Consider the following 184079-nt stretch of genomic DNA (forward strand, 5'->3'; position numbering starts at 1 on the left):
CGCACGACCTGTCCGAGCAGATGGCTCGCTGCAATCGGCGAGAGCCCGTAATCGCTCGTCAGCCACGCAAGCATCTCGCTCGTGGCGTGCTGGAGCGCCTGATCGAGCGGCCGGGCATTGCCGACGGTGAAGATATCCTCGGCAGTCTCGCCACGCGGCCAGCCGAGATGGCGGCCCTTCTCGACGGTCAGGCGAACCTCGACCTCGAAACTGGTCTCGACACCGGTGCCGACGATCTCTCCATCGCCCTGCACGGCATGGCAATCGCCAAGAAAGAAGAGCGCGCCCGGCGCTGCCACCGGAAACCAGACCGTGCAGCCGGGCCCGAACCCGCGATAATCCATATTGCCGCCATTGGCGGCGCTGGTCGCGGTGGAGAAGGCCTGCCCGAGTTCGGGCGCAACCCCGAAGCAGCCGATCATCGGGGCAAGCGGCAAGACGAGATTTTCAAGCCCGGGCAGGTTTTCCTTCAGCTTCACCGTGCCCGCATCCGGGTCGATTGCCCAGATCGCCTTGTCGGGCCTCGGCAGCTGGCGGACCGTCTCTGGATCGACGACGTTGGCGGCAAGCGACTGCCGCGTCCACCCGGTGTCCCGGTTCGGCCGCATGGCGAGGATCTCGACGCGGAGCGCATCGCCACGCTCGGCGCCCTCCACATGGATCGGGCCGTTCGTCGGGTTGGGGCTCGAAGCGCGCTGGACGCTTTCGCGATCGAATCCCGCAGCGTCGAGGGTCTCGGTGACCACGGTGTCCCCGCTCCGGATCCGCAGCGCGGGCGGCAGGGTGCCGAGGACGTTGTGATAGGCAGTGGGGGTGAAGCGATGCTCTGTCATGACGCCACTATTGCCGCGATTTGCCCGACGATCCAGCCCCAGTCCGCAATCGCCCGGGGTTAACCTGCGACAGGATGTGGCTCCCGGCCCGACCGCAAACCCTCGGCCGGCCGGGCATTTCCCGCCAGGCAGACGTGCAGATTGTCTCGTGATGAAACTGCCTCGGACCTCGCGGGTTGGGAAACGAGGCCCAAGGATCGGGTCCTTCCGAAAAAACAAGAACCACAATGGAGGACAACCATGAAACTGCACATTCTCATCGCGAGCGCGCTGATGCTTGGCACCGGCGTCGCCGCAGCCCAGGATGCGGGTCCGAACCAGCAGAACCAGGGCGCAGGCGGCGTAGAAGCCGGACATGCAGGGGTCATCGGCGCAGGCACGGCCTGCTCGGATTTCATGACGCTCGACCAGTCCGCCGCGACCGCCTATATCGAGGGCTACCAGGCCGGGTATGAAGAAGCCCTGACCCGGGCGCATGGGATTACGCCCGCCGAAAGCGCTGCAGCCGGCGGTGCTGCAGAAGCAGCCCAGGACTCGCCGAACGAAGCCGGCATGCCCGATGACGGGCCCATGGCGGAAGACGATGCCGCCCAGGCGCCCGTCGCGGCCGATGGCGCACCTGCGGCAGGTGCCGACGCTGCCGTGTCCCAGCCGAGCGACGGCCCGATGAGCCCCGACAATGCCGCACAGGCGCCCCTTGACGGATCGACGCCGGGCGCCGGCCAGAATGCGGGCGCGGAGGCCGGAGCAGACGCGGGCATGAATGCGGGCGGCGCGGGCGCAATGACCGGCGCGACGTTCTCGGGCGGGGCGCTGTCGCTCGAGTCCATCCTCGAGACCTGCCGGCAGTATCCCGACAATCTGCTGGTCGACGTCATCGCCCAGTCGCGCTCAGCCAGTGTCGACCAGGATGGGGCAGCAGCGCCTACGACACCCTGACCTCAGCGATAATCAGAAGCCGTCCCTCACGCAGGGACGGCTTTTTGCTGCAGCGCTTCGACTTCTGCACAATCGACAATGCGGTGGGTGTGGGTGAAGACCTCGAAGCCGTCCGCGCGCGCAACCCCGACAAGGGTGATGCCGGCCTCCTCAGCCGCACGGATGGCGAGCGCTGTTGGCGCCGAAACGGCAACCACGATCTCGGCCCCGATCCGCGCGGATTTCTGGATCATCTCGACCGAGCGCCTGCTCGTGAGCAACAATGCACCAGATGAGGGGACGCCTTCCCGAGCCAAAGCTCCGGCAAGTTTGTCGAGGGCGTTATGACGCCCCACATCTTCGCGGATAGTCGTAATCCCCCTGCCCCGTTGCCAGAACGCGGCCGCATGCACTGCGCGAGTCGCCGCATTGAGTGCCTGCAGGGGCCGCAGGCCTGCCATGGCCTCCACGATCTCATTGGGAGTGATCCACCCCCGCTCGGCAACCCTTGCGACGGGTCGCATGGCTTCAACGAGGCTCTCGATGCCGCAAAGCCCGCATCCGACCGGGCCCGCCATCCGGCGTCGCCGGCGTTGCAGGGCGTCGGCTCGCGCCTCGATCACCCAGAGCCGCGCTTCGATGCCAAGATCGAGCGGAACGATCTCGATACGTTCGATTTCTGCTGGATTTTCGATAAGCCCTTCAGTCAGAGCGAATCCGATTGCGAAATCCTCGAGATCGGCAGGCGTTGCCATCATTACCGCCTGGCTCGTGCCGTTGCAGGTGATCGCGACCGCGGTTTCTTCCGGCACGGTCCGCACGTCCTCCATCCAGGCCCCGCGCCATTTTCGCGACGGTCTCTGGGTTACCGGGTCATGCATGGGCCAAATCCCTGAGGAGGCGGACCGGTACGGATTTGGCCGCAGGAACCTTGCTCTTTTCGGCGTACTGCCAAAGGGGGACCAGCGCATTGCATTCGGGATAGTAGGCGCCGCAGCTGCCCTTCGGGATATCGTAGCGGGTCGCCCGAAAGCCGGACATGCGACGGATTACGCCGTCACCCACTGCCGTTTCCATCCCGAGCATCTCGCCATCGCGGATACCGAACCGCTCCATGTCCTCGCCATTGAGCAGAACCACCATGCGTGTCCCTTCGATGCCGCGGAAGCGGTCGCGATATCCATAGACCGTGGTGTTGAACTGGTCGTTGCTGCGCAGGGTGATGAGGCGAAGCACCGTGTCATCGTTCCCATTGTCGAAGCTCGCGCCCAGCGCCTTGGGGAGCTTGAAGTTGGCGCGGCCGGTATCGGTCTTCCACACCCGCTCGTCGGCGGGCACAGGCTTGCGGAAGCCACCCTTTTCAAACATGCGCGTATTGAAGTCGTGGAAGATGTCGGGATAGGTCCCGGCAATGGCCTCCCGGATCCGCGCATAATCCCCCACCCAATCCCGCCAGGGAACATTTGGGTTGTCTGGCAAGGTCGCCATGGCGATGCCCGCGACAATGGCGGGCTCAGAGCGCAGCATCTCGCTTGCAGGGGGATGGACGGGCTTTGACACGCGGATGCAGGAGGTACTGTCTTCGATCGTCACCACCTGCGGCCCGGTCGCCTGCTCGTCATGCTCGGTGCGCCCGAGACAAGGCAGGAGATAGGCGCGCTTGCCGTTGAAGAGATGGCTGCGGTTGAGCTTGGTCGCGATCTGGACGTTGAGGCGCATCCGCGGCCAGTTGGCTTCCATCAGTTCGCGCTCGGGTACGGCACGCAGGAAATTGCCCCCGAGCCCGAGAAAGGCCGAGACGCGCCCTTCGATGATGCCCCTGCACGCATCGACGGTACTCATCCCCTCCTCGCGAGGCGGCTCGAAGCCATATTGTTCGGCCAGCCGGTCGAGGGGCACGAGTTCGGGCTTCTCCGAAATGCCTACCGTGCGCTGGCCCTGCACGTTCGAATGTCCGCGAACCGGGCAGATGCCGGCGCCATCCTTGCCGACATTGCCCCGGAGGAGGAGGAGATTGACGAGCATCTGCACGGTATCGACGCCCAGTCTGTGCTGGGTGAGGCCCATGCCGTAGACGCCGATGACGCCGTTGGCCGAAGCGTAGATGCGTGCGGCCGCCTCGATCTCGTCGCGTGACAGGCCCGCCTCGCGCTCGAGGTCATTCCAGTCCAGCGCCTCGATGAAGTCGCGGAATGCAGAGAGGCCATGGGTGTGCTCGGCAAGGAAGTCATGGTCGAGCACGGGATCTTCGCCATCGGCGGTGGCGCGCAGATCGGCTTCGAAAAGCCATTTGCTCATGCCGGCGAGCACGGCGATGTCGCCGCCCGGGCGCACCTGGTGATAGGCGTCGCTGATCCGCGTCTCGCCACGGGTCGCCATCTGGACCGGATCCTGGGGATTGGTGAAGCGCTCGAGACCGCGCTCGCGCAGCGGGTTGAAGCTGACGATCGCGGCGCCGCGCTTCTTGGCTTCTTCGAGCTGGTGGAGCATGCGCGGACTGTTCGAGCCGACATTCTGCCCGAAGAAGAAGAGCGCGTCCGCCTTCTCGAAATGCTCGAGCGTCACCGTGCCGACCGCGACCCCGATGCTTTCAGGTAGGGCCACGGAGGTGGACTCATGGCACATGTTCGAGCTGTCGGGCAGGTTGTTGTTGCCGTAGAGGCGGGCGAACAGCTGATACATGTATGAGGTTTCGAGCGACGCGCGACCCGAGGTGTAAAAGACGACGCCTTTGGGATCCTGCTGACGGATCGCGGCGAGCTCGGCGCCGATTTCGGCAAAGGCTTCGTCCCAGCCCACGGCCTCGTAGCGGTCGGTTTCGTGGTTGAACCGCATGGGGTGGGTCAGACGACCGGCCTTCTCGAGCTCGTAATCGCTCCAGCCGCGCATCTCGCTCACCGTATGGCGCAGGAATGCCTCGGGCGGATTGCGCTCCGAGGTGAGCTCCCAGAATGTCGCCTTGGCGCCGTTCTCGCAGAATTCGGCAGGATGGGCGGGATCGGGCTTGGCCCAGGCGCAGCTGACACAGGCGAAGCCATCGGGTTTGTTCTGCTTGGCGAGAACCGGAGCCCCACGCACGAGCATGCCCTCATCCTTCATGTGGCGGGCGACGGAATGCATCGACCCCCATCCACCGGCTGGACCCTTGTAGGGTTCGATCTTGATCTTGCGGGACATGGGCGCTCCTCGAGACTGCTCGCGAGGGGCCAACGCCTCATGGGCCGGTGTGGATGCACCGGCCCATGAGCCTAATCGAGATCAGCTTGCGCGCGGGACCCGCCTGCCCGCGAGGCGCAGCACGAACGGCACGATCCAGATGGCAAAGAAGACGAAGGCGAGCGTCGCCGCGATCGGCCGATCGATAAAGGCGATAACGTTGCCGCCTGCCTTGATCATGGAATTGGTAAAGCTCTCCTCGACGATCTTGCCAAGGACGAGCCCCAGCACCATCGGCGCGATCGGAAAGCCGTTCTCTTCCATGATCCATCCGAGCAGGCCGAGCCCGAGGACGATCCAGAGATCGAAGACGGAATTGTTGACCGCATATGCCCCGACGATCGAAAACATCAGGATGATCGGCAGCAGCATGCGCTGGTTGATGCGCAGCACGTGCCGCGCCGCCTTGATCGCCAGCAGCCCCAGCGGGATGAGCAGGAGATTGGCGAGGATGAAGACGACGAAGATGGCCGAGACGATGTCGCCGCTCTGGGTGAAGACGGTCGGACCCGGATTCATGCCCTTGATCAGCAGCACGCCGATGACGATCGCCGTGATCGAATCGCCCGGGATGCCGAAGACGAGCGCGGGGACGTAGGCGCCGCCCAGAGACGCATTGTTGGAGGCGCTGGCGTCGACGACGCCTTCGATGTGGCCGGTGCCGAACTTCTCGGGGGTCTTGGAGAAGCGCTTGGAAACCGCATAGGAAATCCAGCCGGCGATATCGGCGCCCGCTCCGGGCAGGATGCCCAGAAAGGTGCCGATGGTGCTCCCGCGCAGCGCGTTCCAGCGGTACTGAGCGATCGCCGACAGCCCTTGGGGCAGGATGGCGCCCGTGACCTGCGCGGGAGGCGGAAGGTCTTCATGGATGGTGGCGGCCTTGCGGAAGAGTTCGGCAACCGCAAAGAGCCCGATCAGCGCGGCAATGAGGGACACGCCACCCATGAGGTCGACCGTGCCGAACGTGTAGCGCGGGAGGCCCGTGACCACGTCGAGCCCGACAACCGCGAGGAAGAGACCAAGAAAGAGCGCGGTCAGTCCCTTGATGGGATTGGACGAGCTGATCAGCGTCGCGGCCGAGAGGCCGATCAGCGCGAGCCAGAAATATTCGTAGCTGGAAAAGCGGAGTGCGACCTGCGCCAGCTGGGGGGCGAGCATGATGAGCACGAGCGTGCCGAAGATGCCGCCGATCGCCGAGGCGATCAGGTTGACGCTAAGGACGCGGGACAGCTGTCCCTTGCGCCCCAGCTGGTAGGCTTCCGACACATAGGCTGCAGAAGCCGGCGTGCCCGGGATGCGCAGGAGCGCGCCCGGTATGTCGCCGGCAAAGATCGCCATGGCCGAGCAGGTGACGATGGCGCCGATCGCCGGCACCGGATCCATGTAGAAGGTCAGCGGAACAAGGAGCGCGGCGGCCATGGTCGCCGTCAGCCCGGGCATCGAGCCCACGAAGAGCCCGAAGATCGCCGATGCGACGATGACCGTCAGGGTGAAGGGCTCGAAGACGGTCTGGATGGCCGTGATGAAGTTCATGGCAGCAGCGCCTCGATGAAGCCATAGGGCAGCGGCACGCGCATCAGGACGACGAAGACCAGATGCAGCAGGCCCGACAGGACGAAGGCGGTTCCAAGGCTCCAGAGCCAGTTGACGCGGAAGGCGACGAGGAGGCCGAGCGTGACGAGAAAGGCCGTGGCGAGGAACCCGAGCACCGGGCTCAAGAGGCCATAGGCGATGATGGCCGCGGGGACCGCGAGCACCGCAAGGATGTTGCCCGGGCGGCGCAGCCATTCCGGCAGTACGCCCAGCGGCATGGCCTCCTTCTTCAAGAGGCTCCCCAGCGCCAGCGCCAGCCCGCACCCGAGCAGCACCGTCCCGATCAGGCCCGGATAAAAGGCCGGGCTGACCGGAGACGCGCCGACGGACGGGAAGCCCTGCGCCTGTACGATGATGGCGAGCCCGAGGCCGGCAATTGCCAGCCCCGAACCCAGATCGCTGACCTTGAGCATGCGATCAGTCCCGCTGACGCAGGCCCAGCAGTCCCATGACCTCGCCATTCTGCTCGTGCTGCTCGGCCAGATAGGCACCGAAATCGTCGCCCGAGAGGTATGTGAGGCCAAAACCGCGTTCGCTCATGAAGCTCTGGAAATCTTCGGAGTTCCAGACGGTCTCCACCGCTGCGATCAGACGGTCGCGCGCCTCGTCCGGAATGCCGGCCGGGGCCACGATGCCGCGCCAGGTGCCCCCGGCGAAGGGGCGGCCGATGGCTTCTTCGACAGTCGGCACGTCGGGGAATGCCTCGAGGCGTTCCGAAGCGAGCACGGCAAGGGTCTTGACCTGACCGGCATCGATCATGGCCGTCGCTTCGGGCAGGGAGGACGGGACGATTTCGACGCCGCCTGCAGCCAGCTCCTGGAAGCCGGGTGCCGCGCCCTGGCTCGGCACGACCGTGATGGTGTTGGGGTCGATCCCCTCGGCGTTCAGCAGGCTCGAAAAGGCCAGGTGATAAGCCGCGCCGGGCGCCATGCCGGAGAGCTTATAGGTGCCTGCAGGCGCTTCGGCGATGGCATCGAGGGCGGAACGGAGGTCCTGCCATTCGCTGTTCGCTGCAACGTTGAACGCCGATGCGTCGAGGTTGACGAGCGCGATCGGGGTCACGTCATTTGCCGTGAACTGGGCCGTGCCGGACCAGTAATAGGTCGAGAGCTCGGCACTGGCGAGCCCGATCGTGTAGCCATCGGGACGAGCATTGACGATTTCGGTATGGCCGATGACGCCGGCGCCGCCGGTGCGATTGACGACGTTCACCGGCGTGCCGAGCTCGGCTTCGAGCTGTGCGGCAAGCGCGCGCGCCACCGCATCGGTGCCGCCGCCGGCGGCCCATGCGACGATCATGGTGATGGGACGCTCGGGGTATTGCGCGAGCGCCGGGCCCGAGACGCCGGCAAGGATTGCTGCGGTCAGAAGGGCAAGCTTGGTGAGTTTCATGAAATCTCCTCCGGTATCGATGATCAGAGCTTCAGGCGCTCTGTGAGGTCCGCCTCGGTGTAGCCGAGGACGTCGAGCATGGCGGCATGGGCCGCCTCAGGATCTTCCGCGTCGATCTCCCGGGCCACGCGTTCGTGCGCCGGAAGGTTGCCGGGAAAGATTTCCGGGTTCTGGATGCTGATCTGGAAGAAGGCGGACAGGATCGCCGTCAGCGCCGGTGAAAAGGCGTGCAGGATCGCATTGTGCGATGCTTCCAGGATCGAGGTGTGGAACTGGATGTCGGCGCGCACCGATGCGTCCGGATCGCCGACGGATTCGGCCATGGCCCGGAAAGCTGCGCGGATGTTGGCCTTGTCGGACATGGTGGCATTGATCGCGGCGAGCCGTGCCGCCTGGGGCTCGATGATCGCGCGGGCGACGAGAATGTCGCGCAGCAATCCCGGCTCGACGAGGCCGGGCCGGAGCATCCAGTGCAGCACGTCGTGATCAAAGAGGTTCCACTGGCTGCGCGGCAGGATCATGGTGCCGAGCCGGGGCCTGGCAGAAACCATGCCCTTGCTCGCCAGCACCTTGATTGCCTCGCGCAGGACGCTGCGGCCGACATCGAGGGTCTGGGCGAGATCGGCCTCGACCGGCAGCGGCCGGCCGGGCGCGAAATCTCCCGCAACGATGCGCTCGCCCAATATGGCGACCGCCGTCGCGATCTTGCCCTTGCCCAGATTGCGGGCGGCCGCAGGATTGTCCTGCGAAGGCGCCATCAGAACTTGCCGTATTGCAGATAGGCCTGCTGCGGATCCTCTCCGCGCAGGATTGCGGCACGCACCAGGTTTTCGGTGCTGATCGCCGCTTCGGCGCGGGAAATGATCTCTTCGGCACGGTCCTTGGGGATGACGACCGTGCCATCCTGATCGCCCAGGATGTAGTCGCCGGGGTTGATGACGACGTTGCCGATGGTGACCGGTTCGTCGAACGCCTCGGGGATCCAGCTCGCGACGATGTCGATGGGGGTCGTGTAGCGGCAGAAGACCGGGAAGCCGATCGCCTTGATGAAGCTCACGTCGCGCGTGCCGCCATCGACGAGATAGCCGAGCACGCCGCGGTGCTTCAGGGTTTCCGCCGAGAGCTCGCCCATCAGCGCGCGCACCGAATCCTGAGGCTGGCAGACGACCACGTGGCCCGAGGGGGCCTTGGAGAGGAAGCCGGTCCAGGCCAGCAGCGAGGCATGCGCATCCACGGTCTTGTCCGGGCGGCCGCGCATGGTGAAGACGGGTCCGGCGATCTTCACCTCGGGGTCGAGGGGACGGATGTCGGAGGGCAGCACGGCGGCAGCAAGCCCCATGTCGCGCATCACGTCATAGATGACCCCGGAGTAACAGTCCGCGAGACGCTCGGTAAGTGTAGCCATGATTCTCCCTCGGATCGGCTTGGCGCTGCCTTTTGGTGTTGCGGGGACCTTCTCACAGGGCTAGAGCTTTGACAAGGATTCATCTGATGAATCATTTTTGGGAGGACTGGGCTTGAGCAAAACCGGTGCAGCTGCAGAAATCGGCGGGGTCTATCCCATGCTCTATGCGTTCTGGGATGGGGACGGCCGGCTCGACCACAGGGCGATGGACCTGCAGGTCGGCCATGTGCTCGAGGCGGGCGCCGATGGCGTCGCCGTACTGGGTCTCGTCACCGAATCCCATCGCATGGATGCGCGCGAGCGGCTGGCGCTGACGCGCAGCGTGGGCCAGCGTCTTGGGGGAGAGTGCCCCTATTCGGTAACGATCACCGGGGAAACCGTCGACGAGCAACGCGCCTTTGCCGACGCGGCGCTCGAGGCCGGGGCGGACTGGCTGATCCTGCAACCGCCATTGAAGACCGTCCTGGGCGAGGCCGAACTCATCGCGTTCTTTGCTGCAATCGCAGAGGGTCTCGCCTGCCCGCTCGGGGTACAGAACAACCCGGAGCATCTGAAGAATGCCTTTTCCGCCGCCGGGCTCATCCGCCTCCACGAGGCGGTGCCGGCCATCACCATTGCCAAGGCGGAGGGGCCCGTCGTAACCGCCGAGCCGCTGATCGATGCCACCCGGGCGAGCCTGCGCAGTTTCGGCGGTCATGGCGGGATCGAGCATACGCGGCTCCTGCGCGCGGGCGCGCACGGGCTGATCCCCGCACCCGACTGCCTGCCGCTGCAGATCCGGATCGACCGGCTCTGGGCGGAAGGCACCGAAGAGGCGCGGGCGGAGGCCGAGGCGATCGAGACCGAATTGCTGCCGCTCATCGTTTTCATGAACCGCTCGATCGACGTGCTGCTCTGCTATGGCCGGCAATTCATGGCGAGACGCCTTGGTCTCGAGGACAGCTTCGACCGTTTCGGCACACTTCGTCCCACACCATTCGGTCTTGCCGAAATGGACCGGCTCTACGAGCGCCTGAGCGAGACCGAAGCGCGCTATCTGGGCTGAGGGGCCCAGGCGGAGAGGACTTCCGCCATGTCCAGAACCGCGAGTTGCTGGCCGAACCGGCTGCGATAGATGGCGAGCATCGCGTCATGCGTCTCGTCGGCGGAGCTGCAGACGCCGTCGGAGACGATGACGACGCGATAGCCCAGGTCGATCGCGCCCATGACGGTGGCCAGCACGCAGATCTCGGTTTCCCCGCCGGTCACGACCAGCGTGTGGACATGGTCTGCCTGCAATCGGCTGTGGAGCGCACCCGATAGCCAGGGAGAATAGACCTGCTTGTCGACAATTCGCGCGGGCGGGCTGAAAATGCTGAGCGCTGGAATGATATCGAGGAGGTCCGGCGGCAGCACCGCCTGCGTCATCATGGGCCAGCGGCTGTAATAGGCCTGCCAGGCGCCCGGAGCGCTTTCTGGCCGGTCGGCCGGGATGAAGCGCGAGAAGATCGTGCGGGCCGCCTGCTGTTCGACGAGCGCCGCGATGGCTGGGATGACACGCACCATCCAAGGCGCGTGCCAAGGCGTGGGTTCGGCAAACATGCGCTGCATATCCACGCAGATATGGGCGCAGCGATCGGGGTCTGAAAAAAGGCGGTCGGGATCCAAGGCGCACTCCTTGCTCACCGAATGCGCGCTGCCCTTCCGGGTTGCAGCGCCCTATCAAGGGTCAGCCGTCTCAGGCCGGCACGAGGCTGTAGGCGCCGACGAGCACCGTCATCGAGACAAAGAACAGGGCGGAGAGGGCGGCAGTCCGGATCATGGCGCGTGATCTCTTCATTGGTTGCGAGGGTCGGAGGCAGAACCCGTTGCAACCCGATCCGTTCCGCAGCAAATGCGTCCATCGCCGCGCGAAGCCAGCGGACGAAAGTCAAAGTGGGTGGGGAGAGAAGAAATGGTGCCCAGGGCCGGAATCGAACCAGCGACACGCGGATTTTCAATCCGCTGCTCTACCAACTGAGCTACCTGGGCGCTCGGGCGCGAAGCGAAGCCGCGCCGTAAGGCTCGCGGTTTATAGGGTGAAGGTTTTGAGGGCGCAAGGGGGCAAAGCGCAATTGCCGTGCGCAATTCACACTGCTCGCCAATAGGGGCCCCGAGAGCCATTGCACCGGCCCGCGCTATCGCCCAAGCTGGGGGTGAACAGCAAAGAACACTGGAGAACCGACGTGCTGGACGATCTCAAGGGCAAGCGCGCACTCATTACCGGATCCTCGACGGGCATAGGCGCCGCACTGGCGCGGGAATTCGCGCGGCTCGGCGTTGCGGTTGCCGTGCATGGCCACTCCAATGCGGATGCCGCGCAGCAGGTGGTCGACGACATCATCGCGGCGCGCGGCACGGCGATCAGGGTGCTCGGGGATGTGAGCAAGCCCGAAGACTGCGCACGGATCGTCGAGGAAGCGGCGCACGGGCTCGGCGGGCTCGACATTCTGATCAACAATGCCGGCGCGATGGTCGAGCGCGTGACCAATGCAGCCTTCTCGAACGATCTTTTCGACCAGGTCTACAACCTCAACGTGCGTTCGGTGCTGGCGGTGACCAAGGCCGCCCTCCCCTACCTCAAGGCGCAGGGCAAAGGCGCGATCGTCAATACCGGCTCGGTCGCGGGTCGCATGGGTGGCTATGGCGGCTCCACGGTCTACGCCTCGGCCAAGGCGGCGGTCCACTCGATCACGCGCAATGCGGCACGCGAATTCGCGCCGTTCAACGTTCGCGTCAACACCGTCGCGCCCGGGTTCATCGTCACGCCGTTCCATGATTCGACGCCCGAGGAAACGCGCAAGCAGATCGCCCAGCAGATCCCGATGGGGCGGCTCGGCACGCCTGAGGAATGCGTGGGTGCCTATGTATTTCTCTGCTCGGAAAGCATGAGCGGCTACATCACCGGCCAGATCATCGACGTCAATGGCGGTCAGCTGATGAGCTGATAAACGCGCGCGGAGGCCCGTCACGGGTCTCCGCACATCGGGAGGAGCGCGACATGCCCCGACCGGCGGGGTTGAGACTGCTGATCGTGGCCCTGCTGCTGGCCGCACCGACGGCGCCCACGCTGGCCGAACCCGAAGAGGACCGGCGGCGCTGCCACGCGCTCGAGGGCGACGAGATCTGCATCGGTGAGGCGGACTACACCCGGGACGTGTGCCGCGCGATCGAACGGCTCGCCATCCGCAACGGATTGCCCGAGGGGTTTTTTGCGCGCCTCATCTGGCAGGAGAGCCGATTCGACCCGACGGCCATCAGCCCGGTCGGGGCACAGGGCATCGCCCAGTTTATGCCGGGCACGGCCCGCCTCCGGGCTCTGGGCGATCCGTTCGACCCGGCAGAGGCCCTTGCGCGTTCAGCCGAGTACCTCGCCTTCCTCAACGACAAGTTCGGCAATCTGGGGCTGGCCGCCGCCGCCTATAATGGCGGCGAGGGGCGAATGTCGCGCTATGTCGCGCAAGGGGGCGGCCTGCCGCTCGAAACACGCGACTATGTCAGGATCATCACCGGGCGAAGCGTCGAGCACTGGCGTGCGGAGACCCCGGAGCCGGCCGACTATACGCTCGACCCCGAACGCCCGTTCGAGCCCGCCTGCATCGAGATGGCGCGGGCGGTGCCGATGCCCGAATTCGGGCCGACACCGGGGGAGTGGCAGCCCTGGGGGGTGCTCTTGGCCCAGCATTTCTCGCGCGAGCAGGCGAGCGGCGCCTTCGAGCGCGTTCGGGACAGACACCAGAGCGTCCTCGGGCAGGAAAAGCTCATGCTGATCACCGTGCGCAATCCGAGCTTCGGGACGCGGCAGCGCTTCTCGGCCATGGTGGGCCGCCAGACACGCGAGGAGGCGCAGGCGCTCTGCACCGCACTCACGCGCAGCGGTGGCACCTGTATCGTCCAGCGCAACGGGGAATAGCCGCGCTCAGTCGTCCATGTGCGGCCAGGTGGGGAAGCCACCGCCCAGCCAACGGTTCTGCGGCGCATCGGGATCGAGCGGGGCATCGCAGTATGGAAGACCGAGTTCGCGCGAGTTGTGGCGCGGCACCCAGCCCAGCGTCTCCCCGGGCGGGTTCGAGAACCAGGCGCCGTCATTGGCCGAAATGCCGAAGAGCGTTTTGCATCCAAGCTCGGGGACATCGAGCGCCCGCTCGATGAGGTCCGAGAGGTCGTCCTTGTTGCACCAGACCCGACACTCCCGCGTCGTCTTGGGCGAACCGGCCGCACAGATCCGGATCGAGAGCGACTGCACGCCGAATTTGTGGAAGTAGAGGCTCGCGAGGTTCTCCCCGAAGAGCTTCGAGACGCCGTAAAGCGAGTCCGGGCGCGGGTCGGCATCGAGGCCGAGCGGCTCGGCGCCCGCCGGGTACATGCCGATCACATGATAGGACGAGGCAAAGACCACGCGCCCGACGCCGGCTTTCCGGGCTGCGTCGAAGACGTTGTAGGTGCCCCTGATATTGGCGTTTAGGATCGTCTCCCAGCCCGCCTCCTTGGCCTCCCCGCCGAAATGGACGACTGCCGCGATATCGCGCGCCATCAGCGCATCGACGGCAGCGCGGTCCGAGAGATCGGCGAGCGTCATGTCCTCGCCGTCTGCGGGCCGACGGATGTCGGTGGCGACATAGTCGCGTCCGGCGCCGGCAAAACGGGCGCGCAGATGCGTGCCGAGCGTGCCGGCCGCGCCGGTGATAAGGATTGCCGCCATAGTCTCACCCGGCCATCTGCAGTCGGAGACGCGGATCGGGTCGCGGAACGGCGCTGATCAGGGTCCTGGTATATTCGTGAACCGGGTTCTCGCAGACCTGCACCACATCTCCCATCTCCACGATCTGCCCCCTCTTCATCACGGCGACGCGGTCGCAGAAATAGCGGATGACTGCAATGTCGTGGGAGATGAAAAGATAAGAGAGGCCATATTCGGCCTGAAGGTCCCGCATCAGGTCGAGGACCTGGTGGCGCAGGGACACATCGAGCGCGGAGGTCGGCTCATCTGCAATGATAAGGCGTGGCCGGACCGCGATCGCCCTTGCGATAGAAATGCGCTGGCGCTGCCCGCCCGAAAAGGCATGCGGATAGCGGTCCGAGATATCCGCCGGCAATCCGACGCGGGTGAGGAGATCGCGCACCCGGCCCTGCATCTGGCGTTCGGTCATGTCGGTATTGGTGCGCAGCGGCTCGGAGATGATCTGGTAGATGGTCATGCGCGGATTGAGCGAGGCGTGCGGATCCTGGAAGATCATCCGCACCTCCCCGTAGAGCGCCTTCATCTCGCGGCGGGAGAGGCTCGCGAGATCGACCACGCCCCCCTCACCCCGCCAGTAATCGACCTTGCCGCTCGTCGGCGTGTAGACGCGCAGCAGCGTGCGCCCCAGCGTCGTCTTGCCCGAGCCGGACTCGCCGACGACCCCCACGCTCTCGCCCTCGTTGATGGTGAGGCTGACGCCATTGATCGCCTTGAGATACGCGGTCGGGCGGCCCATGAAACCGGGATTGAGCGGGAAATGGAGTTCGAGATCGCTGATCCGCGCGATGGGCTTTTCGGCCTCGGGCCGGGGCGGGCGCGGTGCGGGACGCTCGAGTTTCAGGATCGAGCCCAGGAGCGCACGGGTATAGGCCTGCTGGGGCTTTTCAAAGAGCGAGAAGACGTCAGCCTCCTCGACCTTCTCGCCCTTGAACATCACCATCACCCGATCGGCGATCTGGGCGACCACACCCATGTCATGGGTGATGAACAGCACCGCCATGCCGCGGTCGCGCTGCAGTTCGCGGATGAGCGCCAGGATTTCGGCCTGCGTCGTCACGTCGAGCGCTGTCGTCGGCTCGTCCGCGATCAGGATTTCGGGATTGCACGAGAGCGCCATGGCGATCATCGCACGCTGCCGCATGCCGCCGGAAAACTCGAAGGAATACCGGTCGAGCGCTTCTTCGGGGTTGGGAATCCGTACCCGGTCGAGCAGGGCAGCGGCGCGGCGCCGGGCCTCCGCCTTGTCCACCTTTTCGTGCAGCAGGATGGTCTCGGTGATCTGGCGCCCGATGGTGTGGACCGGCGACAGCGAGCTCATCGGCTCCTGGAAGATCATTGCGATGCGCCGGCCGCGGATCTCGCGGATCGCCCGCCCGCGATTGCCCAGGGCGACGATGTCGGTCTCCCCGGCGCCGTCCTTGTCCTTGAGGAGGATGCGGCCATTGGTGATGCGTCCCGGCTCGGCGATCAGTTGCAGGATGGCCCGTGCGGTGACGGACTTGCCCGAACCCGACTCTCCGACGACGCAGAGCGTCTCGCCCCGGCCAATGGAAAAGCTCACATCCTTGACGGCGTGGACCAGCCCCTTGTGGACGGGGAATTCGACCGAGAGGTTCTCGACCCGGAGGACCGGCGCGCCGGGCTCACTTTGCATAGGGGTCTGCGGCATCGCGCACTCCATCGCCAAGGAAGTTGAGGGCCAGGACGGCGACCACGACGCAGATGCCCGGAATGAAGAGCCAGGGCGCTTGGGTGATGGCGCGCAGGTTCTGCGTATCCTGCAGCAGCACCCCCCAGCTGACGATGGGCGGCTGCAGCCCCAGCCCGAGGAAGCTGAGGGCGGTTTCGGCAAGGATCATGTTGGGGATGGCAAGCGTGATCGCCGCAATGATGTGGGAATAGAGCGAAGGCATCATGTGCTTCATGATGAGGCGATATTCGCTGACACCGTCGAGCCGGGCGGCAATGACGAAATCATCGCCCCGGAGGCTCAGGAAGCGCCCGCGGACCACCCGGGCGATCTCGGTCCAGCCGATCAGAGAGAGAATAACGAGGATGGCGAAATAGACCTGGAGCGGCGGCCACTCGCGCGGCATGGCAGCTGCAAGCCCGAGCCAGAGCGGGATGGTGGGGATCGAGCGGATGAACTCGATCACCCGCTGGATGGCCCGATCGGCGAAGCCGCCATAATAGCCCGATATGCCGCCCAGGATCATGCCGATGACGAGGGAGAGGCCGACGCCCACGAGGCCGATGGACATGGAAATGCGCGTGCCGTGTATGGTCCGGCTCAGCATGTCCCGACCCAGCCGGTCGGCGCCCATGAGGAAAAAGGGCTGGCTCGGATCGAGCGGGCCGATGAAGTGCAGGTCGGTCTCGAAGAGCCCCCACATCCGATAGCTCTGTCCGCGCACGAAAAGGCCGATCGGGATGGTGACGTCCGGATCGACGACGAACACCCGCCGGAAGCTCGCCTGGTCGAGCTCGATCGAATAGCCCTTCACATGGGGCTGGAAGCTGCCATCGACGAAGAGCCCGATGCTCTGGGGCGGCGCATAGGTGTAGCGCGGATCGAACCGGCCGGGATCGGTCGGGGCGAGGAACTCGGCGAACAGCGCCACGAAATAGATGAAGCCGACGACGACGAGCGAGAAGACGGCCAGCTTGTGGCGGCGGAATTTGTGCCAGATCAGCCCCCACTGGCTCGCGCCCTGGAGGCGGGAGGCGTCGACCTGCTGGTCGAGGAGCGCCGCGTCGGCTGCGGCCTGTACCGTGGGCTCGCTCATGACAGCCTGATCCTGGGGTCGGAGATGGCAAGGAGGATGTCCGAGATCAGCGTGCCGATGAGGACCAGGGCACCGCTGAGCAGGATGAAGGCGCCGGCAAGGAACATGTCCTGGCTCTTGAGCGCCTGCAGCAGCAAGGGACCGGCCGTGGGCAGGTTGAGCACGGTCGAGACGATCAGTTCACCCGAAATCAGCGCCGGCAGCACCCAGCCCACCGTCGAGATGAAGGGGTTGAGCGCGACGCGCGTCGGGTAGGTGAGGATGAGGCGCGTCTCGGGCATGCCCTTGGCGCGCGCCGCCTCGACATAGGGCTTATGGAGCTCGTCGAGGAGATTGGCGCGCATGACGCGGATCAGCGATGCGGTGCCGGCCGTCCCGAGGATCAGGATCGGGATCCAGGCATGGGTGATGAAGTCCCAGATCTTGGCCCAGGAGAGCGGCGCATTGACGAACTGGGGAGAGAAGAGCCCGCCGACCGATGCCCCGAACCACATGGTGGAGATGTACATGAGGACGATGGCGAGGAGGAAGTTCGGCGTCGCCATGCCGAGGAACCCGAAGATCGTCGCCACGTAATCGGTGACCGAGTACTGGCGGACGGCGGAGTAGATGCCGATGGGAAGGGACACGGCCCACATCGCGATGAGCGTCAGGAGCGATATCAGCGCCGTCATGCCCATGCGGTCCCAGACAAGTTCGGTGACGGGCTGGTTCCACTCGAAGCTGTCGCCGAAATCGCCGCGGGTGACGATGCCGCCGATCCATTTGAAGTATTGGGTGACCACGTCCTGGCCGAGCCCGTACCGGTCGCGCAGGGACTCAAGGCGTGCGGAATCGACGATGGTCCCGCTTTCGGCCAGCTGCGCGGCATAGGTGGAGACGAAGTCGCCAGGCGGCAGCTGGATGATGGTGTAGGCGAGGATCGAGATCGCGAACATGGCCGGGATCATTCCGGCGATCCGGCGCAGCACGAACAGGAACATCGGGGCCTCCCGCAACGAGGGGCCTTCCGGGCCGGAGCCCGGAAGGCGGATGGCTCAGCCTATTGCTTGATGTACCACTGCTCGGGGTTTTCCGGCCCGGGGTCGGGATAGATCCAGCCCACCGGCGTGTCGCGGCTCACATTGCCCAGATCGTTGGAGACCACCGCATAGCTCGGGGTGGCCGTGGAAATCCCGATATTGTAGAACTGCTCGGCAGTGATATCGAGGATCTGCTGGAAGAGCTCGGCCTGCTGTTCGGGATCGGCGGTCGCCTTGATGTCGTCATAGAGGGCCCACTGGTCCTTCACGTACTGAGGCGGCTCCTCTCCGCCGGCATTGATGTAGTACTTGCCCCAGTTGATGGCGAAGTTGGATTCTGTCGAAAAGGGGAAGTAGTCGCGCGGATCGATGTAGACGTCGATACCGCCGGAGGTTGCGCCCCAGATCACCGCATCATGGGTGTTGTTGGTCTTTTCCTCATAGAACCGCGTGCGGTCCATGGAGCTCAGGCGCGCGTCGATGCCGACGGCCTGCCAGTACTGGGTGACGAGTTCCGCCGTGTCGCCATGCCCGCCAAGCGCGTTGACCGCAGCGAGCGTGAGAACGAGGGGGCTGCCATCGGGCATGGTGCGGAAGCCGTCGCCGCCGCGCCCGTCCAGCCCGATCTCGTCGAGCATCGCATTGGCCTGCTCGACATCATATTGGGTGAATTGCGTGGCGAGTTGCTCGTGATAGAAGGGCGTCCCTTCCCGGGGCGCGACCTGCTGGGGCACGCCATTGCCGAAAAACAGCAGGTCGATCATCGTCGGCCGGTCGAGCGCCAGCGAGAGCGCGGCCCGGAAGTCCTTGTTCCCGAAGATCTCCCGCTTGGCAGCATCGGGATGGGTCAGGTTGATCGAGACGTTGTACTGGTTGCCCACCAGCTTTTCGCGCGGCGAGATGTAGAAATTGCCCTGCTCCTGCCCTTCGACATAGAGCGGCAGGTTTGCCGGGCTGTTGGTGTGGCGGCTTTCGAAGTGGATGTCGCCCGCAAGGGTCGCAAGCACGAGGGTCTGCGGATCCGCGTTCACCGAAAAGCTCGCCCGATCGATATAAGGCAGCTGGTTTCCTTCGGGATCGACCTTCCAGTAATAGGGGTTGCGCTCGAAGGCGACGCGCGTGGCGCCCGCGACATAGGGTTCGGTCAGGCGGAAGGCCTCGATGACGGGGCGTTCGGGATTGCGCCAGCGCTGGATGTTCTCGATCTCGACGCCGCACATGTTGAGCATGTGCTCGGCCCAGTCCGCGACGCCCGCCGCTGCGGCATTGGCTTCGGCCTCGTCATTGTATTTTGGCATGAACTGGCTGCAATAGGCCTTGTTCAGCATGGTGAGCTGGGTGCCGAAGACACCGGCGACGTTGAGAATGAAAAGCCCGTTCGGCTGCGACCAGGAGATGGTGAACTCGGTCGGCGAGATGACCTCGATCGAAGGCAGTTCGCCGTCCACGACCAGCCAGCCGGGCTTGGTCGGGAAGAGCTTGGCCTCGGGCAGCACGTCCTCGATGAAGAAGGCGATGTCGTCGGCGGTGAAGGGCGAACCGTCGGACCACTTCATGCCTTCGCGCAGCGTGAAGGTGAAAGCGGTGGAATCCTCGCTTGCAGAATAGCCCGTCGCCACGTTCGGTATGACTTCGCCGGTCCAGTCCCGGTCCCAGGCCAGCAGGGGCTCGTAGCCGGTGAATTTCAGCAGCAGGTTACGGTCGTTTCCGCCCACCATGCCGCCCTGGAAGGTCCCGCCATACTGGCCGATCTCGTCGATCGGCTCCATCACGCGAGGCTCGGCGCCGAGGCGCTCGGCGATTTCGGGCAGGCCGCCCGATGCCACCATCTCTTCGAGCATCGGGGCCTGTTGGTAGTCCTGCGCGAAGGCCGCGCCCGTCAATGCGATAAACGAGATGCCGGCCATCGCGGCCATACGCAAATGTCTCATCTTTCCTCCCAATCGGGCCCTCCAACCCTGCATCCGGAGGGTACATTCCCTCACTTGGACGCCGGCCCTGTCGAAGTCTTGTATGACGCCCTGAGCCTTGTCAACGATAAATCATACTGCTTTTGCGCTGCTTGCTGCCAGACTGCCGCATTTCTGCATTGACAGGGGCCAATCGCAGGCTTTAGCTGCATGCAATCATACTAATTTGCGGCGACGAGGAGGCCGGAACAGTGCAGCTGGACGAGATCAAATCCAGGATAGGTTCGGGGCTACTCTCCTTCCCCATCACCGACTTCGGCGCCGACGGGGAGTTCGATCGCGACTCGTATGCGCGCCGCCTGCAATGGCTGTCATCCTACGAGGCGGCCGGGCTGTTTGCGGCCGGGGGCACGGGGGAGTTCTTCTCCATCGGCTATGACGAGTATGACAGCATTATCGAGACCGCCGTCGCCAACAGCAGTGCCGAAGTGCCGGTCCTGGCCGGGGTCGGCTATGGTACGCGCATGGCGGTGGATCTGGCGAAGCGGGCCGAGAAGGCCGGCGCGGCGGGCATATTGGTGCTGCCGCACTATCTGATGTTCGCCGAACAGGAGGGCATCGTCGCGCATATGAAAGCCATCTGCGATGCGGTCGGGATCGGCGTCATCTACTATGCGCGCGACAATTCGCGGCTGACCCCGGATTCTCTGGCCCGCCTCGCCGAGCTCTGCCCCAATCTCGTGGGCTACAAGGACGGGATCGGCGATCTGCAACTGATGCAGCGTGTCTCCCATGCACTCGGCGATCGCCTGGTGCATATTGGCGGGCTGCCCACCGCCGAAGTGTTCGCCCAGCCCTATCTCGAAATGGGCGTAACCACCTATTCCTCGGCGGTCTTCAATTTCGTCCCGGAACTGGCCCTGCGCTTCTACCGGGCGGTCCGCCAGCGCGACGGGGAGACGATCAGAAGCCTGATGGACAGCTTCTACCTGCCACTGATCGCGCTGCGCGACCGCAGGCGCGGCTATGCAGTCTCGATGATCAAGGCGGGCGCGGACCTGGTCGGCCGTCCAGCGGGAAAGGTGCGCTCCCCGCTCACAGATCTCGACGGCGAAGAGCGCGAAGTGCTCCGCCAGCTGATCGCCGCTCACGCCTGAAGCTACCCATCACCAAATGGAAACGGGCCCGGAGGGGCCCGTTTTTTTCGTGCCGGTTTCCCTGCTCAGGGGCCGTACGGGTCCCATCCATTGGCCTGGAATAGGGCGATGATGTAGCCGAAGCTGAAGGCGAAAGCCGTCTCGTAGGGCGCGCCGCCATCGATATGGGGCACGTGGTCCGGCATGATCATGCAATCGACGCCGACTTCCTTGTAGATGCGGAAGCTTTCGGGCATGGACATGTCGCCGTCATCGGCAAACACCTCGGTGAACGAATACCGCCCGCCCTTGATGTTGCGGAAGTGCACGTTGAAGATCTTCCCGCGCGACCCGAACCAGCGAATGATGTCGCCGATCTCCTCGCGCGGATTCTCGAGGCTTTCCGCAATGGTGCCCTGGCAGAAATTGAGGCCGTGATAAGGGCTCTCGGCGATCTGCACGAACCGCTTCAGCCCTTCGGCATCGCCCAGCACCCGGTCGACGCCGCGGTAGCCCGGCCGCGTCAGCGGGTCATGCGGATGGCAGGCGAGCCTGAGCCTGGATGCCTCGGCGACCGGCACAATGCGCTCGAGGAAATAGGTGATCCGCTCCCAGAACGTGTCGGCATCGACCCGGCCCGCAAAGGTCATCTGGTCGTCATCGGTCGTCTGGTCGTGCCGGAAGGTGGAGAGAACCGCCCCACCCCGCCCCTTTTCCGAAGGCGTGCGCGGAATGCCGACGATGTTGAGGTTGTATTTGGCAGCCGGCACCCCCACCGCGGCGAGCATCTCGACAAGGCCACACAGCCGTTCGATGTCACGGTCGCGCTCGGGTGCTCCGGTCAGTATGGCGTGCGAGGGATTTGTGTCGATGCCCGAGGACGGCAGGGGCAGCTGGACCATGTCGAGGACGAGCCCCGCACGCCCCAGCCGCTCGATATGACGTTCGAGATCGTCCCGCGTCCAGTCATAGGCGTTCCCCGGCGGATCGATGCAGACATGCTTGACGCCGAGCTGGGCAAGCTGGCGAAAATAGGCATCGCCGAGTTCGGCGGCTTTCGCGCCGCCAAGCTGTGTTCCGACATACATTGGCTCAAATCCTCATACTTCTCATAAACGAGTATGACAGATTTTATGTCCGGACAAGGTGACGCGCGCGAAATTTGCCCGCCGCCCCTTGCTGGGGCCGCGCCGAACGCTCATTAATATGATTGATTCCGCGAACGCGGAAATGCGGGAGGGCTATCGCCCATGGCGGACATCATGCGGCTCACCGACAGGGTGAAGGTCGATCTGGCGCAGCTGATCGAGATGGACAATCTGCGCCCCGGCGACAAGCTGCCGCCTGCCGAGCAATTGTGCGAGCGCTTTTCGGTCAGCCGCACCGTGGTGCGAGAGGCGATCGCCAGCCTCAAGGCCGAAGGGCGGCTCCGCTCGCGGCGCGGCAGCGGCGTCTTCGTCAGCGAGCCCAAGCGCGTCGGTGGCTCGATGTTCATGGAGGCGCCGCAGGACATCGGCGAAGTGCTCGAACTCATGGAGTTCCGCATGAGCGTCGAGATCGAGGCGGCAGGGCTTGCCGCCGAGCGCCGCACCGAGACCAATCTGCTCCGGATCGAGCAGGCGCTGGCGCAGTTTGCCCGCCGCACGGCCGGAACCTCCCTCGCGACCGAAGCCGATCGCGCCTTTCACCGGGCCATTGCGGACGCGACCTACAATCGCCGCTTCCGCCTCTTCGTCGACGACATGGGCGACCGGCTGATCCCGCGCCGCGCCCTGCGCGCCGGCTTCACCGACGAGAAGGATCGCGCCGATTTTCTCGAGGCGATTCAGGCCGAGCACCGCGATATCTTCGAGGCGGTCAGCCGACGCGAGCCCGATCGCGCGCGGGCGGCCATGCGTGCTCATCTCGAAGGGGGCCGACGCCGCTATCGGGAGTGGAGCCTCGCCAATGATCTACCACTCGCAGGCGCCAATGGCTGAGGAGATCGCCGCCGACATCACCCCCCTGCTTTCCGACAGATTCGAGATCGGGGAGAGCCCGGTCTGGGACGAGGCACATGGCAGTCTCCTCTGGTGCGACATCCCGCGGGGTGAAATCCACGCGCTGCGTCTGGAGGACGGAAAACGCGAGGCGTGGCGGTTCGGTGAACCGGTCGGCGCGTTCGGGCTCTGTCGTTCGCGCAGGTTGGTCGTCGGGCTTCGCGACAGCGTCATCCTCTTTGACAGAGCGAGCGGGAACCGAGAAATGCTCGCGGCGCTCCCTCATCGAAAGCCCCGCATGCGGCTCAATGACGGCAAGGTCGGACCGGACGGCGCCTTCTATATCGGCAGCATGGATGCGAGCGGCGACGGCGCTCCCGCTGCAGCGTTCTATCGGGTCGGGCCTGATGGCGCGGTGCGCGTCCTCGCCGATGGCTATACGACGACCAACGGGCTTGCCTGGAGCCCGGATGGCCGGCTCATGTACCATTCGGACTCACGCGGCCCGATGGCGCTCGACAGGTGGGATTTCGATCCTGCGACCGGCGAGGCCAACGGCCGCGTCAGGCTCGGCATCATCGACGAGACCCTCGGGCGCGCCGATGGCGGGGCGTGCGATCTCAATGGAGATTACTGGTCGGCAGCGCCCTCCCAAAGCCGGCTCAACCAGTTCGACGCGGAGGGGCAGCTCGTTGGTTTCATCCCGATGCCGACGCTGCGTCCCACCATGCCCTGCTTTGGCGGGTCGGACATGCGGACGCTTTTCGTCACCAGCCTCTCATCGGGCATCGACGCGGAAACCCTCGCGCAGCACCCGCTCTGCGGCGCGATCGTCACGCTGCGCATGCCGGTCGCCGGCGTGCCCGTGTCCCGCTTTGCCGACTAAGAGCATCCCGGCTTCAATAGCCGATCCTGATGCTCTATAGGCTCGGGCCGAAACGGGAGCCGATGATGAGCAGAACCGACTATGTGATCGACGAGCTGATTTCCGCCAAGGCAATCGCCGCGCGCGTCGAGAGCCTCGCACGCGAGATTTCCACCTATTTCGCCGATACCGACAAGCTCGTCGTCGTCGGCCTGCTGCGCGGCTCGTTCATCTTCATCGCCGATCTCGTGCGCGAGCTCGACCTGCCGGTCGAAGTCGATTTCCTCGAGGTCTCGTCCTATGGCAATGCCACCGAATCGAGCCGGGAGGTCAGGATCCTTAAGGATCTGCGCGGCGAGATCGAAGGGCGCGACATCCTCGTCGTCGAGGATATCGTCGACACCGGCCACACTTTGCGCCACGTGCTCGACATCCTCGCTACGCGCCATCCGCGGCGGGTGGAGGTCTGCGCCCTGCTCGACAAGCCTTCCCGCCGGGAAGTGGACGTCAGGGCACGCTGGATCGGGTTCGAGATTCCGGACAAGTTCGTCGTCGGCTACGGCATCGACTACGCCCAGCGCAACCGCAATCTGCCCCATATCGGCGCCGTGCGCTTCATCGAGAAGCCGACGGCCTGATTCATTGAAGACTGAAGCCCGGGGAAGTGGTGCTGCTGGACAGGATTGAACTGTCGGCCTCTCCCTTACCAAGGGAGTGCTCTACCACTGAGCTACAGCAGCAGCGTGGCCCGGGGGCCGCTTGGACGGGCGGTTAGTGCCACAGCGGCTTTCTCGACGCAAGGCCAAAAATCGGCTAGCGGGAGGGCCTCCAGCAGCAGCGGACGGTGTGGGGCGCAGATGGCGAAATCCGACGAGGCGAAGGCCCGCGAGCAAAGATTGGCCGCAAAGCTGCGGGAAAACCTCAGGCGTCGCAAGAGCCAGGCTCGGGCCCGGGCGGCAGGGCCGGAAGACGCGCTGCATCCGGACAATCCAGACGCCGCGAAAACCGGCCCCCGGGCTGAAGGCGACAATGGCGACGATTCGGGCGCGCCTTGAACCGGTCCGGTGACTCGGCTAAGCCGGACATACACCCCTCCCGGCGCCCTCCCCGGCGCCCGCTCCACAGGAACTCGACATGGATCGCATTCGTCTGGTCGGCGGCAATGAGCTGAGGGGCGAAATCCCCATCTCGGGCGCCAAGAACGCCGCCCTGCCGCTGATGATCGCCTCGCTGCTCACACGCGAACCGCTGATCCTCGAAAACGTGCCGCGCCTCGCCGACGTCAAGCAGCTCGAGCGCATTCTGGAAAACCACGGCGTCGACATCGCCGTGCACGGGCGCCGGCGCGGCGCCGACCAGATGGACGGACAGCGCATCACCTTTACCGCCGGCGAGATCGTCGATACCTGCGCGCCCTACGAGCTGGTCTCCACCATGCGGGCGAGCTTTTGGGTCATCGGCCCGCTTCTGGCGCGCGAGCATGAGGCGCGGGTTTCCCTGCCGGGCGGTTGCGCCATCGGCACGCGCCCGGTCGACCTCTTCCTTTACGGGCTGAAGCAGCTCGGCGCCGAAATCGAGATCGATGGTGGCTACGTCGTTGCCAAGGCGCCCAAGGGCGGGCTTGTCGGGGGTCGGGTCAGCTTCCCCAAGGTGACCGTCGGGGCGACCCACACGGTGATGATGGCAGCAACGCTTGCCAAGGGCACGACCATCATCGAGAACGCCGCGCGCGAGCCCGAGATCGGCAATGTCGCCCGGTGCCTCGTTGCGATGGGCGCAAAGATTTCCGGGATCGATACCTCCACGCTCGTCATCGAAGGGGTCGACAGCCTCCATGGCGCGACCCATGAGGTGCTGCCGGATCGGATCGAAACCGGCACCTACGCCATGGCCGCCGCAATGGCAGGCGGGGACGTGCTGTTGCGCAATGCGCGGGCCGAACATCTGCAGTCGGCGCTCGACGTCCTGGTGCAGGCCGGTGCGCATGTTTCCGAGGAGGCCGAGGGCCTCAGGATCCTGCGCAATGGCAACGGCATCCAGCCCGTCGACATCGACACCGAGCCATTCCCGGGTTTTCCGACGGATTTGCAGGCGCAGTTCATGGCGCTGATGACGATGTCGGGCGGCGTTTCCCGTATCCGGGAGACGATCTTCGAGAACCGCTACATGCATGTGGCCGAACTCGCCCGCTTCGGCGCGGACATTCGCGTCGAGGGCCAGTTGGCGACCGTCACCGGCGTGCCGGCGCTGAAGGGCGCGCAGGTCATGGCAACCGACCTTCGGGCTTCGGTCTCTCTCGTCATCGCCGGGCTCGCCGCCCAGGGCGAAACGATCGTCAACCGCATCTATCATCTCGATCGCGGCTTCGAGCGGCTCGAGGACAAGCTCTCGCGCTGCGGCGCCGAGATCGAGCGCGTCTCGGGCTGACAGAGGCATTGAGGCGCAGGGGTGACGGGATTGTCCGTCACCCCCCGACCTTGTAGACGGGACGGGCAATGCCGAGATAAGCGGCTTCTTCCGATTGCCAGGACGATCCATATGACCGACCTAAAGCTGCTCGCCCTCGACCAGGACGATCTCGACGTCGTCTCCGCAACGACGCAGGATGCCGTCATCCGCGTTCCGGACATGGGCTTTGCGCGATCCGACCGCCGTTTTGCCCTCCTCATGAACCGCTATGCCTGGGAGGCAGACACCGAAGCCGGACGCGGGCAGCGCAAGCGGACTGCGTTGCATTTCGAGCATGTGACGGACGTCAGGGCGGCCGGCATCGACCTCAACGCGCAGGAAGGCGTTCTCGAGCTTCTCACCATCCGCTTTGAGGAAAAGGACGCGCCGGCCGGCACGGTCATGATGCGGTTCGCCGGGGGCGGCACGGTCGCGCTCGAGGTCGAATGCCTCGAAGCCCGGCTCAAGGATCTCGGTGCCGCATGGGCCGCCAAGGCCCGCCCCACACACGTTCTCGATGGAGAGACCGCCTGATGCCACAGCGCCTCGACAGCGCCGCGCCCGGCTTCGACGCCGCTTTCGAAATGCTGCTCGGCTCCAAGCGCGAAGCCTCCCAGGAAGTGGGGGATGCGGTCACGACAATTCTCGAGGATGTGAGGAGGCGTGGCGACGAAGCCCTGATCACGCTCACCGAGCGGTTCGACAGGCAGAGCCTGACCCCCACCACCCTCCGCTTTTCGGCCGACGAGATCGATGCGGCCCATCGCGACCTCAGGCCTGAAGTGCGCGAGGCGCTTGAAACCGCGCATGGGCGCATCCTCTCCCATCACGAAAAGCAGAAACCGCAGGACCATATCTACGAGGATCATCTGGGCGTGACGCTCGGCACGATCTGGACGGCTATCGAGGCCGTCGGGCTCTATGTGCCCGGTGGCACGGCTTCCTATCCATCCTCGGTCCTGATGAATGCCGTGCCCGCCAAGGTCGCGGGGGTAGAACGGTTGGCGATGGTCGTCCCGACCCCCGACGGGATCGTCAACCCGGTCGTGCTCGCCGCAGCGCGCATCGCGGGTGTGGACGAAATCTATCGCGTCGGTGGCGCGCAGGCGGTTGCGGCGCTCGCCTATGGCACCGAGACGATCCAGCCGGTGAGCAAGATCGTGGGTCCGGGCAATGCCTATGTCGCAGCGGCGAAACGGCAGGTCTTCGGCACTGTCGGCATCGACATGATCGCAGGTCCCTCCGAGGTTCTGGTCATTGCCGATGGATCGGCCAATCCTGCGTGGGTGGCCGCGGATCTGCTGGCCCAGGCCGAGCACGGTGGCGGCGCCCAGTCGATCCTCGTGACGACGGACGATGCGCTCGCCGATGCGGTCGAGGCCGAAGTGCTGCGGCAGCTCGCAATGCTCCCCCGCGCGGAAATCGCCGGGGCGGGCTGGGACGAGTACGGCGCCGTGATTACCGTCGGGTCGCTGGAGGAAGCCGCACGGCTCGCCAACCGCATCGCCTCCGAGCATGTCGAACTCGCCGTCGATGATCCCCGCGCGCTGATGGCCCGCATCCGCAATGCCGGCGCGATCTTCCTCGGGCACCACACGCCCGAGGCCATCGGCGACTATGTCGGGGGCTCCAACCATGTGCTGCCCACGGCACGTTCGGCGCGCTTCGCGTCGGGGCTTGGCGTCCTCGACTTCATGAAGCGCACTTCGGTTCTGGGCTGCGATCCCGGCTCGCTCGCCGAACTTGCGGGCGCCGCAATTACGCTTGCCGATACCGAGGGGCTCGCCGCCCACGGCCGCTCCGTTTCCATCCGGCTCAACCGGTAGGGCAATGGTCTCGGGTCCGCGCGAATTCGAGCCGACGGACCGGGTCGTTGCGGTGACGCTCGATCCCAACACGATCGCCTCGACCGATCCGGACGAGGTGCATGAATGGCGGATCGCGATCTACGATCTGGTCGAGGACAATCGTTTCGCGCCTGCCCGGGTCCGCGCGCGGGGACCATTCGCGCTTCACGTCTCGATCGTGGGCAACTGGATCGTGCTCGACGTACGTGACCCGGAGACCTATCAGCCGGTCTCGGCCCATTATCTCTCGCTCACGCCTTTTCGGCGGCTGATCCGCGATTACTTCCGGATCCGCGACAGCTATTACGACGCGATCAAGACCGCCTCGACCTTTCAGATCGAAGCGGTCGACATGGGTCGGCGCGGCATTCACAACGAGGCGGCCGAGCTCCTGCGCACCCGGCTCGAGGGCAAGCTCGACATGGACCTCAATACGGCCCGGCGTCTCTTCACGCTCATCTGCGCGGTGCAGCCCTATGCGAGCCGGATCGACGAGCGGGTCAGCGAACTCCCCAGCGTGCTCTTCGTCTGCTCGATGAATTCGGTGCGCTCCCCGATCGCCGCCGCACTCGCCCGCCGGCTCTATCCCGGGCGCCTGATCGCCCGTTCGGCCGGCGTCCGCTCCGGCAAGGCGGACGGGTTCGTCCATGAGGTGATGGAGGAGATCGGCGTCGACATGTCGGTGCACACCCCGCACACCATGGACGAACTCATCGCCAATCATTTCGATCTCGTCGTGACGCTTTCGGGGGATGCGCCCGAGGCCGTCGCCCGTCGCGGGCTCGAAATGGGCACGATCGAGCATTGGCCGATGGATGATCCCGCAGCGGTGGAAGGCAATCGCGAGGCGGTGCTCGCGGCCTATCGCACCTTGCGCGACACGCTGCAGCTGCGGCTGCGCGAGCGGTTGGAACCCTTGATTTCTGGTGGTTCACAAAGCATTTGACTTCCTATAGGTTGCGCCGAAATCCGGCCCCGCCGCCCTTTGCGCCCATTGAAGCACAAGCGCCGCGGGTCCTTCTCAGGAGACAGTATGGCTAAAGAAGAAGTGCTCGAATTTCCGGGCGTCGTTACGGAATTGCTTCCGAACGCGACGTTCCGGGTGAAGCTGGAAAACGATCACGAGATCATCGCCCACACCGCAGGTCGCATGCGCAAGAACCGCATTCGCGTGCTGGCGGGCGACAAGGTGCTGTGCGAGATGACCCCGTACGACCTCACCAAGGGCCGCATCACCTACCGCTTCAAGTAAGCGACGCCTCAGCCTGAAGGACGTGCCATGGCCAGCCGCCCGGAACTCATCCTTGCTTCCGCGTCTCCGCGGCGCCTCGCGCTCCTCAACCAGATCGGCATAGAGCCAGAGCATCTGGTGCCGGCCGATGTGGATGAGACGCCCGAAAAGGGCGAGCTGCCCCGCAAGCTTGCCGCACGCCTCGCTGACGAGAAGGCACTGAGCGCCCAGCACAAGGCCCGCACCGCCGGCTTTGCACAAAACGCGCTCGTGCTCTCGGGCGATACGGTCGTTGCCGTCGGGCGGCGCATCCTGCCCAAGGCAGAGACGATGGAAGAAGCGAGCGAATGCCTGCAGCTCCTCTCGGGGCGCTCGCATCGCGTGTTCACCTCGGTCACCGTGCTGACACCAGGCAACCAGATGCGGCGCCGGCTCGTCGAAACGCGCATCCGCTTCAAGCGCCTCTCCACGCGCGAAATCGAGGCTTACCTCGCGAGCGCCGAATGGCGGGGCAAGGCCGGGGGTTACGCGATCCAGGGGATCGCCGGGGCGTTCGTGCTGAAGCTCGTCGGCTCGTACTCCGCCGTCGTCGGCCTGCCGCTGCACGAAACGGTCTCGCTGCTCGCCGGCGAAGGGTATCCCGTGCACTTCAACTGGCTCAACCTCGCCAATCTCTCGAGCGTCTAGCCGCAATGGCCGACAACGTCATTCCGCTTCGCCCGGTCCGCCCCTGCCCCATATGCGGGCAGAACTCGAGCCAGGCCTTTCATCCCTTCTGCTCGGGGCGCTGCGCCGATATCGATCTCAACCGCTGGCTTACCGGCAGCTATGTGATCCCGGCGGGCACCGGCGAAGACGATGGCGGGGATGATGCCCCGGGCCTGCCCGCTCCGGAAGACGACGACATCTGAGCGCAGGAGACCAAGGGTCGCATCGCCATTCATCGGCGATGCTCTAGGCTTCCCCTCATGCTCAGGACCTTTCGCATCGTCGCCCTCTTCGAGGGCCTGACCACGCTGGCGCTTTTCCTCGTCGCCATGCCCGCCAAGCATGTCTTCGGCTTTCCGGCGCTCGTGCCGCCGGTGGGCCTCGTCCATGGGATCGCGTTTCTCGCCTATATCGCCATGATGGTCGCGGCCTTCAGCGGGCAGGGCTATGCCCCCGCGACCTGGGCGCGCACGACGATCGCGTCCTTCTTTCCTTTCGGCACCTTCCTCAACGATCCCCATCTGAAGCGGCTCGAAGCAAAAGCCGCCTGACCGGCGCCCGATATGGACGCCGGCCGAGACACTCAGCGTTCAAGGGCAAGCCGGATGGCTCGCTCCACCGCATTATAGGCGCCATCGGACCTTTCGAACGCGAACTCTCCGCGCGGCAGCAATGGCGGCTGGGCCATGAAGCGAGGCTCCGTGCCGTGGTGCGGCTGGGCTGCATGAACGATAAACGGATGGCAGAGATAGACCGTCCCCGGCGCGCCGACCGCGAGCACTTCGGGACGATGGGCGCTTTCGGCAAACCCCGTTGCCGCCAGCTCGCGCAGGGTAAGCCCATCCGGTCCGGCGGGCGCAAGGCGCCGGGCGATATCGAGATGGGAGCCGGCGCGAATGCGCGTCGGTGCATCCTTCTCCCCCACGTCCGAAAAGAGGAACAGCATGAGAAGCGCCCGGCCGCGCGAGGTGATGTTCGCACGCCAGGAGAGAAAGTCGGGATCCTCCGTGCCGAAGCTCACATCGATGTGCCAGCCCGCATCCCCCGGGTCCTCGGGGGAAGGAAAGCGGATCGGGAAGGTACCGAGACTGTTCCGCGGCAGCCACCGCCCCTCCCCGACCAGTGCATCGAACGCGCCGTGGAGGACGCGCGAGCCGACCGCCTCGGCAAAAGGCGGCAGCCCGAGCTCGCCGATGCGAACGACAGGCCGCGTCCAGGTCCTGGGATCTTCCGGATCGCAACCACTGGCCCGCCAGAGGATGGCCCGTGCCCGATCGGCCGTCTCAGCCGAAAAGGCGCCGTCGATCCGCAGGAAGCCTTCGGTGATGAAATGATCGATGTCTGCGCCGCCAAGGGCGCCAGATGAATTGTGCATGGTGATGATCTCGCAAGGAGGCCGCCCGCCCGCTATCGAGCGGTTGCGGCCGTAAATACCGACGCCATGGCGCCATTCCAGTTCTGCCTCTGCGGCAGCTGCCTCAGGCGGCTAGGAAATGGGCGCTTGCGAAATTGCGAGTGATGAACTGCATGATGAAAGAATGCTAGCGGACCGGGTGATCCGTGACAAGCCGGGCTGGCTTGCCGACAGATGACGGGCGGTGCAGGCTTCCGCGACGAATCGGGAACGCTATGACACTGACCACGACCCTACTCGCCATAGCGGCCGGCGGCGCGATCGGGGGCGCGCTGAGGATGCTTCTCGCCGAAGCCGTGCAGCGGCGCACCAAAAGCCCGTTCCCTTTTGGGACGCTGATGGTCAACGCCAGCGGCGCCCTCGCGATCGGGCTTCTAGCCGGCGTCGCGGGCCCCGCTCCCTGGGCGCCGCACTGGCTCTTTCTGATCACCGGCATTTTGGGAAGCTACACCACGGTTTCGGCCTTCAGCCTGCAAACACTGGTGCTCGCCCGGACGGGCAGGATGGATCTCGCGCTGCTCAATATCGGCCTGTCGCTCGGCCTCTGCCTCGGGTTGGTCGGGCTCGGGTTCTGGCTTGCAGGCCGCCTATGGGGGCTATGACGCGCATGCTCCCCGTCCTTGCGACTGCCGCCGGCAGTGCTTTCGGTGCACTTGCCCGATACGGCATCGGTCTCTTTACGGAGGCAGGATCTTTTCCCCTCGGCACGCTTCTCGCCAACGGCATCGGCGCCTTTCTTATCGGGCTCGGCGCTTCGCTTCTGGGGCCACAGGGGCCTGGGCGAAACATCCCGCTGCTCGGCTTTTTGCTCCTCACCGGCTTTTGCGGCGGCTTCACGACCTTTTCGATGTTCAGCCTCGAAACGCTGCTGCTCTTTGCAGCCGGGGATGTCGCGACGGCCGGGCTCAATGTCGGGCTTTCGCTCATCGTCTGGCTTCTGGCGGTCGGCATTGGTCACGTCCTCGGCCAACGCCTCATTGTCGGGCCATTCTAAAGACCATTGCGGGCGAGGAAGGCGTCGAGTGCTCCCGCCCAGACCGCTTCGGGCGCGAGCGCCAGGGCGTGCCCATCGCCTTTAATCGGTGGCAGCAGGACGAATTCCGCGTCTGCACCGGCGCCGCGATAGGCCGCCGCCAGCTCGCGCGCCAGTGCGGGGGCGAAATAGCTGTCGTTCTCGGCATAGAGAAGAAGTGTCGGCACACCTGCGCCCGTCCCGAGCGCACCGGCCGCGGCGACCAGCCGATCGGGCGCGCAATTGTTCTCCGCCCGCCCCAGATTGCGCCCGCCCCGCCCCGCGGCAATGCCGATAATCGCGCCGATGCGGGCCCGATCGCCAGCCAGGGCCAGCGCGCCCCAGCCGCCCGCCGAATTGCCGATGACGAGGGCCGGCGCATTGCTGATGCCCTCGAGGTCCAGCCCGAACGCGAGCGCAGCTGCGATGGCGCCCGCCGTCGCACGGGCGGAGCCGAGATAGTCGGGGCTGAGGCACGGCCCCTGATCTTCGCGATAGGGCCCGCCGGCTCGGCCGTGGCCGGGGCGCTCGGCAATCAGCACCGCATAGCCGCGCCGGTTGAGCCAGGCCGCGAGCGCCGGAAACTGCGGGAAATCGGCTTGAGCGCGCGCGGCGGGGCTCTGCGCCGAACCGTGGGCAATGAGGGCGAGCCGGAATGGCCCCGCACCCGCCGGCCGGAAAAGCTGCGCCCGCATGGCGACGCCCGCCTCGACATAGGGGATCGTGAAGAGATCGCGGGCGCCGACATCGGTTTCCAAGAGCGCCTCGGCCGGCGCTACGGTTCGGCCCGGCATGGCTGTGGGGGAGCAGCCGAGAAGAGCCGAGGAAAGAAGGAAAGCGAGACCGCCGACAAACCATCTGCCAGACAGAATATGGCGATGGCGGGGGGAAGCCGGCATGTCTCGCCTCCGGTTCAGGCGCCCGTGGGCCCGAGCTTGCGCAGGCTGCGATAGAGCGTTGCCCGCGACACGCCCAGCTGCCGCGCGACTTCGGCCGCGGTGCGCCCGCCTGCCTCGAACAGTTCGCGTGCCCGCCCGATCTCCTCTGGCGAGAGGCGCGGCGGCCGGCCCGGACCGTGCTCCGCCCTGCCGACCACTGGACGCCGCGCGCCATTATGATGGGCGGCAATCCGCGCCAGCGCCTTCAGCGCGCCGGCGGTGCCCGGCGTTTCGGTATCGAAATCGCCGTCGAGCGTGCGGATGCGGATGCCGCGCGCGACGAGTTCCTCGAGCCGCAGCACCAGCGGCCCGACCGCCGTTGCCAGATGCTCGAGGGTCGTGACGACCAGAATGTCGCCCGACCGCATGTCCCCGAGCAGGGCCGAAAAGGAGGTGCCGGATCCCGCCTGCCGCCGGGCCCGCGAATCAATGACGACGCGCCCGCACCCGAAGGCCTCGAGCGCGGCGACTGCCGAGACGATATCGCCGTCCGGCCCTCCGCCATGAAGATAACCAACCTGCATGTCTTCCCCCAATAGTTTACGCGCCGCACGGTGGCGGCAGTTTCATGTGGCGCATGCGCCACACGCACAGACGATTTCCTGGTCGGGGTCAGTCGCAGATTTCCGTCGGCGCGGATGGGGCGAACGTCTTTATCGTTATGCTTAAGACACTCTTGCCGTCCGCGCCTTCGTCGCCCCCACGACCAAGAAATGCGCAGCTCCCCTTATATAAAATTACGATGCGGATTGCAAATTTGCTTGCGAGATCGTTAACGCCTTGTCTCAAAACCGCACTTTTGCAACATCATCAATATCAATATGCACCGTTTGTTGCTCTGAGATTCAATTTTGACAGTACTTGTTCAAGTAAAAAGAGCGTGCCTAGATCGCCGATGAGGGTGGAGCAGAGTCTGTGCATGGGCACGCTCCACCGGACATTTTGGGGGCGCCACTCGGGTGCCGGAACGATCTGGGGACAGAGCATGAAGAAGACCAACCGAAACCTGAGGGCACGGGCCGCCGCACGGCGCGCGGCGCTGCCGAACCTGCAAGGCGTGGTGCCTGCGCGCCTCGGCCGCATCGGCCTCCTCTCCGGCACGGCCATCGCCACCGGCGCCTTTGCGGGGCTCGCCGGCATGGTTGCCCTGCCGACGCCGGCGATGGCGCAGTGGGCGACGACGAACGGTGGATTGAATTACGTTGCTGCCGGCGCCGTCGGCCCAGGCAGCTTTACCGCGCCCGGGAATGGATGGCTGACCAGCGTTGGCTATTTTAGTGGCGGCGAAGAATCCGCGACGGTGACCAACAATTCAGCCGCGCAAGCACTTTTGATCAACGCCCAAAGGTATGACGGCATCGTCTATGTTTCGCCGAACTCGACCATCACCTCGACAGGTGGGTCAGCGAGGCATGGTATTCTCGTCACCCCCGGAACACTCGGAGCTCCCAACACTGCTCGTCCATTGCAGAGCTTGACCTTCAACATTGAGGGGGACGTCGACACTTCAGGTGCACCCGGTGGGGACGCACTGCGGATCAATGGCTCAGGAAATGCTAATGCAAGCAGCCTCAACAACGCCTTCAACATTGATATTACAGTCGCTGAGACAGGCTCTCTCGTCGGCGGCGATGACGGCGTTCAAATCGTAGGTCTGAGAGGAACGCTGAACCTCACCAACCATGGCCTCATTCAGGGCACCGGCAATTCGGGTGTGCCAAGCGAGGGCTTCCAGGTTCTCCAGAACGGTGTGCTCAATACGCCCGTCGCCGGCAATATCAACCTTATCAACACCGGCGAAATCTACGGTTCCCGCACGACAGCTGCTGGCGACGCAGTTCTTCTCAGCACCACGGGCAATGTGTCCATCACCAATACCGGCACGATCGAAGGCGGCATCAGCGGTATCGATGTCAGCAATGCCGGCCTCGTCGAGATTTTCAACCATAGCTATGGCTCGGTGATCGGCGACGTACACGGCATTATCATTCCGAATGCCGATCAGGTCCGGATCAACAATTCCGGCGGTCTGGTCGGCGGCCTCACGCAGGATGGCATCTTTCTCAATGGCGTCTCGGGTGACGGTACTCTGTTGAACGGCAACTCGGTCGTCATCAACAATAGCGGTCTCGACAAGTTCTCGAATCCGCGAGATGGCGGCGTAATTGCCGGCAATATCGACGGCATCGACATCGACAACGTCGCGTCGGGCAACATTCTGATCAACAATTCAAGCAGCACATTTGGCGAAATCACCTACACCGGCGGGCTCATCGTTGGCGTGACCAATGACGGCATCGATATTGCCGGAGCCGGCGGAAACGTCGTCATCTCGAACACCGGCACGCGTGGCGGCCAAATCGATCAGACGGATTTGGACCCAGAATTCAATCCCGACGTGTTCGTGGGCCTTCTTGATGGTGACCAGGAGACACCCTCGCCGGTCGTCGCTGGCCCGAATCTCCTCTACACCGGCATCTGGGGTCTCGGGAGACACGGCATCGTCATGGTGGATGTCGAGGGCTTCGTCGGCTTCGACAATACCGACGGCCTTCTCGTCGGCCACGAAGACGGCCTGCGTGTCATCGATGTCGAAGGTGTGACCGGGAGCGATGCTGCTCTTGCTACCGATATTGACGACTTCGCTGGAGAAGGGTTCGTCGCGCTCGCGATCAACAACACCAATGGCATGATGTGGGGCGGGGATGACGGGCTGCGCGGGGACAACCTCGATGGCAGCGTCTTCCTGCTCAACGATGGCGGCACGGTGTTCGGCGGCGAGAACGCCATCGACCTGTCCGACATCTGGCAGGGCAACGTCTACATCCAGAACAATGGCGGCACCATCCAGGGCCTTTATGACGACGCCATTCGCATTCGCGAAGTCGATCGCTCGGACGGCAATGGCGGTGGCGTCTTCATCCTCAACGGCGCGATCGAGGATGGAACGGGCGCGTTGATCGGCGGCGGAAAAATCCTCTCCGGCGACAGCGCAATCTCGATTTCCGACGCGCGCACCGCAGCGATCGCAAACGGCGCGTCCGGTTGGATCATCGGCGATGGCGGCTCGGGCCAGGCAGTGATCTCGCTCAGCGGTCTTAGCCGTTCCGGATCCCTTGGAGAAGAAGGCGCGACCGTCGCCGGTGCAAGCGTCGTCAACGATGGCATCATTGCCAGCCGCGCCCTCCCCGGGTTCGTCTACTCTCCCGATCCGCTGGATGAAACGCCGAGCGACGACTGGACGTTGCCCGACAAGAGCGTCGTGCGGGAATCCACTCTGGATCTCGTCACTCTCAACGCACAGCTGCTGGCATTCGAGAACTACGTGCTGTTCGGCGGCGACATGGCGCAGCTTGATAGCCTCTCCAACTATGAAGACGTCGCCAACGACCGCGCCATCCAGAGCGAGGACAGCGGCGCCACGCATGTCGTGAACCGAGGACAGATGTTCGGCCGGGTGAACCTCGACGGACGCAACGGCGCTTGGAATACAGGCGTCGGCAACACCATCGACAACGCCGGCACCTGGTTCGTCACGGGCTGGAACGGCCTCAGCGGTGGCATCAACGACGTCATCAACAATTCCGGCTGGATCCAGTCGGCATTCGACAATGACGACGATGAATGGACCGGCTTCCGGACCAACCGGTTCAACAACTCGGGCGTCCTGAGCCTCGTTGACGGCGCCGTCGATGACCGGATGATGATCCGCGGGAACTTTGCCGGCAGCGGCTCTAGCCTCCTGGCCCTCGACGTCGATCTTGCCGATGCAGATGCAGACCGTCTGCGGCTTCGCGACGGCACTGTGACCGGCCAGACCGGCATCATCGTGCGGCTCGTCAATGGCGACAATGGCGAGATCAACGAGCGCATCGAACTCGTGAGCTATGACGACTGGGAAACGCTGGATACGGCCTTCGTGCTCTCGGCCTACTCGGACAACTACATCGAGATCGGTGGCCGCGCCTATATCGAGGACGGGCTGCTTGCCTGGTTCCTCGAGCAAGACTACTACGACCGGGACTTCGATCTTGTCTCCGGATGGGGTCCGGGCGCGGTCAATGCGCCGCGGATCATCACCGGTGCGCAGACGGTGTTCTACGAGACCCTCGGGGTCGTCGAGGACCACATCTATGGCGGCCAGTTCGCGGCCGGCGGCGGTGGTGGTGCGGATCTGCTCTACCTGCCCGAAGCCGAAAGCAGCGCTCCGGCGGGTCGCCAGGGCGGCGTCTGGGCCAAGGCCACCGGCAGCTGGACCGATCGGGACACCACGGTTACGCTCGACGGCAATCCGGATCCGTTCGACACGAGCTCCGAGCAGGACGTCTACTCGGTGATCGGCGGCGTCGACTTCAAGCCGGGCGGCATCGGCAGCCCGTTCCGCATCGGCGTCTTCGGCGGCTACGTCGCCTCCGACCTCTCCTTCGCGCTCGGCGAAGACGGGGTGGTCTATGAAGGTGGCCTCGTTGGCGCCTACGCCGCCTACAATGACGGCGCGCTCTTTGCCGACGTGACCGTGAAGGCGGACCTGCTCAACGCCACCTACAGCTTCTTTGACGAGGAGATCGAAACCGGCATCACCAATTACGGTGCCGCTGCCAATCTGGGATACCGGTTCGACCTGGGCAACGCCGCCTTCTTCGAGCCCGTCGCCTCGATCGCCTATGTGACGAGCGAGATCGACGACATCACCGGTGGCGGTGGCGTGATCGCCTTCGAGAACGGCTCGAGCCTTCGTGCCGGCATCGGGGCCAAGATCGGCACCACCATCGCAACGGGCGACATGAGCACCGAGCTCTCGCTGCTCGGCAAGCTCTGGAACGAGTTCGAGGACGCCAACACCGTCACGGTCAGCGGGCCGGGCAATGCGACCTTCACCGACGGCATCTCGGGCACGTTCGGCGAAGTTGCGGCGACCGCCACCGTCACCAGCGCAGATGGCGGGCTCTCGGGCTTCGTCTCGGCCAATGGCAAGTTCGGCGAGGACTTCTCCTCCTACGGCGCAAGCGCAGGCCTGCGCGTCGGGTTCTAAAGCCTCATCGACAGAATCGGGCGGGCCGGTCATTCTCGACCGGCCCGCTTTTTATTGAGGGCCAGGTTCGGCCGGGGAGTTCAGGGGTGGACAGAATGCGTATCGTGATGGGTCTTGGCGCCGTGCTCGCCGTCGTCGGCATCGGGGTGGGCGCAGCCGTCTACACCGGCGTCCTGCCGCTGCCCGAACAGGCTGGCGGCGTCCAGCCGGCCCAAGCCCAGTCGGCCGGCACACCGCCCGTGCCCGCGGCACGGCCGGAAACGTCCCCTGCCCCCGCGGCGCAGGCCGGAACGCCCGCGGGCGCCATGGCCACGGCGGCTCCCAATCCGAACCAGCCGCGCGTTCTCAGCGAGGAGACCTTCGGGGATTGGGTCAAGGTGTGCCTCGGCGTCTCGGAGACAGAGCAGCGCTGCTCGATTTCCCAGCAGCTCGCCGATTCCCAGTCGCGTGCGGCCGTCTTCGTCTGGCGCATATCGCAGGATGGTGCGGGCGGCCTTGTCGGCATCTGGCAGACACCCGAGGGGGTGCTCCTGAGCCGCGGCATCACGCTCGATGCCGGCACGCCACAGCCCATCGCCATTCCCTATGAAACTTGCGGCAATGGCGCCTGCCAGGCGGTCGCCAATCTTGCCCCCGATTTCGTCGAAACGCTCCGCACCACAGCAAAGGCGGAGGCAACGATCGTTCTGGGCGACAGGCGCGCCATCACCCTGCCGCTTTCCACCACGGGATTGTCGGACGGGCTGGCATCGCTCGGCGTCATCCCGGCCAGTGCGCCAGCGCCCTGATCGGACCCTCTCGGCCTAACCACACCACGAACGGCGGCTACCCTCCCAGGGGTGTGCCAGGCCCTCGGCGACGAGCTGCATGCCGAGCGATTGCCCGTCGCGCACCAGAACGCGCAGCTGCCGGCCGTAAATATCGGTGTCCCGGCTGCCAGTGGGCCTGATCTCGAACGGCCCTTCGGCCAGCAGGTCGAGAAGCCGCAGGCTCGCCTGACGGGCAAGCACCGCCTCGGCCGCGCATTGGTAGCCGCGCGCTTCGGGCGTGTTGATGTCGGCGATCCGGATGCTGTTGCCGCCATGACGGATGGTGTCCCCGTCGATGACGCAATTGTCGTGTCTCGGGCCCGCGCAGAGCGTGAAGCGGGCCTCCGCCGCCTGCTCCAGCCGCGGCTGGACCTGCTGCAAAGCCATCGAAGGCAGGCCGAGCTCCACCGCGCTGTAAAGCAGCGAGGCGAGGGTGAAGATGATGACCGGCCCCTCCCAAGGCGCCGCGGCGAGCCGCGCCCAGGCCGATGCCGGATGATTGGCGCGCCTGACGTTTCTGCCTGCACCGAAGCGGGCTCGTCCATCGGCTCTGGCCATCCTTCGCCTCCCTCTTGTCCTGAGGGTGGCTGGCCGATGCTAACGAAGCGTGTGTATGGAGGCGCGTATTTATCGCGATATCGAGGACGGCGGATGGTGCGGTTCAGGCGCCCTGAACGGCGCTTGGCCGCGCCTTCTGCACGCCCTCGTCGCGCGGATGCCAGCCATAGACCCGGTCTCGCCCCGCGCTCTTGGCCACATAGAGGGCCTCGTCCGCGCGGGCGATGATTTCGGCCGCCTCGCGCCGCCGCTCGGCCGAGCCATAGGTCGCGACGCCAAGGCTCGCGGTCACGATGGCGCGCGGGCTCTCCGCATGCGGCAGGGCGCGGCGGGCCAGCGCGCCGCGAAAGACGTTGGCAAGGTGATAGGCACCGTCTTCATCGGTCGAGGGAAGAATCGCGCAGAATTCCTCGCCGCCATAGCGGGCGACGATATCGCCCGGGCGGCGGAAGGTCTGGGCAAAGCAGCGCGCGACCACTCGCAGGGCCTCGTCGCCTGCCAGATGCCCATAATGGTCGTTATAGGGCTTGAACCAGTCGATATCGAGCAGGATCACGCTCAGCGGCAGCCCCTCCCGGCCGGTGCGCTGCAGCTCGGCTTCGAGCGCCTGGTCCATCGCCCAGCGATTGGTGAGACCGGTGAGGCCATCGGTCGCCGCCTGCTGCTTGAGCTGTTCGGCCAACCCCAGCAGGTCGAACTCGGCCTGCTTGAGCTTGGTGATTTCGGAAACGACCACCATTGACCCGCCATCGTCGGTGGGGCGCGTGCTCACGCGCAGCCAGCGTCCGTCGAACAGGTGAACCTCTTCTTCATTCTCGCGAAAGAGCGCGCTTTCCACCTCGTCGATCCACGCAGGAATATCGTCGATCCCCAGTTGCTCTTGGCGTTCCATAGCGCCGCGAAGGATGTCCCGGATATGCGCGCCGGGCACGCGCAGGGGGCCCGAGCGCGGGAAGGCGCGGCGATATTGCTCATTGCAGTAAACGAGCCGGGCGTCGGCGCCGAAAATGGCCACCCCGTCGGTCATCTGCGCAAGCGCGAATTCGAGATGCGTCTGGCTGCGCTCGAGCTCGAGAGCGAGGATCTTGCGGTCGGTCACGTCGCGGTTGTGGGTGATGATCCCGACGATCTCGCCATTCTGGTCGCGCAGCGGGACCTTGAGGGTCGAGAGCCAGAGATGCTTGCCGCCCTCCTCATGCACCACCTGCTCGATCGCGAGGATCTCGCCGCCTTCGATCATGCGGGCCTCGTCCGCGGCAAAGGCTGCGGCCACCTCGGGGGGATAGAAGTCTGCATCGCTGCGTCCGATGAGTTTGGCAGGCGATGTCGCGCCCATCAGCCGGGCAGTGGCGGGATTTGCGGTCACGAACCGGCCCTCTGGGTCCTTGACGTTGAGGCTGTCCGGCAGGGCCTCGATGATGGTGCGATAGGCTGAGTTTTCCTGCATCAGCACGCGCCGGCGATCGTCCTGGCGCAGGGCGAGTGCCGAGAGCATGAGCGCGCAGGCGATCAGCATGGCCTGGGGCGCGGACACTTGGGTCAGCACCGCCATGCGCACCTCTGCGGGCAGCATCAGAGGCGTGCTGGCGCTGGCGATGCCCGTCACGATGGCCAGGGAGAAGAGCTGCCATCCGCGCGACTCGCGGCGCTTGAGGAGGAGCCAGTAGCCCGATCCGATCATAGCGGGGATCAGGAGGGCGACGACCCCGACCGGCGCCCCCGCGCCCCCGAGGGCCAGACGGTAAGGCGCAGCGAGCCCGACTGCGACGAGGGCCGCGATCGGTCCGCCGAAGGCACCGGCAAGCGCCATCAGCGTGGCGCGCAGGTCAAAGAAGATGCCAGGCGAGAGCTCCACCGGAAACGCCATGACAGCGATTGCTCCGAGCCCCATCGTCGCGCCGAAAGCTACGGGCTCCCCGCGATGCCGGTGCTGGGCCAGCCAATCCTTGGCGTGCGTCCAGCTCGTAACGAAAATGGCTATGATGGCCAGATTGGCCATCAGGCCATACCAAAGCATTTTCATTGGCCGTCGGTGTGCTCCCGGACCCGGCTGACCCTGTTTGGGCCCCCTATCAGCTTAGGGGCGGGCTGATAAGAAAAGCCTAAGGGGATCGGCGCAATCAGGTGTAGCGCCCGATGACGCGCGAGCCGGACGCAAGAAGGGCCGGACGTGTCGCGCCCGGCCCCCGCATTCACGTACTCGGCTCAGCCTACAGCGCTGCGCTGCGAGCCTCCTCGAGCCAGCCATCGACGGTGTCGCGGTTCTGGGCGATCCACTCGGCGGCCTGGCGCTCGATGTCGGCAGTGCTCCCAGCGCCATCATTCATCGCGGCGTTCTGCGAGAAGATCGCAGCCAGCGGGATGGAAGCGACTTCCAGAAGCCGTGCGGCTGCCGGATTGTCGGCGAGGAATTCCGAATTGGCGACCGGCACGATATCGTTGGCCGGGAAGCCAAGCGTGCAGGGGTCAGCAACACAGCCCTCGACGCCGGGCAGGATTGCGGCATCGGCAAGATCGGCCATGTCGGCGGGCAGGTTGACCTCAGGCACCTCGATCCACACTACGTCCTCGCCCGGGACGAGTTCGTTCACTGTCCAATTGGGGGTCCAGGTGTAAAAGAGGATCGACTCGCCAGCCTGATAGGCTGCGACGGCGTCGGCCATCGAAGCCGAGTAGGACGCCTTGATGGCGTTCACATGGTCGCGAAGGTCGTAGGCGTCCATGTGGTGCTCGATGTTGACCTCGCAGCCCCAGCCCGGCGGGCAGGCGACGAGATCGGCGAGACCATCGCCATTGCGGTCGAAGGCAGCCTTCACTTCATCGCGCTTGAAGTCTTCGAGCGAGGTGATGCCGAATTCCTCGGCGGACGCGCGATCGATGAGATAGCCCTCGAGTGCGCCACCCTCAGCCACTGCGCCGATGATTTCGGCCTGGCCCTCAAAGGTCGGCTGATAGGTGTTGTGCAGCGGGAACCAGCCATTGACCCAGAAATCCACGTCGCGCTGGGCGACGGCCTGGTAGAAGGGCGGATTGTCGAGCGTCGTGGGTCCGGCGACGGTGTAGCCGAGCTCTTCGAGCAGCTGCTTGTAGATCTGCGCATGGAACCAGCCGGTGTCCCAGGTCGCCTGCGCCATGTTCACCGTGACGCCTTCGCCGGGGGTCTCCTGGGCGAGGGCAGCGGAGATGGGGCTAGCGCTCAGAAGCGCTGCGGCGGCGAGGGTCGGCAGAGTTTTCTTGAGACTGAACATCGTTCGGGTCTCCTTTCTTTTCATTGGATTTCGCGGGTCGGCGACCCGCGCATCGTCTGGGGTGCGAGGCACCCCGGGCAGCGCCGGATCAGCCGGCACTGCGGGTTTCGCCAGCGGGCGCGGCCCGCAGACGGAAGAGGGACGCAAAGGTCTGGCGCAGCGATACGGTCTTGACCTGCTGCTGCTCGCCAAGCGCCTGCGTGATACGGTCGAGAATGATGGCGAGGAGGACGATGCCCACGCCACCGGCAGTTGCACCGCCGACATCGAGCCGGCCAAGGCCGGTATAGACGGTGAGCCCGAGCCCGCCCGCGCCGATCAGTGCAGCGATGACGACCATCGAAAGCGCCAGCATCAGCGTCTGGTTGAGACCGGCCATGATCGTACGGAGCGCCAGCGGAAACTGGACTTCCCACAGCATCTGCCAGGGGGTGGACCCGAAGGCCTCGGCCGCCTCGATGAGGTCACCGCGCACATTGCGTATGCCCAGATTGGTGAGCCGGATGATCGGCGGCAGCGCGAAGATGATGGTGGCGATGATCCCCGGCGCCATGCCGACACCGAACAGCATCACGATGGGCACGAGGTAAACGAAGGAGGGGATCGTCTGCATGATGTCGAGCACCGGCCGGGTGATCTTCCAAAGCCGGTCGCTGCGCGCTGCGAGAATGCCCACCGGCACGCCGATCACGACGCAGAAGAACACCGAGGTCAGGATCATCGAGAGGGTCGTCATTGTTTCGGGCCAGAGACCGATCATGTCGATGAAGCAAAGCGCGACGAGGGTGAAGATCGCCACCCCGCGCCCGGCGGTCTTGTAGGCAATCAGCGCCAGAACGGCAGTGAACGCGACCATGGGCACGAAGTTGAAAAAGGCGTCGAGCCAGTTCAACACGCTCGAGACCGGCACCTGAAGGGCGCGGAAGAACGGACGGAAATTGGGCACGATCCACTCGCGCACCAGTATGTTGACCCAGTCGCTGAACGGGATCATGAGAAAATCAGAGGGGCTCAAGGCAGTCTCCTAGGCGGTTTCCGGCGCGACGGTCCTGGCGGGGGCTACGGGGGCCGTGTCCGCTGGGGTCTCACCCTGGCTCGTCTCGTCTCCCGAGAGCTGGGCGAAGACGGCCTCGGGTTCGACGACGCCGACGAGCCGGTTGGTCTCGTCGGTCACCGCGATCGGCAGGCCGGCGCTGGCGGGGCCGTAGAGCGTGTTGAGGTGGGCATCGCCCTCGACGCTCGGAAAATCGGTGATGAGTGCGCTGGCGAGATCGCCATTGTTCTCGCGCACAGCGGTGGAAAGGTCCTGATAGGTGACCACGCCCGCAATCTCTTCGCCGTCGAGCACGTAGAGCGCGTTGCGGTTCAGATCTTCCATGCTCTGCATCGCGGTTTCCGCGGTGTCGGTGGCAAGCTGCACGGATTCCGGCGCATTCGCCACGGTCTCGGCGGTAAAGACGCGCCCGCGATCGATATCGGCGACAAAGGCGGCCACATAGTCGTCGGCGGGATTGGCGACGATCTCCTGAGCCGTGCCGACCTGCACGAAGCGACCATCCTTCATGATGGCGATGCGATCACCGAGCAGCAGGGCCTCGTTGAGGTCGTGGGTGATGAAGATGATCGTCTTGCGCAGGCTCTTCTGCAGGGCGAGCAGCTCATCCTGCATTTCCCTGCGGATCAGCGGATCGAGCGCGCCGAAGGGTTCGTCCATGAGCAGGATCTGCGGCTCGGTCGCAAGGCCGCGGGCCAGTCCGACACGCTGCTGCATGCCGCCAGAGAGGGCGCTCGGCAGGCTTTCGGCATAACCGTCGAGCCCGACACGTTCCAATGCCTCGAGCCCGCGTTTGCGCCGTTCGGCCGCCGACACGCCCTTGACCTTGAGGCCATAGGCGGCATTCTCGAGCACGCTCTTGTGGGGAAAGAGCGCGAAGTGCTGGAACACCATGGCAATCTTGTTGCGTCGGATGTTGCGCAGCGTCTCGGCCGAACAGGAGGCCACGTCATCCCCATCGATCAGGATGCTGCCGCTGCTCGGCTTGATGAGACCGTTGAGCATGCGCACCAGCGTCGACTTGCCGGACCCCGAAAGGCCCATGACGACGAAAATGCTGGCTTCCGGAACCTCGAAACTCACGTCCTGGACGCCGACGGTCTGGCCCGTCTGTTCGAGAATGGTCTTCTTGTCCTCTCCACGCTTCAGCCGCTCGACCGCATCCTGCGGGGCGTCGCCGAAGATCTTGAAGACGTTTTCGACTTTCAGCTTGGCTTTCATCAGCCCTCTTCTTGGCGAACAAGTCAAAATGCCCGACGGCACTTCGCTGTTCAATTTCTCAAATTCAAAATACAACAAAGCGCCGCGCCAGAGTCCATGTTAAGATCCGGCTGCAAAAGCGCTGTTCGAACGTTTGATGTGCTCAACATAGAGTGGCGCATGCCCCATTTCAACCATAAATCTGGTCTCGTCGATTGCGCCGGCCGTTTCGAATGCTGCGGAGATGGAATTTATGTCTGGTCTGCCAAGGGCTAACGACGGAGCATCGGGCCGTCCCCAGGGCGATGAAGGGACGCTCACCAGCCTGCTCGAAACCGTCTCGGAGGCCGGCGCCGATCCCGAGAAGATCAAGGTCAGCGAAATCGCCGAGGCCATAGGCGCGCTAGGGTTTGCGCCGCTTCTCATCGTGCCCTCGGCAATCGTCGTGACGCCGGCAAGTGCCATTCCCGGTCTGAGCACCGTCGCCGGTCTCACCATGGCTTTGATCGCGGGCCAGGCACTCTTCGGACGCACCGCCCCATGGCTCCCCGGCTGGATCCGTCGACGATCCATCGACCGTCAGAAGCTGCAAAGCGCCATCCGCGCGGTCGGCGCGCCGACCCGCTGGATCGACCGGATCACGCGACGGCGCTTGCCCATGCTCACAGGGGCGATCGCATCGCGCGTGCTCTTGAGCATCTGCACGCTGCTCGGGCTCATCATGCCGCTCTTCGAGTTCATTCCGACGAGCTCGTCGATCCTCTCGGGCGTGATCCTCCTGATCAGCCTGTCGATCCTGACGCGCGACGGCCTCATAGCGTTGGCCGGCCTCGCCCTTCTGGGCGGAGCCGGCATGCTCGGATTTATGCTGCTAAAGCTGTTCTGACGCTTAGCGGTCGAGCGCGGCCATCTCGGTGTCGGCGGGCGCCAGATAGGTGTCGAAGACCCAACCTTCCACCCCTGCCCCGTCGCTCACCCGTACCCAGCGTCCGTTGACTTCATGCACGGCAAGCCGGGTGTCGCGACGGACCGAGCCAAGGACGGCGCTGCCCGAAACCGGCGCTGCGCGCACATTGAGGCTACTTGCCGTCACACGGCGCATCTCGCGCGGCGCCAAATCTTCGGCGCTGGGTGCCAGAGCCTCGGGAGCGCCCGGCAGTCCGACGACACCTTCGATGGTCGAGGGCGCCTCGCCCGCCGGCCGACCCGATGCCGCAACCGACACGGCGAGTGCAGCAGCCGCGCGCGGATCGCTCGGTGACAAGGGTTCGATCTCCCGGAAGGCGGCGACCGTTTCGGTGGGCGTGGACGAGGCAGAAGCGACTGCCGAACCGGGCGCACCACCGATCGCGGTGACCAGCATCTGTCCGCCCATGGTGAACGCTGCACCGGTGAAGATGACCGTGGCGGCGATGGTGCCGGCATAGCGGGCGATGGATCGGGTTGCGGCGTTGGCCTGCATGTCTGCCTCCGTGTTGACACAGAAAGTCAGGCCGGCGCGATTGGTTCCGATGCATATCGGCGACTGGTCCTTTGAGCGGCCACAGGCTAAAACCGGCCGAACGGGAGGACGCCGGATGGCGTGGTGGAGCGCGATATCGAAACGGCGGGGGCTGCTGCTCGGAGCAGGGCTGATGCTCGCACTGGGCCTCGCGATCGCGACCCTGGGCGGCGCCTACGCCACCAATGTCTACCTTAACGAGGCGGCGAACCGGGCGCAGACCACGCTCCGCCTCGCCGTCGCCGCGCTGCGCGGCCATATGAGCCGCTATGAATCCCTGCCACCGCTGATCGCGGAAAACGAGGGGGTCAAGGCGCTGGTGCGCGATCCCGACAATGCGGCACTGCGCGAGGACATCAACCGCTACCTCAAATCGGTCAACACGCTGCTCGAATCCTCGGACATCTACGTGATGCTGCCCGACGGCATGACCATTGCCGCCAGCAATTTCGACATCTCGCCGACCTTCGTCGGGGAGAATTTCAGCTACCGTCCCTATTTCTACGAGGCGATGGCGGGCGAAAGAGCGCGCTTTTTCGCGCTCGGGACCACCTCGCTCAAGCGGGGCTATTATTTCTCGTCCCCGATCCGGATTGGGGACGCGATCGCCGGCGTTCTCGTCTTCAAGGTCGATCTCGATGCCATCGAGAACTCATGGGCGGGGGGCGACCACGAGATCATCGTCTCGGACCCCGAGGGCATCATCTTCATGACGGGCCGGCGCGACTGGCTGTTCACGGGCCTCCTGCCCCTTACGCCCGAACGGCGCGCACGCACCGGGGAAACGCGGCGCTATGCCAATGCCGTGCTGCGGGACCTGCCGGTGCTCCGCGAAGCGCGCGACAGCGGGCAGGAGCTGATGACGATCGGGCAGACCGGGGAAGCGCGCGAATATCTCGTGCTTGCCGATGACATGCCCGAGGCCGGCTGGACGGTGAAAGTGCTGCTCGAAACCGGCTCCGCCCGCGCCCAGGCCGGCACGACGGTCCTTGCAGCGCTGCTCCTGCTCGGGCTTGCCGGCATGGCCATCGTCAGCCTCGTGCAGCGCCGGGCCCGGCTTGCCGAACGCATGCAGCTGCAGCAGGAGGCCCGCGAAACGCTGGAGCGCCGCGTTGCCGAGCGCACCGCCGCGCTCGCCAGCGTCAACCATCAGCTCGAGCGCGAAGTGGCCGAGCGCACCGCAACCGAAATCGAGCTGCGCAAGACGCAGTCCGACCTCGTCCAGGCGGGCAAGCTCGCCGCGCTCGGCCAGATGTCGGCGGCCCTCAGCCATGAGTTCAACCAGCCCCTCTCTGCGGTCAAGACCTATGCCGACAATGCGCTTGTGCTGCTGGACCGCGGTCGCGCGGCGGATGCGGGCGAAAACGTCTCACGCATCTCGGCGCTTGCTGACCGGATGGCTTCGATCAGCCGGCACCTGCGCAATTTCGCGCGCAAGCCGAACGAGAAGCTCGGGCCGGTGGCCCTCGAGGGCGTCATCGAAGCGACGCTCGAGATCGTGGCGGGCCGCATCGGCAGTGCGGGCGCGCAGATCGAGCAGTCCGTCGAGCCGGGCCTTTTCGTGCGCGCGGGCTCTGTGCGGCTGCAACAGGTTCTCGTCAACATCATCGGCAACGCCGCCGATGCCGTGGAGGACGGGCCCGACCGGCGCATCGAACTCAGTGCCAGACGTGCCGGAGACACCGTCGAGATCGCCGTGCGCGATCACGGCCCGGGCATCGACAAGGCCGTGATCGGGCGCATCTTCGATCCCTTCTTCACCACCAAGGGCGTCGGCAAGGGGCTGGGCCTCGGGCTCTCGATTTCCTACAACATCATCAAGGATTTCGACGGCGCCCTTGCCGCCCGCAACCACCCCGACGGCGGGGCCGAGTTTATCGTCACCCTCGCCAGCGCGAGCAGCAGCCTCGTCGAGGCGGCCGAATGAATCCGGGGCTTGCGCTGCTCGTCGATGACGAGGAGGATCTGCGCCGTGCCTCGGCGCAGGCCCTCGACCTTGCCGGGCTCAAGGTTCGCGACCTCGGCAGCGCCGAACGGGCGCTGGAGCTCGTTGGCTATGGTTTCAATGGCATCGTGATCACCGACATCCGCATGCCGGGTATGGACGGCATGACGCTGATGGGCCGGATCCACGAGCTTGACGCCGACATTCCGGTGATCCTCGTGACCGGCCATGGCGATGTGCAGCTGGCCGTGCGCGCCATGCGCGAAGGCGCGTATGACTTCATCGAAAAGCCCTTTGCGCCCAACCATCTCGCCGAAACCGCCGCCCGTGCGCTCGACTGGCGGCGCCTGCTGCTCGAAAACCGGATCCTGCGCGCTGCGGCCGGCCAGCGCGACGACATCGAACAGCGGCTGATCGGGCGCACCAATGCCATGGTCGACCTGCGTTACCGGGTCCGCGCTGCAGGGCCCACGGATGCCGACGTGCTGATCGTTGGGGAGACCGGGGTCGGCAAGGAGGTCACGGCCCGTGCGCTGCACGATCTGGGGCCGAGGGCCAGCAAGCCGTTCGTCGCCATCAACTGCGCAGCGCTGCCGGCCACGCTGATGGAGAGCGAGCTTTTCGGCCATGAGGTCGGCGCTTTTCCCGGCGCGGTCAGGGCGCGGTTCGGCCGCTTCGAGCACGCGCGCGGCGGCACCATCCTGCTCGACGAGATCTCGGCCATGCCGCTCGACCTTCAGGCCAAGCTCCTGCGCGTCATCCAGGATCGTGCCGTGACACGGCTGGGCGCAGACGAGGCGCAGCCGCTCGACGTACGCTTCATTGCAACCAGCAAGGCCGACCTCGAAGCCGAAGTTCGCGCGGGCCGCTTCCGTGCCGACCTGCTCTACCGGCTCAACGTCATCACACTGCACGTGCCGCCGCTCTCGGCGCGGCGCGAGGACGTTCCGCTTCTCTTCCTGCATCTCGTCAACGAAGCCGCCGCGCGCTATCGGCGCGACCTCATCGAGGTCCCTCCCGCAATCATCGCCGCCATCGCCGAGCGGGACTGGCCGGGCAATGTCCGGGAGTTGCGCAACGCGGCCGATCGCTTCGCGCTGGGGCTCGGCCTGCAGTTCGAGGATGGCCGCCCGACGCCCGCCGAAGCCCCCACCCGGCTCGTCGACCGGGTTGCCGAGTTCGAACGGCAGGTGATTGCCAGCGCGCTGATGGCGCATGGTGGAAGCCTGAAGCCCGTCTACGAATCCCTCGGCATCTCGCGCAAGACTCTCTACGAGAAGATGCAGCGCTACGCGCTCGACAAGCGCATTCCCGGTCCGATGCTCGATCAGGATTGAGCCGATGGGTGGATTTCCACCCATCTGAGGCGGCTCATGTCACGCAATTCACCCATCGGTTCGCCCCGAACCGGATTGAGGGGTTGGGGGAGGCGCTCTGCGCTTGCGCCTCGGATATCGCCGATCCTTGATGGTTCTACCTTAGGCCCGCGGGAGGAACCCGGGCCGGGCGAACCATAAACAAAAGGACGGGAGGAGAGCGCGATGCGCATCTCGACTTTGGCCGCCAGCGCGGCGGCAGCCCTCATCATCGCAAGCCCCGCTGTGGCACAGGACGACCGGGCCGGCTGGCCCAACAGCCTGACCATCGGCACGGCCAGCCAGGGCGGCACCTATTTCATCTACGGCACGGGCCTTGCGGGCCTCATCTCCGAAGAACTCGGCGTCAACGCCTCGGGTGAAGTGACCGGCGGCCCCGTCCAGAACGCGACGCTCGTCGAGACGGGCGACCATGAGATCGGCCTCGTCACCATGGGCCCCGCTTATGATGCGTGGATGGGCAATTCCGAACTCGCACCGGGGCTCGAGCACAAGAGCATGCGCGCCCTCTTCCCCATGTACCAGACGCCCTTCCAGGTGGTTGCGCTCGCATCCTCGGGCATCAGCGACGTCGCAGATCTCGACGGCAAGCGCGTCTCGGTCGGCCCGGCCGGCGGCACCGCGGCGACCTATTGGCCGATCTATTTCGACGTGGTCGGGGTTTCTCCCGACGTCAGCTTCTCGGGCGCCAATGACGCGGTGGGCCAGGTCAAAGACGGGCTGATCGACGCCTTCGCCTTCGCAGCCGGCGTGCCGATCGCGGCCTTCGCGCAGATCGCGGCGGAAAACGACGTCAACATCTTCGCGTTCACTCCCGAACAGGTCTCGGCCATCCTCGCCGAACGCCCCGAACTCGCGGGCTTCGACATCCCGGGCGGGCTCTATGAAGGATATCCCGACGCGCAGCCGACCGTCGCGCTCTGGAACTTCGCGGTGGCTCATCAGGACATGCCCGAAAGCCTCGCCTACGAGATCACCAAGCTCGTCATGGAAAACAACGAGCGCATGATGCAGATCCACTCGACCGCAGCCGAGACCGTGGCCGAGAACACCGACAAGAACACCTTCCTACCCTACCATCCGGGCGCGGTGCGCTATTTCGAGGAAATCGGCGTCTCGATCCCCGACGAACTGAAGGGCTGATCTTTCCAGCCTTCAAGATGAACGCAGGCGACGGCCCCAGGGCCGCCGCCTGCACTGTCAGATCACCGCACCCGCGTGCGGCTCCATGGGAGGAGAGACCATGACCACCGCCAATCCGGCGCCCGCAGAGCATGCGTCGCCGATCATCGCGCAGAATGTCGACGAGGAACCGCTGGCAACCAACCAGCGCACGCTGGGCGGGCGGCTCAACTGGGCCGTCGTGGCGCTCTGCATCCTCTATACCGCCTTCCATGTGGGGGTGATGAACCTCTACCCGCTCGAGACCTGGACCTACCGCATGCTGCATGTGGCGGGCGGGCTGCTGCTGGGCTTCCTCATCTACTCGGCTGCAAACGTCACTCTAGACGACACCGGGGCGACCGAGCGTGCGCGGCAGCATCCGGTCAATCTTCTGCTCATGGCGGTCGCCGCGGCCGGCATCGGCTATGGGTTCGCCATGGTCGCCTTTGCCTGGGCCGGACTCTGGTTTGCAGGCGTGCGCGCCCCGGACGCATTCGTCTTCCAGAGCTTCGGCATTCCCCTATTAGTCGGCACAATCGCTGCGATGGCCTCGGGCTGGTTCTTCCCGGTCAAATCCGCGAGCCGCATCCACTGGACCGACTATTTGCTCGGCCTCTCCGCCATCGCCATGATGGGCTATATCCTCTTCAATGTCGGCCCGATCCGCCTGCGCGCGGGCACTGCGCTGGCCCAGCCAGCCGACTTTTACGCCGCGCTCGTCGGGGTCCTGCTGATCCTCGAGGTGACGCGCCGCGTCGCCGGCCTCGCCTTGGTGGTCATCGCCGGCATCTTCATTCTCTATTCCTTCGCCGGCCCTTATCTGCCGGGCTTTCTTGCTCATCGCGGCTATACCCCGGAGCGGTTCTTCACCTACATCTTCACCGATCAGGGCGTCCTCGGGGATCCGGTCGCGGTGTCCTCGACCTACATCATCCTCTTCATCACCTTTGCAGCTTTCCTGCAGGCCTCGAAGGTCGGCGACTATTTCGTCAATTTCGCCTTTGCCGCCGCCGGGCGTGCGCGGGGCGGTCCGGCCAAGGTTGCGGTCTTCGCCTCGGGCCTCATGGGCATGATCAACGGCACGTCGGCGGGCAATGTGGTGGCGACCGGCTCGCTCACCATCCCGCTCATGAAGCGCGTCGGCTACCCGGCCAAGAGCGCCGGGGCGATCGAGGCGGCGGCCTCATCCGGCGGGCAGATCATGCCGCCCATCATGGGGGCGGGCGCCTTCATCATGGCCGAAGTCACCGGCATCCCCTATACCGACATCGTCGTCGCCGCGATCATCCCGGCGGTCCTCTACTTCGCTTCGGTCTACTTCATGGTCGACCTGCAGGCGACCAAGCTGGGCATGAAGGGCCTGCCCAAGAACGAGCTGCCGATCTTCAAGGAGCTCCTCAAGCAGGTCTACCTCTTCATCCCTATCATCATCCTGATCTACACGCTCTTTGCCGGCTATTCGGTCATCCGGGCGGGCACGCTCGCCATGGCCGCGGCGGCAGTGGTCAGCTGGCTGACCCCGCACCGCATGGGTCCGCGTGCCATCCTCAAGGCGCTCGAGCTTGCCGCCAAGATGTCGATCCAGCTCGTGGCGGTCTGCGCCTGCGCGGGCATCATCGTGGGGGTGATCGCCCTTACCGGGGTCGGGGCGCGTTTTTCCACCCTGCTGCTCGCCATCGCCGACCAGAACCAGCTCATCGCCCTTTTCTTTGCGATGTGCATTTCCATCGTCCTGGGCATGGGCATGCCGACCACGGCCGCCTATGCGGTCTCGGCGGCGGTCGTGGCGCCGGGGCTGATCTCGCTCGGCATCCCGCCGCTCACCGCCCATTTCTTCGTCTTCTACTATGCGGTGATGTCGGCCATTACGCCCCCAGTCGCGCTTGCGGCCTATGCCGGAGCGGCCCTTTCGGGGGCGGATCCGATGAAGACTTCGGTCGAGAGCTTCAAGTTCGGCCTCGCCGCCTTCGTCGTGCCGTTCATGTTCTTTTATTCCGACGCCATGCTGATGCAGGGCGAATGGCACGAGATCCTGCACGTCTTCATCACGGCATCGATCGGGATCTACTTCCTCGCCGCTGCGGTGCAGGGCTGGTATTTCGGCCTCCTCAACCCCGCGCTCAGGATCGTGCTCGCGATCGGCGCGCTCGGCATGATCCAGGGTGGGCTGTTGACCGACGCGATCGGCCTCGCCATCGGCGTGGGGCTCTTCATCTGGCAAAAGCGCTTCGTCGACCCCCAGGCGATTGCCCGGGGCGCCGACTGACCAGACCGGAAGGGCCGCCCCAGGGCGGCCCTTTTCATATGAGGCTGAAGGGCCGGAAGTGCTTGGAGAGCTTCAGGGTCTGCGCCTGATAGTTCGAGCCCAGCCCCGCGCCGTAGAGCCGGTCGGGCGCTTCGGCGAGACGTTCGTAGACCAGCCGTCCGATGATCTGGCCATGCCCGAGCAGGAACGGCACTTCGCGGCTCCGCACCTCGAGCACCGCATGGCTCCCCGTGCCGCCCGCGGCCGAATGCCCGAAGCCCGGATCGAAGAAGCCCGCGTAGTGGACGCGGAATTCGCCCACCAGCGGATCGAAAGGCACCATTTCAGCGGCATGGCTCGGGGGCACGTGCACGGCCTCCCGGCTGACGAGGATATAGAACTCGTCAGGATCGAGGATCAGCTCGTCCTTCCCGCGATTGATGAGCGGGTCCCAGAAGTCGAGGACGTCGAGCGCGTCCTTCTTGTCGACATCGATCACCGCGGAATGGCGCTTGGAGCGGAAGCCGACGAGCCCGCCGCGATCTGCGCCCTTGAGGTCGATCGAGAGCGAGACACCCTCCCCCACCTGCTGGTCGGCGTCATAGACCAGCGTCTCCGCCTTGTGCAGCGCCAGATGCTCGGCGAGCGTCAGGCGGCTGTCGCCCATCCGGAAGCGCATCTGCGAGAGGCGCGAGCCTTCGCGCACGAGGACCGGGAAGGTGCGGGGGCTGACCTCGAGGTAGAGAGGGCCCTGATAGCCTGCAGGCATGGTATCGAAACCCTGCGCCCGATCCCCGATCACCCGGGTGAAGACGTCGAGGCGGCCCGTCGAACTCTTGGGGTTGGCACCCGCAGCGACGCCGGGGGGCAATGACAGGCTTTCCTGCAGCGGCACGAGATAGACGCAGCCCCGCTCGAGCACGGCGCCTGCGGTCAGGTCGATCTCGTGGAGCTTGAGGCTGTCGATGCGCTCGGCAACGGTGCGGTCGGGCCCGGGCAGGAAACTGGAGCGGACACGGAACGCCCGATCCCCAAGGCGCAGGTCGAGGCTCGCCGGCTGCACCTGATCGGCGTCAAATGGACGCCGGGCACCGATATGGCCCTCGGCGTGCAGCCGCTCGATCAGCCGGGCCGGATAGACCCCGCGCGGCCAAGTGCTCTGGCTTGTCATAATCATCCCCCGGGGCCCAATCGCGCCTTCGATAGCAACAGAGGCCGCTCTCAGCAATCCCGGCGAGGATCAGCGCTGATTGACGCAGCACCCGCATCCCCGTAAAACCGGCCCCGGTGGTGATTTGGCCGGTCTTGCAGCCACCTAAAACAACTCGCTAACAGACCGTTCTACCGGCCGCAGGAATGCGTGCCGGTTTTTTCGTTTCGAGGGTTCGATGTCCAGAAAGAACAATCCGCTGAGCGACCCGACGCGCCGCTCGCCCGAAACCCAGCTTGTGCACGGGGGCACCGAGCGCTCGCCTTTCGGCGAAACCTCCGAAGCGATGTTCATGAACTCGGGCTACATCTACCCGAGCTCGGCCGCCGCCGAGGCGCGCTTCAAGGGCGACGACCCCGGCTATATCTATTCGCGCTTCTCCAACCCGACCGTCGAGATGTTCCAGACGCGCATGGCGCTGCTCGAAGGCGCCGAGGCCGCGCGCGGCCTTGCAACCGGCATGGCGGCGGTCACCACCGCGCTGATGAGCCAGCTGCGGGCCGGCGACCATGTCGTCTCGGCGCGCGCCCTCTTTGGGTCCTGCCGCTACGTTGTCGAAGATTATCTGCCCCGCTGGGGGATCGAGTCGACGCTCGTCGACGGACGCGATCCGGCCAATTTTGCTGCCGCGATGCGCCCCAACACCCGCGCGGTATTCCTCGAAAGCCCGACAAACCCCACGCTCGAACTGGTCGACATCGCCGCCGTTGCCGAGATCGCGCACGCCCATGGGGCCGTGCTGATCGTCGATAACGTCTTTGCGACGCCGATCTGGCAGTCCCCGCTCGCGCTCGGGGCCGACCTCGTCGTCTATTCGGCGACAAAGCACATAGACGGTCAGGGCCGCGCCATGGGCGGGGTGATCCTCGGTTCGGCTGAACTGATCGGTGGGGACATCCACACCTTCATCCGCCAGACGGGCCCCTCGATGAGCCCGTTCAACGCCTGGGTGATGCTGAAGGGTCTCGAAACGCTCAATCTGCGCGTGCGGCAGATGACCGAGAGCGCCGCGCGGGTCGCCGATTTCCTCGGCCAGCACGAAAAGATCGCGCGCGTCCTCTACCCGCACCATCCCGACCATCCGCAATACGAGCTTGGCAAGCGCCAGATGCGGGCGGGCTCGAGCCTCGTTGCCTTCGAAGTCAAGGGCGGGCAGACCGAGGCTTTCCGCCTTGCCGATGCGCTCGCGGTGATCCTCATTTCCAACAATCTGGGCGATGCCAAGTCGATCATCACGCACCCCACGACAACGACGCATCAGCGGCTTGCCGAAGAGGTGCGCCTTGAATCCGGCATCACTCCGGGCCTGTTGCGGCTTTCGGTGGGGCTCGAAAGCGCCGACGACCTGATTGCCGACCTCGACTACGGGCTCTCCCAGATCTAGGGACGGGATCCGAAGATCTTCCAGGCGAGCATGACGCGGCTGGCTGTCGTTACGAGACAGCCGGCCGCGAACACCAGCGCCAGGAGCCAGAACCAGTCCGGCCAGATCACGAAGGCGATGAAAAAAGCGATGGTCTCGGTGCCCTCGAGAAGGCCGCCGGTGAAATAGAGCGTCTTCAGCCCCCGCGCGTCGGTGCTCATGCGGCGCCGCTCGGCGAGCACCGCGTAGCCGAGAAAACTCGTCCCATTGACGTAGAAGGCCGCGAGCAGAAGCGCTGCGGCAAGCCCGTTCTGGGCCGGATCGTGGATCGCGAAGGCGAGCGGCACCGCGCCATAGAAGGCGAAGTCGCAGGCAATGTCGAGAAACCCGCCGAAATCGGTCACGCCGTTCCGGCGTGCGACGGCCCCGTCGAGCCCATCGAGAAGCCGCGACACGATAACGAGAACAAGGGCGAGCACGAACCAGCCCAGGCCGATTGCGATCGCCGCGCCGAGACCGATGACGAGCCCGGCCAGGGTCACCTGGTTGGCTCCGATGCCGGCATCGGCCAGAGCCCGACCCGCCCGGTCGAGGGGCGGGTCGATCAACCTGCGCATATGTGTGTCGAGCACGTCTTCCCCCGGATCACGCGGCCCGAAGGTGCCACCCGCTTGCCCGTTCCGCCAGTGCATTGCCGCAGAAGTGAGGCGCCGCTCAGTGCTCGGTTTCGAACTCGTGCGGCTTGAAGTGGTAGTCGGCCGAGCAGAACTCGCAGACCACTTCGATCTCGCCATCGACGACCATGTCGGCGCGTTCCTCGGAGGTGAAGCTGTCGCGCAGCATCGCCTCGATCCGCTCGGCCGAGCAGGTGCACCGCTCCTCGAGGGCGATGGGATCGAACACCCGCACGCCCGTCTCGTGGTAGAGGCGGAAGAGCAGCCGCTCGGGCGACACTTCCGGATCGGCAAGTTCGACGTCATCCAACGTACCCAGCAACGCCTTGGTCTGGGCCCATTTGTCGCTCTCGACGAAATCGGGATCGCTGGTCTCGGGATTGTCGAAATCCCCGTCTCCAGGCAGGTCCGGCATGGTCTGTCCGCCATGGGGCGGCATGTGCTGCACGAGTACGCCGCCGGCTCGCCATGAAGGCTGGCCACCGCGCTCGGTCAGCTCGGCGACTGCAAGCCGCACGAGGGTAGGGATCTGCTCGGATTGCTGGAAATAGACATGCGCCACGTCCTCGAGCGTACCGCCATCGAGCGCGACGATGCCCTGATAGCGTTCCATGTGGACGCCCTGGTCGACCGTCATCGCCAGGTGCCCCTTGCCGAGCAGCTGGTGGGGGCGGGTTTCGCCGCGCGCGATGGCCTGCTGCACCAGATCGGCATCGAAGCGGGCATAGCCGCGCAGCCCGTCGGGTGCGTCGAGGTCGACCACAATGAGATTGACCGGACCATCGGTCTGGGTCTGGAGGATGAAGCGGCCCTCGAACTTGAGCGCCGAGCCGATCAGCGCGGCAAGCACGACCGCTTCCCCCAGGAGCCGAGCGACGGGCTCGGGGTAGGCATGCCGGCTCAGAATGGAATCGAGTGCCTCGCCGAGCCGCACGACGCGCCCGCGCCCATCGAGCGCCTCGAGCGCAAAGGGCACCACCACGTCATCGCCGCTCTCGGGGCGGTCGAGCCCGAAGCCCGACAATTGGGATTGTGTCATCAGACCGTTTCGATCCCGAACGCCCAGCACAGGATCGCCTTTTGTGCGTGAAGTCTGTTCTCGGCTTCATCGAATACGACCGATTGGGGCCCATCGAGGACCTCGTCGGTGACTTCGTCGCCGCGGTGAGCGGGCAGGCAATGCATGAAGAGCGCATCGGCTTTCGCCCGGGCCATTAGATTGGTGTCGACCCGGTAGGGTTTCAAGACCCGCCTGCGCTCGGCCGCGTCGGTGTCGCCCATCGAGACCCAGGTGTCGGTAAGCACCAGATCCGCACCGGTCACCGCTTCGTCTGGATCCTCGATGAGCCGCACGGCGCTGCCGGCCTTTCGGATGTCGTCCATCAGGTCCTTTTCGGGCCAGTATTCCTCAGGCACCGCGATGGTGAGCGTGCAACCGAAGAGCTCGGCCGCGTTCACCCAGGAATGGAGCACGTTGTTGCTGTCCCCGACCCACGCCACGTTCGCGCCCCGGATCGAGCCGCGATGCTCCTCGAAGGTCATGAGATCGGCCATGACCTGGCAGGGATGCCCGCGCCGGGTCAGCCCGTTGATCACCGGCACGCTCGAGGCGCCCGCGAGCTCCAGCAGATCGGCGTGGCTCAGGATGCGGATCATGATCGCATCGACATAGCGCGACATCACGCGCGCCGTGTCTTCGAGCGTCTCCTCGCGGGAAAGCTGCATTTCCTGCCCGGTGAGGATGATCGTCTCCCCGCCGAGCTGGCGCATCCCGACGTCGAACGAGACGCGGGTGCGGGTGGACTGGCGCTCGAAGATCATGGCGAGCGACTTGTCCTTGAGCAGCAGCGGGCGATCGCCCTTGTGCAGGCGGGCCTTCAGCTCCACTGCGACATCGAGCATGCCGCGCAGTTCGTCATAGGTGAAGTCGTCGATATTCAGGAAATGTCTTGGGGTGCCGGTCATGGTGTGGTCCGGTTCCTTTAACGGATGAATGAAAGGCTTATTGCGCGGCGGCGGACTCGGCCTCGATGGCGGCAAAGGCATCGGCGAGCTTGCCGGCAGCTTCGGCGATATCGGCCTCGGTGGCAATCAGCGGGGGAATGAGGCGCAGCACGTTGTCGCCGGCCCCGATCGCCAGCATGTGGTGATCGTCACGAAGCCGCGCGACGAACTCGCGCACCGGCGGGGTGATCTTGATGCCGGCGAGCAGGCCCTTGCCCCTCAGTTCGAGCACGTATTGCGGGTAGCGCTGGGCGAGCTGCTGCAGATGCCAGGCGAGCTTCTGGCCCATGGCGTGCACGTTCTCGATGAAACCGGGCTCGAGAATGCGATCGAGCACCGCATTGCCCACGGCGCTGGCGAGCGGATTGCCGCCATAGGTCGAGCCATGCGTGCCCGGCACCATGGATTTGGCGACTTCGGCCGTCGCAAGGCAGGCGCCGAGCGGGAACCCGCCGCCAATGCCCTTGGCAACCGCCATGATGTCGGGCGTGATCCCCGACCACTCATAGGCAAAGAGCTTTCCGGTCCGCCCGTAGCCGCACTGCACCTCGTCGAGCACCAGCAGCATGCCGTGCTGGTCGCAGAGCGCGCGCAGGCCGCGCATGAACTCTGTCGTCATGGCCGTAACCCCGCCCTCGCCCTGCACGGGCTCGATGAGGATGGCGCAGGTCTTGGGCGTGATCGCCGCCTCGACGGCCGCCAGGTCGCCTGGGGCGACATGGACGAAGCCGGGCGCCGCCGGCCCAAAACCCTCGATATAGCTTGGATTGCCACCCGCCGCGATCGTGCCGAGCGTCCGGCCGTGAAAGGCGCCGGTAAAGGCGATGATCTCGTAGCGGTCCTTCTCGCCCTTGTCGAAGAAATAGCGCCGGGCGGTCTTGATCGCGCATTCGAGCGCTTCGGCGCCCGAATTGCCGAAGAACACCGCATCGGCGAAGGTGGCATCGACGAGCCGCTGGCCGAGCCGCTCCTGCTCGGTGATGGTGAAGACGTTGGAGGTGTGCCAGACCTTGTCCGCGGCAGCCTTCAGCGCCGCCACCAGGTGCGGGTCGCCATGCCCGAGGGCGTTGACCGCGATGCCTGAGTGGAAATCGAGATAGGGCGTACCGTCCTGGCTATACAGGCGCATACCCTCGCCCCGCTCGAAGGCGAGTTCGGACCGGGCATAGGTGCCATAGAGCGCGGACATGGTGTGCTTTCCTTCTCGAAGCCTGTTGCAAAAGACCCACAAAAACCAAAAACGCGCGACCCATTTGCGGCGCGCGGTGGGCAAAACTCATGCGCAAAATGCCCCGAAATGTCAATCTTGCTGCCCAAGTCGCTGATTTGACTCAGCCTTCCCCGGCAGCCGGAGCGCGCTGCCCTTTTCGGGGGAAAGTGCCCCCCGACTCTTGCAACGGATTCCGGCCGCCGTGTAATATCCCGGTCATTGGGACACGATATCTCGTGTGGCGGACCCCATCGACCTACGATGCGTAGTGTACGGCTGCCGGACCGGCTGGCGGCACGTTGAGGGAGTCCGACGAACCGAAATTAGGAGCATGAGCGTGGGCTGGACTGAAGAACGCGTGGAGCTGTTGAAGAAACTCTGGATGGAAGGTCTGAGCGCGAGCCAGATCGCCGGGGTTCTGGGCGAAGGGGTGACCCGCAACGCGGTGATCGGCAAGGTTCATCGCCTCAAGCTTTCTGGACGCTCCAAGCCCGCCAGCGCCGCGCCGCGCGTGCGCACCACGCCGCGCACGCCTGCGCGACGCATCAGCACGGGCGCTTCTGCTGCACCCAGCGCACCGCGGCCCATGGGCACAGGCGGCAGCAGCGCCGGCATGGTCAAGCAGCGCACCATGGTGAGCGCGCCGATGCAGGGCGCCACTGCCCTCAAGATTGCCGAAGAGATGGAACAGGAAATCGAGATCGCCCCGCAGGCCGAGCCCTTCGTGCCCGAAGCCAACCGCATCAGCCTGTTGGGGCTCAACGAGCACACCTGCAAATGGCCGATCGGCGACCCGCTGTCGGCAGGCTTCTATTTCTGCGGCCAGCATTCCGAAGACGGCAAGCCCTATTGCGAATTCCACGCCCGCCGGGCCTATCATCAGGTTGACCGCAAGAAGCGCTGAGGCGCTTCACCAACGGGAGACGACAGCAAAAACCCCGGCCGCGGCCGGGGTTTCGCATTCTGGCGCTCGAACCAGACGGCCGGACTAGGTCGCCGCGAACTGCTCGTCGAAGGCGTAGCCTGCCCCGCGCACGGTACGGATCGGATCGGCCTGCCGGCCCCGATTGATCGCCTTGCGCAGCCGGCCGACATGCACATCGACCGTCCGCTCGTCCACATAGACGTCATTGCCCCAGACCCCGTCGAGCAATTGCTCGCGGCTGTAGACGCGTCCGGGATGGCGCATCAGATATTCGAGCAGGCGATATTCGGTCGGCCCCAGATGGATCTCGCGGCCAGCCCGGCGCACCCGATGGCTCGTCCGGTCGATCTCGAGATCGCCGGCCTTGAGGACCGCAGCGACGAGCTGGGGGCTCGACCGGCGCAGCAGCGCATTGATGCGCGCGATGAGCTCGGGGATGGAGAAGGGCTTGACCACATAGTCGTCGGCGCCCGTCGCGAGCCCGCGCACGCGTTCTTCTTCCTCGCCGCGCGCGGTCAGCATGATGATGGGCACGCGGGCGGTCTCCTCGCGCGCGCGCCAGCGCCGGCAGAGCTCGATCCCCGAGAGCCCCGGCAGCATCCAGTCGAGCAGGATGAGGTCCGGCACGCGCTCGCGCATCATGTCGGCAGCCTCGTCCCCGCTTTCGGCCGCGCTCACCACGAAGCCCTCGGCCTCGAGATTGTAGCGCATCATCTCGGCAAGGTCGGCCTCGTCCTCGACGATCAGGATTGTCCCCGACATTGGCGTGTCAGACCTTGACCTGGGTGCGATGCAGATCCTCGACGGCCGAGGAGAGATGCTTGCCGGTATCGAGGTAATAGGCCGCCTCGGCGATGTTGGTGGCGTGGTCGCCGACCCGCTCGAGGCTCTTGGCGCAGAACAGCAGATGGGTGCACTGCGTGATGTTGCGCGGATCTTCCATCATGTAGGTCAGCAGCTCGCGAAAGAGCGAGGTATGCAGCGCGTCGATCTCGTCGTCGCTGTTGCATACCGCCACGGCAGCCGCCGAATTGCGCTCCGCATAGGCGTCGAGCGCTGCCTGCAGCTGGTGCAGGATCAGCGTCGTCATATGCTTGACGCCATTATAGAATTTCGGCGCGAGGCTCAGCCCCTCGATCTGCAGCGAGCGCCGCGAGACCTGCTTGGCCATGTCCCCGACGCGCTCGAGATCGTTGGCGACATGGATCGAGGTGATGATCATCCTGAGGTCGGCGGCCATGGGCTGGCGCCGGGCGATCATCGAAACCGCCTTCTCGTCGATCCGGCGCTGCATCTCGTCGATCATCTTGTCGCGTGCGATGGTCGCCTGCGCCAGCGGATGATCGAGCTTCAGCAGCGCCTGGGTGGCGTCCGTCACGGCCGCCTCGACCATCCCGCCCATTTCCGAAATCATCTGGGCCAGCAGGGTCAGTTCTTCCTCGTAGGAGGAGACGATGTGCTCGTTCTTTGCAGTGGTCATGTCATGTCTCCAGGGCGTCCGATCAGCCGATCCGGCCCATGATGTAGTCCTGGGTCTGCTTCTTGGCGGGGTTGGTGAAGATGTTGGCGGTATCGCCCTCCTCGATCAGCTTGCCGAGGTGGAAAAAGGCGGTCTTCTGGGAGACACGCGCGGCCTGCTGCATGGAGTGCGTCACGATCACGATGGTGAAGTTCTCACGCAGCTCGTCGATCAGTTCCTCGATGATGGCGGTGGCGATCGGGTCGAGGGCCGAGCAGGGCTCGTCCATCAGCAGCACTTCGGGGCGCGTGGCAATCGCGCGGGCGATGCAGAGGCGCTGCTGCTGGCCACCCGAAAGGCCCGTCCCCGGCTCGTGCAGCCGGTCCTTGACCTCCTCGAAGAGGCCGGCGCGCTTCAGCGAGGAGACGACGACCTCCTCCGCCTCGGCCTTGTTGCGCACCATGCCGTGGATCTTGGGGCCGTAGGCCACGTTCTCGAAGATGGATTTGGGGAAGGGATTGGGCTTCTGGAACACCATGCCGACCCGCGCGCGCAACTCGACCACGTCGAGGCTGCGGTCATAGACATCCTCGCCATCGAGCGCGATGCGCCCCGTGACGCGCGCGCCCTCGATGGTGTCGTTCATCCGGTTGATGCAGCGCAGGAAGGTCGACTTGCCGCAGCCCGAGGGTCCGATGAAGGCGGTGACGGCGCGATCGGGAATGTCGATCGAGACATCATAGAGCGCCTGCTTGGCTCCATAATGGACGCACACGTCCCGCGCTTCGAGGCGGATCGGATGATCGCTCAGTGACATCCCCTCCTCGAGAGGCGTGACGTTCGCAGCGAATTTTCCAGCCATCATATCCATAGGGATCACTCCGTTTCCGATCCTGCCTCAGCCCCGGCGCTCGAGCCGGCGGCGCAGCAGGACCGCGATTGCGTTGAGCGCGAGCATCAGCGCGAGCAGCACCATGATCGCAGCCGAGGTGCGGGCCTCGAAGAAATTGCGGTTCTCGTTACCCTGCCAGAGATAGATCTGGGCGGGCAACGCGCTTGCCTGATCGAAAGGCGTCGCCGGGATCGAGGCGACGAAGGCGTTCATGCCGATGATGAGGAGCGGGGCCGTTTCCCCCAGCGCCTGCGCCACCCCGATGATGGTGGCGGTCAGGATGCCCGGCAGGGTGACCGGCAGCACGTGGTGAAATACCATCTGCGTCTTGGAGGCACCAAGCCCCAGCGCCGCCTGGCGCAGGGAGGGCGGCACCGCGCGGAGCGAGGAGCGGGTCGCGATGATGATCGTGGGCAGCGTCATCAGGGTCAGCACCAGACCGCCGACGATCGGCGCGGAGCGCGGCAGGCCGAAATACTGGATGAAGGCCGCGGCGCCCAGAAGCCCGAAGACGATCGAGGGCACGGCCGCCAGATTGTTGATGTTGACCTCGATCAGATCGGTCCAGCGGTTCTTGGGCGCGAATTCTTCCAGGTAGATCGCGCTTGCGACCCCAATCGGCACGGCAAGGAGGATGACGATCAGCATCATGTAGAGCGAACCGACAAACGCGCCTGCCAGCCCGGCGGAGGCCGGTGCGGAGCGGGAATCCACATTGGTGAAGATGTGCCAGGCGAATTTGAAGCTGATCGTGCCGTTTTCGAGCAGCTGGTCGGCAAGCGCGCGCGTCTGGGCAGAAAGCTGCTGGCGGGAATCCTCGAGATCGCGATTGATCGTGCCCTTGAGCCAGTTGTCGGTGTTGGCCGAGGCGAGCATTTCGACCGGCACCCTCTGCCCCAGCAATGCCGGATTGGCGACGAAGAGGTCGCGCAGGCGGTGGCGTTCCCCGGTCTCGACGAGCGCCAGGGCGCTTCTGGCATCGATCTCGAAGCCTGCGGGGGCCGCATCGCGGACCGCCTGCTCGACGATGGCGTTCCAGTTGGCGAGCGTCACCTGCCGCTGCCAGGCGAGGTTCTGGGCGCGAAAATCGGCGTCGGACTGCCCGGCGGCGCGCACCGGGGCGGCGTCCACATCGATGATCTCGGGGTCGAAATAGACCTCGAGCGCGACATTGGCCTGGGTAAAGGCGGGATAGCCCTTCGAGATCACCATCCAGAAGAGGGTTCCGACCAGCGCCAGGGCGGTGACGACCGCGGCGACGCCGAGGCCCTTGAAGATCCGTTCGGTCAGGTGGCGCCGCGCCAGCGATGCGCGGATGCGGGCGCGCTTGGCTTCGTCAGCCGCGCTCGTCGATGGTCCCGAGGATGAGATGGTCATTCGTACTGCTCCCGGAACCGGCGCACGATGTAGAGGGCGAAGACATTGAGCCCGAGCGTCATCACGAAGAGCGTGAGCCCGAGCGCGAAGGCGACAAGCGATTGCGGGCCTGCGAAATCGCTGTCACCGGTCAGCTGGTTGACGATGGTGACCGTGACCGTCGAGATCGGCTCGGCGGGGTTGGCGCGCAGCACCGGGCTATTGCCGGCGGCAAGCACCACGATCATGGTTTCGCCGATGGCGCGCGACACGGCGAGCAGGAACGCCCCCACGATGCCGGGCAGCGCCGCCGGTAGCAGCACCCGGCGGATGGTTTCGGAGGGGGTGGCTCCGAGCCCGAGCGAACCGTCGCGCAGCGAGATCGGCACCTGGCGCAGGATGTCGTCGGTCAGCGAGGAGATGAAGGGGATGATCATGATCCCCATGACGAGACCTGCCGTCAGCGCGCTCGTCGAGCGGATATCGATCCCGATGGCCTGCCCAAAGCCCGACAGCGCCGGCCCGACCGTGACGAGAGCGAAAAAGCCGTAGACGATGGTCGGAATGCCCGCGAGGATTTCGATGATGGGCTTGACCACGTCGCGGACACGCCGCGAGGCATATTGGGAGAGATAGATCGCTGTCATCAGCCCGATGGGTAGCGCGACCAGCATGGCGATCGCCGCCACCATCACCGTACCCCAGAGCAGCGGCAGGATGCCGTACTGGCCGACCGCGCCGGTGCCCGTCGTCGCAAAGCCGGGGTTCCAGACGGTGCCGAAGAAGAAGTCGAGCGGATTGACGAAGGTGAAGAAGCGGATCGCTTCATTGAAGAGCGAGGCGACGATGCCGAAGGTCGTCAGCACCGCGATCGCCGAGCAGGCGAGCAGCGCGAGCCGCACCACCATTTCGATCTCGTTGCGGGCGCGCAGCCGCGGCACGATCCGGCGCCGGACCAGAAGCAGAGCGAGAACACCCGTGCCTGCCGCGGCGCCGATGACCACGAGGTAGCTCAGGAGCCGGAACTGATCGAGCGCCTGGGCGGCGGCAGCCTCATAGGGCTCTACCGTGCCGGCGACGCCGGAGCCCGAGCTCAGCGCCATGATGCGCGCAACGGCGCTGTTGAGGGCATTGCCCTCGAGCGCGGCGATGTCAGGGGGAAGCTGGGAGAGGATGAAGTTGCGCGTCATGTCCGGCCCGATGGCCGTCCAGAGCCCGAGGACGAGCACGGCGGGCACCAGGACCCAGACCGCGGCGAGCGCGCCGTGATAGACCGGGCGCGAATGCAGCCGCGTGCCCGTGGCCGTGGCCACGGCCTGGCTGCGCGACCAGCCCTGCTGGTAGGCAAGCCCGAGAAGGAACAGCAGCAGCGCTGCGATGATCAGATTGGTCACGACGGCATGCCCCCGGGGAGTGACGGCGGCCGGTCAGGAGCCGGCCGCCGCCTTGCAGGTCTTTAGAGCTGGTCGGCCGTGATGGCTTCGCCGCCTTCGAAGGCTGCGAGGACAGCGGCGGTCTCTTCGGCAGGCGCCGGGATCATGCCGGCAGCTTCAAGCGCGCCGCCCATGCCGGCCATCTGGTCGGACAGGAAGAAGGCGACATAGTCCTCGAGGCCGGGGATGACGCCGATGTGCTCGCCCTTGACATAGAAGTAGAGCGGACGCGACACGGGGTATTCGCCCGAGGCAATGGTCTCGAGCGAGGGCTCGACGCCGGACACGGTCGCGACCTTCAGGGTGTCGCGGTTCTGGTCGTAGAAGGAGAGGCCGAACACGCCGACGGTGGCGGGGTTGGACTGCAGACGAGCGAGGGTCTCGGTGTAGTCGCCGGCGATCTCGACCACCACGTCCTGGCGGAAGGTGCTGCAGGCGGCTTCATCGGTGCCTTCGGGCAGGCCGGCGGCCTCGCAACCAGCATGGGTCACGCGCTCTTCGAAGACTTCGCGCGTGCCGTGGTTGGACGCGGGAATGGCAAGGGCGATCGGCTGGTCGGGGAGCGAGGGATCGATCTCGTTCCAGTTGGTGTAGGGATTGGCGACCATGGCGCCGTCGACCGGCACTTCGGCCGCGATCGCGCGGAAGACGTGCTCGGGCTCGAGGGCGAAGTCACCCTGGTCGATGCCGACGGCGAAGACGATCCCGTCGTAGCCGATCTGGATTTCGCGGATGTCGTTGACGCCGGCTGCATTGCAGGCCTCGACTTCACCGGCGCGGATGCGACGCGAGGAGTTCGCGATGTCAATGGTGCCTTCACCGACGCCTTCGCAGAACTGGCGCAGACCACCGCCCGAGCCACCCGAACCGACGACCGGCGTGTTGTACTCGGGGAACGCCGCACCGAACTCTTCGGCAACGATCGAAGCGAAGGGGAGCACGGTGGACGAGCCGGCGATCTGGATGGTGTCACGGCTCTGGGCCTGCGCGCCGGTGGCGGCGAGCGCAATGGTGAGCGCAATGGCGCTGGCATGAAGTGCGTATTTCATCGGATGTTGTCCCTTTTCGGAAACGAATTGAGCCGAAGCCCGGTCAGCAAACCGGATCTGCCCGGCCCGCCCTTGACGCGGCGCACCCTAGGACCGGCACCCCAAGCTTTTATGTCATCCAGCTGACACTTCTATGACAGCGTAAACCTTTGACAACGCTCACTTATTTTCTGAAGAACTTGGACAGGCGCGCAGATTTCGCGTCTTTTGTCACATCAGCGCACGAGCAGGACCTCGACCTGCGTGCCCTCGCCAGGCGTGCTGCGGATGGCGAGCTGGCCCCGGTGCCGGGTCAGGATGTGCTTTACGATGGCCAGCCCCAGCCCCGTGCCCTTCTTCTTGCGGCTCGACTCCGCATCGACCCGGTAGAAGCGCTCGGTCAGCCTCGGCACGTGTTCGGCCGCGATGCCGGGCCCGTGGTCGGTGATGGTCACGCTGTAATCGAAGCCGTGGCGCCCCTCCGCCGGCCCTACTGCAATCTCGACGCTGCCGCCGCCCTCGCCATATTTGATGGCGTTGTCGAGCAGGTTCTCGAAGACCTCGTAGAGCTCCTCGCGCTCGCCGGTGACGACCACCGGGGTTTCGGGCGTTTTGATCTCGATGCTGAGCGCGGCGGCCTTGGCCTGGGTCTGCAGCCCCTCACGCACCTGCGCGAGCAGAGCCCCGACATCCACCTGCCCGCGCGGCCGCATATGCTGGCGCATCTCGATGCGACTGAGCGACAGCAGATCGTCGATGAGCTTGGACATGCGGGCGGCCTGTGCCTGCATGATGCCCAGAAAGCGGGCGCGCGCGGCCGGGTCGTTCGCCGCCGGTCCCAGCAGCGTGTCGATGAAACCGACGAGCGAGGTCAGGGGCGTGCGCAACTCATGGCTCGCATTGGCGATGAAATCGGAGCGCATGGCATCCACCCGTCGCTCCTCGGTCCGATCCCGAAGCGTGAGGACGACGATGGGCGAGGACCCGTCCTCCGGACCGATCCGCGATATGTCCACCTTGTGGATCGATTCGGTGGGCACCGAGCGGTTGAGTTCGATGCTGAGCGGTGCGCCGGTTTCGACGACCTCGTCGATGGCGCTGAGGAGTGACGGGTGTCGGAGCGCAAACGCGATCGGCACGCCCGATTTGAGGGACGGAAACTGCGTGAGCGCGGGAGGGTTCGCATGGAGGACGAGCGAGCGCGCATCGAGCAGCAGGCAGGGCTCGGCGAGCGCATCCGCCATCCGCCGGTATTCGGCACGTCCATCAGTACGCACCGCCGGCACCGTCACGGTTTCGGTGATTACCGTCGTCGGCTGCGGAAGGGCGAGAATGACGACCGCAAGAGCCAGAAAGCCGATCCCGGCGTGCACGAGCGAGAGATCGGCGATCAATACCAGCGCCAGCATGACGCCGGCGACCGCCGCAAGATGGGTCACATGCCCGATGATCCGCGCCAGGAGCCCGGCCCCGCGGGGCAGGTCCGCATCGGTATCGGTAGGGCTGGTGGGGGCCATTGCCGGCTCCTCCGAGGCATTGAGAGCGGGCCACTTGCGCCGCGTCGGCCTTCATAGCACGTTGATTGCGACAATGGAGATACAGCGTGGCCGCGCCCGAAACGATCATCGACAGTCCCGAACTCGATCCGGAGATTCGCAGCCGCGCCCTTGCCTCGGGCGGCTATCCCTATGGGGCGCCCTACGACAAGAAGGTCTACAAGCGCGAACTCGAAATCCTCCAGATCGAGCTCGTCAAGCTCCAGAGCCATCTGCTCGCGAGCGGCGAACGGGTGGTGATCCTCTTCGAGGGGCGCGATGCGGCCGGCAAGGGCGGCGCGATCAAGACCTACAGGGAACACCTCAACCCCCGCTACACCATGGCAGTGGCACTGCCCAAGCCCAGCGACCGCGAGCAGACCCAATGGTATTTCCAGCGCTATGTGGACTGGCTGCCCGCTGCCGGCGAAACGGTGCTCTTTGACCGCTCGTGGTACAACCGGGCCGGCGTCGAGCCCGTCATGGGCTTCTGCACTCCCGCCCAGACGAGCCGCTTCCTCGCCGAAGTGCCGCGCTTTGAGGAAATGCTGGTCCATGACGGGGTGCACCTCTTCAAGTTCTGGCTTTCGATCGGCCGGGAGATGCAGATCAAGCGCTTCCACGACCGGCGGCACGATCCGCTCAAGACCTGGAAACTGTCCCCGATCGATCTCGAGGCGATCACGCGCTGGGACGCCTATAGCGAAGCGCGGGATACCATGCTCACCGCCAGCGACAGCCCGCACGCGCCCTGGACGGTCGTCCGGGCAAACGACAAGCGCCGGGCGCGGCTCAATCTCATCCGGTCCGTGCTCGGGCGGCTCGACTACGCCGGCAAGAACCCGCCCCTCATCGGGGAGATCGACACCAGCATCGTCATGGACGCAAGATCCTTCCTCGCGCTCGGAGCCGACCGCTAGATGCCGCTGTCACCGACCGCCACGCAGGGCGAGGCCATGCGCCCCGCTCCCGTCATCACCATCAATGCCGAAGGGCGCTCCCCTTTCGTCCTCGTCTGCGACCACGCCTCGAACCGCATCCCCGCCCAGTTCGGAGATCTGGGGCTCGGCGCGATCGAGCGGCTGATGCACATAGCCTGGGATCCTGGAGCCCTATCGGTCGCGCGCCGGCTCGGGGACATGCTTGATGCGCCGCTCGTCCAGTCCACCGTCTGCCGCCTCGTCGTCGACTGCAACCGGGCGCCCGATGCGCCCGACCTGATGCCCGAACGCAGCGAGGCAATCCTCATTCCCGGCAATGCCGGTCTTTCCGAAGCAGACCGCAAGCAGCGGGTCGCCGCCTATCATGCCCCCTTCCACGCCGCGATCGAGGGCCTGCTCGACGCACGCGAGGCGAGCGGACGGGAGACGATCCTCGTCACCCTCCACACCTTCACCCCGGTGTTCCACGGCCAGCCGCGCCCCTGGCAGATCGGCCTCATCCATGGGCGCGAGACCGGCTTTACCGCCCGCCTGCGCGACGCGCTCGCCGAAGATGCGCCCAATCTGATGATCGGCTGGAACGAGCCCTATGCAGGGCTGCGTGGGGTGACCTATACCCTCGAGACCCATGGCGACGGGCGCGGGCTCGCCTCGACGATGATCGAGTTGCGCCATGACGAGGTGCTCGACCGCACCGGAGTGGCGGCATGGGCCGGGCGACTGGCGCGCTGCCTGGAGGCGGCGCGGCTCGCAGGCTGAACGGAGTTCGGGGGAACAGCATGGCTCAGAAGCGGTTGACCGACGTCGCCTATGCGCGGCGCGACCAGAGCTATTTCGACCGGCGCGGCCTCATCCGGCATGCCAATGTGTTCCATCTCTGGGCGCTCGGGGTCGGCGCTGTCATCTCGGGGCATTTTTCGGGCTGGAATTTCGGGCTCGCCGCCGGCGGCTGGGGCGGTATGGTCCTCGCCGCCATCCTCATCATGATCATGTATTGGGGGCTCGTCTTCGCCATTGCCGAGATGAGCCCCGCCCTGCCCCATACCGGCGCCGCCTATTCCTTCGCGCGTACGGCGATGGGGCCATGGGGCGGATTTCTGACCGGGCTCGCCGAGAGCGTCATGTACATCCTCGCGCCCGCCGTCATCGTCTATTTCATCGGCGCCTATATGAGCGCGATCTTCGGAACGCCGGAGGCGGCCCAGCCGGTCTGGTGGGTGCTCGGCTATCTGCTCTTTGTCGGGCTCAACATCTGGGGCGTCGCGCTCTCGTTCCGCATCACGCTCGTCGTGACCCTTCTCGCGCTCGGCTGTCTCGTCGTGTTCTGGGTGTCGGCGCTCGGGCATTTCGATTTTGCGCGCTTCGCGCTCGATATCGGGCCGGACGGGGAGCAGCTGGCCGAGGGCAATGGTCCCTTCCTGCCCTATGGCATCGGCGGCGCATTCGCTGCCCTCCCCTTTGCGGTCTGGCTCTTCCTCGCCATCGAGCAATTGCCGCTCGCAGCCGAAGAATCGGTCGATCCGCGCCGCGACATGCCGCGCGGCATCATCTGGGCGATGATCACGCTCATGGTCTCTGCCTTCATGATCGTCTGGCTCGCCCCTTCGATCCTCGGGGTGGGCGCCCATGCGCTCGGGCAATCGGACGAGCCGCTACTCGACGGGCTGCGCGCGATCTATGGGGAGGGCCTCGCCGAAGGGCTGGCGCTCGTTGCGGTGCTCGGGCTCGTCGCCTCGTTCCACACCATCATCTTTGCCCAGGGGCGGCAGATCTATTCGCTGAGCCGGGCCGGCTACTTCCCGCCCTTCCTCTCGATCACCCATGGCCGGCGCAAGACGCCCTATGTGGCGATGATCGCGGGGGCCGGGCTCGGGCTATCGGTCATGCTGGGGCTTCGCCACTATTTCGGCGAGGGGGCCGGCTCGATCATCGGCGGCACCTTGATCAACATGGCGGTGTTCGGCGCTATGTTGAGCTACATCGCCCAGGCGGCGAGCTTCATCCTGCTCAGGCGCAACCACCCCTATATCGAGCGCCCCTTCGTCAACCCGCTGGGGGTGGGGGGCGCGCTCGTCACGATCGTGATCGCCTGTGTCACGCTCGGCTTCCAGTTCGCCGATCCCGTCTACAGGCAGGGGATCGGCTTCGTGATCGTCTGGTTTGCCGCCTTCATCCTCTATTTCACGCTTTTCGGGCGGCACCGGCTCATCCTCTCGCCCGAGGAAGCCTTTGCGCTCGAGCATGCAAGGCGCTGAGGGTCAGGCGTTGCGCGCGACCGTTTGCGCCGCGCCATCGGCGATGAGGGCCTTCAGATGCTCCGTGACGATCTGCCTGAACGCCGCGTCCTCGCGCAGGTCGGGACCGAACACTTCCCCAATCTGGAGAAAGCCTGCAACGAGGCGTTCGGCATCGCCGTCGGCATCGGCCGCAATCGCCTCGAAGCGCTCGACAAACGGGTCGCGCACGTCGATCGGCTCGCCCTTTTCGTCGGTGCCCGCCGCATAGCGGATCCAGGCGGCGACCCCCAGCGCGAGACGGCGATAGGAGAGGCCCGCTGCCTTGCGGTCCCTGATCGTCCCGAGGAGCCGTTGCGGCAGCTTCTGGCTGCCGTCCATGGCGATCTGCCAGGTGCGGTGATTGAGCGCCGGGTTGGAAAACCGCGCAAGCAGCTCGTCGCGATAGGCGCCGAGATCGACCCCCGGCATATCGAGGGTCGGCATGGCCTCCTCGGTCATCAGCCCGGCGATGAAGGCGCGGAAATCTGCCGAGCCCATGACTTCTGCGACATAGGCGTGCCCGGCCAGATAGCCGAGATAGGCGATTGAGGAGTGCGCGCCATTGAGCATGCGCAGCTTCATGAGCTCATAGGGCTCGACATCGGCGACGAGCTGGGCCCCGACCCGGTCGAAAGCCGGCCTACCGAGGGTGAAATGATCGTGGATCACCCATTGGGTGAAGGGCTCGGTCATGATCGGCCAGGCATCTTCGAGTCCCGTCACCTCGGTGATCATCGCACGGTCGGCATCGGTGGTCGCCGGCACGATCCGGTCCACCATGGTGGAGGGAAAGGCGACCGAAGCCTCGACCCATTGCCCCAATGCGGCGTCCCGCAACGCCGCAAACCGGGTGACGATGCGACCGGTCGTGACGCCATTGGAAGGGAGATTGTCGCAGCTGAGCACGGTGAAGGGCGCAATGCCCGCCGCACGCCGTCGCGCCAGCGCCTCGACGATGATGCCCGGCGCCGAGACCGGCGCGGTGGGCTCCTGCAGATCATGGACGATATCGGGATTGGCCTCGTCGAGCACGCCGGTCGCCGGGTCGTGGCAATAGCCCTTCTCGGTGATGGTGAGCGAGACGATCCGGATTTCCGGCTGCGCCATCAGCGACAGCAGCCGCTCGCGCTCGGTATTGGCGTCGATCACCTCGAGGATCGAGCCGATGATGCGGACGAGCGTCCCCGACCCGTCGCGAACCGCGATTGAATAGAGCCCGTCCTGCGGCGCGAGCGCGTTGCGGGTGTCGGGCCGGCGCAGGCTCGCGCCCACGATCCCCCAGTCCGGGGTCTCTGCCAGCAGGTCATCGACATAGACCGCCATATGCGCCCGGTGGAAGGCACCGATCCCCAGATGCACGATGCCCGGCGTGACGGCGGCGCGGTCATAGGCGGGCTTCGTTACGCCTTCGCCGAGCGCGCCAAGCGTCCTGGCATTGAGCTGCACCATGATCGACCTCCCTGAATTGAAACCGGGCGGACATTACACCAATGCGGGTGGTATGGAAGACCTGTCACGCTTGCGGGCGGGAGGGTATTTCCGGCATAAGCCCGCCATCCGGGACGGCAGCCGAGGAGACCATCATGGCCAGCAAGCGATTCGTCAGCATCGGCGAATGCATGATCGAAATGTCGGGTGGCGACGATCGGCTCTACCGGCTCGGCTTTGCCGGCGACACCCTCAACACCGCCTGGTATGCGAGAGCGCTCTTGCCCGCAGACTGGTCGGTCGATTACGTGACGGCGCTGGGAGACGATCTCTACTCGGCCCAGATGCGCGAGTTCATCGGCAAGGCCGGCATCGGCACGGCTCATATCCAGGAGATCAAGGCCAAGCGCCCCGGCCTCTACATGATCCATCAGGCCGATGGAGACCGCCATTTCACCTATTGGCGCGGCCAGTCGGCGGCAAAGCTGCTCGCCGATGATGCAGAGGCGCTCGATGCGGCGCTCGACGCGGCCGACATCGTCTATTTCTCAGGCATCACCATGGCCATTCTCGCCCCTCGTGCCCGGGGTAGACTGATGAAGGCCATCGTCAAGGCGCGCAATGGAGGCGCGCGGGTGGTTTTCGATACCAACATTCGCCCTGTTCTCTGGACGTCGCCCGAGATCATGCAGGCCGTCCTGACGTCCGCGGCCTCGATCTCCGATATCGTGCTGCCGACCCATTCGGACGAAGCGCCGTTCTTCGGGGATCGCGACATCACGGCCACGGCGGAGCGCTATCTGGGACTGGGCGTCGAGGAGGTAATCGTCAAGGACGGGTCAAACCCGGCACTGGTCGCTACCGCCGAACTGCGCGAGCACGTATCGGCCGGATCCGGATTGGCCGTCGTTGACGCAACCGGAGCGGGTGACAGCTTCAACAGCGGCTATCTCTCGGCCCGGATCGCCGGCGCATCTCCCGTCGAGGCTGCGCAGCGGGCCCACGCCGTTGCCGGTGTCGTCATCGGCCACAAGGGCGCGCTCGTTGCGCCCGAGCTGCTGGACAGGGCATAAGACCGATCAGATCTTGTCTGAATCCGCCTTGTGATACTGCTCGCGCGCACCCTGCTCGTTGAGGGCGCGTTCGCGGGGTGTGCGCTTGGCATTGCGCGCCATCGCAAACGCGATGACGAGCCCAAGAATGACCGCGCCGCCGAGAACCGCAAACAGCCAGGGAAAGGTTGTGGCGTCTTCCATCGCATAAATCTCCATTGCTGCTTGGCAAACGGCCTCCAGGTCGCGAAGTTGCATGGGCCAGGCAGAGGGAGGATGACACGTGAGTGACCGCAGGATCGGAATCGGACTGGTCGGCGTGGGGATGGTGGCCGACGCGCATGCACGGGCCATCAGGGACCTTGAGGGGACGATCGACCTGCGCGGCGTCTTCTCGCGTCGCCCTGAACCGCGAACGGCCTTTGCACAAAAGCATGGCGTGCCCGCGGTCGAGAGCCTCGAAGCGCTCATCGCCGATCCTGCGCTCGACGCGCTGATCGTCGTCACGCCCCCCAATGCCCGACAGGAGATCGTCGAGGCGGCTGCCCGCTCGGGCAAGCATCTGCTGCTCGAAAAGCCGATCGAGCGCGACAGCGCGGCAGCAGAAGCTATAGTCGAGACCTGCGAGGCGGCAGGCATCACGCTCGGCATCGTCCTGCAGCACCGCATGCGCGAGACCTCGCTGAAGCTCAAGGCGCTCATCGAGGATGGGTCGCTGGGCACGCTCGACTCGGTTCAGGTCAGCGTCCCCTGGTGGCGTCCGCAGGCCTATTACGACGAGCCGGGCCGGGGCAGCTATGCCCGCGATGGCGGGGGCGTGCTCATCAGCCAGGCCATCCACACCCTCGACCTGATGCTCTGGCTGACGGGACCGGTCGAGAGCGTGCAGGCCATCGCTGGCACGACAGCTCACCGCATGGAGGCCGAGGATTTCGTCGCCGGCGGCCTCCGCTTCGGCAATGGCGCTCTCGGCAGCGTGCTTGCGACCACAGCGGCCTATCCGGGCGGCGCAGAGTCGATCACGCTCAACTTTTCGGCCTGTTCGGCCCGGCTCGAGGGCGGCGTTCTCGACCTTTATCATCGCAATGGCGAGACCGAGCGGTTCGGCGAAAATTCCGGCACCGGCGGCGGCGCCGATCCGATGGCCTTTCCCCATGACTGGCACCGCGCGATCATCGCGGACTTTGCGGAGGCCATCCGTACCGGCCGGCCCCCGGCAATCCCCGGGCGTGATGCGCTCGCGGTTCACCGGCTGATCGATGCCATCGTCCGATCGAGCCGCGAAGGCGTCGCGATCTCGCCTGCGCCATGACCCCAACCAAATTGCTACCCTGTCCCGACAAGTTGTCGATTTGTCCCAATACAGATTCAAACTGCCGAGACACTTGATAATTCCATTGCGGAGACAGCAATCCGGTCCTTAAATGCGCTTAGCATTGCGCTTGGGGCAGACGCGGGCGATGGCGGGCCCGCATTGGAGGCTGGTCGTGCAAAAGGCATTGGTGGTCGCGGTCGGGCTCGCGTTGGCACTGTCCACGCCTGCATCGGCCCAGATGGGGCGCGCGCTCGGGGTAACACCCGAGGCGCAGTCGGTGCTCGGGGCGCAGGTGCGCACGCTCACCGTCGGCACCGACGTCACGGTGGGCGAGCGGGTCGAAACCGGGCCGAACGGGCTCGTCGAATTGCTCTTTTCGGAGCGCACCAAGCTCGTGGTCGGACCCGGCTCGGCACTCCTCATCGAGGAATACCTGCTCCGCTCGGACCAGACGGCAAGCAGCTTCGCGGTCAACGCGCTCAGCGGCACCTTCCGCTTCATGAGCGGGCAGAGCCCCAAGAGCGCCTACCAGATCCGCACCCCCACCGGCACGATCGGCGTGCGCGGCACCGAGTTCGATTTTGCCGTCACCCCGACCGACACCAACGTCATCCTCTATTCGGGCGAAGCGACGCTCTGCGCGGTTTCGGGCAATTGCGTGGAGCTCACCGAGAGCTGCGCGCTCGGCACGTTCAGCAATCAGACGTCGGCGGTTCTCGACAGCAATCGCGGCACGCGCAGCCAGCTCCGCCCGCTCTTCCCCTTCTCGACGAGCCAGTATCCGCTGAGCTACGCTTTTCGCGTCAACCAGGGCGAAAACTGCCTGAACCCGCCCCCGGTCAATCCCAATGCCGCGCCCTTCTCCGAGCCCGCCGGAACTGGTGACGGCACCGACCCACCGCCGTCGGACCCTTGCCCGACGGGCTCCTTGATCGTGCCGGTCGGAACCGAGCGCGTCCAAGTCGCAGATATGGGCACACGCGCAAGGCTGCTGTTTGCACAGCCATCGCAAGACCCATACCCCAATCCCTGCACGTCCTGATCGACCGCCCTCGTCCCGCCCATGTCCATCCGTCCCCGCAGCCTCCTGACGCTGGCTTTCGGGGTCGCCCTGCTTGCTGGCTTGATCGGCCTGCGCCTCGCCGATCCTTTTCCGGTGCAAATTGCGCGCGAAACGGCCTTCGATACCTTCCAGCAGCTGGCCCCGCGCGAGGCGCTGGACTTGCCCGTTCGCGTCGTCGACATCGATGAGGCGTCGCTTGCCGAACTGGGGCAGTGGCCATGGTCGCGAGATGTCTTCGCGCAGCTGACCGAACGGCTCACGGCGCTCGGCGCGGCCGCCATAGGCTATGACGTGCTCTTTCCCGAACCCGACCGGCTTTCGCCGTCCCGCCTCCTCGCCGCCGCCGCCGATCCGCTCACCGCCCGCGATTTCGATGCCGAGTTCGCCGCAGCGCTCGCCGAGAGCCCCGCAATCCTCGGGTTTTCCGTCTCCGCTGCCAGCCCGGTCCTGCCCGATCGCGCGCGCGCCGGCTTTGCCATCAGCGGCGCCGATCCACTGGCGGCCGTGCCTCTGATGCCGGGCGCCGTCCTGCCGCTGCCCAGCCTCGCCGAGGCTGCGCCGGGCCTTGGCGGGCTCAGCCTCAATGCCGACGATTCCGTCTCCGTCGTCCGCCGCCTGCCGCTCCTCTGGTCGAACGGAAGCGGGCTTTTCCCGACGCTCTCGGTCGAGGCCCTCCGGATCGCCATGGGCGTCTCGACACTCGTTGTCATGGCCGAGACCGAGGGTCCTGGCTTCGTTGAGGCGCTGCGGATCGGGGATCTCCAAGTGCCCACCACCGCGCAGGGCGAATTCTGGCTGCACTATCGCGAGCCTGACCCGGATCTCTATGTCTCGGCCCGCGCCGTCCTCGCCGACGATTTTGCTGGCCTTGCCGACCGTATCGCCGGGCACATCGTGCTCGTCGGATCCTCGGCGAGCGGCCTGCTCGACATTCGCGGCACCCCTCTGGGCGCAAACGTCCCCGGCGTCTCGATCCATGCCCAGGCCATCGAGCAGATGCTGACCGGGCGGTTCCTCTCCCGGGCCGACTGGGTGCTGGGCGCTGAACTCCTCGCGATCGGCGTGGTCGGCGCCACTGTCACCACCGCCGTCCTCGCCGCAGGCCCGCTGGTTGGGCTCCTCATTGCGCTCTGCACCATGGTGATCGCCACCGCGCTCTGCTGGGCCGCCTTCACCCAATGGGGCGTGCTGCTCGATCCCAGCTTTCCGCTCCTCGCTGCGCTGCTCGTCTACACCGCCATGGTGTTCCTGCGCTTCTTCACAACCGATGCGGACAAGCGCCAGATCCGCAACGCCTTCGGCCATTATGTCGCCCCGGCGCTGCTCGTCGAGATCGAGCGCAATGGGGATCGGCTGAAGCTCGGCGGGGAGGTTCGGCCGCTCACCGTCATGTTTGCGGACATCCGCAACTTCACCCCCCTCAGCGAAAGCCTTGCGCCGCCAAGGCTGCTCGGCGTTCTCAATACGCTTTTCGGCGCGCTGGGGCAGGAGATCACCCGGCAGTTCGGCACCATCGACAAGTTCATGGGCGATGCGGTGATGGCCTTCTGGAATGCGCCTGTGGATGTCAGCGACCATCCCACACGCGCCTGCATCGCCGCGCTCGGCATGCGCGCCCGCCTCGCCGCCCTCAATTCCGGCGACGGCTTCGGGCTCAGGGCGGATGATCATCCGACGCCTCGGATTGCCATCGGCATCGGCATCGCCACGGGCGAAGCGCTGGTGGGCAATATGGGGCTCGAAACCCGGTTCGACTATTCCTGCGTGGGGGACACGGTCAACCTTGCCGCCCGCGTCGAGGAGGCCTGCAAGACCGTCGCCTATGACATCGTCGTCGTCGAAGCCACGCGCCGCGCGGCGCCGGAGCTCGCCTTTCTCGAAGCCGGGTCGATCGCGCTCAAAGGCAAGAGCGAGCGCCAGCCCATCCACCTGCTCGTGGGGGACGCATTGATGCGTCGGCGTCCCGATTTCATTGCCCTGTCACGTCAGCATGAAATCCTCCTGTCCCGCCTGCGCTCCGGCGATGATCCGAGCGCTGAGATCACCCGGTGCAGCGGGCTCGCCAGCGCATTCGATGCGCGCCTGCCCGCCTTCTACTCCGCGATTGCCCGGCGTCAGGGCGATTTTCTTGCCACCGAGACGGAGGGCACGAGGGTGCCCCTGCCCGCCTAGGACAAATCGATGACGACCGGACGGACCTTGAGGACGCAATTTTTCGGCGCTGATGCCGAGCACGCCTTTCGGGGCGTCATCGCCGGGCTTCTGAGCGGCGTGCTGACCTCGGCGGTCGGCACCTCGCTGGCGCTTGCCTTCTTCACCGGCCCGCTCGAGCCGCATCTGCCGGCCGCGATCGGGGCGATCCTCGCATCCACGATCGTGCTGGCCCTCGCCGGCGCGCTATTCAGCGCAATCCCGGCCGTCATGGTCGCGCAGGAAATCCCGATCGCAGCGCTCGGCATCGTGCTTTCAAGCCTCATCGCCGCCGGGCTGACGCCGGCCGAGACCCTTCCCACCGCGATCGCGGCAGGCATGCTCGCCGCCCTCCTGACCGGCGCCCTTTTCCTCGTTGCGGGCCAGTTGCGCCTTTCCCGCTATCTGCGCTTCCTGCCGCTGCCGGTCATGGGGGGCTATCTGGCCGGCTTGGGCTGGCTCCTGTTCTCGGCCGGGTTCGGAACCATCATGGGCATCGGGCCCTCCCTCGACGCCCTGCCCCTGCTCGCCGACCCGATCCTCGCAAGCCAGCTCGCCATTGCCGCCGGCTTTGCTGCAGCAATTCACGCCATCCAGCGGATCTCGTCCTCGCGGATCGCCGCCCCCCTTGCGATTATCGCGGGTTTTGCGCTTTTCCATCTCGTCATCGCGCTCGCCGGTATCCCGCGGGAAGACCTCGTCGCGAGCGGTTGGATGCTCGCGGGCATAGACAGCAGCGGCCCGCTCTGGCCGCCGCTCCTGCCGCAGGATTTTGCTCAGGTGCGGTGGGACGTCATCGCCTGGCAGGCGCCTGCGCTCCTTGCCATACCGCTCGTTTCGGCGGTCGCGCTGATCATCAATCTCAACGGCATCGAACTCCTGGCGGGGCGCGATGCCGATCTCGACCGGGAGTTGCGCGTCGCGGGGCTCGGCAGCCTCCTGGCCGCACTCGCCATGGGCGTTCCGGGCTTCCAGTCGACCACCCACACCGCGCTCTCGTTCCGGTTCGATGCTGCCCTGCGCTCGGTGGGCGTCGTGATCGCGCTGGTCTGCACAAGCCTCCTCGTCCTCGGAGGCGATCTCCTCGCTTTGCTGCCCGCGCCGCTCTGCGCGGGCCTCCTGTTCTGGCTCGCCATCAATTTCATCGACACCTGGATCATCCAGGCGTTCCGCAAATATAGCCCGCTCGAATTCGCACTTACCCTCGGCACCGTGCTCGTCATCGCGCTTTCAGGCTTCCTCAACGGCGTGCTGTTCGGGCTCGTCGGCGCGGTCATCCTCTTCGTTGCAAGCTACAGCCGGCTGCGCGTCATCGGGCAGGTCCTGTCCGGGCGCGACTATCATTCGGGGGTCGGCAGCCGCCCGCCCTATCGCCCGATCCTCGTCGCCCATGGCGAGGAAATCCTCGTGCTCCGGCTTTCGGGCTTCCTCTTTTTCGGCTCGGCAACGCAGCTGCGCCAGCAGGTCCAGCACCTGCTCAGGGGCAAGGATGGCAGGATCCGCCATCTGATCCTCGACTTCCGCCAGGTGACCGGGGTCGACGCCTCGGCGATCCAGAGCTTTTCCCGGCTCTTCGCCGCCGTCGACGGGGCGGGCGTCCAGGTGACGCTGACCAAGATCGCGCCCGAGCACCTGGCGCGCTTCGCGCGGAGTGGGCTGCCGCTCGAAGGCGCCCATGTCGCGGTGATCCCCGAATTCGACGACGCGCTGCGCGCCGCCGAGTTCGAGGTGATCGGCCGGCACGCCCCGCACGTCCTCGCGCATGGAGAGGCGGTGCTGCACACCCATCTCGAGGCCCTTCTGGGGTCCGGCCATCTGGCGGAGGCGATCGAGCCGCATTTTCAGCGCGTCGTCCTCAAGGCCAACGAGACCATCATCGACCAGGGCGCGCGCGAGGACGACATCTTCATCATCGTCTCGGGCACGGCGCGGGTCGAGGCGCGCGGCCCCGATGGCAGGCGGATCCGGCTGACGACGCTCGGCCCCGGCGCCATCATCGGGGAGCTTTCCTACTACCTCAAGGCGCCGCGCACCGCTTCGGTCGTGGCCGAAACCGAGGTCGAAGCCTGGCAGCTCAGCGCCGAAAAGCTCGACTGGCTCGATGCCGAGCGTCCGCAGATCGCGATCATCCTCCATCGCGGCATGGCGCGTATGCTCGCCGAACGGGTGAGCGCGACGAGCCGCCTCGTCCAGATCCTCGCCGGCTAGCCGGTGATGCCCCATGCCGGGTGTTGCAGGCTCGGCCCCGGCAGTAGACTATGCGCCGATTCTGCAAGCCAGCACTGGACATGAGATGACCGCAGCGCCCGCCATCGATCCCGAAAAGCTCGACAAGCTCGCCCAGGTGGCCGTCAGGGTTGGCCTGCAACTGGCCCCCGGTCAGGACCTCATCATCACCGCGCCCGTCGTCGCGCTTCCGCTCGTGCGGGCCATCACCGAGCACGCCTACAAGGCCGGCGCCGGGCTCGTCACCGCCTTTTTCAGCGACGAGGAGATGACGCTCGCCCGCTATCGGCACGCGCCGGACCTGAGCTTCGATCGGGCCGCCGGCTGGCTCTACGAGGGCATGGGCAAGGCCTTCGGCAGCAACACGGCCCGCCTTGCCATCGCCGGGGACAACCCCCTGCTGCTCTCAAGCGAAGATCCCGACAAGGTCTCGCGCGCCAACCGCGCGCTCTCGGCCGCCTACAAGCCGGCGCTCGAAAAGATCGTCAATTTCGAGACGAACTGGAACATCGTCTCCTACCCCAACCCTTCCTGGGCTCGGCAGGTCTTCCCGGGCGAGCCCGAGGAGGTCGCCGTGCGCCGGCTTGCCGATGCGATCTTTGCGGCAAGCCGCGTCGATCGCGACGATCCGGTCGCGGCATGGGAGGAGCACAATGCCGCCCTGCGCGCCCGTACGCAGTGGCTCAACGGCATGCGTTTTTCGGCCCTCCGCTATTCGGGCCCCGGCACCGATCTCACCATCGGGCTTGCCGACGGGCATGAATGGCATGGCGGCGCGTCGAAGGCGCAGAACGGCATCACCTGCAATCCCAACATCCCGACCGAGGAAGTGTTCACCACCCCGCACCGGCTGCGGGTCGAGGGCACGGTTTCGAGCACCAAGCCGCTCTCGCACAATGGCACGCTGATCGACGACATCTCGGTGCGCTTCGAGGGCGGGCGGATCGTCGAGGCGAAGGCGTCGCGCGGCGAGGCGGTGCTCAACAAGGTGCTCGACACCGATGAGGGCGCCCGCCGGCTGGGCGAAGTCGCCCTCGTGCCGCATTCCTCGCCGATCTCGAAAAGCGGCCTGCTCTTTTTCAACACGCTCTTTGACGAGAACGCGGCGAGCCACATCGCGCTCGGGCAGTGCTACACCAAGTGCTTCCTCGATGGCGCAAGCCTCACCCCCGAGCAGATCGACGCCCAGGGCGGCAACAAGAGCCTCATCCACATCGACTGGATGATCGGGTCCGACCGCATCGATATCGACGGGATCGCCGCCGATGGCGCCATCGTGCCCGTGATGCGCTCGGGAGAATGGGCGACGCCCGTCGCCTGATTTCGCCTTCATACCGATAGCGGCCGAGAAGGCCGGACGAGAGGAAACGAATATATGACCGGATCGACCCCACAGGCGCTCGGCCGCGCCCTTGCCGATGCGCGTGCCGCCCGCAAGCGCCTTTCCGCCGCGAGCCTCGAGGCCCCCACAGGGACCGCCGACGCCGCGGCCGCACAGGCTGCGCTTTTCGAGGCGCTCGGCGTCGAGGCCCAGGGCTGGAAGGTCGGCATCCGCCCCGACGGGGCCATGGCCGCACCGATGCATCCGATCCATGAGGGTGAAGATGCGGTCTTCCCCTATCGGGAGAACATCATCCTCGAAATCGAGATCGGCGTCCGGCTCGGCAGCGACCTGCCGGCCCGTGGCGAGGGCGCGCCCGCCTACGGCCATGCCGAAATCGAAGCTGCTGTCGAAACGGGGTTCCTCGGCCTCGAAGTGGTCGACAGCACGCTCGAGGAAGGCAACAAGGCGCCCTTCCCGCTGTTCCTTGCCGACCTCATGGGCAATGGCGGCTATGTCGTGGGGCCCACGCTCGAGCGTGATGCGGCACTCGCGCCTGAGGGCGAGATCGTCCTGCTGCTCGATGGCGAGGAGATCTTCCGCGGCCCGGCCGTCCACCCCAATGCCGACCCGATCGCCCCGATCCTCGGCTATGCGAACGGCCAGTTCGATCGTCTCGGCGGGCTCAAGGCAGGGCAGATCGTTACCACCGGCGCGCTCTGCATCGCGCCGCTGCCGGGGCCGGGCCTGCTCGAAGCGCGCATGAACGGCAAGGTGCTGAAGGCGCGCTTCGCCGCATGAGCCGTTAAGGCCAATGTGACGAAACCGACATAAAAGGCGCGCGAAGCTGTCAATCGCGCGCCTCATGGGCTGGCCAAGCCCGCTGCCGGTGGCTAGAGGAGTACCTCCAGCCCGCCGCTTCATGGGACAGCATGGCCAAGACAGCGCTCGACAAGGACCTCGACAAGGTCGTCCGCCTCGAAACCGCCACCCATGACCTCTCCCGGTCGCTCGCCGGGCCGGGCATCGCCCTCGTCTTCCTGTTCGGCGTGCTCATCTGGGCCAGCGTCTCGGTCACCCAGGGCCCGCTCAGCACGCTCGTCATCGTCGCGGCGGTCATCGCCGCCTACATGGCCCTCAATGTCGGGGCCAATGACGTCGCCAACAATATGGGCCCGGCGGTCGGCTCCAAGGCCCTCACCATGGGCGGAGCGCTCGTCATCGCCGCCATCTGCGAGGCGGCCGGGGCACTGCTTGCGGGTGGCGACGTCGTCAACACGATCTCGCGCGACCTCCTGAGGCCCGAAGCGGCGATGATGGACGCGCCGCGCTTCATCATGGTGATGATGTCCGCCTTCCTCGCCTCGGCGCTCTGGGTCAATCTCGCCACTGTTGTCGGCGCACCGGTCTCGACCACCCATTCGGTGGTCGGCGGAGTGATCGGGGCGGGTGTCGCGGCGGCCGGCTTCGGCATCGTCGCCTGGCCGATGCTGACGGCGATCGTTGCGAGCTGGGTGATCTCGCCGGCGCTCGGGGGGTTCTTCGCCGCCGGGTTGCTGGCGCTCATCCGCCACACCATCACCACCCAGGCCGACCGCATCAGCGCGGCCCGCGTCTGGGTGCCGGCGCTCGTTGCGCTGATGATCGGCGTCTTCACCATGTATATGGCGCTCAAGGGCTTCAGCCGCGTCTGGCGGCCGGGCTTCGTAACCGTGCTGGCGCTCGGCATCGCGGGCGGGGCAATCGGCTGGGCCGTCGCCGTCCCCTGGGTCCGCCGGCGCTCGGAAGGCATGGAAAACCGCAACAAGCACATTGCGACGCTCTTCCGGCTTCCGCTGATCTTTGCGACGGCGCTTCTCTCCTTTGCGCATGGGGCCAATGACGTCGCCAATGCCGTCGGCCCGCTCGCAGCGATCGTTGCGGCCGCCGAAAGCGGCTCGAGCCAGACCGGCAGCGTGGTCCTGCCGATCTGGGTGCTCGCCATCGGCGCCCTCGGCATTGCGCTCGGGCTCGCGCTTTTCGGGCCGCGGCTCATTCGCACCGTCGGCGAGAAGATCACCCGGATGAACGAGATCCGCGCCTTCTGCGTCGCGATCTCGGCGGCAACCACCGTGCTCATCGCCTCGGCGCTTGGGCTACCGGTCTCGTCCACCCACATCGCGGTCGGCGCCGTGTTCGGGGTCGGGTTCCTGCGCGAATTCTATTCCAATCAGGGCCTCGTCCGGCCGCAGGTCAGCGCCAACGCCTTCATGGTCGATCCGCGGACGCTGAACGCGACCGCCGAGGATGCTCTGGCCAACGATCAGAAGCGTGAGCGCCGGCGGCTCGTAAGGCGCCAGCATGCGCTCGGCATCGGGGCGGCGTGGGTGATTACCGTGCCCGCCTCGGCGCTTCTGGCCGCGCTGCTCTTTTTCGTTCTGACCAGCCTGATCCGGTTCTAGGCAGAGCGCTTCAAAACGGTACCGCGCCCGGTCAGCCGGCGGTTGAGGGAAACCGCGATCTCGGCGAGCTGCCGGTCCGAGAGCAGCCGCCGCGCTTCGCGTACCGTCGCCCAGTGGCGGTGCCGCTGGTTCTTTTCGGGCCATTCCTCGAGCTGGCGATGGACCAGCATGGGGTACATCTGCACCTCGACGAGCGAGCGGACGGCGTCGCTGCGGCGCGTCCGGTAGGACCCCACGGGCTCGGCCTCGACCTCGCCTTCTATGCCGGCCTCCTCGAACGCCTCACGCGCCCCGGTCTCCCACAATTGCAGCCCTTCCATCGGCGCGCCCTTGGGGAAGATCCAGCGGCCGCTGCGGCGCGCGGTGATGAGGAGAAACGCGACCCGCCCTTCGATCATCCGGTAGGGGACGACCCCGGCCTGCTGGGGAAGGATATCGCCGGAGACGGGCTCTGGGGAAACGACGCGCAGCAGGCTCGAAAACATTGGCGGCAGAAGCCCTTGGGAAAGACGTCAAAGTGATTCGTCATTCGAGGATGACGCTTCCCCGCCGGCCTGCCAAGTCCCTCGCCCCCACAAAGAGGCCGGTTCAGGCGGCAGGCTGCCCCATCCAGGTCATCACCGCGTCGCCCGTCATCGGCCTGCCGATGAAATAGCCTTGCGCGAAGTCGCAGCCGGCGGATTTCAGCTGGTGGAAACTCGCGAGGTCCTCCACCCCTTCGGCGACGGTTTCGAGTTCGAGACTGCGCGCAAGCCCGATAATCGCCGAGATAATGCTGCGCGCCTCGCTCGAATGGGAAGCGGCCGCGATGAAGGTCTTGTCGATCTTCACCTCGCTGAAGGGCAGCCGCACCAGCTGGCTCAGCGAAGAATAGCCGATCCCGAAATCGTCGATCGAAAGCCGCACCCCGCGGAGCCGCAGCCGGGTCATCACATCGAGCGAGCGGACCGGGTCCTGGGTCGCTCCGGTCTCGGCGATCTCGATGATGAGCCGGCCCGGTTCGAACGCACGATCCGCGCAGAGTTGCAGGAGGCAGTCGACAATCGCCGGCCGCGTCAGCGTCGTTGCGGCCATGTTGAAGGCCAGGGTCAGCCGGTTGTCGTTGATCCGCTCGGAGAGCCAGCCGATCCCCTCCTCGAGCAGCAGCACGGTCACCTCGTCGATGAGCCCGAAGCTTTCGGCGTGGGCAATGAAATCGGCCGGCATCAGCGCGCCCAGTTCAGGGTGTTCCCAGCGCGCCAGCGCCTCGAAGCCCGCGAGCTGACCCTCCCGGCAGTTGATCTTGGGCTGATAGACGAGGCTGAACTGGCGCTCGGCCAGCGCCCGCATCATGTGCTCTCGCGTCACGCCTACGCCGGCCGTCTGAGGCTGCGCCAACTTTCCTGCCATCGGGCGCTCGATGGGCTGGGCTATGAGCGCGCCGAGCGCGGCAAAGGAGAAGGGCTTGGGAAGGATCCCCGCGATCGAGAGCCCGTGCTCGAGCCCCAGCCGCTCGGCGGCCTCGCGCACCCGGGCCGGCGCACCGCTCGTGAGGATGATGATCTCGTCGCCGCCGCGCTCGCCGAGCTCGCCCAGGATCTCGATGCCGTCGGCCTCCGGCATGATGAGATCGAGCGCGATATGGGTCGGCCGCCAGCTGTCGAGCAGGGCGAGGAAATCCGTCCGCGCGCTCACCGACCGCGCCTCGAGCCCGATGCGCCGGCCCATGGCGGCGATCGTCGCGCCGACATCGGTGTCGTCGTCGAGAACCAGCAGGCGGCCCCCGGCCGCATCCGAACCCGTCATGGACATCTTGGTGCTCCTGGCATCTTGTGGATTTTCCCCTCTTGTTGGGGGGCTTTCAGGCTTAGGCGTAGGCTAGGCATCATTCGTGCGCCCCGGGGCGCCTCAGACTACCGCCGCCGTCCGGCCACCGCGGCGGTCGCGGGCGGCGGGGGAACGTTGACCCCGAACGATCCGATCTTCGGCGTCGCCATCGCAGCGTGAATGGCCGGACCATCGATATAGGTGAACCCGGCCTCGCTCGCGAGCACGGCGAGGCCCATGGAGTTGGCATTGTGCGCAAGCGTGCTCATCTGGCTGGCGCTTGCCTGCTGTACGAAGGCCCTGAGGCGCGCCGCGAGCCCCGGTTCGGAGACCGTCGCCCCGGCAAGGTTGAGCGAGAACGCCCAGACCCCGTCGAGGCCCGAAAATTCTGCCTGCTGGGCGGGCGTACCGACTTCGATCGCGATCCATTTGACGAAGGGCCGCAGCGTCAGCACCATCAGATTGGCCCGGCGCCGCGTCGCCCCCGTGGGCAGCGCGCAGATTTCGAGCACGACGAGCTTGCGATAGGCTTCGGGGATCATGCCGAGCAGGCGCACATATTCCTTCTGGTAGGACGGGTTCGCGAGCGTCCCATAGCTGACGGGAACGACGAGGATCGTCCCGCCCCCCTTCTGGCGGACGATCCGGTGCAGCGCTTCGAGGGCACGGGTCAGCACCAGGCAATCCATTTCCGCGAGCGTCGAGGACAGCTGGTCGGGGTCGGCAATGGCCTGGAACTGGGCGAGCGTCGTGCAGCCGGCGGTCGTTTCGAGCACCGCACGGTTGAATACGGTCGTCTGCTTGCGCGCATGCACGCCCGGCGCAAAAACGAGATTGAAGTTGCGGATCAGGGAAGCCCGATAGCGCCGCGCCGCCTGCTCGGCCTCGAACCGCATGGTCTGGAGCGAACCGGCCAGCGCCTCGATGAGCGAGCCCCCAGCGTCGCGCAGGGTCGCGCGATCGACCTCCGAGACGAACTGCTCGACCGAGAGCACTTCTTCGATCTCGGGGAAAGCCTCGGCAAGCCGCGCCTTGACGGCCGCCGCGATCTCGCGCGAACGCGCTTCTGCCTCGGTCCGCGTCGCCCGCGCAAAGCAGATCAGGAAGGTGAAATCCCCATGCCGGCGCTGGAAATCATCTGCGCCCAGCCGTGCCCCGATCACCGCCTCGGCAAGATCGGTGGCCCTGACAGCGAGTTCGGCCCAGCGCGGACCCAGCGCTTCCCGCACGTCCTCGAGCCCCACAAGCTCGAGGCTCCCGGCCACGACGCCTCCGGACTGGCCCTCGTTTTCGCGGGTCAGCTGGCGCAGGCGGTTCTCGAAGCCGGTCTTGCCGGCGCGCTCCTGCGTACCCGAACCCTGGCGCCGGGGTGCAGGGGCCTCGTCCTCTGCGTTGAGGATGGCGCTGACGAGCGAGCCGAGGCTGGAGACGGCTTCCTTGAATCTGCCCAAGATGGTCCCCCGCCTCAGCCGGCGAGACGACGGGGCGCCGGCGTGGTCGGTGCCCGCATCATGCCGAGCGGTTCATGTCGAGGCCGTCCTCGACCCGGTTGAACCGCGCCACGAGCGCGGTCCGGAACCCCTCGAAGGGCATCGGCCGTGCAAAGAAATAGCCCTGCGCGGCATCGAATTCGGCGTCCGCGATCACCGCGAGCTCGGCCTCGGTCTCGACGCCCTCGGCGACGGTGCGCACATGGAAGCTGCGGGCCATCGCGGAAGCCGCCCGGCAGACCGCCTGCTTGCGCGGATCCGAGCCGCAGCCCATCACGAAGCTGCGGTCGAGCTTGAGCTCGGCAAAGGGCAGATCGCGAAAGCGCGAAAAGGAGGAGTAGCCGGCTCCGAAATCGTCGATCGAAAGCTCGACATTGTGGAGCTTCAGCTGCGTTGCGACTTCGCGCGCGAGCACCATGTCGCCGGTCACCTCGTCCTCGGTCACCTCAACGATGAGCCCGGGATGACCGAACGGGTCCGGCCAGGCGTCGCGGATCATGTCCACGAAGACCGGCTTCTGCATGAGCGCGATCGAGGCGTTGATCGAGAACTTGATGCGCGAGGCAAAGAGCGGCAGCTTGGCGTGCTGGCGGGCGGCCTGCTCGATGACGAATTGCGTCATCTTCTCGTAGGCATTGGTGCCCGAGGGCGGCACGAAGGACACCGGCGGCATGATCCCCATGGCCGGGTGCCGCAGGCGGATCAGCGCCTCCGCGCCGAGCACCCGCCCGGTGCTCACCTCGCATTTGGGCTGGTACCAGAGCTCGAGCCAGTTGTTGGCGAGCGCGATCTCGACGTCGAGTGGCGCCGGCGGGGCGATGTCGAGCACGCTCACCTGCGGCGCCTCCTCCCCCTCTCCTGCAAGTGCCGTGGCAAGATCGGGCGTGCGCAGGGGCTTGCGCAGCGGCGTCAGCATCCTGAGGCCACGCCTTGCACCGATCATCTGCACGTCGCGCAGCGTATCGTGGTCGATCCCCGAGATCAGGAGGATGCGGCCTGAGTAGTCGCGCTCGGCCAGATGGTTCAGCACCTGCACCGCATCGAGACGCCCGAGCGACAGATCGAGAATGATGAGCCCCGCGCGATACTGCTCGAGCGGCTGGAGCATGTCGCCTGCCGGATCGAAGCCGCGCACCTCGCGGTCGAGCCGTCGCACCATCTGCACGATGGTCTCGCGCACGAGCGGATTGTCCTCAATAACCGCGACGCGACGCGGATCGATCTCAGCCCCTGCTTCCATCCGGCCCTCGGTCATGACGAGTTCGGCAGTATTGGGCACTTGGCTCGTCCTTTCGGGTTTCCTCTTAGGGATAACCCCGGTTACTTATGACTTGGTTAATCCAGCCGCTAAACTCCCGGCCTCCACCAATATTGAGTCAGTCATCGAGTATGGCGCGCAACTTGCGCGCAAGGTCACCGCGGCGGAAGGGCTTGCTCAGGAGGTTCACCCCGCGGTCGAGCCGCCCATGGTGCACGATGGCGTTTTCGGTGTAGCCCGACATGAAGAGCACCTTGAGCCCGGGCTGGCGGGCAAGGGCGATGTCGGCCACCTGGCGACCGTTCATCGGCCCCGCGAGCACCACATCGGCGAGCAGCAGGTCGTACCCGCCTTCCTCAAGGAGCCGCTCGATCGCCTTCTGCCCATCCTCGACGGCCGTCACGCGATAGCCCAGCGTCGTCAGCGTCGAAACCGTATGGCGCCGCACCAGCTCGTCATCCTCGACCACGAGGATCCGCTCGGTGCCGCCCGTCACGCTTTCGGCGTCGTAACCGAGCTCGGCGACCGGCAGATCGTCGGTCGCGCGCGGCAGGTAGAGCCGCACGCTCGTCCCCTGTCCGATCTCGGAATAGATGGCGATGTGCCCGCGCGACTGCTTGATGAAGCCATAGATCATCGAGAGCCCGAGCCCCGTGCCGATCCCCGCGGGCTTGGTGGTAAAGAATGGCTCGAAGGCCCGGTCGATCGTCTGGCGGCTCATGCCCGCCCCGGTATCGGTCACCGAGATCATCACATATTCGCCCGGCTCTACTTCCATGCGCTGGCTTGCGTAATCGGCGTCGAGCACGACGTTCGCGGTTTCGATCGTCAGGTGCCCGCCCCCCGCCATTGCATGCTGGGCGTTGATCGCAAGGTTGAGGATGGCGTTTTCGAGCTGGCCGGGATCGACCGTCGCCCGCCAGAGCCCTGCGCCGAGCACGAACTCCATGGCGATGGCTTCCCCGAGCGTGCGCTGGATCAGGTCCTGCAGATGGGCGACCAGCTGATTGGCGTCGACCGCGCGCGGATCGAGCGCCTGGCGGCGGGAGAAGGCGAGCAGGCGCTGCGTGAGCTCGGCGGCACGCTCGGCGGCCTTCAGGATCAGCTCTGCCGGGCTACTATCCTCCGCCGCGCCGGCAGGATTGGAGATGATCTCGTCGGCATTGCCGATGATCACGGTCAGCAGATTGTTGAAGTCATGCGCTACCCCGCCCGTCAGCTGGCCCACCGCCTCCATGCGCTGGGCCTGGCGCAACATCGCCTCGGTCTCCTTGGCCTCCGTGATGTCCCGAAGATAGGCGGTGATCCCACGCTCGTGCGGAAAGGCGCGCACCGAAAGCCAGAGCCTGACGTCGGGAACGGCGAAATCAAAGAGCGCAGGGGTCTTCAGCACCATCGCTTCGACCAGCCGGTCGTGCAGCTCGGTATCGCGCAGGGTATGGAAGGCCTCCCACGCATTGTGCCCCACGAGGTCCGCCGCGCTGCGTCGCGCGAGCTTTTCGGCATTGTCGTTGACGTAGATGATCTGCCAGTCCGGATCGATGGCGAAGACGGCATCGGTGATGGAGGCGAAGATCGTCTCGATCTCCATGCGGGCCTCATGCTCGCTGGCACTGGCCGCTTCGGCCGCCCGCAGCGCCGCATCCCGCTCGACCGACGTCTGCAGGCGCGAAACCACAGTGCTCGCGACATCGGCAAGCTGCACGAGTGCGAACCGGTCGTCGTCGCTGAAGCGGCCTTCCGCCTTCTCGGAGATTTCGACCCGGCCGACCGGATGGCCCTGCGCATCGACGAGACGCGCGAGCATGCGCCCGTCAGGAAGCCGTCCCGCCGGAACGTCCGCACCCTCGCCCACCACCGTTCGGGCCTGGCGCGCGCCCGTGATCGCACAGGCGCTGCGCTCGAGGCGCGCAAACACGTCCTCTAGCGTCGGGCTCTGCACGATCGAAGCGGAGGCGGTCGCAAGCTCGCGGAAGAGCTCGCTCCGCGCCAGCTGCGCGGCCTCGCGCCGCCGGACACTTCGGTCGACCCCGATGGCGAGGATCACGATGAGCGCGATCACCAGAACGCCGAGCGCCGCCTCGATCACGGCGCGCACGACCCACCCCGCAAGCCGGTCCCGCTCGGCGACGCCGATATAGGCGATCATCGGAAAATTGGGCAGGCGCGCATAGGAGGATATGCGCATCTCGCCATCGAGAAGCGCGCGCGCGGTATAGAGCCCCTCGGGCGCCTCCTGAACGCGCCGCAGCAACTCGCCGCCGGAGATATCCTCCCCCAGATGCTGCGGCGCAAAAGGGCTGCGGAGGATCAGGATGCCATCCTCGCGCACGAGGCCGGCAGTGGCGTTGGGCCCGAGCAGCAGCTTGTCGTAATAGGCGTGCAGGTGCTGGAGCGAGAGCGACACCGCGACCACGCCGGCAAAGCTGCCATCACTGTTCTGGAGCGCCCGCGCGATGTTGATCAGTTCCTGGCCTTCGGCAAATCCGACCCGCCCCAGCCGCGGCGATCCGACAACGACGCCGAGGTCCGGATCCTCACGCAGCGTCGTGAACTCCATGGTGTCGGAAAGGTCCGATAGCTCGGGATCGGCCGTACGGGAGGAGGCGACGAGCCGCCCTTCGGCATCGAGCATGAAATAGGCATAGGTGCCCGAGCTCGCCTCCTGCCGATCGCGCAAGATCTCGTGGCGGGCCAGAGATTGGGTGGTCCCCTCGGGCGGCGCGGCCATGAGTGGCGCCTCGAGCCCCAGAAGGGCGAGGTTGAGCGCGGTGAAGGTCTGGTCGGTGTATTCGACGAGCGCACCGCGCAGGCTTTCGGCCTGTTCGGCGGCCTCAGCCAGGATGCGCTGGCGTTCGGCGAGCAGGTTGAACGTGATACTGGCGGCGACGAAAATGGTCGCGACCAGGGTCAGAACCCAGAGCGCACGCTTCACCGGTCTACCCTTGCCCCAACGGGCCGGCTCGAAGGCCGCCCGCTCCCCCGAAACATCAGACTATTGCTGACACGCAAGAGCGGGTGGCGCAAGCGCTCAGTTGCGAAAGCCCGTCAAAATCAAGACGTTCAGGCCGAAGCAGCATCTCCGTCCAGCACGGCGCGCACCTTTTCGGCCAGCGCCTGTCGGCGGTAGGGCTTTTGGAGCAGATGCGCGCCCCGGGGCAGCCTGCCCTGATGGAGCAGCGCGTTTTCCGCATAGCCCGAGGAGAACAGCACCTTGAGTTCCGGCCTCAGGCGCCTCGCCTCCTCGGCGAGTTCGCGCCCGTTCATGCCGCCGGGCATGACGAGGTCGGTGAACATCAGATCGACCGGAATGGGGCTCCTGAGGAGCGCGAGCGCCACCGCCGCGTTCTGCGCCGGAATGCAGCGATAGCCGAGACTGTCGAGCTGCTTGGTGAGGTGATCGCGCACCATCGCCTCGTCCTCCACGACAAGGACCGTCTCATTGCCCATCGGCGCGCCATCCGTCCGCCGTTCGGTTGCGCCCGCGGCAACGGCCTGCGAGCGGGGCAGGTAGAGCCGGACCACGGTGCCGACCCCGAGTTCGGAATAGAGCATGATGTGGCCGCCCGACTGCTTGATGAACCCGTAGATCATCGATAGCCCGAGCCCGGTGCCTTCGCCGACCGGCTTGGTGGTGAAGAAGGGCTCGAAGGCCCGCGCCATGGTTTCGGGCGACATGCCGCAGCCGGTATCAGACACTGCGATCATCACATACTGGCCCGGCTGGACCTCGGAATGCTGGCGCGAATAGCCCTCGTCCAGATGCATGTTGGCGGTTTCGATGGTGATCCGGCCGCTGCGCCCCATCGCATCGCGGGCATTGATGCACAGATTGACGATCGCGCTTTCGAGCTGTCCCGGATCGACCAGCGCCGGCCAGAGCCCGGCGGCATGGACGAACTCGATCTCGAAGCTTTCGCCTATGGTGCGCCGGAGCAGCCTTTCGAGATCGCCCAGAAGCCGCGTCACGTCGGTCGAGCGCGCATCGAGCGGCTGCCTGCGGGCAAAGGCCAGCATGCGCCCGGTCAGTTCGGCGCCGCGTTCGGCCGCGCTCATCACGAGTTCGGCATGAAGGCGCGCCTCGGTATCGGCGCTCAGCGTATCGACGAGGCTCTCGGCATTGCCGAGGATCACCGTCAGCAGATTGTTGAAATCATGGGCGACCCCGCCAGTCAGCTGGCCTACCGCCTCCATCTTCTGGGCCTGGCGCAGCTGCTCCTCGCTTTCGCGCTGGGCGGACATGTCGCGGCCGTAGAAATAGACGTGCCGGCTGTCGACCCGCACCGAGGTCGTGACCGGCCGGTAACGCCCGGCAGCATCGCGGATCCGATACTCGCCCTGCCGGTCGCGCGATCCGTCCATGGCGAGGGCGAGGCAGGCCCGCGCCGCCTGTCGGTCGTCGGGATGGATGAGGGTGAAGATGTCGGCGCCGAGGAGCCCATCGACGCCATGGCCGAGCCCGTCGGTCCAGGCGGGGTTGGCATCGAGGATATGGCCGCCGAGGTCGAGCACCGCCAGCAGATCCTGTGACAGCGTCCAGATCTGCTGGCGATCGAAGATGTTGAGCTGCGCGCCCCGCGCACCGTCGCCGGTCTGGATACCACCCAGGGACAGATGACCATCGATGTCCACCGCCACCCCGACCGCATGGGACCCGCCCAGATCGGTCACCGGCGCGATCGCCGCGGCATGCCAGTGATAGGCGCCGTCGCGATGGGCGATCCGATAGCGGACCTCCACCCGTCTGACGAATGCATCCTCGCAGGCCTGGTGCAGGATCGCCCGGTCCTCCGGATGCACCTTCTCGAAGAGCGCCGTCACGGCTTCCCCGCGGTCGACCCCGGTGATCTCATAGGCGCGGTCGCTCACAAAGAGCGCACCTGCGCCGCCCTGCATCCAGATGATCGCGGGAAGGGTATCGGCGAGCGTGCAGAGGGCGTTGCGATCGGGGAGGAGTTCGAGCCCCGTGCTCTCGATGATGGCGGCCGCCTCGTCGGCGAGCGCGATCATGGTCTCGCGCAGCGCCTCGCCGAGCCTCATCCCGGAGGTGGCGCGCCCGGACACTGCAACGAGCCCGAGACGCTCCCCGGACCTGCCGATGATCGGGGCAGCCGCGCGCACGGTCGCGCCGAAATCCTGCTGGCTTACCCTGTCGACCGCGCCGAGCGCCATCTCCAGGAACTCTGCCTCATTCTCATTTGCCCCCTCGGCGCGATCCACGCGCAAGAGGCCATCCGGACCATCGAGCAGCACGACGCAGCTCTCGGCGCGGCAAAGACGCTCTGCAAGTCGGGTGAGACTCGCGAAGTATTGCGGAAGCAGTGACGAGGTCGCAAGGCCGCCGATCGCGTTTCGGGTAGCCGATCCTTTGGGGTAGGCGCTCAGGGCCTCATTCACGTCGTGCTCGTTGTTCTGCGACGCAAGAGTACGCCTCTAAAACTAGCATACCACGGCCGAACCGCATTTTTGAGCGAAATAACGTGGGACGCTCCACTTTCCACGCCAACTAATCGTCGGCGCGGATGAGGTCCGCGGCCTTTTCGGCGATGCAATAAGTCGCCGCCATTGTGTTGGCCGAGAGGATCGTGGGCATCACCGATGCATCGACCACTCGGAGCCCGTCCATGCCATGCACCCGCAGGCTCGCCGGATCGACCACCGCAATCTCGTCCACCCCCATCCGGCAGGTTCCCACCGGATGATAGAGCGTGCCGCAGGCCTGGCGCACATAGGCCTCGAGCGCGCCATCGCTCTCGGCGTCGGGCCCCGGGGTCACCTCATGATCGAGATGGGGCGCGAAGGCGGGTTGGGAGACGAGGTCGCGCACGATCTTCATGCCCTCGACGAGCGGCGTCATCCGGCTCTCGCCCCGGAAGAAATTGTAGAGGATCGAGGGCTGCTCGCGCGCATCGGCGCTCTTGAGCTCGACCCGGCCGATGCTGCCGGGGCGCAACTGGCAGACATGGAACAGGAAGCCGTGGCCGAAAAGCGAGCCAGCGTTCTGCGCATTGCCCACCGAAGTGCAGAAAAAGAGCTGGATGTCCGGGCGCTCCTCCCCCGGCACCGTCGAAACAAACGCGCCACCCTCCCCGGTCGTCGAAGCGAAAAGCCCCCTCTTTCGCAGCAGCCAATTGCCGACATGGCCGATATTGGCCGGTAGCGCGCCCCAGGAAATGCCATAGGGCACCCGGCTCCTCGCCTTGAATTCCATGGTGACGTCGATGTGGTCCTGCAGGTTCTGCCCCACGCCGGGCAGATCGTGAACCGGGGTAATGCCGTGGCGCTGCAGATGGCTCGCCTCCCCGATGCCTGAAAGCATGAGCAGTTGCGGGGAGACGAAGCTCCCCGCCGCAAGGATCACCTCGCGCGCCCGGAGCGTCGCCGGCCCGTCGGGTCCCTCGAGCGCGATACCCGTTACCCGCCGGCCTTCGGTCATAAGGCGCGTCACGCGCCTTTGCGGCAGCACGGCGAGATTGGGCCGATTGCGCACCGGATCGAGATAGGCCGCCTCCGCGCTCTGGCGCTCCCCGTCCTTCTGGGTGAAGGTATAATAACCAAAGCCGGCCTGTTCGGGCCCGTTGAAGTCCGCATTGTAGCGATAGCCCGCCTCCGACGCCGCCTTGAGGAACACCTCGCACATCGGGTTGACCGTGCGCAGCTGCGCGATCGAGACCGGCCCGTTCGTGCCGTGATAGGCGGGGTCGATCTGAGCGCGCAGCGGGCGTCCGCCGAGCGTCATCGGCGTGCCCTGCTCGGGCCGGGCGAGCAGATCGAAGGTCTCGAGCTTTCTGAAATAGGGCAGCAGGTCGTCGAACCCCCAGCCGACATTGCCCAGCGCGCGCCAGTGATCGTAATCCTCGCGCTGGCCGCGAATGTAGATCATGCCGTTGACGGTCGTGCTGCCGCCCATCCCCTTGCCGCGCGGCAGTGCGATGCGCCGCCCCTGCAGCCCGGGTTCGGGCTCGCTCTCGAACCAGTTCATGAAGCGCCCGCCGCCCAGGAAGGCCAGCTCCTTCATCATGAACGCGACCATCCCCAGCGGCATGGCGACGATCGGGCGGCGCGCATTGCGGTCCTCGCCCATTTCGACAAGCGCCACGCGCCGTCCGGGATCGGCGCTCAGGCGGTTGGCGAGCACACATCCGGCCGCGCCGCCGCCCACGATGATGGTGTCAAAATCGCTCATGCCCGGACCACGCCTTGTTTTGTTCGCGTAAAGAAAGAAGTTTGCGCCCGCAAAAAAGAGGATTTGACAGCCGCACGCTCCGGTGCGAGCACTCTGCTGTTACAGCACGCGCGCGAACGGCGCCGGCTGCCGGGGAGGACTGAAGCCCTATGGCCGACAAGACCATCCGCACGATGGAAGAATTCGCGGCGGCCGTCGGGCTGTCGCGCCCGACCGTCTCGAAATATTTTCAGGATCCGGCCTCGGTGCGCCCGCGAAGCCGCGAACGCATCGAAGCGGCGCTGAGCGCCACGGGCTTCCGCCCCAATATCTATGCGGTCAATCTCAACCGGCGCCGCGCCAAGATCATCGGGCTCATCTTTCCCACCTCGCTCGACCCCTTCTACATGGGCCTGCGCCGGCGCATCGAGACCGAGGCGACTGCGGCGGGCTACCTCACCTTCGTGTTCAGCTCGGATGGACAGGCCGATCTCGAGGCCGATGCACTCACGACGCTGAGCGGGCTCAATGCGGCGGGCGTCATCATGGCGCCCGTCGGCGGGGACGAGCGGCACAGGCGGCGGCTGAAGACGCTCGCCCGCACCATCCCGATCGTCTTCATCGACGCGCCCTTCGACGAGGAGGAGGCGTTCGTGGGCACCGACAACGCCCAGTCCATGGCGCTGATCACCGACTATCTGACGCGGCTCGGGGACCGGCCCTGCTATTTCGACATGCCTTGGGTCAATTCCAACGCAGAGGCGCGCCGCAGCGCCTATGTCGCCACCATGGAGCGGCGCGGGCTCACACCTGAATTCGTCCCCGTCACGCGCACCGCGACCTGGGATTTCGAGCGCTATGCATTCGATGAGACCAACCGGGTTCTCGATGGCGCGGGCTTTCCCACCTCCATCGTCGTGTGCGGCAACGACCGGGTGGCGTTCGGCGTCATCGCGGCCCTCTCCCAGCGCGGCATCCGCGTCGGCATGGGGCCCGATTGCGACATGCGGGTGGCCGGTCACGACGACCAGCCGCTGAGCGAATACATCTGCCCCCCGCTGACGACGGTGTTGCAGAATACCGCGGAGATGGGCCGGCTCGCGATCCACCTTCTGCTCTCCCGGCTCGACACGTCCCGCACCTTCGATGCCCCGCGCAGCGCGCAGGACCATATCCTCGTCAAGGGCGAGCTCGTCCTGCGCGGCTCGGCCTGAGGCGGGGGGTCAGCCCCCCACCATCAGCTTGACCACTTCGTCATGGGTGGTCTCGGAAATCTTGCGCTCGCCCGCCTGCACGCCGCGCCGCAGCACGACGATCCGGTCCGAGACCGCGAAGATGTCCTGCAGATTGTGCGAGATGAAGATCACCCCGCGCCCCTGGGCCTTGAGCTGCTTGATCAGCGAGATCACCTTGCGCTGCTCGGGCACGCCGAGGGCCGCGGTCGGCTCGTCCATGATCAGGATCTGGGCGTCCCAGTAGACGGCCCGCCCGATGGCGACCGCCTGACGCTGCCCGCCGGAAAAATTGCTCACCGGCGCGTCCATGCGGTTCACGTGAAAGTCGAGCAGCGCCATGGTTTCGCGCGCGGCATCGGCCATCTTCTTGCGGTCGAGCATGGGCAGGATGCCGAGAAAGCGCTTCATCGGCTCGCGCCCCAGGAAAATGTTCGCGCCGATCGAAAGATTGTCGGCGAGCGCGAGGTCCTGGTAGATCGTCTCGATGCCCTTGTCGCGCGCCTCCTGCGGCGTGGCGAAGCTGACCTGCTGGCCGCGGAGGAAGATCTCCCCGCCGCTCGGCTGATAGACCCCCGAGATCGCCTTGATCAGCGTCGTCTTGCCCGCGCCATTGTCGCCGGCGAGCGCCACCACCTCTCCGGGGCGCACGACCATGGACATGTCCCTGAGCGCCTGTACCGCACCGAAATTCTTGGAGAGATTGCGGACCTCGAGCAGTGGGGCTCCGTTCTGGGGCGCGCTATTCATCCTGGCGTCCTCCGGTGAAGCGGCGCTGGGCCTGGTCGATCAGCACCGAGATGATGATGACGACGCCGACGCCGATGAACTGCCAGAACGGCTCCACATTGACGAAGACGAGGCCGTACTGGATGACCGCGATGACGAAAGCGCCCGCGACCGTGCCGAAAATCGTGCCCGATCCGCCAAAGAGGCTCGCCCCGCCGATCACCACCGCCGCCACGCTGTCGAGCAGCAGCGGTTCGCCCGCCTGTGCCGCGCCGGCGCTGAACCGGGCGGCATAGAGCGCGCCCGCGAGCCCCGCGCACATGGCGCTGAGGATATAGAGGCGCAGCAGATGGCTCTTGATGTTGATGCCGGCGCGTCGTGCCGCCTGCGGATTGGCGCCGATGGCATAATTGTGCTGGCCGAACTTGGTCTGGCTCAGGAGGTAATGCATCACGAGCACGAAGAGCGCGGTGATGATCACGATATAGGGCACGTTGAAGAACCGGCCATTGCCGAGCGCCGCAAAGTCCGCGTTGCGCACCGGCACGGTCGTGCCCCCTGCAAGCAGGAACGCGACGCCGCGCGCCACGCCGAACATGCCGAGCGTGCCGATGAAGGGCGGCACCCTCAGCCTCGAGACGAGAAGCCCGTTGATCGTGCCGGGAATGCCGGCAACGAGGATCGCCGCGCAGATGCCCACGACGACCGCCATGCTAGGGGACATGGACTGGCCGGCAATGTTGGTCACATGGGCCGCAACGACTGCGGCGAGCCCCATGATGAAGCCCAGCGACAGATCGATGCCGCCCGAGATGATGACGAAGGTCTGGCCCGTCGCGAGCAGCAGCGGGGCGACCGCGAAGATGGCGATCGACTGCAGATTGAACGGGTTGAGGATGAAGGTCGCGTTGAACCCGATCCGCGCCCAGAGCTCGAAGCCGATGACGAGAGCCCCAAGGAACAGCCAGGCGCGCATGTCCGCGATGAAGGAAATCCAGGTGCGGGCCGCATCGGCATGGTCGGCCGGGGGCGCGACATGGGTGTCCGGCTCGGCGGCGTGCGGGGTCGCACGCTCCTCGCCTGTGGGTGGGGAAGTGGTCATGGCAGGCTCGCTCCAGCGGCGCTGCGCCTAGGGGCGCGCGTCCGGACGGTTACGGGGGCGGCGGCAGACGCCCTTCCCGGCTGGCCGGGAAGGGCGAGGCTTGCGATCAGTCCGAGTAGATGAACCGGGCGATCTCGGGATCACCCACATTGTCCGCGGTGATCACGGTGAAGCCGGTGCCGATCAGGGTCGGGATCGACTGGCCGGTGAGGTGGGCATAGGCCGACACCACGCCGTAATAGCCGATCTCGGCCGGATGCTGGGCAATGGCGACGTCGACGAGGCCGGTCTCGAGATTGTCCACGATGCTCGTGGGCGCATCGAACGCGACGACCTTGATGTTGCCCGTCTGGCCGGCCTGCTGCACCCCGTTCGCGGCGCCGAGGGCCGAGAAGAGGTTGGCCCCGAAGACGCCCGCGAGGTCCGAGTTGCGCGCGAACACGGCCTGCAGCTGGGAGGCTGCGTTGTTGGCGTCGTTTTCGTTGAACTGGGTCTCGAGCACTTCGACGTTCGGGAAGTTCTCTTCCATCTCCAGCTTGAAGCCTTCTTCGCGCTGGTCGGTGGTGGAGATGCCCGGATTGACGTTGGAGACGTAGACCTTGCCTTCCCCGCCGATCGCCTCGGCAAGAGCGCGCGCGGCCATGCGGCCACCGAGCACGTTGTCGGACGCGATGTAGGAGAGCGGGAAGTCTGCATCGCCCGAACCGGTCTGGTACTGGCCGGTGCCGATGAAGGTATCGACGGTGATCACCGGAATGCCGGCCTCGTCGGCGCGACGGAGCGGCTCGATCAGCTGGGTGGTGTCGGTCGGGGCGATCAGGATGGCGTCGGGCTGGCGCGCGATGATCGCGTCGAGGACAGGCACCTGGGTCACCGGGTTGAACTCGGGCGCGCCCTGGAACACCAGCTCCACCCCGAGTGCCTCGGCAGCGGCCTCGGCGCCACGACGCATGGTGATGTAGAAGGCGTCGGTGGTCAGGCCCGGGATCAGTGCAATCGTATACTGCTCGTCCTGCGCGGCGACGGGCGATGCGATCGCCGCAGCACCGAGCGCAAGGGCCGCAAGCGCGGTCTTGAACGTCTTCATTCTGTCCTCCTCCTCAGGGTTTCCGGCCTCCCCGGCCGGACCATCGGCGGTTCCCCGCCAATTTGTTTAGACACCGGTCTAATCGAAAGGCGAAAGCGACGACGCGCGGCGCAAACGCGCCGTACCCACGGATCGGGGATCAGAGCCCCCGAACGTTCCGATCTGTCACTCACTCCTCCCGCGGGCAGAGCCCGGACGCCGACCCCTCCGGTCGGCGGCGGACGCGGTCCTCACCACGCCCATCCATCAATAGGATGCCATCGGCGCACGCCCGTCAAGCACTTCATCTGCGCAAAGTATGAATTTTACGCACCGAAAGTTTCATCCCAGATCGCGCAGCCACGCCATGCGCGCCCCGAGATCGGGCGCACCGAAAGCGAGCGAGCCGAGCACCACCGTTTGCGCGCCTGCCGCGCGCAGAAGCGGCACCGTCGTGTCGCGGATCCCGCCATCGGCGGCGAGCAGGACCGGACGTCCGGACGCCGCGATCAGCCCTCGCGCTGCCTCCAGCCGGGCCTTGGCAGAACGGTCGAGCCCCTGCCCCTTGACCCCGATGGCGGTCCCGAGGAGCGTCAGCATGTCGATCCGGTCGAGATAGGCCGCGACCCCCTCGAGCGCCGTCTCGACCCGCAGCACCATGCCGGCGGCGAGGCCCAGTTCGGCGATCCGCGCGAGCGCGCGATCGGCGACGGCCGCATTTTCGAGATGGATCGAGATGAGGTCCGTACCCGCCTCGGCGAACTGCTCCACCTGCGAGAGCAGCACCGCGTCATCGACCATCAGATGCACATGCAGCGGCTTGCGCGTCGCCCGCCGCAGCCGCGCGACGAGGTCGGGGAAAAAGAGCAGCGCCGGGGCGAAATGGCCATCCGCCACGTCGAGATGGAGGATGTCCGCATAAGGCTCGATCGCCTCGCAGGCGGCCACGAGATTGCCGAGGTCCGCCGACCACATCGAAAATTCGGCGACGAGCCGGCTGCGGTCGAGCCGCTCGAGCCAGTTCTCTGGGGGTCGTGTCATTGGATATGGTCCTTCAGGAAGCCGCTGATGGCGGCATGGAGTTCGGAAAAATGCCGGGCCCGGTCCTGCCCCTTGGGCGTGATCTGCAAGAAGACTGCGCCCGGGATCAGCCCCGCCAGCGCCTCTGCGAGCGCCAGCGGATGGATCGCGTCCATCCCGGTGCCGATGACGAGGACGGGGACCTCGATACGCGCCAGATCATCCTCTGACACGTCCGGACCGTCGGCGGAAATCTGCTGGAGCAGCGCTGCCGTCGTCATCGGATCGGGCCGGTCGAAAAAGCCAAGGAGCGAGGCCAGATTGTCGGGCGCCTCGCCTGCGAGCCGAAGGGCGGTCTTGCTCGCGGCGAATTCGGCCTTGCCCCTTGTCGGGCCGAGCCGGCTCAGCAGCGCGCCCACTTCGGCATTGGGCCGCATGGTCTCGGGCGCCCGCGCCGTGCCCCATGCGGGCCGGACGAGGATCAGCCCGGCCACGCGCTCGGGCCGGGTCACCGCGAGCCGAAGCGCGATGGCCGCGCCCATGGAAATGCCGCCCACAACGACCGGCCCACTCGTTTCGGCGGCGAGCATGGCCGCGCAATCCTCGGTGAAGGTGGTAAGCGACAGCGCCTCACGCGGCCCCGTGAACGAGCCGCCATGCCCGCGGCATTCGAGCGTCAGCCGGCGCAGCCCCTCAATTTTGGGAAAAGCCTCTTCGGTCTGGCGCGCATCGCCCAATAGCCCGTGCTGGAAGAGCACCACCCGCCCCTCCCCGCCCGTATCGTGGAGCGCTAGACCGAGCCCGTCCCGACAGAAGGGCCGCATGTCCGTCATCGGGCCACCCGCTCGAGCGCACTTCCGAGAAAACCGGCAACCGGCCCTGCTTCGGCAGCCATCAGTCCGTGGGTGACGAGAGGTCCCGAAAACCCCGCTTTCTGCAGCGCGCCGAGATAGTGCACGAAATCGATCGCTCCTGCGCCCGGAGCGGCGAAACTGCCATCGGCCCGCCGATCCTTGGCGTGGGCCATGACGATCCGGTCGGCCAGCAGGTCCACCGCCTCCGCAATCGTCTGGCGCCATAGGGCGGGATCGCCCGCCTCGACCAGATTGGCCGCATCGATGACGATGGCGAGCCGGTCGCTGCCGATCTCGGCGATGAGCCGGCGCGCTTTTTTCGCCCCATCGACCACATTGGCGCCTTCCGGCTCGATCCCGAGCAGCAGGTCGTGCCGCTCGGCGATCAGCACCGCCTTTTCCATCTCGGCAAGGAGGTCAGCCCACGCTGCCGGCGTGTCGTTGTCGGGGTGATGGCGCCATTGATCGTCGGTGTCGCGCGTACCGGTGCAGAGCGTGACGAGCCCCGTTCCCATCCCGCGCGCCGCCGCTGCCACGATCTCGAGCCGCGCCAACCCCTCGGCCCGAAGTGCCGGATCGGGATGGACCATGTTGTAGGTGCCCGAGAGCGCAGCAATCGAGACGCCCGTTTCGGCCGCTGCCTGCCCGACCGCCTCGGCGGCGCCCTCTGGCAGAAAATCGGGCATGGAAGGGAGCCCCGAGCAGGCAAGATTATACTGCACGGTCCGATATCCGGCCGCTCGCGCGCCCCCGAGCACCGTCTCGGGATCGGTGCCCGCAAAGGTCTTGGCAAAGATGCCGAGCTCCATCAGACCGCCCCCGCTGCCTCGGCGAGCCGCACCGGCCGGCCCGTGCGTACCGAGCGGGCGACCGCGACCATGCCCCGCACGCTTGCCACCCCGTCATCGATGTCGGCGCCCATCATCGGCGCGCCATCGAGCACGGTGCGCGCGAAGCCCTCGAGCTGGCGGCGATAGAAATGCCCATCGGCACCCAGCACCCGGCGGGTGGTCGCGTCCTTTTCGTGGAAGATGTCGACATCCGAGCTCTTGTAGAACCAGGGATTGTAGGTCTTGCCGATCACCGAGCCCCCTTCGCCATAGATCTGGAAGCCCTCGTGCCAGTCCATGCGCACCGCGACCGTGAGGTCGAGATGCCCGATCGCGCCGCTTTCAAAGGCGACATCGACGAACCAGCAGCGCATGCCGGCGCGCTCGACGAGCCGCGCGGACACCTCCGCGATCGGCCCGCCGAAAAAGCGGGCGGTGTCGAGCAGGTGACTGCCATGGGCGAGCATGTAGTAGCGCTCGAGATCGGCCTTGGGGTCTTCGGCCGGCCGGCGCGCCGCGGCGCTTCTGACGATCAGGGGCTGGACGGCGTCCGTCATGGCGTAGCGATGGGTGGAATCGCAATACCAGGCCTTGAGCGCCGCCATCTCCCCCATTTCGGTATCGATGAAGGCTTTCGCCGCCTCGAGCCCGGGATCGAAGCGCTTCATGTGCCCGATCTGGAAGACCTTGCCGCTCGCCCGGACCGCGTCCGCCAGGCCCTCCGCCTCCTCGATCGAGAGCGCCACCGGCTTTTCGCAGAGGACGTGCTTGCCCGCTTCGAGCGCCCGCAGCGTCGCCGGAACGTGAAAGGCGTCCGAGGTCGCGATGATCACCGCATCGAGCGCCGGGTCGGCGAGCATCGTATCGTAATCGGCAAAGTTCTTTTTGGGCGCATGGGTATGGGCCATGCGCTCGCGGAGATCCTCGGCGACATCGCAGATCGCATAGAGCTCCGCATTGCTCGCCTTGGTGCAGCTTTCGAAATGCCCGGCCTGAGCGATCGGGCCGCAGCCCAGAACGCCCACGCGCAAGAGCCGATCGGCCTTTGCGGCCATTGCGCTTCCTCCCCCCGCCTAATTTGTATACTCTCTTTACAATATCGTCCGCCGCGGTCCTGTCAACGGGGCGCCCGGTCGATCGGGCTCGTCGCGCGCCCCGCCCGATGCTAACGAGGGCGCCTCAACCCGCCCACCGAGAGGGACATGGCCAATCAGACGCTCGTCCGGCACGTCAATGAGCGCCGCCTGCTCGCCGCGCTGAGGCTCGAGGGGCCGCAGCCGCGCGCGGCGCTCGCCCGGCGGCTCTCGCTCACCCGCGCCGCAATCAGCGACATGGTGGAGGATCTCCTCTCGCGTGGCCTCGTCGTCGAGATCGTATCGGCGCGCACGCGCGGGCGGCGCGATGTCGGCCGGCCCGGCATCGATCTCGGCCTGAGGGCTGATGGCGCCTTCTTCCTCGGCGCCGAGATCGGGGTCGGGGTCCTACGGCTCGCCCTCAGCGACCTGGCGGGCACAATCGTCGATACCCGCTCGCTGCCGCTCGGCCCGGCCGACGGGCCCGCGCGCGTCGTGGCGCTCATGGCCGAGAGCCTCGTCCAGTTCGGCGCCCGCGCAGCCTATCGCGGGCGGATCCGCGCCGTCGGGGTCACCGTGCCCGGCCTCGTGCGGCGGGACGGCCATGTGGTCAACCTGCCGATCCTGGGCTGGCGCGACGTGCCCCTGGCGCGCCTTCTCGCCGAGGCACTCGCCGTGCCGGTTCATCTCGCCAACAATGCCAACGCCGCCGCCTTCGGGCACATTCACCTCAAGGCCCGCGCCCCGGGCGAGGTGAGCGTCTATCTCAAGCTCGGCACCGGCTGCGGGGGCGCCGTGATCGACGGCGACCGACTGGTGCGCGGTGCCGACGGGCTCGGCACGGAATTCGGCCACATCCCCATCGCTCCATCTGGCCCCGCCTGCCATTGCGGACAGTCCGGGTGCCTCGAGACCTTTGTCAACATCCGCGCCCTGCAGCGCTATTTCGCCCATGAGGAGGTCGACGAGCAGGAGGCCGACCTGACGCTCCCGGCCCGCGTCGCCGAGCGTGCCGCAGCGGGCGACCCCGCCGCGCGCGGCGCCATCGAGACGATCGCCCAGCACCTGCTGCAGGGCCTCGTCATCATCACCAACATCTTCAACCCGAGCGAGATCATCCTCGGCGGAGCGATGCTGCCTATCCTCCCCGCGCTTGCCGAAACGCTCGAAGACCGGCTCGCCAACCGGATCGTGCCCGGCATGACGCGTCCGCGGATCGTCGTCTCGCGGCTCGGTCCCTTCGAATGCGCTATCGGGGCCGCAGCCATGGCCCATCACGAGGAATTCGACCTCTCCAATGTCGACCTGGCCGGCTGATCAGGCGATGGCGAGCACTGCCTCTGCCGTCGTCGCGTCGGTCACGAGCCCGCTGATAAGGCCCGCCCGGGCCGCGCCCGCGATCGCCATGGCCTTTTCGGTGCCCGAAGCGACGCCGATGGCGAGCCGCGCACCCCGCAACTGCGCGGTCGACATCGCGATCATCCGCCGCTCCCCCGTCCAGTCGAGCACGCCCCCATCGGCCCGGAAATAGTGCCGGATGACGTCCCCGGCCGCGCCGGCCAGCTCGTCCTCGCCCGGCATGGGGGCGGCCGGATCGGAGCCGTTTGAGCCATGGGGCAGCCCCACCCCGAGGATCGCGACGTCCACGCGGTCCCAGAGCGCGACGGTCTCCGCAATCGCGGGATCGGCGAGGAAGACCTCGCGCAGTTCGCCCCCCGGCAGATAGGGCGCATGGAGGAAATGCGGCGTGCCCCCGGTCTGCTCGGCCGCGAGGCGCACGAATTCGTTGATCTGGAAATGGGCCGCATGCTGCTGCATCCCGCCCGTCGCCGCTACCGTCAGCACGCCCGGAAGCGGCGGCAGACCGGCCCGGATGATTTCCCGCACCGCCCGTCCCCAGCCGATGGCGAGCACTGCTCCGGGCGCAAGGTTCATCTCGAGGAGAAGCGCGCCCAGCGGCGCCGCCAGCCCCGGCAGCGCCTGGCCGGGCGGCGCGTCGATCACCGCGGCCGCCCGCAGCCCCAGCCGCTCGCGAAGCTCTGCCGCCAGCGCTTCGGGTGCCGCAAGATCGCGCACTTCGATGCGCACGATCCCTTCCGCGCGCGCCCGCTGGATCAGCCGCGACACGGTCGCGGTTGAAACCCCGAGCCGGCGGGCGATCTCGACCTGCGGCAGGTCCGCCTCATAATGCAGCTTTGCGGCCATATGGACCATGGCGCGGGTCGCCTGGCCTGAGGGAGCGTCGTGCCGAGCCAGCTTGCAATTCCTTTCAGCAAGATGTTACAGCGTTAAACGTTATCGCGCGGCGCCGCCGGCGATGCAATCGTCTTGTTGCAGGAGGAGCCCTCGATGACCAGCATGACCACGGCCGAAAAGCGCGGCTATCAGCAGATCTGCGGGGCCAATGGCGCCATGATGGTGATCGCCTGCGACCAGCGCGGCGGCATGCGCAAGCTGCTCGCGTCCACCCCCGAGGAGGAGGCGCAGATTTCCAACGCGACCCTCGGGGAGACCAAGGCCGACATCACCCGCTATCTCGCCAGCGCCGCGTCCTGCGTGCTGCTCGACCCCGTCTGCGCGGTCCCGCAGGTCGTCGACGAGGGCGTGCTGCGGCGCGATACGGCGCTCCTCATCGGGCTCGACGCCTCGGGCTGGGACGTTTCTCCCGAGGGCCACCGGCTCTCCAAGCTCGTCGAGGGTGTCACCGCCCGGCGCGTCCGCGCGCTCGGAGGCACCGGCGGCAAGATCATGGTCTATCTGCGTTCGGACACGCCGGCGGCCAACACCCACAATATCGCGCTTCTTGAGCAGGCGATCGCCGATTTCGCCGCCGAGGATCTGCTGCTGGTGGTCGAATTCCTCACCTATCCCCTCGAAGGCGAGAGCAAGGCCGACTACACCGCGCGCATCCCCGAACTGATCGTGGGGGGCACCAAGATCTGCCTCGAGCTCGGCGCCAAGGTGCTGAAGCTGCCCTATCCCGGCACGCCCGAAGCCTGCCGGCAGGTCACCGAGCTGGCCGGCGACGTCCCTTGGGCGGTCCTCTCGGCGGGCGTCGATCACGAGACTTTCCTCGGCCAGGTCGAGATCGCCATGGCCGCCGGCGCATCGGGGGTCATCGCGGGCCGGTCGCTCTGGAAGGATTGCATCTCGCTCGACCGCGCGGTCTCGCGCACGAAGCTCTCCGAAATCGCCGTCGGCCGGCTGAGGGAGATCCAGGCGGTCGTCGCGCGTCATTTCGGCTGACCGGCCGCCACGGAGGAGCGCCGCAATGGAGCGCGAGGCCATCGGCATCGATATCGGGGGCACCAATATCCGCGCCGCGCGCATCGGGCCGGACGGGACCATCCTTGCCCGGCGCGCCCGCCGCAGCGACCGCGATCCGGCGATCGTGCTCGAGGCGATCCTTGAGATGATCGGCGAGCTCGACGGCCCCGCCGTCGCCGCCATCGGCCTCGGCGTCCCCGGCCGCGTCAATGCGACGACCGGCACCGTGCTTTCGGGCGGCTATGTCGACCTGACCCCGGTCAAGCCCGGCCCGCGTATCGCCGAAGCGACCGGCCGCCCGGTGATCGTCGACAATGACGCCAATATGGCCCTCGCTGGCGAAATGGCCCTCGGGGCGGGTCGCGGGCATGCCAACATCGTCATGTTCACCATCGGCACCGGAATTGGCGCGGCCATCGCCGATGCCGGCGCGCTGCTGCGGGGCAATGGCACGGCGGGCCAGCTCGGCCATCTCACTGTCGCTCTCGACGGACCCCAATGCGTCTGCGGGCGCCGCGGCTGCGTCGAGACGCTGAGTTCGGGCACGGCCCTCGGCCGGCACATTGCGGAGGCGGGCCTGCCTGCCGGCACCACGGCAGACCAACTCTTTGCCGCAAGCGATGCGGGCGATGCGCGCGCCACCGCTGTTCTTTCGGCCTGGTCGCGTCCGCTTCGCGCCGCCATCGACAGCATGGTCGCGGGGCTCTCGCCCGATCTCGTCATTCTGGGGGGCGGGCTCGGACAGGCCGCCGCACGGGCCCAGGCCGCGCTTGCCGCCGAAGCGCCCTGGTACACCGCGCCCATCGCAGCCGCCGAACTCGGTGACGATGCGGGCGTCATCGGCGCAGGGCTCGAGGCCTTGCGGCGCAACGGCGCGGGGCCCGGCCGCCGGGTCGTCCTCGTCAACGGCATCCCTGCGAGCGGCAAGAGCAGCGTATCGGCGGAGATCGCCACGCTCACCGGCTGGCCGGTCATCGCGCTCGATACCATCAAGAACCCCTTCCTCATTGCGCTCGGTGGTGGAGACCGGCCGTTCAACCGCCGTCTCGGGGAGGCGAGTTTCGAGGCCATGTGGCAGATCGTCGGCGCGGCACCGCCGGGCGCGACCCTCATCCTCGATGCGTGGTTCGGTTTCGTGCCCTATGAGAGGCTCGCGGCGCGGCTTGCCGAAACGGGCGTCTCGGGCTTTGTCGAAATCTGGTGCCACGCGCCCGGCCCGCTTCTGGGGGAGCGCTACGCGGCCCGCCTCGGCACCCGGCCGGCCGGGCATCCCGGGGCCGAATACGTCCCCGAACTCATCGCGCTCGCCGAACGCGCCGAACCCTTCGGTCGCGGGGAGACGATCCCGGTCGACACGAGCGCGCCGATCGATGCGGAGGCCCTCGCCCGACAGGTGCGAACGCTTCTGGGGCGAAGATAGGGGAAGGGCCCCCGCCGGGGAGGAGGCGGAGGCCCTTTCGGGGAGGAGGACTGATGCGGCACGGACGGGACAAGGGCTCGGCTGCCAATTCGTCGGCCAGTGCGAGAAACCGGAAAAACCGCACTGTTCCCTATGCCGTCGCGTCCGGTTGACACGCGCCGCATCTGGGGGACTAACCCCTTGCGCCCGCAAAGGGTTCCGCGCTGATTTCGATCAAGGCGCAGCCGGCGCGAGAACCCCTTCGAGCAAGGGCGCGCATTGGCCGGTGATCCTTCCCAGCGCCGCGGTCTGCTCATCACCAGGATTGTCGATCGCGATCGCAGCCCAGAGATCATCCTCGATCACCGTCTGCAGGCTGCATCCACAATAGGCGGCGCAGGCGACCGCGTCCCCGCGCGTCGCGGCGCAGCTCGCCTCGCAACTGGTGAGGAATTCGGCCTCCTGACGCCCGGCCGCCGGCGCCAGCACCTGCGCGGCGGGATAGAGGATGCCGAGCAGGATCGGCTGGTGAATGAGATAGATGACGAGGCTCCAGCGTCCCAGAAGCACGAGCCCCTTGAAAGCCGGACCGCTCGGGCGAACCCGGGCGAGGCGCTCGGCAAACCCCGTTGCAAGCGCAGCGCGGGTGGCGAGGACGCCGAGGAGCACGACGCCGAACCAGGGGAAAACCGGAACCAGGTCATTGGTCACCGGCACCTCCTCCCAGAGCCCGATCCAGGCCAGCCATTTCGTATCGAACGCCGCATCGCGGAAAAGGAACGGCAGGGCGATCGAAGCTACGGCAAGCCCGAGCACGATCCCCGGATGGGCGCGCAGAAATGGCAGCGCGAGGAGGCTCAGCAGTGCGATGGCATGCAATATGCCGAAAAAGACGAAGCTCTGCGGGAAGATGACGAAGGTCGCGATGCTGATGAGGAGCGCAGCGCCCACCAGCATGGCGAAGCGCTTGAAGAACGCCCGCCAGCGGATCCCTCGCCCATGCGCAAGCACGAGGCTCGCGCCCACGAGGAACAGAAAAATGCCCACGAGCAGCCGCGCGAACGCCACCCAGCCCGGATCGGTCGAGACGTCCACCGCGATAAACCAGAAATAGCTGAGGTCCCAGGCGAGGTGATAGACGATCATGCCGGTGATCGCCGCGCCACGCAGCGCATCGATCAATCCGACGCGCGGGGTCGGCGCGAGATCGGGCCGCGGCGCGGTGGCGGTCTGGGTCATCATGGTCCTCGCGGGGGGGAAACGCGATCCCGAGCCTAGTCGCATGGCGACACCCGCACCACCCCTATGCCCGCCCCTTTCTGCCCCACCCCTTGTCATCGCCGCCCCGAACCGCTAGAACCCGGTCATCCACAGGGGTGCTCCGTATTGCCGGGGCTGAGACCTGGGCGCCAAGCCCTAAGACCCTAAAGCTGATCTGGGTAATACCAGCGGAGCGAGGCGGACTTCATGTATAGCGCAGCACAACTCTCCCTATATCCCATGACCGACGGCTTCGTCGGCGTGATCCTCGATGCGATCGGCGTCCTCGAACGCTATCGCCCGCATCTGCGGACCGAGACCGACGATCTTTCCACGCTGATCGTCGCGCCCCCCGAGACGCTTTATCCCGCGATGCGCGACCTCTTCGTGGCGGCGGCGGCATCGGGCCGGCATGTCACGCTCTCGGCAACCGTCTCGCGCGGCTGCCCCGGCGCGACCGATGACCCGATCTGCGGCTCGGACATCGCCACCGGCCCCTTGCCCCCGCTCGCGGGTAGGATCACCGAGGCGATCGCCGAAACCCGCGCCGCGCCGATCACGGGCATCGAAATCGCCGCGCAATTTGCGCTCTACGTGCCCGGCTCGGACAGCCACAGCGCCGAGATCGCCGGCTGCATCGAGTTCCTCCAGGGTTCGGGCCTGAGGACAACGCCAAAATCGCTCGTCACGCGGATCGACGGGGATGCCGGCCCGGTCTTTTCCACGCTCGGTTCGGCCTTCTGGCGGTTCGGGCATGGCTCGGCCCATGTGGTGATGGACCTCACGGTCTCGGCCAACAGCCCGAGCCGGCGCTGAGCGCCCCGGGCGCCGCGCCCGGCCTTCCACACCAAATGGTCAATCCCATGCTCGAACGCCTCTGGCGCATCGCGCCCGCACTTTCGGCCATCACGATCCTTCTCCTTTTGTGGGAGAGCTATGTCGCGCTGTCGGGTATTGCGCCCACCACCCTGCCCGCGCCCTCGCGCATCTGGGCGCAGGGCGTGCTCAACTGGCCCTCGCTCGCCCAGAACACCTGGCCGACCGTCCAGGCGACGGTTCTGGGGTTCATGCTGTCGCTCTGCGTCGCGTTCGTCCTCTCGGTCGTCATCGATTTTTCGCCCGCCCTGCGCCGCGCGCTCCTGCCGGTGCTGGTGATCAGCCAGACCCTGCCGCTCATCGCCATCGCCCCGCTCGTCATCCTCTGGTTCGGCTTCGGGCTCGCGCCTAAAATCCTGCTCGTCGCCTTCGTTACCTTCTTTCCGATGCTGGTCGCCTGGCTCAAGGGCTATGAGGCGACCGAGCCCGACCTCGAATGGCTGCTGGGGACGATGGGCGCTGGCCGCGCCGCGATCTTCCGGCAGGCCCGCCTGCCCTCGGCACTGCCCTATTTCTTTGCGGGCCTTCGGATCTCCACCACCTATGCGGTGGTGGCGGCGATCTTCGCCGAATATGCGGGCGCCGCGCGCGGGCTCGGCATCTATATCCTCTCGGCCAAGAACAATTTCCGCCCCGATCTCGTCCTCGCCGCGGTCGGGGTCAGCGCGGTGCTCACGCTCTGCCTTTTCGGGCTCGCCATTCTCGCCGAGCGCATTGCCATGCCCTGGGCCCGCTTCCGGGAGCCTCGGCGATGACCCCGCGGCTCTCGGTTTCGGATCTCGCCAAGGCCTATGACGGGCTTCAGGTGCTCGACGGGCTCGATCTCGAGGTGGGCAAGGGGGAGTTCGTCTCGCTCCTCGGCCCCTCGGGCGCGGGCAAGTCGACGCTCTTTCGCCTTCTCACCGGCGGCCGGCCCGATCGGGGTACCATCCGGCTCGACGGGGCGCCCATCGCCGAACAGACCGCGCCCTTCGCCTTCATGCCGCAACGCGACGCGCTGATGGACTGGCGCACGATCATCGGCAATGCGAGCCTCGGGCTCGAGATCGCGGGGGTGCCCCGGCACGAGGCCCGGGCGCGCGTCGCGCCGCTCTTTGCCGAGTTCGGCCTTTCGGGCTTCCAGCACCATTACCCCGCCCAGCTTTCGGGCGGCATGCGCCAGCGCGCGGCGCTCCTGCGCACCATCGTCATGGATCGGCCCATGCTGCTGCTCGACGAGCCCTTCGGCGCGCTCGACGCGCTGACGCGGGCCGGCATGCAGCGCTGGCTCGCCGCCATGTGGCAGCGCCATCGCTGGACGGCGCTGCTCATCACCCATGACGTGCGCGAGGCGATCCTGCTCTCGGACAGGATCTACCTGCTCTCCCCGCGCCCGGCCCGGGTCGTCGCCGAAATCCACGTGCCGCTCCCGCGCCCGCGCAGCCAGGCCGACCTCGCTACCCCCGAGGCGCTTCGGATCGAGGCCCGACTCCTCGACACCCTTCTCGACCCCAGCCAAGGACAGATCCCATGACCTCCATCAAGCCCCGTATCGTTTTGCCCGTCGCCCTCCTTCTCGCGAGCGCCTTTCCCGCTGCCGCCGAGCCGGTGCGGATCGCGCTCGACTGGACGCCCAATACCAATCATGTGGGGCTCTACGTGGCCCAGGAGCTGGGCTATTTCGACGAGGCCGGGCTCGAGGTCGAGATCCTGCCTTATACCGATGCGGCCGTCGGCACGCTGATCGCGAACCGGGTCGCCGATTTCGGCGTCGTCGATGCGCTCCAGCTCTATTCCCAGCACAGCGCCGGTGTGGACATCATTGCGGTCTACGCCGTGGTCCAGACCGAGACGGGGCGCATCGTCCTCAACGCGGATCGGCAGGACATCGCCCGTCCCGCCGACCTCGACGGGCTCGTCTATGCCGGCTTCGGCAGCGCCTGGGAGGACCGGCTGATCTCGACCCTCATCCGCAATGATGGCGGGGACGGCACGTTCGAAACCGTGACCCTGGGCACCTCCGCCTATGAGGCGCTCGCCAATGGCAGCGTCGATTTCACCATGGAGGTCGTGACCTGGGAGGGCGTGAAGGCCGAACTCGAAGGCACCGAGCAACGGCGCTTCCGCTATGCCGATTACGGCGTGCCCGACCAGCACACCAATTTCATCGCCTCGAGCACCGCCTTTCTCGAGGCCGAGCCCGAAACCGCCCGCGCCTTCCTTGAGGCGCTCCGGCGGGGCTATGCCTTTGCGGTGGAAAACGAGGAGGAGGCCGCCCGCCTCCTGGTTGCGGCCAATCCGACCGCGCTGCCCGACGACAGCCTCGCCCGTGCCTCGCTCGCTGCGCTCAATGAGGGCCATTACCTTGCGAGCGAAACCGGCGCCATCGGCACCATCGACCCCGAAAAATTCGCCGCTATGGGCGAATTCCTCTTCACCTCCGGCATGCTGCTCGACGTAAACGCCGAGCCCCTCGCCGAGCGCCCCGATTTTTCGGCCTATTTCACCAATGCCTATCTGCCCGAAGACGCGCAGCCCTAGGCGTTCGGCCCTAAACAGGGCTGCGCCGAACCCCACGGCATCGGCGCAGCACCGCCGATAGAACGCTAGACCGAGCGGGTGAGCCCGCCATCGACGCGGATCATTGAGCCCGTGACATAGCTTGCCCCGGCGCCCGCGAGGAAGGCGACCACCGCCCCGAACTCGTCGGCATCGCCATAGCGACCGGCCGGGATCTCGGCGATCGAGGCCTCCTGCACCCGGGCGAGGTCCTTGCCCGAATTTTCGGCATTGGCCTTGTCGATGCTGCGCAGCCGGTCGGTATCGATGCGGCCGGGCAGCACCATGTTGACGGTGATGCCATGGCGCGCGACTTCGCTCGCCAGCGTCTTGGACCAGCCGGCGATCGCGGCCCGCACGCCATTGGAGAGCGCAAGGTTGCCGATCGGCTGCTCGATGCCCGAGGAGCCGATGGTGATGATGCGGCCCCATTTGCGCTCGATCATCCCGGGCAGCACCGCCTCGGTGATCGAGAAGATCGAGGTCGCCATCGTCTCGAAGGCGGCAAGCCAGGTCTCGCGGGTCTGGCCCATTGCGGGGCCGGCCTTGGGGCCGCCGGTATTGTTGACGAGGATATCCACCCCGCCGATCTTGCCCAGATGCGCGATCAGCGCCTCGACCGAGCCGCGATCGGAAAGATCGACCACATGGGGGGTGAACCGCTCGGCCGCGGTCATCTCACCCGCCGAGCGGGCCGCCGCGATCACGTCGACGCCCTCGGCGTGGAGAAGTCGGGCGCTGGCGCCCCCGAGGCCGCGACTAGCGCCCAGTACCAGGGCGCGCTTGCCCGCAATGGCGAGATCCATGACTGCTGTCCTTCAAGAAGAGTGTTCGGTGGGGCGTTGTTAGCCCAAGCCGGGCCGCAACGCACCCCCGCCCTTTCTCCGAGCCCCGGCCTAGCCGAGCACCACGCCATCGCGCGCGATGCACCGCCCGGCCCGGTAGACGGCACGGCCGCCGGGCACGCCGACCACTGCCTGGGGCAGGTGTTCGGCACCGAGCGTCACGAAATCGGCGCGCATCCCTTCGGCGAGCCCGTAATCGGCAAGCCCGAGCGCCTTCGCGCCGGCATGGGTCACGATGTCGAAGGCCATTTCAAGCTCGTGATCCTCGTAGAACCCCGAGCGATAGCCGATGAGGTTGGCGCGCCGCAGCATGTCCCCATCGCCATAAGGCCACCAGCTGTCGCGAATGTTGTCGCTGCCCGAAAAGACGGTGACGCCCGCCGCGCGCAAGGCCGCGACGGGCGGGAAGGCACGAGCGCCCGGCGCGTTGGTCATGATGGCAACCCCGGAGCGGGCGAGGGTGTCTGCGATCCGCCCGAGCGCGTCGCGGTCGAGATCGCCGAGCCCATAGGCATGGCTGATGGCCACGCGTCCTTCCATCGAGAGCGCGCGGGCCCGGGCGGCGATCTCCTCGATCTCGTAGGCGCCGAGCAGCCCACCGTCATGGAGGTGAATGTCCACCTTCACCCCGCGCCGCTCGGCGATCCCGAAGACGATGTCGAGATGGGCGTGCGTGTCGCGATCGAACGATGCCGGATCCAGCCCGCCGATCACCTCGCAGCCGAGCCCCACCGCCGTCTCCAGCAGTTCGGGCGTGCCCGGGCTCGAAAGGATCCCGCTCTGGGGAAAGGCGACGAGTTCGATGTCGATCAGATCCTTGTGCGCGTCGCGCACCGCGAGGATCGTCTCGATGGATGTGAGCCCGACCGAGCCGTCCACCATCACATGGGAGCGCATGCGCGTCGTGCCATGGCCCACGCAGAGCGCGATCTGGTTCTTTGCGCGTTCGGCCATGGGCGCGGCATTGGCCATGTTCTGCGCCTGGAACGCGACGCGCTCGCGCACGTCGAACCCGTTGGTACAGGGAATGTGCGGCTTCCAGGCATCGCCATAAAAGCTCGTATCGAGGTGGATGTGCCCCTCGACGAACCCCGGAACCACGAGCGCATCCCCCAGATCCACCCGCTCGCCCCCCTCGGGTAAGGCTTCCCCCTCGGGCACGATGGCGAGGATCCTCCCCTCCCCCACAAGCAAACTCCCCCGCCTCCGTCCGGGCAGGCGCAGATTGGTAAAGAGGGTGGTGGTGGCGGGAGCATGGGTCATCGTGATTTCCGGAGGTCAGGCGCAGCGGAGGACGCTTTGCGGGGAGGTTGGGAGGAGGAGCGGGCAGCGCCATCGCGGCGGGCCGGATAGAGAAAAGCATCTGGGTGCTCGAGGAGCAATATCGCCCTAAAGCCCCGCCCGCTTGCGGCGGGCGCCGAGCCAGCGGATGGCGATGGGGAGCATTGCGACGAGGCCGAGAAGGCCCGTTGCGAGCAGCACTTCGGGGGTGAGGAAGTCGCCGGCCGACAGCGCGGGCGCGCAGCCGTCCTGCCCCGGCGGGCATTCGCGGAGCCGCTCGCTGATCACCCCGCGCAGGCCCTCCCCGGCATAGGCATAGGCAAGGATGCGCGGCAGCATGCCGGCGAGCGTCGTCAGCACAAAGGCGGGATAGCCGATCTTGAGCGCCGGCAGCGCGACGTTGAGGAGCGTGAAGGGCACCGCCGGCATCAGCCGCAGCACCAGCATGTAGCTCACCGCGTTTTCGCGCACGCCCCCCGCAAGCCGCTCGAGCTGCCCGCCGGCCTTGCCCCCGAACGAGGCGGGCAGGAGCCGCGTCGTCGCGAAATAGAGGATGGTGACCCCCGCGAGCATCCCCGCCGAAACCACGAGAGACGCGCCCAGCCAGCCAAAGACCAGCCCGAACGGGATCGTCATCAGCGGCACCCCGGGCAGGAGCGCAATGACCAGCAGCATGTAGAAGGCCGCCGCGATGGCGCCGATCCGCAGCGGGTCCGCCGCGACCCGGCCCGACACGCTCCGCCAGTTGGCCGCGAGCGTTTCGGCATCAAGTTCATTGAGCCCGAAGGCGTAGACGAGCCCCGCAATGGTCGCGATCAGCGCAGCCCCGATCAGGAGCCCGCCATAGCGGGCGAGAAACGCCTTGGTCTTGTCGAGCACCAGATCGCCTTGATACGGGCGAACCGTTTCACCCCCATGCGACAGGCTAAGGTCTGGCCACGCGGATGTGAAGGGGCCGGCTCTCAGGCCTGCCGTGCGGCCCGGGCATATTGGTCGAGCACATGGCGCACGGCGTGCTCGAGGATGGCGGGGGCTTCGGGCGCCAGCGTTCCGGCCCGCACCGCATCGGCTGCGCGCGGCAAAAACTGGGAGAGAAGCGGCTCGGGCAGCGCCCGGCCTTCCAGCGCCGCCATGAGGCGCCTGACGGCCTGTTCGGCCTCCGGTCGCGGCCAGTAATAGCGAATGCGGTCGGAATAGGAATAATGGCGCAGCACCGCCTGCTCGGCCGGCGTGCCCGGATAGTATTTCTGCCAGTGGCCGGGCTCGGCCAGCATCAGCGCTTCCATGGCGCGCCAGAGCGGGCGGTCGCCATAGTCGGGGTCGAGCGCGCCCGCGACGAGGTCGAGCCCGTACAGCGCTTCGCGCAGCGCAAAGGTCAGCCCCGGACCGACCTTCAGAATGGCGAAGCCGTCCCCGACGAGGTCATGCAGATGCCCCTCGGTCTGGTAATCGGTCGAATGCGCCTCGAAGACGAGCCTGGGCTCGTCCTCAAGAAGGCCGACGAGCGCGCGCGCCCGTTCCGGGTTATAGGCGATCACATCCTCATGGCCGAATTCCACACCCGGCTGCACCACCATGCCGATGACGCGCCCGAGCGCCGCCTCGAGCCCAGCCTCGGCGAAAATCCGCCGATGGGTGGCGAGCGTCTTTCGCGCGGCCTCGGGAGCCGTCGGTACGAGCCCCTCGAGCGCATGGGTCGCGCCGCCCGGGGTCGGCACTTCGGTACCGATGATGTAGAGCCGAGCTGCCAGCCCCTCCTCCTGTGCGACGCGCTCGGCGATCCTCGCCAGCCGGGCGGCGCGCAGCGCGGTCGTTTCGTCGTCAAGCGCCTCGGGCTCGCCGGCGCAGCCCATCGAGCAGTCGAGATGGATCTTGCCGAAGCCGGCGGCAACGAACTCCGCCATCATCGCGTCGGCCTTTGCGAACGCCGCCTCGAAAGGCAGATGCTTCCAGGGGTTGGGCCCCAGATGATCGCCCCCAAGGATCAACCCTTTAGGATCAAACCCGACCTCTCGCGCAATGTCCTCGACGAAGGCGCGGAAACCGGCCGGCGTCATCCCGGTATAACCGCCATCCTGGTTCACCTGGTTGCAGGTGGCTTCGATCAGCACCGGGGTCCCTTGTGCCCTTCCCTGGGCCAGCGCAGCCCGAAGAACGATCCGATGGGCCGAGCAGACCGAGACGATGCCGGTGGGGCGGCCTGCCCGGTGGTCGGGGGCGAGCTGGGCAAGGATATCCATTCCGGTCAGCTCCGTTGCGGGGTCGAGGCGATGAAGGCCTCGAGCTCGGAAAGGCTCGATGTGCCTTCCATCGGCCCCTTGATGGTCACGTTGCGCGCGCCCGCCGCATTGGCGTAGCGCAAGGCGTCGGGCACGTTCATGCCGAGCCGTCGGCAGACGAGATAGCAGGCGCCAAAGCAATCTCCGGCGCCCGTGGGGTCGATCTCCTCGACGGCAAAGCCCGCCATGTCGGTGCGCCCTTGCGCATCGAAATGGCTCGCGCCCGCCGCGCCGCGCTTCAGCACGATTTCGCTGATCCCGCCTTGAAGCAGCCGGCCGATGCCGGTCGCCTCGTCGTCCTCCCCGGTAAAGAGCGCCAGCTCTTCGCCCGAGGGCAGGAAGATGTCGGTGACCGCGAGCACCGCCCTGAGCGCCGGGCCCATCTGCTTGTCCCCCAGCATCTCCTTGCGGATATTGGGATCGAACGAGACCGTGCCGCCGCGTGCCTTGATGGATTTGACCGCGTCGAGCGTCAGCCCGAGCGTTGCGGGGATCGAGAGCGCCGAACCCATGACGTGGAGGTGACCTGCGCCCTCGAGCACGCGTTCGGCCTCCGGGGTCAGGCTCAGCTGCCCGCTCGCGCTGTGGCGGATGTTGAACACGAAGTCGCGCGACCCGTCCTCCCGATAGCGCACGAAGGCGCTGCCGGTCGCGATGCCGGGCAAAACCGCGATCGCCGAAACGTCGACCCCATCGGCCCGCAGCCGGTCGATGTTGAGCGCGCCGAAATCATCGTCCCCCACTGCCGAGACGATGGCGGCCGGATGGCCGGCCTTCGCCACCTGGTCGATGAAGATGGCGGGCGCGCCGCTCGGAAAGGGGCCGATCAGCGCCTGGGGCTCGCGAAAGCCATTGCCCCGGGTTTCGGCCATGATCTCGACGAGGATCTCGCCGATGGTGACGATCGGTTCTGTTGGCATTGCTCTTTCAGCCGTTGAACAGGGTTTCGGGGGCGGCGCCGGGATAGATCAGGCTCTCGTCCACCGAGAGCATGCGCTGGTGCAGAAGCAGCGCCGCGCCCAGCGCCGGCCCCTCCTGCCCGAGGCTCGAGACGAGGATGCGGGGCATGGGGAAGCCCTCGATGAATTCGGCGCGCATGGCCGCTTCGACCTCCTCGGCCACCGCCGCAAAGACCGGGGCGACCGAGCCCCCGAGGATGATCTGGCCCGGATTGAGCACGCTGGCGACCTGGACGAGCCCGAGCGCGAGCCTGCTGCCCCAGTCCCGCGCGGTGAGGAGCGCGATCTTGTCGCGCCGCGCGAGCGCCTCGAGCAGCTGCTCGAGGCCTGCGTCCTGGGGCCCGCCATTGGCGCGGTAGCGCGCGACGATCGCGTCCTTGCCGATATAGCTTTCGAGGTGCCCCATCTTGTGCCGGCCGCGGAAGAAGCCCTCCCCGCCGATCGCGATCTGGCCGAACTCGCCGGCGAGCCCGAAATTGCCGCGAAAGAGCCGGCCGCCGATGACGATGCCCCCGCCCGCGCCGTTCTCGATCAGCATGAAGGCGACCGTCTCGCTCTGGTGGGCGGCATCCCGATAGGTCTCGGCGATGGCAAAGGCGTTGGCGTCGTTCTCGATGTGGATCGGCAGCTCGACCGGCAGGCGCTCGGCGAGCCCGTCGCGCAGGCGCACGTCCTGCCAGCCGAGGATCAGCCCGTTGACGACGACGCCCTCGGGATCGAGCAGCGCCGGCAGCGCCACGCAGAGCCCGCGGATGAGGCCCGGATCGGGCAGCATGGCGATGATCTCGCCGATCATGCCGGCAATGCGCGCAATCCCGGCCTCGGGAGTTTCGAGCGCGGTGGAAAAATCGATCGAGCGCCGTGCGACCTCGCGCGCGGCAAGATCGATGGCGAGCACGGTCAGCCGGTCGACCCCGATCTCGGCGCCGATGAAATAGGCGCCCAAGGCGTCGATCTCGATATGGATGCCGGGCCGGCCGGTGCGCGTCTCGCCATCGGGGCGCGCCATGTCGGGCCGCTCGATCACGAGGGCGTCGGCGCGCAGATTGGCGATGATGTTGCCGGTGGTGGAGCGGTTGAGCCCCAGCGCCCGCGCGAGGTCGGCGCGGCTCATGCCCTCGGTGCGAAACAGGACGTTGAGGGCGCGGATCTCGTTGAGATGACGGACCGATTGCGGCGTCGCCACTAGGGTCTGCCTCCGAATATTGCTGTCATCGCCCTGCCCCCCGGACTGGTGCGGGCCGGGCCCGTGACTTGCCTATTAACCCGGCGGGCCGGGCGGTGCCAGCCCCGCAACCGCGCGGGCCGGCGGCATGGCGGGCCCTTGCGGACCCGCCATGAGCTCCTGCTACTGGTTCTGGCGCATGGCCAGCAGGTCCTCCACATTGTCGGCGGTCACCGGCACCCACGGCACCGAGTACTGCTGGGACTGCCCGCCATCCCAGGCCATCTCGCCGCCATTGACGTCCCAGACCGCGGCGCGGGGCTCGTAGCCCTCGCCCTCGATCGCGGCCATGGCGAGGTCGATGGCGCCCTGGGCCTGCGCGTCGGCGTCCTGGAGCGTCGACATCATCTCGCCGCGCTGCACGGCGAGCAGCGCATCGGTGACGCCGTCGACGCCGGCCACCGGCACTTCGGCCGGATCGAGCCCGGCGGCCTTGACCGCCTCGAGCGCGCCGATCGCCATCTCGTCATTCTGGGCGATGATGCCGTTGATCTCGCCGCCGCGGGAGATCAGCCAGTTTTCGACGAGCGAGAGCGCTTCGGCCCGCGACCAGTTGGCCGTGCGCTGCTCGAGCACGGTGACGTCCGGGTTGGCGGCGAGCGCTTCCTCGATGCCCTCGAGGCGCTGGACCTGCGCGGACTGGCCGATCATGCCCTCGACGATCACGACATTGCCCGAGCCGCCCATCTTCTCGATGACGGACTCGGCGAGGATGCGGCCGGCTTCGACGTCGTTGGAGCTGATGTAGCTCTCATAGAGGTCGGTGTCCGAGATCAGCGTGTTCGAGCCGATGACGGGGATGCCCGCCTCCATGGCGCGCTGCACCGGATCATTGCCCGCGTTGATGTCGACCGGCACGAAGATGATCGCGTCATAGCCTTCGGCGATGGCGGTATCGAACTGGTTGGACTGCTGCAGCGCATCCATGCGCCCATCGAGCACGGTGAGCGCAATGGTGCCGTCCTCAACCAGCGGATGGCGGTTGGCGGCATCGGCCCAGAGCACGTTGAACTCGGTGTCGAGGCTCTGCACCACCGCGGCGATGCGGGCCTCCTGTGCGGCAGCCGTGCCGACGAGGCCGAAGCCTGCCGCCACCATGCTGGTGCCGGCCAATGCTGCGAGCATCAGGCGGCGCGAGAGAAGAGTCTTTGCCATTTGGGACCTCCCTTTTCTGGCGTTCCTTGGTCGTCCCCCGGGCCTCTGCGGGCCCGCGGATCCGTTACGGATTGGAATGTCTGGAGCGATCGATGAGGACGGCGACGACGATGATCGCGCCCTTGATGATCTGCTGGTAGTAGGAGGAGACCCCGAGCAGGTCGAGCCCGTTGGAGATCACCCCGATGATGAGCGCGCCGATCAGCGTGTAGGTGACCGACCCCACCCCGCCCACGAGGCTCGTGCCCCCGATGACAACGGCCGCGATGGCGTCGAGCTCGTAGCCGAGCCCCGCCTGCGGCAGCGCCGATGTGGTGCGTGCGGTCAGGATCACCCCGGCAAGCCCGGCGAGCGCACCCATGATCATGTAGGCCGAAAAGATCACCGAACGGGTCGGGATGCCGCTGGTGCGCGCGCTCTTGATGTTGCCGCCCACCGCATAGATCCAGCGGCCGTAGACGGTGTAGCGCAGCACGATGAAGGCGATGATGAAGACGAGCGCGAAGACGATTACCGGCACCGGCACGCCCATCACGAACCCCTGGCCGAACCAGCGGAATTCGGGGCTGAGATTGGGGATCGGGCGCCCGTCGCTGTAGAGCAGCGTCGCCCCGCGCGCCATCGAGAGCATGCCGAGGGTCACCACGAAGGCGGTGACCTTGAACCGGGCGATGAGGATACCGTTGATCGCCCCGACCAGCGCCCCTACCCCGATGCCGGCGAGGAAGGCGAGCGCGGGATTGGCCGGATCGGCCCCGGTGACGAGGCTGCCCGCCACCACGCCGCACAGCGCCAGTACCGAGCCGACCGACAGATCGATGCCGCCCGTCAGGATCACATAGGTCATGCCGATCGCGAGGATGCCGTTGATCGACACCTGGCGCAGCACGTTGGTCAGATTGGCCGTCGAGAGGAAGTTCTGGTGCGCGAAAGAAAGCGCGACGAAGAGGATCACGAAGGCGAGGACGATCCCGTATTTGGAGAGGATGTCGGCTGCCATCTGCCGGCGGGCCCGGCCCGGATTTGCGCTCGATAGCTCTGTGGTCATGTGCGGGGTCCTTGCTCGGTCAGCTGGCCAGATGGACGAGGGCGTCCTGGCTCGCCTCGGCGGCCGGGAGTTCGCCCGCGATCCGCCCCCGCCGGAACACGATGATCCGGTCGGCATTGGCGAGGATTTCGGGAATTTCGGACGAGATCAGCAGCACGGCATTGCCCTTGGCGGCGAAGTCCGAGAGGAAGGCGTAGATCTCGCGCTTGGCGCCTTCGTCGATGCCGCGCGTGGGCTCGTCGCAGATGAGGATCTTGGGATCGGTCTCGATGCAGCGGGCCAGCACCACCTTCTGCTGGTTGCCCCCCGAGAGATGCTGCACGAGCAAATGGCGCGATGCGGTGCGGATGCGGAATCTCTTGATCTGCGCGTCGACCGCCTCGGCCTCGCGCCGCCCGCTGACGAAGCCGCCCCGCGCGAAACGCTTTAGCGCGGCGAGCACGACGTTCTGGCTGACGGTGGAGGTCAGCACGAGCCCGGTTTCCTTGCGGTCCTCGGTGATCATGGCGATGCCGGCGGCAAGAGCGTCGGTGGGCGAACGGATCTCCACCGGCCGGCCTTCGATCGTGACCGTGCCCTTATCCTTCCGGCCATTGCCATAGAGCGCATTGGCGAATTCGGAGCGGCCTGCCCCCATCAGCCCGTAAAGCCCGACGATCTCGCCGCGCGCGATCGAGACCGAGATATCCTCGAACTGCCCGTCCCGCGAAAAGCCCTCGGCCGCGATCATCGTCTCGCCGCGCGCGGTGGTGGGGCGCGCCTGCTGGTCGGCAAGATCGCGCCCGACGATGAGGCTGATCAGGCGCTTGCGATCGATGTCGGCAAGGCTCCCGGTCTCGATGAAGCGTCCGTCGCGGAACACCGTATAATCGTCGGCGATCGAAAAGATATCGGTCAGACGGTGGCTCACATAGATGATCCCCACGCCCTGCTCGCGCAGCGAGGCGATCGCGGCAAAGAGCGTCGCGGCTTCCTTCTCGCCGATGGCGGAGGTCGGCTCGTCCATGATCAGGATGTCGCTGTCGCGGCTGATCGCCTTGGCGATCTCGACGAGCTGGATCTTGGCGACCGAGAGATGGCGCATCTGCGCGCGCGGGTCGATGTCGAATTTGAGCCGGGCAAAGAGCGCGGCGGCATCCGCGACCATCTTCTTCTTGTCGACGAACCAGCCGCCCCGGCGCGGCTCGCGCCCCAGATAGATGTTTTCGGCCACGGTCATGTCGAGGACCGGGCTCAGCTCCTGGGTGATGATCGCGACGCCGTCGGCCAGTGCCTCGGCGGCCGAGCCGTAGCGCACGACGCGCCCCTTGGCGAGGATCGTGCCGCTATCGGCCTTCTGCAGGCCCATCAGGATGTTGAGGAATGTGGATTTGCCCGCGCCATTGCCGCCGCAGAGCGCATGCACGCTGCCGCGCCGCAGGCGGATGCGCCCGTCGATCAGCGCCGGCACGCCCGAATAGGCCTTGGCGACGTCGGTGGCGGCCAGCAGCAGGTCGGGGTCGAGCTCATAGCCCATCGCGCGCAGATCCGCATCCTCGCGCGCCTCGCGGCGCGGTTCGACGGCGGTGGCTGATGGATTGCCGGCCATGGCGACCTCCCTCTCCTCTGCTGAACGAGCGCCTCTGTCGGGCACTTCTTTGTTCGTTGCGAAAGCAAACATAATGATGGCGGCGAGTCAAGCCGGGGCTGGATGGGAGTACCGCACCGTCCTGGGCCCGCCGCCCGCGCACCGGGCGACGGCGGAGCGATCAACCACCCCGCCTGCCCGGCGCGCAACCGGGTTAATCAGGCCGTGCGCGCGGTCCGAGCCTTCCGGATCGCCTCGCCCTGACGGGCTTCGATGAAGGCCTTGGCCAGCCGGGCGACTTCGACGTTATCGGTCCAGGTGTTGCGCCAGATGCCGCAGGTGATCGACAGATCCTCGTCAACGACCTCCGAGGAGAAGGATTCAAAGGTGAGGTAATCCTCGTAGCCGATCGCGTGGAGCGCATCGAAGATCGGCGCGAAGTCGATCGTGCCCGAGCCCAGGAACCCGCGATTGCTCTCCCCGATGTGGAAATAGCCCAGCCGGTCGCCGGTATGGTGGATCGCCTGGGCCGGATCGGCCTCCTCGATGTTCATGTGGAAGGTATCGAGGTGGAGGAAGATGTTGTCCGAGCCCGCATCGGCGATGAACTTCATCCCCTGCGCGGCGGTATTGATCAGATTGGATTCGAAGCGGTTCACCACTTCGAGGTTGAGGCTGACGCCCGCATCCTTGGCGATATCGGCAACCCGGCTCATCACCGAGACCGAATTGTCCCAGCCCTTCTGGGTGGGCAGGCTGTAATACTTGCCATGGGCCGAGAAGATGATGCCGCCAAGCTTCTTGCCACCGAGGTCCCGCGTCACCGCCACGGCGTCCTTGAGCACCTGCTCGCCGCGCTTGACCGCCTCGGGATCCTCGCTCGAAATGTCGGCATCCTTGGGCAGGCCCATGGTGACGACGACGTCGAGCTCGTAATCCTTGAGCCGGCGCGCGAGCCAGGCGACGTCGAATTTCGAGGGGTCGAGGCGGGGAAACTCCACGAGGCCGTAGCCGAGAGCGTGCGATTTTTCCATCGCGCCCTCCAGATCCTCCTGGGTCGTGCCCCCCGTCCAGACGAAGGAATGAATGCCGAGCTTTTTCATCGATGCTCCTCCACAAAGAAATTTATCGGGGGGATGACGCGCTGGCCGAGACCAGCCCCTCTCGGAACCGTCCGCATCGGGCCTGTCCGACCGGGCTGAACCCATCGGACCCGCCGCCTCAGCAAGCCCGACCCGGATCTGCCCGCGTCGAGCCGGCCCGATATGGACCCGCCACTGTCGGACATGCCCCGCTTGGATCTGCCCGCTTGAACTTGTCCCGCTTCGGTCACCTTCCCGGACTTGCCCCAGACTTGCCCTTTGGAGCAGCCCTTTCGGACCCGCGCCTCTCGGACATGCCCGTCGCGCACCAGCCCGCGCACCCCTCCCGTCAGTTTGTTTGCATTAGCAGCAAACAAACTTGCGTTCAAGCGCTGGCTGTTGATAGTCTTCGCTCATCGCTCGAACGCGGCCGCGAGGGCCGGATCCAGAAGCGGGACGCATGAGGAGGACACCCCGATGGCCGACGCGCCAGCCCATCCCTATGACCTGACCGATCGCGTCGCGATCGTCACCGGCGCCGGCGGCGGCATCGGCACGGCCCTCGCCCGGCGCTTCGCCGCCCAGGGCGCCCGCCTCGCGCTCGTCGACCGCAATGGAGAGGTCGAGGCCCTCGCCGCCGAGCTCGGCCCGCGCCACCGTGCCTGGCGCTTCGACATCACCGACGCCGAGGCCATCGCCCGCTTCACCAGCGAATGCGCCGCCCATTTCGGGCGGATCGACATCCTCCTCAACAATGCCGGCATCGGCATCCTCGCGCCGGCCGAAAGCCTCGCCATTGCCGACTGGGACCTCACCCTCGCGGTCAATCTGCGCGCGCCCTATCTCTTTGCGCGCGCCGTCGCCCCGCACATGCTCTCGCGCCATTGGGGCCGGATCGTCACCATTTCCTCCCAGGCGGCGGTCATCGGCATTGCCGAGCATGTCGCCTATTCGGCGAGCAAGGCGGGGCTCCTCGGCATGACCAATTGCCTTGCGCTCGAATGGGGCCCGATGGGCATCACCGCCAACTGCATCTCCCCCACCGTCGTCGAGACGCCGCTGGCGCAGGTTGGCTGGGCCGGCGAAAAGGGCGAGCGCGCCCGCGCCGAAATCCCCACCCGGCGCTTTGCCCGCCCCGAGGAGATCGCGGAGGCCGCGCTCTATCTTGCCAGCGAGGCCGCCGCGATGGTCAATGGGGCGAATTTGATGGTGGATGGCGGCTTCACCATCCGCTGACAGACCCAGACACACGAAAAGGGGGGAGACACTCATGGCCCAGTCCATTGCGGGCAAGACTGCGATCATCACCGGAGCGAGCTCGGGCATCGGGCGCGCCGCGGCCCGGCGGCTCGCCGCCGAAGGCGTGCGGGTGGCGCTCGTTGCGCGTTCCGCCGAGAAGCTCGAGGCGCTCCGCGCCGAAATCGGAGACGGCGCCGTCGCCATCCCGGCCGATCTCGCAGTGCCCGCCGATGTCGACCGCATGGTCACCGAAGCGAGCGCGGCACTGGGGCGGATCGACATCCTCTTTGCCAATGCCGGCGCCTATATCAGCGGGGACGTCGCCGAAGGCGATCCGGACCAGTGGGACCAGCTCCTCCTCGTCAACGTCAATAGCGTCTTCCGCGCCGTCGGTCGCGTCCTGCCCGCCATGATCGCACAGGGGGGTGGGGATATCATCGTGACGAGTTCGGTTTCGGGCCATCAGGCTATCCAGTGGGAGCCGGTCTACAGCGCCTCCAAGCACGCCATCCAGTCCTTCGTGCACGGGGTGCGCCGCCAGGCCGGCCCGCATAATGTGCGCGTGGGGGCGCTGGCGCCGGGCGTCGTGCTCAACGAATTGTGGGGGCTGGTCGACGAGCAGGTGATCGCCGAGCGCGCCGGGCGCCGCGAAGGCCTGCTCTGCGAGGATGTCGCGGACGCACTCGTCTTCATGCTGACGCGCCCGGCCAATGCCACGGTGCGCGACCTCGTGCTCCTGCCATCCAATCAGGACATCTGAGCGCTAAAGAAAAAGGTGCCGCCGGCCGAGGGAAAGGCGAGGCCGGCGGCGGAGGGGTTCAGCGTGTGGGGGCGTCCATGGCCTCGTCGGTCCCCAGCTCGGCGAGGATCGTGTCGAGCACGGAGAAATCCACCCATTCGGCGGTCTCGACGCGCGTCACGTTCTGGAAATCCTCGCCTTCATAGATCCAGTCGGCGGTGTATTCGAGTTCCTCGCGCGAGAGCCCGCCATTGACGCTCCAGCTCTGGGTAAACGCCTCGGCCAGCGCCTCGAGATCCTCGCGCGGCACGTCGGGGCGGGCCGTCGCCATGCCCTCGACCCATTTTTCGGGATCGGCCGCGAAATCGCGCGAGATGCGCACCAGTGCACGCACCACGCCTTCCACGTCCTCGCGCCGGTTCTCCAGCGTCTCGGAGGTGACGATGTTGACCTTGTTCACCACCGGCGCCGCTTCATAATAATCGTCCTGCGAGACGAGCACGTGCAGCCCCTCGGGATCGGGCAGCGACATCCAGACTCCGATCGAGATCGTCGTCGCGTCAATCTGGCCGGCCGCCAGCGCCTGGGCCCGCACATTGGGCTGTCCGAGCGTCACCACTTCGAGCGTATCGGTGTCGACGCCCTGTTCGGCCAGCACCTTCATCGAAAGCGAATGATCGAGGCTGCCGACACGCCCCACGCCGAACGAATGCCCGCCCAGATCGGCGGCCGTTGCGATCTCGTCCTTGCCCGCGATCAGGAAGGGCAGCGACTTGTTGGGGGAAACGACGGCGCGCAGGTCCGAATTGCCGGCCGCCACCAGCTGCAGCAGCGCATCGACGGCGATGTTGGCCATCTCGCCCTCGTCGGCCTGCAGCGCCGCGAGCGCCGAAGGCGTCTGCTGGACGCGCACGAGCTCGACCTCGACGCCTTCCGCTTCGAAATAGCCAAGGTTCAGCGCCAGATCCATCACCGAGTTCGGCACCAGCGGCGCCTCGAGATCGGTGACGATCATGCGGAAGGGCTCCGCCGAAACCGCCGTCGTCAGGAGCGCGAGCCCAGTCAGCGCCGAAAGAATGCCGCGTGCGGGCAGGGTCAGGGTCATTTTTGTCCTCCATGAAGGGGTTTTGCACCCCGTGTCTTGATCAGGGGCATGCGCTGTCGTCCCTCTGCCCGTCGGGCATGATGGTGCGGCAGAGCACGGCATCGGTGAAATTGGTGCCGGTAATGTCCGCGCCCGAAAGATCGGCGTCGGTCAGGTCGGCCTCGCGCAGCCCGGTATGGTCGAGCCTGGCATCGACCAGCACCGCGCCCACGAGGCTCGCCCCGCGTAGCGTTGCGCGGGTCAGGTCGGCCCCGGTGAGGTCGGCGCCCGACAGATCGGCCGAGCGCAGATTGGCGTTGACGATGTTGGCGCCCGCGAGCCGCGCGCCGCTGAGATTGCCCTCGCGCAGCGTCGCGCCCTGCAGCGCCGAGCGCTCGAGCGACGCGTTGACCAGCACGATCCGGGAAAGCCGCGCATCCCAGAGCGAGGCCCCGTCCATCCGCGCATCGGTCAGATCGGTGCCCTCGAGATTGGCAAAGCGCACATAGGCATCGGTCAGGTCGGCGCCCCGCATGTCCGCGCCCGAAAGATCGGTATAGGTCAGATAGGCGCCCGCCAGCGCCGCGCCCTCGAGGGGAGCGCCCGCCAGATTGCAGCCGAAGCAGTGCAGCGTTTCAACGAGCGCGGTGCGTTCGGCCGCTTCGAACCCCAGCGCGCCCTGCGGCGCGAGCGCCAGCAGCGCCGCCCCGAGCAGCGCCATGGCCGTTCCGCGTCTGCTCTCGCCCCTTGCCATCTATTCCACCACGAACCGGCCGAAGACCTCCTGGGCCGGGTCGGAATGATCGCGCACGTAAATATCGTAGACGCCGCTCCGCATGGGGTGGAAGCTGAAGCGCGCCGCGCCCTGCTCGTCGCACTCGATGGCGCGGAAGCTCATCCCCTGCATGTAGATCTCGATGTCGTTGACGCTGACGACGCGCAGATGGGAATTGGCGAGCAATTCCTCCGCCTCGAAATGAAAGCCCGTCGCATCGTCCACCGCATCGGGGCAGACGAAGTTGAACCGGTAATAGCCACCCGTCACGAGCTCGAACTCGTCCTCGGACAGCACAGGCTCGCCATTGGGGCCGGTCGTGACCTCGAGGAAGATATCGACCGGCGGCGGAGCAGCGATCACGCCAGGCTCCTGGGCTAGGGCCGATGCGGTGCCGGCTGCGAGCGCCGAAAGGGCGAACAGGGCGGCCTTGGGCAGGGCATGCCTCATCGAAATCCTCCTCATGGGTTCTTGTGGCCGGGCGGCTTTCCCGCTGCCGGCATCGCGTCTTGGCCCCAAGTGAAGGCGCTCGCACCGCCCCGGTCAATTGCGGGCGGGCCTATGGCTGCCATCGGAAAAGCCAATGGCACCACCCTTGGCCACCCCATCCTAGACCAAAGCCGGGCTTGCCATCGGCCCGCTTCGGGCCTAACCCGGATGGGCCCGCAAAGGAGGAGCGGCATGGACCAGGGCCACAGGACGCTGGCGGACAGGACGCCCGAGGCCTCGGCGCGGCCCGCGCCATCCCCGCAGGCCGAGCGCGCCGCGGCGCGGCTCGCAAGCGAGATCACGCTCCATCAGCTGCGCATCTTCTGGACGGTGGCGAATGCCGAAAGCCTCACCCAGGCCGCAAAGCATCTGGGGCTCGCCCAGCCCTCGCTCTCCCAGCAGCTCGCGAGACTCGAAAGCGCGGTGGGGCTGAGGCTCTTCGAGCGCCGGCCCGCCCGCATGGAGCTGACCGATGTCGGCCAGTACCTGCTGCCGCGCGCCGGGGCGATCCTGCGCAACATGCACGAGCTCGAGGACGGGCTCAGCGGCTTTCGCGGCGGCACCCGCGCAACCATCCGCATTTCGGGCATCACCTCGGTGCTGCGCGCCATCCTGCCCGCCGCCATGGATCGGCTGCGCACGCGCTACGAGGCGCTCCATTTCGACATCTTCGATAATGCGCCCGCCGACATTCTCGAGCTGCTCTATGCCCGCAAGATCAATCTGGGGCTCGTCGCGGCCAATTCGGTCGCTGAATCCGGCGTGGGGTTCATGCAGGTGCCGATCCTGACCGATCCCTATCTCCTCGCCGTGCCCGAGGGGCTCGCGCTCGATGGGGCCGAAAGCCTCGCCGGCCTGCCCCCCGAGATCCGGGAGACGGTCAACCGCTCGATCCAGTTCAGCTTCGGCACCCAGCACGCCACCCGCGTCGCCGACTGGTACAGCCAGCGCCTGCCCGGCCATCGCGTGGTCGCGCGCTGCCGCAGCTTCGAGATGGCGCTCGAAATGGTGCGGGCCGGGCTCGGCGTCTGCCTCACGCCCGCGCTCTCGACCCTCTCCAATGGCCGGCCGCTCGAAGGCATCAGGCTCTACCGGGTGGACGTGCCGCCCCGCCGCGTCGTGGCGCTCATCGCTACCCAGTACCGGCGGCTGACGCCTTTTTCGGACCTGATCGAGAGCCTCGAGGCGATCGGTGCGGCCTATGTGCCGCCCGAGGGCCTGCCCATGCCGCCATTCCTCGCCGAGCGCAACGGATCGCGCTGAACCCGCGCCTCACCGCGGGCGATAGGTCAGCCGGATCACGTCCTCGCCGATCCGCTCGGTCTCGGCGAGCCGCATGGGCGGCAATGGGCCGGTGAAGAACGGCGCGCCGCTCCCCAGCACCACCGGATGAAGGTAGATCCGGTATTCGTCGATGACCCCGCTCCCGGCAAGGCTGCCGGCGAGGCCCGGTCCCGAGACCTCGATCACCCCGTCCCGGGCTTCCTTAAGCGCCCCGATTTCCCCGACGATGTCCGGCCCCAGCAGCTGCGCATTGGGCCCGACCGTCTCGAGCGTGCGCGAGGCCACCCATTTGGGCCGGCTCCGCCAGGCCGCGGCATATTCGCGCTCGTCCTCGCCCCAGTCGGCCTGCTCATCGTCCCAATAGCGCATGATCTCGTACATGCGCCCCCCATAGATGCATCCGGCGAGCCCGCCGACATCGGCGATGAAATGCCGGAACAGCACCGGGTCGGGCGCGAACTTCATGTGGTCGACATAGCCATCGAGCGACTGGTTGAGCGCGTAAACGAGCGTAGCCATATAGGCCTCCTCCCTGTTGCCAGAAGGCTAGGCCTGAACCGGCCTCCGCGCAATTGCCGGGTAAGCCGCGACGGTTTCTCAGCGCACCGCGGTGATCGCGATCCACTCGGTCGGGCGCTCGTCATAGCCGGTGCCCGTCCACCCCTCGAGGCTCAATTCCGCCCATGGCGCTGCCGCCCGCCAGAGCGCGAGCAGCCCCGTCGGCTCGGGATAATTGTAATAGCGCCCGAGCCCGTCGAGCCCCTCGCCCTGCCCCGCCTTGAAGCTCGCCCAGGCGACCCCGCCCGGCAACAGCGCCCGGTGCACCCGCCCCACCATTTCGGGCAGGAAAGCGCTCTGCACATGCAGCAGCGCGGCCGAGGCATAGACCCCGTCATAGGCCGCTTCCGCCGCAAGCTCCTCGAACCGCATCACCTTTACGGCCTGCCCCAGATAATCCGAAGCGATCCTGGCGAGCCCCGCCGACCCGTCCGTCGCCTCCACCCTGAACCCCGCCTCGATCATCGCCCGCGCGTCCCGCCCGCTCCCGGTCCCAAGCTCCAGGACGAGCCCACCCGGCCGCACCCTCCCCAGAAACGCCCCAAGCCGCGGATTGACGCTCCCATCCTCAGCATAAACGGCAGCGTTGGCGTCGTAGAACTGGGTGGTGTCGATGGGCATGGGGGGCTCTGCACAAGCGGGGACGATCCCCCATATGCCCGCCCCCGCCTTTCCTTTGCAACGACGCTGGAGACCCGTGCGATGCCAAAGGGTAGGCCATCGTCTGGTGGCGGCAAAGGCGATCTCATCGCACCTCCAGAACGACAGTATGTTCTCACGATCGTCGACACGTTTATGATCGCCGAAGTCGCGACCGGGGCGAGAGACCGATGGTGGAGAATTGGATCCGAACGGATGAGGTCGAGGATGTGGCGGGATCCATACGCCACGTTATACGCGCTGCCCAGTTTGCGGCGGAGGACCCCTTGGCCTGGAAGTGGGTCGTGATTGCCTTGGATTCCGCGCTGCAGGGAGCGTGCGTATGCCATCTCACTACCACCGCGGCACCGATCGGCGCTGTCACCAAGCGCAACGCCAGCGAGTGGTGGACCTACCTTGGAGGATTGCGCAGCAATCCGAACGCGCGGCAGCCGAAGACCGAATTGATGGGGCTTCCTGATCTCCTTAAAGCAGTTCGAAAACCCGGGTCTGCTGGCAATGGTAGCAATTCTGCGGGTATCGCGATTAGCGACTCTGAACTGAATTGGTTGCTCCGGTTTCACAAAGAAATTCGGAACCAGTTCGCACATTTCGGGCCAGCGGGCTGGTCGATTGAAGTATCGGGGATCCCTAAGATAGCAAGGCTGGTCGCGCGTATTATACGCGATATTCTAGAAGCAGGTTGGGCATTCCGCCATCAGGATTGTGCTGCGCGTGAAGAAATGCAGCAAAGTCTCCACGCCGTGGAAATGATAAAATGGCCCACATAGCTGAAAGGCAGATAGTCCCCACCCCATGCGCCGCACACTCATCCTCTCCCTCGTCGCCCTCGGCCTTCTCCTCCTCGCCGCCTATGGCGTGCTGCAGCTGAGCAGTGCGCGCAGCTTTCAGCTCTTCGGCGAACTCGTTGCGCGGGTGGAGACGGACCGACCGGTCGTCGCGCTGACCTTCGATGATGGCCCGACCCCGGACTATACCGGCCCCGTGCTCGATCTGCTTGCCGCCCACGGGGTCGCGGCGACGTTCTTCCTCACCGGCCGGGAGATCGAGGAGAACCCGGAGGAGGCCCGTGCCATCGTCGCGGCAGGGCACGAGATCGGCAACCATTCCTATTCCCATCCGCGCATGATCTTCATGAGCCCTGACGCCGTTCGCGCCGAGATCGAGGCGACCGATGCAGCGATCAAGAGCATCGGCTATGAGGGCCCGGTTCATTTCCGCCCGCCTTTCGGGCGCAAGCTTGTCGTCCTCCCCTGGCATCTCTGGCGCACCGGCCGCACGACCATCATGTGGGATCTCGAGCCCGAAACCTGGCCCGAAATCGCCGCCGATGCGGGGGCCATTGCCGAGCACGTCATCGCCAACGCCACCAACGGGTCGATCGTCATCCTGCACGTCATGTATGAGAGCCGGCAGACGAGCCGGGAAGCGCTGCCCGCGATCATCGAGGGGCTCAGGGCCCGCGGTTTCGACTTCGTCACCGTCTCCGAACTCCTCCCCGAGCGGTGACGGGCACAAAAAAACCGCCGGCCTTCAGGCCGACGGTTCCGCGAAAATCGCTTCTCCTCAATCCCCCATCACGACGCCCTCGCGCCGCTTGTCGGCAGCCCCGACGAGGCCGTCATCGGTGATCTGGATCACGTGGAGGCCCGAATTGAGGTTGGCCGCTTCGGCCGTATGCCCGAATTCGGCGAGCCCTTCGATCATCGCCTCGGCCCCCTCGCCTTCCTCGACGCGGGTCGGGCCGTTGAGATTGGTCACATGCGGCAGGTCGATCGCCTCCTGGGGGTCCATCTCCCAGTCGAGGATCGCGATCAGCGAGAGCGCGGTATAGTTGATGATGTTGGCCCCGCCCGGGCTCCCCGTCAGCAGCACCGGCGCGCCGTCTTCGAGCACGATGGTGGGCGCCATGGACGAGCGCGGGCGCTTGCCCGGCTCCACCCGGTTCGCGACCGGCAGCCCGTTCGCCTCGGGCGCGAAGGCGAAGTCGGTCAACTCGTTGTTGAGGAGGAACCCATTGGTCATCACCCGGCTGCCGAAGCCGCTCTCGATGGTGGTCGTCGCCGAGATCATGTTGCCATAGCTATCGACGATGACGAAATGGGAGGTGCCGTGGCGCGGCCGCTCGGTGTCGGGGGCGAAAAGGCTCGCCTCGGTCCACGGCGGGGTGCCGGGCTCGGCGGTTTCCATCGCCGTTTCGGGATCGATCAGGGCTGAGCGCGAGGCGAGATACCCGTCATCGAGCAGGCCTTCGGGCATGTCGACGAAATCGGCGTCCGCCATATAGAGGCCGCGATCGGCGAAGGCGAGGCGCGAGGCCTCGATGAAGAGGTGCCGCGCCTCGGGCCCCTCGCCCAGTGCGGCAAGGTCGAACGGCTCGAGCATGCCCAGCATCTGCCCCACGGTCAGCCCGCCCGAGCTCGGGGGCCCCATGCCGCAGACTTCATAGGCGCGGTAATCGATGCAGACCGGGGCCCGGTCGATCACCGCATAGCGCTCGAAATCCTCGAGCGTCAGCATGCCCGGATTGATGTTGGTGCGCACCGCCGCAACGATGTCGCGCGCGATGGCGCCGGTGTAGAAGGGCGCCGCGCCCTGGTCGGCAAAGAGCCTCAGCGTCCGCGCATAGTCGGGATTAAGGAGGAGGTCCCCCTCGGCCAGTGGCTCCCCGCCGGGCAGGAAATACTCCGCCGTCGCAACGAACGCATCGAGCCCCTGCGCCCCGGCAATGGCGTCCGCCATGCGCTGGGAAACCGAAAACCCGTCCTCGGCTGTCGTGATGGCGTCCTCGAACAGGCTCCCCCAGGGCAGCCGGCCGTGATCGGCATGGATCGCCTCGAGCAGCTTTGGCGTCCCCGGCACGCCGGCCGAGCGCCCGCCCACCACCGCCTCCATGAAGGGCAGCGGCTCGCCCGCTTCATTGAGCCAATAGGTTTCGTCGGCCGCGAGCGGCGCCGTCTCGCGCGCGTCGTAAGTGGTGATCTCGCCCAGCGCCGCATCGTAATGGAGAAGGAACGCCCCGCCCCCGAGCCCCGAGCTCTGCGGCTCGACGAGCCCCAGCATGACCTGCACCGCAACGGCGGCATCAGCGGCCGAGCCGCCCCGGGCGAGCACGGCATGGCCGGCCTCTGTCGCGAGCGGATGGGCCGATGCCACCATGAAATTGTCCGCCCGCACCGATTGCCGCTCGGCGATCGCGGTGGTCTCCTCGGGCTGGGGGGCTTCGGGCGTCGCCTGCTGGGCCATGGCGCCGGTGCTGCAAACCAGCGCCGTCGCCAGCAGAAGATGTGTCCTAAATGGTCGCATTCGCGTTCTCCATGGGTTCAGTCACTCTGCCAAACCCCGATCATTGCCCCTCGGGGTGGCGCTGGCAAGGCAGGGGGTGGCACGGATTTTATCGATCGGCCTGTCGGCGCCGGTGCGTCCGGGCCGTCCTTGAAGCAGGATCGGATGGAAGGAGAGTTCCAATGCGCAGGATCAAGGTGGGTGCCTTCGTCAGCCTCGATGGCGTCATGCAGGCCCCGGGCGGGCCGGACGAGGACAGGTCGGGAGGCTTCGGCTTCGGGGGCTGGACGGCGCCGCTCTTTGACGAAACCGTGGGCAACGCCATCGACGAGATGATGGGCGAGCCCTTCTCGCTGCTTCTGGGGCGCAAGACCTATGACATCTTTTCCGCCCACTGGCCGCTTATGCCCGCCGACGATCCCATCGCCAGGCTCTTCAACCGCATCGACAAGCATGTCGCGAGCCGCAATCCCGCGCTCCGCCTCGACTGGGCCAACAGCCATCCTCTGGGTCAGGACGTCGTGGGCGCGCTCCGCGCCCTCAAGGCGAGCCCGGGGCCGGACCTGCTCACCCAGGGCTCGACCGAGCTTCTCGCCACGCTCATGACGACCGACCTCGTCGACGAGATCACCATGCTGGTCTTCCCGGTCGTTCTGGGGCGTGGCAAGCGCCTGTTCGCGGCCGATGCCATGCCCGGCGAATGGGCGCTCGTCTCCTCCACCACCGCCCCGAGCGGGGTCGCCTGCAATCGCTATCGCCGCGTCGGGCCCATCCGCACCGGCTCCTTCGCCCTCCCCGGGGATTGAGCGCCGGGCTTGACGGGCGCGCGAATTCGGCAGGCAATGCGGGGGCCCGAACGAGGAGGCTCCCCGCCATGTCGCGCGCCCGCAAACCCGATACGCTCCAATGCGGCGTCTGCCACCGGCACCTGCCGCGCCGGCAGCTGGTGGGTGTGGACTGGGTGCGCCCCAGCCTCGCCCGGGGGCTGGACGAGGCCCACCCCGGCTGGCGGGACACCGGCCATATCTGCGTTGCGGATCTCCAGGCCTTCCGTCGCGAAACGCTCGAGCAGATGATCCGGGCCGAGCGCGGCGCGCTCACCGCGCTCGATCGCGGCGTCGTCGAAACCCTGGCTCGCGACGGCACGGTCAGCAGCGATACCGAGGAAGCTTATACCGACAAGATCACCTTCGGGGACCGGCTCGCCGACCGCATGGCGCGCTTTGCCGGCTCGTGGACCTTCATCGTCTCGTTCCTCGTCATCCTCGCGGTCTGGATGGCGGTCAACGCCCTGCCCGAAGCCGGCGCGCCCTTCGATCCCTATCCCTTCATCCTGCTCAACCTCATCCTCTCCTGCGTCGCCGCGCTCCAGGCCCCGCTCATCATGATGAGCCAGCGCCGCGTCGAAGCCAAGGATCGCCTGCGCGCCCGCAACGACTACCAGGTCAACCTCAAGGCCGAACTCGAGATCCGGCACCTGCACGAAAAGATCGACCACCACCTGCTCAAGCAATGGGAACGCCTCGCCGAAATCCAGGACATCCAGCTCGAAATCATGGAAACCCTCTCCCGCGGCAAAGGGTGAGGGCCTCCCTAATGGCTGACGCGGGGCACGTAGTCGCCGCTGCCGCCGACGAGGAAATCGAGATCGGCGCCCGTATCGGCCTGCTGCACGTGCTCGACATAGAGCCGCTCCCAACCGCGCCCATAGGGCGAGACGAACGGGGCGAGCCGGGCACGGCGGCGCTCCAGTTCGTCCTCGGCGATATCGAGATGGAGCCTGCGGCCCGGCACGTCGAGCTCGATCATGTCACCGGTCTCGACCAGCGCCAGCGGACCGCCGGCGGCCGCCTCGGGCGCGACGTGCAGCACGACCGTGCCATAGGCGGTGCCGCTCATGCGCGCGTCAGATATCCGCACCATGTCGAGCACGCCCTTCTCGAGCATGACGCGAGGGATCGGCAGGTTGCCGATCTCGGCCATGCCCGGATACCCCTTGGGCCCGCAATTGCGCAGCACCAGCACCGTGGTCTCGTCGACGTCGAGATCGGGATCCTCTATCCGGGCCTTGAGATCATCGGGGCCATCGAACACCAGCGCCCGCCCGCGATGAACCATCAGATTCTCGGTTGCGGCCGAGGGCTTGATGACGGCCCCATCGGGCGCCAGATTGCCGCGGAGCACCGCGATGCCGCCCGCCGGCTTGAACGGGGTATCGAGCGGGAAGATGACGTCGCGATCATGCACCTCCGCCCCGCCGATCACCGCGCCCAGCGTGCGTCCGGTGACGGTCGTCGCCGAGAGATCGAGCCGGTCTGAAATCTCCGCGAGCACGGCCGGCACGCCGCCGGCATGGAAGAAATCCTCCATCAGATATTTGCCCGACGGCATCAGATTGGCGAGGCAGGGGATGTCGCGCCCGGCCGCGTCGAAATCGTCGAGCGTGAACTGAACCCCGAGCCGACCGGCCAACGCGAGCAGGTGAACGACCGCATTGGTCGATCCGCCAAGCGCCGCGTTGAGCCGGACGGCGTTGAGGAAGGCGGCGCGGGTCAGCACGTCCGACATGCGCTGCTTTTCGCGCACCATGGCGACGGCGCGGCGGCCCGCCTCGAAGGCCAGCGCCTGCCGGCGCGCATCGACGGCGGGTATCGCGCCGTTTTCGGGGAGGGCGATGCCGAGACCCTCGCAGAGGCTCGCCATGGTCGAGGCGGTGCCCATGGTCATGCAGGAACCCGCGCTGCGCGACATCGCGGCTTCCGCGGACATGAATTCATCGACGCTCATTTCCCCTGCGCGCACCGCTTCCTTGAAGCGGATGACGTCGGTGCCCGAGCCGATCTGGCGGCCCTTCCAGCGGCCCGAGAGCATGGGCCCGCCCGAAACGAGAATGGTCGGCAGATCAACGCTCGCCGCGCCCATCAGCGAAGCGGGCGTGGTCTTGTCGCAGCCCACCAGCAGCACCACGCCATCGAGCGGGTTGGAGCGGATCGAGGCTTCCACATCCATGCTGACGAGGTTGCGGAACAGCATGGTGGTGGGGCGCATGTTGGATTCCCCGAGCGACGTCACCGGGAATTCGAGCGGAAACCCGCCCGCCGCATAGACGCCGCGCCGCACGTGATCGGCCAGCATGCGCAGATGCCCGTTGCAGGGGGTGAGCTCGGACCAGGTGTTGCATATCCCGATCACGGGCTTGCCCTGGAACATGTCGGCGGTGTGGCCCTGGTTCTTCATCCAGCTGCGGTAGATGAAACCATAACTGTCCTGCCGGCCGAACCACTCGGCGCTGCGCAGCTTGTCCTTGTTGTCGTCGTCGTCTCGATCACTCATTGCGTTACTCCAGCCAAGGCAGGATCTGCCCGGTCACGACCACATGCTGGCCCTGGCGGACCTTGGCGCCCCAGGCCTGGGCGATGACGACGCCGTCTACCCCCGCCCGGGCGGGCCATGGGTCTTCGTCGACACGCTCGAAATCATGGATAAGCCCGACCACGGTACCGGCCGTCACGCGCGTGCCGCAGGCCATGAGCGGTTCGTAATGGCCCGAGACCGGAGCGCAGGTGAAGCAGGCGCGATCGACCATCGCGGCCTTGAGCTGGCTCCCGTCGGCATGGTGGGCGATGGGCGCGATCTCGCCGCGCATCTGACCGGTGTGGATGGCGGCGGCGCGCACGCCGTGTTTGCCATAGCGAACGCCCTCATGCTGCACCGCGGCGCCCCAACCGAGTTCGGTGCCGATGGTGATCTTGCCCAGGCGCTCCGCCTCGCTGGGCAGCAGGCCCGGCGTCTCGTTCTGGTAGACGATGACGAGCGGGGTGCCGAACCAGCGCGCCGTCTTCTCGATCAGCCGGCCCTGCGCGGGGTCCTCGATCGGATGAAAGCTCGTGCCCGGCGCAAAACGCGCGACATCGCCGCCCGCATGCAGATCGATCACCACATGCACGTGCGGCCAGATCGCGCTGCGCACGAAATCGGCAATGCGATGGGTGATCCGCCCGAGCGCGGGCACGCGCCCTGCCCCGTCAACGAAGGCGCGGTTAAGGTTCACTCCGTCGTCGAGCGTTGAATCCCGCGTGCCGGCGCGAAACGCGGCCGGGTTCAGCACCGGCACGAGAATGATGCGGCCCGTGACGTCGGCAGGATCGATCTCGCGCAGGAGATGGCGGATGACGACCGGGCCCTCGAACTCGTTGCCGTGGTTGGAGCCGAAGGCGACAAGCCCCTCGCCCGGCTTCGCGCCCGCGCCGACCATCACCGTCAGCGGGATCAGATGGTCGCCCCAGATGGAATCATGCTCGAGCGCGACGAGATAGTCGCGCCGCCCGGGGCTTTCGAGATCGAGTTCTGCCGGCTTGACGATCTGACGGGCCATTCCCTGTGTCCTCTGGCTCAGGCGGAAACGCGATGGGCGGCGATGAAATCGGTATCGACGCCTGCCCCGATCCCGGGCCCGTCGGGAATGGCGACCATCCCGTCCGCATCGAGCTTGAAGGGCGCAATCGCGATGCCCCCGGTCAGCCGGCTTTGGCTCACATTGAACTCGACGAATTTTGCGCGGGGGAGCGTGGCGATGAATTGCAGGCTGTAGGCCGTCAGCAGATGCGTTAGCCAGGAATGGGGCACGACATCGACATTGGCCTTTTCGGCCATTCTGGCTATCTGCACGGCCACGGTCAGCCCGCCACAGCGCGAGAGGTCGGGCTGGACGATATCCACGCACCCCTCGGAGATGAAGCGCTCGAACTCCCAAGCCGTTGCCAATTGCTCGCCCGCCGCGATCGGCACCGGGCTCATCGCGCGCACTTCGGCGTATTCGTCGAACCGTTCGGGGTGGATGAAGTCCTCGACCCAGCCGACATCATAGTCCCCGAGCCAGTCACAGAGCGCGAGGGCCTCGCGGCGGTTGCGCATGGGGCCGGGCTTGGTCCACCCCGCCGGATACCAGCCCGGATCGACCAGCAAATGCCGGTCGGGCCCCAGCGTGTCGCGGGCGGCGGCGACCAGTTCGCGGTCGCGGCCCGGATCCTCCCCGAACACGCCCCAGCCGAACTTGACGGCGCGAAACCCCTTGTCGACATAGCCCTGCGCAGCCTCGGCCATGCCCTCCGGCGTCGAGCGGAAGAGCGTCGAGGCATAGGCCATCACCCTGTCGCGCCGGCGCCCGCCGAGGAGCTGGGCGAGCGACAGGCCCGTCGCTTGCGCGCGGATCGACCAGAGGCAATTGTCGATGGCCGAAATGCACTGCATGGCGATGCCGCGGCGCCCGTAATAGGCGCTGCCGACATAGAGCTTGTCCCAGAGCCGCTCGACATCGAGCGGATCCTCGCCGACGAGGATATGCCCGAGCGTATGGAAGCCCAGCGTGCCCATGCCCTGCCCCGCGATGATGGCGACGGCGGCCGGCGCCAGCGTCTCGACATCGGCCCAGCCCTCCAGCCCCTCGTCGGTCCCGACGCGAACGAGCAATTGCCAGTCGCCATTGTCGGTGGCCTCGGCCCCGCTTGCAGGCGAGCCATAGCCTTGCTCGCCGCGGAGAAGGATGGGTTCGACTTCGGTGATGCGCATCGGCGTGTCCTCGTCAGCTCGGGCGCGGCGCGGGGCCGCCGGCGGTCAGTTCGGCGAAATGGCAGGCGACCTCGTGGCCGCTTTCGAGCGTGCGCAGCACCGGGTCATCGGTCTTGCAGACGTCCTGGGCGAGCGGGCAGCGCGGATGGAAATGGCAGCCCGATGGCGGGTTGAGCGGGCTCGGCATTTCCCCGCGCAGCCGGTTCCGCGTCTTGCGCAGCCGCGGATGGGGCACGGGGGCCGATGCCAGCAGCGCCTGGGTGTAGGGGTGACGGGGCGCCGCATAGATCGTCGTCTTGGGCGCCGTTTCGACGATGCGCCCCAGATACATCACCGCCACCCTGTCGGCGATGTGCCGGACGACCGCCAGATCGTGCCCGATGAAGAGATAGCTCATCCCCAGCTCTTCCTGCAGATCCTGCAGGAGGTTGATGATCTGGGCCTGCACCGAAACGTCGAGGGCCGAGACCGCCTCGTCGCAGATGACGAATTTGGGCTTGGGCGCGATGGCGCGGGCGATGCCGATGCGCTGGCGCTGTCCGCCCGAGAACTCGTGGGCGAAGCGCTGGGCGTGGCGGCGCGACAGTCCGACCTTTTCGAGAAGGTCCCCGGCATAAGTGCGCATCGCTGCACTGGGCCGCTCGCCCTGCGCATAGAGCGGCTCGAGGATGATGTCCTCGACGCTCATGCGCGGGTTCAGCGAGGCATGGGGGTCCTGGAAGATGATCTGGAGATCCTTGCGCGCCCGCCGGAGCGCCTGGGGCGCCATGGTGACGAGGTCGGCACCTTCGAAGCGCACCGCACCCGCCGTCGGGTCGATCAGTTGCAGGATCAGCCGCCCGGTGGTGGACTTGCCGCAGCCGCTCTCGCCGACCAGCGCCAGCGTCTCGCGATGCCCCACGCTGAACGACACATTGTCGACGGCGCGCACCAGGGGCCGCGAGCGGTCGAACCAGTTCTCGGACTTGAGCGCGAAGTGCTTGACCAGCCCCTCGACGGCGAGCAGTGGCTGGGTCATGTCGCGCCCTCGGTCTGCAGTTTCGGCGCAAGGATGCAGGCCGCCTTCTGGCCGTCGCCGAGCTCGAAAAGCGGCGGCTGGGCTGTCGTGCACTGCGCGATCGCCTTGTCGCAGCGCGGCGCGAAGAGGCACCCGGGCGGCAGGTCGGCGGGGTTGGGCATGCCGCCGCGAATGGTCGTCAGCCGGTGCGCCGTCTCGCCCATGTCGGGCGTGCTGCCGAGAAGCCCCTCGGTATAGGGGTGCTGGGGCCGGTCGAAGAGATCGAAGATGCCGGCCTCTTCCACCACCCGGCTGCAATACATGACGACGACCCGGTCGGCGATCTCGGCCATCACGCCCATATTGTGGGTGATCAGCACGATGGCGGTGCCGAAATCCTCCCGGAGCCCGTTGAGCAGGTCGAGCAATTGCGCCTGGATGGTCACGTCGAGCGCCGTGGTCGGCTCGTCGGCGATCAGCAGTTTCGGCGAAGACGAAAGCGCGATGGCGATCATCACGCGCTGGCGCATGCCGCCCGACATCTGGTGGGGATAATCGTCCAGCCTGCGGCGCGGGGACGGGATCCCGACCTTGTCGAGGAGCTCGGTCGCCCGGTCGCGCGCGGCTTTGAGGCTCATATGCTCGTGAGCGCGCACCGCTTCCACGATCTGGTCGCCCACGGTGAACACCGGATTGAGCGAGGTCATCGGCTCCTGGAAGATCATGCCCATCTCTTTGCCGCGCAACCCCCGCAGCTGGCGCTGCGGCAGGCCGACCAGATTTCGGCCGGCGAACGCGATCTCGCCCGAAACGCGGGCGTTGGGCGGCAGGAGGCCGATAATGGCGAGCGCGGTGACGCTCTTGCCCGAGCCGCTCTCGCCGACGATGCCGACCAGTTCGCGCGGCGCGACCGAAAAGTTCACATCGTTGACCGCGAGGACCTCGCCCTTGCCGGCGGGAAAGCCGATCGAGAGATTTCGGATGTCCAGAAGGGGCGCGCTCATCCCTGCTCCACTTTCATGCGCGGATCGAGCACGTCGCGCAGCCCGTCGCCGAGGAGGTTGAGCCCAAGCACGGTGATGGCGATGGCGAGCCCCGGAACGACCGTCAGCCACGCCGCCTCGCGCAGATAGGAACGCCCCTCCGAGATCAGAATGCCCCAACTCGGAACGGTCGGCGGCGCGCCGAGCCCGAGAAAGCTAAGGACGGCCTCGGAGAGAATGGCATAGGCGAATACGAAGCTCAGCTGCACGATCAGCGGGGCCATGCAATTGGGCAGGATGTGCCGCATGAGGATGCGGTAGTCGGTGGCGCCGGCCGCGCGCGCCGCCTGCACATAGTCGAGTTCACGCACGACGAGGATCGAGGCGCGCACGACACGCGCTGTGCGCGGAATATAGACCACCGCCAGCGCGATGATCGCGGTCACGGCCGATGGCCCCAGGGCCGCGGCGATGCCGATGGCGAGCAGCACGGCGGGAAAGGCCATCAGCGCATCGGCGATGCGCATCAGGATGTTGTCGAGCCGGCGATAATATCCCGCCAACGCCCCGAGCAGCACGCCGAACACGGCATTGAGCACGATCACGCAGAGCCCGATCCAGAGGCTGAGGCGGGCCCCATAGAGGACACGGCTCAGCATGTCGCGCCCAAGATTGTCCGTCCCCAGCGGAAACTGCAGCGAGGGCGGCTGGAACCGGTCGCGGATCGAGAGCGCGTTGGGGTCGAGCCGCGTGATCAGGGGCGCGAGGAGCGTCGCAAGGCAGATGAAGCCGAACAGCACGAACCCGAGCATGAAGGCCCGGTTGGCGAACATGCGCCGGACGAGCGCACGGGTGCGGAGAAAGCGCGGTGGGGCGGCGGCATCGGACAGGCTGGTCATCTACTTGCCGCCCGTCACGCGAATGCGCGGATCAAGGCTCGTATAGAGCACGTCAACGACGATGTTGAGCAGCAGCAGCGCTGCGGTGATGAAGAACAGCCCCCCCTGGATCATCGGATAGTCGCGGCTGGCGATGGCGTTGCCGAGCAGCGCGCCGATGCCGGGAATCCCGAAGATCGTCTCGATGACGATCGAGCCCGAGAGCAGCACCGAAAGGATGAGCCCGAGCACGGTGACCACGGGCATCATGACATTGGCCAGCGCATGCCGGCCGACCACGCGCCATTCCGATATCCCCTTGGCGCGCGCGGTGCGGATATAGTCCTGGCTCAGCACTTCGAGCATGGTCGAGCGCGTGATGCGCGTCAGCAGCCCCGCCTGCAGCAATGCCAGTGCGACGGCAGGCATGGTGGCGGTGCGGAACCAGCCGATCGGGTTCTGGGTGAAGGGCACGTAGCCTCCCGTCGGCAGCCAGCCCAGATGCACCGAGAACAGGACGATCATTACCAGCGCGAGCCAGAAATTGGGCAGCGACACCCCGATCAGTGCAAAGACGGTCGCCGCCTGGTCGATCCAGCGATTGTGGTTGAGCGCGGCGATGATGCCGGTCGCGAGCCCGAAGACGATGGTGAGGACCAGCGAATAGATGGCGATGCCGATCGTGATCGGCGAGCGCGCGAGGACCGCCTCGGTCACCGGAATGCCGAGCAGTAGCGAGCGCCCGAGATCGCCCTGAAAGAGATTGGCGTAGAAGGTCAGGATCTGGATGTGGAGCGGCTGGTCGAGCCCCAGATTTTCACGGATGCGCGCGAGGTCGGCGGGAGTGGCGGACGGTCCGCCGATGACGGTCGCCGCATCGCCGGGGATCAGGTGGATGATGCCGAAGGCGATGAGGCTGACGATGAGCAGGATCGGTATGGCCTGCAGGAGCCGGCTGATCGTGTATCCAATCACGCGCGCACCTTTCGCTCGGGTGTCGAGAGGCAGGGCCGGCCCGAGCCGGCCCCTCCTGGTCTGCCGGCCGCAGCCGGCCGCTATGCGCTATTGCGCGAACCACACGTTCGAGACACGGGTGTTGTAGAAGGGCACGAACCCTTCCACCTCGGTGCGGATCCCCTGGGCGTTCGACATGATCCCGAAGGGAATGGCCATCACCTCTTCGAAGGCGATCTCCTGTGCCCGGGCGAACGCCTCGCGCCGCTCTTCGATGGTTTCACCCGCCTCGATGGCATCGAAAGCGGCATTGAAGTCCGGATCGCCGACGTTGTCGACGGGCTTGTAGACATTGTTGGGGTCGGCGAGATTGCGGAGCGAAGTCGGCCCGCCCTGGGCGGTCACCGTTGCCCAGAACGTGTAGAAGAAATTCCAGCCCTGGGTCTCCTGCTCGCTCGTGGCCAGCGCGGTCGGCCAATCGAGCACGCGCAGTTCGGCATTCATGCCGGCAGCCTGCAATTGCGCGGCCATCACGAGCGCGCTGTTGTACATGCTGGGGAATTGCTGATTGGTCAGCAGCACGATCGGTTCGTTGTTGTAGCCGGCCTCGGCCAGCAGTTCGCGCGCGCGATCGGGATCGGCCTGGTTGTAGAATTCTTCGCCCGCGGTCGAGTAATAGCCCTGTCCGGGGAACTGGAACGAGGCGTTGAGTTCATATGCGCCGTCTGTTGCGGCCTCCATGATCTCTTCCATGTCGAGGGCCGCAAGCATGGCCTGGCGCACGAGACGATTGTCGGTCGGGGGTGCGGACCAGTTGGGATAGCCGATATTGAGCGCAAAGTTCTGAAGCCGCAGGAGTTCGACGCCCTCGGTGTTGGCCAGACGCTCCTGGGAGACGGTCGGCACGTTCTCGGCGATATGGATTTCGCCGGTTTCGAGCGCTGCCATGCGGGCGCCGGGCTCGGTGAGCATCCGGAAGGTCACGGTATCCACGCAGGCCTGCTTGCGCCCGGCGAAGCCGGAAAGCTCCGGAAGCGTCTCGTTGGGGACGTAGCCGTCATAACGCGCGAGCCGGACATGGCTGTCGGGCACGAACTCGACGAATTCGAACGGGCCCGTCCCGATCGGATCGATCTGGCCGGCCGGCTTGGCGGCCTCCTCGGCGGGCATGATGACGATCGGGACGGTGTAGGAGGAGAGGCTTTCGAGGAAGGTCGGCTGGACCCGGACCAGCGTGATGACGAATGTCATGTCGTCCGGGGCTTCCCAGCCCTCCACCACATCGAGGCTGGCGCGGTTGATGCCGACGTCGCGATAGCGGTCGAAGGAGGCCAGCACATCCGCGGAGGTCAGCGGCTTGCCGTTGTGGAAGCTCACGCCTTCGCGCAGGGTAAAGGTATATGTCAGCCCATCGTCGCTGACCGAGATGGTGTCGGCCAGGTCGGCGACCGGGTTCATCTCCTCGTCGCGGATGACGAGGGTCTCGAAGATGTTCATGGCCACGTTGCGGGTGGCCGAAGAGGTGTTGGTGTGCTGGTCGAGCGAGGACATGCTCGCTTCCATTCCCACGATCAGGTCGCCACCCGTTGCGGGGCAGTTGAAGGCGTCCTGCGCGAGGGCGCTGGTGCCGCACAGCAGGGCACACGCTGTGAACGCCGCGAGCGACAGAGGCAGTTTTCCGGTAGGCAGCAGCATCATAAATCTCCCTGGGTCTGGTTTGACGGACGCATAACGAGGCAGAATCTGGACGGTGCACCGGGGCCGCGCGATGGGGCTCCCCGGACGCTGCTTGTGGAAACGGGCGCCAGATCGGCGCCCGCCTCTAGAGAATGCCGTACTCCTTGTAGACATCGGCGAGTTTCCGCCCGGCCATGAGGGCCGAGCGGGTGTCGTGCTCGCCCTTGAGCTTCTCATGGGCGGCCGCGGCAACTTCGGCCTCGATGGCCTGCGGGATGACGATGAGCCCGTCGACGTCGCCAAAGAGGATATCGCCGGGACGGATCAAGACGCCCGCGCATTCGACGGGCACGTCGATCGCGATCACCTGCCCGCGCCCCTTGCTGTCGAGCGGACCGATCCCGCCGGCAAAGACCGGGAACTTGAGTTCGCGGATGTCGCGCACATCCCGCACGAGCCCGTCCATCAGCGCGCCCGCAGCCCCGTTGAGCTGCGAGGCGGTGCTCAAGAGCCCGCCCCAGGGCGCGATCCGCCCCGTCCCGCCGCAGGCGCAGACCGCCACGTCGTCCTTGCCGAGACTGTCGACGAGGTCGATCTCGAGCTCGTAGGGGTTGTAGTCGTCGCCCGGGCGCTCATAGACATCGACGTAAAGCATGGTGCGTGCGCGCCCCACCATGGTGAGATTTTCATCGAGCGGGCGGATATGGGGCGGCAGGGCCTGTTTCATGTAGCCGAGCCCGTCGAGCACGTCCGAGATCAGCGCAGTGAAAAAATGCGCCCGCATCTCCGCCACCAGGTCCCGTTCCTTGCCTGCACCGTCCTCTTGGGTCATCGCGCGCCTCTCCGCTTTATCGTTAAATCGAGCCTAGCGTCGTTTCCCTTCCCCCGTCAAGCGGCCGCCCGTTTCGCAATCGCGCCGAATGCACTAGCGTCCGCGCATTGTCGCTGCCGCCCTCCATATCCGGATCCTTCCCATGCGCCTCTCCGCCTGCCTCGAAATGCTTTTCGTCCCCGAAAGCGCCGACTTCCTTCCCCGCATCGCCCTCGCGCACGAAGCCGGCTTCCGCCATTTCGAGTTCTGGCGCTGGACCAACAAGAGCATCGAGGGGATCGAGGCCATGCTCGAAAGCACCGGCATGAGCGTCGCGGGCCTCCTCGCCGAGCCCACCATTCCGCTGACCGACCGGGACAATCACGAGCGCTTTCTGGCCGGCCTCGACCAGGGCATCGCGATTGCAAGCCGCCTCGGCGCGCCGATGCTCATCGCCCAGGCCGGCAACGGGCTCGAGGGCGAGAGCCGCGAGGCCCAGGCCGACGCGCTCGTCGACTGCCTTCGTGCGGCGGCCGACCGGCTCGCGGGCACCGGCATCGTCCTTGCGCTCGAGCCGCTCAATACGCGCCTCGATCACCCGGGGCATTTCCTCTTTTCGACGACCGAGGGTCTCGACCTCGTCGATCGGGTGGGGCGGCCCGAAATCCGCCTCCTCTACGACATCTACCACTCCGCCATGATGGGGGAGCGCATGGAGGAGGTGCTGGCAGGCCGCATCGACCGCATCGCCCATGTGCACCTCGCCGATGCCCCCGGCCGGCACGAGCCGGGCAGCGGCGAGATTGACTGGCGCGCCGCCCTCGCCTTCCTCGATAGCGCCGGCTATGGCGGCCTCGTCGGGCTCGAATACCGCCCCACGGGCAGCACAATCGAAAGCCTTCGCCCCTTCCTTCCGACCCCCGCCCCGGCCGCTTGACGCGCGAGCGGGCCGGGCACGGGCGGGTTCGCCCGCGCCCGGCGTTCGGTCAGTGGGTGCGGCCCGAGCCCCCGATGGCGATGATGTTGAAGGGCGCGCCGCCGACGGCGATCTCGCCTTCGGGCACGAAGGTCTCGGCGTCAACCCGCAGCACGCGGCCTTCACGCGGATCGGTGAGGTAGATCGCCTCGCCCGCCACCGCGATGCGCGGCCGCGGATCGCTCCAATGGCCGTCCATCGAATAGGGCTCGGTGAGCGACAGGCTCTCGAGGATCGTCCCCGCGATCACGTCGAGCCGGTGCAATTGCCCGTCCTCGGTCGCCACATAGGCAAAGCGCGGCCGCACCGGATCGACGGTGAAATGCACGCGCCGCGCCGGCAGCGCCAGATGGCGGAACGCGTCCGCTTCGGTCGGGTCGATGAGGACGAGCCCCGAAGCCCCGTAATTGCCGAGGAAATACTGGAGCCCCCTGCCCCCGAGCAGCGTCGTCGCCTTGCCCTCGGGAAGCGTCTCGGCATAGGGCAGATGCGTGATCCGGGGCGCGCTGCCCCCGGCGCTCGCAACCAGAAGCCCGGTCTCGCAGGCAAAGGCGACGAGCGTGCCCGATTTCGCCTCGCCGTGAAGTTCGGGGCATGGGGCGATCTCGCCCACGCGATTGCCGTCGCGGTCGAGCGCGGCGATGCCGACAGGAAGGTTCGTGGGGTCCTCGGGATGGGGCACCGAGACGAGGTCGTGGGCGCCGAACGGCACGACGACGCCGTGATGGGGCACGCCCGCATCGACCGTGCGCAACCCCGCCTCTCCGCTCAGCGCCTCGGCATCCGAAAAGAGCCGCGCGAGGCCCTCATCGTCGAAGAACGCCGCCCAGACCCCGCCATGCTCGACGAAATGGACGGGGTTCTCCCCTTCGACCTCAAAGCCCGTCAGCCGCGGCGGGGAGAGGACGAGATCGGCATGGTCCCCATGATCCTCGACCGCGATCCCCGAGGCGATCGCCGTCACCCTGCCGGCCCGGCCCTGAACCGCATAGACCGTGCGGCCGGTCTCGCCGGCGTAGAGGCTCGCCGGCGCCGAGAGGGGCAGCGTCTCGATCACCGCCCCGGCCTCGGCGTCGATCACGCTGAGCACCGGTTCGGCATGGTCGGAAACGAAAAGGCGCCAGGCCGCGGCGCCGTCATCGGCACGGGCGGATCCGAGCGCCAGCCCGAGAAGGGCGAGCGCGAGCCCGAAGGAACGAGGGGTCATCATGTCATCCTGAATGGTATTACATTACATCACGAGAGCGAGGAGCGCCCGTGTGTGGACGCCGAGTCACCCGCTGCACGTAATGTAATTACATAACAAGTTGCGCGACGCAATGGGTCTCCGTCGGCCGATCCGCATTTCACCGGGCAGCGTCCCCCGAACGGGGGCTGGACGTGCTGCGCCCGGTCGCCATCGTGCTCCCGGAGATCTTCAGGGGAGAACCAGACGATGAAAGCCGGAACCGCGATCATGGCGCTCTGCGCCCTCGGCCTAATGTCCGGCGCCGCGACGGCCGAAAGCGCGGTCGTGCCGCCGCCGCACCCGCTGGCCGAGGGTCTGTCCCAGGATGCGCTTGCCCGGCTCTATTGCGCGCAGGCGCTTTTCGAGCGGGCGATCAGCCTCCCCGATGACGTGCCCGACACGCGCCGCGAGCGCGGCGACCTCCTCGCGCGTCAGGCCCAGTTGCTCGCCGAAGGGCAGGAGGGCCTCCGTACCGATGGCGCCACGATCGGGGTGCGCTATGCGCTTTCGGCCCATTACCGGGAGGTCCTGCGTGCCGGATTGGTGCCGGACCATGAGAGCCTCACCCCACTCGTTGCGGCCTGCCTCGCCCAATTCCCCGATCCGGGCCTTCCCGCCGGCGCCACCCCGCCCCCTGCACCCGTTCAGACCCCCGCTCCCAGCTTCACCGAGGCGGCCCTGCCCGATCCGCTCACGGGCTATCTCGCCTGGGTCGACCGGGACTGGCCTTCGGCCAATGCCGTCTGGGCGCCCCGCGCGCAATGGGGGGATCACGAAGCGTCCTTCCAGCTCGCCGAAGCCTTTCTCGAGGGCCTGGGCGTCCCGCCCGACCGGGCGACCGGGCTCGACCATTTGCGGGATGCGGCGCGCCGTGGCCACAAGGAGGCCCAGTATCGGCTGGCCGAGGAACTCGCCGCCGACGATCCCGAGGGGCTTTATCGCGAAGAGGCCGTTGCATGGCTTGCCGAGGCTGCCGCATCTTCCCATGCCCCGGCGCGCTATCGGCTCGGGCTTGCCGCCCATAACGGGGTCGGCATGCCTGCAGATCCCGAGGCCGCCCGTCACTGGCTGGGCCTTGCCGCCGAACAGGGCTATCGCTTTGCCGAAGAGGCGCTCGATCTTCTCGATTATGGCGTGCCCGTCACCGTCGCCGCGCGGCGGGCCCGCTTCGAGGAGGCGCGCGCCTTGATGGCGCGTCCGGATCGGGGCCCCGCCGCCCGGATCCTTCAGACCCTCGCCGAAACCGGGCATGTCGAGGCCCAGTATGAGCTCGGCGGGCTCAACTTCACCGGCAATGGCGTGCCGCGCGACCTCGAGGCCGCGGAGCGCTGGCTCGGGGCCGCCCTCAAGCAGGGCGATCTGCGCGGGCGCTATCCGCTCGTCCTCATCGCGCTCGACCGGGCCGGGCTGAAACCGCTGTGAAGATACGACCCGACAGGCCGAGCATGAAGGGGCGCCATGTCCGCCTCGGCACCTCCATTTTCCTCAGCGCCTGCCTTCTCATCGCTACGCCGGCACCGGGCATGGATGACGCAACGGCACAGCTGCCTACGCCCGATGTCCATCTCGATTGCGCGGCCACCTACCGGGCCCTCAGCGTCGGGCTCCCCTATCTGCCCGGCATTTTCGTCATGTTCACCGCCGCTCCACGCAGCGGTCAGGCTCAGGGGACCTATTCGAAGACGACGCCGCGGGACCAGCGGCTCGAGGGCGATGCGCTGCGCGAGGAGATCAACCGCCGCTACGCCGCCCGCATGGCGATGCTCGCCGCCGACCCCGCCGAGATCGACAAGATCATTGCCGATACCCATGCCTGTGACGCCCTTTACGGGCACGAGCCGGTCTGGCTTGATCTCGAGGACGCGGCCGGACAATGAGCGAGGGGGGCGAAACCGGTCGTCTTGCCCATCGCTTTCGTCCCCTCCCGCTCGGGCGGGTGCGGGTGGCGTGGCTCGAGGGCCGCATGCTCCACTGGCGGATCGGCAGGACCCAACGGCGGGCGCCGCTCGCCAGCATCGCCGCCATCCATCGCGACCATCCCGAAGCCGGCCGGCCGTGGACGACGACCATACGCTTTGCTGATGGGCGGACCCTCATCCTCTCGGACCGCTACTGGCATGGCTGGGGGCGTGATGAGCGGCACCGCATCGGCACGATGACGACGCGGAAGCCAACCCTCGACGCCCTGACGGCAACCCTCGCCATCCGTACCCTGCGGGCCAACCCCGAGGTCGTCTTGTCCGAAGGCCTGGCACCGGACATCCGGACATGCGCAAGGATCGCACTCCTCCTCGCATCCGGCCTCGGTATCGGCGCTCTGATTGTGCTCGCGCTTTTGCCCGGGCTGGCCCTGCCAGCCCTCCTCGCGCTCGCCATCGCATCGGTGCTGGGCGTCGATGCCTATGATCGTGCCGCAGCGCCCGACCCTGCCCCGCTGATGCTGCCGGCCAAGGGAATGCGACGCCGAAACGACGACGCGCCCTGAGCTACCAGTTGGCGATGCGCCCGTCGGGCAGGATCGCATCGAGGGCCGGGATCTCTTCCTGCTTGAAGGGGTAGCGCGCGGCGACGGTCTCGTCGATCTCGATGCCGAGCCCCGGCGCGGTCGGCACGCCCCAGACGCCATTGTCCATATCGAGCGGATAGGTCTCGGTGCAGATGTCGCGGAACCAGGGGACGAGCCCCACGGCTTCTTCCTGGATGACGAAATTGGGCGTCGCAAGGTCGAAATGGAGCGCGACCGCGCCCGCGACCGGACCCATCGGATTGTGCGGGGCGACGCCCATATGCGCCGCCTCGGCGATCGCCGCGATCCGGCGTCCGCCCGAAAGCCCGCCGCAATGGGCGAGGTCGGGTTGGATATAGGCAACGGCGCGCGTCTCGGCGATCTCGGCGAATTCGCGCGAGGTGAAAAGCCGCTCGCCGGTCGCGAGCGGGCAATCGACGCGCCGGGCGAGATCGGCCATGGCGGGGGCATCGCCGGGCTGGATCGCCTCCTCGATGAAGAGCGGGCGGATCGGCGCGATGACGTCGATATAGGCTTTGGCCGCATCGATGGAATCGGGCCGGCCATGGAAATCGGTCATGATCTCGATCCCGTCCCCGACCCGCTCGCGCACGGCGGTGGCGAGCTTTTCGACGTGCCGGACCTCGGGCAGCGGCGCGTCATAGCCGGTATAGGGGATGAAGCCGAGCTTGATGGCGTTGTAGCCCATCTCGACGGTTTCCTGCACCGCGTCGCAGAAGGCGGAAATATCGCTCGTGGGCACCTGCGCGCCGATCTCGGCGCGCCGCAGATGGGTATAGACGCGCACATGGTCGCGCACGCGCCCGCCCAGCAATTCGTGCACCGGCACCCCGAGCGCCTTGCCCTTGATGTCCCAGAGCGCCTGCTCGATGCCCGAAACCGCGGTGAGCCCGATCGCGCCAAGCGGCCAGAAGCTGAAGCCGGTCATGCGCGCCACGATGTGCTCGATGCGTGCGGGGTCTTCGCCGACGACGAAGGGCGCGAGATCCTCGATTGTCGCACAGACCGCGCGGGTCTTCCATTCGAGCGTCGCCTCGCCCCAGCCATGAAGCCCAGGCTGGTCGGTCAGGACCTTGACGAAGATCCAGTTGCGGTGGATCGCGTTCACGACGACCGTCTGGACGGCAGTAATCTTCAATTGAGCCTCACTCAGGAATTGAGAACGTTAGGCAGCCAGGTCGAGATTTCCGGGACGAGGCAGAGGATGACGACGGCGACGAGCTGCGCCAGAAGGAACGGGATCAACGCCCGCAGCAGCGGCAGCATGCGGATATTGCCCACCCGCATGACCACGAAGAGCACGACGCCGACCGGCGGGGTGACGAGCCCGATGGCGAGCGTCACCATCACCACCATGCTCGCCTGCAGCGGATCGATGCCGAGCGTGATGACCGCCGGCATGATCAGCGGCATGAAGATGAGGATCGCCGCGCCGATGTCGAGGAAGGTCCCCAGGATCAGCATCAGCACCGCGATGGCGAGGAGGAAGTAGAGCGGCTGACCCTCGAAGAGCAGCGCCGCCTCGCGCACGAAGCCCGAAATGCCGAGGAGATTCAGCGCATAGGAGAGAACCGTCGCCGCCGCCACGAGCAGATAGATGGTGGCCGAGGTGCGCGCGGCACGCATGAAGGCGCGCCAGAGCCCGGCCATGTCCATCTTGCGGAAGACCACCATGGAGAGAAAGATCGCATAGGCGACCGCGATCCCGCCGCCTTCGGTGGCGGTATAGGCGCCGAGCACCATGCCCCCCACGATGATCAGCGGCAGGGTCGCGACCGCGAGCCCCTCCACGATCATCCGCACCCGCGATTCCCCGCTCTGGGTAACGCGCGGCTTGGGCAGCCGGCCCCTCAGCGCATCCACGAACACCACGGCCGCGCAGGCGAGCCCGAGCAGCAGCCCCGGCCCGACGCCGGCAAGGAACAGGTCGATGATCGAAACCCCGGTCACCGCGCCGATGAGGATGGCGAGGCCCGAGGGCGGGATGATCGGTCCGATGATCGAGGACGCGACCGTTACCGCCGCCGCATAGGGGCGGGTGTAGCCTTCCTTGGGCATCTCCTCCATGAAGACGCGCCCGAGCGCCGCGGCGTCGGCAACCGCCGAGCCCGAGATCCCAGCGAACATCACCGAGGTGCCGATATTCGCGTAGGCGGTGCCGCCACGCAGCCAGCGCGTGGCGCCCGACGCGATGGCGATGAGCCGCGATGTGATGCCGCCCTGGCTCATGATCTCGGCGGCGAGGATGTAGAAGGGGACCGCAAGAAAGACGAAGCTGTCGACGCCGGTGAACAGCCGCGTCGTCACGATCGAGAAGGGAATGTTGGCGACCCACACCCCGACGAGCCCGGCAAGCCCGAGCGAAAAGGCGACGGGAACCCCAACGAGGAGCAGGCCGAGCCCGGCAATGGCAACCCAGATCATGCCTCTTCTCCGGACGCTTCGGGTATGGCGCGATGCTCGTCGAAGGCGCCGAACCAGGAGAGCGCGATCTGCACGAGGATGAGGAAGGCGCCGACCGGCAGCGCCATGTAGGGATAGATCATCGGGATGCCCGAGGCGGGCGCGACCTGGCCGGCATTGCGCAGCGCCAGGGGCCAGCCATAGAACATCACGACCACGCAGAAGATGCCGCCGACCGAATAGAGGGCGGACCGCACGAGCAGCGCCCGGCGGGGCGCGACCATGTTCTCGAGCGTCTCCACGCCCATATGCTCCACCCGGTAGATGGCGGCGACCGAGCCCAGCATCATCAGCCAGATCATCAGGTACCGCATCACCTCCTCGGTCCAGCTGAAGCCGACGCTGAACGCGTAGCGGCCGACGACCTGGGTGAGGTTGAGCGCGGTGACGGTGATGAGCAGGAGCGTCGCGAGCGTCTCGGTGGTCCGGGCGAGCAGCAGCGCCGCCCGCTTGGCAAGAGCCTGCATGGAAAGATCCCTCCGGTGCCGCGGGCCGGAGCCCGCGGCGGGGTTCTGGGCCCTATTCGGCGGAAGCTGCCGCGCTGCCGTAGAGGCGGGCCTTCACCGCTTCCACCTCGGCGAGCAGCTCGTCGACGAGTTCGTCACCGACATTGCCACGCACGAACTGGAGCACCGGCTCCTGCACGACGTCGCGGAAGGCCGCCTTTTCCTCGGGCGAGGAAACGTGGATCTCCATGCCGAGCTCTTCCTGCAGGCGGCGGCTGTAGAGCCAGTCGCCCTCGGTCTTTTCGAGGTTCTCGGTCCAGGCCGCGAGGGCCGCGGCATCCTGGATGATCTGCTGGTGGCCCGGCGAGAGCGATTCGAACCAGTCATTGTTGGCGACGATCACATGGAGCCCGAAGGTGTGCTCGTTCAGCGTATAGTATTGCTGCACTTCGCCATGCCCGCCCGAATAGACGACGGCCGGCGGGTTCTCCTGACCGTCCACCACGCCCTGGCGCAGCGCCATCACCACTTCGGCCCCGCTGATCGGCACGGCGGTCGCGCCGAGCGAATTGACCATCTCCATGTAGACCGGGCTTTCCATGGTGCGGATCTTGAGACCGGCCATGTCCTCGGGATTGATGATGGGGCGGGTGTTGTTGGTGAACGAGCGGAAGCCGTTCTGCGAGAAGGCGAGCGCACGCATGCCCGTCACCTCGAGGATATCCTGGCGCATCGCATCGCCGAAGGGCCCGGTCATCACTTCCCAGGCGATCGGGGCGCTCTCGAAGATGTAGGGGATCGACCAGACCTGCATGGGCGGGTAGAAGCCGGCCATGGCGCCGTCGGCGGGCAGGGTCAGTTCGAGGCTGCCCTGCTGGACCTGCTCGAGCATCTCGCGCTCGCCGCCGAGCTGGTTGCCCGGGAAGAGGCGCACGGTCAGCTCGCCATTGGTCTTGAACTCGACATATTCCTTGAAGCGCAGCACGGCGTTGTATTCGGGATAGTCGCCCTCGGCGACGCCGATTCCGAACTTGATCTCGGCAGCGATGCTGGCCGAAGAGAGCGCCACGGACCCCAAAAGGCACGCAATGGCAGCGGCACGCGTAATGAACATATCGATCCTCCCAGATGCGGCCCTTGGGGCCGGATTTACCGTTGACGCCGCGCGCTATCGGCGGCGACATGGCGGCAGAATGCATTTCTTTAGATCACATGTAAAGGCCCGATGATGATCGAGACTTTGGCGACAAAGACCGGCGCGCGACCGGTGGTGCTCGACCTGCCGGTCGATCTGGGCTCCTCGCTCCCCACCGGGGCGACCAAGCTCGCCGTCGAGATCCTCGGCCGGCGGATCGCCAATGACGCCTATCGGCCGGGGGAAGTCATGCCCACAGAGCCCGAGCTCGCCGAATCCCTGGGGGTCAGCCGCACCACGGTGCGCGATGCGATCAAGGTGCTCTCGGGCAAGGGCATGGTGCGCACCGCGCGCCGCTACGGCACCCGCGTGCGCCCGGTCGAGGAGTGGAACCTGCTCGATGCGGACGTTGCCGCCTGGCACGACCCGACCCATCCGCGCCTGCAGGTCATGTTCGCCGAAACCACCGAGCTGCGCGGCATCATCGAGCCGCAGGCGGCGGGGCTGGCGGCGGAGCGGGCGACGGGCGAGCAGATCGCCGCCATCGTCGAGGCGGCCTATGCCATGCATCCCCAGTCGGGCGCGGTCGAGGATCTCTTTGCGGCCGACTGCACCTTCCACGCCACCATTCTGGATGCCACCGGCAACCTCCTGATGCGCCAGCTGCGGCCCATCATCCTCACCATGCTCTGGATTTCCTACGAGTATGGCGTGCTCGCCAAGAGCCAGGAGCCGGTGAGCCGGGACGGCCACATCGCGGTCGCCGAAGCGATCAGGCGGCGCGACGCCGCTGGGGCGCGCGCCGAAATGAGCCAGATGCTCGAGCTCAACCGCCGGACCGCCGCACAGACCATGCAAGACGGCCCGACAGGCTGAACGATCGCTCAGGCCTCGCCGAAAAGCCTGCCGAGCGGGGCCGCCGGGGTGCGGTCGATGCCCATGGCGTCGAGCACCGCCCAGACCCCCGTTGCCGCCGAATCGATCACCGGAATCCCCAGTTCCGCCTCGAGCGGCGCCGAGGAGGACAGCCCGCGCAGATTGGTGTTGAAGAGCAAGATCGCTTCGGGCCGGCTCTCTTCGAAAAGCGCGCGCGCCGCCGTCGCGATCTCCTCAGGGGTGACTTCGGAAAAGGCGAAATTGTCGGTATGCCCCATGCCCTTGGCGCCTACCGGCTCGAAACCCTGGGCCACGAAATTCCCCGCCATCGCCTCGACGTTCTCCTGGGGCAGCGGGCTCACCATGCCGAAGCGTTTGACCCCGAGGCGCTTCAGCACCTCGAGCGTTGCGAGCGCGGTCGAGACCATGGGCAGGCCGGTGCGCGCCTTGATGGCGTCGCAGAAATCGCGGTCCGGGGTGAAGCCGAGCCCGGCCCCCTTGGTGCCGTTCCAGCAGATGAGCTCGATCTGGGCGTGCGAGAGCAGTTCGATCGCGCTGTCGAGCGAGGCGACGTTATAGCCGTCCGAAGGCTGCCCCCCGCCCGCTCCGAAAAGCGGAATGCGCGAATAGCAGGCCGCGAGGTCGGGGAAATAGGCGAGGACCTTTTCGGTGGTGCGCTCGACGACGCGGTTCGAAGAGGGGACGATGACGCCGAAGGCGCGTTCGGTCATGGGATGAGGTCCTTTCACTTGTCCTCGATGATCAGGGCGTGTTCGGCTTTCCAGTGGGCCCAGGCGGCATCGCCTTCGGCGAGGCCCGGCGGCAGGGCATCGGCGGGCGCCGAGGCGACGATCTCCTGGCCGCCATCGGTGCGCAGCACGGCCGTCATGTGCGCCCCGCGAAAGAGAATCTGGGTCAGCCTGCCGACCATGGCGTTCGCTTCGGCGGCGGGCCTCGATACCGAAAGGGCGACATGCTCGGGCCGCACCGCGACCATCGCCCCGCCCTCGGGCAGGGTCCCGTCCCGTGCGATGGCGAGGAGCGCATCCCCTCCGGGCGTCCGCCCGGGGATCGTCGCCCCCAATGCGCCCGTGCTTCTTTCGCCGGCGAAGGGAAAGAAGTTCGAGGTGCCGATGAAGCCTGCGACGAACCGGTTTTCGGGGCGCTCGTAGACGGCACGGGCCGATCCCAGCTGCTCGAGCCGACCTGCCCGCATCACCGCGATCCGGTCGGCCATGGTCATGGCCTCTTCCTGGTCGTGGGTGACGAGCACGGTGGTCAGTTCGAGCTGTTTGCAGAGCGCGCGCAGCTCCATCTGCATGCCCTCGCGCAAATTCTTGTCGAGCGCGGCGAGCGGCTCGTCGAGAAGGAGGATCTTGGGCTCGTAGGCGATCGCCCGGGCGAGCGCCACGCGCTGCTGCTGGCCGCCCGACAATTCGCGCGGCATGCGGCCCGAATAGGCCGAAAGCTGCACCCGATCGAGCGCCCGGCGGGCGCGCTCTTCGATCTCTGCCCGCGGCAGGCGGCGCATTTCGAGCCCGAAGGCGACGTTGGAGATGACGTCGAGATGGGGAAAGAGCGCGTAGTTCTGGAACAGCATGCCCATGTCGCGCCGATGGGTCGGCAGGCGCACCATGCCGAGCCCGTCGACCAGCACCTCGCCCTCGTCGGGGTCGATGAGCCCGGCGATGATCTTTAAAAGCGTGGTCTTGCCGCAGCCCGAGGGGCCGAGCAGCGCCAGCAGTTCGCCCGGCTCGATGACGAGGGACACCGCATCGAGCGCCTTCGCCTTGCCATAGGTCTTGGTGACGGCCTCGATGGCCAGATGTGCGCCGGCTGACCGGGTCTTCATGGGCTCATTCCTGCAATGGGCACCGGGGCGCACGGCCGCCCCGGTGCGGTCTGGATCAGGCCGCGAAGATCTGGTTCAGCCGCTCGGTCCATTCGGCGCGCTTGGCGTTGATCATCGTCCAGTCGGGGGTGAAGAGCCCGCGGGCCTGCATTTCGGACTGGGGATAGGCCACGTAGCCGAGCGTCTTCTCGTCGAGATCGAGGCCCGAGATCGGGGGCGCGATCAGCGCGTATTCGGCCAGCGGCTTCTGCACGGAGGGCTCGAGCATCCGGTTCATGAAGGCGACGGCGAGGTCGCGCTCGGGCGCGTTCTTGACCAGCACCTGGCAATTGGTGCCCGCAAAGGCGCCTTCGGCCGGATAGGTCATGGTCACCGGGGCGCCCTGGTCGGTGTAGGGGTAGACGTATTTGGAGTATTCGATCAGCCCCACATCGGCCTGGCCCTGAGCAACCTCGTTGGACGCCTGGATGCCGCTGTCATAGACGTTCTGCACGTTGGGGCGCAGTTCGGCGACCTTGTCGAAGGAATCGTCGACGAGATACTGCGCCTCGGCGAAGGGCTTGCCCGACTTCACCGCCGCCGCGACGATGAGGAAGAACATGGCCGGGGTGTTGTTGGGGCTCACGAGCTTGATCTTGCCGGCCCATTTCTCGTCCCAGAGCTCGGCATAGGTTTCGGGCGGGGTGATGCCGGTATTGTGGAAGACGCCGCCGAGCGAAATGCCGAGCGCCGTGCCATAGCCGCCCTCATAGAGGAATTCGGGGTAGAGGTTCTCGAGCGCCGGCATGTCGGCGGCCGGCAGTTCCTCGGTCAGCCCCTCTTCCTTGCAGAGCCCGACGACCACGTCGTCGACGAACATCACCGAAAAGCGCGGGTCGCTGGCGGTCGCGCGCAGCTTGGCGACATTGGCGAGGGTGGCGCCTTCCTCGGCAAGCACGGTGCAGCCGAACTCGGCCTCGAAGGCGGGGATCACCTCGCGCTTGATGAACTCGCCCTGCGAGCCGCCCCAGATGCCGATGGTGATGGTGCGCCCCTGCGCCCAGGCATTGCGGGTAAAGGCAAAGGGCGCGGCGACGCCGGCGCCGAGCGCAAGCTTGCCGAAGGTGCGGCGGTTGAGCTTGATGGTCATGGTCGTCAGTCTCCTTGGGTGAGGGTTTGGCGATGGATCATCCGGCGAAGCGCCGGACCTTGATGCCGAGCAGCGCCTCCATCACCCCGATCATCACGAGCGCGAGCAGGATCATCAGCGTCGAGAGCGCGGCGATGGAGGGATCGAAGAAGCGCTGGATGGCGACTTCGAGAAAAAGCGGCAGCGGAAATTCGCGGGCATCCGCCAGCCACATCGAGATCGGGAAATCGTCGAACGAGACGATGAAGGCGAAGATCGCGCCCGAGGTGATGCCGGGCCGGATCTGGTGCCAGGTGACGCGGCGGAACGTCGTCCAGCGGTCCGCCCCCATGATGCGGGCGGCGCTTTCGAGGTCCGGATTGGCCAGGAGCAGGCTGTTGGAGACGTTGCGCACCACATAGGGCAGGCAGATCACGATATGGCCCATGGCGAGCTGGAAGAACGTCCAGCGATTGCCCGCGAGCGAGAAGAACTGCAAAAGCGCAAGGCCCGTTACGAGGAGCGGCACGATCAGCGGGGAGAGGACCAGCCCCAGGATCGCGTTGCGCCCCGGCACCCGGTAGCGCACGAGCCCGATGGCGCAGGGAATGCCGAGGATCAGCGAACCGATTGCCGCCGCCGCCGCGAGCCGGATCGAAACCCAGAGGCTCTGCTGCACCTCGGGCTCGGCCAGCACCTTCCAGTACCAGCGCAGCGTGAACCCCTGCGGGGGGAAGGTCATGAAGGGCGTGTCCGAGACCGACATCATCACCGGCACCGCGAGCGGCGCGACGATCACGAAGAGGATGACGAGGACGGCGGCGCGGGTGAGGTTGGACATCGCTCAGTTCCCCGCGCCTGCGGTCCAGCGGCGGGTCAGCCGTTCGGCGCCGCGCAGGAAGACGAGGTTGATGGACAGCACGAGCACGATCAGCAGCGAGGCGAGCGCCGCCCCGAAGGGCCAGTCGTTGAGCGCCAGCACCTGCTGGTGGATCAGCGTGCCGATCAGGGGCGAGAAATTACCCCCCAGGATCTGCGGGGTGACGTAGGCGGCCGCGGTCAGCGAGAAGACGAGCGAGAGCCCGACCGCCAGCCCCGGCACGCTGAGCGGCAGGATCACCCGCAGGAAGACCCGCACCCGATTGGCGCCCGCCATGCGCGCGGCCTGCCCGATCTCGGGCGCGATGGCGCCGATCGCGGCGGCCAGCGGCAGGACGATGAAGGGCAGGAAGACATGCACCGAGGCGATCAGCACCGCCCATTCGGTATAGAGCAGCTGCGGCGGGTTCTCGGCGATCCCCAGATTGGTCAGCGCCCAGTTGAGCGCGCCCTGCCGGCTCAGCAATTGCGACCACGCATAGGAGCGGATGACGACGTTGACGAGCAGCGGGGTCACGACGACCAGCGTCACCACCCGCCCGAAGAGCCCGCCCTGGGCGATTGCGATGGCGAGCGGATAAGCGATCGCAGCCGAGACCAGCGCTGCCATCAGGCCCATGCGCACCGTGCGCACCAGCACCAGCCAGTAGAGGTCGACGCTGAAGGCGCGGACGTAATTGTCGAAGGTGAGCCCGTACTGCATCACCCCCGCTTCCATGCGCGCGATGACGCTGTAGCCGACCAGCAGCAGATTGGGCGCCAGGAAGAAGACGAGCAGGAAGCCGATCGCGGGCAGCACCAGCAGCGCTCCTGAAAGGCTATCTGCCCTCGCCCGGCTCATCATCGCGCATCCCTCGCTCGACGTTCGATACTGTTACATTACGCACAATCCTGTTCAGCCATGCAACGCAAAAATGCATAATCGCGCATTGCATAACATTTATGCACAAAGCGGGATTCTTGAGCGCTCGAAACGGTGCAGGAAGTATAATTTCGGTGAAATTTGCAGCAATTTTCGCGCAGGATCAGGCTCTCGAATGCCTTCTGGAGGCGTCCGAGCACGGTCTGTGCAGCTCTGTGAAAAGCGTGGTGGGGGATCAGGCCCCGGCGATCACGGTCTCGATGCCCGCGGCGGCAAGCGCAGCAGCGAGGTCAGGAGGCGGGGCGGCGTCGGTCACGACCAGATCGACCCGCTCGAGCGGCACGATGCGCGATAGCGCCCGGCGCCCGAATTTCGAGGCGTCGCAAAGGACGACGACGCTGCCGGCATGGGCAATGAAGGCCCGCTTGATCTCGGTATCCTCGGGGGAATAATCGTAGAACCCATTGGCATCAAAGCCAGAAACGCCGATGAACACCCGGTCGAGGAAATGCCCCGACAGCGCCTCGGCCGCCTGCGGCCCGATCAGCGAAAACTCCGGGCTCCGCACCTGTCCGCCCAGCGTATAGACCGTGACATTGCCCTCGGCGAGCCGCATCGCCACCCGCAGATTGTTGGTGAAGACTCGCAAATCCCGGCGGTTCGCTATGTCCTCGGCAAGCGCGAGGATCGAGGTACCGACATCGAGCCCGATCGATTCGCTCGGCCCGATCAGCCCAGCCGCGGCCCGGGCGATCGCCATCTTGCCATCGGCATTTTCCCGCCGGCGCAGGTCGAAGGCGGGCTCGACGCTGTCGATCACCGCCTGCACCCCCACCGGCACCGCCCCGCCATGGGTGCGCGCGAGCAGCCCGCGCTTGTCGAGCGCCGTCAGGTCGCGGCGCACAGTCATGCCCGAAACGCCGAATTCCTCGGCGAGCTCGGTGATCGACACGAAGCCCGAGCGCTCGAAGGCGGCAAGAATCCGCGCCTGGCGAAGCGATGCCGGAAGGCGTTCGGGCTTATTGGCCGCCTCCATGGCGACGGCTTCTCGGGACTTGCTCACGGCCGGCTCTTTTCGTGATTCCGCTGTCGGGCGAAGTATCGCATGGGCGAATAACAAATTGAAGTTAGAGGCTGTTAACCGGTGTTATCCCCGCCCCGTCTAAGTAGACTTCCGGGGTCGGGCGCCGGAAGGTCTGGTGCCCATCCTTCCATCCGGCAAGGGGCTGGGCGAGTTCGCGCAGCGCCGTGATCGCGTCGGGTGCGTCCAGAACCACCAGCGTCGCCGGCCCGCCCGGCGCAAGCCCGTAGGATCGGCCCATCAGCCGGGCGGCCTCGGCCCCCACCATGCCGAACACGTCGGCGAGCGCGGCGTCGCCGCCGAGCTGGGCGAGGTTTGCATAGAGATTGGCCATCCGCAGCAGCGAGGCGTCCCCGAAGGGGGTGAAGGGATTGAGCACATTGTTGGTCGCGATGGCGCGGGTCATCCCGGCCATGGCATGGGCCGGCGCCACCCCGCGCGGCACGAGGTGGGTGCTGTCCCGCCCGTTGATGTAGAGGTCGGTCGCCGGCAGCACGGTGAGCGCGATGCCGGCCTCCGCGAGCCGGCCCGAAAGTCCGGCCAGCGCCTCGGGCGGCAGGGCCGAAAGGCTCGTCGCATGGCCGATCGAGACCCGCCCCTGATAGCCACGCCGATGCGTCTCGGCGATCACCGGGCCGAGGTTGGAGGCCTCGGGCCTCAAGTCGAAATCGATGTGAAAGTCGACCGCAACGTCGTATTTCTGAGCAAGATCAAAGATCAGCGTCACATGCCGGGCCGGGTCGGGATCGGTATAGGGACACCCCCCGACGAGGTCGGCGCCTTGTTCGAGCGCCGCCTCGAGCAGGGCGTAGGTCTCCATCTCCTGGGTCAGCCCCTCCTGCGCGAAGGCGCAGATCTCGATCTCGATCAGGCTAGCATAGGTTTCCCGAAGCCTGAGGATTGCCGCCAGCGAGCGGAGCCCCGCGCGCGGGTCGACCTCGACGAAGGTGCGCAGGAGCGTCGTGCCGTGTCCGATCGCTCTCTCGAGCACGCGGGAGGCCCGCTCGAAGACATCTGCTTCGGTGAAGCCGGGCTTGGCCGCGGCGCTGAGGGCGATTGCCTCGCTGAGCGTCCCCTCGCAGATCGGGCAGCGCCCGAGAATGCCCGCCTTGTCGAGATGGATATGGGTCTCGACGAACCCCGGAAAGGCATAGCGGCCGGAAAGCGCGATGGTCGGCCCGCGTCCGGCGAGCCCTCTTTCGAGCGCCTCGATGCGTCCCCTGGCAATGCCGATATCGAGAGGCTCGGAGGCCCCGTCGATCCGTGCATTGGCGAGGACAAGGTCGAACATGTCTAGCGTGCCCCGGCGTGAAACCAGGGCGCGAGGCGAAGATAGAGGTCCCGATAGCGGGCATAGCCTTCGGCATAGATCGCGGCATTGGCCGCGTCCGGCTTGACGATGTCGCCGCGCGGGGAAAGCGCGCCCACCGCGCTCCAGTCGCTGACGAGGCCCGCGCCGATCGCCGCGACGAACGCCGCGCCGAGCGAAGAGCCATGATGATTGTTCAGCAATTGCACCGGCTCGCCCAGCATGTCGGCCATGATCTGCATCCAGAGCCGGCTGTTGGTGCCGCCATCGGAGGCGTAAAAACGCCTCGGCGCGTGGCCGATCTCGCCGAGCACCTCCACATGATGGCGGAAACCATAGGCCACCGCCTCGAGCAGCGCGCGCCAGAGATGCCCCTGCCCATGGCTGAGCGAAAGTCCGACAAAGGCCCCGCGCGCCAGCGGGTCGTGGATGGGGGTCTTTTCCCCCAGGAAATAGGGCAGGCAGAAGAGCCCGTCGCTCCCCGCAGGCACGGCGGCCGCCAGGCGGTCGAGCGCGACATGGGGCTTTGGGGCACCCGGACTGCCGGCATCGGGCACCAGCAGCGTCGTCGCCCAGTTGAGCGCCGAGCCCGAGGCCGCCATGCAGCCATTGGGCGCGAAAAGGCCCGGCACGAGGTGATAGTCGAGATAGAGCCGGTGGTCGGGCAGCGCTTTGTCCGTTGCCACGACGATGTCGCCTGCCCCGCCGAATTTGAGGAGCACGTCGCCCGCCGAAACGATGCCGGCCCCGAGCGCCGAAACGATATGATCGGCCGCGCCCCCGAAGACGGGGATGCCTTCGCGCAGGCCCGTCGCCTCGGCGGCTTCGGCCGAAACATGCCCCATCACCGCGTGCGACACCGCCCGTGGCGGCACGGCGCTTCTGGGGATACCAGCCAGCGCGACCAGATCGTCAGCGATCGCGCCTGTCGCAAGGTCGGTAAAGCCTGCTTCGAGGGCCCAGTTCTGCTCGGCGGTCTTGCGGCCGGCCAGGCGGAAATTGATGTAATCATAGGACCCGAAGACCGTCGCAATCTTCGAGAAAACATCGGGTTCGTGCCGCCCGATCCACCGCAGTTTGGCCGCGACGAGCTGCTGGTTGATGCCGTTGCCGGTCCGCGCGAGGAAGGCATCCTCGTCGAGTTCGGCCCGCAGATCCTCGACTTCCCGCCCGCAGCGGCCGTCGCTCTGCTGGATCGAGGGCCGCAGCACCCGGTCTGCATCGTCGAGCAGCACGACGGCAGGCAGCATGCCGGTGACGCAGATCCCGGCAATGGCCTCGGGATCGATGGTCTGGGTCAATTCGCGCAGGATCGAGACGGCGTTGTCCCACCATTGGGCCGGGTCTTCCTCGGCCCAGCCGGCATGCCGCGAGGTGAGCGTCGTCGGCCGGCTCGCGACGCCGAGCACGCTTTCGGGCATGCGCGCAGCGAGCCCAATCGTCGATGTGGTGCCGATGTCGAGCCCGATGACGATGTCGCGTTGGGTCATGGCAGTGTGGTCCTCGCCTCTGCGTGGTCGATCGGGGGCGCCGAGTATGCCCGCGCGCCCGGGCCCGGGGATAAAATGCGCCCGGGCCTCAGCCCATATAGACCCCGCCCGTCACGTTGATCCCCTGCCCTGTCATGAACCGCGCCGCATCCGAACAGAGGAAGGCGACGACGCCCGCCACGTCCTCGGGCGTCTCGATCCGCCCCAGCGGCGTCTGCGCGATATAGTCGGCCTCGATCTCGGCCGGCGTCATGCCGCGAAGCTTGGATTCCCATTCGATTTCGCGGGTCTGCATGGAGGTGCGCACGAAGCCCGGGCAGACCGCGTTGACCCGGACGCCCGCCGGGGCGAGCTCGCGCGCGAGCGCCTGCGTCCAGCCCAGGACGGCAAATTTAGAGGCCGAATAATGCGCGAGCAGCGGCGCGCCGACCTTGGCGGCGAGCGAGGCGGTGTTGACGATGACGCCCTTGTGCCCGGCGCCCGTGAAATGTCGCGCAGCCGCCTGGTTGGTGAGGAAAATGCCGCGCGTGTTGACGTTGAAATTGAAGTCCCATTCCTCGTCGGTCAGGTCGACCGCCCGGTTCATCGTCGAGACGCCCGCATTGGCGATGAGGATGTCGTAACCGCCCCAGCGTTCGAGAACCTGGGCAAAACCCGCCTCGACCGACTCACGCCGGCTGACATCCATGCCGAGCCCGAAATGGCCCGCACCGTCCGTTGTCCCGGCGGTCTCTGTGCCCCGGTGACCACTCCCCGAGCCGGCCGGACCTCCGGCAACCCCGGTGCCCCCAATGCCACCAGCATCCCCGGCGCCCCCGGTATTCCCAGCGCCACCGGCTACCCCAGCCTCTCCGGCGCTCCCCGCCCCGCTGTCCGATGCCCCGCGCCCGTTGCCGAGCTTTGCGGCGGCGCCCTCCGCGCCCTCGGCCGAAAGGTCCGCGATGGCCACCATGACCCCATGGGCCGCAAGCGTGGTCGCGATCGCGAGCCCGATGCCGGTCGCGCCGCCCGTGACGATGGCGCGCCTGCCCTCGAGATCGCTGCCGATGCGGGAAAAATCGTTCATCTCTGCTCTCCGTATTCGTCCGAAAGCTAACCGCAGCACCAACTGTGACGCAATGGTATTTTTTGTTGCGTTATGTTCGTTTGTTGTGAAATGAAATGGAGGCGCTGTGGACGCGACACCCGCGTCCCCGCTCCAGGTTCGATCGACGGAGTCTCTGATGGTTTTCGATTTCCTTGCACCGCGAAAGAAGGTCGTCATCGCGATGATCCATGTCCGGGCGCTTCCCGGCACACCGCTCTATGACGCCGATGGCGGCATGGAGGCGCTTATCGACGGGGCCCGTTCGGACGCCGAAAAGCTCAAGGCGGCCGGGGTGGATGCGGTGATGTTCGGCAACGAGAACGATCGCCCCTACGTCTTCTCTGCGCCCCCCGCGGGCATCGCCGCCTTCACCACCGTGATCAACGCGGTCACCGCCGACCTCGATCTGCCGTTCGGGGTCAACTATCTTTGGGACCCCATCGCCAGCACCGCGATCGGCGCGACGACGGGCGCGAAGTTCGTCCGGGAGATCTTCACCGGCCTCTTTGCGTCGGACATGGGCCTCTGGGAGCCCAATGCCGCCGCCGCCCTGCGCCTGAGGCGCGATCTGGGGCGCACCGACATGAAGACGCTCTTCAACATCAATGCCGAATTCGCCCATTCGCTCGACCAGCGCCCGATCGCGCTCAGGGCCAAGAGCGCGGTCTTCTCCTCGCTCGCCGATGCCGTGCTCGTTTCGGGCCCGATCACCGGACAGCCCGCCGAGCATTCCGATCTCCGCGCGGTCAAGGAAGCGCTGCCGGACACGCCGGTGCTCGCCAATACCGGGGTCAACATCGACACCATCGCCGATGTGTTCGCGGTCGCCGACGGGGCAATCGTCGGGTCTCATTTCAAGACCGATGGCGACACCTGGAAGTCGGTGGACGCCGATCGCGCGCGCCGCTTCATGGACAAGGTCAACTTGCTTCGCTGACGCCAGGAAGCCGTAAAAGGGAGCAGGACTGCGCGCCGCTTAAAAACTAGCCATGTTGGTTAGTGGTTGTGCGAAACCGAACAGAACTGCACGGCTCCGGATGAACAGCTATCGGGACGAAATGCAACAGAGGGGATAAGTGCAAGCAATGCCAGACACTTAGTTGAATTTTCACGAAGGGCGGCAGGCTTCCGCAGCGACTGGCCCGGCCCTTGCAAAGACCATCCCGTTCCCTGCGCCGAAGCGGACGGCAAAGGGTGTTCAGTCAGTACTCAGGAGCAAATCCCATGTCCTTTTCCAAAGTCCTGCTGGCCGGCGCCGCCCTCGCCTTCGGGGCGCAGGCGGCCACCGCCCAGCAGATCTCGTGGCTCAGCCAGTCCCAGAACCAGAGCGCCCAGTATCCCGTCGAAATCGCCGCGATCGAGGAGATCAATGCCGAGGGCTTCACCGTCCTGCGCAACGAGTTCCAGGCGCTCGGCATCTCGATGGCCGACGGTCTCCGCCTCGTGCGCGAGGGCACGTTCAACCTCGCCTCGATCCAGGTCGGCCTCGTCGCCAGCGATGATCCCTTCCTCGAAGGCATCGACCTGATCGGCGTTTCGACCGACACCGACAGCCTTGCGGACGCCGTTGCCGCCTATCGCGAAGCGTTCGACGCCCGTCTCGAAGAGCGCTTCGGGGTCAAGGCGATGGCCGTCTGGCCGTTCGGCGGGCAGATCTTCTTCTGCAACGAGCCGATCGAGACTCTCGCCGACCTGCAGGGCCTCAAGGTGCGCTCGTTCACCGCTTCGATGTCCTCGCTCCTCGAACGCCTCGGCGCCACTCCGGTCACCCTCGCTTTCCCCGAGGTCTATCCGGCCCTCCAGCGCGGCGTTGCCTCCTGCGGCATCACCTCGGCGACTTCGGCCAATACCGGCAAGTGGCCTGAAGTAACCTCCCATGTCCTGCCGCTCTCGGTCTCGGGCTCGATCCAGGCGCACGTGGTGAACCTCGAATGGTTCAACGGCCTTCCCGAAGACGCGCAGGCGAGCCTCACCGAGCACTTCACCAAGCTCGAGGAAGATCTCTGGGCCCTCGCCCGCGAGACCAACGAGCTTGCGCTCTCCTGCACCACCGGTGGGGATTGCGACAGCGACATCTACCAGGCCTTCGACCTCGAACTCGTCGAGGTTTCCGAAGCCGACATGGCACAGCTCCAGGACATCTCGAGCGAAGTGATCGTCGGCGAGTGGATCCAGCGCTGCGAGCGCACTTATGCCGATTGCGGCACCGTCTGGTATGAGACGGTCGGCGCCGCCCGCGGCTTCACCGCACCCTGATCTTCAACACGCCCTGAGCACCGGGGCGGCTGCGCCCCGGTGTCCGCGGCAAGAAACGGATCCGGTCATGAAAGCGGTCGCCCTACTCTTCTCGGTGCTGCGGCACCTCTCCACCGCCCTGGCGCTCGCTGCCGGCCTTGCGGTCTTCATCCTCGCCTTCCTCATCGCCATCGACGTTCTGGCGCGGCGCTTCGCGGGCTTCTCGCTGCAGGGCACCGACGAGATCGGCGGCTACGTCCTCGCAGCCCTCGCATCGCTCGGGTTCGCCTACGTCCTTTTCGAGCGCGGCTTCACGCGGATCGACCTGCTCGTGCGCAAGCTGCCCCCGCTCGGCGCGGCCATTGCCAATGTCCTTGCCTATGTGTCGCTCGCGGCCGTCGCGGTCTTTTTTGCCCACCGCGCGCTCCTCGCCTATCGCGACACCCTTCATTTTAATGCCTATGCCAACACGCCGCTGCAGACCCCGATGTGGATCCCGCAAGGCTTCTGGGCGGTCGGCATGAGCTTTTTCGCCGCCTGTGCCGTGCTCTACGCGATCCGCGCGGTCGTCCTCCTCTTCATTGATCGTGAGCGGCTCGATGCGGAATACGGCGTCGTGCAGATCGCCGACGAGGTCGCCGAGATCGCCGATGTGTCGATCAAGGCCAATGCCCGCGCTGCAGGAGAAAACGCAAAATGAGCGTCGGACTCGAAGTCATCGCAATCGGGTTCGCCCTCATGCTGGGCCTTCTCGCGCTCGGCATGCATATCGGCACCGCCCTCTTCGCCACCGCCGCCCTGGGTGGTTTCTGGTTCTTCGGCGACATCATGTTCCGCCCTTTCGGAACGCTGATGTGGAGCACGCTCAACAACTTCCTGCTCGTCTCCATCCCGCTCTACGTCCTGATGGGCGAGATCCTCGTGCGCGGCGGCATCACGGCGCGGATGTATACCGCGATCGACGACTGGCTGCGGCGCCTGCCCGGCGGGCTGCTGCATACCAACATCGCCGCATCGACGGTCTTCGCCTCGATTTCGGGCTCGTCGGTCGCCACTGCCGCAACCATCGGGACGGTCGCCTTCCCCGCCTTCCGCAACAAGCGCTATTCGGAGCGCTGGGTGCTCGGAACGGTGGCGAGCGGGGCGACGCTGGGCATCCTCATCCCGCCCAGCATCAACCTCATCATTTTCGGGGCGATGACGAACACCTCGATCGGCCAGCTCTTTCTCGCGGGGGTCGTGCCCGGGGTGCTGCTCGCCCTGCTCTTCATGGGCTGCGTGGTGATCGCGAGCGTCATCAATCCATCGGTTTCGGAAAACTCCCCGCCCGACGAGCTCGCCGTGCGCCTGCGGCGCCTGCGCGATCTCCTGCCGCCGCTCGTCGTCTTCATCGGGGTCATGGGCAGCATCTATACCGGCTGGGCCACCCCCACCGAAGCTGCCGGCCTCGGCGTCGTCGCAGCCACCATCCTCGTTGCGGCCTACCGGCAGTTCACCTGGCAGCTCTTCATCGAAAGCCTGCTGTCGACGGTCAAGGTCACGGCGATGACGCTGCTCATCCTGATCGCGGCCTTTTATCTCAACTTCATCGTGGGCGTGCTCGGCATTCCCGAACAGATCACCAATGCGATGAGCCAGATTTCGGTGCCGGGCTGGCAGATGGTGATCATCCTCGTGCTCGTCTATGTCGCGCTCGGCTGCTTCATGGATTCGCTCGCCATGATGATCGCGACCACGCCCATCGTGCTGCCCGTCGTCCTCGCCATCGGCTACGATCCGCTCTGGTTCGGCATCTTCCTCGTGCTCATGTGCGAGATTGCGCTCATCACGCCGCCCGTGGGCATGAATCTCTTCGTCGTCCAGGCGGTACGCGGGCGCGGGTCGGTGACCGATGTGATCAAGGGCGTCCTGCCCTTCATCGGCTGCTTCCTCGTGCTCGTCGCACTCATCACCGCCTTCCCCCAGATCGTGACTTGGCTGCCCAGGAGCCTGATGTGACAAAGACAATCTGCATTCGCAACGCCGCGTGGATCATCGGGTGGAGCGAAGCCCAGGACGACCATGTCTACCTTCGCGATGGCGACGTCGCCTGGACCGGCGACAGGCTGGTCCAGGTCGGCGGACGCTATGAGGGCACGGTCGACACCGAGATCGATGGCCGAACCCGCCTCGTCATGCCCGGGCTCATCGACATCCATTGCCATCCGACCCAGACCCCGATCTATCGCGGCTTCGTCGAGGAGTTCGGCGATCCCCGGCTCTTTTTCAACGGGCGGCAGGATTTCCGGCAGAGCTTCGTTCAGGACGAGCCGGCCATGCGTGCCTCGGCGCGTTACGGGCTCGCCGAAATGGCGGCTGCAGGGATAACCACCATCGTCGACCTTTCCCATGCCTATCCGGGCTGGCTCGACATCCTCGATGAGAGTGGGCTCAGGGTCTGGGTGGCGCCGATGTTCCGGTCGGCGCGCTGGTGGGCCTCGACCGGCCAGGAAACGCGCTATGACTGGTCCGAGGATATGGGCGCGGCCGCCTTTGCCGAAGCCTGCGAGGTGATGGACGCTGCCGAAAGCCACCCCAATGGCCGCTTCTCGGCCATGGTCGCGCCGGCCCAGATCGACACCTGCACCACCGAGCTTCTGCAGCAGGCCATCGCGCTCGCTGCGGAAACCGGCCGCACGCTCTTCACCCATGGAGCGCAGAGCTATCCCGAGTTCAACCAGATGGCGCGGCTCCACGACAAGTCGCCTGTCGCCTATATGGACGAGATCGGTTTCCTCGGTGAGCGCACCATCATCGGGCACGCCGTCTTCACCGACGAGCATCCCTGGCTCCTCTGGAAAACCCGTGAGGATCTCGACCTCTTGGCAAAGAGCGGCACGACCATCGCCCATTGCCCCACGATCTTCGTGCGCGACGGCACGCTCCTGCACCATATCGGGGCCTATATGGACGCCGGCGTGAACGTCGCCATCGGCACCGACACCCATCCCCAGAACATGCTCGAGGAAATCCGTGCCGCCGAGCTCCTCGCCCGCGCAGCCGCCGGCCCGCGCCATACTTCGAATACGGCGAGGCTCTTCCGCGCGGCCACCGCCGGGGCGGCAAAGGTGCTGGGCCGGGACGATATCGGGCGGCTCGCGCCCGGCGCGAAGGCCGACCTCGTCACCTTCGATCTCGACCACCCCCAGATGCATCCGATGCGCGATCCGCTTCGCACGATCGTCCACCAGGCCGCCGAACGGGCGATCGACAACGTCTATGTCGATGGCGAGATCGTCGTGGCACAGGGCCAGCCGACCCGCATCGACTGGCGGGAGGCCGCTGAAGCGCTGACCCGCGAGCAGGCCCGGATCGCCGGGAAAGCCGGCGATATCGACGCGATCATCCCCCTCGCCCTCGCCTATGGGAGCTGACCGGATGGACCGTCGTCTCATGGGGGTGCTGACCCCATCCTCGAACACCATTCTTGAGCCGGCGACGGCAGCTCTGGTGGCCAATGTGCCGGGCGTCTCGGCGCATTTTTCGCGCTTTACCGTGACCAGGATCGCGCTCAGCGCAGATGCCAACGGCCAGTTCGAATACGCGCCGATGCTTGCGGCGGCGCGGCTTCTTGCGGATGCGCGTGTCGGGGTCATTGCCTGGAGCGGCACGTCCGCGGCCTGGCTGGGGAGCGCCTGGGACGACGGCCTCTGCGCGGCCATTCGGGCCGAGACCGGCATTCCAGCCTGCACCGCCGTCGGCGCCATCGAGGCGCTCCTGCGCAAAAAGGGCGCGACCCGGATCGGGCTCATCTCGCCCTACACCGACGATGTGCAGCACAAGATCATCGAGAACTACGCCAAGGCCGGGATCACCGTCATTGGCGAAGCCCATACCGGACTTTCGGAAAATTTCGCCTTTTCGACGATCACCGATGATGCGGTCCGCCAGATGTGCCGGAGCGTCGCCGCGAGCCGCCCCGAAGCCCTCGTCATCATGTGCACCAATATGCGCGGCTGGAGCCTGATGGCAGAGATCGAGGCGGAACTCGGCATCCCGGTGGTCGATTCGACCGCCGCCGTCGTCTGGCAGGGCCTCGACATTCTGGGCGCCGATGCGAGCCCAATCGCCGGGCGCGGCTGGATGTTCGGCCAGACGGCCGGTCGGGGGTAAGGGTAGAGCATCGCGCATTCAACGGCGCACCGCATGCTTGCGGTAGGCCCGACGCGGAGTTTGTGCTAGCCGGTCGCATCGAAATCCAAGGAGGATCAAGCGTGAGCGAACCGACCGTCAACGATGCCATCGAAAACATCTACGCATCACTCCAGGCCAACAATGCCGATCTCGACGCCCATATCGCTACCCTGAAACAGGCCCTCGCCCGCGAAGGCGCGACGGAAGCGGTGTTCGAACCGGGCCGGCTCGCCCAGAACAACCGCGCGGGCCGCAAGACCATGCAGGCCTATTTCCGCCAGCGCGGCGTCAACGTGACCTTTTCGGCCTAGCCGGCCCGTTCGGACCGCCCCGGGGGCGGACGCGCGAACGGCGTTCTCGCAACGCGCAGCGGCGAACCGGATCCGCCGCTGCGCCCGTCTGGCGATGGGTTAGGCGTGCCGGGTCTCCCGGGCGTCGTAGAGCGTCCAGGCCGCCGAGAGGATGATGACCACGCCGCTCAGCGTGACGTTCCACATGGCGAGGGGCACGCTGGCGAAGCCCAGCACCCAGGGCGATGCGATGAGCCAGAGCCCGATCGCGATGTCCGCCCATTCCTCCCAGATCCGGAATGCCGCAAGCGCCATGCCGCCGAGCAGGAGGGCAATTGCCCCCGTCAGCAGCGCATTCCAGAAGATCAGGCTATCGGCGCCCGCCGGTGCGGTTCCCGGGATCGTATAAGCGAGAACCCAGTTCGAGAGAACCAGCCAGACGCCGACGACGGCGATGAGCCAGTCCTGCCAATGCCGCTCATTCATCTTCCCACTCCCTTCGTGATAGCGGAGATGCCAGCCTAAAGGTCCGCACCGCCGAAGGATTTGACGGCCGTCAAGCCCGCTCAGGCGCCAGCCCGAACGTCCGGGCCCGATCCAAGCCGGCCGCCGGGGACCGACCCGGCCAGCACATCGTTGGCAAAGGCCCTAAGCTTCGCCCAATCGGTGAATTCATGGTCCCGTGCAGTATCGTAGCGATTGCCATCGATCATGCCGAGGATCCAGCGTGTCAGCGGCCCATGATGCGCATAAAGCCGGGCGCCCGCCGCGTGATGCACGAAAGTGGGCGTCCACCCGGTCTTGGCGATGAAGCGCTCCACGTAATCCTCGGCGCGCTCCAGATCGCCCGGACGATGCCCGGCCGCCGCCATCGACACCGAAATGAAGGCCGAGGGCATATCCTGGAGCCTGTTGCGTTCGGACCTGACAAAACTTTCGATCGCACGCGGATAGGATCCGGCATGAACCCGCGCCGCAACGATCGTCAGATCCTGCCCCTCCATGTCGAGATCGGCCGGCAGGCTGCGCGCGTCGATAAGGGTCACCTCGTGCCCGCCATGGGAGAACCGGTCGGCGAGGTATCGCGCCACCTTCTCGGTCTGCCCCTCGCTCGTGCCATAGACGATCAGGATGCGCATGTCGGCCCTCCAAACTCCGGGATGGACCACATTTGCGCAGGCGAAGGGACGATGCGTTGACGCCGGTCAAAGTCCGGACTGTTGCGTTCGGCTAGGCTGACCTCGCCGCTGCCAATGGTGGCGGGTCACCCATTTTAAGGACAAGCATCATGATCACGGTAGACACCTATCACAAGGACATCGATGTGCTGCGCTCCAAGGTCGGGACCTTGCAGAAGGACCTGTCGGACGTCATCGGCGCAGTGGGCGCGCTGACCGGACACGGGCTGGAAGACCTTCGCGAGGAGGCGGCAGCCGGAGCTGGCGCGCTTGGAGCGCAATCCCGGCAGGCGCGCGCGAGGGTCTATCGCGGGGCCGCCGACATCGAAGCGACGCTCGAGCACGCCATCCGCCAGCAACCGCTCCTCGCCGTCGCGATCGCGGCGGGCGGCATCGGACTTGTCGCATCGATGATGATGGCGCGGCGGCATTGAGGGCATATCCGGGCTGCGCGCCAAGCCTTGGGTGCACGGCCCGGAGCCCCGCGTCCGGATCGCGCGCCCCCATAGAGCAGGGCTCGCGCCCGACCCTACACCATCCTTTGCCGGACGGCTTTGAGGCCTGATGCGCGAGCCCTCTGTCGAGCTTCACCGATGCCCTGATCTTCATCCCCCACCGTCATTGGTCCAACGCCGGTGAAGAACCGTCGATCCGCATCTCCGCAGGACACTTTTGAGGCTAGACCGCCTGTGCCAGTTCCGCATTGACGACCATCAAGACTGACGTGCCCCCTTCCCCGTCTGATCCCCCTCATGGGGAGAGGCAACGGCATGGACGAGTTCGGCAGACAGATCGCGGCTGGCATGATGGGAAATATCGGCCAGTGAAAGCATGCCGACGAGGCGCTTCTTGTCATTGATCACCGGCAGGCGACGGATCTTCTTGTCCTCCATCAGATGGATCGCATCCTCGATGCTCTGATCGGTGCGGCAATAGACGATCCCTTTCGTCATCACGTCCCGCGCTTTCATCGTCCTGGGATCGGCCCCGTCGGGAAGCGCCCTCAGGGCAAGGTCGCGATCGGTGATCATCCCCACGAGCCGGTCATTCTCACCAACGGGGATGGAACCGATATCCTCCTTCCTCATGAGCGCAGCGACATCGCTGACGGGGGTCTCGGGCGCGACCCATGTCGCGCCCCTGTGCATGGCTTTCTCGATATTCATGGCCCGCTCCTTTGCTTACGGCATCGGGCCTTCTTGGCCGAAAGCGTGTCCCTCACGCATTGACGCGCATCAAGATACCCGGGCCGCGCTGGTGGGATGGTCGGTGCCGTTCAACCGCTCGGTCGAGGTTTGTCGTGAGCCCATTGCCCCTTCGCGCCGCCATCGCGGCTCTCCTCATCCTCGCGGTCGCGCCGTCGGGTCCAGCCCGGGCGCAGCAGGACCTTGCACGCCTGGGCGGCGACGTCTTTGTCTCCGGCACCTCGGTCACGCTCTCCACCCCGGCCGCAAGAGACGTCTTTGCCGCGGGGTTCTCGACCTCCCTTGCAACAGAGGTGGAGGGAGACCTCCATGCCGCGGGCTTCGATGTAAAGGTGGCCGGCGCCGTCGGCGCCGATCTCTATGCTGCGGGGTTTTCGGTCACCCTCGATGCGCCCGTCGCGTCTGACGTCACGGTGTCGGCAGGCAATCTGCGCCTCGAGGATCCGGCGATCGTCGGGGGCAATGCACGGCTTCTCGCAGGGACGGCGCGCCTCGACGCGCCCATTACCGGCAGCCTCAGGGCCAGCGTGGGCTCGCTCGAGCTCAACAGCATCGTCGGCGGCGATGTGGACCTCGCAGTCGGAAATGTCGCCTTCGGCCCCAATGCGCGGGTCGGCGGCACGCTCTCCTATCTCGCGTCCGAACCGATCGACATCCCCGCAAGCGTCGTGCCTCCCGAGCGCGTCCGGTTCACCCGCATAGAGCCCAACCCCGTCCTCCAGAGGATCGACGAGCATATGAGCGACCCCTTGCGCGGCTATTGGCCATCGCTCGCGATCATCCTCGGCGTCTTTGTCCTGACGATCGGCTTCCTGCTCCTCATCGCCGCCATCGCCCATGCCTTCGCACCGGCCACGACCGAAAGACTGCGCAACGCGGCGGTCGACCATCCCTTTCGCTGCATCCTCCTCGGAGGGCTCGGCCTCTCCATGCTGATCGGTCTCGTGCCGGTGAGCGCGATGACGCTGGTCGGCATCCTGCTGATCCCGATCGTGATCCTCTTCATCATCCTCGTCTGGACCGCCGGCTATCTGCTTGGGGTGCACGCCGTCTCATGGCGCGTGAGCAAGGCCTTTTCTCTCGCCCCCACGCGCCTTGCGGGACAGCTGGCCGTCCTTGCCATCGGCCTTGTGGTCTTTGCCGTGCTCAACTTCATCCCGGTCCTCGGCTGGCTCGCCAACCTCGTGGTGATCTTCCTCGGCCTCGGCGCAATGCTGCAGCGCGGCGCAACTCTCATTATCGACCGCCCTCGGAGGGCCGACATCGTCGTCTGAGGGCGGCTCTCGATAGAGGCATCGATCGAAGAAAAAGAAATGGCGCGCCCGAAAGGATTCGAACCTCTGACCCCCAGATTCGTAGTCTGACTCTACTCGTTGTAATTATTACCATCAGCTGCAAACTAGCTGTCTTTAGTCTCCTTATGTTTCAAGTCGTTATCGCCCCCATTGCAAACCAGAAGCGCTTACCTCGTCGGCAGGAGACGGGGCGCAAGAGCTCGGCGCACCGCTCCAATTAGGCCCTACAGGCTGACCACTGGACTACGGCCGGTAGAAGCTTCTCCTATTGGCATTTTGGCCAGCTGCGAAACCTCTTGATTGATCACTGTCGCGAGTAGGCCGCAATTCGCATAGCTCCTGCAAGTTGATGTTAACCCGCCTATGCACAAGATTTGTGCAGCGCAGCACAAGGCGGACGCGCAATGAATGACAACAACCTGTTCGAGACACTAACGAAGGCCGTTCCGGGTATCGTATGGATTTCGAACTCCCGCGGCTCGGTAGATTTTAACAACGAGCACTGGCAGAAGTTCACCGGTATGACCCTTGAGGCCGGGCTCGGGCACGGCTGGCTGAACGCTATTCATCCAGCGGATGTGGCTGCGTTTCACGCTCAGCTTCCACTGGACGGAGCGCGACAGCCCGAAATTCAGACGGAAATCCGAGTGCGCAGGCATGATGGAGTCTACCATCGCCATCTGCTCAGTGCACGTTATGTCGGGGGTGACAGATGGATTGGCTGCGCGATCGATGCGCATGAGTGGTTGATCAGCGAGGCGCGCGACGCTGCTCACAACAGGATTCTCGACCTTGTGCTGTTTGGCGCAGAACTCGAGGAGGTGCTCGTAGAACTATGTCGCGCGGCAGAAAAGCAACTTTCGGGCGCCACCTGCAGCATCTTGCTCGTCCATCAGGACGGCGAGAACTTTTCTACTGGCATCGCGCCGAAATTTCCCAAGGATACCTATAGAGATATTGCATCAGTCCGCATCGACGCACGAGCTGGGTCTTGTGGCACGGCCGTCTATGAAAAGCGCGATGTCATCAGCTCTGACATTTCAACCGATCCTCTCTGGGAGGGATGGCGCGAGCCCATGTTGGCACTCGGTTACAGCGCCTGCTGGTCGAAACCAGTTTTTGACTCAAAAGGCAGAGTCATTGCGTCATTTGGCTTCTACTTCCCTGCTCCGCGTGAGCCGTCGTCAGCCGAAACGCGAGAGATGGACCGGCTGCGCAGGTTAGCTGCGGTAACCATCGAGCGCGCTCGCATGCTCGAAGCGCTACGCGAAAGTGAGGAGCATTACCGCTATACCGTCGAGCTCAACCCGCAAATTCCCTGGACCGCAGATGCGCAAGGCAAGGTCCTGACAGTGTCGGGACGGTGGACTGAGGCGACGGGGATAACCCATGAAGACGCCTTGGGCGATGGATGGCTGACGGGACTGCATCCCGATGATGTCGAACCGACGACGGTGAAGTGGCAACAGTCAATAGTGTCAGGATGTCCTTTGGACGCATCCTATCGTATCCGCCTCAAGGACGGATCCTATCGTTGGGTTAGAGCCCGGGCCTTTGCTCGGGCAAACGAAGATGGCCGAGTCCTACGGTGGTATGGAGCGGTAGACGACATCCATGAACGTCAAGTCGCCGAGGAAAGACTGAGGCGCCAGGCTTTCCAAGATGATCTCACGGGCCTCCCAAATCGACGGCAGTTCGTGAACGACCTCCGTGCAGCGTTGGCGAGTTCATCGGAACCGCTAGGCTTAATGGTCCTCGATATGGACGACTTCAAGCTCATTAACGATCGCCACGGTCACCTGACGGGAGATGCCGTCTTGCGGCTGTTTGGCCGACACCTGTTGTCAATCACTGAGCCAGGCGAGCACGTATTCAGGTTAGGGGGCGATGAGTTCGCTATCATCTCCAGAGTCATCTTCAGCGACGAGTGCCTTCTGACACGAGCGCGCGAAATTGAGGCGCTACTTGAGGCCCGCATGAAGCGCAACAAGAAGGCTAGGACGAGCAGGGCGAGCATCGGGTGCGCGCTGGGCGGACCAGATGAATTCGCTGACGAAGTGTTTAAGCGCGCCGATCTAGCTCTCTATGCGGCGAAGTCTACGGCGAAAGGATCGATCAAGCTATTCGATCCCAAGATCCGCAGTCTGACGGCCCGGCGATCCGAAGAGTTCGAGCTGGCGCGGACGGCATTGCGTGAAGGGTGGATCGAGCCCTTTTTCCAACCGATCGTGTCCCTGAGCACTTTTGCCCCCCGGGGCTGGGAAGCGCTGCTCCGAATCCGTCACCCCGAAAAAGGCCTTCTTTCGCCAATTGCAGTGCGCTCAGCGCTCGACGATCCGCGTCTGAGTGACGCGATCGGTTTGCGCATGGTTGAACTGGTCGTCGATCAGATGGCCAGGTGGAGTGCCGCCCATGTGCCCTTCGGGCAATGCTCGATCAACTTGGCTACTGAAAACATCGTCAGCCGCGATTTTGGCGACCGGCTCATCACCTTACTCGATCATCACAAGCTCGAAAGGCGGTGCGTCAAGCTTGAGATAACTGAGCGGGTCCTGCTCGACGAGCTTGAGGACGTTATCTGTCAGCGCCTTGACGACCTCAGAATGCAAGGGGTTTCGATTTCGCTCGATGATTTCGGGACAGGCTATGCATCACTCGTCCATTTGCAGACCCTTCCCGTGGACGAAATGAAGATCGACAGATCGTTCATATCTGGCATGCGAAGCGGACCAAAAGGGCGGGAGATCGTGCGTGCCATGATCGGGCTAGCTAAGACCATGGGCCTTGCAACGGTTGCCGAAGGTGTCGAGACACCGGCGGAAGCAGCACTGCTGGCATCATGGGGATGCGAATTCGGTCAAGGTTATCTCTTCGGCCGACCGATGAATGCTGACGAGGTGCCGGCCCACTTGGCGGAGGCCAGATGGCGGCGCGCCAACGTTTAGCAGCTCTGTCGCAATCAGGGGAGAGCGTTTCGCCATGTGTATAGGGCAGCGGGCTCCGAATTATCAGCGGATGAGATTTGAGACCTAATGAACAGCTTCCCCAGCTACGAGGACGAAAGAATCGCTGCAGTCAGGCGGCATGGGTTGCTCGATGCGGCATCCGATCGGGACCTTGACCGAATAGTCCAACTTGCACAGACCATTCTTGGTTCTGAGTCTGCGGCCATTTCGCTCCTCGACCGAGACAGGCAGTTCTTTATTTCGCGGCGGGGAATAGCAGACTCGCACACCCCAAGGGAAACGTCCTTTTGCACCCACACCATTCAGTCGCCTCAACCCATGGTGATACCCGACGCTGAATTAGATCCCCGCTTTTCCAACAACCCTTTCGTGTTAAGCTCACCGAAGGTTCGGTTTTATGCTGGCGTCCCCTTGGCCGACGCCGACGACTATGCTCTTGGAGCCTTGTGTGTGTTCGACTCCACCCCGAGATCGATCACGGCGGAGCAGCTGGCGAGTCTTGAAAATCTGGCGGCTTTGGCCATTCAGCATCTGGAATTGCGCAAACAGGCTTCGATTGATGCCCTTACTGGCACGCTGAACCGTGCGACTATCCTGCGGGTTGCCAAACAGGAAATCGAGGATGCCGAACGTCTGCGGACAGACCTGGCAGTGTTGATGGTGGACCTCGACCACTTCAAGATCATCAACGATAAATATGGGCATGGGGTCGGAGATGCTGTTCTGGCGAAGGTGGGCAATATCCTGGACACAGCTGTCCGCAAGTCGGACTATGTCGGCCGATACGGCGGGGAGGAGTTCTGTGTCATCCTGCCAGGCGTGACGTCAGATTTGGCGCTCTCCATAGCGACTCGGATACGTGTCGCGATTGAGAAGGCCGTCATCCAGGCTGAGAAGAGCGCGCTTACTGTTACAGCCAGCATAGGAATTGCGATGCTGCATGAGCGGGACAAGGGCGCGACACCGCTGCTGCTGGCAGCAGACCAGGCGCTCTATGCCGCTAAGGGACAAGGGCGTAACTGCGTCGTGTTTGCTGGCAAAAACTAGATACAACGACATTTGCTCGCACGAGCGGGTTGGGTGAGCAAGCTGAACCCGTTGACACTGCTGCTAACCACTGCCCTTCCGCCAAACTATTCTGCTCCACGAAGAGTGAAAGTGTTAGCCATGTCGTTGAAATCGCTGATCGTGCTGATCGTGGCCCTGGTGCTGGGAACGGCGATGCTGGTGCTGGGCGTGTTCTTCCAGCGCGGGCTTCAGGATTATGGCACGGCGACTGCGGTGCGGGCGGTCGAGGTGCGCGCGCAGGCGCTCGGCACCTTCCTCTCGCGCGCGCTCTATGAAGAGTGGCGGGATGTCGAGCTGACGGCGGGCCAGATCGCGATCAATGAGGATCCCGAGGCCCTGCAGGTCCGGTTCGACGCGCTTGCCGATGACGAGGGCAAGGTCTCCTGGATAGGCGTGGCGCGCGCCGATGGCACGGTGGTCTCGGCGCGGGACGGCCTGCTCGTGGGGCAGAATGTGGCACAGCGCCCCTGGTTTCAGGCGGGGCTCCAAGGTCCCTTCGCAGGCGATGTGCACGAGGCGGTGCTGCTTGCGCAATTGCTCGGCAACGATGGTGGAGAGCCCCTGCGCTTCGTCGATTTTTCGGCCCCGATCCTGGGCCCGGGCGGACAGATGACTGGCGTGCTCGGGGCGCATGTCGACTGGCGCTGGGTGCGCTCGCTGGTGACCGAGGCGGCGGCGGAGCTCGAGCTCGACGCCTTCATCGTCAACAGCGCTGGCACCATCATCCTCGCGACCGATTCGATCAGCGATGCGACCGGACAGCTCTCCGTGTTCCGCGCCGCCACCCTCGGGGTCGACGGCACCTATAGCGAGACATGGCCGGACGGGCAGAGTTATTTCAGCCGCATCGTGCCGCAGTTCGGCTACGAGACGCTGCCCGATTTCGGCTGGCGGCTCGTCGCGCGGATCGATCCCGATTTCGTATTCGGTGCGCAGCGGCAGTTCATGTCGACCATGGCGCTCGGCGCCGTGCTCGCCTATCTGGTGGCCATCCTCGCCTTTGCGCTCGTCCTCATCTCGCTGCTGCGCCCCCTCGGCACGCTCGCCGACATGCTCCTCAAGCTCGCCAAGGGCGAACCTGTCGGCTACGTGCGCGAGCACACGCGCTTCCGCGAGGTCAACACGCTGAGCGAAGCGGTGGTGCGCCTGCAATCGGGCCCCGGCGAGGGGGCCTCCCGCTAGCTCACCTGATGGTGCCTGCGATGACGCGCCGGATGAGGCCGGCGCCGAGGCTCGCGGCCGCCACGACACCCNTGGCCATCCTCGCCTTTGCGCTCGTCCTCATCTCGCTGCTGCGCCCCCTCGGCACGCTCGCCGACATGCTCCTCAAGCTCGCCAAGGGCGAACCTGTCGGCTACGTGCGCGAGCACACGCGCTTCCGCGAGGTCAACACGCTGAGCGAAGCGGTGGTGCGCCTGCAATCGGGCCCCGGCGAGGGGGCCTCCCGCTAGCTCACCTGATGGTGCCTGCGATGACGCGCCGGATGAGGCCGGCGCCGAGGCTCGCGGCCGCCACGACACCCGTGCCTGGAGCGCCCGCCTTGGTGTGAAGCTTGCCGATCAGGCGCTCGCGGGCTTCAAAGCCGAGATCGAGCCGCGCATCGAGCGTTGCGCCCACGACCTGGGTCACTTCGGCCTCGACCGNAGCACACGCGCTTCCGCGAGGTCAACACGCTGAGCGAAGCGGTGGTGCGCCTGCAATCGGGCCCCGGCGAGGGGGCCTCCCGCTAGCTCACCTGATGGTGCCTGCGATGACGCGCCGGATGAGGCCGGCGCCGAGGCTCGCGGCCGCCACGACACCCGTGCCTGGAGCGCCCGCCTTGGTGTGAAGCTTGCCGATCAGGCGCTCGCGGGCTTCAAAGCCGAGATCGAGCCGCGCATCGAGCGTTGCGCCCACGACCTGGGTCACTTCGGCCTCGACCGGGCCGATCTCGGGCACGATCGCCGTGAAGACCGTGCCGGGGGCCAGGTCGAGCCCGCGCAGGCGCAGCGCTTCCTGATGGACGTCGACGAGCCAGGCCTGGCGCTCGCCCGAGGGCAGCAGAACGCGGATTTGCTCAGGGTTGGAGCGCAGGATCGAGGCGGTGCGCGGCAGGTCGATGCAGACGAGGATCGTTCCGGCGAGGACGACGAGGTTGTAGAGCGTCCAGAAGAGGATNTCGGGCACGATCGCCGTGAAGACCGTGCCGGGGGCCAGGTCGAGCCCGCGCAGGCGCAGCGCTTCCTGATGGACGTCGACGAGCCAGGCCTGGCGCTCGCCCGAGGGCAGCAGAACGCGGATTTGCTCAGGGTTGGAGCGCAGGATCGAGGCGGTGCGCGGCAGGTCGATGCAGACGAGGATCGTTCCGGCGAGGACGACGAGGTTGTAGAGCGTCCAGAAGAGGATCACCGCCTTGCCTTCGCCCGCATAGGCGTCGAACGCATAGTCGGACAAAAGCCCAATCACGAGCCCGAACAGCGTCAGCACGAAGAGGACGAGGAACCGCCGCAGGATCGACCAGTGGACGGTGACGCGGTTGCGCTCGCCCCCCTTCATCGTGACCTTGAAGGCATGCCCGTGCGGCCTCAGCCAGCCGATGACGGCAGCCCGCGAGATCTCCCAGGCGCCNAGGATCACCGCCTTGCCTTCGCCCGCATAGGCGTCGAACGCATAGTCGGACAAAAGCCCAATCACGAGCCCGAACAGCGTCAGCACGAAGAGGACGAGGAACCGCCGCAGGATCGACCAGTGGACGGTGACGCGGTTGCGCTCGCCCCCCTTCATCGTGACCTTGAAGGCATGCCCGTGCGGCCTCAGCCAGCCGATGACGGCAGCCCGCGAGATCTCCCAGGCGCCCACGAGCTGGCTGATGTCGTTGATGAGCGGCACGAACATGCCGCGCGACACGAAGTTCATGTAGAGCATCGAGGCAAGGTAATAGGGGATAAAATGGGCGAGGATGCCGTTGATGTCGGCATCGACCACGATGACCCCGAAATACCAGTAGAGCAGGGGATAGACGATGCAGGAAAGCCGGAAGGCGAACGCCGTCAGCCAGTAGAGCCAGGAATCCAGCACGCCCCAACGGTCGCGTAGCC

At 66.2% G+C, this 184079-nt stretch carries 168 protein-coding genes, 2 tRNA genes, 1 pseudogene and 2 riboswitches (1 of these 173 cut by a window edge); of the genes and pseudogenes, 72 read left to right on the forward strand and 99 right to left on the reverse strand.

Features of this window, described 5'->3' with window-relative positions:
* Window positions 1-833, reverse strand: partial view of an acetamidase/formamidase family protein gene (locus EMQ25_RS10490; protein ID WP_127188524.1) — the 5' portion only. The gene continues 79 nt to the left of window position 1, outside the view; the window shows 833 of its 912 coding nt (coding positions 1-833); it begins with the start codon at window positions 831-833; its stop codon lies off the left edge, out of view.
* A 240-nt stretch (window positions 834-1073) separates the two neighbouring features.
* Here EMQ25_RS10490 and EMQ25_RS10495 point away from each other — a divergent pair, with 240 nt between their 5' ends.
* Window positions 1074-1772: a hypothetical protein gene (locus EMQ25_RS10495; protein ID WP_127188525.1), complete on the forward strand. Its 699-nt coding sequence runs from the start codon at window positions 1074-1076 to the stop codon at window positions 1770-1772.
* Window positions 1773-1798: 26 nt separating this feature from the next.
* Here EMQ25_RS10495 and fdhD read toward each other — a convergent pair whose 3' ends face one another.
* The 7 genes from fdhD to EMQ25_RS10530 form a co-directional block, all read right to left on the reverse strand.
* Window positions 1799-2632, reverse strand: a complete 834-nt coding sequence (gene fdhD / locus EMQ25_RS10500; protein WP_127188526.1) for a formate dehydrogenase accessory sulfurtransferase FdhD — start codon at window positions 2630-2632, stop codon at window positions 1799-1801.
* Entirely contained in the window at window positions 2625-4928 is a 2304-nt protein-coding gene (locus EMQ25_RS10505; protein WP_127188527.1) for an FdhF/YdeP family oxidoreductase, read from the reverse strand. The genes fdhD and EMQ25_RS10505 overlap by 8 nt, the downstream gene beginning before the upstream one ends.
* Before the next feature lie 81 nt (window positions 4929-5009).
* The gene (locus EMQ25_RS10510; RefSeq protein WP_127188528.1) at window positions 5010-6500 is read right to left on the reverse strand and encodes a tripartite tricarboxylate transporter permease; all 1491 of its coding nucleotides are present in this window, start codon (window positions 6498-6500) and stop codon (window positions 5010-5012) included.
* Window positions 6497-6973: a tripartite tricarboxylate transporter TctB family protein gene (locus tag EMQ25_RS10515; protein ID WP_158626042.1), complete on the reverse strand. Its 477-nt coding sequence runs from the start codon at window positions 6971-6973 to the stop codon at window positions 6497-6499. Before EMQ25_RS10515 ends, EMQ25_RS10510 begins: the two co-directional genes overlap by 4 nt.
* Before the next feature lie 4 nt (window positions 6974-6977).
* On the reverse strand, window positions 6978-7952 hold the full coding sequence (locus EMQ25_RS10520) for a tripartite tricarboxylate transporter substrate binding protein (RefSeq protein WP_127188530.1): 975 nt from the start codon (window positions 7950-7952) through the stop codon (window positions 6978-6980).
* A 23-nt stretch (window positions 7953-7975) separates the two neighbouring features.
* Window positions 7976-8710, reverse strand: a complete 735-nt coding sequence (locus EMQ25_RS10525) for a FadR/GntR family transcriptional regulator (protein ID WP_127188531.1) — start codon at window positions 8708-8710, stop codon at window positions 7976-7978.
* A complete protein-coding gene (locus EMQ25_RS10530; protein ID WP_127188532.1) occupies window positions 8710-9357 on the reverse strand; it encodes an RraA family protein in 648 nt (215 codons plus the stop codon). Before EMQ25_RS10530 ends, EMQ25_RS10525 begins: the two co-directional genes overlap by 1 nt.
* A gap of 112 nt (window positions 9358-9469) precedes the next feature.
* Here EMQ25_RS10530 and EMQ25_RS10535 point away from each other — a divergent pair, with 112 nt between their 5' ends.
* Complete coding sequence (locus EMQ25_RS10535) at window positions 9470-10402, forward strand: dihydrodipicolinate synthase family protein (protein ID WP_127188533.1); 933 nt, start codon at window positions 9470-9472, stop codon at window positions 10400-10402.
* Here EMQ25_RS10535 and EMQ25_RS10540 read toward each other — a convergent pair.
* Window positions 10390-11022 (reverse strand): cysteine hydrolase family protein, encoded by a 633-nt coding sequence (locus EMQ25_RS10540; protein WP_342210643.1) that lies wholly within the window; start codon window positions 11020-11022, stop codon window positions 10390-10392. The two genes, EMQ25_RS10535 and EMQ25_RS10540, sit on opposite strands and share 13 nt — an antisense overlap.
* A 269-nt stretch (window positions 11023-11291) precedes the next feature.
* Window positions 11292-11367: transfer RNA gene (locus tag EMQ25_RS10545), tRNA-Phe, on the reverse strand.
* Between the two features lie 194 nt (window positions 11368-11561).
* Here EMQ25_RS10545 and EMQ25_RS10550 point away from each other — a divergent pair.
* Window positions 11562-12323 carry an SDR family NAD(P)-dependent oxidoreductase gene (locus EMQ25_RS10550; RefSeq protein ID WP_127188534.1) on the forward strand — a complete coding sequence of 254 codons (762 nt, stop codon included), beginning with the start codon at window positions 11562-11564 and terminating at the stop codon, window positions 12321-12323.
* A 53-nt stretch (window positions 12324-12376) separates the two neighbouring features.
* Window positions 12377-13288, forward strand: a complete 912-nt coding sequence (locus tag EMQ25_RS10555; RefSeq protein WP_158626043.1) for a lytic transglycosylase domain-containing protein — start codon at window positions 12377-12379, stop codon at window positions 13286-13288.
* A gap of 6 nt (window positions 13289-13294) precedes the next feature.
* Here the strand turns inward: EMQ25_RS10555 and EMQ25_RS10560 are convergent, their stop codons facing one another.
* Genes EMQ25_RS10560 through EMQ25_RS10580 form a run of 5 tightly spaced genes read right to left on the reverse strand, consistent with a single transcriptional unit; the run spans window position 13295 to window position 19855 of the window.
* The gene (locus EMQ25_RS10560; protein WP_127188536.1) at window positions 13295-14077 is read right to left on the reverse strand and encodes an NAD-dependent epimerase/dehydratase family protein; all 783 of its coding nucleotides are present in this window, start codon (window positions 14075-14077) and stop codon (window positions 13295-13297) included.
* 4 nt (window positions 14078-14081) lie between these two features.
* Window positions 14082-15785 (reverse strand): ABC transporter ATP-binding protein, encoded by a 1704-nt coding sequence (locus tag EMQ25_RS10565; RefSeq protein WP_127188537.1) that lies wholly within the window; start codon window positions 15783-15785, stop codon window positions 14082-14084.
* Window positions 15760-16902: an ABC transporter permease gene (locus EMQ25_RS10570; protein WP_127188538.1), complete on the reverse strand. Its 1143-nt coding sequence runs from the start codon at window positions 16900-16902 to the stop codon at window positions 15760-15762. The genes EMQ25_RS10565 and EMQ25_RS10570 overlap by 26 nt, the downstream gene beginning before the upstream one ends.
* A complete protein-coding gene (locus EMQ25_RS10575) occupies window positions 16899-17885 on the reverse strand; it encodes an ABC transporter permease (protein WP_127188539.1) in 987 nt (328 codons plus the stop codon). Before EMQ25_RS10575 ends, EMQ25_RS10570 begins: the two co-directional genes overlap by 4 nt.
* A 59-nt stretch (window positions 17886-17944) precedes the next feature.
* Window positions 17945-19855, reverse strand: a complete 1911-nt coding sequence (locus tag EMQ25_RS10580; protein ID WP_158626044.1) for an ABC transporter substrate-binding protein — start codon at window positions 19853-19855, stop codon at window positions 17945-17947.
* 230 nt (window positions 19856-20085) lie between these two features.
* Between EMQ25_RS10580 and kdgD the strand changes: the two genes are divergently transcribed.
* A complete protein-coding gene (gene kdgD, locus EMQ25_RS10585; RefSeq protein WP_127188541.1) occupies window positions 20086-20991 on the forward strand; it encodes a 5-dehydro-4-deoxyglucarate dehydratase in 906 nt (301 codons plus the stop codon).
* Window positions 20992-21056: 65 nt separating this feature from the next.
* Here kdgD and EMQ25_RS10590 read toward each other — a convergent pair whose 3' ends face one another.
* Window positions 21057-22058, reverse strand: coding sequence for a mannonate dehydratase (locus EMQ25_RS10590; protein WP_127188542.1), 1002 nt, complete (start codon window positions 22056-22058; stop codon window positions 21057-21059).
* A gap of 162 nt (window positions 22059-22220) precedes the next feature.
* Here EMQ25_RS10590 and EMQ25_RS10595 point away from each other — a divergent pair, with 162 nt between their 5' ends.
* The 3 genes from EMQ25_RS10595 (at window position 22221) to hpt (ending at window position 24452) form a co-directional block, all read left to right on the forward strand.
* Window positions 22221-22949 (forward strand): FadR/GntR family transcriptional regulator, encoded by a 729-nt coding sequence (locus EMQ25_RS10595; protein ID WP_127188543.1) that lies wholly within the window; start codon window positions 22221-22223, stop codon window positions 22947-22949.
* Window positions 22918-23835, forward strand: a complete 918-nt coding sequence (locus EMQ25_RS10600; protein WP_244606554.1) for an SMP-30/gluconolactonase/LRE family protein — start codon at window positions 22918-22920, stop codon at window positions 23833-23835. The genes EMQ25_RS10595 and EMQ25_RS10600 overlap by 32 nt, the downstream gene beginning before the upstream one ends.
* A 65-nt stretch (window positions 23836-23900) precedes the next feature.
* Window positions 23901-24452: a hypoxanthine phosphoribosyltransferase gene (hpt, locus tag EMQ25_RS10605; RefSeq protein WP_127188544.1), complete on the forward strand. Its 552-nt coding sequence runs from the start codon at window positions 23901-23903 to the stop codon at window positions 24450-24452.
* 27 nt (window positions 24453-24479) lie between these two features.
* Here hpt and EMQ25_RS10610 read toward each other — a convergent pair.
* A tRNA-Thr gene (locus EMQ25_RS10610) sits at window positions 24480-24554 on the reverse strand.
* Window positions 24555-24671: 117 nt separating this feature from the next.
* Here EMQ25_RS10610 and EMQ25_RS10615 point away from each other — a divergent pair.
* From EMQ25_RS10615 to EMQ25_RS10655, 10 genes and pseudogenes are all read left to right on the forward strand, one after another.
* The gene (locus EMQ25_RS10615; RefSeq protein WP_127188545.1) at window positions 24672-24869 is read left to right on the forward strand and encodes a hypothetical protein; all 198 of its coding nucleotides are present in this window, start codon (window positions 24672-24674) and stop codon (window positions 24867-24869) included.
* Window positions 24870-24948: 79 nt separating this feature from the next.
* The gene (gene murA / locus EMQ25_RS10620; protein WP_127188546.1) at window positions 24949-26241 is read left to right on the forward strand and encodes a UDP-N-acetylglucosamine 1-carboxyvinyltransferase; all 1293 of its coding nucleotides are present in this window, start codon (window positions 24949-24951) and stop codon (window positions 26239-26241) included.
* Between the two features lie 111 nt (window positions 26242-26352).
* Window positions 26353-26796 (forward strand): DUF2948 family protein, encoded by a 444-nt coding sequence (locus tag EMQ25_RS10625; protein ID WP_127188547.1) that lies wholly within the window; start codon window positions 26353-26355, stop codon window positions 26794-26796.
* Complete coding sequence (hisD, locus tag EMQ25_RS10630; RefSeq protein WP_127188548.1) at window positions 26796-28088, forward strand: histidinol dehydrogenase; 1293 nt, start codon at window positions 26796-26798, stop codon at window positions 28086-28088. Before EMQ25_RS10625 ends, hisD begins: the two co-directional genes overlap by 1 nt.
* Before the next feature lie 4 nt (window positions 28089-28092).
* Window positions 28093-28569: pseudogene (locus tag EMQ25_RS18375) on the forward strand (UPF0262 family protein); the annotation flags it as partial.
* Window positions 28570-28626: 57 nt separating this feature from the next.
* On the forward strand, window positions 28627-29055 hold the full coding sequence (locus EMQ25_RS18380) for an arsenate reductase ArsC (protein WP_280177636.1): 429 nt from the start codon (window positions 28627-28629) through the stop codon (window positions 29053-29055).
* 87 nt (window positions 29056-29142) lie between these two features.
* Entirely contained in the window at window positions 29143-29361 is a 219-nt protein-coding gene (infA, locus tag EMQ25_RS10640; RefSeq protein WP_046103343.1) for a translation initiation factor IF-1, read from the forward strand.
* A gap of 27 nt (window positions 29362-29388) precedes the next feature.
* A complete protein-coding gene (locus tag EMQ25_RS10645) occupies window positions 29389-30027 on the forward strand; it encodes a Maf-like protein (RefSeq protein ID WP_127188549.1) in 639 nt (212 codons plus the stop codon).
* Between the two features lie 5 nt (window positions 30028-30032).
* Window positions 30033-30251: a DNA gyrase inhibitor YacG gene (gene yacG, locus EMQ25_RS10650; RefSeq protein ID WP_127188550.1), complete on the forward strand. Its 219-nt coding sequence runs from the start codon at window positions 30033-30035 to the stop codon at window positions 30249-30251.
* 57 nt (window positions 30252-30308) lie between these two features.
* Window positions 30309-30599 carry a DUF3817 domain-containing protein gene (locus EMQ25_RS10655; RefSeq protein ID WP_127188551.1) on the forward strand — a complete coding sequence of 97 codons (291 nt, stop codon included), beginning with the start codon at window positions 30309-30311 and terminating at the stop codon, window positions 30597-30599.
* 32 nt (window positions 30600-30631) lie between these two features.
* On the opposite strand, the gene EMQ25_RS10660 is transcribed toward EMQ25_RS10655, so the two are convergent.
* A complete protein-coding gene (locus tag EMQ25_RS10660) occupies window positions 30632-31429 on the reverse strand; it encodes a phytanoyl-CoA dioxygenase family protein (RefSeq protein ID WP_425290233.1) in 798 nt (265 codons plus the stop codon).
* A 248-nt stretch (window positions 31430-31677) separates the two neighbouring features.
* Here EMQ25_RS10660 and crcB point away from each other — a divergent pair, with 248 nt between their 5' ends.
* Both crcB and EMQ25_RS10670 read left to right on the forward strand, forming a co-directional pair.
* The gene (gene crcB, locus EMQ25_RS10665) at window positions 31678-32064 is read left to right on the forward strand and encodes a fluoride efflux transporter CrcB (protein WP_127188553.1); all 387 of its coding nucleotides are present in this window, start codon (window positions 31678-31680) and stop codon (window positions 32062-32064) included.
* Window positions 32061-32456, forward strand: a complete 396-nt coding sequence (locus EMQ25_RS10670; protein WP_127188554.1) for a fluoride efflux transporter FluC — start codon at window positions 32061-32063, stop codon at window positions 32454-32456. The genes crcB and EMQ25_RS10670 overlap by 4 nt, the downstream gene beginning before the upstream one ends.
* Here the strand turns inward: EMQ25_RS10670 and EMQ25_RS10675 are convergent.
* Both EMQ25_RS10675 and EMQ25_RS10680 read right to left on the reverse strand, forming a co-directional pair.
* On the reverse strand, window positions 32453-33232 hold the full coding sequence (locus EMQ25_RS10675) for an alpha/beta hydrolase family protein (protein WP_158626046.1): 780 nt from the start codon (window positions 33230-33232) through the stop codon (window positions 32453-32455). The genes EMQ25_RS10670 and EMQ25_RS10675 overlap by 4 nt on opposite strands.
* Window positions 33233-33387: 155 nt before the next feature.
* Window positions 33388-33936 carry a recombinase family protein gene (locus EMQ25_RS10680; RefSeq protein ID WP_127188556.1) on the reverse strand — a complete coding sequence of 183 codons (549 nt, stop codon included), beginning with the start codon at window positions 33934-33936 and terminating at the stop codon, window positions 33388-33390.
* Between the two features lie 461 nt (window positions 33937-34397).
* Here EMQ25_RS10680 and EMQ25_RS10685 point away from each other — a divergent pair, with 461 nt between their 5' ends.
* Both EMQ25_RS10685 and EMQ25_RS10690 read left to right on the forward strand, forming a co-directional pair.
* Window positions 34398-38444 carry an autotransporter domain-containing protein gene (locus EMQ25_RS10685; RefSeq protein WP_158626047.1) on the forward strand — a complete coding sequence of 1349 codons (4047 nt, stop codon included), beginning with the start codon at window positions 34398-34400 and terminating at the stop codon, window positions 38442-38444.
* Window positions 38445-38539: 95 nt separating this feature from the next.
* Window positions 38540-39232, forward strand: a complete 693-nt coding sequence (locus EMQ25_RS10690) for an invasion associated locus B family protein (protein ID WP_244606567.1) — start codon at window positions 38540-38542, stop codon at window positions 39230-39232.
* A 15-nt stretch (window positions 39233-39247) separates the two neighbouring features.
* Here EMQ25_RS10690 and EMQ25_RS10695 read toward each other — a convergent pair whose 3' ends face one another.
* From EMQ25_RS10695 to EMQ25_RS10715, 5 genes are all read right to left on the reverse strand, one after another.
* Window positions 39248-39811, reverse strand: coding sequence for a thermonuclease family protein (locus tag EMQ25_RS10695; protein WP_244606555.1), 564 nt, complete (start codon window positions 39809-39811; stop codon window positions 39248-39250).
* Window positions 39812-39914: 103 nt separating this feature from the next.
* Window positions 39915-41834, reverse strand: a complete 1920-nt coding sequence (locus EMQ25_RS10700; RefSeq protein ID WP_127188559.1) for a diguanylate cyclase — start codon at window positions 41832-41834, stop codon at window positions 39915-39917.
* A 187-nt stretch (window positions 41835-42021) separates the two neighbouring features.
* A complete protein-coding gene (gene proX, locus EMQ25_RS10705) occupies window positions 42022-43059 on the reverse strand; it encodes a glycine betaine/L-proline ABC transporter substrate-binding protein ProX (RefSeq protein ID WP_127188560.1) in 1038 nt (345 codons plus the stop codon).
* A gap of 88 nt (window positions 43060-43147) precedes the next feature.
* Window positions 43148-44074: an ABC transporter permease gene (locus EMQ25_RS10710; RefSeq protein ID WP_244606556.1), complete on the reverse strand. Its 927-nt coding sequence runs from the start codon at window positions 44072-44074 to the stop codon at window positions 43148-43150.
* A 9-nt stretch (window positions 44075-44083) separates the two neighbouring features.
* The gene (locus EMQ25_RS10715) at window positions 44084-45334 is read right to left on the reverse strand and encodes a quaternary amine ABC transporter ATP-binding protein (protein WP_192895656.1); all 1251 of its coding nucleotides are present in this window, start codon (window positions 45332-45334) and stop codon (window positions 44084-44086) included.
* 232 nt (window positions 45335-45566) lie between these two features.
* Here EMQ25_RS10715 and EMQ25_RS10720 point away from each other — a divergent pair, with 232 nt between their 5' ends.
* Window positions 45567-46199, forward strand: coding sequence for an exopolysaccharide biosynthesis protein (locus tag EMQ25_RS10720; RefSeq protein ID WP_158626048.1), 633 nt, complete (start codon window positions 45567-45569; stop codon window positions 46197-46199).
* 3 nt (window positions 46200-46202) lie between these two features.
* Here EMQ25_RS10720 and EMQ25_RS10725 read toward each other — a convergent pair whose 3' ends face one another.
* Window positions 46203-46775: an SH3 domain-containing protein gene (locus tag EMQ25_RS10725; protein ID WP_127188562.1), complete on the reverse strand. Its 573-nt coding sequence runs from the start codon at window positions 46773-46775 to the stop codon at window positions 46203-46205.
* Between the two features lie 172 nt (window positions 46776-46947).
* Between EMQ25_RS10725 and EMQ25_RS10730 the strand changes: the two genes are divergently transcribed.
* The 4 genes from EMQ25_RS10730 to EMQ25_RS10745 all read left to right on the forward strand — a co-directional run bounded on the left by EMQ25_RS10730 (window position 46948) and on the right by EMQ25_RS10745 (window position 53565).
* Window positions 46948-48741, forward strand: coding sequence for a sensor histidine kinase (locus EMQ25_RS10730; RefSeq protein ID WP_244606557.1), 1794 nt, complete (start codon window positions 46948-46950; stop codon window positions 48739-48741).
* On the forward strand, window positions 48738-50096 hold the full coding sequence (locus EMQ25_RS10735; RefSeq protein ID WP_127188564.1) for a sigma-54-dependent transcriptional regulator: 1359 nt from the start codon (window positions 48738-48740) through the stop codon (window positions 50094-50096). The genes EMQ25_RS10730 and EMQ25_RS10735 overlap by 4 nt, the downstream gene beginning before the upstream one ends.
* A gap of 204 nt (window positions 50097-50300) precedes the next feature.
* Entirely contained in the window at window positions 50301-51278 is a 978-nt protein-coding gene (locus EMQ25_RS10740; protein ID WP_127188565.1) for a TAXI family TRAP transporter solute-binding subunit, read from the forward strand.
* A 100-nt stretch (window positions 51279-51378) separates the two neighbouring features.
* Window positions 51379-53565 (forward strand): TRAP transporter permease, encoded by a 2187-nt coding sequence (locus EMQ25_RS10745; RefSeq protein WP_127188566.1) that lies wholly within the window; start codon window positions 51379-51381, stop codon window positions 53563-53565.
* 34 nt (window positions 53566-53599) lie between these two features.
* Here the strand turns inward: EMQ25_RS10745 and EMQ25_RS10750 are convergent, their stop codons facing one another.
* The gene (locus EMQ25_RS10750) at window positions 53600-54715 is read right to left on the reverse strand and encodes a 2'-deoxycytidine 5'-triphosphate deaminase (protein WP_127188567.1); all 1116 of its coding nucleotides are present in this window, start codon (window positions 54713-54715) and stop codon (window positions 53600-53602) included.
* A gap of 106 nt (window positions 54716-54821) precedes the next feature.
* A riboswitch (SAM riboswitch) is annotated at window positions 54822-54896 on the forward strand.
* A 36-nt stretch (window positions 54897-54932) separates the two neighbouring features.
* On the opposite strand from EMQ25_RS10750, the gene metZ reads away from it, so the two are divergent.
* Window positions 54933-56138, forward strand: coding sequence for an O-succinylhomoserine sulfhydrylase (gene metZ, locus EMQ25_RS10755; RefSeq protein WP_127188568.1), 1206 nt, complete (start codon window positions 54933-54935; stop codon window positions 56136-56138).
* On the opposite strand, the gene EMQ25_RS10760 is transcribed toward metZ, so the two are convergent.
* The 4 genes from EMQ25_RS10760 to EMQ25_RS10775 all read right to left on the reverse strand — a co-directional run bounded on the left by EMQ25_RS10760 (window position 56135) and on the right by EMQ25_RS10775 (window position 59984).
* On the reverse strand, window positions 56135-56749 hold the full coding sequence (locus EMQ25_RS10760; RefSeq protein WP_127188569.1) for a CDP-alcohol phosphatidyltransferase family protein: 615 nt from the start codon (window positions 56747-56749) through the stop codon (window positions 56135-56137). The two genes, metZ and EMQ25_RS10760, sit on opposite strands and share 4 nt — an antisense overlap.
* Window positions 56750-56831: 82 nt before the next feature.
* The gene (locus tag EMQ25_RS10765) at window positions 56832-57830 is read right to left on the reverse strand and encodes an Hsp33 family molecular chaperone (RefSeq protein ID WP_127188570.1); all 999 of its coding nucleotides are present in this window, start codon (window positions 57828-57830) and stop codon (window positions 56832-56834) included.
* Entirely contained in the window at window positions 57830-58756 is a 927-nt protein-coding gene (argF, locus tag EMQ25_RS10770; protein WP_127188571.1) for an ornithine carbamoyltransferase, read from the reverse strand. The genes EMQ25_RS10765 and argF overlap by 1 nt, the downstream gene beginning before the upstream one ends.
* A gap of 37 nt (window positions 58757-58793) precedes the next feature.
* Window positions 58794-59984, reverse strand: coding sequence for an aspartate aminotransferase family protein (locus EMQ25_RS10775; protein WP_127188572.1), 1191 nt, complete (start codon window positions 59982-59984; stop codon window positions 58794-58796).
* Between the two features lie 358 nt (window positions 59985-60342).
* Between EMQ25_RS10775 and EMQ25_RS10780 the strand changes: the two genes are divergently transcribed.
* Entirely contained in the window at window positions 60343-60909 is a 567-nt protein-coding gene (locus EMQ25_RS10780; RefSeq protein WP_127188573.1) for a GcrA family cell cycle regulator, read from the forward strand.
* Between the two features lie 84 nt (window positions 60910-60993).
* Here EMQ25_RS10780 and phoB read toward each other — a convergent pair whose 3' ends face one another.
* From phoB to EMQ25_RS10815, 7 genes are all read right to left on the reverse strand, one after another.
* Window positions 60994-61692: a phosphate regulon transcriptional regulator PhoB gene (gene phoB / locus EMQ25_RS10785; RefSeq protein WP_127188574.1), complete on the reverse strand. Its 699-nt coding sequence runs from the start codon at window positions 61690-61692 to the stop codon at window positions 60994-60996.
* Between the two features lie 7 nt (window positions 61693-61699).
* The gene (gene phoU / locus EMQ25_RS10790) at window positions 61700-62410 is read right to left on the reverse strand and encodes a phosphate signaling complex protein PhoU (RefSeq protein ID WP_127188575.1); all 711 of its coding nucleotides are present in this window, start codon (window positions 62408-62410) and stop codon (window positions 61700-61702) included.
* A 22-nt stretch (window positions 62411-62432) separates the two neighbouring features.
* Entirely contained in the window at window positions 62433-63206 is a 774-nt protein-coding gene (gene pstB, locus EMQ25_RS10795; RefSeq protein ID WP_127188576.1) for a phosphate ABC transporter ATP-binding protein PstB, read from the reverse strand.
* A gap of 81 nt (window positions 63207-63287) precedes the next feature.
* On the reverse strand, window positions 63288-64658 hold the full coding sequence (pstA, locus tag EMQ25_RS10800) for a phosphate ABC transporter permease PstA (RefSeq protein ID WP_127188577.1): 1371 nt from the start codon (window positions 64656-64658) through the stop codon (window positions 63288-63290).
* On the reverse strand, window positions 64655-66031 hold the full coding sequence (gene pstC / locus EMQ25_RS10805) for a phosphate ABC transporter permease subunit PstC (RefSeq protein WP_127188578.1): 1377 nt from the start codon (window positions 66029-66031) through the stop codon (window positions 64655-64657). Before pstC ends, pstA begins: the two co-directional genes overlap by 4 nt.
* 62 nt (window positions 66032-66093) lie before the next feature.
* Window positions 66094-67119, reverse strand: a complete 1026-nt coding sequence (locus EMQ25_RS10810) for a PstS family phosphate ABC transporter substrate-binding protein (RefSeq protein WP_127188579.1) — start codon at window positions 67117-67119, stop codon at window positions 66094-66096.
* A gap of 215 nt (window positions 67120-67334) precedes the next feature.
* Window positions 67335-68615 (reverse strand): ATP-binding protein, encoded by a 1281-nt coding sequence (locus EMQ25_RS10815; protein ID WP_127188580.1) that lies wholly within the window; start codon window positions 68613-68615, stop codon window positions 67335-67337.
* Between the two features lie 86 nt (window positions 68616-68701).
* Here EMQ25_RS10815 and ppk2 point away from each other — a divergent pair, with 86 nt between their 5' ends.
* From ppk2 to EMQ25_RS10830, 3 genes are read left to right on the forward strand one after another with little or no spacing between them, the layout of a single operon-like run.
* Window positions 68702-69553, forward strand: coding sequence for a polyphosphate kinase 2 (ppk2, locus tag EMQ25_RS10820; RefSeq protein WP_244606558.1), 852 nt, complete (start codon window positions 68702-68704; stop codon window positions 69551-69553).
* Window positions 69554-70333: an N-formylglutamate amidohydrolase gene (locus EMQ25_RS10825; RefSeq protein ID WP_127188582.1), complete on the forward strand. Its 780-nt coding sequence runs from the start codon at window positions 69554-69556 to the stop codon at window positions 70331-70333. It abuts the gene before it with no gap.
* Window positions 70334-70353: 20 nt separating this feature from the next.
* Complete coding sequence (locus EMQ25_RS10830) at window positions 70354-71829, forward strand: amino acid permease (protein ID WP_127188583.1); 1476 nt, start codon at window positions 70354-70356, stop codon at window positions 71827-71829.
* A gap of 3 nt (window positions 71830-71832) precedes the next feature.
* Here the strand turns inward: EMQ25_RS10830 and EMQ25_RS10835 are convergent, their stop codons facing one another.
* A complete protein-coding gene (locus EMQ25_RS10835) occupies window positions 71833-73299 on the reverse strand; it encodes a mannitol dehydrogenase family protein (RefSeq protein WP_127188584.1) in 1467 nt (488 codons plus the stop codon).
* Window positions 73300-73433: 134 nt separating this feature from the next.
* Here EMQ25_RS10835 and EMQ25_RS10840 point away from each other — a divergent pair, with 134 nt between their 5' ends.
* On the forward strand, window positions 73434-74351 hold the full coding sequence (locus tag EMQ25_RS10840; RefSeq protein WP_127188585.1) for a sugar kinase: 918 nt from the start codon (window positions 73434-73436) through the stop codon (window positions 74349-74351).
* Window positions 74352-74357: 6 nt separating this feature from the next.
* Here the strand turns inward: EMQ25_RS10840 and EMQ25_RS18070 are convergent, their stop codons facing one another.
* Window positions 74358-74534: a hypothetical protein gene (locus EMQ25_RS18070; RefSeq protein ID WP_158626049.1), complete on the reverse strand. Its 177-nt coding sequence runs from the start codon at window positions 74532-74534 to the stop codon at window positions 74358-74360.
* A gap of 79 nt (window positions 74535-74613) precedes the next feature.
* On the opposite strand from EMQ25_RS18070, the gene EMQ25_RS10845 reads away from it, so the two are divergent.
* The 7 genes from EMQ25_RS10845 to EMQ25_RS10875 all read left to right on the forward strand — a co-directional run bounded on the left by EMQ25_RS10845 (window position 74614) and on the right by EMQ25_RS10875 (window position 84886).
* Complete coding sequence (locus tag EMQ25_RS10845) at window positions 74614-75642, forward strand: Gfo/Idh/MocA family protein (protein WP_204569971.1); 1029 nt, start codon at window positions 74614-74616, stop codon at window positions 75640-75642.
* A gap of 175 nt (window positions 75643-75817) precedes the next feature.
* The gene (locus tag EMQ25_RS10850) at window positions 75818-76687 is read left to right on the forward strand and encodes a FecR family protein (RefSeq protein WP_158626050.1); all 870 of its coding nucleotides are present in this window, start codon (window positions 75818-75820) and stop codon (window positions 76685-76687) included.
* A gap of 21 nt (window positions 76688-76708) precedes the next feature.
* On the forward strand, window positions 76709-78880 hold the full coding sequence (locus EMQ25_RS10855) for a CHASE2 domain-containing protein (protein WP_127188587.1): 2172 nt from the start codon (window positions 76709-76711) through the stop codon (window positions 78878-78880).
* A 9-nt stretch (window positions 78881-78889) separates the two neighbouring features.
* A complete protein-coding gene (locus EMQ25_RS10860) occupies window positions 78890-81106 on the forward strand; it encodes a cyclic nucleotide-binding domain-containing protein (RefSeq protein WP_127188588.1) in 2217 nt (738 codons plus the stop codon).
* Between the two features lie 85 nt (window positions 81107-81191).
* Window positions 81192-82445: an aminopeptidase gene (locus EMQ25_RS10865; protein ID WP_127188589.1), complete on the forward strand. Its 1254-nt coding sequence runs from the start codon at window positions 81192-81194 to the stop codon at window positions 82443-82445.
* Window positions 82446-82499: 54 nt separating this feature from the next.
* Window positions 82500-83246: a hydratase gene (locus tag EMQ25_RS10870; RefSeq protein ID WP_127188590.1), complete on the forward strand. Its 747-nt coding sequence runs from the start codon at window positions 82500-82502 to the stop codon at window positions 83244-83246.
* 131 nt (window positions 83247-83377) lie between these two features.
* Entirely contained in the window at window positions 83378-84886 is a 1509-nt protein-coding gene (locus EMQ25_RS10875; protein ID WP_127188591.1) for an inorganic phosphate transporter, read from the forward strand.
* Here the strand turns inward: EMQ25_RS10875 and EMQ25_RS10880 are convergent.
* The 7 genes from EMQ25_RS10880 to EMQ25_RS10910 all read right to left on the reverse strand — a co-directional run bounded on the left by EMQ25_RS10880 (window position 84883) and on the right by EMQ25_RS10910 (window position 96626).
* Window positions 84883-85371, reverse strand: a complete 489-nt coding sequence (locus tag EMQ25_RS10880; protein WP_127188592.1) for an NUDIX hydrolase — start codon at window positions 85369-85371, stop codon at window positions 84883-84885. The two genes, EMQ25_RS10875 and EMQ25_RS10880, sit on opposite strands and share 4 nt — an antisense overlap.
* A gap of 103 nt (window positions 85372-85474) precedes the next feature.
* A complete protein-coding gene (locus tag EMQ25_RS10885) occupies window positions 85475-86677 on the reverse strand; it encodes an EAL domain-containing response regulator (RefSeq protein ID WP_127188593.1) in 1203 nt (400 codons plus the stop codon).
* 101 nt (window positions 86678-86778) lie between these two features.
* A complete protein-coding gene (locus EMQ25_RS10890) occupies window positions 86779-88143 on the reverse strand; it encodes a hypothetical protein (protein WP_127188594.1) in 1365 nt (454 codons plus the stop codon).
* 58 nt (window positions 88144-88201) lie between these two features.
* Window positions 88202-89461 carry an EAL domain-containing response regulator gene (locus EMQ25_RS10895; protein WP_127188595.1) on the reverse strand — a complete coding sequence of 420 codons (1260 nt, stop codon included), beginning with the start codon at window positions 89459-89461 and terminating at the stop codon, window positions 88202-88204.
* 97 nt (window positions 89462-89558) lie between these two features.
* Window positions 89559-92375 (reverse strand): ATP-binding protein, encoded by a 2817-nt coding sequence (locus EMQ25_RS10900; RefSeq protein WP_127188596.1) that lies wholly within the window; start codon window positions 92373-92375, stop codon window positions 89559-89561.
* 128 nt (window positions 92376-92503) lie between these two features.
* On the reverse strand, window positions 92504-94837 hold the full coding sequence (locus EMQ25_RS10905; RefSeq protein ID WP_127188597.1) for a hybrid sensor histidine kinase/response regulator: 2334 nt from the start codon (window positions 94835-94837) through the stop codon (window positions 92504-92506).
* Between the two features lie 109 nt (window positions 94838-94946).
* Window positions 94947-96626: a GMC family oxidoreductase gene (locus EMQ25_RS10910; RefSeq protein WP_127188598.1), complete on the reverse strand. Its 1680-nt coding sequence runs from the start codon at window positions 96624-96626 to the stop codon at window positions 94947-94949.
* A 173-nt stretch (window positions 96627-96799) separates the two neighbouring features.
* On the opposite strand from EMQ25_RS10910, the gene EMQ25_RS10915 reads away from it, so the two are divergent.
* Window positions 96800-97819 (forward strand): LacI family DNA-binding transcriptional regulator, encoded by a 1020-nt coding sequence (locus tag EMQ25_RS10915; protein ID WP_127188710.1) that lies wholly within the window; start codon window positions 96800-96802, stop codon window positions 97817-97819.
* Window positions 97820-97828: 9 nt separating this feature from the next.
* On the opposite strand, the gene EMQ25_RS10920 is transcribed toward EMQ25_RS10915, so the two are convergent.
* The 7 genes from EMQ25_RS10920 to EMQ25_RS10950 all read right to left on the reverse strand — a co-directional run bounded on the left by EMQ25_RS10920 (window position 97829) and on the right by EMQ25_RS10950 (window position 104493).
* Window positions 97829-98587, reverse strand: coding sequence for an ATP-binding cassette domain-containing protein (locus tag EMQ25_RS10920; RefSeq protein WP_127188599.1), 759 nt, complete (start codon window positions 98585-98587; stop codon window positions 97829-97831).
* Window positions 98580-99668, reverse strand: coding sequence for an ABC transporter permease subunit (locus tag EMQ25_RS10925; protein WP_127188600.1), 1089 nt, complete (start codon window positions 99666-99668; stop codon window positions 98580-98582). The genes EMQ25_RS10920 and EMQ25_RS10925 overlap by 8 nt, the downstream gene beginning before the upstream one ends.
* Window positions 99669-99774: 106 nt before the next feature.
* Window positions 99775-100755 (reverse strand): ABC transporter substrate-binding protein, encoded by a 981-nt coding sequence (locus EMQ25_RS10930; RefSeq protein WP_127188601.1) that lies wholly within the window; start codon window positions 100753-100755, stop codon window positions 99775-99777.
* A 321-nt stretch (window positions 100756-101076) separates the two neighbouring features.
* The gene (locus tag EMQ25_RS10935; protein WP_127188602.1) at window positions 101077-101775 is read right to left on the reverse strand and encodes a ribulose-phosphate 3-epimerase; all 699 of its coding nucleotides are present in this window, start codon (window positions 101773-101775) and stop codon (window positions 101077-101079) included.
* Window positions 101772-102587, reverse strand: a complete 816-nt coding sequence (locus tag EMQ25_RS10940; RefSeq protein ID WP_127188603.1) for an alpha/beta fold hydrolase — start codon at window positions 102585-102587, stop codon at window positions 101772-101774. The genes EMQ25_RS10935 and EMQ25_RS10940 overlap by 4 nt, the downstream gene beginning before the upstream one ends.
* Complete coding sequence (locus EMQ25_RS10945; protein WP_127188604.1) at window positions 102584-103417, reverse strand: sugar phosphate isomerase/epimerase family protein; 834 nt, start codon at window positions 103415-103417, stop codon at window positions 102584-102586. The genes EMQ25_RS10940 and EMQ25_RS10945 overlap by 4 nt, the downstream gene beginning before the upstream one ends.
* Window positions 103417-104493 (reverse strand): Gfo/Idh/MocA family protein, encoded by a 1077-nt coding sequence (locus tag EMQ25_RS10950; protein WP_127188605.1) that lies wholly within the window; start codon window positions 104491-104493, stop codon window positions 103417-103419. The genes EMQ25_RS10945 and EMQ25_RS10950 overlap by 1 nt, the downstream gene beginning before the upstream one ends.
* Window positions 104494-104640: 147 nt before the next feature.
* Here EMQ25_RS10950 and EMQ25_RS10955 point away from each other — a divergent pair, with 147 nt between their 5' ends.
* Complete coding sequence (locus tag EMQ25_RS10955) at window positions 104641-105828, forward strand: ROK family transcriptional regulator (protein ID WP_127188606.1); 1188 nt, start codon at window positions 104641-104643, stop codon at window positions 105826-105828.
* Here EMQ25_RS10955 and EMQ25_RS10960 read toward each other — a convergent pair whose 3' ends face one another.
* Window positions 105829-106725, reverse strand: a complete 897-nt coding sequence (locus tag EMQ25_RS10960) for a sugar-binding transcriptional regulator (protein WP_127188607.1) — start codon at window positions 106723-106725, stop codon at window positions 105829-105831.
* A 135-nt stretch (window positions 106726-106860) separates the two neighbouring features.
* Here EMQ25_RS10960 and EMQ25_RS10965 point away from each other — a divergent pair, with 135 nt between their 5' ends.
* Both EMQ25_RS10965 and EMQ25_RS10970 read left to right on the forward strand, forming a co-directional pair.
* Window positions 106861-107757 (forward strand): tagatose-bisphosphate aldolase, encoded by an 897-nt coding sequence (locus EMQ25_RS10965; RefSeq protein ID WP_127188608.1) that lies wholly within the window; start codon window positions 106861-106863, stop codon window positions 107755-107757.
* A 25-nt stretch (window positions 107758-107782) separates the two neighbouring features.
* Window positions 107783-109198 carry an ROK family protein gene (locus EMQ25_RS10970; RefSeq protein ID WP_127188609.1) on the forward strand — a complete coding sequence of 472 codons (1416 nt, stop codon included), beginning with the start codon at window positions 107783-107785 and terminating at the stop codon, window positions 109196-109198.
* Between the two features lie 213 nt (window positions 109199-109411).
* On the opposite strand, the gene EMQ25_RS10975 is transcribed toward EMQ25_RS10970, so the two are convergent.
* Complete coding sequence (locus EMQ25_RS10975) at window positions 109412-110416, reverse strand: heparan-alpha-glucosaminide N-acetyltransferase (protein WP_158626051.1); 1005 nt, start codon at window positions 110414-110416, stop codon at window positions 109412-109414.
* Window positions 110417-110539: 123 nt separating this feature from the next.
* Window positions 110540-110652: riboswitch (TPP riboswitch) on the forward strand.
* Here EMQ25_RS10975 and EMQ25_RS10980 point away from each other — a divergent pair.
* The 4 genes from EMQ25_RS10980 to EMQ25_RS10995 all read left to right on the forward strand — a co-directional run bounded on the left by EMQ25_RS10980 (window position 110645) and on the right by EMQ25_RS10995 (window position 113833).
* On the forward strand, window positions 110645-111253 hold the full coding sequence (locus tag EMQ25_RS10980) for a YkoF family thiamine/hydroxymethylpyrimidine-binding protein (protein WP_127188611.1): 609 nt from the start codon (window positions 110645-110647) through the stop codon (window positions 111251-111253). It overlaps the preceding riboswitch by 8 nt.
* 47 nt (window positions 111254-111300) lie before the next feature.
* A complete protein-coding gene (locus tag EMQ25_RS10985) occupies window positions 111301-112068 on the forward strand; it encodes an ABC transporter permease (RefSeq protein ID WP_244606559.1) in 768 nt (255 codons plus the stop codon).
* Complete coding sequence (locus tag EMQ25_RS10990) at window positions 112065-112826, forward strand: ABC transporter ATP-binding protein (RefSeq protein ID WP_127188613.1); 762 nt, start codon at window positions 112065-112067, stop codon at window positions 112824-112826. The genes EMQ25_RS10985 and EMQ25_RS10990 overlap by 4 nt, the downstream gene beginning before the upstream one ends.
* The gene (locus tag EMQ25_RS10995; protein WP_127188614.1) at window positions 112823-113833 is read left to right on the forward strand and encodes an ABC transporter substrate-binding protein; all 1011 of its coding nucleotides are present in this window, start codon (window positions 112823-112825) and stop codon (window positions 113831-113833) included. Before EMQ25_RS10990 ends, EMQ25_RS10995 begins: the two co-directional genes overlap by 4 nt.
* Before the next feature lie 65 nt (window positions 113834-113898).
* Here the strand turns inward: EMQ25_RS10995 and EMQ25_RS11000 are convergent, their stop codons facing one another.
* The 10 genes from EMQ25_RS11000 to EMQ25_RS11045 all read right to left on the reverse strand — a co-directional run bounded on the left by EMQ25_RS11000 (window position 113899) and on the right by EMQ25_RS11045 (window position 125313).
* Window positions 113899-114657 carry an SDR family oxidoreductase gene (locus tag EMQ25_RS11000; protein ID WP_127188615.1) on the reverse strand — a complete coding sequence of 253 codons (759 nt, stop codon included), beginning with the start codon at window positions 114655-114657 and terminating at the stop codon, window positions 113899-113901.
* 90 nt (window positions 114658-114747) lie between these two features.
* Window positions 114748-115959, reverse strand: coding sequence for an amidohydrolase family protein (locus EMQ25_RS11005; protein WP_127188616.1), 1212 nt, complete (start codon window positions 115957-115959; stop codon window positions 114748-114750).
* Between the two features lie 126 nt (window positions 115960-116085).
* Window positions 116086-116856 carry a TVP38/TMEM64 family protein gene (locus tag EMQ25_RS11010; protein WP_127188617.1) on the reverse strand — a complete coding sequence of 257 codons (771 nt, stop codon included), beginning with the start codon at window positions 116854-116856 and terminating at the stop codon, window positions 116086-116088.
* An 83-nt stretch (window positions 116857-116939) separates the two neighbouring features.
* Window positions 116940-118217, reverse strand: a complete 1278-nt coding sequence (locus tag EMQ25_RS11015) for a D-tagatose-bisphosphate aldolase, class II, non-catalytic subunit (RefSeq protein ID WP_127188618.1) — start codon at window positions 118215-118217, stop codon at window positions 116940-116942.
* A 5-nt stretch (window positions 118218-118222) separates the two neighbouring features.
* Complete coding sequence (locus EMQ25_RS11020) at window positions 118223-119176, reverse strand: tagatose kinase (protein ID WP_127188619.1); 954 nt, start codon at window positions 119174-119176, stop codon at window positions 118223-118225.
* A 7-nt stretch (window positions 119177-119183) separates the two neighbouring features.
* Window positions 119184-120401, reverse strand: a complete 1218-nt coding sequence (locus EMQ25_RS11025; protein ID WP_127188620.1) for an ROK family transcriptional regulator — start codon at window positions 120399-120401, stop codon at window positions 119184-119186.
* Window positions 120402-120563: 162 nt separating this feature from the next.
* A complete protein-coding gene (locus EMQ25_RS11030; RefSeq protein WP_127188621.1) occupies window positions 120564-121595 on the reverse strand; it encodes a substrate-binding domain-containing protein in 1032 nt (343 codons plus the stop codon).
* Window positions 121596-121659: 64 nt separating this feature from the next.
* Entirely contained in the window at window positions 121660-122643 is a 984-nt protein-coding gene (locus EMQ25_RS11035) for an ABC transporter permease (RefSeq protein WP_127188622.1), read from the reverse strand.
* A 19-nt stretch (window positions 122644-122662) separates the two neighbouring features.
* Window positions 122663-124231, reverse strand: coding sequence for a sugar ABC transporter ATP-binding protein (locus tag EMQ25_RS11040; RefSeq protein WP_342210644.1), 1569 nt, complete (start codon window positions 124229-124231; stop codon window positions 122663-122665).
* Window positions 124232-124428: 197 nt separating this feature from the next.
* Window positions 124429-125313, reverse strand: coding sequence for a sugar phosphate isomerase/epimerase family protein (locus EMQ25_RS11045; protein ID WP_127188623.1), 885 nt, complete (start codon window positions 125311-125313; stop codon window positions 124429-124431).
* 456 nt (window positions 125314-125769) lie between these two features.
* Here EMQ25_RS11045 and EMQ25_RS11050 point away from each other — a divergent pair, with 456 nt between their 5' ends.
* The gene (locus EMQ25_RS11050) at window positions 125770-126528 is read left to right on the forward strand and encodes a GolD/DthD family dehydrogenase (protein WP_127188624.1); all 759 of its coding nucleotides are present in this window, start codon (window positions 125770-125772) and stop codon (window positions 126526-126528) included.
* A 34-nt stretch (window positions 126529-126562) separates the two neighbouring features.
* Window positions 126563-127291 (forward strand): SDR family oxidoreductase, encoded by a 729-nt coding sequence (locus tag EMQ25_RS11055; RefSeq protein WP_127188625.1) that lies wholly within the window; start codon window positions 126563-126565, stop codon window positions 127289-127291.
* Window positions 127292-127349: 58 nt separating this feature from the next.
* Here the strand turns inward: EMQ25_RS11055 and EMQ25_RS11060 are convergent, their stop codons facing one another.
* From EMQ25_RS11060 to EMQ25_RS11070, 3 genes are read right to left on the reverse strand one after another with little or no spacing between them, the layout of a single operon-like run.
* Window positions 127350-128375: an ABC transporter substrate-binding protein gene (locus EMQ25_RS11060; RefSeq protein WP_127188626.1), complete on the reverse strand. Its 1026-nt coding sequence runs from the start codon at window positions 128373-128375 to the stop codon at window positions 127350-127352.
* 40 nt (window positions 128376-128415) lie between these two features.
* Window positions 128416-129075, reverse strand: coding sequence for a pentapeptide repeat-containing protein (locus EMQ25_RS11065; protein WP_158626052.1), 660 nt, complete (start codon window positions 129073-129075; stop codon window positions 128416-128418).
* A 33-nt stretch (window positions 129076-129108) separates the two neighbouring features.
* Window positions 129109-129579, reverse strand: coding sequence for a hypothetical protein (locus EMQ25_RS11070; RefSeq protein WP_127188628.1), 471 nt, complete (start codon window positions 129577-129579; stop codon window positions 129109-129111).
* A 231-nt stretch (window positions 129580-129810) separates the two neighbouring features.
* Between EMQ25_RS11070 and EMQ25_RS11075 the strand changes: the two genes are divergently transcribed.
* Window positions 129811-130881, forward strand: coding sequence for a LysR family transcriptional regulator (locus EMQ25_RS11075; protein WP_158626053.1), 1071 nt, complete (start codon window positions 129811-129813; stop codon window positions 130879-130881).
* A 9-nt stretch (window positions 130882-130890) separates the two neighbouring features.
* Here EMQ25_RS11075 and EMQ25_RS11080 read toward each other — a convergent pair whose 3' ends face one another.
* A complete protein-coding gene (locus EMQ25_RS11080) occupies window positions 130891-131421 on the reverse strand; it encodes a dihydrofolate reductase family protein (protein WP_127188630.1) in 531 nt (176 codons plus the stop codon).
* A 78-nt stretch (window positions 131422-131499) separates the two neighbouring features.
* Window positions 131500-132081, reverse strand: a complete 582-nt coding sequence (locus tag EMQ25_RS11085; RefSeq protein WP_127188631.1) for a class I SAM-dependent methyltransferase — start codon at window positions 132079-132081, stop codon at window positions 131500-131502.
* Between the two features lie 209 nt (window positions 132082-132290).
* Between EMQ25_RS11085 and EMQ25_RS11090 the strand changes: the two genes are divergently transcribed.
* Both EMQ25_RS11090 and EMQ25_RS11095 read left to right on the forward strand, forming a co-directional pair.
* A complete protein-coding gene (locus EMQ25_RS11090; protein ID WP_127188632.1) occupies window positions 132291-132890 on the forward strand; it encodes a hypothetical protein in 600 nt (199 codons plus the stop codon).
* A gap of 25 nt (window positions 132891-132915) precedes the next feature.
* Window positions 132916-133629: a polysaccharide deacetylase family protein gene (locus EMQ25_RS11095; RefSeq protein WP_127188633.1), complete on the forward strand. Its 714-nt coding sequence runs from the start codon at window positions 132916-132918 to the stop codon at window positions 133627-133629.
* A gap of 57 nt (window positions 133630-133686) precedes the next feature.
* Here the strand turns inward: EMQ25_RS11095 and ggt are convergent, their stop codons facing one another.
* Entirely contained in the window at window positions 133687-135426 is a 1740-nt protein-coding gene (gene ggt, locus EMQ25_RS11100; protein WP_127188634.1) for a gamma-glutamyltransferase, read from the reverse strand.
* Between the two features lie 161 nt (window positions 135427-135587).
* On the opposite strand from ggt, the gene EMQ25_RS11105 reads away from it, so the two are divergent.
* Both EMQ25_RS11105 and EMQ25_RS11110 read left to right on the forward strand, forming a co-directional pair.
* The gene (locus tag EMQ25_RS11105) at window positions 135588-136211 is read left to right on the forward strand and encodes a dihydrofolate reductase family protein (protein ID WP_127188635.1); all 624 of its coding nucleotides are present in this window, start codon (window positions 135588-135590) and stop codon (window positions 136209-136211) included.
* Window positions 136212-136279: 68 nt separating this feature from the next.
* Complete coding sequence (locus EMQ25_RS11110; RefSeq protein ID WP_127188636.1) at window positions 136280-136990, forward strand: DUF1003 domain-containing protein; 711 nt, start codon at window positions 136280-136282, stop codon at window positions 136988-136990.
* Window positions 136991-136998: 8 nt separating this feature from the next.
* Here EMQ25_RS11110 and EMQ25_RS11115 read toward each other — a convergent pair whose 3' ends face one another.
* The 9 genes from EMQ25_RS11115 to EMQ25_RS11155 all read right to left on the reverse strand — a co-directional run bounded on the left by EMQ25_RS11115 (window position 136999) and on the right by EMQ25_RS11155 (window position 147294).
* On the reverse strand, window positions 136999-138738 hold the full coding sequence (locus tag EMQ25_RS11115; RefSeq protein WP_127188637.1) for an IlvD/Edd family dehydratase: 1740 nt from the start codon (window positions 138736-138738) through the stop codon (window positions 136999-137001).
* A gap of 4 nt (window positions 138739-138742) precedes the next feature.
* Entirely contained in the window at window positions 138743-139780 is a 1038-nt protein-coding gene (locus tag EMQ25_RS11120; protein WP_127188638.1) for a succinylglutamate desuccinylase/aspartoacylase family protein, read from the reverse strand.
* Window positions 139781-139797: 17 nt separating this feature from the next.
* The gene (locus EMQ25_RS11125) at window positions 139798-140973 is read right to left on the reverse strand and encodes a mandelate racemase/muconate lactonizing enzyme family protein (protein ID WP_127188639.1); all 1176 of its coding nucleotides are present in this window, start codon (window positions 140971-140973) and stop codon (window positions 139798-139800) included.
* A 13-nt stretch (window positions 140974-140986) separates the two neighbouring features.
* Window positions 140987-141991, reverse strand: coding sequence for an ABC transporter ATP-binding protein (locus EMQ25_RS11130; protein WP_127188640.1), 1005 nt, complete (start codon window positions 141989-141991; stop codon window positions 140987-140989).
* Window positions 141988-142974: an ABC transporter ATP-binding protein gene (locus EMQ25_RS11135; protein ID WP_127188641.1), complete on the reverse strand. Its 987-nt coding sequence runs from the start codon at window positions 142972-142974 to the stop codon at window positions 141988-141990. Before EMQ25_RS11135 ends, EMQ25_RS11130 begins: the two co-directional genes overlap by 4 nt.
* A complete protein-coding gene (locus EMQ25_RS11140; protein WP_127188642.1) occupies window positions 142971-143852 on the reverse strand; it encodes an ABC transporter permease in 882 nt (293 codons plus the stop codon). The genes EMQ25_RS11135 and EMQ25_RS11140 overlap by 4 nt, the downstream gene beginning before the upstream one ends.
* On the reverse strand, window positions 143853-144806 hold the full coding sequence (locus EMQ25_RS11145) for an ABC transporter permease (RefSeq protein WP_127188643.1): 954 nt from the start codon (window positions 144804-144806) through the stop codon (window positions 143853-143855). It abuts the gene before it with no gap.
* 87 nt (window positions 144807-144893) lie between these two features.
* Window positions 144894-146480, reverse strand: coding sequence for an ABC transporter substrate-binding protein (locus tag EMQ25_RS11150; protein WP_158626054.1), 1587 nt, complete (start codon window positions 146478-146480; stop codon window positions 144894-144896).
* 127 nt (window positions 146481-146607) lie between these two features.
* On the reverse strand, window positions 146608-147294 hold the full coding sequence (locus EMQ25_RS11155; protein WP_204569974.1) for an RraA family protein: 687 nt from the start codon (window positions 147292-147294) through the stop codon (window positions 146608-146610).
* A gap of 142 nt (window positions 147295-147436) precedes the next feature.
* Here EMQ25_RS11155 and EMQ25_RS11160 point away from each other — a divergent pair, with 142 nt between their 5' ends.
* Complete coding sequence (locus EMQ25_RS11160; protein WP_127188645.1) at window positions 147437-148210, forward strand: hydroxypyruvate isomerase family protein; 774 nt, start codon at window positions 147437-147439, stop codon at window positions 148208-148210.
* Window positions 148211-148259: 49 nt separating this feature from the next.
* Here the strand turns inward: EMQ25_RS11160 and EMQ25_RS11165 are convergent, their stop codons facing one another.
* Entirely contained in the window at window positions 148260-149456 is a 1197-nt protein-coding gene (locus tag EMQ25_RS11165; protein ID WP_127188646.1) for a metallochaperone AztD, read from the reverse strand.
* Window positions 149457-149684: 228 nt separating this feature from the next.
* Between EMQ25_RS11165 and EMQ25_RS11170 the strand changes: the two genes are divergently transcribed.
* From EMQ25_RS11170 to EMQ25_RS11180, 3 genes are read left to right on the forward strand one after another with little or no spacing between them, the layout of a single operon-like run.
* Window positions 149685-150899, forward strand: coding sequence for a tetratricopeptide repeat protein (locus tag EMQ25_RS11170; RefSeq protein ID WP_127188647.1), 1215 nt, complete (start codon window positions 149685-149687; stop codon window positions 150897-150899).
* Window positions 150900-150922: 23 nt separating this feature from the next.
* Window positions 150923-151354 carry a hypothetical protein gene (locus EMQ25_RS11175; RefSeq protein WP_127188648.1) on the forward strand — a complete coding sequence of 144 codons (432 nt, stop codon included), beginning with the start codon at window positions 150923-150925 and terminating at the stop codon, window positions 151352-151354.
* On the forward strand, window positions 151351-151962 hold the full coding sequence (locus EMQ25_RS11180; RefSeq protein WP_127188649.1) for a hypothetical protein: 612 nt from the start codon (window positions 151351-151353) through the stop codon (window positions 151960-151962). The genes EMQ25_RS11175 and EMQ25_RS11180 overlap by 4 nt, the downstream gene beginning before the upstream one ends.
* Before the next feature lies 1 nt (window position 151963).
* Here the strand turns inward: EMQ25_RS11180 and dgoD are convergent, their stop codons facing one another.
* The 4 genes from dgoD to EMQ25_RS11200 are packed head-to-tail and all read right to left on the reverse strand — an operon-like array spanning window position 151964 to window position 156027.
* Window positions 151964-153142, reverse strand: coding sequence for a galactonate dehydratase (dgoD, locus tag EMQ25_RS11185; RefSeq protein WP_127188650.1), 1179 nt, complete (start codon window positions 153140-153142; stop codon window positions 151964-151966).
* A gap of 11 nt (window positions 153143-153153) precedes the next feature.
* Window positions 153154-154428, reverse strand: coding sequence for a TRAP transporter large permease (locus EMQ25_RS11190; RefSeq protein WP_127188651.1), 1275 nt, complete (start codon window positions 154426-154428; stop codon window positions 153154-153156).
* Entirely contained in the window at window positions 154425-154934 is a 510-nt protein-coding gene (locus EMQ25_RS11195) for a TRAP transporter small permease (RefSeq protein WP_127188652.1), read from the reverse strand. The genes EMQ25_RS11190 and EMQ25_RS11195 overlap by 4 nt, the downstream gene beginning before the upstream one ends.
* Before the next feature lie 52 nt (window positions 154935-154986).
* Entirely contained in the window at window positions 154987-156027 is a 1041-nt protein-coding gene (locus EMQ25_RS11200; protein ID WP_127188653.1) for a TRAP transporter substrate-binding protein, read from the reverse strand.
* A 111-nt stretch (window positions 156028-156138) separates the two neighbouring features.
* On the opposite strand from EMQ25_RS11200, the gene EMQ25_RS11205 reads away from it, so the two are divergent.
* Window positions 156139-156924, forward strand: a complete 786-nt coding sequence (locus EMQ25_RS11205) for a FadR/GntR family transcriptional regulator (RefSeq protein WP_127188654.1) — start codon at window positions 156139-156141, stop codon at window positions 156922-156924.
* 8 nt (window positions 156925-156932) lie between these two features.
* Here EMQ25_RS11205 and EMQ25_RS11210 read toward each other — a convergent pair whose 3' ends face one another.
* The 9 genes from EMQ25_RS11210 to EMQ25_RS11250 all read right to left on the reverse strand — a co-directional run bounded on the left by EMQ25_RS11210 (window position 156933) and on the right by EMQ25_RS11250 (window position 166571).
* Window positions 156933-157655 (reverse strand): maleate cis-trans isomerase family protein, encoded by a 723-nt coding sequence (locus EMQ25_RS11210; RefSeq protein WP_127188655.1) that lies wholly within the window; start codon window positions 157653-157655, stop codon window positions 156933-156935.
* A 14-nt stretch (window positions 157656-157669) separates the two neighbouring features.
* On the reverse strand, window positions 157670-158776 hold the full coding sequence (locus tag EMQ25_RS11215) for an ABC transporter ATP-binding protein (protein WP_127188656.1): 1107 nt from the start codon (window positions 158774-158776) through the stop codon (window positions 157670-157672).
* A gap of 55 nt (window positions 158777-158831) precedes the next feature.
* Window positions 158832-159905: an extracellular solute-binding protein gene (locus tag EMQ25_RS11220; RefSeq protein ID WP_127188657.1), complete on the reverse strand. Its 1074-nt coding sequence runs from the start codon at window positions 159903-159905 to the stop codon at window positions 158832-158834.
* Window positions 159906-159942: 37 nt separating this feature from the next.
* Window positions 159943-160725 carry an ABC transporter permease gene (locus tag EMQ25_RS11225; RefSeq protein ID WP_127188658.1) on the reverse strand — a complete coding sequence of 261 codons (783 nt, stop codon included), beginning with the start codon at window positions 160723-160725 and terminating at the stop codon, window positions 159943-159945.
* A 3-nt stretch (window positions 160726-160728) separates the two neighbouring features.
* A complete protein-coding gene (locus EMQ25_RS11230; protein WP_158626055.1) occupies window positions 160729-161604 on the reverse strand; it encodes an ABC transporter permease in 876 nt (291 codons plus the stop codon).
* Between the two features lie 256 nt (window positions 161605-161860).
* Complete coding sequence (locus EMQ25_RS11235) at window positions 161861-162688, reverse strand: DeoR/GlpR family DNA-binding transcription regulator (RefSeq protein WP_244606560.1); 828 nt, start codon at window positions 162686-162688, stop codon at window positions 161861-161863.
* Between the two features lie 64 nt (window positions 162689-162752).
* Complete coding sequence (locus EMQ25_RS11240) at window positions 162753-163997, reverse strand: amidohydrolase family protein (protein ID WP_127188660.1); 1245 nt, start codon at window positions 163995-163997, stop codon at window positions 162753-162755.
* Between the two features lie 2 nt (window positions 163998-163999).
* Window positions 164000-165505 (reverse strand): FGGY-family carbohydrate kinase, encoded by a 1506-nt coding sequence (locus EMQ25_RS11245; RefSeq protein ID WP_127188661.1) that lies wholly within the window; start codon window positions 165503-165505, stop codon window positions 164000-164002.
* Between the two features lie 88 nt (window positions 165506-165593).
* Window positions 165594-166571 carry an SDR family NAD(P)-dependent oxidoreductase gene (locus EMQ25_RS11250; RefSeq protein WP_127188662.1) on the reverse strand — a complete coding sequence of 326 codons (978 nt, stop codon included), beginning with the start codon at window positions 166569-166571 and terminating at the stop codon, window positions 165594-165596.
* 157 nt (window positions 166572-166728) lie between these two features.
* Here EMQ25_RS11250 and EMQ25_RS11255 point away from each other — a divergent pair, with 157 nt between their 5' ends.
* The 7 genes from EMQ25_RS11255 (at window position 166729) to EMQ25_RS11285 (ending at window position 173311) form a co-directional block, all read left to right on the forward strand.
* Window positions 166729-167529: a BtpA/SgcQ family protein gene (locus EMQ25_RS11255; protein ID WP_127188663.1), complete on the forward strand. Its 801-nt coding sequence runs from the start codon at window positions 166729-166731 to the stop codon at window positions 167527-167529.
* A gap of 287 nt (window positions 167530-167816) precedes the next feature.
* Window positions 167817-168848: a TRAP transporter substrate-binding protein gene (locus tag EMQ25_RS11260; protein ID WP_127188664.1), complete on the forward strand. Its 1032-nt coding sequence runs from the start codon at window positions 167817-167819 to the stop codon at window positions 168846-168848.
* A 67-nt stretch (window positions 168849-168915) separates the two neighbouring features.
* Window positions 168916-169527 carry a TRAP transporter small permease subunit gene (locus tag EMQ25_RS11265; RefSeq protein ID WP_158626056.1) on the forward strand — a complete coding sequence of 204 codons (612 nt, stop codon included), beginning with the start codon at window positions 168916-168918 and terminating at the stop codon, window positions 169525-169527.
* Window positions 169524-170825 (forward strand): TRAP transporter large permease, encoded by a 1302-nt coding sequence (locus tag EMQ25_RS11270; protein ID WP_127188666.1) that lies wholly within the window; start codon window positions 169524-169526, stop codon window positions 170823-170825. Before EMQ25_RS11265 ends, EMQ25_RS11270 begins: the two co-directional genes overlap by 4 nt.
* A complete protein-coding gene (locus EMQ25_RS11275) occupies window positions 170822-172240 on the forward strand; it encodes an amidohydrolase family protein (protein ID WP_127188667.1) in 1419 nt (472 codons plus the stop codon). Before EMQ25_RS11270 ends, EMQ25_RS11275 begins: the two co-directional genes overlap by 4 nt.
* A gap of 4 nt (window positions 172241-172244) precedes the next feature.
* A complete protein-coding gene (locus tag EMQ25_RS11280) occupies window positions 172245-172979 on the forward strand; it encodes a maleate cis-trans isomerase family protein (RefSeq protein WP_127188668.1) in 735 nt (244 codons plus the stop codon).
* A 101-nt stretch (window positions 172980-173080) separates the two neighbouring features.
* A complete protein-coding gene (locus EMQ25_RS11285) occupies window positions 173081-173311 on the forward strand; it encodes a hypothetical protein (protein WP_127188669.1) in 231 nt (76 codons plus the stop codon).
* Window positions 173312-173410: 99 nt separating this feature from the next.
* Here the strand turns inward: EMQ25_RS11285 and EMQ25_RS11290 are convergent, their stop codons facing one another.
* Both EMQ25_RS11290 and EMQ25_RS11295 read right to left on the reverse strand, forming a co-directional pair.
* Window positions 173411-173776 (reverse strand): SPW repeat protein, encoded by a 366-nt coding sequence (locus tag EMQ25_RS11290; protein ID WP_127188670.1) that lies wholly within the window; start codon window positions 173774-173776, stop codon window positions 173411-173413.
* 80 nt (window positions 173777-173856) lie between these two features.
* Window positions 173857-174429 carry a flavodoxin domain-containing protein gene (locus EMQ25_RS11295; protein WP_127188671.1) on the reverse strand — a complete coding sequence of 191 codons (573 nt, stop codon included), beginning with the start codon at window positions 174427-174429 and terminating at the stop codon, window positions 173857-173859.
* A gap of 149 nt (window positions 174430-174578) precedes the next feature.
* Here EMQ25_RS11295 and EMQ25_RS11300 point away from each other — a divergent pair, with 149 nt between their 5' ends.
* A complete protein-coding gene (locus EMQ25_RS11300) occupies window positions 174579-174902 on the forward strand; it encodes an ElaB/YgaM/YqjD family protein (protein ID WP_127188672.1) in 324 nt (107 codons plus the stop codon).
* A 279-nt stretch (window positions 174903-175181) separates the two neighbouring features.
* On the opposite strand, the gene EMQ25_RS11305 is transcribed toward EMQ25_RS11300, so the two are convergent.
* Complete coding sequence (locus tag EMQ25_RS11305) at window positions 175182-175634, reverse strand: CBS domain-containing protein (protein ID WP_127188673.1); 453 nt, start codon at window positions 175632-175634, stop codon at window positions 175182-175184.
* 134 nt (window positions 175635-175768) lie between these two features.
* Between EMQ25_RS11305 and EMQ25_RS11310 the strand changes: the two genes are divergently transcribed.
* The 4 genes from EMQ25_RS11310 to EMQ25_RS11325 all read left to right on the forward strand — a co-directional run bounded on the left by EMQ25_RS11310 (window position 175769) and on the right by EMQ25_RS11325 (window position 182184).
* Complete coding sequence (locus tag EMQ25_RS11310; RefSeq protein ID WP_127188674.1) at window positions 175769-176947, forward strand: DUF8173 domain-containing protein; 1179 nt, start codon at window positions 175769-175771, stop codon at window positions 176945-176947.
* 425 nt (window positions 176948-177372) lie between these two features.
* Entirely contained in the window at window positions 177373-179913 is a 2541-nt protein-coding gene (locus EMQ25_RS11315; protein ID WP_127188675.1) for an EAL domain-containing protein, read from the forward strand.
* Window positions 179914-180000: 87 nt separating this feature from the next.
* Complete coding sequence (locus EMQ25_RS11320) at window positions 180001-180981, forward strand: sensor domain-containing diguanylate cyclase (protein ID WP_127188676.1); 981 nt, start codon at window positions 180001-180003, stop codon at window positions 180979-180981.
* A 120-nt stretch (window positions 180982-181101) separates the two neighbouring features.
* The gene (locus EMQ25_RS11325) at window positions 181102-182184 is read left to right on the forward strand and encodes a cache domain-containing protein (protein WP_127188677.1); all 1083 of its coding nucleotides are present in this window, start codon (window positions 181102-181104) and stop codon (window positions 182182-182184) included.
* A gap of 270 nt (window positions 182185-182454) precedes the next feature.
* On the opposite strand, the gene EMQ25_RS18075 is transcribed toward EMQ25_RS11325, so the two are convergent.
* Complete coding sequence (locus tag EMQ25_RS18075; RefSeq protein WP_158626057.1) at window positions 182455-182631, reverse strand: hypothetical protein; 177 nt, start codon at window positions 182629-182631, stop codon at window positions 182455-182457.
* Window positions 182632-184079 lie beyond the last annotated feature (1448 nt).

The sequence above is a fragment of the Arsenicitalea aurantiaca genome, assembly GCF_003994485.1.
GTDB classification, from domain to species: Bacteria; Pseudomonadota; Alphaproteobacteria; order Rhizobiales; family Devosiaceae; genus Arsenicitalea; species Arsenicitalea aurantiaca.

Coding starts and splice junctions, on each gene's coding strand:
- EMQ25_RS10775 (WP_127188572.1), bottom strand. CDS start 59,984: ATGTCCGCGCTCTATGGCACCTATGCCCGGTCCGAACTCGCCTTCGAG.
- EMQ25_RS10655 (WP_127188551.1), top strand. CDS start 30,309: ATGCTCAGGACCTTTCGCATCGTCGCCCTCTTCGAGGGCCTGACCACG.
- EMQ25_RS10740 (WP_127188565.1), top strand. CDS start 50,301: ATGCGCATCTCGACTTTGGCCGCCAGCGCGGCGGCAGCCCTCATCATC.
- hpt (WP_127188544.1), top strand. CDS start 23,901: ATGAGCAGAACCGACTATGTGATCGACGAGCTGATTTCCGCCAAGGCA.
- EMQ25_RS11105 (WP_127188635.1), top strand. CDS start 135,588: ATGCGCAGGATCAAGGTGGGTGCCTTCGTCAGCCTCGATGGCGTCATG.
- EMQ25_RS11245 (WP_127188661.1), bottom strand. CDS start 165,505: ATGACCCAACGCGACATCGTCATCGGGCTCGACATCGGCACCACATCG.
- EMQ25_RS11135 (WP_127188641.1), bottom strand. CDS start 142,974: ATGAGCGCGCCCCTTCTGGACATCCGAAATCTCTCGATCGGCTTTCCC.
- EMQ25_RS10530 (WP_127188532.1), bottom strand. CDS start 9,357: ATGGCTACACTTACCGAGCGTCTCGCGGACTGTTACTCCGGGGTCATC.
- EMQ25_RS10720 (WP_158626048.1), top strand. CDS start 45,567: ATGTCTGGTCTGCCAAGGGCTAACGACGGAGCATCGGGCCGTCCCCAG.
- EMQ25_RS11230 (WP_158626055.1), bottom strand. CDS start 161,604: ATGAGCCGGGCGAGGGCAGATAGCCTTTCAGGAGCGCTGCTGGTGCTG.
- EMQ25_RS10950 (WP_127188605.1), bottom strand. CDS start 104,493: ATGGCCGCAAAGGCCGATCGGCTCTTGCGCGTGGGCGTTCTGGGCTGC.
- EMQ25_RS11215 (WP_127188656.1), bottom strand. CDS start 158,776: ATGAAGACCCGGTCAGCCGGCGCACATCTGGCCATCGAGGCCGTCACC.
- EMQ25_RS11280 (WP_127188668.1), top strand. CDS start 172,245: ATGGACCGTCGTCTCATGGGGGTGCTGACCCCATCCTCGAACACCATT.
- EMQ25_RS10700 (WP_127188559.1), bottom strand. CDS start 41,834: ATGAAAATGCTTTGGTATGGCCTGATGGCCAATCTGGCCATCATAGCC.
- EMQ25_RS11055 (WP_127188625.1), top strand. CDS start 126,563: ATGGCCCAGTCCATTGCGGGCAAGACTGCGATCATCACCGGAGCGAGC.
- EMQ25_RS10645 (WP_127188549.1), top strand. CDS start 29,389: ATGGCCAGCCGCCCGGAACTCATCCTTGCTTCCGCGTCTCCGCGGCGC.
- EMQ25_RS11050 (WP_127188624.1), top strand. CDS start 125,770: ATGGCCGACGCGCCAGCCCATCCCTATGACCTGACCGATCGCGTCGCG.
- EMQ25_RS11030 (WP_127188621.1), bottom strand. CDS start 121,595: ATGGCAAAGACTCTTCTCTCGCGCCGCCTGATGCTCGCAGCATTGGCC.
- EMQ25_RS11295 (WP_127188671.1), bottom strand. CDS start 174,429: ATGCGCATCCTGATCGTCTATGGCACGAGCGAGGGGCAGACCGAGAAG.
- phoB (WP_127188574.1), bottom strand. CDS start 61,692: ATGTCGGGGACAATCCTGATCGTCGAGGACGAGGCCGACCTTGCCGAG.
- yacG (WP_127188550.1), top strand. CDS start 30,033: ATGGCCGACAACGTCATTCCGCTTCGCCCGGTCCGCCCCTGCCCCATA.
- murA (WP_127188546.1), top strand. CDS start 24,949: ATGGATCGCATTCGTCTGGTCGGCGGCAATGAGCTGAGGGGCGAAATC.
- EMQ25_RS11165 (WP_127188646.1), bottom strand. CDS start 149,456: ATGACCCCTCGTTCCTTCGGGCTCGCGCTCGCCCTTCTCGGGCTGGCG.
- EMQ25_RS10765 (WP_127188570.1), bottom strand. CDS start 57,830: ATGACACAATCCCAATTGTCGGGCTTCGGGCTCGACCGCCCCGAGAGC.
- EMQ25_RS10495 (WP_127188525.1), top strand. CDS start 1,074: ATGAAACTGCACATTCTCATCGCGAGCGCGCTGATGCTTGGCACCGGC.
- EMQ25_RS18070 (WP_158626049.1), bottom strand. CDS start 74,534: ATGGAAGACGCCACAACCTTTCCCTGGCTGTTTGCGGTTCTCGGCGGC.
- crcB (WP_127188553.1), top strand. CDS start 31,678: ATGACACTGACCACGACCCTACTCGCCATAGCGGCCGGCGGCGCGATC.
- EMQ25_RS11170 (WP_127188647.1), top strand. CDS start 149,685: ATGAAAGCCGGAACCGCGATCATGGCGCTCTGCGCCCTCGGCCTAATG.
- EMQ25_RS10930 (WP_127188601.1), bottom strand. CDS start 100,755: ATGAAGACGTTCAAGACCGCGCTTGCGGCCCTTGCGCTCGGTGCTGCG.
- EMQ25_RS10735 (WP_127188564.1), top strand. CDS start 48,738: ATGAATCCGGGGCTTGCGCTGCTCGTCGATGACGAGGAGGATCTGCGC.
- EMQ25_RS11270 (WP_127188666.1), top strand. CDS start 169,524: ATGAGCGTCGGACTCGAAGTCATCGCAATCGGGTTCGCCCTCATGCTG.
- phoU (WP_127188575.1), bottom strand. CDS start 62,410: ATGACCACTGCAAAGAACGAGCACATCGTCTCCTCCTACGAGGAAGAA.
- EMQ25_RS10865 (WP_127188589.1), top strand. CDS start 81,192: ATGACCGCAGCGCCCGCCATCGATCCCGAAAAGCTCGACAAGCTCGCC.
- EMQ25_RS10730 (WP_244606557.1), top strand. CDS start 46,948: ATGCTCGCACTGGGCCTCGCGATCGCGACCCTGGGCGGCGCCTACGCC.
- EMQ25_RS11250 (WP_127188662.1), bottom strand. CDS start 166,571: ATGAACGATTTTTCCCGCATCGGCAGCGATCTCGAGGGCAGGCGCGCC.
- EMQ25_RS10525 (WP_127188531.1), bottom strand. CDS start 8,710: ATGGCGCCTTCGCAGGACAATCCTGCGGCCGCCCGCAATCTGGGCAAG.
- EMQ25_RS10915 (WP_127188710.1), top strand. CDS start 96,800: ATGGAAGAATTCGCGGCGGCCGTCGGGCTGTCGCGCCCGACCGTCTCG.
- EMQ25_RS10860 (WP_127188588.1), top strand. CDS start 78,890: ATGACGACCGGACGGACCTTGAGGACGCAATTTTTCGGCGCTGATGCC.
- metZ (WP_127188568.1), top strand. CDS start 54,933: ATGTCCAGAAAGAACAATCCGCTGAGCGACCCGACGCGCCGCTCGCCC.
- EMQ25_RS11065 (WP_158626052.1), bottom strand. CDS start 129,075: ATGGCGCTGCTCGGGGCGGCGCTGCTGGCGCTCGCGCCGCAGGGCGCG.
- EMQ25_RS11035 (WP_127188622.1), bottom strand. CDS start 122,643: ATGACCACAGAGCTATCGAGCGCAAATCCGGGCCGGGCCCGCCGGCAG.
- EMQ25_RS11075 (WP_158626053.1), top strand. CDS start 129,811: ATGGACCAGGGCCACAGGACGCTGGCGGACAGGACGCCCGAGGCCTCG.
- EMQ25_RS11175 (WP_127188648.1), top strand. CDS start 150,923: ATGAAGGGGCGCCATGTCCGCCTCGGCACCTCCATTTTCCTCAGCGCC.
- EMQ25_RS11060 (WP_127188626.1), bottom strand. CDS start 128,375: ATGACCCTGACCCTGCCCGCACGCGGCATTCTTTCGGCGCTGACTGGG.
- EMQ25_RS11290 (WP_127188670.1), bottom strand. CDS start 173,776: ATGAATGAGCGGCATTGGCAGGACTGGCTCATCGCCGTCGTCGGCGTC.
- EMQ25_RS10810 (WP_127188579.1), bottom strand. CDS start 67,119: ATGAAATACGCACTTCATGCCAGCGCCATTGCGCTCACCATTGCGCTC.
- EMQ25_RS10680 (WP_127188556.1), bottom strand. CDS start 33,936: ATGCAGGTTGGTTATCTTCATGGCGGAGGGCCGGACGGCGATATCGTC.
- EMQ25_RS11190 (WP_127188651.1), bottom strand. CDS start 154,428: ATGATCTGGGTTGCCATTGCCGGGCTCGGCCTGCTCCTCGTTGGGGTT.
- EMQ25_RS10985 (WP_244606559.1), top strand. CDS start 111,301: ATGCTCGAACGCCTCTGGCGCATCGCGCCCGCACTTTCGGCCATCACG.
- EMQ25_RS11000 (WP_127188615.1), bottom strand. CDS start 114,657: ATGGATCTCGCCATTGCGGGCAAGCGCGCCCTGGTACTGGGCGCTAGT.
- EMQ25_RS10955 (WP_127188606.1), top strand. CDS start 104,641: ATGGCCAATCAGACGCTCGTCCGGCACGTCAATGAGCGCCGCCTGCTC.
- EMQ25_RS10575 (WP_127188539.1), bottom strand. CDS start 17,885: ATGTTCCTGTTCGTGCTGCGCCGGATCGCCGGAATGATCCCGGCCATG.
- EMQ25_RS10745 (WP_127188566.1), top strand. CDS start 51,379: ATGACCACCGCCAATCCGGCGCCCGCAGAGCATGCGTCGCCGATCATC.
- EMQ25_RS11140 (WP_127188642.1), bottom strand. CDS start 143,852: ATGACCAGCCTGTCCGATGCCGCCGCCCCACCGCGCTTTCTCCGCACC.
- EMQ25_RS10715 (WP_192895656.1), bottom strand. CDS start 45,334: ATGAAAGCCAAGCTGAAAGTCGAAAACGTCTTCAAGATCTTCGGCGAC.
- EMQ25_RS11115 (WP_127188637.1), bottom strand. CDS start 138,738: ATGAGTGATCGAGACGACGACGACAACAAGGACAAGCTGCGCAGCGCC.
- EMQ25_RS11005 (WP_127188616.1), bottom strand. CDS start 115,959: ATGACCCATGCTCCCGCCACCACCACCCTCTTTACCAATCTGCGCCTG.
- EMQ25_RS10685 (WP_158626047.1), top strand. CDS start 34,398: ATGAAGAAGACCAACCGAAACCTGAGGGCACGGGCCGCCGCACGGCGC.
- EMQ25_RS10595 (WP_127188543.1), top strand. CDS start 22,221: ATGGCGGACATCATGCGGCTCACCGACAGGGTGAAGGTCGATCTGGCG.
- fdhD (WP_127188526.1), bottom strand. CDS start 2,632: ATGCATGACCCGGTAACCCAGAGACCGTCGCGAAAATGGCGCGGGGCC.
- EMQ25_RS11080 (WP_127188630.1), bottom strand. CDS start 131,421: ATGGCTACGCTCGTTTACGCGCTCAACCAGTCGCTCGATGGCTATGTC.
- hisD (WP_127188548.1), top strand. CDS start 26,796: ATGCCACAGCGCCTCGACAGCGCCGCGCCCGGCTTCGACGCCGCTTTC.
- EMQ25_RS10570 (WP_127188538.1), bottom strand. CDS start 16,902: ATGAGCGAGCCCACGGTACAGGCCGCAGCCGACGCGGCGCTCCTCGAC.
- infA (WP_046103343.1), top strand. CDS start 29,143: ATGGCTAAAGAAGAAGTGCTCGAATTTCCGGGCGTCGTTACGGAATTG.
- EMQ25_RS10725 (WP_127188562.1), bottom strand. CDS start 46,775: ATGCAGGCCAACGCCGCAACCCGATCCATCGCCCGCTATGCCGGCACC.
- EMQ25_RS11200 (WP_127188653.1), bottom strand. CDS start 156,027: ATGTTCATTACGCGTGCCGCTGCCATTGCGTGCCTTTTGGGGTCCGTG.
- EMQ25_RS10750 (WP_127188567.1), bottom strand. CDS start 54,715: ATGACAAGCCAGAGCACTTGGCCGCGCGGGGTCTATCCGGCCCGGCTG.
- EMQ25_RS10625 (WP_127188547.1), top strand. CDS start 26,353: ATGACCGACCTAAAGCTGCTCGCCCTCGACCAGGACGATCTCGACGTC.
- EMQ25_RS11255 (WP_127188663.1), top strand. CDS start 166,729: ATGGTTTTCGATTTCCTTGCACCGCGAAAGAAGGTCGTCATCGCGATG.
- EMQ25_RS10965 (WP_127188608.1), top strand. CDS start 106,861: ATGACCAGCATGACCACGGCCGAAAAGCGCGGCTATCAGCAGATCTGC.
- EMQ25_RS10990 (WP_127188613.1), top strand. CDS start 112,065: ATGACCCCGCGGCTCTCGGTTTCGGATCTCGCCAAGGCCTATGACGGG.
- EMQ25_RS11125 (WP_127188639.1), bottom strand. CDS start 140,973: ATGCGCATCACCGAAGTCGAACCCATCCTTCTCCGCGGCGAGCAAGGC.
- EMQ25_RS11045 (WP_127188623.1), bottom strand. CDS start 125,313: ATGAAAAAGCTCGGCATTCATTCCTTCGTCTGGACGGGGGGCACGACC.
- EMQ25_RS10995 (WP_127188614.1), top strand. CDS start 112,823: ATGACCTCCATCAAGCCCCGTATCGTTTTGCCCGTCGCCCTCCTTCTC.
- EMQ25_RS11070 (WP_127188628.1), bottom strand. CDS start 129,579: ATGAGGCATGCCCTGCCCAAGGCCGCCCTGTTCGCCCTTTCGGCGCTC.
- EMQ25_RS10565 (WP_127188537.1), bottom strand. CDS start 15,785: ATGCCGCAGACCCCTATGCAAAGTGAGCCCGGCGCGCCGGTCCTCCGG.
- EMQ25_RS10885 (WP_127188593.1), bottom strand. CDS start 86,677: ATGTCCATGACGGGTTCGGATGCGGCCGGGGGCCGCCTGCTGGTTCTC.
- EMQ25_RS11180 (WP_127188649.1), top strand. CDS start 151,351: ATGAGCGAGGGGGGCGAAACCGGTCGTCTTGCCCATCGCTTTCGTCCC.
- EMQ25_RS11120 (WP_127188638.1), bottom strand. CDS start 139,780: ATGGCCCGTCAGATCGTCAAGCCGGCAGAACTCGATCTCGAAAGCCCC.
- EMQ25_RS10960 (WP_127188607.1), bottom strand. CDS start 106,725: ATGGTCCATATGGCCGCAAAGCTGCATTATGAGGCGGACCTGCCGCAG.
- EMQ25_RS11095 (WP_127188633.1), top strand. CDS start 132,916: ATGCGCCGCACACTCATCCTCTCCCTCGTCGCCCTCGGCCTTCTCCTC.
- EMQ25_RS10975 (WP_158626051.1), bottom strand. CDS start 110,416: ATGACCCAGACCGCCACCGCGCCGCGGCCCGATCTCGCGCCGACCCCG.
- proX (WP_127188560.1), bottom strand. CDS start 43,059: ATGTTCAGTCTCAAGAAAACTCTGCCGACCCTCGCCGCCGCAGCGCTT.
- EMQ25_RS11040 (WP_342210644.1), bottom strand. CDS start 124,231: ATGGCCGGCAATCCATCAGCCACCGCCGTCGAACCGCGCCGCGAGGCG.
- EMQ25_RS11300 (WP_127188672.1), top strand. CDS start 174,579: ATGATCACGGTAGACACCTATCACAAGGACATCGATGTGCTGCGCTCC.
- EMQ25_RS11240 (WP_127188660.1), bottom strand. CDS start 163,997: ATGTTCGACCTTGTCCTCGCCAATGCACGGATCGACGGGGCCTCCGAG.
- EMQ25_RS10870 (WP_127188590.1), top strand. CDS start 82,500: ATGACCGGATCGACCCCACAGGCGCTCGGCCGCGCCCTTGCCGATGCG.
- EMQ25_RS10880 (WP_127188592.1), bottom strand. CDS start 85,371: ATGTTTTCGAGCCTGCTGCGCGTCGTTTCCCCAGAGCCCGTCTCCGGC.
- EMQ25_RS11320 (WP_127188676.1), top strand. CDS start 180,001: ATGAACAGCTTCCCCAGCTACGAGGACGAAAGAATCGCTGCAGTCAGG.
- EMQ25_RS11090 (WP_127188632.1), top strand. CDS start 132,291: ATGGTGGAGAATTGGATCCGAACGGATGAGGTCGAGGATGTGGCGGGA.
- EMQ25_RS11315 (WP_127188675.1), top strand. CDS start 177,373: ATGAATGACAACAACCTGTTCGAGACACTAACGAAGGCCGTTCCGGGT.
- EMQ25_RS10925 (WP_127188600.1), bottom strand. CDS start 99,668: ATGACCACTTCCCCACCCACAGGCGAGGAGCGTGCGACCCCGCACGCC.
- EMQ25_RS11220 (WP_127188657.1), bottom strand. CDS start 159,905: ATGACCATCAAGCTCAACCGCCGCACCTTCGGCAAGCTTGCGCTCGGC.
- EMQ25_RS11225 (WP_127188658.1), bottom strand. CDS start 160,725: ATGTCCAACCTCACCCGCGCCGCCGTCCTCGTCATCCTCTTCGTGATC.
- EMQ25_RS10840 (WP_127188585.1), top strand. CDS start 73,434: ATGGCCAGCAAGCGATTCGTCAGCATCGGCGAATGCATGATCGAAATG.
- EMQ25_RS10670 (WP_127188554.1), top strand. CDS start 32,061: ATGACGCGCATGCTCCCCGTCCTTGCGACTGCCGCCGGCAGTGCTTTC.
- EMQ25_RS11155 (WP_204569974.1), bottom strand. CDS start 147,294: ATGACCCAAGAGGACGGTGCAGGCAAGGAACGGGACCTGGTGGCGGAG.
- EMQ25_RS11020 (WP_127188619.1), bottom strand. CDS start 119,176: ATGCCAACAGAACCGATCGTCACCATCGGCGAGATCCTCGTCGAGATC.
- EMQ25_RS10695 (WP_244606555.1), bottom strand. CDS start 39,811: ATGGCCAGAGCCGATGGACGAGCCCGCTTCGGTGCAGGCAGAAACGTC.
- EMQ25_RS10510 (WP_127188528.1), bottom strand. CDS start 6,500: ATGAACTTCATCACGGCCATCCAGACCGTCTTCGAGCCCTTCACCCTG.
- EMQ25_RS11150 (WP_158626054.1), bottom strand. CDS start 146,480: ATGCTGCTGCCTACCGGAAAACTGCCTCTGTCGCTCGCGGCGTTCACA.
- EMQ25_RS10830 (WP_127188583.1), top strand. CDS start 70,354: ATGGCTCAGAAGCGGTTGACCGACGTCGCCTATGCGCGGCGCGACCAG.
- EMQ25_RS10920 (WP_127188599.1), bottom strand. CDS start 98,587: ATGAATAGCGCGCCCCAGAACGGAGCCCCACTGCTCGAGGTCCGCAAT.
- EMQ25_RS10855 (WP_127188587.1), top strand. CDS start 76,709: ATGTCCATCCGTCCCCGCAGCCTCCTGACGCTGGCTTTCGGGGTCGCC.
- EMQ25_RS11015 (WP_127188618.1), bottom strand. CDS start 118,217: ATGGATATCCTTGCCCAGCTCGCCCCCGACCACCGGGCAGGCCGCCCC.
- EMQ25_RS11160 (WP_127188645.1), top strand. CDS start 147,437: ATGCGCCTCTCCGCCTGCCTCGAAATGCTTTTCGTCCCCGAAAGCGCC.
- EMQ25_RS10935 (WP_127188602.1), bottom strand. CDS start 101,775: ATGACACGACCCCCAGAGAACTGGCTCGAGCGGCTCGACCGCAGCCGG.
- EMQ25_RS10600 (WP_244606554.1), top strand. CDS start 22,918: ATGATCTACCACTCGCAGGCGCCAATGGCTGAGGAGATCGCCGCCGAC.
- EMQ25_RS11260 (WP_127188664.1), top strand. CDS start 167,817: ATGTCCTTTTCCAAAGTCCTGCTGGCCGGCGCCGCCCTCGCCTTCGGG.
- EMQ25_RS10835 (WP_127188584.1), bottom strand. CDS start 73,299: ATGGTGCAGCTCAATGCCAGGACGCTTGGCGCGCTCGGCGAAGGCGTA.
- EMQ25_RS10945 (WP_127188604.1), bottom strand. CDS start 103,417: ATGGAGCTCGGCATCTTTGCCAAGACCTTTGCGGGCACCGATCCCGAG.
- EMQ25_RS10690 (WP_244606567.1), top strand. CDS start 38,540: ATGCGTATCGTGATGGGTCTTGGCGCCGTGCTCGCCGTCGTCGGCATC.
- EMQ25_RS10615 (WP_127188545.1), top strand. CDS start 24,672: ATGGCGAAATCCGACGAGGCGAAGGCCCGCGAGCAAAGATTGGCCGCA.
- EMQ25_RS10505 (WP_127188527.1), bottom strand. CDS start 4,928: ATGTCCCGCAAGATCAAGATCGAACCCTACAAGGGTCCAGCCGGTGGA.
- EMQ25_RS10520 (WP_127188530.1), bottom strand. CDS start 7,952: ATGAAACTCACCAAGCTTGCCCTTCTGACCGCAGCAATCCTTGCCGGC.
- EMQ25_RS10980 (WP_127188611.1), top strand. CDS start 110,645: ATGTATAGCGCAGCACAACTCTCCCTATATCCCATGACCGACGGCTTC.
- EMQ25_RS10825 (WP_127188582.1), top strand. CDS start 69,554: ATGCCGCTGTCACCGACCGCCACGCAGGGCGAGGCCATGCGCCCCGCT.
- EMQ25_RS10910 (WP_127188598.1), bottom strand. CDS start 96,626: ATGAGCGATTTTGACACCATCATCGTGGGCGGCGGCGCGGCCGGATGT.
- EMQ25_RS10875 (WP_127188591.1), top strand. CDS start 83,378: ATGGCCAAGACAGCGCTCGACAAGGACCTCGACAAGGTCGTCCGCCTC.
- EMQ25_RS10940 (WP_127188603.1), bottom strand. CDS start 102,587: ATGACGGACATGCGGCCCTTCTGTCGGGACGGGCTCGGTCTAGCGCTC.
- EMQ25_RS10555 (WP_158626043.1), top strand. CDS start 12,377: ATGCCCCGACCGGCGGGGTTGAGACTGCTGATCGTGGCCCTGCTGCTG.
- EMQ25_RS11210 (WP_127188655.1), bottom strand. CDS start 157,655: ATGACCGAACGCGCCTTCGGCGTCATCGTCCCCTCTTCGAACCGCGTC.
- EMQ25_RS11130 (WP_127188640.1), bottom strand. CDS start 141,991: ATGACCCAGCCACTGCTCGCCGTCGAGGGGCTGGTCAAGCACTTCGCG.
- EMQ25_RS11265 (WP_158626056.1), top strand. CDS start 168,916: ATGAAAGCGGTCGCCCTACTCTTCTCGGTGCTGCGGCACCTCTCCACC.
- EMQ25_RS10590 (WP_127188542.1), bottom strand. CDS start 22,058: ATGTATGTCGGAACACAGCTTGGCGGCGCGAAAGCCGCCGAACTCGGC.
- EMQ25_RS11205 (WP_127188654.1), top strand. CDS start 156,139: ATGATGATCGAGACTTTGGCGACAAAGACCGGCGCGCGACCGGTGGTG.
- EMQ25_RS11110 (WP_127188636.1), top strand. CDS start 136,280: ATGTCGCGCGCCCGCAAACCCGATACGCTCCAATGCGGCGTCTGCCAC.
- argF (WP_127188571.1), bottom strand. CDS start 58,756: ATGACCGGCACCCCAAGACATTTCCTGAATATCGACGACTTCACCTAT.
- EMQ25_RS10815 (WP_127188580.1), bottom strand. CDS start 68,615: ATGGCCCCCACCAGCCCTACCGATACCGATGCGGACCTGCCCCGCGGG.
- EMQ25_RS10560 (WP_127188536.1), bottom strand. CDS start 14,077: ATGGCGGCAATCCTTATCACCGGCGCGGCCGGCACGCTCGGCACGCAT.
- EMQ25_RS11325 (WP_127188677.1), top strand. CDS start 181,102: ATGTCGTTGAAATCGCTGATCGTGCTGATCGTGGCCCTGGTGCTGGGA.
- EMQ25_RS11305 (WP_127188673.1), bottom strand. CDS start 175,634: ATGAATATCGAGAAAGCCATGCACAGGGGCGCGACATGGGTCGCGCCC.
- EMQ25_RS11195 (WP_127188652.1), bottom strand. CDS start 154,934: ATGCAGGCTCTTGCCAAGCGGGCGGCGCTGCTGCTCGCCCGGACCACC.
- pstA (WP_127188577.1), bottom strand. CDS start 64,658: ATGACCATCTCATCCTCGGGACCATCGACGAGCGCGGCTGACGAAGCC.
- EMQ25_RS10580 (WP_158626044.1), bottom strand. CDS start 19,855: ATGAGACATTTGCGTATGGCCGCGATGGCCGGCATCTCGTTTATCGCA.
- EMQ25_RS10970 (WP_127188609.1), top strand. CDS start 107,783: ATGGAGCGCGAGGCCATCGGCATCGATATCGGGGGCACCAATATCCGC.
- EMQ25_RS10515 (WP_158626042.1), bottom strand. CDS start 6,973: ATGCTCAAGGTCAGCGATCTGGGTTCGGGGCTGGCAATTGCCGGCCTC.
- pstB (WP_127188576.1), bottom strand. CDS start 63,206: ATGTCACTGAGCGATCATCCGATCCGCCTCGAAGCGCGGGACGTGTGC.
- EMQ25_RS11085 (WP_127188631.1), bottom strand. CDS start 132,081: ATGCCCATCGACACCACCCAGTTCTACGACGCCAACGCTGCCGTTTAT.
- ggt (WP_127188634.1), bottom strand. CDS start 135,426: ATGCGACCATTTAGGACACATCTTCTGCTGGCGACGGCGCTGGTTTGC.